At 70.0% G+C, this 189,695-nt stretch carries 178 protein-coding genes, 3 tRNA genes and 1 CRISPR repeat array; of the genes, 72 read left to right on the top strand and 109 right to left on the bottom strand.

Features of this window, described 5'->3' with window-relative positions; all coding sequences use genetic code 11:
• Positions 1-383, bottom strand: a 383-nt coding sequence (locus TR33_RS27305) for a hypothetical protein (protein ID WP_234305915.1), incomplete at its 3' end; no start/stop codon positions are given.
• 674 nt (positions 384-1,057) lie between these two features.
• Here TR33_RS27305 and TR33_RS21260 point away from each other — a divergent pair.
• Positions 1,058-1,267, top strand: a complete 210-nt coding sequence (locus tag TR33_RS21260) for a hypothetical protein (RefSeq protein WP_042284947.1) — start codon at positions 1,058-1,060, stop codon at positions 1,265-1,267.
• A gap of 420 nt (positions 1,268-1,687) precedes the next feature.
• On the opposite strand, the gene TR33_RS21255 is transcribed toward TR33_RS21260, so the two are convergent.
• The 3 genes from TR33_RS21255 to TR33_RS21245 form a co-directional block, all read right to left on the bottom strand.
• Positions 1,688-2,356 (bottom strand): YdcF family protein, encoded by a 669-nt coding sequence (locus tag TR33_RS21255; protein ID WP_042284945.1) that lies wholly within the window; start codon positions 2,354-2,356, stop codon positions 1,688-1,690.
• A 280-nt stretch (positions 2,357-2,636) separates the two neighbouring features.
• Positions 2,637-3,107, bottom strand: a complete 471-nt coding sequence (locus tag TR33_RS21250; RefSeq protein ID WP_042284943.1) for an NUDIX domain-containing protein — start codon at positions 3,105-3,107, stop codon at positions 2,637-2,639.
• A 3-nt stretch (positions 3,108-3,110) separates the two neighbouring features.
• A complete protein-coding gene (locus tag TR33_RS21245; protein ID WP_234305914.1) occupies positions 3,111-3,710 on the bottom strand; it encodes a transcriptional regulator in 600 nt (199 codons plus the stop codon).
• A gap of 820 nt (positions 3,711-4,530) precedes the next feature.
• On the opposite strand from TR33_RS21245, the gene TR33_RS21240 reads away from it, so the two are divergent.
• Genes TR33_RS21240 through TR33_RS21225 form a run of 4 tightly spaced genes read left to right on the top strand, consistent with a single transcriptional unit; the run spans position 4,531 to position 8,478 of the window.
• Positions 4,531-5,688 carry a glycosyltransferase gene (locus tag TR33_RS21240; protein WP_042284940.1) on the top strand — a complete coding sequence of 386 codons (1,158 nt, stop codon included), beginning with the start codon at positions 4,531-4,533 and terminating at the stop codon, positions 5,686-5,688.
• A complete protein-coding gene (locus TR33_RS21235; protein ID WP_042284938.1) occupies positions 5,685-6,383 on the top strand; it encodes a hypothetical protein in 699 nt (232 codons plus the stop codon). The genes TR33_RS21240 and TR33_RS21235 overlap by 4 nt, the downstream gene beginning before the upstream one ends.
• Positions 6,380-7,582 (top strand): glycosyltransferase family protein, encoded by a 1,203-nt coding sequence (locus TR33_RS21230; RefSeq protein WP_042284937.1) that lies wholly within the window; start codon positions 6,380-6,382, stop codon positions 7,580-7,582. The genes TR33_RS21235 and TR33_RS21230 overlap by 4 nt, the downstream gene beginning before the upstream one ends.
• A gap of 2 nt (positions 7,583-7,584) precedes the next feature.
• Positions 7,585-8,478, top strand: a complete 894-nt coding sequence (locus TR33_RS21225; RefSeq protein ID WP_042284987.1) for a glycosyltransferase family protein — start codon at positions 7,585-7,587, stop codon at positions 8,476-8,478.
• Here the strand turns inward: TR33_RS21225 and TR33_RS21220 are convergent.
• On the bottom strand, positions 8,432-8,956 hold the full coding sequence (locus tag TR33_RS21220; protein WP_042284935.1) for a P-loop nucleotide/nucleoside kinase family protein: 525 nt from the start codon (positions 8,954-8,956) through the stop codon (positions 8,432-8,434). The two genes, TR33_RS21225 and TR33_RS21220, sit on opposite strands and share 47 nt — an antisense overlap.
• 33 nt (positions 8,957-8,989) lie before the next feature.
• Here TR33_RS21220 and TR33_RS21215 point away from each other — a divergent pair, with 33 nt between their 5' ends.
• Positions 8,990-9,886, top strand: coding sequence for an FkbM family methyltransferase (locus tag TR33_RS21215; protein ID WP_084570301.1), 897 nt, complete (start codon positions 8,990-8,992; stop codon positions 9,884-9,886).
• 156 nt (positions 9,887-10,042) lie between these two features.
• Here TR33_RS21215 and TR33_RS21210 read toward each other — a convergent pair whose 3' ends face one another.
• The 4 genes from TR33_RS21210 to TR33_RS26175 all read right to left on the bottom strand — a co-directional run bounded on the left by TR33_RS21210 (position 10,043) and on the right by TR33_RS26175 (position 12,289).
• Positions 10,043-10,651, bottom strand: a complete 609-nt coding sequence (locus TR33_RS21210) for a DUF5753 domain-containing protein (protein WP_042284930.1) — start codon at positions 10,649-10,651, stop codon at positions 10,043-10,045.
• A 76-nt stretch (positions 10,652-10,727) separates the two neighbouring features.
• Positions 10,728-11,564 (bottom strand): helix-turn-helix domain-containing protein, encoded by an 837-nt coding sequence (locus TR33_RS21205; RefSeq protein WP_042284927.1) that lies wholly within the window; start codon positions 11,562-11,564, stop codon positions 10,728-10,730.
• 6 nt (positions 11,565-11,570) lie between these two features.
• The gene (locus TR33_RS21200; RefSeq protein WP_042284924.1) at positions 11,571-12,086 is read right to left on the bottom strand and encodes a DUF6879 family protein; all 516 of its coding nucleotides are present in this window, start codon (positions 12,084-12,086) and stop codon (positions 11,571-11,573) included.
• Positions 12,083-12,289, bottom strand: coding sequence for a hypothetical protein (locus TR33_RS26175; RefSeq protein ID WP_084570300.1), 207 nt, complete (start codon positions 12,287-12,289; stop codon positions 12,083-12,085). Before TR33_RS26175 ends, TR33_RS21200 begins: the two co-directional genes overlap by 4 nt.
• Positions 12,290-12,568: 279 nt before the next feature.
• Between TR33_RS26175 and TR33_RS21195 the strand changes: the two genes are divergently transcribed.
• The 3 genes from TR33_RS21195 to TR33_RS21185 are packed head-to-tail and all read left to right on the top strand — an operon-like array spanning position 12,569 to position 14,951.
• The gene (locus tag TR33_RS21195; protein WP_042284922.1) at positions 12,569-12,826 is read left to right on the top strand and encodes a hypothetical protein; all 258 of its coding nucleotides are present in this window, start codon (positions 12,569-12,571) and stop codon (positions 12,824-12,826) included.
• Between the two features lie 14 nt (positions 12,827-12,840).
• Positions 12,841-13,800 (top strand): ATP-grasp ribosomal peptide maturase, encoded by a 960-nt coding sequence (gene tgmB / locus TR33_RS21190; RefSeq protein WP_042284920.1) that lies wholly within the window; start codon positions 12,841-12,843, stop codon positions 13,798-13,800.
• Positions 13,797-14,951, top strand: coding sequence for a methyltransferase domain-containing protein (locus tag TR33_RS21185; RefSeq protein WP_042284917.1), 1,155 nt, complete (start codon positions 13,797-13,799; stop codon positions 14,949-14,951). The genes tgmB and TR33_RS21185 overlap by 4 nt, the downstream gene beginning before the upstream one ends.
• Positions 14,952-15,023: 72 nt before the next feature.
• A CRISPR array of direct repeats spans positions 15,024-15,669; the repeat unit is 29 nt; unit sequence GGGGTCATCCCCGCGTGCGCGGGGAGCAG.
• Positions 15,670-15,812: 143 nt separating this feature from the next.
• Here TR33_RS21185 and TR33_RS21180 read toward each other — a convergent pair.
• Positions 15,813-16,400, bottom strand: coding sequence for an XRE family transcriptional regulator (locus TR33_RS21180; RefSeq protein ID WP_042284915.1), 588 nt, complete (start codon positions 16,398-16,400; stop codon positions 15,813-15,815).
• 86 nt (positions 16,401-16,486) lie between these two features.
• Here TR33_RS21180 and TR33_RS21175 point away from each other — a divergent pair, with 86 nt between their 5' ends.
• On the top strand, positions 16,487-17,113 hold the full coding sequence (locus TR33_RS21175) for an SAM-dependent methyltransferase (protein ID WP_017536545.1): 627 nt from the start codon (positions 16,487-16,489) through the stop codon (positions 17,111-17,113).
• A gap of 40 nt (positions 17,114-17,153) precedes the next feature.
• A complete protein-coding gene (locus TR33_RS21170) occupies positions 17,154-17,654 on the top strand; it encodes a DinB family protein (protein WP_042284913.1) in 501 nt (166 codons plus the stop codon).
• Between the two features lie 645 nt (positions 17,655-18,299).
• On the opposite strand, the gene TR33_RS21165 is transcribed toward TR33_RS21170, so the two are convergent.
• The 4 genes from TR33_RS21165 to TR33_RS26740 all read right to left on the bottom strand — a co-directional run bounded on the left by TR33_RS21165 (position 18,300) and on the right by TR33_RS26740 (position 20,468).
• Positions 18,300-19,025, bottom strand: coding sequence for a hypothetical protein (locus TR33_RS21165; protein ID WP_234305913.1), 726 nt, complete (start codon positions 19,023-19,025; stop codon positions 18,300-18,302).
• Between the two features lie 302 nt (positions 19,026-19,327).
• The gene (locus tag TR33_RS21160; RefSeq protein WP_017536543.1) at positions 19,328-19,828 is read right to left on the bottom strand and encodes a pentapeptide repeat-containing protein; all 501 of its coding nucleotides are present in this window, start codon (positions 19,826-19,828) and stop codon (positions 19,328-19,330) included.
• A 52-nt stretch (positions 19,829-19,880) separates the two neighbouring features.
• Complete coding sequence (locus TR33_RS26745; protein ID WP_148281572.1) at positions 19,881-20,246, bottom strand: toxin-antitoxin system YwqK family antitoxin; 366 nt, start codon at positions 20,244-20,246, stop codon at positions 19,881-19,883.
• A gap of 54 nt (positions 20,247-20,300) precedes the next feature.
• Complete coding sequence (locus TR33_RS26740) at positions 20,301-20,468, bottom strand: hypothetical protein (protein ID WP_014913589.1); 168 nt, start codon at positions 20,466-20,468, stop codon at positions 20,301-20,303.
• Between the two features lie 206 nt (positions 20,469-20,674).
• On the opposite strand from TR33_RS26740, the gene TR33_RS21155 reads away from it, so the two are divergent.
• Complete coding sequence (locus tag TR33_RS21155) at positions 20,675-21,742, top strand: DUF6924 domain-containing protein (RefSeq protein WP_014908189.1); 1,068 nt, start codon at positions 20,675-20,677, stop codon at positions 21,740-21,742.
• 192 nt (positions 21,743-21,934) lie between these two features.
• Here TR33_RS21155 and TR33_RS21150 read toward each other — a convergent pair whose 3' ends face one another.
• The 3 genes from TR33_RS21150 to TR33_RS21145 all read right to left on the bottom strand — a co-directional run bounded on the left by TR33_RS21150 (position 21,935) and on the right by TR33_RS21145 (position 23,538).
• Positions 21,935-22,405, bottom strand: a complete 471-nt coding sequence (locus TR33_RS21150; RefSeq protein WP_042284911.1) for an NUDIX domain-containing protein — start codon at positions 22,403-22,405, stop codon at positions 21,935-21,937.
• A gap of 131 nt (positions 22,406-22,536) precedes the next feature.
• Positions 22,537-22,944, bottom strand: coding sequence for a toxin-antitoxin system YwqK family antitoxin (locus tag TR33_RS26735; RefSeq protein ID WP_159068813.1), 408 nt, complete (start codon positions 22,942-22,944; stop codon positions 22,537-22,539).
• A 180-nt stretch (positions 22,945-23,124) separates the two neighbouring features.
• Positions 23,125-23,538, bottom strand: coding sequence for a DUF2000 domain-containing protein (locus tag TR33_RS21145; RefSeq protein WP_108914161.1), 414 nt, complete (start codon positions 23,536-23,538; stop codon positions 23,125-23,127).
• 109 nt (positions 23,539-23,647) lie between these two features.
• Between TR33_RS21145 and TR33_RS21140 the strand changes: the two genes are divergently transcribed.
• On the top strand, positions 23,648-24,109 hold the full coding sequence (locus TR33_RS21140; protein WP_041561649.1) for an Lrp/AsnC family transcriptional regulator: 462 nt from the start codon (positions 23,648-23,650) through the stop codon (positions 24,107-24,109).
• A gap of 70 nt (positions 24,110-24,179) precedes the next feature.
• Here the strand turns inward: TR33_RS21140 and TR33_RS21135 are convergent, their stop codons facing one another.
• A complete protein-coding gene (locus TR33_RS21135) occupies positions 24,180-25,589 on the bottom strand; it encodes an MFS transporter (protein WP_234305912.1) in 1,410 nt (469 codons plus the stop codon).
• Between the two features lie 320 nt (positions 25,590-25,909).
• Here TR33_RS21135 and TR33_RS21130 point away from each other — a divergent pair, with 320 nt between their 5' ends.
• The 4 genes from TR33_RS21130 (at position 25,910) to TR33_RS21115 (ending at position 29,632) form a co-directional block, all read left to right on the top strand.
• Positions 25,910-27,181, top strand: coding sequence for an erythromycin esterase family protein (locus tag TR33_RS21130; protein ID WP_042284904.1), 1,272 nt, complete (start codon positions 25,910-25,912; stop codon positions 27,179-27,181).
• A gap of 223 nt (positions 27,182-27,404) precedes the next feature.
• Entirely contained in the window at positions 27,405-27,833 is a 429-nt protein-coding gene (locus TR33_RS21125) for an OsmC family protein (RefSeq protein WP_014913421.1), read from the top strand.
• Positions 27,834-28,022: 189 nt separating this feature from the next.
• Positions 28,023-28,385 (top strand): hypothetical protein, encoded by a 363-nt coding sequence (locus TR33_RS21120; protein ID WP_042284903.1) that lies wholly within the window; start codon positions 28,023-28,025, stop codon positions 28,383-28,385.
• A 233-nt stretch (positions 28,386-28,618) separates the two neighbouring features.
• Entirely contained in the window at positions 28,619-29,632 is a 1,014-nt protein-coding gene (locus tag TR33_RS21115; protein ID WP_042284900.1) for a C40 family peptidase, read from the top strand.
• Between the two features lie 124 nt (positions 29,633-29,756).
• Here the strand turns inward: TR33_RS21115 and TR33_RS21110 are convergent, their stop codons facing one another.
• From TR33_RS21110 to TR33_RS21060, 12 genes are all read right to left on the bottom strand, one after another.
• The gene (locus TR33_RS21110) at positions 29,757-31,082 is read right to left on the bottom strand and encodes an MFS transporter (protein ID WP_042284898.1); all 1,326 of its coding nucleotides are present in this window, start codon (positions 31,080-31,082) and stop codon (positions 29,757-29,759) included.
• Positions 31,079-32,224, bottom strand: a complete 1,146-nt coding sequence (locus tag TR33_RS21105; protein WP_042284896.1) for a PLP-dependent cysteine synthase family protein — start codon at positions 32,222-32,224, stop codon at positions 31,079-31,081. The genes TR33_RS21110 and TR33_RS21105 overlap by 4 nt, the downstream gene beginning before the upstream one ends.
• Before the next feature lie 148 nt (positions 32,225-32,372).
• Positions 32,373-32,804, bottom strand: a complete 432-nt coding sequence (locus tag TR33_RS21100) for a hypothetical protein (protein ID WP_159068812.1) — start codon at positions 32,802-32,804, stop codon at positions 32,373-32,375.
• Between the two features lie 143 nt (positions 32,805-32,947).
• The gene (locus TR33_RS27440; RefSeq protein WP_267880670.1) at positions 32,948-33,070 is read right to left on the bottom strand and encodes a hypothetical protein; all 123 of its coding nucleotides are present in this window, start codon (positions 33,068-33,070) and stop codon (positions 32,948-32,950) included.
• Complete coding sequence (gene resB / locus TR33_RS21095; protein ID WP_042284892.1) at positions 33,067-34,647, bottom strand: cytochrome c biogenesis protein ResB; 1,581 nt, start codon at positions 34,645-34,647, stop codon at positions 33,067-33,069. Before resB ends, TR33_RS27440 begins: the two co-directional genes overlap by 4 nt.
• A gap of 1 nt (position 34,648) precedes the next feature.
• On the bottom strand, positions 34,649-35,506 hold the full coding sequence (locus tag TR33_RS21090) for a cytochrome c biogenesis CcdA family protein (protein WP_014912252.1): 858 nt from the start codon (positions 35,504-35,506) through the stop codon (positions 34,649-34,651).
• On the bottom strand, positions 35,506-36,267 hold the full coding sequence (locus tag TR33_RS21085; protein ID WP_234305910.1) for a TlpA family protein disulfide reductase: 762 nt from the start codon (positions 36,265-36,267) through the stop codon (positions 35,506-35,508). The genes TR33_RS21090 and TR33_RS21085 overlap by 1 nt, the downstream gene beginning before the upstream one ends.
• Positions 36,268-36,415: 148 nt before the next feature.
• Positions 36,416-37,051, bottom strand: coding sequence for a vitamin K epoxide reductase family protein (locus tag TR33_RS21080; RefSeq protein ID WP_014908648.1), 636 nt, complete (start codon positions 37,049-37,051; stop codon positions 36,416-36,418).
• Positions 37,048-37,731, bottom strand: a complete 684-nt coding sequence (locus TR33_RS21075; protein ID WP_014912845.1) for a DsbA family protein — start codon at positions 37,729-37,731, stop codon at positions 37,048-37,050. The genes TR33_RS21080 and TR33_RS21075 overlap by 4 nt, the downstream gene beginning before the upstream one ends.
• Before the next feature lie 129 nt (positions 37,732-37,860).
• Positions 37,861-38,256, bottom strand: a complete 396-nt coding sequence (locus TR33_RS21070; RefSeq protein WP_042284889.1) for a chalcone isomerase family protein — start codon at positions 38,254-38,256, stop codon at positions 37,861-37,863.
• 120 nt (positions 38,257-38,376) lie between these two features.
• On the bottom strand, positions 38,377-39,465 hold the full coding sequence (locus TR33_RS21065; RefSeq protein WP_014910271.1) for an amidohydrolase family protein: 1,089 nt from the start codon (positions 39,463-39,465) through the stop codon (positions 38,377-38,379).
• A 90-nt stretch (positions 39,466-39,555) separates the two neighbouring features.
• A complete protein-coding gene (locus TR33_RS21060) occupies positions 39,556-40,068 on the bottom strand; it encodes a nucleoside deaminase (protein WP_014912416.1) in 513 nt (170 codons plus the stop codon).
• A gap of 180 nt (positions 40,069-40,248) precedes the next feature.
• Here TR33_RS21060 and TR33_RS21055 point away from each other — a divergent pair, with 180 nt between their 5' ends.
• The 4 genes from TR33_RS21055 to TR33_RS21040 all read left to right on the top strand — a co-directional run bounded on the left by TR33_RS21055 (position 40,249) and on the right by TR33_RS21040 (position 44,025).
• A complete protein-coding gene (locus tag TR33_RS21055; protein ID WP_014910510.1) occupies positions 40,249-40,911 on the top strand; it encodes a GntR family transcriptional regulator in 663 nt (220 codons plus the stop codon).
• A gap of 124 nt (positions 40,912-41,035) precedes the next feature.
• On the top strand, positions 41,036-41,473 hold the full coding sequence (locus TR33_RS21050; protein WP_014908183.1) for a PPOX class F420-dependent oxidoreductase: 438 nt from the start codon (positions 41,036-41,038) through the stop codon (positions 41,471-41,473).
• Positions 41,474-41,566: 93 nt separating this feature from the next.
• Positions 41,567-42,958 (top strand): MATE family efflux transporter, encoded by a 1,392-nt coding sequence (locus TR33_RS21045; protein WP_042284887.1) that lies wholly within the window; start codon positions 41,567-41,569, stop codon positions 42,956-42,958.
• A 143-nt stretch (positions 42,959-43,101) separates the two neighbouring features.
• The gene (locus TR33_RS21040) at positions 43,102-44,025 is read left to right on the top strand and encodes a universal stress protein (protein ID WP_014912344.1); all 924 of its coding nucleotides are present in this window, start codon (positions 43,102-43,104) and stop codon (positions 44,023-44,025) included.
• 22 nt (positions 44,026-44,047) lie between these two features.
• Here TR33_RS21040 and TR33_RS21035 read toward each other — a convergent pair whose 3' ends face one another.
• Positions 44,048-44,647, bottom strand: a complete 600-nt coding sequence (locus TR33_RS21035) for a GrpB family protein (protein WP_014911266.1) — start codon at positions 44,645-44,647, stop codon at positions 44,048-44,050.
• A 125-nt stretch (positions 44,648-44,772) separates the two neighbouring features.
• Between TR33_RS21035 and TR33_RS21030 the strand changes: the two genes are divergently transcribed.
• The 6 genes from TR33_RS21030 to TR33_RS21005 all read left to right on the top strand — a co-directional run bounded on the left by TR33_RS21030 (position 44,773) and on the right by TR33_RS21005 (position 54,180).
• Positions 44,773-47,250, top strand: a complete 2,478-nt coding sequence (locus tag TR33_RS21030) for a PEP/pyruvate-binding domain-containing protein (protein ID WP_014910798.1) — start codon at positions 44,773-44,775, stop codon at positions 47,248-47,250.
• A 106-nt stretch (positions 47,251-47,356) separates the two neighbouring features.
• Positions 47,357-48,439, top strand: coding sequence for a hypothetical protein (locus TR33_RS21025; protein WP_014913585.1), 1,083 nt, complete (start codon positions 47,357-47,359; stop codon positions 48,437-48,439).
• A gap of 272 nt (positions 48,440-48,711) precedes the next feature.
• Complete coding sequence (locus TR33_RS21020; RefSeq protein WP_017533854.1) at positions 48,712-52,086, top strand: pyruvate carboxylase; 3,375 nt, start codon at positions 48,712-48,714, stop codon at positions 52,084-52,086.
• Between the two features lie 112 nt (positions 52,087-52,198).
• Positions 52,199-53,002 carry an SAM-dependent methyltransferase gene (locus tag TR33_RS21015; protein ID WP_014909501.1) on the top strand — a complete coding sequence of 268 codons (804 nt, stop codon included), beginning with the start codon at positions 52,199-52,201 and terminating at the stop codon, positions 53,000-53,002.
• A gap of 116 nt (positions 53,003-53,118) precedes the next feature.
• A complete protein-coding gene (locus TR33_RS21010) occupies positions 53,119-53,826 on the top strand; it encodes a PIG-L deacetylase family protein (RefSeq protein ID WP_042284885.1) in 708 nt (235 codons plus the stop codon).
• Between the two features lie 153 nt (positions 53,827-53,979).
• On the top strand, positions 53,980-54,180 hold the full coding sequence (locus tag TR33_RS21005) for a hypothetical protein (protein WP_017533852.1): 201 nt from the start codon (positions 53,980-53,982) through the stop codon (positions 54,178-54,180).
• 10 nt (positions 54,181-54,190) lie between these two features.
• Here the strand turns inward: TR33_RS21005 and TR33_RS21000 are convergent, their stop codons facing one another.
• Positions 54,191-54,454: a hypothetical protein gene (locus TR33_RS21000; RefSeq protein ID WP_234305909.1), complete on the bottom strand. Its 264-nt coding sequence runs from the start codon at positions 54,452-54,454 to the stop codon at positions 54,191-54,193.
• A gap of 55 nt (positions 54,455-54,509) precedes the next feature.
• Between TR33_RS21000 and TR33_RS20995 the strand changes: the two genes are divergently transcribed.
• Positions 54,510-55,355 carry an NAD-dependent protein deacetylase gene (locus TR33_RS20995; protein ID WP_042284981.1) on the top strand — a complete coding sequence of 282 codons (846 nt, stop codon included), beginning with the start codon at positions 54,510-54,512 and terminating at the stop codon, positions 55,353-55,355.
• Between the two features lie 8 nt (positions 55,356-55,363).
• Here TR33_RS20995 and TR33_RS20990 read toward each other — a convergent pair whose 3' ends face one another.
• Entirely contained in the window at positions 55,364-56,071 is a 708-nt protein-coding gene (locus TR33_RS20990) for a LysE/ArgO family amino acid transporter (RefSeq protein ID WP_042284881.1), read from the bottom strand.
• Between the two features lie 72 nt (positions 56,072-56,143).
• On the opposite strand from TR33_RS20990, the gene TR33_RS20985 reads away from it, so the two are divergent.
• Entirely contained in the window at positions 56,144-57,049 is a 906-nt protein-coding gene (locus tag TR33_RS20985) for a LysR family transcriptional regulator ArgP (protein WP_042284880.1), read from the top strand.
• A gap of 21 nt (positions 57,050-57,070) precedes the next feature.
• Here TR33_RS20985 and TR33_RS20980 read toward each other — a convergent pair whose 3' ends face one another.
• Together TR33_RS20980 and TR33_RS20975 are read right to left on the bottom strand one after the other, a co-directional pair.
• Entirely contained in the window at positions 57,071-57,847 is a 777-nt protein-coding gene (locus TR33_RS20980) for a winged helix-turn-helix domain-containing protein (protein ID WP_014910856.1), read from the bottom strand.
• A 103-nt stretch (positions 57,848-57,950) separates the two neighbouring features.
• Complete coding sequence (locus TR33_RS20975; protein ID WP_042284877.1) at positions 57,951-59,753, bottom strand: AMP-dependent synthetase/ligase; 1,803 nt, start codon at positions 59,751-59,753, stop codon at positions 57,951-57,953.
• Between the two features lie 226 nt (positions 59,754-59,979).
• On the opposite strand from TR33_RS20975, the gene TR33_RS20970 reads away from it, so the two are divergent.
• A complete protein-coding gene (locus TR33_RS20970) occupies positions 59,980-60,183 on the top strand; it encodes a hypothetical protein (RefSeq protein WP_042284874.1) in 204 nt (67 codons plus the stop codon).
• Positions 60,184-60,239: 56 nt separating this feature from the next.
• On the opposite strand, the gene TR33_RS20965 is transcribed toward TR33_RS20970, so the two are convergent.
• The 3 genes from TR33_RS20965 to TR33_RS20955 all read right to left on the bottom strand — a co-directional run bounded on the left by TR33_RS20965 (position 60,240) and on the right by TR33_RS20955 (position 62,265).
• Positions 60,240-61,289: an aldo/keto reductase gene (locus TR33_RS20965; RefSeq protein ID WP_042284872.1), complete on the bottom strand. Its 1,050-nt coding sequence runs from the start codon at positions 61,287-61,289 to the stop codon at positions 60,240-60,242.
• 19 nt (positions 61,290-61,308) lie between these two features.
• On the bottom strand, positions 61,309-61,629 hold the full coding sequence (locus tag TR33_RS20960; protein ID WP_014909527.1) for a putative quinol monooxygenase: 321 nt from the start codon (positions 61,627-61,629) through the stop codon (positions 61,309-61,311).
• 153 nt (positions 61,630-61,782) lie between these two features.
• Positions 61,783-62,265, bottom strand: coding sequence for a hypothetical protein (locus TR33_RS20955; protein ID WP_042284869.1), 483 nt, complete (start codon positions 62,263-62,265; stop codon positions 61,783-61,785).
• A gap of 189 nt (positions 62,266-62,454) precedes the next feature.
• Here TR33_RS20955 and TR33_RS20950 point away from each other — a divergent pair, with 189 nt between their 5' ends.
• The 5 genes from TR33_RS20950 to TR33_RS20930 all read left to right on the top strand — a co-directional run bounded on the left by TR33_RS20950 (position 62,455) and on the right by TR33_RS20930 (position 67,005).
• Entirely contained in the window at positions 62,455-63,651 is a 1,197-nt protein-coding gene (locus TR33_RS20950) for a PucR family transcriptional regulator (RefSeq protein ID WP_042284867.1), read from the top strand.
• 123 nt (positions 63,652-63,774) lie between these two features.
• On the top strand, positions 63,775-64,305 hold the full coding sequence (locus TR33_RS20945) for a YbhB/YbcL family Raf kinase inhibitor-like protein (RefSeq protein ID WP_014908728.1): 531 nt from the start codon (positions 63,775-63,777) through the stop codon (positions 64,303-64,305).
• A gap of 262 nt (positions 64,306-64,567) precedes the next feature.
• Positions 64,568-65,629 carry an ATP-grasp domain-containing protein gene (locus TR33_RS20940; protein ID WP_199806170.1) on the top strand — a complete coding sequence of 354 codons (1,062 nt, stop codon included), beginning with the start codon at positions 64,568-64,570 and terminating at the stop codon, positions 65,627-65,629.
• Positions 65,626-66,474 carry an inositol monophosphatase family protein gene (locus tag TR33_RS20935; protein ID WP_042284863.1) on the top strand — a complete coding sequence of 283 codons (849 nt, stop codon included), beginning with the start codon at positions 65,626-65,628 and terminating at the stop codon, positions 66,472-66,474. The genes TR33_RS20940 and TR33_RS20935 overlap by 4 nt, the downstream gene beginning before the upstream one ends.
• A 66-nt stretch (positions 66,475-66,540) precedes the next feature.
• Positions 66,541-67,005 carry a DUF1707 SHOCT-like domain-containing protein gene (locus tag TR33_RS20930; protein WP_014913264.1) on the top strand — a complete coding sequence of 155 codons (465 nt, stop codon included), beginning with the start codon at positions 66,541-66,543 and terminating at the stop codon, positions 67,003-67,005.
• Positions 67,006-67,025: 20 nt separating this feature from the next.
• On the opposite strand, the gene TR33_RS20925 is transcribed toward TR33_RS20930, so the two are convergent.
• On the bottom strand, positions 67,026-67,520 hold the full coding sequence (locus TR33_RS20925; protein WP_026124874.1) for a DUF3145 domain-containing protein: 495 nt from the start codon (positions 67,518-67,520) through the stop codon (positions 67,026-67,028).
• Positions 67,521-67,935: 415 nt separating this feature from the next.
• On the opposite strand from TR33_RS20925, the gene TR33_RS20920 reads away from it, so the two are divergent.
• From TR33_RS20920 to TR33_RS20910, 3 genes are all read left to right on the top strand, one after another.
• Positions 67,936-68,421, top strand: a complete 486-nt coding sequence (locus tag TR33_RS20920; RefSeq protein WP_014912418.1) for an RNA polymerase sigma factor — start codon at positions 67,936-67,938, stop codon at positions 68,419-68,421.
• On the top strand, positions 68,418-68,819 hold the full coding sequence (locus TR33_RS20915; RefSeq protein ID WP_014909757.1) for a hypothetical protein: 402 nt from the start codon (positions 68,418-68,420) through the stop codon (positions 68,817-68,819). Before TR33_RS20920 ends, TR33_RS20915 begins: the two co-directional genes overlap by 4 nt.
• Before the next feature lie 184 nt (positions 68,820-69,003).
• Positions 69,004-70,857 carry a CHAT domain-containing protein gene (locus TR33_RS20910; protein ID WP_042284860.1) on the top strand — a complete coding sequence of 618 codons (1,854 nt, stop codon included), beginning with the start codon at positions 69,004-69,006 and terminating at the stop codon, positions 70,855-70,857.
• 9 nt (positions 70,858-70,866) lie between these two features.
• Here the strand turns inward: TR33_RS20910 and TR33_RS20905 are convergent, their stop codons facing one another.
• The 4 genes from TR33_RS20905 to TR33_RS20890 all read right to left on the bottom strand — a co-directional run bounded on the left by TR33_RS20905 (position 70,867) and on the right by TR33_RS20890 (position 75,973).
• A complete protein-coding gene (locus TR33_RS20905; RefSeq protein ID WP_014909536.1) occupies positions 70,867-71,520 on the bottom strand; it encodes an MBL fold metallo-hydrolase in 654 nt (217 codons plus the stop codon).
• 53 nt (positions 71,521-71,573) lie between these two features.
• Positions 71,574-72,398, bottom strand: coding sequence for an enoyl-CoA hydratase-related protein (locus TR33_RS20900; protein ID WP_017533838.1), 825 nt, complete (start codon positions 72,396-72,398; stop codon positions 71,574-71,576).
• A 189-nt stretch (positions 72,399-72,587) separates the two neighbouring features.
• Positions 72,588-73,184 (bottom strand): DUF5998 family protein, encoded by a 597-nt coding sequence (locus TR33_RS20895; RefSeq protein ID WP_202421429.1) that lies wholly within the window; start codon positions 73,182-73,184, stop codon positions 72,588-72,590.
• 68 nt (positions 73,185-73,252) lie between these two features.
• Complete coding sequence (locus tag TR33_RS20890) at positions 73,253-75,973, bottom strand: bifunctional acetate--CoA ligase family protein/GNAT family N-acetyltransferase (protein WP_014910451.1); 2,721 nt, start codon at positions 75,971-75,973, stop codon at positions 73,253-73,255.
• 264 nt (positions 75,974-76,237) lie between these two features.
• Between TR33_RS20890 and TR33_RS20885 the strand changes: the two genes are divergently transcribed.
• Complete coding sequence (locus TR33_RS20885) at positions 76,238-77,173, top strand: carbohydrate kinase family protein (RefSeq protein ID WP_014910637.1); 936 nt, start codon at positions 76,238-76,240, stop codon at positions 77,171-77,173.
• Positions 77,174-77,274: 101 nt separating this feature from the next.
• On the opposite strand, the gene TR33_RS20880 is transcribed toward TR33_RS20885, so the two are convergent.
• Positions 77,275-79,431 (bottom strand): RecQ family ATP-dependent DNA helicase, encoded by a 2,157-nt coding sequence (locus TR33_RS20880; RefSeq protein ID WP_042284857.1) that lies wholly within the window; start codon positions 79,429-79,431, stop codon positions 77,275-77,277.
• 270 nt (positions 79,432-79,701) lie between these two features.
• Here TR33_RS20880 and TR33_RS20875 point away from each other — a divergent pair, with 270 nt between their 5' ends.
• The 5 genes from TR33_RS20875 to cds1 all read left to right on the top strand — a co-directional run bounded on the left by TR33_RS20875 (position 79,702) and on the right by cds1 (position 87,023).
• The gene (locus TR33_RS20875; RefSeq protein WP_042284855.1) at positions 79,702-82,032 is read left to right on the top strand and encodes a glycosyl hydrolase; all 2,331 of its coding nucleotides are present in this window, start codon (positions 79,702-79,704) and stop codon (positions 82,030-82,032) included.
• A 232-nt stretch (positions 82,033-82,264) separates the two neighbouring features.
• Positions 82,265-84,763 (top strand): DNA gyrase/topoisomerase IV subunit A, encoded by a 2,499-nt coding sequence (locus TR33_RS20870; protein WP_042284853.1) that lies wholly within the window; start codon positions 82,265-82,267, stop codon positions 84,761-84,763.
• 20 nt (positions 84,764-84,783) lie between these two features.
• On the top strand, positions 84,784-85,314 hold the full coding sequence (locus TR33_RS20865; RefSeq protein WP_014912508.1) for a beta-class carbonic anhydrase: 531 nt from the start codon (positions 84,784-84,786) through the stop codon (positions 85,312-85,314).
• Positions 85,315-85,489: 175 nt separating this feature from the next.
• Positions 85,490-85,816: a tetratricopeptide repeat protein gene (locus TR33_RS20860; RefSeq protein ID WP_014910171.1), complete on the top strand. Its 327-nt coding sequence runs from the start codon at positions 85,490-85,492 to the stop codon at positions 85,814-85,816.
• Between the two features lie 70 nt (positions 85,817-85,886).
• Entirely contained in the window at positions 85,887-87,023 is a 1,137-nt protein-coding gene (gene cds1, locus TR33_RS20855; protein WP_042284851.1) for an L-cysteine desulfhydrase Cds1, read from the top strand.
• A 32-nt stretch (positions 87,024-87,055) separates the two neighbouring features.
• Here the strand turns inward: cds1 and TR33_RS20850 are convergent, their stop codons facing one another.
• The gene (locus TR33_RS20850) at positions 87,056-89,161 is read right to left on the bottom strand and encodes a DNA gyrase/topoisomerase IV subunit B (protein ID WP_017533833.1); all 2,106 of its coding nucleotides are present in this window, start codon (positions 89,159-89,161) and stop codon (positions 87,056-87,058) included.
• Between the two features lie 494 nt (positions 89,162-89,655).
• On the opposite strand from TR33_RS20850, the gene TR33_RS20845 reads away from it, so the two are divergent.
• Entirely contained in the window at positions 89,656-89,883 is a 228-nt protein-coding gene (locus TR33_RS20845; protein ID WP_026124873.1) for a DUF7455 domain-containing protein, read from the top strand.
• Between the two features lie 64 nt (positions 89,884-89,947).
• Here the strand turns inward: TR33_RS20845 and TR33_RS20840 are convergent, their stop codons facing one another.
• On the bottom strand, positions 89,948-90,640 hold the full coding sequence (locus TR33_RS20840) for a GNAT family N-acetyltransferase (protein ID WP_026124872.1): 693 nt from the start codon (positions 90,638-90,640) through the stop codon (positions 89,948-89,950).
• A gap of 172 nt (positions 90,641-90,812) precedes the next feature.
• On the opposite strand from TR33_RS20840, the gene yaaA reads away from it, so the two are divergent.
• Positions 90,813-91,607: a peroxide stress protein YaaA gene (gene yaaA / locus TR33_RS20835; RefSeq protein ID WP_017533831.1), complete on the top strand. Its 795-nt coding sequence runs from the start codon at positions 90,813-90,815 to the stop codon at positions 91,605-91,607.
• 283 nt (positions 91,608-91,890) lie between these two features.
• Here yaaA and TR33_RS20830 read toward each other — a convergent pair whose 3' ends face one another.
• Both TR33_RS20830 and TR33_RS20825 read right to left on the bottom strand, forming a co-directional pair.
• Positions 91,891-93,561 carry an RNA polymerase sigma factor gene (locus TR33_RS20830; RefSeq protein ID WP_199806169.1) on the bottom strand — a complete coding sequence of 557 codons (1,671 nt, stop codon included), beginning with the start codon at positions 93,559-93,561 and terminating at the stop codon, positions 91,891-91,893.
• A 195-nt stretch (positions 93,562-93,756) separates the two neighbouring features.
• A complete protein-coding gene (locus TR33_RS20825) occupies positions 93,757-95,814 on the bottom strand; it encodes a SpoIIE family protein phosphatase (protein ID WP_199806168.1) in 2,058 nt (685 codons plus the stop codon).
• Positions 95,815-96,395: 581 nt separating this feature from the next.
• Here TR33_RS20825 and TR33_RS20820 point away from each other — a divergent pair.
• Positions 96,396-96,683 (top strand): hypothetical protein, encoded by a 288-nt coding sequence (locus TR33_RS20820; RefSeq protein WP_017533828.1) that lies wholly within the window; start codon positions 96,396-96,398, stop codon positions 96,681-96,683.
• A 130-nt stretch (positions 96,684-96,813) separates the two neighbouring features.
• Entirely contained in the window at positions 96,814-98,424 is a 1,611-nt protein-coding gene (locus tag TR33_RS20815) for a hypothetical protein (protein ID WP_014909002.1), read from the top strand.
• Positions 98,425-98,434: 10 nt separating this feature from the next.
• Here the strand turns inward: TR33_RS20815 and TR33_RS20810 are convergent, their stop codons facing one another.
• The 4 genes from TR33_RS20810 to TR33_RS20795 form a co-directional block, all read right to left on the bottom strand.
• Positions 98,435-99,232 carry a tyrosine-protein phosphatase gene (locus tag TR33_RS20810; RefSeq protein ID WP_042284848.1) on the bottom strand — a complete coding sequence of 266 codons (798 nt, stop codon included), beginning with the start codon at positions 99,230-99,232 and terminating at the stop codon, positions 98,435-98,437.
• 44 nt (positions 99,233-99,276) lie between these two features.
• A complete protein-coding gene (locus tag TR33_RS20805) occupies positions 99,277-100,011 on the bottom strand; it encodes a nucleotidyltransferase family protein (RefSeq protein ID WP_014911841.1) in 735 nt (244 codons plus the stop codon).
• A 40-nt stretch (positions 100,012-100,051) separates the two neighbouring features.
• On the bottom strand, positions 100,052-102,517 hold the full coding sequence (locus tag TR33_RS20800) for an AAA family ATPase (protein ID WP_042284846.1): 2,466 nt from the start codon (positions 102,515-102,517) through the stop codon (positions 100,052-100,054).
• 134 nt (positions 102,518-102,651) lie between these two features.
• Complete coding sequence (locus TR33_RS20795; protein ID WP_042284845.1) at positions 102,652-103,350, bottom strand: ribonuclease HII; 699 nt, start codon at positions 103,348-103,350, stop codon at positions 102,652-102,654.
• Positions 103,351-103,533: 183 nt separating this feature from the next.
• On the opposite strand from TR33_RS20795, the gene TR33_RS20790 reads away from it, so the two are divergent.
• From TR33_RS20790 to TR33_RS20780, 3 genes are all read left to right on the top strand, one after another.
• Positions 103,534-104,142 (top strand): DoxX family protein, encoded by a 609-nt coding sequence (locus TR33_RS20790; protein ID WP_042284978.1) that lies wholly within the window; start codon positions 103,534-103,536, stop codon positions 104,140-104,142.
• Positions 104,143-104,215: 73 nt separating this feature from the next.
• Complete coding sequence (locus TR33_RS20785) at positions 104,216-104,872, top strand: hypothetical protein (RefSeq protein WP_026124868.1); 657 nt, start codon at positions 104,216-104,218, stop codon at positions 104,870-104,872.
• Positions 104,873-105,024: 152 nt separating this feature from the next.
• Positions 105,025-105,213 (top strand): hypothetical protein, encoded by a 189-nt coding sequence (locus tag TR33_RS20780; protein WP_014911775.1) that lies wholly within the window; start codon positions 105,025-105,027, stop codon positions 105,211-105,213.
• Positions 105,214-105,315: 102 nt separating this feature from the next.
• Here the strand turns inward: TR33_RS20780 and TR33_RS20775 are convergent, their stop codons facing one another.
• Both TR33_RS20775 and TR33_RS20770 read right to left on the bottom strand, forming a co-directional pair.
• Complete coding sequence (locus TR33_RS20775) at positions 105,316-106,770, bottom strand: SPFH domain-containing protein (protein ID WP_042284843.1); 1,455 nt, start codon at positions 106,768-106,770, stop codon at positions 105,316-105,318.
• Positions 106,771-108,552, bottom strand: a complete 1,782-nt coding sequence (locus TR33_RS20770; protein WP_014912156.1) for an SPFH domain-containing protein — start codon at positions 108,550-108,552, stop codon at positions 106,771-106,773.
• 266 nt (positions 108,553-108,818) lie between these two features.
• On the opposite strand from TR33_RS20770, the gene TR33_RS20765 reads away from it, so the two are divergent.
• Positions 108,819-109,124 (top strand): hypothetical protein, encoded by a 306-nt coding sequence (locus TR33_RS20765; protein WP_014913239.1) that lies wholly within the window; start codon positions 108,819-108,821, stop codon positions 109,122-109,124.
• Between the two features lie 116 nt (positions 109,125-109,240).
• On the opposite strand, the gene TR33_RS20760 is transcribed toward TR33_RS20765, so the two are convergent.
• Together TR33_RS20760 and nrdR are read right to left on the bottom strand one after the other, a co-directional pair.
• A complete protein-coding gene (locus TR33_RS20760) occupies positions 109,241-112,054 on the bottom strand; it encodes a vitamin B12-dependent ribonucleotide reductase (protein ID WP_042284841.1) in 2,814 nt (937 codons plus the stop codon).
• Between the two features lie 159 nt (positions 112,055-112,213).
• Entirely contained in the window at positions 112,214-112,741 is a 528-nt protein-coding gene (gene nrdR, locus TR33_RS20755) for a transcriptional regulator NrdR (protein WP_017533822.1), read from the bottom strand.
• 701 nt (positions 112,742-113,442) lie between these two features.
• Here nrdR and lexA point away from each other — a divergent pair.
• Together lexA and TR33_RS20745 are read left to right on the top strand one after the other, a co-directional pair.
• Positions 113,443-114,117, top strand: a complete 675-nt coding sequence (gene lexA / locus TR33_RS20750; protein ID WP_014913245.1) for a transcriptional repressor LexA — start codon at positions 113,443-113,445, stop codon at positions 114,115-114,117.
• 57 nt (positions 114,118-114,174) lie between these two features.
• Positions 114,175-115,266 (top strand): alpha/beta hydrolase family protein, encoded by a 1,092-nt coding sequence (locus TR33_RS20745; RefSeq protein WP_378757744.1) that lies wholly within the window; start codon positions 114,175-114,177, stop codon positions 115,264-115,266.
• 4 nt (positions 115,267-115,270) lie between these two features.
• On the opposite strand, the gene TR33_RS20740 is transcribed toward TR33_RS20745, so the two are convergent.
• The 3 genes from TR33_RS20740 to leuS all read right to left on the bottom strand — a co-directional run bounded on the left by TR33_RS20740 (position 115,271) and on the right by leuS (position 119,126).
• Entirely contained in the window at positions 115,271-115,924 is a 654-nt protein-coding gene (locus tag TR33_RS20740) for a hypothetical protein (RefSeq protein WP_042284839.1), read from the bottom strand.
• Positions 115,921-116,547 carry a hypothetical protein gene (locus tag TR33_RS20735; RefSeq protein WP_234305908.1) on the bottom strand — a complete coding sequence of 209 codons (627 nt, stop codon included), beginning with the start codon at positions 116,545-116,547 and terminating at the stop codon, positions 115,921-115,923. The genes TR33_RS20740 and TR33_RS20735 overlap by 4 nt, the downstream gene beginning before the upstream one ends.
• Positions 116,548-116,630: 83 nt before the next feature.
• Positions 116,631-119,126: a leucine--tRNA ligase gene (gene leuS, locus TR33_RS20730; protein ID WP_014912095.1), complete on the bottom strand. Its 2,496-nt coding sequence runs from the start codon at positions 119,124-119,126 to the stop codon at positions 116,631-116,633.
• Positions 119,127-119,484: 358 nt separating this feature from the next.
• Here leuS and TR33_RS20725 point away from each other — a divergent pair, with 358 nt between their 5' ends.
• Positions 119,485-121,071, top strand: a complete 1,587-nt coding sequence (locus TR33_RS20725) for a long-chain-fatty-acid--CoA ligase (RefSeq protein ID WP_042284837.1) — start codon at positions 119,485-119,487, stop codon at positions 121,069-121,071.
• 70 nt (positions 121,072-121,141) lie between these two features.
• Here the strand turns inward: TR33_RS20725 and TR33_RS20720 are convergent, their stop codons facing one another.
• Positions 121,142-122,044 (bottom strand): carbohydrate ABC transporter permease, encoded by a 903-nt coding sequence (locus tag TR33_RS20720; RefSeq protein WP_017533816.1) that lies wholly within the window; start codon positions 122,042-122,044, stop codon positions 121,142-121,144.
• Between the two features lie 109 nt (positions 122,045-122,153).
• Between TR33_RS20720 and TR33_RS20715 the strand changes: the two genes are divergently transcribed.
• Positions 122,154-122,504: a hypothetical protein gene (locus tag TR33_RS20715; RefSeq protein WP_234305907.1), complete on the top strand. Its 351-nt coding sequence runs from the start codon at positions 122,154-122,156 to the stop codon at positions 122,502-122,504.
• On the opposite strand, the gene TR33_RS20710 is transcribed toward TR33_RS20715, so the two are convergent.
• The 5 genes from TR33_RS20710 to TR33_RS20690 all read right to left on the bottom strand — a co-directional run bounded on the left by TR33_RS20710 (position 122,465) and on the right by TR33_RS20690 (position 128,246).
• A complete protein-coding gene (locus TR33_RS20710; protein WP_017533815.1) occupies positions 122,465-123,412 on the bottom strand; it encodes a carbohydrate ABC transporter permease in 948 nt (315 codons plus the stop codon). The two genes, TR33_RS20715 and TR33_RS20710, sit on opposite strands and share 40 nt — an antisense overlap.
• The gene (locus TR33_RS20705) at positions 123,412-124,686 is read right to left on the bottom strand and encodes a sugar ABC transporter substrate-binding protein (RefSeq protein WP_017533814.1); all 1,275 of its coding nucleotides are present in this window, start codon (positions 124,684-124,686) and stop codon (positions 123,412-123,414) included. The genes TR33_RS20710 and TR33_RS20705 overlap by 1 nt, the downstream gene beginning before the upstream one ends.
• A 134-nt stretch (positions 124,687-124,820) precedes the next feature.
• Positions 124,821-125,306: a hypothetical protein gene (locus TR33_RS20700; protein ID WP_014912467.1), complete on the bottom strand. Its 486-nt coding sequence runs from the start codon at positions 125,304-125,306 to the stop codon at positions 124,821-124,823.
• A 118-nt stretch (positions 125,307-125,424) separates the two neighbouring features.
• Complete coding sequence (locus TR33_RS20695; protein WP_042284835.1) at positions 125,425-126,711, bottom strand: SAM-dependent methyltransferase; 1,287 nt, start codon at positions 126,709-126,711, stop codon at positions 125,425-125,427.
• Between the two features lie 71 nt (positions 126,712-126,782).
• Positions 126,783-128,246, bottom strand: coding sequence for an FAD-binding oxidoreductase (locus TR33_RS20690; protein WP_042284973.1), 1,464 nt, complete (start codon positions 128,244-128,246; stop codon positions 126,783-126,785).
• Positions 128,247-128,493: 247 nt separating this feature from the next.
• On the opposite strand from TR33_RS20690, the gene TR33_RS20685 reads away from it, so the two are divergent.
• Positions 128,494-129,285 carry a glutamate racemase gene (locus tag TR33_RS20685; RefSeq protein WP_042284833.1) on the top strand — a complete coding sequence of 264 codons (792 nt, stop codon included), beginning with the start codon at positions 128,494-128,496 and terminating at the stop codon, positions 129,283-129,285.
• 36 nt (positions 129,286-129,321) lie between these two features.
• On the opposite strand, the gene TR33_RS20680 is transcribed toward TR33_RS20685, so the two are convergent.
• Positions 129,322-130,893: a hypothetical protein gene (locus TR33_RS20680; protein WP_017533811.1), complete on the bottom strand. Its 1,572-nt coding sequence runs from the start codon at positions 130,891-130,893 to the stop codon at positions 129,322-129,324.
• Positions 130,894-131,083: 190 nt separating this feature from the next.
• On the opposite strand from TR33_RS20680, the gene TR33_RS20675 reads away from it, so the two are divergent.
• Positions 131,084-131,431, top strand: a complete 348-nt coding sequence (locus TR33_RS20675) for a hypothetical protein (RefSeq protein ID WP_014910687.1) — start codon at positions 131,084-131,086, stop codon at positions 131,429-131,431.
• Positions 131,432-131,623: 192 nt separating this feature from the next.
• Positions 131,624-132,148, top strand: coding sequence for a DUF6315 family protein (locus TR33_RS20670; RefSeq protein WP_014909350.1), 525 nt, complete (start codon positions 131,624-131,626; stop codon positions 132,146-132,148).
• 82 nt (positions 132,149-132,230) lie between these two features.
• Here TR33_RS20670 and TR33_RS20665 read toward each other — a convergent pair whose 3' ends face one another.
• From TR33_RS20665 to TR33_RS20650, 4 genes are all read right to left on the bottom strand, one after another.
• Positions 132,231-134,342 carry an ATP-dependent DNA helicase gene (locus TR33_RS20665; protein ID WP_042284970.1) on the bottom strand — a complete coding sequence of 704 codons (2,112 nt, stop codon included), beginning with the start codon at positions 134,340-134,342 and terminating at the stop codon, positions 132,231-132,233.
• 97 nt (positions 134,343-134,439) lie between these two features.
• Entirely contained in the window at positions 134,440-134,913 is a 474-nt protein-coding gene (locus tag TR33_RS20660; protein WP_042284831.1) for an SRPBCC family protein, read from the bottom strand.
• Positions 134,906-135,256 (bottom strand): ArsR/SmtB family transcription factor, encoded by a 351-nt coding sequence (locus tag TR33_RS20655; RefSeq protein WP_017533808.1) that lies wholly within the window; start codon positions 135,254-135,256, stop codon positions 134,906-134,908. Before TR33_RS20655 ends, TR33_RS20660 begins: the two co-directional genes overlap by 8 nt.
• 196 nt (positions 135,257-135,452) lie before the next feature.
• Positions 135,453-135,525, bottom strand: a tRNA-Ala gene (locus tag TR33_RS20650).
• A 169-nt stretch (positions 135,526-135,694) separates the two neighbouring features.
• On the opposite strand from TR33_RS20650, the gene TR33_RS20645 reads away from it, so the two are divergent.
• Positions 135,695-135,910: a hypothetical protein gene (locus TR33_RS20645; protein WP_017533807.1), complete on the top strand. Its 216-nt coding sequence runs from the start codon at positions 135,695-135,697 to the stop codon at positions 135,908-135,910.
• 39 nt (positions 135,911-135,949) lie between these two features.
• On the opposite strand, the gene TR33_RS20640 is transcribed toward TR33_RS20645, so the two are convergent.
• Both TR33_RS20640 and TR33_RS20635 read right to left on the bottom strand, forming a co-directional pair.
• Positions 135,950-136,393: an NUDIX domain-containing protein gene (locus TR33_RS20640; protein WP_042284829.1), complete on the bottom strand. Its 444-nt coding sequence runs from the start codon at positions 136,391-136,393 to the stop codon at positions 135,950-135,952.
• A 104-nt stretch (positions 136,394-136,497) separates the two neighbouring features.
• Positions 136,498-136,570 (bottom strand) — tRNA-Ala (locus TR33_RS20635).
• Between the two features lie 181 nt (positions 136,571-136,751).
• Here TR33_RS20635 and TR33_RS20630 point away from each other — a divergent pair.
• Positions 136,752-137,045, top strand: a complete 294-nt coding sequence (locus TR33_RS20630; RefSeq protein WP_017583449.1) for a GroES family chaperonin — start codon at positions 136,752-136,754, stop codon at positions 137,043-137,045.
• 66 nt (positions 137,046-137,111) lie between these two features.
• Here the strand turns inward: TR33_RS20630 and TR33_RS20625 are convergent, their stop codons facing one another.
• The gene (locus TR33_RS20625; protein ID WP_041561655.1) at positions 137,112-137,699 is read right to left on the bottom strand and encodes a TetR/AcrR family transcriptional regulator; all 588 of its coding nucleotides are present in this window, start codon (positions 137,697-137,699) and stop codon (positions 137,112-137,114) included.
• A 144-nt stretch (positions 137,700-137,843) separates the two neighbouring features.
• On the opposite strand from TR33_RS20625, the gene TR33_RS20620 reads away from it, so the two are divergent.
• Complete coding sequence (locus TR33_RS20620; protein WP_042284827.1) at positions 137,844-139,616, top strand: ABC transporter ATP-binding protein; 1,773 nt, start codon at positions 137,844-137,846, stop codon at positions 139,614-139,616.
• A 159-nt stretch (positions 139,617-139,775) separates the two neighbouring features.
• Complete coding sequence (locus tag TR33_RS20615) at positions 139,776-140,942, top strand: alpha-hydroxy-acid oxidizing protein (RefSeq protein ID WP_042284825.1); 1,167 nt, start codon at positions 139,776-139,778, stop codon at positions 140,940-140,942.
• Between the two features lie 51 nt (positions 140,943-140,993).
• On the opposite strand, the gene TR33_RS20610 is transcribed toward TR33_RS20615, so the two are convergent.
• The 3 genes from TR33_RS20610 to TR33_RS20600 form a co-directional block, all read right to left on the bottom strand.
• Positions 140,994-141,896, bottom strand: a complete 903-nt coding sequence (locus TR33_RS20610) for a carbohydrate ABC transporter permease (RefSeq protein ID WP_017533802.1) — start codon at positions 141,894-141,896, stop codon at positions 140,994-140,996.
• The gene (locus TR33_RS20605; RefSeq protein WP_014911081.1) at positions 141,893-142,741 is read right to left on the bottom strand and encodes a carbohydrate ABC transporter permease; all 849 of its coding nucleotides are present in this window, start codon (positions 142,739-142,741) and stop codon (positions 141,893-141,895) included. The genes TR33_RS20610 and TR33_RS20605 overlap by 4 nt, the downstream gene beginning before the upstream one ends.
• 84 nt (positions 142,742-142,825) lie before the next feature.
• Entirely contained in the window at positions 142,826-144,130 is a 1,305-nt protein-coding gene (locus tag TR33_RS20600; RefSeq protein ID WP_026124863.1) for an ABC transporter substrate-binding protein, read from the bottom strand.
• 223 nt (positions 144,131-144,353) lie between these two features.
• Here TR33_RS20600 and TR33_RS20595 point away from each other — a divergent pair, with 223 nt between their 5' ends.
• Together TR33_RS20595 and TR33_RS20590 are read left to right on the top strand one after the other, a co-directional pair.
• Positions 144,354-145,373, top strand: a complete 1,020-nt coding sequence (locus tag TR33_RS20595) for a LacI family DNA-binding transcriptional regulator (RefSeq protein ID WP_026124862.1) — start codon at positions 144,354-144,356, stop codon at positions 145,371-145,373.
• Positions 145,374-145,413: 40 nt separating this feature from the next.
• The gene (locus TR33_RS20590) at positions 145,414-147,057 is read left to right on the top strand and encodes a glycoside hydrolase family 13 protein (RefSeq protein ID WP_042284823.1); all 1,644 of its coding nucleotides are present in this window, start codon (positions 145,414-145,416) and stop codon (positions 147,055-147,057) included.
• Here TR33_RS20590 and TR33_RS20585 read toward each other — a convergent pair.
• The gene (locus TR33_RS20585) at positions 147,043-148,011 is read right to left on the bottom strand and encodes a dimethylarginine dimethylaminohydrolase family protein (RefSeq protein ID WP_199806167.1); all 969 of its coding nucleotides are present in this window, start codon (positions 148,009-148,011) and stop codon (positions 147,043-147,045) included. The two genes, TR33_RS20590 and TR33_RS20585, sit on opposite strands and share 15 nt — an antisense overlap.
• 144 nt (positions 148,012-148,155) lie before the next feature.
• Here TR33_RS20585 and TR33_RS20580 point away from each other — a divergent pair, with 144 nt between their 5' ends.
• A complete protein-coding gene (locus TR33_RS20580) occupies positions 148,156-149,334 on the top strand; it encodes an epoxide hydrolase family protein (protein ID WP_017533798.1) in 1,179 nt (392 codons plus the stop codon).
• Positions 149,335-149,358: 24 nt separating this feature from the next.
• On the opposite strand, the gene TR33_RS20575 is transcribed toward TR33_RS20580, so the two are convergent.
• Both TR33_RS20575 and TR33_RS20570 read right to left on the bottom strand, forming a co-directional pair.
• On the bottom strand, positions 149,359-149,745 hold the full coding sequence (locus tag TR33_RS20575) for a LysR substrate-binding domain-containing protein (RefSeq protein WP_017533797.1): 387 nt from the start codon (positions 149,743-149,745) through the stop codon (positions 149,359-149,361).
• A gap of 29 nt (positions 149,746-149,774) precedes the next feature.
• The gene (locus tag TR33_RS20570) at positions 149,775-150,245 is read right to left on the bottom strand and encodes an anthrone oxygenase family protein (RefSeq protein ID WP_042284822.1); all 471 of its coding nucleotides are present in this window, start codon (positions 150,243-150,245) and stop codon (positions 149,775-149,777) included.
• Between the two features lie 183 nt (positions 150,246-150,428).
• Here TR33_RS20570 and TR33_RS20565 point away from each other — a divergent pair, with 183 nt between their 5' ends.
• On the top strand, positions 150,429-150,779 hold the full coding sequence (locus tag TR33_RS20565) for a GNAT family N-acetyltransferase (RefSeq protein ID WP_369386058.1): 351 nt from the start codon (positions 150,429-150,431) through the stop codon (positions 150,777-150,779).
• 67 nt (positions 150,780-150,846) lie between these two features.
• Here TR33_RS20565 and TR33_RS20560 read toward each other — a convergent pair.
• The 4 genes from TR33_RS20560 to nadD all read right to left on the bottom strand — a co-directional run bounded on the left by TR33_RS20560 (position 150,847) and on the right by nadD (position 152,792).
• Positions 150,847-150,919 (bottom strand) — tRNA-Ala (locus TR33_RS20560).
• Between the two features lie 78 nt (positions 150,920-150,997).
• Positions 150,998-151,621, bottom strand: coding sequence for a histidine phosphatase family protein (locus tag TR33_RS20555; protein WP_014913107.1), 624 nt, complete (start codon positions 151,619-151,621; stop codon positions 150,998-151,000).
• 42 nt (positions 151,622-151,663) lie between these two features.
• Positions 151,664-152,062 carry a ribosome silencing factor gene (gene rsfS, locus TR33_RS20550; RefSeq protein WP_026124861.1) on the bottom strand — a complete coding sequence of 133 codons (399 nt, stop codon included), beginning with the start codon at positions 152,060-152,062 and terminating at the stop codon, positions 151,664-151,666.
• A gap of 76 nt (positions 152,063-152,138) precedes the next feature.
• The gene (gene nadD, locus TR33_RS20545; RefSeq protein WP_017533793.1) at positions 152,139-152,792 is read right to left on the bottom strand and encodes a nicotinate-nucleotide adenylyltransferase; all 654 of its coding nucleotides are present in this window, start codon (positions 152,790-152,792) and stop codon (positions 152,139-152,141) included.
• A 232-nt stretch (positions 152,793-153,024) separates the two neighbouring features.
• On the opposite strand from nadD, the gene TR33_RS20540 reads away from it, so the two are divergent.
• Complete coding sequence (locus TR33_RS20540) at positions 153,025-154,086, top strand: M48 family metallopeptidase (RefSeq protein WP_014908890.1); 1,062 nt, start codon at positions 153,025-153,027, stop codon at positions 154,084-154,086.
• Between the two features lie 70 nt (positions 154,087-154,156).
• Here the strand turns inward: TR33_RS20540 and TR33_RS20535 are convergent, their stop codons facing one another.
• Genes TR33_RS20535 through TR33_RS20520 form a run of 4 tightly spaced genes read right to left on the bottom strand, consistent with a single transcriptional unit; the run spans position 154,157 to position 160,102 of the window.
• On the bottom strand, positions 154,157-154,882 hold the full coding sequence (locus tag TR33_RS20535; RefSeq protein WP_042284821.1) for an alpha/beta hydrolase family protein: 726 nt from the start codon (positions 154,880-154,882) through the stop codon (positions 154,157-154,159).
• Positions 154,863-157,277, bottom strand: a complete 2,415-nt coding sequence (locus TR33_RS20530) for a bifunctional salicylyl-CoA 5-hydroxylase/oxidoreductase (RefSeq protein ID WP_026124860.1) — start codon at positions 157,275-157,277, stop codon at positions 154,863-154,865. The genes TR33_RS20535 and TR33_RS20530 overlap by 20 nt, the downstream gene beginning before the upstream one ends.
• Positions 157,278-157,321: 44 nt before the next feature.
• Positions 157,322-158,938 carry an AMP-binding protein gene (locus TR33_RS20525; protein WP_042284820.1) on the bottom strand — a complete coding sequence of 539 codons (1,617 nt, stop codon included), beginning with the start codon at positions 158,936-158,938 and terminating at the stop codon, positions 157,322-157,324.
• Positions 158,939-158,977: 39 nt separating this feature from the next.
• Positions 158,978-160,102 carry an acyl-CoA dehydrogenase family protein gene (locus tag TR33_RS20520; RefSeq protein ID WP_042284819.1) on the bottom strand — a complete coding sequence of 375 codons (1,125 nt, stop codon included), beginning with the start codon at positions 160,100-160,102 and terminating at the stop codon, positions 158,978-158,980.
• Between the two features lie 165 nt (positions 160,103-160,267).
• On the opposite strand from TR33_RS20520, the gene TR33_RS20515 reads away from it, so the two are divergent.
• On the top strand, positions 160,268-161,152 hold the full coding sequence (locus TR33_RS20515; protein WP_042284817.1) for a PaaX family transcriptional regulator: 885 nt from the start codon (positions 160,268-160,270) through the stop codon (positions 161,150-161,152).
• Positions 161,153-161,285: 133 nt separating this feature from the next.
• Here TR33_RS20515 and TR33_RS20510 read toward each other — a convergent pair whose 3' ends face one another.
• The 6 genes from TR33_RS20510 to TR33_RS20485 form a co-directional block, all read right to left on the bottom strand.
• Positions 161,286-161,708 (bottom strand): RidA family protein, encoded by a 423-nt coding sequence (locus TR33_RS20510; protein WP_042284816.1) that lies wholly within the window; start codon positions 161,706-161,708, stop codon positions 161,286-161,288.
• Positions 161,708-162,535, bottom strand: coding sequence for an enoyl-CoA hydratase family protein (locus tag TR33_RS20505; protein WP_017533786.1), 828 nt, complete (start codon positions 162,533-162,535; stop codon positions 161,708-161,710). The genes TR33_RS20510 and TR33_RS20505 overlap by 1 nt, the downstream gene beginning before the upstream one ends.
• The gene (locus TR33_RS20500) at positions 162,532-163,296 is read right to left on the bottom strand and encodes an SDR family NAD(P)-dependent oxidoreductase (RefSeq protein WP_042284814.1); all 765 of its coding nucleotides are present in this window, start codon (positions 163,294-163,296) and stop codon (positions 162,532-162,534) included. The genes TR33_RS20505 and TR33_RS20500 overlap by 4 nt, the downstream gene beginning before the upstream one ends.
• 198 nt (positions 163,297-163,494) lie before the next feature.
• The gene (locus TR33_RS20495) at positions 163,495-164,469 is read right to left on the bottom strand and encodes a hypothetical protein (protein WP_042284812.1); all 975 of its coding nucleotides are present in this window, start codon (positions 164,467-164,469) and stop codon (positions 163,495-163,497) included.
• A gap of 307 nt (positions 164,470-164,776) precedes the next feature.
• Complete coding sequence (locus TR33_RS20490; protein ID WP_042284811.1) at positions 164,777-166,060, bottom strand: glutamate-5-semialdehyde dehydrogenase; 1,284 nt, start codon at positions 166,058-166,060, stop codon at positions 164,777-164,779.
• Positions 166,061-166,225: 165 nt separating this feature from the next.
• Complete coding sequence (locus TR33_RS20485; protein ID WP_042284809.1) at positions 166,226-166,672, bottom strand: type II toxin-antitoxin system PemK/MazF family toxin; 447 nt, start codon at positions 166,670-166,672, stop codon at positions 166,226-166,228.
• 152 nt (positions 166,673-166,824) lie between these two features.
• Here TR33_RS20485 and TR33_RS20480 point away from each other — a divergent pair, with 152 nt between their 5' ends.
• Positions 166,825-167,574, top strand: coding sequence for an SDR family oxidoreductase (locus TR33_RS20480; RefSeq protein ID WP_042284807.1), 750 nt, complete (start codon positions 166,825-166,827; stop codon positions 167,572-167,574).
• A 7-nt stretch (positions 167,575-167,581) separates the two neighbouring features.
• Here the strand turns inward: TR33_RS20480 and TR33_RS20475 are convergent, their stop codons facing one another.
• The 16 genes from TR33_RS20475 to TR33_RS20400 all read right to left on the bottom strand — a co-directional run bounded on the left by TR33_RS20475 (position 167,582) and on the right by TR33_RS20400 (position 187,421).
• Positions 167,582-168,469 (bottom strand): alpha/beta hydrolase fold domain-containing protein, encoded by an 888-nt coding sequence (locus TR33_RS20475; RefSeq protein ID WP_017533781.1) that lies wholly within the window; start codon positions 168,467-168,469, stop codon positions 167,582-167,584.
• A gap of 109 nt (positions 168,470-168,578) precedes the next feature.
• Complete coding sequence (gene proB / locus TR33_RS20470) at positions 168,579-169,742, bottom strand: glutamate 5-kinase (protein ID WP_042284805.1); 1,164 nt, start codon at positions 169,740-169,742, stop codon at positions 168,579-168,581.
• A 96-nt stretch (positions 169,743-169,838) separates the two neighbouring features.
• Entirely contained in the window at positions 169,839-171,203 is a 1,365-nt protein-coding gene (obgE, locus tag TR33_RS20465) for a GTPase ObgE (RefSeq protein WP_042284803.1), read from the bottom strand.
• A gap of 132 nt (positions 171,204-171,335) precedes the next feature.
• Positions 171,336-171,593 carry a 50S ribosomal protein L27 gene (gene rpmA, locus TR33_RS20460; protein WP_014909492.1) on the bottom strand — a complete coding sequence of 86 codons (258 nt, stop codon included), beginning with the start codon at positions 171,591-171,593 and terminating at the stop codon, positions 171,336-171,338.
• A gap of 13 nt (positions 171,594-171,606) precedes the next feature.
• A complete protein-coding gene (gene rplU, locus TR33_RS20455; protein WP_014909257.1) occupies positions 171,607-171,918 on the bottom strand; it encodes a 50S ribosomal protein L21 in 312 nt (103 codons plus the stop codon).
• Positions 171,919-172,188: 270 nt separating this feature from the next.
• Positions 172,189-175,308, bottom strand: a complete 3,120-nt coding sequence (locus TR33_RS20450) for a ribonuclease E/G (protein WP_042284801.1) — start codon at positions 175,306-175,308, stop codon at positions 172,189-172,191.
• Positions 175,309-175,466: 158 nt separating this feature from the next.
• Positions 175,467-176,249, bottom strand: coding sequence for a TIGR03936 family radical SAM-associated protein (locus TR33_RS20445; protein WP_014910759.1), 783 nt, complete (start codon positions 176,247-176,249; stop codon positions 175,467-175,469).
• 660 nt (positions 176,250-176,909) lie between these two features.
• The gene (locus TR33_RS20440; protein WP_014911927.1) at positions 176,910-178,847 is read right to left on the bottom strand and encodes a TIGR03960 family B12-binding radical SAM protein; all 1,938 of its coding nucleotides are present in this window, start codon (positions 178,845-178,847) and stop codon (positions 176,910-176,912) included.
• A 167-nt stretch (positions 178,848-179,014) separates the two neighbouring features.
• A complete protein-coding gene (gene rodA / locus TR33_RS20435) occupies positions 179,015-180,196 on the bottom strand; it encodes a rod shape-determining protein RodA (protein ID WP_017533778.1) in 1,182 nt (393 codons plus the stop codon).
• Entirely contained in the window at positions 180,196-182,301 is a 2,106-nt protein-coding gene (gene mrdA, locus TR33_RS20430) for a penicillin-binding protein 2 (RefSeq protein WP_014912752.1), read from the bottom strand. The genes rodA and mrdA overlap by 1 nt, the downstream gene beginning before the upstream one ends.
• Positions 182,302-182,305: 4 nt before the next feature.
• Complete coding sequence (gene mreD, locus TR33_RS20425) at positions 182,306-182,866, bottom strand: rod shape-determining protein MreD (protein WP_017533777.1); 561 nt, start codon at positions 182,864-182,866, stop codon at positions 182,306-182,308.
• Positions 182,863-183,762, bottom strand: coding sequence for a rod shape-determining protein MreC (mreC, locus tag TR33_RS20420; protein ID WP_017533776.1), 900 nt, complete (start codon positions 183,760-183,762; stop codon positions 182,863-182,865). Before mreC ends, mreD begins: the two co-directional genes overlap by 4 nt.
• Before the next feature lies 1 nt (position 183,763).
• On the bottom strand, positions 183,764-184,798 hold the full coding sequence (locus TR33_RS20415; protein ID WP_014913012.1) for a rod shape-determining protein: 1,035 nt from the start codon (positions 184,796-184,798) through the stop codon (positions 183,764-183,766).
• A gap of 279 nt (positions 184,799-185,077) precedes the next feature.
• Positions 185,078-185,482 (bottom strand): nucleoside-diphosphate kinase, encoded by a 405-nt coding sequence (ndk, locus tag TR33_RS20410; RefSeq protein ID WP_014910389.1) that lies wholly within the window; start codon positions 185,480-185,482, stop codon positions 185,078-185,080.
• Between the two features lie 166 nt (positions 185,483-185,648).
• Positions 185,649-186,035 carry a DUF4233 domain-containing protein gene (locus tag TR33_RS20405; RefSeq protein WP_042284799.1) on the bottom strand — a complete coding sequence of 129 codons (387 nt, stop codon included), beginning with the start codon at positions 186,033-186,035 and terminating at the stop codon, positions 185,649-185,651.
• Positions 186,036-186,071: 36 nt separating this feature from the next.
• Complete coding sequence (locus tag TR33_RS20400) at positions 186,072-187,421, bottom strand: bifunctional folylpolyglutamate synthase/dihydrofolate synthase (protein WP_026124858.1); 1,350 nt, start codon at positions 187,419-187,421, stop codon at positions 186,072-186,074.
• Between the two features lie 111 nt (positions 187,422-187,532).
• On the opposite strand from TR33_RS20400, the gene TR33_RS20395 reads away from it, so the two are divergent.
• The gene (locus tag TR33_RS20395) at positions 187,533-188,789 is read left to right on the top strand and encodes a folylpolyglutamate synthase family protein (protein ID WP_042284798.1); all 1,257 of its coding nucleotides are present in this window, start codon (positions 187,533-187,535) and stop codon (positions 188,787-188,789) included.
• Between the two features lie 155 nt (positions 188,790-188,944).
• The coding region (locus tag TR33_RS20390) for a hypothetical protein (protein WP_052358216.1) at positions 188,945-189,695 on the top strand (751 nt) is incomplete at its 3' end.

Genomic DNA, 189,695 nt, shown 5'->3' with positions numbered 1-189,695 from the left:
ACATAATTCATGCAGGAGCCAGCGACCCACCGGTTGTTGTGTACGTTCTGCCACACAATGCTGTACCAGACCCTGCTTGTCTTGCCGCAGGCAGTGTATTGCGCTCCTTGGTCGGTTCCACCAGTAACGCACACAGTCTGCCCTTTTTGGGCAATTCCGACGATTGTGCTGTCAAGCCTGGTGTTGGTTCGTACATTTGTGGCTTCCAGCACGTTCGCCCATCTGCCTGCGCAATTCAGCACTTGGGATTCGTTTTCAGCGCTAACGGCGATTGCTGTTACTGAGCTCTGGGCGTGGGCTGGTACGGCCAGAGTCAATGTTGCTACCATCACGGCGGTGGCCACTGCGGTGCTGGACTTGATGCAACTAAAGAATCTTCCCATGCTTTCCCCTTCGAACGACAAGGGTCGTTTTCCTGGATTTACGGGCTACCGTTGGAGTGACCTATCCACAGTTGGCGTATTCGGCGCGTCCGCCGGTCGCTACAGTTCCGTTTGTGGTGTAAATGATTCCGGCGTAGGCAACGCACCTGCCAGCCGCGCCGAATGCCCGTGCGGCATAATGGGCATAGTTACCCTGGTCGTTATAGTATTCAGAGCCACCCAGGTACAGGTATGCGGCTGTGAATGTTGGAACCCCGTGGGTGGCTCCGCTTTTAAGTGCGACCACGCAGTTTTCTTGGTAAGTGCCGCTCCAAAGTAGGTATGCGGTGCCGTGTCGTGCGCCCGCTTGTGTGACTATTGGCGCCGAGTGAAGTGTGTTGTAACTTCCACTGACCCAGCCACACCCTGCGGTTGAACGGACCGCTTCGTTGAGTGTGTGGGCAGACGCCGGGACCGCTGTCACGAAAAGCATGGAAGCAGTCACGCTTAGCGCGGCAAGGATGCTCTTGATGAAACGCAAGGGGATTCCTCCGGGGGAGGGGAGTGCGTTCGTTGATCCTTGTTGATCCCACAGAGAAATGCAAGCATGTGGAATATTTCGGTCGTTCTGAAGACGGATATATGTTTGGCCCTCTCCTTTGGGCTGGCCCAAATAGACGAAGGGGGTGGCCCACATGTTCGCTTGGTCGCGTCTGCTGCTCCGCCGTGAGGTGGTCGCCAATCTGCACGACGGCACCGCTTTCCGAGGCATCCTCTACCGCAAGGCGAGGAAGCTGGTGAAACTCCGCAACGCCACCCGGCTCGGCCCCGAAGGCCCCGTCGACTGCGACGGCGCGGTGGTCCTCGAACGGACTGCCGTCCAGTTCTGGCAGGTGCCCCAGTGACCTACATCGTGTCCGGTGGGCAGCTCGAACAGGTGCGCGAGCACAGCGACTACACGCTGCCTCCGGCAATCCAGCTCGGGAACACGTGGGTGGAGCACGGGCGGATCGATCCATCCCCACGTGCGTGGGGCTCAGCAGGCGTTTCGTAACAGGATCCGAGAAACCCCCGATCCATCCCCACGTGCGTGGGGCTCAGATCACCTGCAAGGGCTGTGGCATCACGTTCGACGATCCATCCCCACGTGCGTGGGGCTCAGGGAAAATGACCTGCGAAAACAGAGGCCGTTATCTTCCCGCAACCTTCACCAGGGGGCGGCCTCCGCTCCTCACCCATCCCTACCACAACCCCACAGAGCCCACCGGAACCCACGAACACCCCACCGACTTCCACCAGCCCCGCATACGCAGGGAACAGCACGGTCAGCCTCGGATCAAGCGGCTGTCGAACCCGGAAGAGACAAGGAATTCGTAAGCCTCACGCACCTCCCGGGGAACCTCTTGTTCGATGGCGAACCCGAGCTTGGGATACTCCATCACCCGCTGAAGATCACCGACCATCATGTCGATGACCGCTCCGACGTCCCCCTGCCCCTTGACGTAGTCGCCGAGGCTCACCGGCGCGGAAGCGCACACCACCTCGACCTGGTCCCACAGTTTCCGGGTGGTCGCGAACGCGCGCCTTTCCATGTACGGCATGCAGATGACGAGCACACTGTCCGGGGTGAGACCGTTCTCCGCCAGGAGTCGGCGGGAGAAAGAGATGTTCTGGCCGGTGTTGGACGCTTCCGGCTCTATCAAGATCACCGAATCTGGGACTCCGAGTTCCAGGGCCCGCTCTCGAAAGTGCACCGCCTCTCCTCGGGGGAACAACTCCGCGGTCGAGGGGCTGTTTCCACCGGTGAACACCAGCGCGGTGAAAAGTCCGTCCCGGTAGAGTTCGGCCGCGTACTCCGCCACACCGATGTCGTTACAGCCGAGGGCGACCGCCACGTCACACGCCCGCACCTGGTGGTGCATGCGGTGGTATTCCCAGATCAGTTCCGCGTGCCGCCACTGCTCCTGGGTGATGGCACGTGCGTCGTCCGCCATGTACTTCTCCTCCGGTCATTGGACCAGGTCTCCTGCCCGGACCTGATTCCTTCGATACTGCGAAGCTGGTGATCGAGACCGTGGCGGGAGGCCATTTCAGCGGCCCTGTTCGACCAAGCCGCCCCGGCCCCGTGGCCACCGATCATTCGTTCCTCGTCTGCGCAGGGAGCAGCAGCCGTGCCGGGTTCCGAGCTAGGCAAGGCCGTCCGTCCCCACGCGCGTGGGGCTCAGGGGGCCACGTCATTCCAAGGACGGCTCATACGGCGACCACCTGACCAGCTCAACCCAAGTAGGGCCCGGTCCCATTGACGAATGCATGTCGCAGGCGCAACCTCTGCGTGTGATGCATGGGGAGTTCGTCGAGGTCGTCGGCACCCACCCAGCGGACGGCGGTCGATTCATCGCTGACGGCCAGGTCCCCGCCGAGCAGGCGGGCGCGGAAGCAGACGTTGAACTGGCGGCGGACCTCGCCGTCGTCGTAGGCGATCACGTGGCGGGGGTCGGTGTAGGTCCCGACCAGTCCGGTGACCTCGACGTCGTAGCCGGTCTCCTCCTTGACCTCGCGCACGGCCGCGTCCGGCAGGCTCTCGGTCATCTCCATGCCGCCGCCGGGTAGCGCCCATAGGCCGCTATCTGCACGGCACTGGAGCAGGATTCGCTCCCGGTCATCGAAGACCGCCACGCTGGCGGCGACGACCACGCTGTTGGGGGTCGGGGCGTGGGGATCGTCGTAGTACTCGGTGCGGCCCATGGCTCACTCCCTGATCGGCTCGGCGGTGGACCATACGGCTTCGAAGCTCGCGGCGTAGGCGTCGAACATGCCCTGTTCTTCTCGGCGTCGCAGGTGGAAGACGGGGTTGGCGTAGGCGTTAGCGCCGTACACGTGGGTGTTGGCGAACAACTCGCCGTCGGCCCGGTAGACCGAGTTGTACAGGGTGGTCGCGTGCTGTGCGACGTCGATGCCCTCGACGCCGAGCACTGGAGCATAGTGCAGCCGCGCCAGACGGCAGCGCGATTCGATGCCGTGCCCGAACTTCTCTTCCTCGCCCCGCAGTCGGACGGCTTGGCTGTCCGGATCACCGATGAGGAGACGCACCCGGCAGCCGGCTGCGGCCTTCGCCCTGAGCAGGTCGTTCAAGTCCGGCATCTGCTCGTGCAGGAACACGGCCGCGTAGACCATGACCTCGATGGTGGTCTGTGCCCGCTCGAACATGGCTCGCCATGCCTCTAGCGGAACGTCCGAGCGTTGCGGGTAGATCCTGATGAGTTCGGCATGCGAAGTCGTCTCGCTCTTCCTCGGAGCGTCGAGCCAGGGCCACAGATAGGCGACGTCCTCCTTCAAAGCTTCGGCCACGCGATGAGCGTTGCGCCGGTGTGGTGTCCGCCCGGTGTTCACCCATCGCTCGATGGTCTTCGGGTCGGTTCCAACAGTCTCGGCAAGGGTCCGCGTCGTCTCTCCGGCCGCTGCTATCGCGGTACGCAGTCGTTCGTTGGGGGGCATTGGGACGTTTTACCTCACTCAAGACGTCCTGTGGGGCGTCCCCTGTGAAGTTCCCCCGTCCTCCTACGGCCACAAGGCTGGAGAGCATCGGGTGCGCCCCCTCCTGCAATGGAACAGGAGGAAATCCCCGATCGACGAGAGACCCCCGCGGCGCGGATCAGGCGTCCGGGGGAATGGTCACCAGCTATCGAGGAGCTGACGACATGGCAGACCCTGACCTCCACACTGGCCACATGATGACGCGCTGGGGACATTCCTCAGACCACACCGATGCGCACACCGCGCCGCGGCCGCACGACTGCAGGCCCAGTACCCGCACTCGGTCATCTGGTTCGGCGAGACCTCCATCCACTTCTACGCCATGGAAGCCGCCGGCCTGCACGAGCGCCCGACCCTGGAAGCGCTCGTGTTCCTGCTGTGGAAGCCACGCCCGCGCGGCATGGCTGCGATGAGCGCACGATGAACACCGGACCTGAACCGCTCCGGTTCGACGACCTCGTCCTCCTCGGGCGCTGGGCATGCGCCATGGGCGCCACCAGGAGCCCGCTTCGAAAGTCTCAGGGGCGAGATCTGCACATTCCCGCATCGCTCCTGACACCGCACCGCGTTTACCCCCCATGAAAGTTCAGGGACATCTCTTCATCTCTGTGCCCTGAACACGAAGGAGATGCCCATGCCCGGCTCCATGCTGTACCTACTCAACATCTCGAACGCTTCACAGCTCAGTTCTGACTCCGGGTGGATCTACGCCGACCTCCTCACTGAAGCCTTGAGCAACACCGGATGCGACATCACCCTGGTCTGCCCCCTACCGGTCACCGACCCCCGTGTCCGCCACATGGTCCCACCACCGGCCGCGACCAGTAAGTACCAGGTACGCATCACCCACGATGTCGACTATCTCGCGCAGCTTCTACGCGCCACCCGACCCGACACCATCGTTGTCAACCAGATCGAGGCCGCACCCGCTGTTCGGGCCGCGATGCTCGATGCCCGTGTCGATGCTCAAGTTGTCGGCTACTGCCACTACCTTCCTTGGTCGGTCGACGAGAACGGGAGAATCGTCAAAGACCATGCCTTCAGCGACCATGGTCTCGAACTCCCGATTCGGTTGGTCTTCGCCGCCGGTATGGCCGCTTGTGACCGCCTCCTGGTCCACTCACGGACCGCACACGACTGGGTCATGACGGCCGCTGACGAGTACCGAATCGATATCCATGACCGGGTTCACGTCGTACCCCCGCCCCGCGACCCCCGCCTCGTCCGCTCGAACGCACCCCTTCCCGAGCACCCGACCGGGTTGTACAACCATCGGCTCTACCGCCACTATGGAACCGACAGGTTCATCGACCTGGCCAAGAAGGTCACCGCGAACGGGATGCTGCTGCGGGTCATGGACCTGTTCGGTCGTCGAGACCCCAGCCGGGTCGCTCTGGACCCCAGCCCCGAACGCGCCCTCGACACGCTCAGGTCGACCACCGGTGTCACGGTCAGGTCCGACGGCGGCGACCGAGAGGTCTACCGTCGCTTCCTCACCGACACAGCCGTCGGTTTCGCGCCCTTCCGCCCCGGCTGCACCTGGTCGATGTCGATCATCGACATGCACGCCATGGGGATCCCCGTCATCGCGCCGCGTATGGCCTGGATGGCCGAAGCCGTCCATGAGGACCTGCTCTTCGACCCGGACGATCTCGACGGGGCCGTGAAGACCGTGGACCGCCTGCTCCACGACCGTCCCTTCTGGCAAGAGCACAGTCGGCACGCCCACGACTCCACCCTGTACCTCACCCCCGACCAGGTGGCCGCCGACTACCTGGAGGCCATCCAGTGAACCCCCGCCCCGACACGGTGATGCTCTCCTTCGACGAACCCCTCGCCAACGACCTCCACGCCCACCTCGAACACGTCCTGGGCCGCCCGGTCAAGCGCCTGCACGGGGTGATCGGTATGCGCCGGGCCTACCGGCTCGCCGCCGACCTCGTCGACACCGACACCTTCCTGCTCGCCGACGGTGACTTCCACATCCATGCCGGTTTCGACCCTGCCCCCGAGCCCCTGGCCGAGGACGTGGCCATGCGAGTGTGGAAGGCCACCAACCCCGTCACCGGCCGCGCCTACGGCTACGGCGGGATCAAGCTCATCCGCCGCGATGCCCTACAACACCTGGGCGAGGCCGTCGACGTGCTCGCCGCTCTACCCGGGCGGGTGGAGTTCCACGAACAGGTGGCGGGCACCACCCGCTTCGACCAGAGCCCCTACCACGCTTGGAAGGCGGGCTTCCGCGAGGTCGCGATGCTCACCCGCGGCTGCGAGTACGGAGCCGGTACCGACACCACCCGCGAGCAGATCCGCGCCTGGACCAACCCGAACGGAGGACGATTCATCTCGTGGGTCCAGCAAGGCGCGTCCGACGGAGTCGCCTTCGCCCGTGCCACGTCTGAGCACGCCCCGGCCTGGGAGCACTTGAACGACCCAAGGTGGTTGCGTGCCCGGTTCGACACCGTCCAAGCTCGGGAGCGTTCGTGAAGGGGACGGTGGTGCTGGTCGAGCGGGCCACCGAACACGCGGGGCACTGGCAGGACGCTCTCACCCGCTTGGCCCAGGCCGCTGTCGCCGAAGGCCATCAGGTCGTGGTGGTCACCCTCAACGGAATACCCGCCCATGTTCATTGCGAGCTCCAAGGCCACGGGGTGCACGTGGCCACCGCCCCGGCAGGGCCCAAGGCGCGGTTTCGCTTCACCCTGGCTAGAAGTGTGTTCTGGACCGCGAGGACGGCGCGGCGCCTGCTTCCACACCAGCGGCTCCCGCACCAGTTCACCCTGATCGCCCGATGCCTGGTCGAGGCCGCCTCGCTGCGCACCGCACGCCACCTGCTGGGCCGTGTGCCCGAGATCTCCGTGATCCTCACCGCCGGCGAAGCCCTCCACGGCCTGACCCGAACGCTGTCCGGGACCTCGCACCTGCGGGTGGTCCACGAAGTCAACACCACTGAAGACCGTCTGGTGCGAGGGCTCGGACGCCTGGCCCCGCCCCGGCAGGTCACGGTCATATGCCCTACCCGTTCAGTGGAGGAGGAGATCCGTGACCGGTTCCCCGGTCTCTCCACCGTTGTTCATCCCTTCGCTCTCGCCGACCCTTCCGAGCGGATCACTTCCGCTGAACGGCCCCTTGCGCGCCGGGCTCTCGCACTGCCCGAGACGGGACCGGTTCTGTGCCTGGTGGGCGGGTGGTGGCCGCACAAGGACATGGACACCATGACCGCCGCGTTGGAAAGCCTCACCGCACCGCTCCACGTCCTCGTCGCGGGCAGCCCCACCCACCCCGCCCTGCTGGAGCGGATCGCCAGAGCACCCGGGATCGTCACCCTTCACACGCTGCCCGGCCCGCTGGCTCCTGCCGACATCCGGCGGGTCTACGCCGCCGGCAGCTTCACCGCCGTCATACGACACCCGGGGGTGGGCAAGGAAAGCGGTCTGGTCGCGGACTGCGCCCGGTTCGGCGTGCCCCTGCTGCTCTCCGACCACGACACCGAACTGACACGTCGCGTCAGCCCTTGGGCCACCGTGGTCCCGGCGCAGGATCCCGCAGCGCTCGCCCAGGCCATCGATCAGGCCGTGCAACACCCACCGCCGCCCCCACCACCGACCGCCGCAGAAGATCTCGGACTGAGCACACCCGCCCGGATGCTCACGCTCTTCCACAGCCTGACCACACAGGAGCCATGATCGTGCCCCCACCCCTGATCGCCGTGATCGGACCCGTCGAAACACCCCTGCTCCAGGCCTGGGTCGAGCACTACCGCGCCCTCGGTGTCCACGAATTCCACCTCGCGCTCCACCTGCCCGCACACGCCCCAGCCGGCACCGAACAACGTCTCCGCGGCGTGCTCGCCCACCTGGGTATCACCCCGGCCTTGGTCGAACACGGGCCCTGGCACGAGACCACGAACTCCACCCTGCGTGACCACCTCCGCGCCAACGCCGGTGCCGGCTGGCAGATGATCGCCGACAGCGACGAGTTCCACACCTTCCCCGCGGATCTGGAGGAGACCATAGGTGTGGCGGAGACCGAAGGCCACACGGTAGTGCGCGGGCTGATACTCGACCGTGTCACCGCCACCGGGCACCTGAACGGATGGTGCTCACCCGCACCGGAAGCCACAGAAGAAGGGCCCCGGGACCGTCTGGACGCCGCCTACCCCTTGGGCGGGTGGATCACCCACCGTCTACTGTTGGCCGATCCTCGCAAGATCGTCCTCGCCCGCTCCAACGTCCCCATCTCCTCGGGAAACCACAGGGCGCCCGGATACCGCCCCGTGCGCGGGCCGGTCGCAGTGGTCCACCACTTCAAATGGCGAAACGGGATCGAAACCGACCTGCGGCGCCGCATCACCCACTTCGCCTCCGGAACCTGGAACGAGATCACCCCGGCCGTCCGCCACGAAGCCGCCCGCTTCCTCAACCACCTGGCTCAGAACAACGGACGGATCGACACCACCGACCCCACTCTGGCTTTCCGACCCGTCACCCTTCACGACCACCCGCCCACCTGGCAGGACGAAGCCGACCAGATCCTCACCGGCTGGAGGCCGACCCACGCGGAAACGAGTCCGGAGCGATGACCTCCTCACCCTCATTCTCGGGTGGGTCGAAGCGGGCGACGAAGTCGTCCAACGCCTCCTCCGACACGGTCAAGGCATTGGCGTCCGCACGACGGTTGCGCTCGGTCAGGCGCCGCAGCAACTCCTCCCGCTCCACCGGGAAGTACAGCAACCGCCACCTGGCCCCCGCGGCCTCCACCAGCTTCTTCCACTCGGCCCGCTCCGCACGCCGCCACAGACCGTGGTCCACCACCACGTCACGGCCCTCGGTCACCAGCTCAGCCAGACGCTCACGAGCCCATGCCACCACCGGGGTCTGACGGTCGAAGTACTCCCACTCCGGATAGTCCACCCCGTAACGGCCGTGGCGACGGTGGACCTCCTCATCCACCGACACCCGCACCACACCCCGTGGCTCCAGCACAGAACGTGCGTAGGTGGTTTTACCCGAACCGGTCAACCCGACCAGCAGGAAGACCGTAGGTACCTGCTCGTCCATTCGAACCTCCTCGAAGCCCTTTCGGAGTCCTTCATGAACCCACTTCACATCGCGCTGCGCTGGGCAGTGCGCACAGCACCGTTCAACGTTCCGCGGGCGCTCGTTCAGCACCTGGATGACCATCTGGCTCGGAACCCGCATCAAGCGGTAGCGGTTACTCGCCACGGGGCACGGTTTCTCGTCGACACCCGCGACATCATCCAGCGCTACCTCTACCTGTTCGGCACCTGGGAACCGCACATGAGCGCGTGGATCAGCCGGTGTCTCGCCCCTGGTGACACCTTCATCGACGTCGGAGCCAACATCGGCTACCACACTCTTCTCGCCTCTCGAGCTGTGGGGCCCGAAGGTCAGGTGGTGGCGATCGAACCTGTACCTGACTTTCACTGCCGCCTGCAGGCCGCTGTGGATTTCAACCGGGCACACAACGTGCGTACGGTGAGACGAGCCGTCGGGGACCGGCGAGCACAGGTCGAGTTGTTCCTCGCCGACCCCGGAAACCTCGGAGGAACCACCGGAGCAGTCCGACCCAAGAACGTGTTCGCATCCTTTCACGCCGAAGTCTCACCGCTCCCGGACATTGTCACTTCCGCAGAGCTGCACTCGGCTCGGATCATCAAACTCGACATTGAAGGAGCCGAAACCGAAGCGGTACGCACCCTGCTGCCTCACCTCGGCCGGATGCGCCCAGACGTCGAGCTGATCATCGAGATCACTCCGCGCACACTCGCCGGACAAAGCTCCACCCCGGAGGACATCGTCAACCCGCTGCGGGAAGCCGGGTTTCATCCCTATCGGATGATCAACGACTACAGCGCCACGAGCTATCCGGGGGCGATCCATAGGCCCCTACCACCACAGCGGTGGGAACAACCGATCACCGGCATGAGCGACATGGTGTTCTCTCGTACCGACACCGCCATCCTCTGAATGCAGATCACGAGTGCCACCCGGAACATGATCAGCGCGGGGAGCAGTCTTCCTGACCTGCGACGCTACCCCAGCAGACCCGCCATTTCTGCACGTTGTCGAAAAACAGACAAACCCGACACCCCTCGCCCCCTCATCCGACCACCACCCGCCGTCTCAAACCTCGAACCAGGAACGGATCCGTTCACGGGCCTGGTCTCCGAACAGCGCGTGCTCCTCGTACATCGCGAACAGCTCCCGATAGGTCTCCACATCCCGGGGATCACGGAACGCCAGCCGGCCGGTGAAGATCTCCACCGTGGCGAACCTGTCGTCATAGACGGTGAAGGTGTTCATCGGCCCTTGAGGAAGCACCGCGCCCAGGGGGATCACCCCCAGCCGCACCCGCTCCAACCGCGACACCTCCACCAGACGGGCCGCCTGCTCGACCATCCCCTCAGGAGACAGCAGCGCCCACCGCACCGCCTGCTCGGTGAGCAGGAACGTGAACGAGCACGACCCCTCTCGCAACACCTCCTGGCGAGCGATCTTCTTATCCACCGTCGCCGAGACATCACCGGGCGAATCCGCGAGAGAGGCCCTGATGTACTCCGGAGTCGCCAACAGCCCGGTCACCATCGCCGGCAGAAAGTACCGGGCCTCGGTGGCGGAGACCTCCAAAGAACGCAACTCGTCCTGGCGCGCCTCCAAGCCCCTCCCCCGCAGACCACCCTTCCCCCGCCAACCGGGCGGAGCCGCCGCATCGTCGTACTCGACCTCACCCATCACAGAGAACCCCTCTCGAACCGGCCGAGAGTGCACCGCTCGATCGTGCAGCTCCCGATGTCTGACGAACATCTCCTCACTCAAGCTCTTCGATCGCTTGCGTGATGAGCGATCGAGCCTCGGAACCGTAGACCGCATGCCCCTGGAGCCGTTCGAAGGAACGCAGAAAAAGTGCTATCTCACTGGGCTGGGTGATGGTCAACTCAGCCGTTGTCGTCTCGACAACGGCAATCTTCTCGTCGAATATCCACACACCCTCACCTGGCCACATGCCGCGAACCACATCAGGAGGGATGACTCCGAACGAGATACTGGGGAATGTCGTGACAGCGAGCAGCCTCTCCAGCTGCTCACGCATAACACCGACATCTCCAAATCGCGTCTTGAGAGCCCAGAATTCGACCACGAAAAGAAAGCTCTGCTTCCCTTGGTGAAGGAACCTCTGACGACCCAGGCGAACATCGACGGCCCCATCGACCTCATCATCGCCCCCATAGAAGTCATTGGCGATCTTCAGGACAGCATGGGCATAGTCTGGGGTCTGTAGAATCCCGGGCACCACGATCGACTCGTAGGAGCGAACAACACTCGCCCCTTCATGGAATCTATCGAATGTCTTCTGCAGATGCCCTAGTCCGCCTTTGAGGTGGCGCCGCCATTCGATCCACATGCCCTCGATGCCGCGTAGAGTCGCCACCAGATCGTCATGTTGATCATCCGCCCCACAGGCAACACACCAGGCACGAATATCCTTCTCGGACGGGTTCTGCTTGCCGTTCTCCAGCCTGGATATCTTTGTGAAATGCATTCCGGTAACCGCAGCGAGCTCCCGACCGGAAATTCCCGCATCCTTACGAATCTCACGAAGACGAGCCCCGAAGGCCTCCTTGGCACGCAGAACCTGTTCCGACACGAGGAATCAATCGACTCGATACTCGGCATGCGGGATGGCAAGAGGCCAAACCGATTCGAAGGCAGACCTGCAAAGCTCGACATCGGATCGCTCGACCGAAACCAGGATGTCCTCCATCGCCCCCTCTCCCGAGTAGTGCATGAAAATAACCTTTTTTCCATCGATAAGATAGAAGTCGTTTCCAGGGAGGGCCATGGACGAGACCCTCCGACGCGAAACCCAGCGTATATCCTCCCCTGCCTCAACCAGGGGGGTGGTCGTACTATGAGCCCACTTCTGATACTCACTCAACGGCTCGGAGACCACGAGAGCCCGACGGAAGACCTTTCCTTTATTCACCCCCCGACGCAGAGTGTCGCACCAACCACTCATCCACTCAAAGTCATCCACCTCGCCATTGACCCATTTGGCGAAAGGCTCTATCTCGGACTGCGTTCCGTAGGAATCCCGCATCTCCATATGAAGACACTCCGAGTCGAAGCTTTCGAAGATTTCATCGAACTCACTCTGAGTTATCCTCATTCCCCCTCCCCGGAGAAGTAATGAAGCATCCTGTCCGGGATCTCTACCACGGTCTCACCTTCAGGGATATCCATCTCATCCAGAACAGATTGATCTTCCACAACCCAGCCCTGAACCAACCACGACCCCTGGTCGGTCTTATAAACAGTTGGAGAACCATTAGGGCGCGACTCCGGGTCTTTTCCCTTCAAAGTGATACGCATTCTTTTGTCTCCTTGTGGGGGGATTTGAGCAACAGGCCCATCATGATGGCTCTCATACTCCTCGGTCAAGCTTGTTGCGTGAAGTTGCATCGAGAAGCTTCAGAGGAGCAACTTCCTGCAACTTCGTTGCTCCACCGAAGACCCCCTGCCTAGGGTTCTCACCGAACACCCGCTTCTTTCGGACAACGGGATCCACCGAAGTCCGGCAACCTTCAAGGACCGAAAAGAGTCATTCGACTCAACTCTTCTCAAGTCTCAGTTGAAGGAGTTCAGGTATCCATGGCCAGTGTCCAGAGTTCCCCCACCGAAACCTCCACCATCACACTCGTGCGACCCTTCGGTCTGACCCGCTGCACCACCCCCGGCATCAACGCGACCTACGACGTGAGCGGGATCGACTACGACACCGATAGGCAGATGTCGACGCGCGACGGCCGTCCCCTGATCGAACAGCCCATCCTCGGCACCGCAGTGCAGTGCACGGTCACGACCACCGAGGACATGCAGGCCTGGACCGACGAGGTCACCGACGCCTGACAGGAGACGAGCCCGTGACCGTCCTGGTCCTGACCCAGAGGTTCGACCCCACGGCCGACCTGGTGATCCGTGAACTCCACCAACGTGAGGTGCCCGTCTTCCGCTGTGACCCGGGAGACTTCCCGGAAGAGAGCGCACTCTGCGCGCACCTCTCCTCGACCGGCACGGTCACGGGAACCCTTCGTCAGGGAGTTCGAGAGATCTCCCTGACGGAGATCACCTCCGTCTACCACCGGCGCCCGTCCCCTCATCGAGCGCACCGCCATCTGAACGAGAGCGAGCGGCGGTGGTCCGAGCGTGAGGCCTCCGCCGGCTTTCACGGCGTCCTGTCCGCTCTGGACCGTTTCTGGTTGAACCACCCCGACGACAACCGGGTCGCCGCACACAAACCACGCCAACTCGCGCAGGCCGCTCGGGCCGGCCTGTCTGTTCCCGAAAGCCTCATCACCAACACGACCCACGCCGCACACACCTTTGCCCTGGCTCAGGGCAAGACCGTGTACAAGCCGATGACCGGCGGGCCCGAACCCGACGGATCCGGGCAGGTCAGGAAGGCTCTGTACACCACGGTCGTCGAGCCCGAGGAGATCGGGCCGGGGGTGGAGCGCACGGCGCACCTGTTCCAGGTGTGGGTCGACAAGGCCTACGAGGTCCGTCTCACGGTGGTCGGGGAAGAGCTGTTCGCCGCGCGGATCGACGCCCGGGGTGAAGCGGCTCGCACCGACTGGAGATCCGACTACGGCTCCCTTTCCTACGCCCCGATCCAGACGCCGAGTCCCGTGCGTGAGGCGGTCCTTCGTCTGATGTGCGCTCTTGGCCTGACCTATGGGGCACTCGACTTCATCGTCACTCCCGACGGGGAGTGGGTGTTCCTCGAACTCAACCCGAACGGCCAGTGGGGATGGATCGAGCTGGCCACCGGACTTCCCATCGCCTCCGCGATCGCCACCCGACTCTCCAAGGAGCACACGTGACACGTTCGACCACCGCAACCGAGGCGTTCGAGCCCGAACATGCCGCTCGCCTGGCCCGGGACCTGTCGGAGAAGGGCGCGATCCGCTCGCCCGAGTGGCGTCGGGTCTTCGCTCGGGTGCCTCGTCATCTGTTCGTCTCCTCCTTTGTCGTGCGTACTTCCGAGGGCACCGTGGCCTACGACGAGCAGACGCCGGGGTGGTTGGAGACCATCTACAGCGATGCCACGCTCATCACCCGCTTCTCCGCCGAGGGGCTGGCGATCAGCTCCTCCACCGAACCCTCACTGATGGCCTTGATGCTCGAACACCTCCGCCTCCAGGACGGGATGAAGGTTTTGGAGGTGGGGACCGGGACCGGTTACAACGCCGCCCTGTTGAGCGAACGCCTCGGTTCGGCTCTGGTGACCTCGATCGATGTCGATGGTGTCCTGGTCGATCGGGCTCGTGGGGCTTTGGAGGCCGCCGGGTATCGGCCCGGTCTGGCCGCGGTGGATGGAGCGCGAGGCTATCCGAACAACGCGCCCTACCAGCGGATTCTGGCCACCTGTGGGCTCGGCCGTATCCCCGCTTCCTGGCTCGATCAGTTGGACGAGGGCGGGCTGATCCTGGCCAATGTGGGGTTGGGGATGGCGTTGTTGCGTAAGGGGTCCGATGGTCACGCGTGTGGGCGGTTCTTGCCCGAGGCCGCCGGGTTCATGCGTCTACGTTCGTCTTGCGCTCCGGGGGTTCCGACCGTGTCGGAGGTGCTGTCGGTAACCGGTGGTGAGGCCGAGCGGGTGCGTGTGGTGGAAAAGGTCGCGGGGCTGGACGACCATGCTTCTTCGGAGTTCTTGTTGTCGCTTCTGTTGCCCTACGGCCTGCGCGTGGTCCAGCACCGGCAGGAGGGGCAGGTGCATGGGGTGCTCGATGGAGCCTCCGGGTCCTGGATGCGCGTGGAGGTGGACCACCAAGGACGGACGACGGTAAGCGAGCGGGGCGATCGTCATCTGTGGGCGGCCTACACCACCCTCCTCTCCGATTGGGAGGAGGCCGGTCGCCCCGAGACCGGCCGCTACGGGCTCACCATCACCCCCGACGGTGAACACCACCTCTGGCTCGACCACCCGCAGAACACGAACACACCCCTGGATCAGGCAGAGACCACTGGCTGAGCCCGGAGCCCCGACCCGTCCCCACGTGCGTGGGGCTCAGGCCCAGGGGGCCGGTCTGGTCGAGTTCTCCATCGGTCCATCCCCACGTGCGTGGGGAGCAGTCGGGCGGCGGTGAGCAGATGCCCAAGGAGTTGGGGTCATCCCCGAGTGCGCGGGGAGCAGCTCGAAGGTCACTTCGAGCTCACGGCCGGGCAGGGGTCATCCCCGCGTGCGCGGGGAGCAGCGGATCAAGTTCTGGGGCGGGATGGTCCCGTTGGGGTCATCCCCGCGTGCGCGGGGAGCAGATGACCGCCCATTTCGCCGACCGGCTCGCCGCGGGGTCATCCCCGCGTGCGCGGGGAGCAGTATTTCTCGTGCTTTCCAGCCACCGGCCTGGAGGGGTCAGGGGTCATCCCCGCGTGCGCGGGGAGCAGGGGATGTTCGAGGACGACGACCTGCGCGAGATGGGGTCATCCCCGCGTGCGCGGGGAGCAGGCCAAAGGAAAGGGCCGTAGGTCCTGACCCCGGGGGTCATCCCCGCGTGCGCGGGGAGCAGGAGCAAGTGTTGAAGGCGACACCCTTGAACGTGGGGTCATCCCCGCGTGCGCGGGGAGCAGCTCGGTGCGCGCGAAGATCTCCTCCGGCGTGCGGGGTCATCCCCGCGTGCGCGGGGAGCAGGGGACGACCTGGCCGACACCAACGACGAGTAAGGGGTCATCCCCGCGTGCGCGGGGAGCAGTCTTTCTGACCTGCGACGTTACCCCAGCAGACCCGTCATTTCTGCATGTTGTTGAAAAACAGACAAAACCGGCACTTCTCGACCGCCCACCCGAACACCACTCCCATCAGCCTAGACACCCCCGCGAAAAACAGGAGCGGGGTTCAAGCTTCGGAGGCCGTACCGGTGCGCACGTGCGCGCGCACCCCTTGCAGATCGAACAAAACGAGAAGCTCGACCGATCCACCATCGGCACTACCCAGCCAGTGCGGCAGGGACGTGTCGAACTCGGCCACCTCACCGGGCGACAACGTCAGGTCTCGCTCTCCGAGCACCAGACGCAGACGACCGTCGAGCACGTACACCCACTCGAAACCCTCGTGGGTCTGCGGGGTCGGTTCGAGCGGTTCACTCCGAGCGGGGATGATCATCTTGAACGCCTGAGTGCCACCCGGCCGCCTGGACAGCGGAACGAAGACCATCCCGAACCGCCGGATCGGCTTCAGATGAATGCGGGGGTCACCCGTGCGCGGAGCACCGACGAGATCGTCCAAAGGGACGTCGTAGGTACGTGCCAGCGGCAGCAGCAACTCCAGGGTTGCGCGGCGCCGCCCACTCTCCAGCCGGGACAGGGTGCTCTCCGAAACCCCGATCGTCACCGCGAGGTCGGCCAGGGTGATGCCCCGGGCGCGACGCAGTGCGCGAAGCCGCGACCCCACCACGTCGAGCACGTCTTCCGTTTCATCGTCCATGCTCGCACCTTGCCATAACCGCAAGATTCCGTGCCATATCAAGGCGGTTCGGTGAAGCTGGGCACACCCCGACACAAGGAGTCCCGATGGACACGAAAGACGCGACCACCTTCTGGGACGGCGTCCACGCGACCCGGCCCGTGGCCACCGATCCGCAACCGAACGACCGACTCGTCGAAGCGGTCACGGGCCTGGCGTCCGGCCGCGTGTTGGACCTGGGATGCGGTGAGGGCGGCGACGCGCTGTGGCTCGCCCGCCAGGGGTGGCACGTCACCGCCGTCGACCTCTCGGCCGTGGCGGTCGCGCGGCTCACCGCCCTCGCCCGCTCACACGACCTACAAGAACTGGTGACCGCCGAGCGGCACGACCTGCACACGTCCTTCCCGCAAGGCCGGTTCGACCTGGTCAGCGCCCACTACCTGCACTCCCCCCACGACCTGGACCGATCCGCCGTCCTACGGGCGGCCGCTCACGCGCTGAACCCGGGCGGGCTCCTGCTGGTCGTCGACCACGGCTCGGCCGCGCCGTGGTCGTGGACCCCCGCCCCCGACGCGCACTACCCGACCCCGCAAGAGGTCGCCGCGGACATCGACCTGGACCCCGCGACGTGGACGGTCGAGCGGGCCGACACGCCCCGCCGGATCGCGACCGGACCGGGCGGACGCACCGCCGAGGTCACCGACCACATCCTGCTCATCCGCCGCACCGCCTGACCCGAAGCCCGAAACCGCTTCCCGGCGAAAGGAACCCCTCATGTCCACCACCTCCCGAGACGACCGTCGCGGTGACTCCCCACCGCCCCGCACTGGAAACAGCGAAGCGGAGGTCCTACGCGGGTTCCTCGACTACCTCCGGACCTCGATCGCCGCGAAGGTCGAGAACGCCCCCGAGCCGCAGGCCCGAACGGCCGGAGTGCCCTCGGGGACCAACCTGCTCGGCCTGCTCCACCACCTGACCTTCGTCGAGCACGCGATGTTCCTCGGCGACCGGGTCACCGACTGGCAGGCGACCTTCCAGGCCGCTCCCGCGGGCAGCGGGGCCGACGTCGTCGCCCGCTACCGGCGAACGGTCGAGCGGGCGAACAGAGTGCTCGATGGGTGCACCGACCTCGGCGCACCCGTCCCCCGACCGGGACCGGGCCGCCCCGCGCCCAGCCTCCGCTGGGCCCTGGTCCACATGATCGAGGAGACCGGCCGCCACGCGGGCCACGCCGACATCCTCCGCGAACAGATCGATGGAGCGGTCGGACGCTGACCGTGGTGCCTCCTCTGGCCCTCCGGAAAAGAACACCTGACCACCGCACCACGTGTGTCAGGGACCATCCCCGCGTGCGCGGGGAGCAGACCGTGTAGACCGGGGAGGCCAACCGGATCCGGGGTCCATCCCCGCGTGCGCGGGGAGCAGTGGGCCCGGTCCTGAGCGTAGGCCGCTCGGGTGGGTCCATCCCCGCGTGCGCGGGGAGCAGTTCGGGACTTCCGAACTTCCGGAGTTGGGAGTGGGTCCATCCCCGCGTGCACGGGGAGCAGTTCTGCATTTTCCTGTGCCCTCATAGCGACGTGGGTCCATCCCCGCGTGCACGGGGAGCAGTGAATACGACGATGACCCGGGCAGGCCCACCAGGGTCCATCCCCGCGTGCACGGGGAGCAGTCTTCCTGACCTGCGACGCTACCCCAGCAGACCCGTCATTTCTGCACGTTGTTGAAAAACAGACAAACCAGACATCCCGCAACCACCCGCCCGAACACCACTCCCATCAGCCTAGACATTTTCGCGAGGAACAGGGGGCAGATTCAGGGGCTGCTTGGACAAAATGGGATCGCCCCGGCGTGGGTGGAGCCCAGGTGAACTGGTCCGGCGCGGTCGACTGTCGTGGTCGGTCCATCCCACGCGCGTGGGGCTCAGGTCGGCCTGGCGATCTGTCGGAGGTCTCTCGTCGAGGCAGCAATGAGTTCGTCGTCGCTTGAATCGAGCCGTCCCCCGACGGGATCCTCGGGCATCCCGATGCGCTCACGAAGGGCACCAACAGGTGTCAACCCCCTGGCCGCCGCTTCGGCGGCCTGATCGATCCACCAGCTCTCGGCACGCCATGCCGACGGACCGGCCACGGGTCGCGGTTCATAACCCCGGGCGTTCTCCGCGTCGGAAGCCCACAAGAAGCCGATGATCGTCCCCTCCATACGCACCGGACGGTAGAGGACTTCCCCGCGGGCCAGGATCCTGTAACCCGTGTCGACCCTCTTCGTTACGAACGGCCCCCGATCCCGCCCGTACAACATGTGAGGATCTTGGAGACGCTCGTTGATGGTGTCCTTCTCTGGCTCGTGACCAGGGTTGAGGAGCCGGCTCAGCTCACCCAGGTCGGCGCACGTATGGAGTCGGGCGTCTTGCGGGATTCCGCCGACCCCCGGCTGCGACGGCACCCCTTTCCACCTTCGAATGGAATCGATCGGGCCGAACCCTTCTTCAGCGTCCTTCGACAGACGACTCCCCCAGGCCTTACTCGAGCTGATCCTGGTTTCCAGGTCGGTCGCCCCCATGACCGCGAGGAACCTGGTATTGCGCTCCCCTTGGACCAAAAGCGCTCCGATGGGAAGCCCTTCCCACCGGATCATGTAGTAACGCACGGGGGTCGGATCCTTGCCGATCATGTCCCGCGCACGTCGACCGTTGATCCGGTCAGCAGGCCCTGAGTTCATGCCTTCCTCACCACCTCCGAGTGCGCACGCATCAATTTCTCGTGAATCCGGACCGACTTTCCCGGCATCTTCGATCTTGATCCGAGCTCGCCTGGAGAGAATCGATGCCCCTGGTCGGGATAAGCGCCATCCGGAGCACCCGAAGCACGGGGAACCTTCCATGCTCAAGCCCGAACATCATGAACCGGCCATCGGCCGGAAGCACAGGCACGGAACGGCCCGGATCCACGTCAGACGTTACCGACCCTCACCTCCGGCGCGCCCTGCTCGGCGAACCAGGCCGCGAGTTCGTCCCCGACGAGCACGCGAGGCTCCCCGGGAGGTCCGACATCCGCCGAACCCTCGACCCATCCGCCCGCGCCCCGCACGTCCGCGCCCCCGATCCGAGTGGAGACGAACCTGGTACGTCCCGCCCTGTCATCAGGGCCGAACCAGACCCCTCTCAGATCCGCTCCCCTCAGGTCGGTCTCGTGCATCCATGACGCGTTGATCCAGGCACCGGACCACACCGATCCGGCCAGTTCCGAGCGATAGAACTCCGCCCCTACGAGCCGAGCACCGGTGAAGTCGGCGCCCTCCCCCGAGCACTCGGAAAGGCAGGCCTTATAGAAGTTCGCCTCGACGAACCGGGCACCCTCGATCAGAGAGCCCTGCAACTCGGCCTTCGTGAAATCACAGCCGTCGAACACCGTCCCTCTCAGGTCCTCGGCGATGAGGTACCTGTACCTCATCGAGAGCCCCCGACAACCGCATGACCAAAGATCAGCAGTTCCATTCCCGGGATCACCACAGAGGGTCATAGGTTTCATCCTTGATCAGGGCTCCATCCTCGCCCCATTGGCGCCAAGATATCAGATTCCCCTTCTCATCTAATTCTTTCCTCTCCACAAGTTGACCCGATTCGTTCCATTCACTCCAAACTCCCGCAGCCCCTCCAAATCGGGAAGCCCAACCCTCCGCTCGAATTTGACCACTCTCGTACCACTCCACCTGTGGACCGTCTTCCCTACCGTCAACGAAGGTCGTCAGACCAACGACCACATCGCCTGATTTATCGATCGCCTCTCCCGTAAACGGCTCCCCATCCAACAGGGCAGCACCGTAGTCGTCGTAGTCGTACTCCAACTCTTCTTCATTGACTCGCTTCATTAATACCCTCCCGTTACTTGATTCGAATCAGGACACTATTTGGGATGCGCGTGCTTAAATGAACTGAAGTCGGGCGCACCTTCGGTCATCGCTGCGCAGTTCGAGCAGACCGATCCCTGGGTGGGCTTGTATCCACAGACCCGGGACGGTCCGTTCCAGGGTGCGGGCGACCGTTTCCAGGCCGGGTTCCTGGGCGACCAGCGCGACCGTGTCGTAACTCAATGAGGCTCCGGGGAAGAGGGTCAGGGAGGCTGGCCAGCCTAGGTTTCTCCCCGTGCTCGGCCAATGGCCGTGACCGGAACAGGCCATCCGAGATCATCGGTCCTGGCGTAGAGACCGGCCTCTGCCCTCACCCCCGGGGCACCGGTTTGTCGGGCCCGACCGATACAAGGGACGAACCATAGGCCGCGACCGTGAAGAGGCCCCCGATGTCCCCCGCCCTGCCCCTGTCCCCCGACGGCGAGACCGAGCGCGTGCCCGGCGCGCTACTGATCCGCGGCGACTGCGACGACACCACCTGGAACGACGTGCTCTCGCGTATGGGCGAGTTGCCCGGCATGGTCGCCCACTCCCCCGGACAACCCCTGCCCCCGGCCCAGGGGCCCATCCCCCGGCGCCTGCTCATCTCCCAGGACCCCGCCTGGCGAGGCGCCGCCCCCGTGGATGTGTCCGAGGCACTGAGCGGCGAGGACGTCTGGGTTCCCGACCTGGTCCTGATCGCCGACCGCGGCACCACCCGCGATCCCGCACTGCGCCCGCTCACGGCCTTCCTCCCCGACGACGACGATCTCTACCGCTTCCGCGTCACGCCCCGCCAAGCGGCCATGACCTACCTGGTCACGCACCGCCCCGGCATCGAGGACACCCTGGAGCACCACAAGGAGTGCGGCGCCGCCGAGGTCGAACTCGAACCCGACGAGTCCTACGAGGACTGGTTGGACGGCGTCTCCGAAGTGATGGGCGAGGTCCTGGAGACCGCGACCCACCCGCCCCACTACCGGCCACCCGTCGCACCCCTGCCCGTGGTCACCCAGAACAACTGGGGGCTGCTCGTGCGCACCGACTTCAGCAACGACCGCGCTTGGGCCACTCTCGCCGAGGATGTGGACCGCCTCGACCCCCGGGTGGAGACCCCAGAGGAGTACCAGCCCTACGTGCAGATCGTGGACGATCCGGCGTTCGCGGGGGCCACACCGGAGCAGGTGATGGCGATCGTCCGTCCGAACGAGGACGAAAACGAAGACGAGGAGACCGGCGAGGAAGTGGTCGTGATCGCCGACCACGCCTCCATGAGCGGCTCCGACCGCACCGTCCTGGTCGTACCCCTGGAGGACAACGTCGGGTGGTCCTTCCGCCTGCCCTCGGACAAGGTGCGGAGCATGGCGGCCAATCTCTTCGTCGGCAACAACGACCTCTCCGACTGGATGAACCAGGGCTCGCCGAACGGTCCGGCGGTCATCACGGAGAAGGAGAGGCAGGCCTGGCGGGGCTGGTGATCCGGCTACCCGGGGTCGGCGCAGGAGGCGGCGGGAGCGATCCGTTCCTTCCGTTCTCCCCCGGAGACGGCCCTACGCGGCGATGAGCTCGCGCACCCCCAGGCCCTTGGTCCGGAGCCACGCTCCGAGCCGAGGGCCCTTTCGCACTCCGAAGACGAGGAACTCGCCCCTCGGAGGAGGGTCGGGGAGCAACTACTGAACGGCCTCGCCGTTCTCCAGATAGACCGTCGTCCCCTCACGACGCGCACGAGCCCCTTGAACGATCCTGCGAGCGAGCCGCGGGATCGTCGCCGTCTCGATCGAAGCCACCTCATGGAACTCATAGCCGGCCAGCTCAGCCGGGTCCAAAGAGATCTGGTCGAGCCACCGCCGATCGAGGACTCCCCCATCGAAGACGAACAGCTGTTTGTCTCCCTCTGCGAGGTTCGGCGCCCAGTCCACGACCAAGAGCCGCCCGATCGGCGGGGTGATGCCCAGCTCTTCCTCCACCTCACGCGCGGCGGCCTGGCTCGGGGTCTCCCCATGCTCGATGTAGCCGCCGGGGATATCCAGATAGTCCTTATAGGTGGGGACCACCATCATCACCCGCCCCTGCTCATCGAAGAACAGGGCGCCGGCGGCAACACGGGGACGGGCGAAGGATTCCGTGGGATCAGAGGCCATGCCCCGACGCTAACGGGCTCGGATCTGGCCCATCCCCACGTGCGTGGGGGGACAGGCGCGCGGCGCCTTCGTGAAATCACAGACGTCGAACACCGTCCCTCTCAGATCCGCGGCGACGAGGTACAGGTACCTCATCGAGAGCCCTGGCGACCGCATGACCAAAGATCAGCAGTTCCATTCTTGGGATCATAGGAGTTGCCCTTGACCAGGACTCCATTCCCGTCCCATTGACGCAAAGATATCAGCTTCCCCTTCTCATTGAATTCTTTCCTCTCCACAAGTTGACCCGATTCGTTCCATTCACTCCAAACACCAATAGCCCCCGCGACGCGGGAAACCTGACCCTCCGATCGAATTTGACCACTCCCGTACCATTCCACCTGCGGACCGTCTTCCATGCCGCTAACGAAGGTCGTCAGACCAACAACCGCACCTCCTAATATCTCGATCGCCTCTCCCGTGAACGGCTCCCCATCCAACAGGGCAGCACCGTAGGCGTCGTAGTCGTACTCCAACTCTTCTTCATTGACTCGCTTCATCAATACTCTCCTGTTACTTGATTCGAATCAGGGGGTCATTTGGGATGCGCGTTCTTAAATGAACCGAAGTCGGGTGCACCTTCGGTTTACACCGACGAGGGGGCGGACGCCGCGATCGAGGTCCTCCCCCGCAGGGGCGATCGCCCCTGAGCCATGCCCCTCCCCTCGATCGCCCTCGACTCAAGCCAGCAGGGGAAGCCTCTTCGTCAGCCTCGTGATCGCGTTGCGAGGCCCGAAGAGCGCCAGGCCGACGTGGTCGATCCCCGAGGCGGGCGTCGCGGCCAAGGCGGTCTCGTACTCCTCATAGGTTCGGGACCGCCGCGCCACCTCGTTGAAGCCCACGGTGACGATGTCCTCCCTCGCCGACGCCTTCTCGTAGAGCTCGCGGAGCAGGTCCGCCGAGGCCGTGAGCGTGGGCACCGGATGAGGGTTGAGCCCCGCGTGGACGTTCCCCGAGGCGTCCTTACCGTCCGCGGCGACAGAGTCCTCCGGTCGGCCGCCCATGGCCAGCCCCAGCACGGCGGCGGCGTTGGCGGCGAGCGCCGGTTCGAGCCCCTCACGCAGGGCGATGATCATCTTCATGGACGGCTTCACGGGCCTTCTCCAAATCATTCGTCCGTTGATCCACGCAGATATTAGATATATGAACGGCTTTAATTCCAGTGAATCGAAGGAAGTTCGGAGATCGGGTTAAAGTGGCCGCATGGACGAACTTGATTCGGTGATCATCCGCGAACTCCAACTGAACGCACGGCAGACCAACCGGGAGCTCGCCCGCACCGTCGGGATCGCCCCCTCCACCTGTCTGGAACGCGTGCGTTCGCTCGTCGAGCGCGGGGTGATCCGCGGGTACCACGCCGACATCGACCCGGCCGCGCTCGACCGTCGGGTCGAGGCCTTCGTCTCCGCGCGTCTGCGCCCCTTGAGCAGATCCGTGATCGACGCGTTCAAGAAGGCGTTGATCGCCCTCCCCGAGGTGTCGGCCGTGTTCGTGGTGGCCGGGGACGACGACTTCCTCATCCAGGTCTCGGCCCGGGACCTGGACCACCTGCACGACTTCCTCATCGACCGGCTCAGTCAGCGGCGTGAGGTCGTGAGCTTCCGGAGCCAGATCATCTACGAGAGCAGCCGCAAGCACGTCATGGAGGACCTCTCCGAGAAGTGATGGGCGAAGGGCCGCCCGCCGTCACGGTCGCGGGCGCGATGAGGGCTCGCGTGCGACGGCGGGCGGTCACTCAGCCGGCCTGCTCACTCGGCTCGACGGCGGCCGGCTCCGGCGTACGCAGGATCACCAGGGTTCCGATGACGAGCCCGACGCCCGCCAACAGCGCGGCCACCAGGAACGGGTCGGCGGTGTGCAGGGCGGGGGCGAACCCGATCCCCACGCAGACCGCCACACCGGTGGCGCCGCCGAGCTGGTCGGCGGCCCGCTGCACGCCCGAGGCGATCCCGGCGTCCTCCTCGGTCACCCCGCTGACCGCGATGTACTGAAGGCCCACGAGCCCGAAGCCCATCCCGGCCGCGATCAGCAGCATCGCCGGGACCAGCCAGGGCGCCTCGGCGCCCAGAACGGCCACCGTCGCGATCAGGGTCATCGCGGCCACGGTGAACCCGAGCCCCGTCAGAACGCACACGCGCGCTCCCCACCGGCCGAGCAGCCGGGGCACGAGCGTGGAGAACACGATCAGGGAGACCGCGAGCGGCAGCATCATGAGTCCGGCTCCCAGCGGGCCGATGCCGAGATGGTCCTGAAGGTAGAACGTGAACAGCAGGAACGAGGTCGACAGCGCCCCGCTGAGCAGCATCGTGGTCACGTTGGCCGTGACCCTCGACCGGTCGGCGAAGAAGCTCAGCGGCAGAAGAGGCTCCGAGGAGCGGGCCTCCACCCGGACGAACCCGACGCCGGCCAGCACCGCGCCGGCCAGGGAGGCCACGCTCACCCAGGAGGGCGTTCCGGGTTCGCCCGCCTCGACCACCCCGTAGGTGAACAGCAGCGGGGAGGCGGTCAGCAGCAGCGCGCCCGGCACGTCGAGTCGGCCCGCCTCACGGGCGACCGGACGGTCGCGTTCGACGAGGACGAGCGCCGCCACGACGACGACCAGGATGAACGGCACCGAGATCAGGAAGACCCAACGCCAGCCCAGGTGGGCGGTGATGACCCCGGACAGGACGAAGCCGAGCACCAGCCCACAGCTGGCCACAGCGGCCCACACGCTCAGCGCGCGCGACCTGCTCCGCCCCTCGGGGAACATCAGCACGATGGTGGCCATGGCGGCCGGGAGGGCGATGGCCTCGCCGACGCCCTGCAGGAGGCGCGCCAGGACCAGCACCCCGAAGGTGGGGGCCACCCCGGCCAGGAGTGAGGCTACGCCGAACAGGGTGGTGCCCGCCAGGAGGACGCGGCGCCGGCCCAGGAGGTCGCCCAGCCGGCCGCCGAGCATCAGCAGTCCGCCGCCGGTGATCGTGTAGCCGACCACGACCCAGGTCAGGGCGTGACCGTCGACCCCGAAGTCATCGCCGATCGAAGGCAGGGCGATGTTGACCACGGTCACGTCGACCGCGATGAAGAACTGCAACATCGACATCGCGCACAACACCAGCCACGAACGTGCGCGAGAGGGGCCGTGCCCCCGGGAAGAGGGCATGCCTGGAAACATCAGGTGCTCCGTTGCTCAGGAAGGGATTCCGAGCAGCACGAAGGTGCCGCTTCGGTCTGATCACGAAGCGGCCGGGCATCCCGAAGGAGAAGAGAAAGGTGTGTGGAACGCCCCGCCGCTAGCGGAACGTCCTGGTCACCGCGGCGCAGGCGGCGGCACTCGAAGCACTCATGGGGAGGAGGTTAGCAGCGGCGCCGTCGCCGGTCACTCGAATTATCGGAGGCCTGTGGAAGGATCCGGGGATCGCGCGCTTCGCGCCGTGAAGACGCCCCGCCCCCGCCTTCCGGCATCGAGAATCGAGTCCCCTCATGACCCCGACCTCCCCGTTCTCCTCCTGGGCCCGCGATCACTTCACACCGCTCACTCACCTCGACCCCGACGCCCCGCTGGACGACCTGGAGCCGCTGCGCGGGCTGATCGGCGACGCGCGGGTCGTCGCGGTCGGCGAGAACTCGCACTTCATCGAGGAGTTCTCGGCCGTGCGTCGGCGTGTGCTGCGCTTCCTCGTGGAGCGCTGCGGGTTCACCGTCCTGGCCTTCGAGTACGGCTTCGCCGAGGGCCACGTGCTGGACGCCTGGGCCCGGGGCGAGGGCACCGAAGAGGATCTGACGGACCACCTGGCCTCGGCCGTCCCCGTGGGGGTCGACGCTTCCCTGCGGTGGGTCCGCGAGCACAACCGGCGCGCGGAGCGGCCCGTGGGCTTCGCCGGGGTCGACGTCCCGGCCGCCGGGGGTTCACTGCTGCCCGCCCTGTCCCTGGTCGCCGGGTACCTGCGCCGGGTCGACCCCGAGTTCCTGCCCGAGGTCGAGGAGGCCATGAGGATCGCCTCCTCGTTCGCCGGCCCCTCCGCGGCGGCGGCCGCGCCGAGGTGGGAACGCCTGGACCCCGCCGAGCGGAACGCTCTCGGCGCGCTGCTCTCCCGGCTGGCGATCCGTTTCCGTTCCGTCGAACCGCTCTATGTCTCCCGGGGCGGTCGACGCGACTACGACGTCGCGCTGCGGACGCTGGAGGTCGCCGCCCACACGGACTACTCCTTCCGTGCGATGGCCGACCTCTTCGCCGGGCGCGGCCGGACGGCCGACGTGTCGGCGCGTGACCACGCCATGGCCGCGTCGCTGCTGTGGCATCTGGAGCGCGGCGGCGCCGAGACCCGGATCGTGCTGGCCGCGCACAACGCCCACATCCTGAAGTCGCCGGTCCTCTTCGACGGCCGGCTCACGGGGTTCCCGATGGGGCACTACCTGCACGACGCGCTGGGCGGGGACTACTTCTCGCTGGCGCTGACCGGTGTCTCCGGGAACACGGCGGACATGGTGCCGGAGGAGACGGCGCCCTTCGGGTTCACCGTGCACGACACCGAACTCGGGGCGCCCGAACCCGGTTCCGTCGAGGCCGTCTTCGCAGACGGAGACCTCGGCCCCGGCCTGGTGGATCTGCGCCCCAGGCGATCCTCCCTCGACGGCTCCGAGCCCGACCGGACCCGGCTCCAGAGCTCCTACCTCCACGTCCCCGTCGTCGACGCCTTCGACGCCGTGCTGAACACCGAGACCTCCACCGTCACGGCCGAGGTGCTCGGGTAGAGGCCGCACCGGGCCGGACGGTCCGGTGGGATGTGCGGCTGCGGTCCGACCGGAACCGGCGTCCCCCTCCGGCCAAGGGGCCACGTTCCACCACGAACCGGACCGAAACCGGGGAGGGACCGGCGTTTCCATCGCCTTCACGGCCCAACCGATGCGACCCTGTCCACGGCCGGACAGCCGCCGGCCCACCGACGTCGTTCGACCACACGAGGAGAGCACGCCCATGGCGACCACCCGTAAATCGACCACGCACTGGGAGGGCTCGCTCATGGAGGGATCGGGGACGGTGTCCCTGGACTCCTCCGGGGTGGGAACCTTCGACGTCACGTGGCCCTCCCGGGCCGAGCAGGCCAACGGGCGCACCAGCCCCGAGGAACTGCTGGGCGCCGCCCACTCCACCTGCTTCTCGATGGCGCTCTCCCACGGCCTGTCCCAGGCGGGCACCCCTCCCGAGACGGTGGACACCAGTGCCGAGGTGACCTTCCAGCCGGGCACGGGTATCACCGGTGTCCACCTCACGGTCCAGGCCAGGGTGCCCGGGATCTCCGAGGAGGACTTCCAGCGGGCCGCGGAGAACGCCAAGGCCAACTGCCCGGTGAGCCAGGCCCTCACCGGCACGGAGATCACCCTGTCGGCCGAGCTGGCGGGCTGACCGGACCCGACCTCGTCGAAAGGGCCTTCGCGCGGGAACGTCGCGCGAAGGTCCTCTGTGTCGTCGCGTCCGGCGCGCGCCGCCCTCAGAGGCCCGGAACGCCCGGCTCGTCCGCGATGCGGCGCGGGTTCCGGTATCGTCACATCCGTGTGTGACCCCCGTCCGAAATCAGCGTCGTGGTCGTGGACGATGACCGCGTTCTCCGTGCTGCTCGCTCTCGGGGTCATCCTCATCTCGCTGTGCCACCCCTGGGAGGACGAGCCCCTCTCGTTCGGGCCCCCGCCCGTCGCGAGCGCCGAGGCCCAGGCCGTTCCGCCCGCCTCCATGGCCTCGATCGACGAGCACTGCCAGGAGAGCGACGGCGCCGTCGCCGACCAGCGCGGCGGCTCGGCCATCGGACCGCTGCTGCTCGGGTTCGGTCTCCTCGGCTTCCTCCGGCTCCCGCTTCCCGAGCGCTCCCCCTCCCAGGTCACGCTCGCCCGACGACGGCACGCCACACCTCGCCTCGGCGGCGTTCGAGCGCTCATCTCCCTGTGCGTGCGGAGGGTGTAGGCCGATCGGCCCCGGCCCCCTCGTCGACACCCGAACCGTCGACCGACGGGCCGGCACACCCCTGATCCCCGCCCTCGCCGAGGCGCGCCCCCATGCGCGGCGCCGCCTCGTGTCGATCGGGCGCGGATCCCCCTTCCCACGCGAACCACCGACGACGGCCTCACCGCCGCGTCGGTCCCTCGCGACCCCGGGCCACCGGCCCCGGTCGCGGGATCAACGATGAGGTGCATCCCATGGATTCGAAGCGGACCCCCGGCCTCCACCGGCGCCTGATGACGATCGGCGCCTTCGTGGCCCTCGGTTCCTTCTCCGCTCCCCTGGCCGTGGCCCACGCCGAGCCCGAGCCGACCCAGGAGGAGGTGGAACAGCGGATCGAGGAGCTCCTGGAGGAGTCCAGCTCGCTGGTCCAGGAGTTCAACGAGGCCGAGGAGGCTCTGGAGACCGCCGAGGCGCGGGTCGAGGAGATCGACGCGCAGATCGGCTCCGAGGAGGAGGTCTACGAGGCTCTCCTCCAGAAGGTCCGGGAGCTGGCCGCCGCCAGTTATCAATCCAGCGACCCGGACTCGGTGGCGGTCGCGCTGTACGTCGACAACCCCTCGGAGATCTTCGATCAGGCCGCCGACCTGTCGTACCTGTCCGAGAGCCGGCGCCGACGGTTGGAGGACTACGCCGAGAGCGACGCCCGCCTGATCGCCCTGAAGGACGAGGCCGACGCGACCTACGAGGACGCCGAGGAACTCCTCGAGGAGTTGGAGGAGGCCAAGGAGGAGGTCGAGAAGGCCCTGGCCGAGCAGGAGGAGCTGCTGGCCTCCTTCGAGGGCGAGAACCCCACGACCGCCGGTGAGAGCGACACGTCGGAGGGCCAGGACGCCGTGTACACGGGGTCGGCCTCGGGCGACGCGCGCGCGGCGATCGACTTCGCGTACGGCAAGATCGGCGTGCCCTACCTGTGGGGCGGTACCGGCCCGAACGGCTATGACTGCTCCGGTCTGACGCAGGCCTCCTGGGCGGCCGCGGGCGTGAGCATCCCCCGCACCACCTACAGCCAGTACGAGATGCCCAACGCCGTGGCCTGGGAGGACATCCAGCCCGGGGACATCCTCTTCTTCTTCCCCGATCTGGGCCACAACGGGCTGTACGTCGGCAACGGCATGATGGTCCACGCTCCCAGCAGCGGCAAGACCATCTCCGAGGTTCGTCTCGCGGACTACTGGGCGGCCCACTTCGTCGGGGCCCGACGGCCCTGACCCCCGTTCTCACCCGGCCCTCGCCCGGGTGAGCCCGCTGGCCCGACGGCCCTTCCACGGACCGTCGGGCCGGCGGCCCCTCTTCGGCGGGCCGGCCCTGCTCACGGGGCCGGCCCGCCGTCGGTCACACCGGGCGCCGTTCCGGCACCGGTTCCGGCTCGGGTCGGGGCGAGTACCAGCCGGCCCGGCCGATCAGCGCGGTGGCGGTGGCGCACACCGCCCCCACCAGGGCGAGCGAGAGCCACACCGTGCTCCGGGCCTCCGGCGAGGGAGCATCGAGCCCCGCCCCGACCAGGAGGTTGCCGAGGGTGATGGCCGCCCCCGAGCAGGTGTTGTACAGCCCGTAGTGCAGCGCCACCGAGCGCCTCCCCGCCAGCCGGACCACCGTGTCCATCTCGAAGGGGTAGGCGACCATGGTCCCCAGCCCCAGGAGCGCGACCGTGAGGACGCCGGGCGCCGTGACCGCGACCAGGGCCACGACCCACGACTCCGATCCGCTCCCCGCCTCGATCAGAGCGGGCGCTGCGAGCATCGGCAGGAACGCCGTCGCCATGATGAAGGCCCCCGCGGGGAGTGCCCGGGCCGCGCCCCACCGTTCCTTGATCCAGGCGGCCACCCGCACCTGACCGACGATGGTCACCAGGGCGGTGACCAGGAAGAGGAACGCCACCGCGTACCGGCCCTGGTCGGCGCCCAGCCCCACCTCGACCGCGGCGTCCTGGGTCGCCAACGGGATCGACAGGTAGACCTGGAAGTTGAGCAGGTAGGTGCCCGACATCGCGATCGCGATGAGGAGGAAGCGTCCGTCGCGGAACACGTCCACGATCCCCGCGATGACGCCCCGACCGCTCTCCCGGTCGGTGTCCTCCGTCCCGGGGGTCGTGGTGGGCAGGGCGAGCCACTGCCACACGGTCAGGGCCGCGAACAGGATCGCCGCCACCGTCGCGACCACGGTGAAGTCGACGGAGAGCAGCGCCATGCCCAGCAGGGGACCGATCAACGACCCCACCTGGTAGAACACGTTGAAGAGCGCGAAGGCCTCCACCCTGCGCTCCCCCGCCGAGGCCGCCAGGTAGGCGCGCACGGCGGGGTTGAACAGGGCCCCGGCGAACCCGGTCAGGGCCGAGGCGAGCAGCAGCACGACCAGGGAGTCGGCGAAGCCCAGCGCCGCGAACCCGATGGTGCGCAGGCCGCAGCCCGCCATGATGGCGGACTTGTGGCCGAACCGTTCGGCCAGGCCCGCGCCGACGAGGAACATGCCCTGTTGGCACAGGTTGCGGGCGCCCAGGATCAGCCCGACCGCCCACACCGCGACGCCGACGCTGTCGGTCAGATGGAAAGCCAGGTAGGGCATGAGCATGAAGAAGGCGGCGTTGATGGTCAGCTGGTTGACCATCAGCAGGCGCACGGCCGGGTCGAACGAGGCGAGCCGGTTCCAGGTCGTGATCATCGCCCGCCCCGCTCGACCGTGTCCGTGCGGCCCTCGGCGATCTCGCCCACCTTGGCGCAGCGCGTCCACGCGGTGACGACCCGTTCCGAGGGGGTGGAGATCTCCTCCGGCTCCTCGGTGGAGGGGGTCTCGAGCAGGCCGTGGGCCCGGCAGTAGTCGTCGTTGTAGACGGTGTCGAAGTAGCGCTGGGGTCCGTCCGGGAAGATCGCCACGACGCGTTCGGTGATGGGGCGGGTGTGGGCCAGCCATCGGGCGACCGTGGCGACCGCGCCCACGCTCCAGCCTCCGCTGCAATAGTGCGTGGCGGCCAGCGTGCGTGCCGTGCGCACGGCGCGCGCCGGGTCGACCCAGTGGACCTCGTCGAAGAGTCCGTGGTCGACGTTGCCGGGGACGATGCTGCTGCCCAGGCCGCGCATGATCCGCTTGCCGGAGGGCTGGCCGAAGATGCCCGACCCGACGGCGTCGACACCGACCACGCGCAGGTGGGGCAGGAAACGGCGCAGTTCGCGGCCGACCCCTGCGGAGTGTCCTCCGGTGCCGACGCTGGCGACGAGCGTGTCGATGCGTCCCAACTGGGCGATGAGCTCGTGGGCCAGACCCCGGTAGGCCTCGACGTTGTGCGGGTTGTTGTACTGGTCGGGGCTGTAGGCGGTGGGGTCGGCGTCGAGCAGCGCGCGTACGCGTTCCCTGCGCGCCTGCTGCCATCCGCCTCGGGGGTGCGGGGTGTCGACGATGTCCACCTCGGCCCCGTGGGCGCGCAGCAGGTGGACCATGAGCGGTTCCATGCCGGTGTCGGTCACCACGGTGACGGGGTGGCCGAAGGTGATGCCGGCCAGCGCGAGCCCCAGTCCCAGGGTGCCGCTGGTCGATTCGACGATCCGGCCGCCGGGCGCGAGCCGTCCCAGTTCACGGGCGCGTTCGATCATGTAGAGGGCGGGCCGGTCCTTGATGCCGCCGGGGTTGTGCCCTTCGAGCTTGGCCCAGAAGCCGCGACCGGGCCCGCAGTAGGGTTCTCCGACCCACAGCACCGGGGTGTTGCCCACGGCTCCGGCCGGGGTGCGGCGCATGGTGGTGGCCGGCGCGGCCAGGAATTCGGCGGGGCTGGGCGCGGGCACGGGTGTGGGCGCGATGTTCGTCCGCATACTGTTCTCTTCCGGTGGGCACGCCACGGGACGGCGGGGCCGGGGGGATCACGTCCCTCGGGGCCCGCCGGTCCGGTTCACGTGCTGGATGTCCGACAGGGGCCACGGGCCGTCGGCGCCGTGAGAGGCGGGACGGCCGGAGCGGCTCCTATATGCGCCAGACGCACAGAGGGATCAGTGAGGAGAAGTTCTCCCGGCGGCGACGCGCGTGGCGTGTGTTGAGCGCTCGCATCTCGCCGGTGGAGACGGAGGGCCACGGTTCCGGGCACAGGGTCGCCATGGCGGTGTCGGTCACCGGGGGCGTGCCCTGGTCGCCCGCTCCTCGTTCCTGGACGGGAACGAGGTCGGTGCCGCCTGGGTGGTGCTGTTCGCAGGCGGCCTGTTGGCCTCCGGGGACGCTCGAAGGCGCCGGTTCGGCGATCCGTTCGGCGGTGGAGGCCTGGAGGCGGGGGCCCGTCTCGTGCTCCGGATCGGGCTGGAACCAGCCCACCGCGCACATCATGTGCAGGGCGGTGATGACCACCAGGAGTACGGGCAGGAGCCTGCCCCTCCGGTGGGTCCTCATCGCCGTTCGCGTCACACCGCGATGCTACTGAAGGTCACTCGCCCATAGCGGAGAATCACCGATCTGTGGTCGAGGACACCATCACGGTGCCCGGAGCCCGGGAACGACGGGGGCGGGACGGTTCCGGTCCCCCGGCTCCGCCCCGCCCCGTCATCGAATCAGGCCTGCGGGCACGGACCACCGGAGGCGAACGCCCGCCCGAGGGAAGGGGCACGGGCGGCGAAGGCGCCGATGATCGACGCCATGCCCTCGTTCGCCGGTGCGGCCGGAAACCGACTCACCGTTCCTCCCTTCCGGTGTCGGACCCGCCGGAGAGTCTCCCGGCGAGCCTGGTGGTGATCTCGTGGAACTCGGCGTTGTCGCCGGCCACCTCGGTCTTGCCGAGTCCGGCCAGTTCGACGCGCGTGCGGCCGTCCTCGCCCGGGATGGCGCGGACCCAGACCCGTCGGGGACGCACGAACAACGTCAGCAGAAGCCCGACCACGGCCGAGGAGGCGGCCAGCAGCGCCGGCACGCGCGCCCCGTCCCGGTTGCTCTGCAAGGTGGCGTACTCCTTGACGCCGGTGAAGGTGATCGACCCGGCCTCGTCCGGCAGCTCCCAGGTGTCGCCGATCTCCATGACGGGCGACTCGCCGATGTTCTCCATCCCGGCGGTCTTCAACTGGTAGACCGACTGCGGCTCCACCATCCCCAGATCACCCTGGTAGGCCTCCAGGGTCACCATCGGGTTCTGTACCCCGGGGAAGCCCGAGACCAGTTCGCCCTCGGAGTCCTCCATCGCGGTGGGCAGGAAGACCCCGACGAAGCCGAGCTCCTCGCCTCCGGTGTCGGGGACCTTGATGACACCGTCCGAGGTGTAGGTCATGGTCTCCCGGTGCAGGAAGGGCACCGCCTGGTCGAAGACCAGGTCGCCGTCGGCGTTGCGCACCTCGAACCGCGGCGCGTAGCCGTGCCCCAGCAGATAGATCTGCACCCCGTCGACGCTCAAGGGGTGGTTGACCTCCAGGGTGTGCTGTTGCTCGGGTTCTCCCGGCCCTTCCCGGTAACGGATGTCCGCCACGAAGGAGGAGGCCTGCCCGCGCAGGTTCCCCTCCTCGATGAAGGTGGCCTCGAACTCCTCCAACCTGATCGTGAAGGGTTCGAAGGCATCGGTGTCGGTCCAGTGGCCGGGGTAGATCGCGTCGTAGGAGGGCAGCGTGTTGGCGAAACCGTCGCCCTCCACGATGAGCATGTTGCCCCGGTAGCCGAAGAACGCCCCGGCCGCCAGCGCCAACAGCAGGCCCAACAGCGCGAAGTGGAACAGCACGTTGCCGGCCTCGCGCAGGTAACCGGTCTCGCCCGAGACCGAGTTCTCATAACGCTCGACCCGATAGCCCTTGAGCACCTTCCGAGCTTGAGCCAACACCTCATCGGGAGGGGTATCGGTGGAGAAGCGGGCCACGTAGGGCATCCGCGACAGGTTCCTCGGGGTGGCCACCGGCCGGGCCCGGACCGCCTTGGCGTGCACCAGGGCCCGCGGGATCACGCAACCCGCCAACGACACGAACAACAATAGGTAGATCGCCCCGTACCAGGGCGAGGAGAACACGTCGAACAGGTAGAACCGGTCCAGCCACGGGGCCAGCTCCGGATGGTCCTGGTAGAAGGTGGCCACCTGATCGACGCTGACCACGTTCTGCGGCAGGAACGAGCCCGGGATGGCGCCCACCGCGAGCAGGAACAGCAGGATCAGCGCGGTACGCATCGAGGTGAGCGTGCGCCAGATCCAACGCGCCCACCCGATCACCCCCAGACCCTTCGGTCCGGAGGCTCCCTTGTCGGTCATCGTGTTCCCACTGTTCTCGGAGAGGACGGCCATCTCAGATCACCGTCTGGAAGTCGGCGGCCCAACGCTGCATCCCGATGGTCATCTCGGTCCACAACCCGCTCACCATGGCCAGACCGACCAGGACGAGCATGACCCCGCCGACCACCGTGACCGTGCGGGTGTGGCGCTTGAGCCATCCGAAGGCGTTGAGCGCGCGCCGGTAGAGCAACGAGGCCAGCACGAAGGGCAGCCCCAGACCGACGCAGTAGATCAAGGACAGGAACATGCCCCGGCCGGCGCCGCCCTCGACGAAGGCCAGGGTCTGCACCGCGGCCAGGGTCGGGCCGATGCACGGGGTCCAGCCCAACCCGAACAACACCCCCAACAGAGGGGCTCCGGCCAGACCGGCGCGGGGCAGGCGGTGGAAGCGGAACTCGCGGCCGAAGCCGGGCATGACACCCATGAACGCCAGCCCGAGCACGATCGTGAGCAGGCCCAGCACCCGCGTGATCGGGTCGGTGTAGGCCATGAGCAGATCGCCCAACCAGCCGATGAAACCACCGACCGCCACGAAGACCAGCGTGAACCCCGCGATGAACAGCACGCTGCCGGTCACCATCGTCCACCGACGCCGCGCCGACTCCGCGTCGACGTCGGACAGGGTCGCGGTCGCGCCTCCCCCGGTGCCACCGGCACCGGGGTCGGAACCATCCGCATGGCAGGGGTCGCCCCCGGAGACACCGTCGCGTTCCCGGATATGGGAGCCGCTCATCCCGGAGACGTAGGACAGATAACCCGGCACCAACGGCAGCACGCACGGGGACAGGAAGGACACCAACCCCGCCAGCAACGCCAACGGAGCCGCCAACAACAGGGAACCGGTCAGGACGGTCGTACCGATGGCGTCCATCAGTCACCGTCCTCGGAGGACCCCTCCGAAGAGGCCCCCTCCTCATCGGGATCGTCGGAGGTCTCGGAGTCCTGTTCGGAGACGCGGGGCCGCTCCTGCGGATCCCCGAACCCGTACTCCACCACCAACGGATCCAACAACCCCGTCAACTGCCCGTACGTCGTCGGCCCGATCACCCGAGCCGCGATCTCCCCCTCCGGAGAGATCACCAACGTGCTCGGAATCGCCCGCGGCGGCACCGTCTCCCGGAACGCCTGCGGAATCTCCCCCGGCTGGTCGTACAGACTCGGATACTCCACACCCTTGTTCTCGGTGTAGGCCAACGCCGCCGTCTCGTTGTCCTTGATGTTCACACCCAGGAAATCCACACCCAGGCCCCCGTACTCGGCGAACACCTCGTCCAACACCGGCTGCTCCGCACGACACGGACCACACCAACTCGCCCACACGTTCAACACCAGGATCCGACCCTCATAGTCGGCCAACGCCAACTCATCACCCTCGAAGGTCGTCCCACCCACCTCAGGAACCGGAACACGATCCCCCGCCTCGAAGACGGTCGCACTCCCATCCCCCGAGATGAAACGATCCTCCTCACCACCGGTCTGGATCTCGGTCCCCCCGGCACAGCCGGTCAGGACCAGTAGGGCGGCGGCGGACACCGCCAGGGCCCGTGCCCGTGAGGTCGTTCCCGGTGCCCCTCGTGGGGTCCGGCCGGGATCCGATCTTCGGCCGACGCGCGGCCGGATCGAGAAGAGCATGTGCGGTCCTCCCATCAACGTCGATGTGGTTCATCTGGTCTTTGCAGGTGGTCGGCGCTCTCTCGGGCGCCGAGGCGGTTCGTGGCAGGCGACCGCTCACCCCGCCGCGGTCGCGAGCGGGAGGTGCGGTGGGGCGCCGTGCCCCGGGTCAGATGAGGGTGGTCCAGTAGGTCCAGAACGCCTGGGCGATCGCGACGGTCAACGCCGCCGCCCACAGGCACAGCACGGTGCTGTGGTAGCGCACCAGGACGTCGGTGATCCTGCGGACGCCCGGGGTCGAGGGAAGCCGGCCCTCCCTGACGTTGTGCAGGGTCGTGTACCAGAAGATCGGCGCGGTCACCGCCCACACGACCATGCAGTAGGGGCACAGGGCCCCGATCCGGTACAGGCTCTGGAAGATCAGCCAGTGCACGAAGACCGCGCCGAACAGCGTGCCCGCCTGGAGCCCGAGCCAGAACCATCGGGGCGGGCGGGCCCCGGCGAGCAGGACCACCCCCACCGTGACGACCACGCTGAAGCCGATGATCCCCAGGATCGGGTTGGGGATGCCGAAGGCCTCGGCCTGGGGCGTGGTCATCACGGTGCCGCAGGAGAGCACCGGGTCGATGCTGCACGCGGGCACGTGATCGGGGTCGGCCAGGACCTTGAGCTTCTCGACCAGCAGGGCGGTGGCCGCGACCAGGCCCACCGCTCCGCCCAGGGCCAGCAGCCAGGGCAGCACGCGTCCGATGATCGCCCCGTCCGGACCGGTCGAGGTCCGTTCGGGGGCCTCGATCGGGGTCATTCGCCCAGCCCCGCGTCGATCCTCGACGAGAGCTCCTCGTAGGAGGGCATGCTCGACGTGCGGACACCGTCGACGAAGATCGTCGGGGTCCCCTGGACGCCGAGCTCCACCCCGTCGTCGAAGTCGGCCTGGACCCGGGCCTCGGTCTCCGGCGACTCCATCACCTCGGTGAACTCGTCGACGTCCAGGCCGAGGTCCTCGGCGAAACCGATGAACAGCTCGGCCTGGGACTCCCGGCTCTCGCCCCACTCGGGCTGGGTCTCGAACATGCGGACGTACATCTCGTCGAGGGCGTCCTGCTGGGCGGCGGCCTCGACGGCCGCGGCGGCCGGTCGGGAGTTGGCGTGCCCGGGGAGCGGGAAGTAGCGGATCACGACATCGATCCGTCCCTCGTAGTCCTCCCGGATCCGCTCCATCACGGGGAACTGGGCGTAGCAGGCCTCGCACTCGAAGTCGAGGAACTCCACCACGGTGACCTGGGCGTCCTCGACCCGGTCGAGGTAGCGGCTGTCGTCGCGGACCAGGAGTTCGGCCGAGGCGGTCGGCGGGGCCTCGGGAGCGGAGGGGCGTGGGCCGGAGGCCTCCTCACCGTCCGATCCCGAGTACGCGAACACCCCGAGGGTGATCACGACGGCCAGGATCGCCAGGATGGACAGGCTGATGGTCAGGTTCTTGTTCACGGGTGTCGACTCCACAAGGGGCCGCGCGGCGAGGCGCGGTCCCGGATCACGTTCGGAGGAGGGGGCGGGCCGGAACGTCCGGGCCGCCTGTGGAGCGCGGGGAGCCGGGGGCTCCGCGCGCGACGTGATCTACACCCTTTGGACGCACAGGAAGGTCAACAGACCGTCCGCGCGGTGGAGCGAGGGTTCGCCGGCGCCGGTCCTCGGCGAGGAGGTCTCGTGGGGCGCCTCGAAGAGGTCGAACAGCGCGAGCGCCGGGAAGGGCAGGAGCGGCAGGTTCCAGGAGATCGAGGACTGGATCTGTGGGGGCCCGCAGGGGTGCGAGGTCCGGTCCTCCGTGGTCGCGGAGGCCGCGAGGTCGGTGCCGCCCTCGTCGGCGGCGACCTGGGCGGTCACCGGGACGGCGGCCCTGGCCGGGCCGTCGGTGGGCGCGGTGGCGAAACTGCACGCCAACGACATCAGCACGAACATGCCCAGGAGCACCGCGAGGGTGCCCAGGCGCTTCGCGCGGAGACCGTTGCCCATGCAAGGCACTGTACCGGTGCCCGGATCACGGGTGATTCCGGGTCGCGGAACGCCTTCCGCGAGGTGAGGACGGGCGGGCGGGGCCGGTGCGACACCGCCCCCGCCCTCTCACGGTGCCTCTCAGATCGTCCGTCCGCCGCGGACCACGCGCAGGGGCGCGGGGCGCTCGACGACGAGGCGGGCCGCGTCGGGGACGGCGAACTCGACCCGGTCCGGCGAGCCGGGCCCCTCGTAGCCGAGCACCGCCTCGGCGCCGACGAGCTCGGCGCCGGAGGTGGTGGCCAGCCGCAGGCAGCGTTCGAGCTCGGCGTCGGTACGGGCTCCGGTCCGGTATCCGAGCAGGTGGGCGCGGTCGACCATGCTGCCCGTGCCGAAGGGCGACCAGGAGTCGCGGATGCCGTCGGAGCCGAGCGCGACCCGCACGCCGTGGCGCTCCATCAGGTCGAGGGTGGGGACGGGCGAGTCGCCGAGGGCACAGGTGGCCAGCCACACGCCCGCCTCGGCCATGGCGTCGAGGGTGGCGGGAAGGTCCGGCTCCTCCGTGTCGCACACGGCGAACCCGTGCGCGATGGTCACGCGGCCCCGCATACCGGCGGCGAGCGTCCGACGGGCGATCTCGCGGATCTGCGCGAGCGCGTCGGGCCCCCGGTCGTGCAGGTGGATGTCGAGGTCGCGGCCGTGCTTCTCCGCCAGGGAGAAGATCGCGCCCAGGTGTCCCTCGAGGTCCCCCTCCAGACCCACCGGGTCGATCCCGCCGACGTGGTCGGCGCCCTCGCCCAGGGCCTGTTCCATCAGGTCGAGCGTGCCGGGGTTGGTGAGCATGCCGAACTGCGGGAACGCGACGATCTGTACGTCGAGCACGCCCTTGAGCCGTTCGGCGGCGGCGCGCACCCCGTGGACGTTGCGCAGACCCAGCTCGGAGGAGACGTCGACGTGGGCGCGCATCGCCATGGTGCCGTTGCGCACCGCCCGGTCGAGGATCCGGAAGGCACGTGTCTCCACGTCCTCGTCGGCGGAGAGTTGGGCGGCCAGGTCGGCGGCGATGAGGTCGCTCAGGGAGGAGACGGGTTCACGGCTCAGCCACGTCGATCCCCAGGTCGTCTTGTCGGGGTGGATGTGCGCGTCGACGAACCCCGGCGTGGTGAGCGTCGCCGCGGGTTCCGAGCCGTCGGTCGTGGTGGTGTCGGTGTGGTCGCGATGGGTCGTCATGGTGAGGTCCTGAGTGGTCGGAGGGGCGGGCGCGCCGGTCCACGCGACCGGCGCGCCCGTGAGGTGACGGTGCGGTGGGGGCTCCGCGTCCTACGCGTCGTCTCGGCGCAGCACGACGCGACGCTGGAGTTCCTTGACCTCGTCGGCCAGCTCGGGAGCGGGGCCGGAGACCGGGATCCCGGGGGCCACCCGGGTGATCGGCAGGGGGGCGACCGGCCCGGGGGCGACCCCCCATTCGGTCATCCACTCACCGAGCTGTGCGCCGCTGGTGGCGTAGACGATGCGGCCCAGACCCACCCAGGCGTGGGCGGCGCTGCACATCGGGCAGTGTTCGCCCGAGGTGTAGACGGTGGCGCTCTCGCGCTCCTCGGGGGTCATGTTCTCGGCGGCCCAGCGGGCGATCTCGAATTCGGGGTGCCGGGTGGCGTCACCCCCGGAGACGCGGTTGCGGTCCTCGAAACGCACCGCTCCGTCGGCGTCGACGAGCAGTGATCCGAAGGGTTCGTCCCCGTCCTCCAGGGCCTCGCGGGCCAGGTCCACGCAGCGGCGCAGACGTTCCAGGTCGGTGGCGTCGATCGGCTGTGCCTCGGGTGATGTGCTCATACTCTCACTCTACGATAAATGGTATACCATCCACCGTCCCGGGCCTGGGAGTCGAACTCTCGCCCTGCCATGCGAGCGACACACCGTAGGATGCCGAACGCCTCCCGCCTCCGGCCACGACACGGGCGATGGTCTACCGAATTTGTACCGACTCCGGGTGGCGGTGGGAGGATGGAGGTTGTGGACAGGCCTTCCGATCGCGGATCCGAGGCGGCCCGAGTGGCCGACCACCTCCGCGACGAGATTCTCGACGGCGTACGCGCCCCCGGCAGCAGGCTGGTCGAACGCGACCTCGCCGGCGAGCTGGGCGTCAGCCGTGTCCCCGTCCGGGACGCCCTGAAGACGCTGGTGGCCGAGGGTCTGGTCACCCTGCGCCCACGCACGTGGGCCGTGGTCCGCGAGTTCACCCCGAGCGACATCGCCGACCTGAACGAGGTGCGCGAGGCCTTCGAGGTGCTCACCTTCCGCCTCGCCGCGCAACGGCACACCAGAACGGGGCTGGCCCGACTCCAGAACGCGCTGGAGATCGAACAGGAGGCCGCCGAGCGCGGAGACACCACGGCCGCGCGCCGGGCCGCCGCCGACTTCCACGAGATCGTCACCGACCTGGCGGGCAACCGCCTGCTGGGCGAGGTGGAGCACCTGCTGCGCAGTCGTATGCGGTGGCTGCTGGGCCGGCACGACGATCTGTCGCGGGTCGCGCGCCAGCACGCGCGTCTCTTCGAGGCCATCGCGCACCGCGACGAGGACCTGGTCGCCCACCTGGCCAGGGAACACCTGGTCAGCAGCCGACGCCTGCACGCCGAACACGCCGAGGCCGCGAACGAGGCCGCGGAGACCTGATCCGCCCCCTTCGGGCCGGCCGGGTCGCTCTCACGACGACGGCCGGCGCGGCGAGCCCCGAAGACCTCCTCGCCGGGAGGGGCGATGATGGGGCGAGGAACCCGTCCGCGACGAAGGAGCACCGATGGGGAGCCCCGGAACACCGTTCGACCCGCGCGCCCTGCTCGCCGAGAGCCGACTCGGCGTCCTGGCCACGATCAAGTCCGACGGACGCCCACAACTGTCCCCGGTCATGCCCTTCTACGACCGGGACACCGAGACCCTGTACGTGTCGATGACCGAGGGGCGGGCCAAGACGGTGAACCTGCGCCGCGACCCCTGGGCCGCCCTGGAGACCACCGCCCCCGACGGCCTGGCGTGGGCGACGGCCGAGGGTCCCGTGGCCCTCACCGGGCCTGGCACGGACCCGCGCGGCCCCGAGGTCGAGGCCCTGGTGGACTATTACCGCCGCGCCGCCGGGGAGCACCCGGACTGGGACGAGTACCGGGAGGTGATGGTGTCCGAGCGCAGGGTGCTGATGGCGATGACGGTCGAGCACGTGTACGGCGAGAGCATCCGCTGACCGAGGGTTCGCGGGCGGAGGGGCGAATATCGCTCTCCTCGGAGGGGAAAGCGCGATTTGACATTCGAACGTTCCCGTCGATCGAATGGCGATATGCCCCCCGAATTCGAAAAGAGTTCCCCTCCCCCCGCTTCCTCATCCGATAACCGGAGGAATTCTCCGCCTTTCTCGGAAACGGCACGGGAGATCTCCGGAAAGACCTTTCCCCTCTATCTGTCGATGGTCGCCGGGGTCATCGGGACCCTGGTCACCGCGGCGGTCCTCGGCCACGCGGGAACCGCCTCCCTGGCCGCCTACGCGATGACCGTCGCCGTGTCCAACCCCGCCGTCATGGTGATCCAGGGGGCGTTACGCGGCTCCATGCCCTTCGTCGCCGAGAACGGCGACGACCCCGAGGCCCTCGAAGGCGTCTTCCGCCATTCCCTGTGGCTGGCCCTGTGCGTCGGTGCCCTGGGAGGCGTGCTCGTCGCCGGGGTTCCGTTCCTGGCCGGCCTCATCGGCGTACCCGAGGCGACGGTCGCCGCCTTCGGCCTCTTTCCCGCCCTCATGGCCCTCGCGCTGATGGCCACCTCCCTCCAGACCTGCGCCACCACCCTGCTGATCGCCCTGGGACACTCCCGGGAGGCGATGTGGGTCGGCCTGGTCAACACCGGTCTGTCGGTCGTGCTCATCCCGCTCCTGGTCCTGGGGCCGGGCCCCCTGCCCGCCCTCGGCATGACCGGGGCCGGCGTCGCCATGTGCGGCAACGCGGCTGCGGCCATGGTCACCGCCCACCTGCTGCTGCGCCGCCGTACCGTCCTGGCCGGACGCCGGATCCGCGTGACCTCCCCCGGGTGGGGGGCCGTGTGGCGGATCGCCCGGGTCGGACTGCCGATGGGCTCCACCATGCTCATCAAGTTCGGGGTCCTGGGCCTGACGGCGATGGCCGCCGCCACCGTCGGCGTGGTCGAGGCCGCCGCGCACCAGATCATGGTGACCCTGGTGACCTTCGTCTTCCTGCCCGCCACCGCCGTCGGCCAGGCGACCGTCCCCTTCATGGCCCGGGCCGCCAAGGAGGCCCCGGAGCGGGGCCACGGAGAGGTGCGCCGTGCCCTCCTGGCGGGCGTGGCCGTCGCCCTGCCCGTCGTGGCGGCGAGCGGACTGCTGGTCCTCCTCGTGGCCCGCCCCCTCCTGGGCGTCTTCTCCCCCGACCCTCGGGTGCAGGCCATGGTGATCGCCCTGCTGCCGCTGCTGCTCCTGGTCGTCCTGGCCGACGCCGCCCAGGTCATGCCGGGTATGGGTCTGCTCGCCGTGAAGCGGACGACGCCCACCCTGTACACGTTCGCGCTCTGCTTCGGCGCCCTCGCCCTCGGCGTCTTTCCGGTCGCCGCCGCCGGTGGTCTGGCCTGGCTCTGGGGCGCCTACGCCGTGGCCTGTTCGGGGCTGGTCCTGGGGCAGACCGGAGGGTTCCTACGGGCGACCGCCGCTCGCCCCGCCGAGGCCTGAACTCCGAGGGAGGCCCATGACCGTCCGTTCACCCGCGCGCGGGTGAACGGACCGGGGTGTTCCGGGTACGACCACCTGCGAAGGAGGGCGGAGACCCGGATCGCGCGGGGCGCGCGTCGGACCGCCCATGGTGAGGGGGACCGATGGGTGAGAACGAGAAGGTCGCGCCGAGGGTGACGGTGGGGGTGGACGGCTCCGCGACCGGTGAGCGGGCCCTGGGATGGGCCGCCGCCGAGGCCGAGCGTCGAGGACTCCCCCTCCGGGTGGTCCATGCCCTGGACATGCCTCTGGTGATGTCGGTCTACGCGGGCCCCACGCGCTTCCCCCCGACGGAGGAGATCTCCGACCAGGGCCGACGGGTACTGGACCGCTCCGAGGCGCACGTCCACGAACTCCACCCGGAGCTTGCCGTGGAGACCGTCCTGGCGTCGGAGGACCCCGCCAAGGCCCTGCTGAACCGGATCTCGCCGGACGATCTGCTGGTGACGGGATCCCGAGGCCTGGGCGCGGCCCGCTCCGCCCTGGAATCCTCGGTGAGCGTCCGTCTGGCCGCCAGGGCGGTCTGCCCCGTGGTCGTGGTCCCGCACGGAGAGGGCTCGGTGGCCACTCCCCCGCGCCGGATCGTGGTGGGGGTGGACGGCTCCGAGGATTCGAGGAACGCCCTGGGGTTCGCGCTGCGGGAGGCCGCCCGGGTGGCGAACGGTTCGGTGGTCGTGGTGCACAGCCGGCTGGTGACGCTGCCCTTCGACCCGGCGGAACTGCCCCAGGGCGGGTGGACCCCGCCGGAAGACCTCGTGGACCGGTGGTCGCAGGAGATGGTCGCCGACATGCTCGCCCGAATCCAGGACGAGGAGACCGAGGGCGTGGGGGTGGCCGTCTCACGGGTCGACGCGGACCCGGCCACCGCGCTGATCGAGGCCGGGGAGAGCGCGGACATGATCGTGGTGGGCTCTCGGGGACGCGGCAGCGTGCGGGGGTTGCTGTTGGGCTCGGTGAGCCAGGGGGTCCTGCGCGGGGCGACCGTCCCCGTGGTGGTCCTGCCCCGCGCCGCCGTGAGAAGGCGCTGAGTCCGCCTCCCGTTCCCGAGTGTCAGAGGAGCCCGTGCTCGGCGAAGATCCGGTCGTAGATCCGCCGGATCACGGGCTCCTTGCGCCGGTTGTAGTCCATGACGATCCCGCCCTCCTCCGTGGTGGCCGCGGCCGCCGCGAGCTTGGCGTCCCGATAGAGGGCCAGGTCCTCGGGGTGGGAGGCGAGGTGGTCGCGGAACATGCGGTGCCGGACGAGTTCGGGGCAGTCCGGGCCGAACACGTGCAGGTTGGCGGCCGGAGAGGCCAGCGTGAGCAGGCGGTGCTCGTGCCAGAGCGGTTCGCGCACCGTGAGGACGAAACCGCGCGCCTCCAGGTCGGGCACGTAGGAGTCCTCGTCGGCGGGGTCGTCGACGGTGAGGTCGACGTCGATGATCGGTTTGGCCGGCAGCCCGAGGACCGCGGTCGAACCGACGTGTTCGATGTCCTTCACCCGATCGCCGAGCGCGGAACGGACCAGCGCGGCCACCTGGAAGAACCATACGGCCCACTCGGGGTCGTGGTCGACCACGTGGATCGGCTCGGGATCGGGGCGTCCCCGCACCCAGACGTCGTCATCGGACGGGGCCTCGTGGTGACGGGTGATCTCCTCGCGTGACGGCATGACCCCAGACTAACCATGGGTGAGCGCGGGCGTTCTTCTGGGAAGACTCCTCCATGGACGCGCCCCGGCCGAGCCACGCCACGGAGCCGCCCGCGACGACCGGTACCTCGTGGAAGGGCCCTCCGATGGACAGGGAAGCCGTCACCGTCATCGACCTCGCCGACGTGCGTCGGGACATGGGGACACTGGTCGGGGGCAAGGCCGCGAATCTGGGGGAGATGATCGCGGCCGGTGAACGGGTCCCACCGGGGTTCTGCGTCACCACCGCGGCCTTCGACACCGAAGAGGTGCCCGCCGAGGAGATCGTCCGGGCCTACGGCCGGATGGGACGCGGCCCGGTCGCGGTGCGCTCCAGCGCCACCGCCGAGGACCTGCCCGACGCCAGCTTCGCCGGACAGCAGGACACCTACCTGAACGTCGAGGGCGATGACGCCGTCGTGGACGCCGTCCGACGCTGTCGGGACTCCCTCGACAACGAGCGCGCCGTCTCCTACCGCAGGGCCAACGGCATCGACCGGGCCGACGTGCGCATGGCGGTCGTGGTCCAGAAGATGGTGGACGCCGCCACGGCCGGCGTCATGTTCACCGCCGACCCGCTCACCGGAACCCGGACCCGGACCGTGGTGGACGCGGTCCGCGGCCTGGGCACCGGGGTCGTCGACGGCTCGACCGAACCGGACCACTACGCCGCCGAGGACGGACGCCCGGTCGGCGACGTCGAAGGTTGCCTCACCGGGGCCCAGGTCACCGAACTGGCCGCGGCCGGACGCCGACTCCAGGAGCACTTCGACGCGCCCCAGGACGCCGAATGGGCCTACGACCGCGAGGGGGACCTGTGGCTGCTCCAGTCCCGCCCCATCACCACGCTCTTCCCCGTCCCGCCCCAGGACCCGCCCGACCCGCCCCGCCTGTACATGGAGGTGGGGCACATGCAGGGCATGCTGCGCCCCTTCACCCCCATGGGGCTGACCCTGCTCCAAGAGGTGTGGGTCCGCTGGTGGTCGATCGAAGGGATGGGCGACGCCCCTCGGAGCTCCTCCTCCCTGATGGTCGACATCGGGCGCCGGCTCTACATCGACCTCACACCGTTCCTGCGCAACCGGTGGCTGCACGCGAGGGTGCCGGCGGGCCTCGAGGTGTACGGTCCGCACATCCGTCGGGCGGTGGAACACCTGCTGGACGACCCGCGCTTCTCCCCCCGCCCCGGCTCGCCGTTCTCGGGGCGGACCGTGACCTCCCTGGCCCGCACCCTGATCCCCGCCGCCCTGGTCGGGGTCGGGCGTTCTCTACTCCGGCCCACCGATGCCCGGGCCCGCGCCCACGCCGCGGTCGCCCGCCTGCGCACGATGCGGGGTCCCGGTCCCGGGGCCGACGCTCGGGAACGGCTGGACTGGATCCTGGGCGAGGCCTTCTCCCGAATGCTCGGCGACGAGCTCATGGAGACGATCGGTCCGGTGTTCGCCGGGATCCTGGCCAATACGATCCCGGCCGCCCTGCTCTCCGGTATCGCCTCGAAGAAGGAGACCGACACCGTCCTGGGCGGCCTGCCCCACAACGTGACCACGGAGATGGACCTGGAGCTGTGGCGGGTCACCCTGCGGGCCCGGGGGCACGGCGACCTGTTCTCCCGGACGCCTCCGGAGGAGCTCGCCGCCCGCTACGCGGCCGGAGAACTGCCCGACATCGGCCTGGAGGGTTTCCTCGACGCCTACGGGCATCGGACCGCCGCCGAGGTGGACATCGGGGTGCCCCGGTGGCGGGAGGATCCCGCGCCCGTCTTCGCCACGATCGCCAACTATCTGCGTTCGACCGACCCGGACCAGGCCCCGGACCTGCGCTTCCAGCGGGCGGCGGCCGCGGCCGAGGCCGAACTCACGAGGCTCTCCGCGCGCGCGGAACGGCTCCGCCCGGTGCGCGGCCGGATCGCCGCCTTCCTCATGCGCCGCTCCCGCGAGCTGGGCGGCATGCGGGAGTACGCCAAGTTCGCCTGGCTGGTGCCCTTCGCCGAGATGCGTCGACAGCTCCTCCTGGCCGGGGAGGATCTGGCCTCACGAGGGTTGTTGGAGCGCGCCGACGACCTCTTCTTCCTGGAGGTCGACGAGGCACGGGCGACCGTCGCCGAGGGTCTCGACCGTCGTGCGCTGGTGGCCGAACGTCGCCGCTTCCACCTGCGTGAACTGCGCAGGAAGAGTGTTCCCGGCGCCCTGTTGACCGACGGCACCGACGTGGTCGCCACCCTGCCGCCCCCACCGGTGGAGGCCGGAGGGCTGGCCGGGGCCCCGGCCTCTCCGGGGCGGGCCGAGGGCCGGGCCCGGGTCGTGGTGGACCCCATGGGCGCGCGGGTGGAGCCCGGGGAGATCCTCGTGGCACCGACCACCGACCCCGGTTGGACCCCGCTGTTCATGACCGCCGCCGGCCTGGTGAGCGACACCGGATCGCCGATCGCGCACGGCCCCACCGTCGCCCGCGAGTACGGCATCCCGGCGGTGATCTGCGTGCGCGACGCCACCGAGGCGATCCACACCGGCGACCTGCTGCGGATCGACGGCACCGAGGGCACCGTCGTCATCGTGGAGCGCGCCGAACCCCGCCCACCGGAGTAGGGCCGGTTCCGGTCAGGGGCGTCGGGAACCGCGAACCCGTCGGTAACGTCGAACGGTGCGGGCGGCGTCACCCGCCCATCCCCCGAATCCGACCAGAAGAGGATCCGTGTCGACCCACACCCACGGACCGGAGGACCCCGGGACGGACGCCCCCGTCGCCGCGGCCGAACCCGCGAACTCCGAGGCCTCCACACCGCCCGTCGCGCCCACCCCCGTATCGATCCCGAAGACGCTCCTGTGGTGGGGGCACGGCCTGCTCAGGGTCGTGGTCTTCGGCTATCTGATGATCTACGGGTGGAGCAAGCTGACCCTGATGCAGATGGGCGGCCTCGACTACAGCGCGGCGCTCTACGCCTTCGGTGAGAAGAGCCCCATGGGTCTCCTGTGGTCCTTCGTCGCCTACGCGCCCGTCTTCCAGTTCCTCTCCGGGCTGGTCGAGGTCCTGGCGGGGGTCCTGCTCATCTGGCGGCGCACCTCCTGGCTGGGCGGTCTGCTCGGGAGCTTCGCCATGGGCGCCGTTCTGCTGCTGAACCTCCTCTACGACGTCCCGGTCAAACAGCTCGCCCTCTTCCTGCTCATCGCCTGCGCGCTCATCCTGCTGCCGGACCTGCCGCGCCTGTACGCCTTCGTCCTGGGCCGCGCGACGCCTCCGGCCTCGATCCCCCGCCCCGTTCCGTGGCCGAGGGTGCACGCCGTCACCCGGTGGATCTTCTCCTCGCTCGCGGTGCTGATCGCGCTGAGCCCGCTCCTCGTGTTCCAGGAGATGGCCCCCCGGAGCGAGGAGACCCCGCTGTCCGGCGTCCACCGGGTGGTCGAGGACACCGCCGAACCCGCCGCGCTGCTCGTGGAGGACGGGCGCTGGCGAGAGGTCGCCTTCGGCCGGTACGTCCTGCGGGAGGAGACCCGCTCGATGACCCTCCGCCTGGCCAACGGTGTCCTTCACGAGGGTCGGTATCGGCACATCGGCGACGATGAGATCGAGGTCTCCCTGAACCCGGCCCTGGAGGGCGACCGTCCTCTGGCACAGGAGGCCGAGGAGACCTTCGTCCTCACCTGGACGGCCCTGGACGACGGGCGTATCCACCTCGTGGGCGAGGGGCTGGACCTGGTCATCGAGTCCGACCCCGAGCTGCGCTACCTCTACGACCGCGGGTTCTCCTGGGCCCCGGGGCCGCCCATCAACCGGTAGGACGTTCGACGCCGTGCGGGCGGGCCGCCCGCACGGCGTTCCGGGCGCTTCTCAGCGGAAAACCCAAGAGAACAAACCTTTTTCTTTCCATAATCGGAAATGCCTCTTCGTATTTCCTGAAAAGAACCCGCCTTAAGCCCACCCCAAGGGGAAATAGGTGGGTTCCGGATCGTTAGGGTTCCGATGACCCTGGTCGAGCGTGCGACAAGTGGACGACGGTGCCGTACGACCGACGAACCGGCGGCACCGCACGAGTTCAGGAGGCATCCGGCATGTTCCAGAAGGTACTGGTGGCCAACCGCGGCGAGATCGCGATCCGTGCCCTGCGCGCGGGTCACGAACTGGGGGCCAGGACCGTCGCGGTCTTCCCCCACGAGGACCGCAACTCCCTCCACCGGCTCAAGGCCGACGAGGCCTATCAGATCGGGGAGCCGGGGCATCCGGTCCGCGCCTACCTCTCGGCCGAGGAGATCGTGCGCGCCGCCGTGGAGTCCGGGGCCGACGCCGTCTACCCCGGTTACGGCTTCCTCTCCGAGAACCCGGGGCTGGCCCGGGCGTGCGCGGAGGCGGGCATCACCTTCGTCGGGCCGCCCGCCGAGGTCCTGGAACTGACCGGCGACAAGACCGGGGCCATCGCCGCGGCCCGGAGAGCCGGGATCCCGGTCCTGGACTCCTCCGACCCCTCCACCGACCTCGACGCCCTGGTGGCCGCCTCCTCCGAGATCGGTTTCCCCCTCTTCGTCAAGGCCGTGGCCGGAGGCGGCGGCCGCGGCATGCGCCGGGTCGACTCCCCCGGAACCCTGCGGGCGTCGATCGAGGCCGCCATGCGCGAGGCGGAGACGGCCTTCGGCGACCCGACGGTCTTCCTGGAGCGGGCCGTGGTCGACCCCCGCCACATCGAGGTGCAGATCCTCGCCGACGGTCGGGGCGAGGTCATCCACCTGTACGAACGGGACTGTTCGGTCCAGCGGCGCCACCAGAAGGTCGTGGAGCTGGCCCCGGCCCCCGGGCTGGACCCCGAACTCCGCGAACGCATGTGCCGGGACGCGGTGCGCCTGGCCGAGGAGATCGGCTACCGCAACGCCGGCACGGTGGAGTTCCTGGTCGGCCGGGACGGCCGGCACGTGTTCATCGAGATGAACCCCCGCATCCAGGTGGAGCACACCGTCACCGAGGAGGTCACCGACGTCGACCTCGTGCAGGCCCAGATCCGGATCGCCGCCGGGGAGAGCCTGGCCGACCTGGGTCTGTCCCAGGAGGACATCGTCGTGCACGGCGCCGCCCTCCAGTGCCGGATCACCACCGAGGACCCCGCCGACGGCTTCCGTCCCGACACCGGGACGATCAGCGCCTACCGCTCCCCCGGCGGCTCGGGCATCCGGCTGGACGGCGGGACCGCCGCGGCCGGTTCGGAGGTCAGCGCCTACTTCGACTCCCTCCTGGTCAAGCTCACCTGTCGAGGCCGCGACTTCGACACCGCGGTCCGGCGGGCCCGTCGCGCCGTGGCCGAGTTCCGCATCCGGGGCATCTCCACCAACATCCCCTTCCTCCAGGCGGTACTGGAGGACGAGGACTTCCGGGCCGGCCGGGCCACCACCTCCTTCATCGAGGAACGCCCCCACCTGCTCACGGCCCGCCCCTCCGCGGACCGGGGCACCCGACTGCTCACCTACCTGGCCGACGTGACGGTGAACGAGCCGCACGGCCCGCGCCCCTCGTTGATCGACCCCGCCACCAAGCTCCCCGACGTCCCCCAGGGCACACCGCCCGCCGGTTCCAAGCAGCTCCTGGACGAGCTGGGGCCGGAGGGGTTCGCCCGTCACCTGCGCGAGTCCCCCACCCTGGGGGTCACCGACACCACCTTCCGCGACGCCCACCAGTCCCTGCTCGCCACCCGGGTCCGGACCCGCGACCTGCTCGCCGCCGCCCCCGCCGTCGCCCACACCCTGCCCGAACTGCTCTCCCTGGAGTGCTGGGGCGGGGCCACCTACGACGTGGCGCTGCGCTTCCTCGCCGAGGACCCGTGGGACCGGCTGGCGGCGCTGCGCGAGGCGGTGCCCAACATCTGTCTCCAGATGCTGCTGCGCGGCCGTAACACGGTCGGCTACACGCCCTACCCCACCGAGGTGACCGACGCCTTCGTCCGCCAGGCCGCGGCGACCGGTGTGGACGTGTTCCGGATCTTCGACGCCCTCAACGACGTCGACCAGATGCGGCCCGCCATCGACGCGGTGCGGGAGACCGGCACCGGGGTCGCCGAGGTCGCCCTGTGCTACACGGCCGACCTGTCCGACCCCTCCGAGCGGCTGTACACCCTCGACTACTACCTGAGGCTGGCCGAGCGGATCGTGGACGCGGGCGCGCACGTGCTCGCGATCAAGGACATGGCCGGTCTGTTGCGCGCCCCGGCGGCCCGACGCCTGGTCACGGCGTTGCGGCAGGAGTTCGACCTGCCCGTCCACGTGCACACCCACGACACCGCGGGCGGTCAGCTCGCCACCTACCTCTCGGCGGTCCAGGCGGGCGCGGACGCGGTGGACGGGGCGGTGGCGTCGATGTCGGGCACCACGTCGCAGCCGTCCCTGTCGGCGATCGTGGCCGCCTTCGACCACTCCGAGACCCCGACCGGGCTGTCCCTGGACGCGGTCAACGAGCTCGAACCGTACTGGGAGGCGGTCCGCCGCGTCTACGCGCCCTTCGAGGCGGGCCTGGCCTCGCCCACCGGGCGGGTCTACCACCACGAGATCCCCGGCGGCCAGCTCTCCAACCTGCGCACCCAGGCGATCGCGTTGGGGTTGGGCGACCGTTTCGAGGAGATCGAGGCGATGTACGCGGCGGCCGACCGCATGCTGGGCCGCCTGGTGAAGGTGACGCCCTCCTCCAAGGTGGTGGGGGACCTGGCCCTGCACCTGGTGGGGGCTGGGGTGTCCCCGGAGAAGTTCGAGGAGGCCCCGGACCGGTTCGACGTCCCCGACTCGGTGGTGGGCTTCCTCCACGGCGAGCTGGGGGTCCCCCCGGGCGAGTGGCCCGAACCGTTCCGGACCAAGGCGCTGCGCGGACGCGGCGGACCCAGGGAGACGGCGGAGCTGAGCGAGACCGACCGCGCCGGTCTGGTCGAGGAGCCCCGGTCGACCCTGAACCGACTGCTGTTCGCGGGCCCGACCAGGGAGTTCGAGGCGCACCGCGCGTCCTACGGCGACACCAGCGTGCTCGACAGCCGGGACTTCTTCTACGGGCTCCAGGAGGGCGAGGAGCACGTCGTCGACCTGGAGCCGGGCGTGCGTCTGCTCATCGGGCTCCAGGCGGTGAGCGAGCCGGACGAGCGCGGCATGCGCACCGTGATGACCACGCTCAACGACCAGCTGCGTCCGCTGCACATCCGGGACCGGTCGCTGACCTCCAACGTGAGCGAGGCGGAGAAGGCCGACCGTGACGATCCCTCGCAGGTGGCGGCGCCCTTCGCCGGGGTGGTCACGCCGGTGGTGTCCGAGGGCGACGTGGTCGGCGCGGGCGACACCGTCGCCACCATCGAGGCGATGAAGATGGAGGCCTCGATCACCGCGCCCCGCGACGGTGTGATCGCCCGGGTGGCGATCGACGGGGTCCGTCGCGTCGAGGGCGGCGACCTGATCGTCCGGTTGGGCTGATCCCTCGCCGGTGTCCCGGGGCCTCTCCCCCGGGACACCGGGACCTTCGGGGCTTTCGCGCGAGGCGGATCCACGCCAGACTGGCCTCCCCCTCGTTCCGGAACGGATCCCCATGGACCACACCTCCACAGTCCCCGAAGGCGTCGACGTCACCGCCCCGCACTCGGCGCGGGTGTGGAACCACTGGCTCGGCGGCAAGGACAACTATCCGGTCGATCGCGCGCTCGGCGACCAGATCCTGGCCATCCACCCCAAGATCGCCGTCGACGCGCGCGCCGGTCGGGCCTTCCTCGGCCGGGCCGTCACCCATCTGGTCCGGGAGGAGGGCGTGCGCCGGTTCCTGGACATCGGCACGGGGCTGCCCACCCAGCAGAACACCCACGAGATCGCGCAGGCCTCCGCGCCCGAATCCCGGGTGGTCTACGTCGACAACGACCCCATGGTGCTCGCCCACGCCCGCGCCCTGCTGGACGGAACCCCCGAGGGGGCCACCGAGTTCGTCGACGCCGACCTCCGCGACACCGGACGGATCCTGGCCGAGGTCGAGGCGCTCCTCGGGCTCGACCGGCCGATCGGGGTGTCGATCATCGGAACCCTGGGACATGTGCCCACGTTGGAGGAGGCGCGCGAGATCGTCCATGCCTACATGGACGCCCTGCCCTCCGGGAGTCTGCTGATGGTGGCCGACGCGGTCCTGCCCGAGCGGGGGAGCGCGATGGAGGCCCTGGACGAGTGGAACAAGGAGGCCGCCCTGGCCTACCGGGGCCACACGCGAGAGGGGTTCGCCTCCTACTTCGAGGGGCTGGACCTGCTCGATCCCGGTGTGGTCCCCTGCCCCTCGTGGCGCCCCGACCCCCTGGACCTCGGCACCGCCCCGGACACCGACATGTACGCCGCCGTGGCCCGCAAACCCTGAGCCGGCAGGGCCCGTCCCCGACGTGACGGAAAACCGGAGGCGCGAAGGGAGCCGGGGTCCGTAATGTGGGTATGGACCCGGTCCCGCGGGTCCTCCCATGATGGAAGGAGCCCGCCTTGACCGACACACCCGAACGCGCCCTGGTGGTCATGGCCCACCCCGACGACGCCGACTTCTCCTGCGCCGGCACGGTCGCCCTGTGGACCGACGCCGGTACCGAGGTGGTGTACCTGATGGTCACCGACGGCGAGGCCGGCGGGGACGAGCTGACCCTGGACAGCGCGGAGATCGGGGCCATGCGGCGTGAGGAGCAGAGACGGGCCGCCGCCGAGGTGGGGGTGAAGGACGTACGCTTCCTCGGGTATCCGGACGGTCGCGTGGAGGCCACGTTGGACCTGCGCCGCGACATCTCCCGGGTGATCCGCCAGGTCCGCCCCCAGCGCGTGATCATCCCCTCCCCGGAGCGCGACTGGGACAGCGTCGCCGCCAGCCACCCCGACCACATGGCCACCGGCGAGGCCGCGATGAACGCGGTCTTCCCGGACGCGCGCAACCCGCACGCGCACCGGGAGCTGCTCGCCGAGGAGGGGCTGGCCCCGTGGACCGTCTCCGAGGTGTGGGTCATCGGCGGCCCCGGGCACCACACGGACATCACGGAGGTCTTCGAGCGGAAGGTGGCCGCGCTGGCCGCGCACGAGAGCCAGATCTCCGACATCGCCGAACTCGAACCCATGCTGCGCGAGTGGATGGGTGCCAACGCGGCCGGGGCGGGCCTTCCCGAGGGCTCCCTGGCCGAGGTGTTCAGGGTCGTGAACACCGCCTGAGCCGGGCGGCGGACCCGAGGCGAGACCGGGTCCGCCGTTCCGTTCCCTCGGTGCCACCCTGGCCATCACATACCCCCATGGGGTATCTTTCGGCCCAGGGTTCCTCACCGAGGGGCCGGAGCCACCGCACGCGAGGGAAGGTCGGGGATCCCGATGAACGACCGACACCGGACACTGGCGCGTATCGCCCTGGCCGGGGCGCTCGCCGCGGCCCACGAGGCGCTGCGCTCGGCGCCCTCCCCGGGGGAGGGCGCGCACGACCGGGATCGTCTCCTGGCCACCGCCCGCTGCCTGGTCGACTGCCTGCGCCAGGGCGATGGAGGACGGAGCACGGAAGCGGTCTGCCGAGGCTGACCCCTCCGTCTCACCCCCTCCCGGAGGTCGCCCGCCAGAGGGCGACCGTCTGACCGAGGGCCAGGCCGGTGACGGCCACCGCGTAGCCCGCCCACACCAGGACCGGGCCGCCGAGCCCGGCCAGGGGGAAGGCCGCGCACACCAGCGCTCCGTAACAGAACGCGAAGACGTACAGGGACGGCATCGTCCGGCGCAGGGCCACCAGCCCCATCCCGGAGACCACCTGGACGTTGTCTGCCGCCGCGCCTGCGGAGGTCGATGATCGGCCGGCCACCAAGGCAAGGAGAAACAAGGAAGGGGGCGTGTCGGCGACCGCCTATCCTCGAACCGTGACCGAGACACGTGAGGCGCTCGGAGCGGTCGAGGCCGCGGCCCGGATCGTCGAGGTCCTCGGGGCGGGCCCCACGACCGTGCTGACCGGCGCGGGGATCTCGACCGACTCGGGGATCCCCGACTACCGAGGGCCCGGCTCCCCGCCGCGCAGACCCATGACCTACCAGGAGTTCGTCGGCGACGCGGCGTTCCGACGGCACTACTGGGCCCGCAACCACATCGGGCTGCGGCATATGACACGTACCCGACCCAACGACGGCCATCTCGCCCTGGCCGAGCTCCAACGGGCCGGGGCCGTGGGCGGGATCATCACCCAGAACGTGGACACCCTGCACGAGGCGGCGGGCAGCAGCCCGGTCATCGACCTGCACGGCCGCCACGACCGGGTCGTCTGCCTGGACTGCCGGACGGTGAGCGACCGAGCGGCGTTGGCCGAACGCCTGGAGGAGCTCAACCCGGGGTTCGCCGACGAGGTGGACGACGTGGAGATCGCCCCGGACGCGGACGCCGTCCTCGCCCGGACCGAGCACTTCCGGGTGGCCGACTGCGCCGACTGCGGCGGGATGCTCAAGCCCGACATCGTGTACTTCGGGGAGAACGTCCCCAAGCCCCGGGTCCTGGAGGCCTACGCGATGGTCGAGGCGGCGCGGGCCCTGCTGGTCGTGGGATCGTCGCTGACCGTCTTCTCCGGCCGCAGGTTCGTCAAGCGCGCCATCGAACTGGGCCGACCGGTGGTGATCCTCAACCGCGGGGAGACCCGCTGCGACGACCTCGCGACCCTGACCGTCGACCAGGGCTGTTCCGAGGTCCTGCGCGCCCTGGCCGAGGCCCGCCGCCCCTGAGGCGGGGCTCAGGCCCCGAACGCCAGACTCGCCCCCAAGGCGATCATGACGACCGCGATCAGGCCGTCCAGCACCCGCCAGGCGGCGGGGCGCGCGAAGACCGGCCGCAACAGACGGGCGCCGAAGCCCAGCGCGAAGAACCAGACGAGGCTGCCGGTCACGGCGCCGCCCGCCCACCACCAGCGGGCCTCTCCGACCTGCTGGTTGGCGACCGACCCCAGGAAGACCACCGTGTCCAGGTAGACGTGCGGGTTGAGCCAGGTCAGGGCGAGGGTGGTCAGCACCGCGGCGCCCAGGGTGGTGGAGGTCCGGGTGCCGGCCCCACGGACGATCGTGGTGGTGCCCGTGCCGCCCTCCGAGCCGCCGCCGAGGCGTTCCGGCTCCTCCTCCCCCGTCGGTACCAGAGCCTGGCCGGGCCCCGGGCGCAGGGCGCGGCGGGCCGCCATCAGCCCGTACACGACGAGGAAGCCCGCGCCGAGGAAACGGATGACCGTCAGGGCCTCGGGCATGGCCCTGATCAGCCCTCCGATGCCCACCACCCCGGCGAGGATGAGCACGGCGTCGGAGAGCGCGCAGATCAGGACCACGGTCAGCACCGTGCGGGGCGTCCCGTCGATACCGAGGCGGAGCAGGTAGGCGTTCTGGGCGCCGATGGCGACGATGAGGGCGAGTCCGGTCCCCGTCCCCAGAAGCGCGGGAAGCAGTGTTTCGTTCACCCTCCTCAGCCTTCCGCAACCACCCCATGCAGTAAAGCTAAACTTTCTTAGAACCCCTGAGAAAGGCTTAGGATGCCGTTCCAGTTCGACCACCTGCACACCCTGACCACCCTGGTCGACGAGGGCACCTTCGAGGCCGCGGCGCGACGTCTGCACGTGACCGCCTCGGCGGTCTCCCAACGGGTCCGGGCCATGGAGCAGCGCGCGGGCCGGGTCCTGGTCCAGCGGACCAACCCGGTGGAGCCCACCGAGGCCGGCGATGCCGTGCTGCGCTACGCCCGGCAGGTCCTGCTGCTGGATCAGGAGGTCCTCTCCGAACTACGGCTCGGCGAGGACGAACACCGTCACCAGGTGCCGCTCGCGGTCAACGCCGACAGCCTCGCCAGCTGGTTCCTGGAGGCGCTGGCCGCCCTCCCCGCCGACCTGGGCGCGGTGTTCGAGATCCACCGCGAGGACGAGGAGCACACCACGGGTCTGCTCCGCTCGGGGCGGGTGATGGCCGCGGTCACCTCCACCCCCGACGCGGTCCAGGGATGTTCCGTGGAGGGGCTGGGGGTGATGCGCTACCAGGCGGTGTGCGCCCCCGACTTCGCGGAACGCCACGGGATCCACGGACCGGAGGACCTCGTCGACGTCCCCGTGGTCGACTTCGACCGCAAGGACGACCTTCAGGACCGGTTCCTGCGCGACCTCACCGGCCGGGGATCGTCCGGCCCCCGACACCACGTCCCCTCCTCCGAGGGCTTCGCCCGGGCGGTCCTACTGGGGCTGGGGTGGGGCGCCGTGCCCGAACTCCAGTGCGCCGAGGACCTGGAGAACGGGCGCCTGCTGGCCATCGCCCCGGATCACCCGGTGCTGGTCCGACTGTTCTGGCAGCGATGGAACCTGCGCTCGCCCCTCCTGGACGAGGTCACCGAACGGGTCCGGGCGGGCGCGGCCCGCCACCTGAGCCCCATGTCCAAGCCCCGGGGCGCCTGAGCGAGGGGGCGACCCCCTGTCTCAGGGCAGGCGGGCCAGGTCCCGCTCGGTCACCAGACCGTAGTGGAGCGCCTTCTCGGTGAGCACGTCCGCCCGCCAGTCACGCCCCTGCCTGGCCTCCTCCGGCTCCACCTGGAACTTGTTCTTGAGCAGGTAGTCGATGTGGGAGTTGACGGCGGCCTTGGACAGCCCCAGCCGTTCGGCGACCTCGGTCTGGGTCGGGATGACCCTGCTCCCGGGGTTGCGCAGGCGCGGCTCGCAGAAGGCCACCAGCACCCGGTAGTAGGTGTGCAGTCGGTCGATCCGGAAACTGCGCAGGTCGGTGCGCTCGTCGAAGGTCTCGTCCGCCTCGCCGAAGGGGGCCGTCTCGTCGGGCACCAGGACGCTGCTACAGGCGGCCGGGGCCATCACGAGGAAGCCGTGCTCCCCTTGGGCGCCGGGCACCAGGACCCGGGAGGTCTCGAAGGGCACCAGCATGCCCTGGGTGTGCGGCGGCACCTGGATGTACCCGGCCAGGCGTTCGGTGTTCTCCACCAGATAGGACTTGGTGGGGCTCAGGTTGGTGATCCGCCAGTGGTCGCCGTACGAGGAGATCTCCCCGGCCAGACGGGAGACGGCCCGATCCTCGGTGGCCAGGAGGATGTCGACCTTGCGGTTGCGTCCACCCCGGCCGAAGGTACGGTTCTCCCCCGGTTTCAGGTGGTGGGTGTCCATGGGGGTATCGCTGTCGTAGTCCTTCTGGACCGTGACGACCTGGTCGGACACGGGGGAATCGAAGCGGAAGGGGTGCAGGCTCATGCCGCCTCCGGGAGAGCTGGGGAGGAACCGCGCGGGGAACCGGTTTCCTCCGGCAGGATACTGCTTCCGGACCGGCCCGACGGTGCTCCCGGTGCGGCCGTGCTCACTCCTCGTAGAGGGCGTCGATCTCCCCGGCGTAGCGTTCCGCCACCACGCGGCGACGGATCTTGAGGGAGGGGGTCAGCTCCCCGCTGCCCGGACCCCACTCACCCGCCAGCAATCGATGGCGTTTGACCCGTTCGGGGCGGCTGAGTCGGGCGTTGGCGGCCTCGACGGCGCGTTCGACCTCGGCGACGATCTCCGGGTGCCCGGCCGGATCCGGCCCCGGGTCCACCCCGCGCGACACCGCCCACACCGGGGTCACCTCGGGGTCCAGGACCAACAGGGCGACCGGATAGGGACGTCCGTCACCGTGCACGAAGGCCTGGCCGATCAGAGGATGCTCCTTGAGGGCGTTCTCCACCAGCGCCGGTGAGACGTTCTTTCCCCCCGAGGTGACGATGAGCTCCTTCTTGCGGTCGGTGATCCACAGGAACCCGTCCTCGTCCACACGACCGACGTCGCCGGTGGCGAACCAGCCCTCGTCGTCGACGGCCGGATCGATCGTCCCGTCCTCGCGCAGGTAGCCCTCGAAGAGCGAGTCACCGCGCAGGAACACCTCGCCGTCCTCGCCCGTACGGAGCTCGATCCCGGGCAGGGGACGCCCCACCGAACCGAGCCGGAACCCTCCGGGCGAGGGGACGTTCATGGTGGCCACCCCCACGGACTCCGTGAGCCCCCACGCGTCCATGATCACGACCCCGAGGCCCGCCCAGAAACGGACCAGGTCGGGGGGCAGGGGCGCCGAGGCGCCGGCGGCCAGGATCAGCCGATCGAGGCCCAGCCCGGCCAGGAGGGGGGTGAGGACCTCGGCCCGGGCCCGCCGGTAGCCCTCCTCCAGCTCTTCGGGGACCGTGTCGCCGCGTTCGACGTGGGCCAGTCGCTCGGTCGCGATCCGGCGGGCGGCGTCGACGGCGGCCCGTTCGTCCTCGGACAGACCGGCCATCACCAGTCGGACCGCCACGGCGAGCTTCTCCCACACCCGGGGCACCCCGAGGAAGTGCGGAGGGCGGACCCGGGCCAGGGTCGCGGGCAGGTCGGCGAGTTCGGGGCACATCCACACGTGGGAGGCGCGCAGGAGCGGCAGGTACAGGCCCAGGACGCGTTCGGCGATGTGGGCCGGCGGCAGATAGCAGACGTGGTCGGGGTGGCCGGGAACGCCCACGCTCCGGTCCAGCGCGATGGCCTGGGCCAGCACGGCGCGGTGGGTGATGGCCACCCCCTTGGGGGCTCCCGTGGTGCCGGAGGTGTGGATGACGGTGGCCAGGTCGTCGGGGCCCGGCTCGTGGAGGCCCTCCGTTCCCCGAGTGCCCGGGGTCCCGACCAGGTCCTCGTAGGAGAGGTGGCCGTGTTCGAGGTCGGGCCCGTCGACCACGACGAGGAACTCCAACGGCGTGGCCGGGTCCCTCAGGAGGGGCTCCCATACGGCGGCGACCGTCGGGTTCTCGACCACGGCCAGACGTGCCCGCCCGTGGCGGGCGATGTGGGCGATCTGCTCCGGGGCCGAGGTGGAGTAGACGCTGCCGGGGACCGCCCCGGCGTGGAGCAGGGCCAGGTCGGCGAGCCAGTGTTCGGGCCGGTTGCCCATCATGAGCAGCGCGCGATCCCCGGGACGGATCCCGAGATCGATCAGGCCCGCGGCGAGCGAGGTGACGGTGGCGTGGACCCGTTCCCAGGTGAGGGTGGTCCGCCCCCGACCGTCTCGGGAGGGGCCGGACAGGGCGGGGAGGTCGGGGTGTTCGCGCGCGTTGCGGCGAAGGAGGTCGACGAGGGTGAGGTCGTTCGCGGTTCCGGGAGGGAGGGTCATGGATACTCCTGGACGGCTTCCTCGGAGGGCGACCGGGGTTCACGGAATCCTAACCATCTCCCACCAGGAGGGAAAGGCCTCCCTTTCCCGCCCCTACCGGGGAATCCCCCGCCCCTCACGGCGGTTCGCGAACAGAACGGACAGGCCCGTGGCGTGGGACGACCGTTCGACGGACGGGTGAGGGCGCGACCGAACGGGTACGCGCTCGAACAAGGAGGTGGGATCGATGTCAGGAGCGGCCCTGTTCGGCGTACTGCTCTCCCTGGCCATCCCCATCGCCATCATCCTCATGGTGTTGGGGATCTTCCGGATCGTCCAACGCCAGGCGGAACAGCCCGGATACCCTTCCGAGGAACCGGACGAGAAGGACGACGAGGGACCGACCGAGAACGGCGACGAGGAGAAGCGGGAAGAGCCGCCGGAACCCTAGGGATCATGAGGAACGGGCGCCGGTGCGAGCACCGACGCCCGTCGAACGCGGGACGATCACCCCATGAAGTCGGTCGCCCTCCGCCAGATGTTGATGTCGGAGTCGACCGCCCAACGGTCGATGTCGCGCAGCTCCTCGTCGGTGAAGTCGGTGTTCTCCACCGCGACGAGGTTCTGTTCGAGCTGCTCCACGCTGGAGGCGCCGATCAACGCGGTGGTGACCGTACGCGGCCCCTGGTCGCGCAGCACCCACGCGATCGCCATCTGGGCCAGGGTCTGGCCACGACGCGAGGCGATCTCGTGGAGGGCCCGCGCCCGCTCCAGGACCGGTTCGGTGAGCATGTTGTCCCGCCAACTGGGACGCCCCACCCCGGCCCGGGAGTCGGCGGGCACGGTGCCGTCCAGGTAGCGGTCGGTGAGCAGACCCTGGGCCAGCGGGGAGAACGCCACCACGCCCATGCCCTTGTCGGAGGCGACGTCCAACAGCCCGTCCTCCACCCAGCGGTTGAGCATCGAGTAGGAGGGCTGGTGCGCGATCAAGGGCGTACCGAGATCGTGCATGATCTCCGCGGCCAGCCGGCTGAGCGTGGGCCCGTAGGAGGAGATGCCCGCGTACATCGCCCGCCCGGACACCACCGCGTGGTGGAGGGCCATCAGGGTCTCCTCCAGCGGGGTGTCCGGGTCGGGACGGTGGCTGTAGAAGATGTCGACGTGGTCGAGCCCCATCCTCTCCAGGGAGCGGTCGAGCGAGGACAACAGGTACTTGCGCGACCCGCCCTGCTGGTGCGGGCCCGGACCCATGACCCATCCGGCCTTGGTCGTGATGACCAGTTCGTCCCGGTAGGGCTTCAGGTCCCGGGCCAGGATCCGGCCCAGGTTCTCCTCGGCCGAACCGGGCGGCGGGCCGTAGTTGTTGGCCAGGTCGAAGTGGAAGACGCCCAGGTCGAAGGCGCGCCGGAGGATCCTCCGCTGCCCCTCGAAGTCCCGGTCCCCACCGAAGTTCTGCCACAGGCCCAGGGAGATCCTGGGCAGGTTCAGCCCGCTGTTCCCACAGGACCCGTACTCCAGCCTCTCGTACCGGTCCTCGCTCGCCACATAGGTGCTCAACGCCCGCTCTCCTTCTCGGCTAGTCGATGGTGAGTTCGCCCATCCGGTCCCAGCCCTCGCCCTCGACCAGGCGGCTGACGATCAGCGGGGTCTCGGTGAGCAGCGGCTTCATCGCCGCGAGCCCGTCCCGGAAGTGGTCGCTGTTCACGTGGGCCTCGGCGGCGTCGTCCTTGAACGCCTCGATGAGCACGAACTCGTTCTCACGCTCGACGCTACGGGACCACTCGAACCACAGGTTGCCGGGCTCGGCCCGGGTGGCCGCGGTGAAGTCGGCGACCGAGTCGAGGAAACCGTCCCCGACCTCGGGCTTGACGCGGAACTTGACGACGATGAGGATCATCGCGCACCTCACTTCTCGTTGGAACACGGGCACCCGGTCGTTCCGTGCCCGCCGGTCACCACTCTTCCAGAGCCGGAGCGTCTCGGGCCCCGCCGAACGCCCCGGCGCGGTGTTCGTCCGATCACCCGGGCCCGTGGCCCCGATCGCCCCCGCTCACGCGCCTCCGAGGGAGAGCCCGGGAAGACGGGTGGCCCGCCATTCGCCGTCCTCGGACTCGCGCATCTCCAGGGCGCCGACCTCCTCGTCCGGATGGACGAGGGTGACGACCACGACCTCGACGCCGCCGTCCAGCTCGCTCTCGGTGGTGATCTCCTCGATCTCGACGTCCTCGGCGTCGGGGAGGCCCGCCGCGTACTCGGGGAAGGCCTCGACGCAGTCATCCGACCCCTCGCTCAGGGCGGCGACGGCCTCCTGCGCGGAGACGTCCATGAAGGCGCAGGCCGCCTCGGCGTCCTCGGCGTTCAGGGAGGCGACGAACCCCTCCGCGACGGTTCGCGCGGCCGCCTCCACCTCGGCGACGTCGTCGGGCGCCGCGGCCTCCGCGGAGGTCCCCTCCTCCGAGGGGTCCGACTCCGCCTCGCCGCACGCGGTCAGGGCCAGGGCCAGGGGCAGGGAGCACAGCAGGAAGCGTCGCACGGGAAGGCCTTCCGGAAGGGGGGGGGTTCGTCTCGATCGCACCCTAACGGTCCGGAGAGAGGTCTTGTTCGTGGGGAAGGCCTCTGATGGGATGGAGGAAGGTGACCGGGGTCACGGTCGCCGTCTGGCGCACAGAGCACGCGCGGGCGTGCCCGTTCGACTCCGTCGTGCGTCCGCGCCGGAGGTGACATGACGTACCGATGGCAGGAGGCCGCCGCCCCCGAGGTCCTCCGCGCGGGGCCGCCCCCACGGCCGCTCCCACCGGTCTCCGAGCTGGTCGACGAGGTGCTGGCCGAACTCGCGTACACGGCGAGGGGCCACCCTCACCCCCTGGAACATCTGGAGGAGACGCGACGGGTGCTCACCACGGCCCTGCGCGCCTTCCTGGACCGGGTCGAGCACGGCCCCACCCCGGAGAACCGTGACGCCCTCGTCCGCGTCTTCCGTGCCTTCGGCGCCGACGAGGCCGGGCGGGGCCGCACCCTGGAGTGCCTGCACCACGGGATGCGCGTGGCCGCCGCGGTCACCTGGCGGCGGGTGGCCGGCTCCGGGGCGGTCTCCCCCGACCGCATGGCCGCCCTGGGAGACGAGGTCTTCGCGTTCCAGGAGGAGGTCTCGGCGGCGGCCTCGGAAGGGTACGCCCGGGTGCGCGAGGCCGGGGTGGAGGAGCTGCGCCGCCGTCGCTCCCGGCTACTGGAGGTGCTGCTGGGCGAGTCCGGGACGGCCCCGACCCCGGGCGCCTTGGCGACCCTGGCCCGCTCCGCACGGTGGCGGGTCCCGGAGCGGGTGGCCGTCGCGCTGTTGTACCGCGAGGACGTCGAGGGCCCTTCGGCCCCGGCGCCGCCGTCGGACGTGCTGGTGGACCTGGAACGGGCGGAGCCGTGCGCCCTGATACCCGACCCGGAGGGGCCCGGCCGGCTGCGCTCCCTGGAACGGTCCCTGCGCGGCTTCGGCGCGGTCATGGGACCGACGGTGCCGATCATCGAGGCGTCCCTGTCGCTCTCACGCGCCCGGGAACTGGCGGAGCTGGTGCGCTCGGGCGCGATCCCGGGCTCCGGACTCTCCCGGTGGGACGACCACCTGTCCGAACTGCTGTTGTCCCGGGACACCGCGTTGGTCGCCGCGATGGCCCGCCGGCTCTTGGCTCCCCTGCGGGGGATGCGGGGACCACAGCGGGACCGGATGGCCGACACCCTGCTGGCCTGGCTGGAATCGGGCTTCAACGCCAACGAGGCGGCCGAGCGTCTGCGCATCCATCCACAGACGGTGCGCTATCGGATGCGGCGCCTGGAGGAACTGTTCGGAGCCCGACTCCGCGAACCGGACACACGCTTCGAACTGGGGCTGGTGTTGCGGGCCCGACGACTCCTGGGCCCGTTGGAGTGAGGCGATACGGTGCCGGACTCTCCCATCGTGCTCCGCGCCCCTCCCCTTCCAGGGGCGTATGTTCGTAGCGGGCCCGATCACGGGCCGGTACGCACATCCACGAGAACCAAGGAGGCCATCGTCGTGGCCACGCCACCCTCCCCTTACGACTTCCTGCCCCCGGTCGCCTCGTTCACCGTCACCAGCACCGACGTCGCCGACGGGAAGACCCTGCCCACGGCCCAGGTCAGCGGGATCATGGGCGCGGGAGGACAGGACGTCTCGCCGCAGCTGTCCTGGAGCGGCTTCCCCGAGGAGACGCGGAGCTTCGCCGTCACCTGCTTCGACCCCGACGCCCCCACCGCGAGCGGGTTCTGGCACTGGGTCGTGTGCGACATCCCCGTCGACGTGACCGAGTTGGCGGCCGACGCCGGCAACGGTTCCGGCCTGCCGGAACAGGCCGTGACCCTGCGCAACGACGCCGGAGGCCACCGTTACATCGGCGCGGCCCCGCCCGCCGGGCACGGCCCGCACCGGTACATCTTCGCGGTGCACGCGGTGGACGTGCCCAGCCTGGGCCTGGACTCCTCCGCGAGCCCGGCCTTCCTGGGCTTCAACCTGTTCTCGCACGCTCTGGGCCGGGCGCTCATCACCCCGGTCTACGAGCAGGGCTGAGGCCTCTCACCGGTGGAGACGCCACGAGGGTGGGGAACGCACGCGCTCCCCACCCTCGACCCTTTTCCTCCCGGGGTCGTTGGATACACGCGCGAGAGCCGGGTTCGGTTGTCCCGTGAGCCGGATCCGGCCAAACAGGGGTCGCCGCGAGCCCCTTCGGTCTACGCTCGGTCCATCCCCACCACACCGATCCGACGAACGTCTGGAAGGGTTGACACCGGTGGCACAGAAGGCTTCGGATGACTCGGGAGAACCGACGGTCATCGTGACGACGGCGGGCTCGGCCCCGACCCCGGGGACCATCCTGCGCCTGCGCGAGCAGGGTTTCCGTGTGGTGGCCACCGACGTGGACCCGACGGCCCCGGGGCTGTACCTGGCCGATCGCGGCCACCTGGTGCCCCCGGGCGACAGCGACGCCTTCCTCCCCCGGATGCGGGCCCTGTGCGAGGAGGAACGCGCGGTCGCCGTCATCCCCCTCGTGGACGAGGAGCTGCTCCGGATCGGCGAGCTGGCCGAGGACGGGATCGCCGTCCTGCTGCCCCGGGCCGGGTTCGTGACGACCTGCCTGGACAAGTACGTCCTGACCCGGAGGCTGGAGGAGGCCTCGATCGGGGTGCCGCGCACCTGGTCGGCCTCGGAGTGGCCCGCCGACGCGATCGAGGACGCCCCCGGCGGTCTCATCGTCAAACCGCGCAGTGGTCGGGGCAGCCGCGGTGTCACCATCGTCGACTCCGTCCGAGACCTGGCCGGGGCGATCTCCGAGAGCGGATACGCCGCCGACGAACTGATCGTCCAGGAACGCGTCACCGGCCCCGAGTACACGGTGTCGGTGGTCGTCTGGCGCGACGGCGAGGTGCAGGCGGTCGTCCCCAAGGAGGTCCTCCTCAAACAGGGCGTCACCAAGTACGCGGTGACCCGGCGCCACGCCGAGGTGGTCCGTACCTGCGTCGCCGTCCAGGAGGCGCTGCGCGCGGACGGGCCGTTCAACGTGCAACTGTGCCTGGACGCCGAGGGACGACCCCGGATCTTCGAGATCAACCCCCGCTTCTCCTCCACCGCCGCGCTGACCACCGCGGCCGGGGTGGACGAGATCGCCGGGCTGCTGCGCCAGGCCCTCGGTTCGGGAGGGCGGCTCACCGACGACTGGCGGGAGGGCGTGACCATGGTCCGACGGTGGACCGACGAGTTCCTCGACGAGGAGCGCTTCGCCTCGCACGGGCTCTCCCCCGCGCCCCTGCCCACCCGGAACGGCGAGGGCCTCGTCCTGCCGGGGACCACGATCCCCGGCCCCGCGGCCCCGGTGCCCCCGGCGCGTACGCGATGAGCGGCCGTCACCCGCTCTCGGAGGCGGTGGCCGAGGCGGTCACCGAGGTCGGCGCGCTCCTGCGCGAACGGCGCGGCGCCCCGGGCGCGCTCGACGGGGTCTGGCGGGGCTCCCAGTTCAAGGCGGAGGCCGACGCCCTGGCCCACCGCGAGCTGTCCGCGCGCCTGTCCCGGATCGACGGACGGATCCCGGTGGTGAGCGAGGAGGACCCCGACTCGCTGTCGCGGAGCCGGCCGGAGCGGTACTGGCTGATCGACCCGATCGACGGGACCGCCAGCTACGTTCACGGCTTCGACGGGTACGTCACCCAGGCCGCCCTGATGATCGGGGACCGGCCCGAGGTGGCGGCGGTCTACGCCCCGCAGCTCGACACCCTGTACACGGCCGTGCGCGGGCTCGGGGCCCGACGCGACGGGGTGGAACTGCCCCGTACGGCCACGACCGCGCCGGGCGAGGGGGTCCTCACCGACAACACCCCCGAACCCTCCGGGATCGCACGGCGGGTCTACGACCACTTCGGCTACGGCTCCTATCTGGAGAGCGGCAGCATCTCGTTGAAGCTGTGCCGGATCGCCGGGGGCGAGGCCCATCTGTTCGTCAAGGACGTCCCGGTGCGCGACTGGGACGTGGCCGCCCCCGATCTCGTCCTGTCCGAGGCGGGCGGCCGGGTGACCCTGCTGGACGGTTCCGCCTTCACCTATCGGGGCCCCTATGAGCACACCGGTCTGGTGGGAGCCGCCGACCCGTCCACCTGCCGCGCCGTGGCCCACTGGGCGGGCTCTCCACCTGCGAGGACAGGGGCCGAGGAGAGGTCCCCGGAAGGCTCCGGGAATCGCTCTCCGTGAGCTCTTTCGCGTGCCGTCCGCGCCACGTATCGTGTGGTCACCGACTCGCGCCTCAGGGGGTGGGAAATGGAGGTCCGACGTCTGCCGGCGCACTTGATGCGCGCCTCGGACACCGACCGCGATCTGACGATCGAACGTCTGGCCGTGGCCTTCACCGAGGGCCGACTCGACCACGACGAGTACGAACGTCGGGTGGGCGAGGCCCTGAACGCGGTCCTGGTCGGTGAGCTGCGCTCCCTGACCGCCGACATCCCGGCCCCCGCCCTCGTCGTTCCCGCACCGCGACCGCATCGGGAACGGGAGCGTCCCTCTCGGCCCACGCCGACGGGCCGGGGCCCGGCCCGCTCCGAATGGGGCGAGGAGTGGCGGTGGTGGTCGGGGGCCGGGGTGCTGCTGACCGCCATGTGGGCGACGGCCAGTCTGGTGGGCGGTGAGCTCATCCCGTACTGGCCGCTGGTCCCGCTGGGGATCTGGGCCGCGGTCCTGCTGGCCTCGGCCATCTGGCCCGGCGACGCCGAACCCCCGGCCTAGGGGTTCCAGGGGCTCGGAGGTCAGCCGACGGCGTGGAGCCAGCGGACGGGGGCGCCGTCGCCCGCGTAGCGGAAGGGTTCGAGTTCCTCGTCCCAGGCGCGCCCCGTGAGTCGGTCGAGTTCCGCCGCGAGGTCTCCGCCCTCCACGGCGACCCGTTCCATGGCCGCGCGCAGGCGCCCCTCGGGCACGAGGACCTCTCCGGCGGCGCTGGTGATGGCGGTGAACACCCCGAGGGAGGGCGTGTAGCTGTAACGGACCCCGTCACAGCCGGGCGACCCCTCCTCGGTCACCTCGAAACGCAGGCGTTGCCACGCGTTCAACGCCGAGGCCACCTCTCCCGCGGTCCCCGCCCTTCCCTGCCAGTTGAGCTCGGCGCGGTGATGGCCGGGGGCCGCCGGTTGGGCGACCCAGTCGAGTTTCACGGGTACTCCAACGACACCCGCGACCGCCCACTCGACGTGTGGGCACAGCGCCGCGGGCGCGGAGTGGACGTACAAGACGCCACGTGCGGACACCGAACCTCCTGATACGAACGAGTGCGCTTCCCCGACGCCCTCGTACCACGAGAAGGTTGCATACCCGCTTGAACACCTTTTGCCCCATTGTGCCCCAATGGCACCCTGAGAACCATCTCGCACGCTGGTATTTTCCAGCGTTCCCACCATGCCCGGACCACACAGGGGCTAGCGTGTGCCCCAGGCTGTGACAGGGAGTCCGATCATAGTGGGGGCGGGTGTGCCAGACCAGTCTCGCGAAGACATCCCACCACCGAAACCCCACCACCGAACACCCCAAAAGGGCGGTTCAGGGCATGCTCTCACCACTTTTCGCCCGGTTCCGGCCACAATCGGCCCCGACCTCCCGCCGTGTTCCGACGCCGAACTCGTCCTGAGGGCCTGCAACGGCGACCCCCGCGCCTGGGAGGGGATCGTGGACCGGCACCTGCCCATGGTCAACCGGATCGCCCGCTCCTACGGGCTCTCCACCCCCGACCGGGAGGACGCGGTCCAGACCGTGTGGCTCAACCTCAACCGCCATCTGCCCCGACTGCGCTCCCCCCACCTGCTCCGCCCCTGGCTGCGCCGGGTGACCCGGAACGTGTGCGCGAGCCAGAGGGACCCGCTTCGACGAACGGTCCCGGTCGACCCCTCGGACCTGGCCGAGTACCCCATGCCCGAGCCCGACACCGAACACGAGTACCTGAGCAGGGAACGGCGCACCGAACTCCACCGGGCCATCGACGAACTCACCGACCCCGCCGACCGCCGTGTCGCCCGCTACTACCTGGACGACTCCCCCGACGCGGCCCCGATCACCCGACGCACCACCGCCGGCGAACGCAGGCACCTGTTCCGCCGGCTCCGCAGGTCCCTGGGCGTGGTGCCGACCCCGGCGAAAGGCGTGCGCGACCCGTGAACGAATCCGAACCCGGGCGAGACGCCGCCTTGGCCGCCTTCGACCGCTCCCTCGACGGGGCCGCCCCCGCACCCGTCCTCCTCGGGGGCCGGGCGGAACCGGACTCCCTGTTCCGCGCCGGAGAGGACACGACCTCGACGACCCTGCGCATGGATCTCGACGGTCTGGTGATCGACGCGCTGATCCTGGCACGAGGGGATCTACGTTCCCTCACCGGTCTCGTCAGAGGGGAGTTCGATCATCTGGAGGTGCGGCTGTACCGCCCCTGGGGGTGTCCGCGCCTGTTCGTCACGGTCGACGGCGGCTTCCGGTCGGAGGGTCTTCGACGTGGGCCGGCCTCCCTGACCGTGGAGCGCCCGGGCCACCCGCCCGTGGCCGGCGACTGGTTCGTCCTCTGAGGAAGGGGCGTCCGAAACCGGGTGTGCCGGACGGTCCGCTTCAGAAGACCGTCCCCCTTTATCCGGACAACCGGAGATCCACCCTGGTCGGGCCGTCCACAGGCAGCACACGAACGCTTCCTCCCTCCCCTTCCCGCTGCTATCACTGAAGACGGTCGACCCCCTCGGTGAAAGGCGGCCGAACGTGTCCCCCTGCGCGTTCCCCGATCCCCCGCACACCCCCACCTCATCGCACGACGAACACGCGGTCCTGATCACCGCCCGCCCCCTGCTGTCCCGGATCTCCCTCGGGGTCGGGCTGGCCGGAGCGGGCCGCGTCGAGGAGGGCGTCACCCTTCTGGAGAACCTCCATCGGTCACTGCGCGGCCACCCCGTCTCCGAGATCCCTTCGGTGTTACCGGGCGTGCTCGTCGATCTGGGGCTGGCCCAGGCGCTGGCCGGCCGTTTCGGCGCCGCGGCCGAGCACCTGGATGAGGCCCGTTCCCTGGCCGCTTCCAGGAACCTCGTCCTGCTCGACACGGTGGCCCGTCAGAACCAGGGATGCCTGGCCCTGTACCGGGGCGAGACCGCCGAGGCCATCGGCACCTTCCGAGAGCTCGTACCGGTGGTCCCCGAGAGGCGACGCGAGGCGCTGCGCACCGACCTGGCCGAGGCCCTGCTCGCCGGCGGACTGATCGAGGAGGCGGGGCGCACCCTGGCGGAGTCGCCCTGGCGGGACGGGGAACCGGGGTCCGCCCGCACCCTGGTGGAGGCCGGGTTCCATCTGTCGTGCGGCGACCATCGGGCGGCCCTGCACCTGGCCCGTCGGGTCCGCCTGCGCACCGGGCGGGGCACGGCCTGGCACCGGCTCGCCTCCCGTCTGGAGAGGGTCGCCCTGCGAGCGCCCGGCCGTCCGACGGGGCGGGTCCGCGCGTCCTCGCCCTCCGAGCGAAGGCGGTCCACGGACCCGGGCCTTCCCCGGTCGGGTCCGGCGGCACACGATCTCCCTCTGGTGCGTGCCGGGTTGGAGCGGGCGCTGGCCCACGGCGACCCCTCGTCCGCGCTGGAATGGGCCGAAGGGCTCCGGCCGGCGGCGATGGCCCGCCTCCGCCGGGGGCGATCGGCCCCGCCCCCTCCGGGGACGGTGGACGAACCGGTGCGGGAGCGACTGTTCGCCTCCCTGGACGGGCGGGCCTTCGTGCACTACGTCGCGGCCGAACATCGGGCGCTGGCCCTGGTCGCGGTGGCCGGACGGGTCCACTCGGTCTCGTTGGGCCCGCTCCTACGGATACGTCGGCTGCTCGCCCATATGCGGTACATGTACACGTCGACGGTGACCGAGGAGGCTCCACCGCGTGTCCCGGCCGAGGTCGGCCGGGCCCTCCTCGATCCGATCCTGCCCCTCGTGGGCGCCCGGGCCCTGGTCGTCACCGGGGAGCCCTACCTCGGCGATCCGCCCTGGGGGCTGTTCCCCGGGGCGCGCGACCGCCCGATCACCGTGGTCGCCACGGCCCGGGCACGCGTGGAACGCTCCCCCGCCCGGGATCCGCGCCGCGTCCTGCTGGCCGCCGCGGCGGGCCCCGAGGGCGCGGGAACCGAGGTGCGCGCCCTGTCCGGGATCCACCCGGAGGCGCGGATCATGCGGAGCGTACGCAGGGGCCGGCTCCTGGCGGCCCTGGCGGGCGCGGACCTGGCCCACCTGGCCGGACACGGTCGCGTCGACGAGAACGCCCCGTTCCGCCCCCGGATGGAGCTGAGCGACGGTCCGCTCCTGCCCCACGACCTGACACGGCTCCCCTCGGCGCCGAGGACGGTGGTCCTGGCCACCTGCTGGGGCGGACACGGCTTCCTCTCCGGGCAGGGCGGACCGGGCGGGTTCGCCGGAGCCCTGACCTCCCTGGGCACGCGCACCGTGGTGGCGAGCCCGCTGCCGGTCCCCGACGGGCCCACCGGCGAGGCCGTGCACGACTTCCATCGGGCCCTGCGCGAAGGGACCGACCCGTCCGAAGCGGTCTCCGCGCATCTCGGACGGGTCGGTTTCTGCTGCTACGTCGGTTGAACGGCCCGGCTACCAGCCGCGCTCGCTCCACTCGGACAGGTGCGGGCGCTCCGCTCCCAGCGTGGTGTCCTTGCCGTGGCCGGGGTAGACCCAGGTGTCGTCGGCCAGAGCGCCGAACACACGCTCGGACACGTCGCCGAACAGGGTGCGGAAGTCCGCGTCGGACCAGGTCTTGCCGACCCCGCCCGGGAAGAGGCTGTCCCCGGTGAACAGGTGGGTGTGCCCCTCGGGGTCGTCGTAGCGCAGGGCGATCGATCCGGGTGTGTGGCCGCGCAGGTGGATCACGGTGAGCGCGCAGTCCCCGACGGGGACGGTGCTGCCGTGGGTGACGGGCTCGTCCACCGACACCGGAAGCTCGTCGGCGTCGTCGGGGTGGGCGACCGTGCGGGCGCCGGTCTGGCCCACGACCTCGGCCAGAGCCTGCCAGTGGTCCTGGTGGCGGTGGGTCGTGACCACGCGGGCCAGCCCGTCCTCCCCGATCATCTCCAGGACACGGTCGGGTTCGGCCGCGGCGTCGATGAGGACCGCCTCCCCCGTCGCGCGGCAGCGCAGGAGGTAGGCGTTGTTGTCCATCGGGCCCACGGCCAGCTTGGTGATCGTCAGATGCGGTAGTTGGCGCAGGTCGGCGGGGCCGCCGACCCTGGTATCTCCGGAGTAGCTCACCCGACCATTGTGACCTGTCGTGGAGAGCGGGTGTACCCAGGTCGACGACGGGCTCATCGAGACCAGCGGGGAGGGCGTTTCTCGAAGAAGGCCGTCCGCCCCTCGGCCGCGTCCTCACCGGCGAAGAACTCCGCCGAGAGCTCCCCCAGGCGGGCGAACTCGTCCGCGCGCCGCTCGGGAAGGATCCGCTCCCCGCCGGCGAGCTCGCCGATGAGCTTCTTGGTCCGGGCCAGCGCCTTCGGGGCGGCGGCCCGCATCCCCTGAAGCACGTTCTCCAGCTCCTCCTCCATCTCCCCTTCCGGAACCGCGCGGGTGAGGAGCCCGGCCTCGACCGCGGCCTCGGCGTCGAACACCTCGCCTGTGAGGAGGTAGCGGCTGAACTGGCGGGGGTGCATCCGCGCGGACAGAGGGAGGGAGATGATCGCCGGAACGACGCCGATGCGCACCTCGGTGAAGGCGAAGGTCGCCTCGGCGGGCGCCAGGGCGATGTCGGCTGCGGCGACCAGGCCGATCCCGCCCGCCCGCGCGGGACCGTTGAGGAGGGCCACCACCGGTTTGGGGCCGGCCATGATCCGCTCGAAGATCTCCGGCAGCTCGGGCGCGGGCTCGACCGGCTCCCCCCTGAGGGCGGCGCCGACCTCCTTGAGGTCCGCGCCCGCGCTGAAGACGGGGCCGGTGCCGGTGAGCACCACCGCGCGCACCTCGTCGTCGTCCATCGCCGCGCCGAGGGCCTCGAAGAGACCGGCGCGCAGCCGCGCGGACAGGGCGTTGCGGTTGCGCGGGGAGTCGAGGGTGATCGTGGCGACGGCCCGGTCGACGCTCGACCGCACGAGCGGGGTGTCGTCCGAGGGGGTCGCGGACGTCGGGTGCTGCGTCATCGCGGACTCGCCTTTCTCCGTTGGGCGCCCACGCCGGCCGAGATCACGGCGCGGAACACTCGTTCGACCCACGGTCCGTGGGTGTCGGGTGGATCACACGCTAGCGCTCCACGGCCCGCGGGCCCCACACCGACCCCGCACGCACGAGGGCCGGGGACCGTGACGGTCCCCGGCCCTCGTGTCCTCGGGTCACCTTCCCCGGGCCGCCCGCGACAACGCGTCCGAGAAGTGGAGCATCGAGGCGACGGCCTCGGCCCCGTCGGCCGCCTCACTGACCCTCAGGGTCAGGGGCTCGGCGGTGACGGCACCGGTGTAACCGTGGTCGAGCTCGCAGCTCTCGTCGGCGCAGGAGGCCGGTTCCAGGTCGATGTGGGCGACGGCACCCCAGTTCACCGACAGGTTGACGCTGAGCACCAGTTCGCTGGGGGTGCTCCCCGGCGTGTACTGGGCCGGGTTGGGCACCACCCGGGTCAGCGCCACGGACTGGACGTTGCCCAGTTGGATGCTGTCGGTGGTGGTGGAGGCGTGCGAGGCGCCGCCGGGCTCCGTCGGTGGGTGCTCGTCGGTGTGGCACACCACGAGCCGGGTCGCGGTCAACAGCATCACGGTGATGTGACGCCGCATCTCCATCGCCGGGTCGAAGGTCGCCTCGTGGTGCACGATGAACGCCTCGGCGTCCTCATCACCCAGGGTGGTGGCGACGGCGTCGATGACCAGAGCCGGGTAGTACCCGCTCCGTTCGATCTCCAGCCGCCAGTCCGTGGGCACGGCACGTGTTTTCCTCATACCTCTATCCTGCCCCCTTCCGGCGACACTTCGCGACCTGCCACCGAAACGGGAGACCCACTGCCGGATCAGAACGTCACCCCGCGCAACCTCCTGGGGCCGGAGTCCGGACGCACCTCGGGCGCCTCGCGCAGCCACATGCGGGCTCCGAGGACGTGGGCGCCGGTGGCGTTCACCAGAACCGGGTCCAGATCCACGTAACCGATCTCGGGGAAGGCCTCGACCAGGCGGGACACCCGGACCAGCAGCTCCTCCAAGGCCTCCACGTCGGGCTGTTCGGCCAGCGAGGTGGCGCCCGCCGGCAGTCCGAACAGCAGCGGGGCGGCCCGGACCGCGTGGATGAGGTCGGCCGCGTCCATGTCGGTCAGCGGGGCCAGCCGGAAGGAGCGGTCGTCCAACAGCTCTGCGGTGACGTCGGCCAGCCCGAAGGAGACCACCGAACCGAAGGAGCGGTTGTCGCCGGCGCGCACCACCGTGGGCACGCCCGGGGCCGCCATCCGCTGCACCACCAGCTCGGCTTCGCCGCCGAAGCGGTCGTACAGGGACAGGTAGGCGCTGCGCACGTCGTCGGGGGTGCGCAGGTCGGCGCGGACGAACGTGCCTCCGGCGCGGACCCGCAGGTCGGGGGCGTCGGCCTTGACCACCGCCGGGTAGCCCAGCTCTCCGGCGGCGACCACGGCCTCGTCGGCCGAGTGGACCCGGATATCGGGGTAGGCGGCGATGCCGTAGCAGGACAGCAGCTCGTGCGTGTCCTCGTTGGAGATCGCCGTCTCCTCGTCGTAGCGGCGTTCGCCGCCGAACCAGGCGACCTCGTCCTTGGCCGCGTCGGCCTTGGACAGGGCCCGGGAGACGACGGAGCGGGCGCGGGCGCCGTCGATGTCGGGCAGTTCGGGATGGCGACCGGGCTTGCGGTCGCGCCACTGGGCGTAGCGGGTGGCGTGGGCCAGGGCGCGCACCGCGTCCTCGGGCGCCGGGTAGGAGGGCACCGAGCCGGGCAGCGTCTGGCCGAGGTCGCCGACGTGGCGCAGTTCCTCGGGCAGCCCCTGGCGTGCCAGGTAGGTGGCGACGATGGGCTTGTCCGACTCCAGGGAGCGGGCGCGCAGGACCCGGGCGACGTCGTCGCCGATCGGTTGCAGGGCCGGGACGAACACCACCACGACCGAGTGCACGTCGTCGGCGGCCAGGGCGGTCCGGAGCGCGTTGTCGAAGTCCTCGGCAGTGGCCTGCGGACCCAGGTTGACCGGTTCGTGGGGCTTGAGCCCCTGACGCACGGCGGCGTCCTTGACCAACAGTTCCAGGGAGTCGGAGTTGCCGATGACGCCCACGCGCGGCCCCGCGGGCAGCGGCTGGTAGGCGAAGAGCTGGGCGGCGTCGAACATCTGCGTGATGTCGTCCACGCGCACCACCCCGGCCTGCTGGAACAGGGAGGTGACGGCGTAGTCGGGCAGGGCGAGCCCGCCCGCGGCGTGACCGGTGGGGGTGGCCTGCGCGGAACCTCCGCTGCGCACCGCCACGACCGGCTTCTGCTTGGCCAGACGCCGGGCCAGCCGGGTGAACTTGCGCGGGTTGCCCAGGGACTCCAGGTACTGGAGCACGACCTTGGTGGAGGGGTCCTCCTGCCAGTACTGCATGAGGTCGTTGCCGGAGACGTCGGCGCGGTTGCCCGCGGAGACGAAGGTCGACAGCCCCATCCCGCGTTCGGCGACCCGCTGGAGGATCGCCCGGCCCAGGGCACCGGACTGGGAGAAGAAGCCGATCGGCCCGGGGGCGGGCAGGTCCGGGGAGAGGGTGGCGTTGAGGGAGATCGCGGGATCGGTGTTGGCCACGCCCAGACAGTTGGGGCCCACCACGCGCATCCCCGCGGCACGGGCCGTGCGCACCAGCTCGTCCTGGCGGGCCCGACCCTCGGGGCCGATCTCACCGAAGCCCGAACTGACCACGACCAGACCGTGCACCCCCTTCTCCGCGCACTGCTCGACCACGTCGACGACCATGTCGGCGCGGACCGCCACCACCGCCAGATCGACCTGGTCGGGGACGTCCAGGATGGAGGGGTAGGCCCGCACGCCCACGACGGCCTTGGCCTCGGGGTGGACCGGGTAGACCGGCCCCTGGAACTCGCCGTTCAGAAGGTTGCGCAGCGCCGTCTGCCCGATGGTGTGGGCGGTGCGGCTGGCCCCGATGACCGCCACCGACTCGGGGAAGAGCAGGCGGGCTATGGACCGGGACTCGGCCCGCTGCTCACGGGCCCGCATGACCTCCTGGGAGCCGTCCGTGGGCTGAAGGTCCAGGGTCAGCCGGATGACGCCCTCGTCGAAGGTCTGCTGGGCCGTGTACCCGGCCTCACGGAAGACGTTGATCATCCGACGGTTCTCGGGCAGCACGTCGGCGATGAAACGGCGCATGCCGCGTTCGCGCGCGGCCGCCCCGATGTGCTCCAGCAGGACCGAGGCCAGGCCCCGACCCTGATGTCCGTCCTCCACGACGAAGGCGACCTCCGCCTCCTCCGGGGCGACCTTGTCGTAGCGCACCACGGCGACCAGGGAGTCGGAGATGGTGGCGACCAGGGCCACACGGTCCTCGTAGTCGACCGTGGTGAAACGTTGGACGTCACGGTCGGAGAGTTTGGGGTAGGGCGCGAAGAACCGGTAGTAGATGGTCTCCGGCGAGAGCCTGGAGTGGAACTCGCGCAGCAGGTCGGCGTCGTCAGGGGTGATGGGGCGCAGGTGCGCGGTGCCTCCGTCGGTCAGAACGACGTCGGCTTCCCAGTGGTTCGGGTAGGACTGCACGACTGTGAGACTAGACGACAAACGGCCGAATCCGGAGAAAGTCCATGCGGTCCGTCTGAAATCACCGCCCCACGGCCGGTTCGTGGGCGCCGGTTCCGCCCGACTCCGCATACTCTGTTCCAGTGGGTCCCAGGACCCGACGGCGCCGACGTTCCCGCGTACCGGAGCGCTGTCACTTCGTTACCCGACCCTGATCGTTCACCTGTTAACGTCGGGCGGGCACAGGTTCTCAACGCTCGGTGGTGGCTGGCGAAAATGACACGAGTGGTCGTGATCGGTGATCTGATGACCGACGCAGTCGCGCGCGCATTCCACCCGTTGGCCCGGGGCAGTGACACCCCCGCCTCGGTGGTCATGTACGGCGGCGGTTCGGGGGCCAACATCGCCTCTTGGCTGGCGGTCGAGGGCACCGAGACGACGTTCGTGGGTCGCCGCGGCTCCGACATCACCGGCCGTACGCGTGAGATGGAGCTCATGGGCTACGGCCTGGACTCGCGCATGGTCATGGACCCCGAGCGCCCGACCGGCACCTGCGTCGTCATGATCACGCACAGGGGCGACCGGACGATGCTCAGCGACCCCGGGGCCAACGCCAGGCTCCAGCCCGAGGACCTGCCCCGAGACGTCTTCTCCTCCGACGGCCACCTCCACGTGTCCGGCTACACCCTGATCAACTCCGACTCGCGCCGCGCGGCCCGGGTGGCCCTGCGCATGGCCCGCGAGAGCGGCATGTCCATCTCGGTGGACGGTGGTTCGCACGCCCCGCTGGAACGCGCCGGCGCGGAGAACTTCCTGGACTGGACCGAGGGCGCCCGTCTGCTCTTCGTCAACGTCGACCAGGCCCGGGTGCTGACCGGCCGCGACGACGCCGAGGCCGCCGCCAAGGTGTTGACCGCCTGGTTCCCCAACGTCGTCATCAAGCTCGGCGGGGAGGGCGGACTGTGGGCCTCCAAGACCCGTGAGGACTGTGTGACCGCCCCGGCCGAACCGGTGGATCCGTCCCCGGGTTCGGTGGGCGCCGGCGACGCCTTCATCGCCGGGTTCCTGCCCGCGTGGCTGGCGGGCCGCCACCCCAAAGAGGCCCTGGGCCGGGCCAGCAGGCTGGCCGCCCGCGCCCTGCACCAGCCCGGTGCCCGTCCCGACCTGGGCGAGGGGCAGCCGGTGCGCCGTGGCGCCCCCAGGGGCCAGCGCCTGCGCTGACACGTTCTTCGCGGGGCCCGTGGTCGACGACCACGGGCCCCGCTCTCGTCCTCGGGCGGGGAGCGCCTCGGGCACCGGAGCCGGAGCCCGAGGCCGGCGGATCAGCCGCCGGTGGTGGCCAGGGTGAGCGGCAGGACCCGTGGCGCCCCGGCCTTGCGCAGCAGTGCCGCGCCCACGGTCAGGCTCCATCCGCTGTCGACCATGTCGTCCACCAGCAGCAGCGGGCCCGGACGGGTGCGCTGCGACTCGGCCACCCTCTCCTGGAGTTCGGGGTCGGCCACCAGCTCCGAGTACACCTGTTCCAGGCGCATCGCGCTGTTGTGCCGCCGGGTGCCCGGGCCGCGGCCGGTGCGGTAGGAGAGCGAGCCCAGCGGGGTGAGCCTGCCCAACGAGGAGAGCCGGGACGCCAGGTCGGCGACCAGGGTCGGCCTGGTGAGCGAGGGCATCGCCACCACGCCCACGGGGCGCTCCTCCCAGTTCCAGGAGGCCAGTACCCGCACCACGCCCTGGAGCACACGTTCGTCCACCGGGGCGTCCGGCGCGTCCTCGGCGAGCACACGGCGCAGCTCGGTCCCCCAGCCGATGTCGGTGAGACGGCCCAGGGCCCGCCCCTCGTCGGCGCGCAGCTCGGGCGGGATCTTTCCGGACAGACGTACGCCGAGGGTGTCCATGCCGGTCGGCCACTGGCGTCGGGGGGCGATCGGCGTTCCGGGCCGGTCCAGGTGGTCGGTGGCGGCCTCGCGCCGGCCCGCGTCCACCTCGGTGGGCCAGTACCGCCCGGTGCACACGTCGCAGCGTCCGCAGGCCACGGCCTCGGGGTCGTCGAGCTGACGGCGGAGGAACTCCATCCGGCAGGTGTCGGTGGCGATGTAGTCGAGCATGGCCCGCTGTTCGCGCTCGCGCGCGGCGGCGACCTGCGCGTAGCGTGCGGAGTCGTAGGTCCACGGCCGCCCGGTGGCGATCCAGCCACCGCGCACCCGGCGCACCGCCCCGTCCACGTCCAGCACCTTGAGCATCTGTTCCAGCCGGGTGCGGCGCAGGTCCACCCGGGTCTCCAGGTGGGCCGGGGAGAGCGGCCCCTCTGCCTCGGCGAGCACGTCGAGGGTGCGGCGGACGGTCTCCTCCGGCGGGAAGGACAGCCCGGCGAAGTACTCCCAGATCTGCACGTCCTCGCGGCCCGGGAGCAGGATCACCTCGGCCCGTTCGACGCCACGTCCGGCACGGCCGACCTGCTGGTAGTAGGAGATCGGCGACTGCGGCGCGCCCAGGTGGGCGACGAAGCCGAGGTCGGGCTTGTCGAAGCCCATGCCCAGGGCGCTGGTGGCCACGAGCGCCTTGACCCGATTGCCCAGGAGAGCGTCCTCGGCCGCCCGGCGTTCGTCGGGGTCGGTCTGGCCGGTGTAGGCGAGGACCTCCACACCCTGCTCGTTCAGGAAGCGGGCGGTCTCCTGGGCGGCGGAGACGGTGAGCGTGTACACGATGCCCGAACCGGGGATCTCGGGCAGGTGTTCGGCCAGCCAGCCGAGCCTGGAGGTGGCGTCGGGCAGCTCGACCACGCTCAGGCGCAGGCTCTCGCGCTCCAGGGTGCCGCGCAGGACCAGGGTGTCGGCCCGATCGTCCCCGGCCTGGAGCTGTTCGGCGACGTCGTGGGTGACGCGTTCGTTGGCGGTGGCGGTGGTGGCCAGCACCGGGACACCGTCGGGCAGGTCGTGCAGCAGGGAGCGGATCCGGCGGTAGTCCGGACGGAAGTCGTGTCCCCAGTCGGAGACGCAGTGCGCCTCGTCGATCACGACCAGCCCGGCCCCGGCGGCGAGTTCGGGCAGCACCCGGTCGCGGAACTCCGGGTTGTTGAGCCGTTCGGGGCTGACCAGAAGCACGTCGACCCGGCCTTGGGCGACCTCGGCGTAGGTCTCCTCCCAGGCCGTGGTGTTGGAGCTGTTGATGGTGCGTGCGTGGATGCCGGCCCGTTCGGCGGCGGCGATCTGGTTGCGCATCAGGGCCAGGAGCGGGGAGACGATGACGGTGGGCCCGGCCCCCTCGGCGCGACGCAGGGCGGTGGCCACGAAGTACACCGCCGACTTGCCCCAGCCGGTGCGTTGGACGACCAGGGCCCGGCGTCGTTCGGCGACCAGGGCGTGGATGGCGGTCCACTGGTCCTCGCGCAGCCGGGCGCCGTCCCCCGCCAGGGCTCGGAGGTGTTCCTCGGCGCGTTCGCGCAGGGCGCCGAGATCGGTGGTGAGGTCCGTGGGAGTGGCCATGTCCTCTTTGGTACCAGAGACGGAGGGGCCCAGGCGCCTGTCCACAGGGACGGTTCCGCCCTTTCGCCGGAGCGCCCCCGCCCCGGGCGGCCCGGTGGGTCGGCGGGGCCGGATCCGAGCTTCGGGGTCACAGAACGGAAACGTTCTCGTTATGTGCCATTGCATTCACACGGTGTGACCCGAACACTTTGCGCAAGGCCCCGTCTTCTGCGAATGGGAGCGCTCCCGCTCCCTTTCGCCTCCCGCTGAGAAGCACGAAAGGCACACGATATGAAACCCCTCTCCCCCGCTCGATACGCCCACCGACGCCCGCGGTCCCGCGGAGGCGGACTCGGTCTGTTCGCCGCGGCCACGGCGCTCGTGATGGGCGGCTCCGCCCTCGCGCTCACCGGTTCGGGGGCGGACGACGCCGCCCCCGTCTCCGCCGAGGGATCCACCGAGGTCCCCGTGGGTTCCGGCGGCTACACGACCGTCCTTCCCGAAGGACGCTCCGGCCCCTCCGACCTCGACGGCGCCCCGGTCTCCCCCAAGGTCACCGACGACTTCGAGGGCCCCGCCCCCACCAACGAGTGGTGGTCCTCGCTGATCTTCCAGCGCTACCCGGACAACCCCTACGGCGAGAACCTGTTCGCCCACCCGCTCAACTTCCTGCCCCACTCCGGCGGCCTGGACATGGGGCACTCCGATACGCCCACCCTCGTCGGCGACGACCTCAAGTACGAGTACACCGCCGCCTCCGACCTCACCCTGGGCGTGACCGGCCTGGACTCCCCCGACACCCGCACCGCCGACCACGGCGACTGGACCGTCACCGCCCACTGGGAGGGCGGCGGCCCGACCCTGCGCGTCACCCTCGGCCAAGGGCTGCCGTTCGCCTACGCCGAGACCTCCGGAGCGGACGCCCGGGTGACCTTCGACGGCGCACCCGAGGTCTGGCACGAGGACGGCTCGACCGTCGGAGTCACCGTCAACGGCCGCCACTACGCCCTGTTCTCGCCCTCGGACGCCCCCTGGACCCTGGAGGGCGACACCCTCACCGCCGCCACCGGGGACGAGGGGTACTACTCCGCGGCGCTCCTGCCCTCCCCCGACGACCTGGACCGTTTCGCCCCCTACGCCCACTCCTTCGTCACCGGCTCCGTGGTGGAGTACGACTACGACGAGTCGGCCGCCACCCTGACCAGCACCTACCGGTTGGAGACCGAGGCGCGCGAGGGCGAGGAGACCGGCACCCTCATGGCGCTCTACCCGCACCAGTGGGAGAACGCCACAGGAGACCTCACCGACCTGACCTACGCCTCGCCCCGAGGCGAGATGCGGGTGTCGGAGGGGGCGTCCTTCACCACCGCGCTCACCACCCAGGGCATCATGCCCTCGCTGCCCACCGTCGACGAGGCCGACCACGACCGGATGGCCGCGCTGATCGACGAGGTCCTGGCCGAGGAGGAGCTCTTCCCCGAACCCGGCGACACCTACTGGGACGGCAAGGCCATGGGCCGCCTGGCCCAGCTCGTGCCCATCGCCGACTCGATCGGGCGCACCGAGGCCCGTGACGAACTCCTGGGCCTGGTCAAGGGCCGTCTGGAGGACTGGCTGACCGTCGGGGGCGCCCGCCAGTTCCACCACGACGCCGAATGGGGCGCCATGCTCGGTTTCCCCGACAGCTTCGGGGCCGCAACGGAACTCAACGACCACGACTTCCACTACGGCTACTTCGTCTCGGCGGCGGCCATGGTCGCCCGCTACGACGCCGAGTGGGCCGACGAGGACGCCTGGGGCGGCATGATCCGCCTGCTCATCGAGGACGTGGCCGGGACCGACCCCGACAGCGAGATGTTCCCCCGTCTGCGCTCCTTCTCGCCCTACGCCGGACACGGCTGGGCCTCCGGTCACGCCGGCTTCGCCTCCGGCAACAACCAGGAGTCCTCCTCCGAGGGCATGCACTTCGCCGCCGCCACCGCCCACTTCGGCGCGTTGACGGGAGACGAGGAACTGCGCGACCTCGGCGTCTACCTGCACACCACCCAGGCCTCCACCGTCGCCCGCTACTGGCAGAACCAGGGCGGCGGCACCTTCCCGGAGGAGTACCCCGAGGACGTGGTCGGCATGGTCTGGGGCGACGGCGGCGACTACCGGATCTGGTGGGACGGCGGCCACGAGGAGCACTACGGCATCAACTACCTGCCCATCACCGCGGGCTCCCTGTACCTGGGCCACGACCCCGAGCACGCCGGGGCGGTCTACGACTCCCTGGTCGACAAGATCGGTGGCGAGCCGGACGTGTGGCGCGACATCCACTGGGCCCACCGCGCCCTCTCCGACGGCGATGACGCCCTGAGGATGTTCGAGGAGCAGTGGGACACCTACGAGCCGGAGGCCGGCGGTTCCGTGCCGCACACCTACCAGTGGGTCTCCACGCTCGCCGCGTTCGGGACCGTGGACGTGTCCGTCACCGCCGACACCGCGCACTACGCGGTCTTCGACAAGGAGGGTGAGCGCACCTACACGGCGTTCAACCCCGCCTCGGAGGCGCTCACCGTCACCTTCTCCGACGGCACCTCCCTGGAGGTCCCCGCGCGTCAGGTCGCCGTGACGAACTGACCGAACCGATCCGAGCGTCCCCGCCCCGTGCCCCGGGCGGGGACGCTCTCCCGTCGTTCCCGAGGCCGACCGAGGGGCCGACACACCGGTCGGAGACGTCCACCCCACCCTGTTCCGGACGCGGTGGATCCCGCCCGGAACAGGGGCGGAACCCGGGTGCCGCGCGGCTCACACACGCCCGACCGCTCATCCGTGTACGTTTCAGTCACCGGGGCACGCCAGAATTACGGACATGGCCCGTACTACTTCCCGTCCCCCTGAGGATCTCGCCGAGAAGATCATCGACATCGACGTCTCCGAGGAGATGCGCGGCAGCTTCCTGGAATACGCGTACTCGGTGATCTACCAACGCGCTCTTCCCGACGCCCGGGACGGCATGAAACCCGTCCAACGGCGGATCCTCTATCAGATGAACGAGATGGGTCTGCGGCCCGACCGCGGACACGTCAAATGCGCCCGTGTGGTCGGGGAGGTGATGGGCCGCCTCCACCCCCATGGCGACTCGGCCATCTACGACGCCCTGGTGCGCCTCAGCCAGCCCTTCGCCATGCGCGTGCCGCTGGTGGACGGTCACGGCAACTTCGGTTCGCTCGGCGGCGACGACGCCCCCGCCGCCATGCGTTACACCGAGGCCCGCCTGGACAGCGCCGCCGAGCTGCTGGTCTCCTCCATCGACGAGGACGTCGTCGACTTCAAGCCCAACTACGACGGTCAGGAGACCGAGCCGGAGGTCCTGCCCGCGGCCTTCCCCAACCTCCTGGTCAACGGCGCCTCCGGTATCGCCGTGGGCATGGCCACCAACATGGCCCCGCACAACCTGGGCGAGGTGATCGCGGCCGCCCGGCACCTGATCGCCAACCCCGACGCCACCCTGGAGGAGCTCACCGAGTTCGTCCCGGGCCCGGACCTGCCCACCGGCGGCACCATCATGGGGCTGGACGGCGTCCGCGACGCCTACCGCAAGGGTCGCGGCACCTTCAAGACCCGGGCGACCGTGTCGATCGAGAAGGTCTCCGCCCGGCGCACCGGCCTGGTCATCACCGAGCTGCCCTACAGCGTCGGCCCCGAGAAGGTCGTCAGCCGCATCAAGGAGCTGGTGCAGTCCAAGAAGCTCCAGGGCATCTCCGACCTGAAGGACCTCACCGACCGCAACCAGGGCCTGCGGCTGGTCATCGAGCTCAAGAACGGCTTCAACCCCGAGGCCGTGCTGGAGGAGCTCTACCGCCTCACGCCGATGGAGGAGTCCTTCGGCATCAACAACGTGGCGCTGGTCGACGGCCAGCCCCAGACCCTGGGGCTGCGCGAGCTCCTCCAGGTCTACGTCGACCACCGTCTGAACGTGGTGCGCCGCCGCAGCGAGTACCGCCGCAAGAAGCGTCGGGAACGGCTCCACCTGGTCGACGGCCTGCTCATGGCGCTGCTCGACATCGACCGCGTGATCGCCCTCATCCGCGAGGCCGACGACACCGCCGCCGCGCGCGAGGCCCTCATGGGCGCCTACGACATGTCGGAGATCCAGGCGCGCTACATCCTCGACACCCCGCTGCGCCGCCTCACCCGGTTCGACCGGCTGGAGTTGGAGACCGAGCGGGACCGGCTCAACCAGGAGATCGACGACCTCACCTCGATCCTGGAGTCCGACAAGAAGCTCCGTCGGGTCGTGTCCAAGGAGCTCAACGAGGTCTCCAAGAAGTACGCGACGCCTCGCCGGACGCGTCTGCGCGAGAGCGACGGCGCCGCCCGCGCCGCGGTGATCCCGCTGGAGATGGCCGACCAGCCCTGCCACGTGGTGTTCGGTGTGGACGGGCACATCGCCCGTACCAAGGGCGCCGCCCTGCCGCGTCCCCACGAGGGTCTGCGCGTGCCGCACGACGCGATCCACGTCTCGGTGCCGACCACCTCGCGTTCCGACGTCGGCCTGGTCACCGATCTGGGCCGGATGATCCGTGTCCCGGTCGTGGAACTGCCGGAGCTGCCCGAACCGTCGGCGGAGGAGGAGCAGGAGCGCCCGCCCCTGGCCTCGGGCCTGGACGTGGGCGAGTTCGTCCAGCTCGACGAGGGCGAGTCGGTGGTCACCGTGGTGTCGATGGACGCCCACGGCCCCGGTTTCGTCGTGGGCACCCGGGGCGGTGTGGTCAAGCGGGTCTCCCCGGACTATCCGCCCAACAAAGACGACTTCGAGATCATCACGCTCAAGGACGACGACCGCGTCATCGGGGCGACCCAGCTGTCCACCGGTGAGGAGGACCTCGCCTTCGTCACCTCCGAGGCGCAGTTGCTGCGCTTCTCCGCCGGCACCGTACGTCCCCAGGGCCGCCCCGCCACGGGGGTGGCCGGTGTACGTCTGGCCGAGGACGCCCACGTACTGTGGTTCGGTGCGGTTCCGAGCCCTGGAGATTCGGTCGTGGTGACCGTCTCCGGTGACAGCACCGCCCTGGCCGGTACGCAGGCCGGGTCGGCCAAGGTCACCCCGTTCGAGGCCTACCCCACCAAGGGACGGGCCACGGGCGGTGTGCGCTGTCACCGCTATCTCAAGGGCGAGGACACCCTGTTGTTCGCGTGGGTGGGACGCTCCCCCGCCCGGGCCTCGCGTGCCGACGGCAAGCCGGTCCGGCTGCCCGACCCCAGCGAGCGCCGCGACGGTTCGGGCGAGGCACTGCCGCGTGCCATCACCACCGTCGGCACCGGACAGACCGACAGCGGGATCACGGCCCCCGACAAGGGCGCCTGAGACGAGGGAGAAGAACCATCATGAGCTCGAACGAGAACGGCACCGTCCCCCCAGGGGCCTTCGACGACGTGTTCGAGGCCAACGCCTCCTACGCCGAGACCTACTCGCTGGCCGGCCTCAAGCCCGTGGCCGCCCGCGGTCTGGCCCTGGTGACGTGCATGGACTCGCGCATCGAGCCGTTGCAGATGCTGGGCCTCAAGCCCGGTGACGCCAAGATCCTGCGGAACGCGGGCGCCCGGGTCACGGACGACACCCTGCGCACCCTGGTCCTGGCGGTGTACCTGCTGGGCGTGGACCGTGTGCTGATCCTGCCGCACACCAACTGCAAGATGGCCTCGGTCCCGGGCGACGACACCGTGCACGACCTCATCCAGGAGGAGTACGGCGTGGACACCCGCAGCCTGGAATTCCACACCAACGACGACCAGTTGGGCGCGCTCGCCCACGACCTGGAGCGGATCCGTCACCACCCGCTGCTTCCCGCGGGTCTGCCGGTGACCGGCGCCATCTACGACGTGGACACCGGACGGGTCGCCCCGACCGGTCTGTGAGCGTGCTCCGGGCGCCCTGAGGTGTCGAGACGGACGGGGCCGGGGATCATTCCGGTGGGCGTGGGATCACGGCCGCCTCCCGGTACGGCCCCGCCCGTCTCGTCCTCCGCCCGGGGAACACGGTCACCTCGGCGACCGTTGTCCCCGAACGGTGTGACACGTCGAGAGGAGCACCGTGGAAGAGAGCACCTACGACACCTACAACCAGGCCCGCATCTACCTGGAGTTGGGCGACCCGATCTACGCCGCCCGCATCCTGGCCCCCGTGGTCGAGAACGAGCCCGGCAGCCGCTCCCTGTTGGAGCTCCTGGGGCGCGCCTACTTCCTCTCCGCCCAGCTCCACCGGGCCGAGGCGACCTTCCGGTCCCTGATCGAACTGGATCCGGTGGACCACTGGGCGCACATCGCGCTCGCCCGCACCCTGGAACGCCAGAGCCGCCACGAGGAGGCGGCGACCTACCGAAGGATGTACGCCGTGATGTCCGGGGGCTCCCTGGACTGACCGGGGCCGTCCGGGGCCGGAACCCGAGGGCCCGGCCCCTCTCCCCCGGCGGGGGCGTTACCCTGCGGTCATGGCTCCCACATCCGACCGCCCCGGACCCGACTCAGCGTGGGTCGACCGTTCCTCGAACCCCGCGCGCGCGTGGGCCGACGAGGCGGTGCGCAAGGTGATCGCCGACGACACCCGTTCGGCCGACACCCACCTGCACGTGTTCCCCCTCCCCCCGGAGTGGGGGATCGACCTGTACCTGAAGGACGAGTCGGTCCATCCCACCGGCAGTCTGAAGCACCGTCTGGCCCGGTCCCTGTTCCTGTACGGGCTGGCCAACGGTTGGATCACCGAGCACACCACGATCGTGGAGGCCAGTTCGGGGTCGACGGCGGTCTCCGAGGCCTACTTCGCCCGTCTCCTGGGCCTGGACTTCATCACGGTGGTCCCGCGCAGGACCAGCCCGGAGAAGATCGCGCTGATCGAGCGCCACGGGGGCCGTTGTCATTTCGTGGACCACCCGCCCGAGATGTACTCCGAGGCCGAGCGGCTGGCGGCCGAGACCGGCGGCCACTACATGGACCAGTTCACCTACGCCGAGCGGGCCACCGACTGGCGGGGGAACAACAACATCGCCGAGTCGATCTTCCAGCAGCTGGAGATGGAGCGGCACCCCTGCCCGGACTGGATCGTGGTGGGGGCGGGCACCGGCGGCACGTCGGCGACCATCGGTCGTTACCTGCGCTACCGACGGCTGCACACCCGGCTGGCCGTCGTGGACCCGGAGAACTCGGCCTTCTTCCCCGGCTGGGTCACGGGGGCCTCGGACCACTCCAGCGGCATGCCGTCCCGGATCGAGGGGATCGGGCGCCCCCGGATGGAGCCGAGCTTCGTCCCCTCGGTCATCGACCTGATGATGCCGGTCCCCGACGCGGCGAGCATCGCCGCGATGCGCCACCTCAACGATCTGACCGGACGTTGCGCGGGCGGTTCCACCGGGACCAACCTGTGGGGCGTGTGGCACCTGGTCGCCCGGATGCTCCGTGAGGGACGCCGGGGCAGCGTGGTCACCCTGATCTGCGACGGCGGCGAACGCTACCAGCACAGCTACTACGACGACGCCTGGGTGTCGGAACGGGGCCTGGACCCCGCCCCCTACCGGGCGGCCATCGACCGTTTCCTCACCGAGGGCGTCTGGGAGCCGCCGGCCGGCCCCTGACCCCTGACGGGGCCGGGGCCGGGCGCGACGACTCAGGCGTCGATGCGCTCCAGGTCCAGCTCCTGGGCGCCCTCCTGGATGAACCGGCGGCGCGGGGCCACCTCGTTGCCCATCAGCAGGTTGAACACCGAGGCGGCCTCCTCGGCCTGCTCCACCCGGATACGGCGCAGGGTCCGGTAGCGCGGGTCCATGGTGGTCTCGGCCAGCTGGTCGGCGTCCATCTCGCCCAGACCCTTGTACCGCTGGACCGGCTCCTTCCAGCCGACCTTGCGCTTCTCCAGGTCGAGCAGGGTGCGCTGGAGCTCGGCGTCGGAGTAGGTGTAGATGTAGCGGTCCTCGGGCTTGGCCCCGCGCTTGCGCCGCACGTTGGTCAGCTCCACCCGGTGCAGCGGCGGGACCGCCGCGTAGACCCGGCCGGCCTCCAGCATCGGACGCATGTACCGGTAGATGAGGGTGAGCAGCAGACATCGGATGTGGGCGCCGTCCACGTCGGCGTCGGCCATGAGGATGACGCGGCCGTAGCGGGCGGCGTCCAGGTCGAAGGTGCGGCCCGAACCGGCCCCGACGACCTGGAGGATCGCGGCGCACTCGGCGTTCTTGAGCATGTCCGCGACCGAGGACTTCTGGACGTTGAGGATCTTGCCCCGGATGGGCAGGAGGGCCTGGAACTCCGAGTCCCGGGCCAGCTTGGCGGTGCCCAGCGCCGAGTCCCCCTCGACGATGAACAGCTCGCTGTGCTCCAGCCCCTCGCTGCGGCAGTCCACCAGCTTGGCGGGCAGAGCCGAGCTCTCCAGGGCGTTCTTACGCCGCTGGGTCTCGCGCTGCTGGCGGGCGGCCAGGCGGGCCTTGGCGGCGCCCACCACCTTCTCCATGACGGTGCGGGCCTTGGCCTTCTCCGTCTTCTTGGTGGAGGTGAGGAACTCGCGCAGTTCCTGGCCGACCACCTGGGAGACGATCCGGGACGCCGCGGACGTGCCGAGGATCTCCTTGGTCTGGCCCTCGAACTGGGGCTCGGGGAGGCGGACGGTGACGACCGCGGTGAGCCCCTCCTGGGTGTCGTCCTTGGTGACCGGGTCGTCGCTGTTCTTCAGCAGCTTGGTGGCGCGCAGCTGGTCGTTGATCACCCGGACCAGGGCCCGCTCGAAGCCGTTGATGTGGGTGCCGCCCTTGGGGGTGGCGATCACGTTGACGAAGGAGCGGACGGTGGTGTCGTAGCCGGTCCCCCAGCGCAGGGCGACGTCGACGTCCAGACGTCGTTGGACGTCGGCGGGCACCATGTGGCCCGACTCGTCCAGGACCGGGACGGTCTCGGTGAAGGTACCGCTGCCCTGGATACGCAGGACGTCGCTGATGGGGTCGTCGGGGGCCAGGAAGGTGCAGAACTCGCCGATCCCACCGTCGAAGTGGAAGGTCTCGGTGTAGGGCTCCTCGCCCTCGACGCTCTCGTCCCGGACGGCGATGGTCAGGCCGGGGATGAGGAAGGCGGTCTGGCGGGCCCGGTCGAGCAGGTTCTCCCGGGCGATCTCGGCGTCCTTGAGGAAGATCTGCCGGTCCGGCCAGAAGCGGATGCGGGTGCCGGTGATCTTCTTGGCGATCTTGCGGACCTGGTCCAGCCCGGAGGTGGGGGTGAACTCGGCGTCGGGGCCGGGGCCGGCGAAGCGTCCGGCGATCCCTCTGCGGAAGCTCAACGCGTGCGTGTGCCCCTGCCGGTCGACCTCGACGTCCACCCGGGCCGAGAGCGCGTTGACCACGGAGGCGCCCACGCCGTGCAGACCGCCCGTGGCGGTGTAGGAGCCGGAGCCGAACTTGCCGCCCGCGTGGAGCTTGGTCATGACCAGCTCGACACCGGACAGTCCGGACTTGGGCTCGATGTCCACGGGGATACCGCGGCCGTCGTCGCTCACGGAGACGGAGCCGTCGGGGTGCAGGGTCACGTCGATCCGGCCGCAATAGCCGCCCAGGGCCTCGTCGACGGAGTTGTCGATGATCTCCCACATGCAATGGGTGAGGCCGCGGCTGTCGGTGGACCCGATGTACATGCCCGGCCGTTTGCGCACCGCTTCGAGTCCCTCGAGGACCGACAGGTGTCGGGCGGAGTAATCCTCGGGATCGTGGACGGCTGCGGTCAAGGCGGTCACTCGGACATCTCCTGCGTCTTGAGGGCCATCGGGGCGCTGATGCGGCGTGTGCCCTTTGTACCGCGCCGCACCGACGGTTCGAGGGGGCCAGGCTACGACGGGCCGGGGGGCCGTGCCGTGGCGAGGGCCGTGGCGGGCGGGGTCGTGTCCTCCCGGGAGGCGCTCGCCTCGACGTCCGGGAGACGTCGTCTCCGGAAGCTACTGTGACCGGTCGCACAGACCGACGAATCGGCTCCGTCAGGCCCGCTCCGCGCGAGACTACCACCTCTGATGGCCGCTACCTGGATACGCCCGTTTTCCGGGGATAGTCGAGGCTTACCCCGGGGTACAACCAGGAGTGCATACGGCTTCCGGCCGGAAAGACCCCAAGGGGCACCCTCTAGGCACGGACCGGGCGGATTCCGCTGTCGGCGTACACGGAACCCGGTTGGGAACGTCTGGGTCGGGTTAGATGTTGTCAGAGGTGACTAACGCCGAGTATTGAGGATGGCGAAGTGACTGGAACCCTTGCCCCCACTCAGCCGCTGACGGCTGCCGACCGTTGCGACCGTTGTGGTGCACAGGCCTACGTCCGGGTGCTGCTGAACTCCGGCGGCGAACTCCTGTTCTGCGCGCACCACATGCGCAAGCACGACGACTCAATCCGCAAGATCGCCTCGGACATCCAGGACGAGACGAGCAAGCTCACCGAGAGCAAGAACGACAACGCGGACGAGCGTTAGCCACGACGACCAAGAGACGATGACGGCGGTCCCCGAGGGGGCCGCCGTCGTCGTGCGAAGGATCTCAGTCCGGCAGGACCCGGTTGTGGTAGCGCGAGACCTCCACGAAACCCGAACTCCGGTACAGCCCTAGCGCGGGCCCGTTGGCGGCCACCACGCACAGGTAGGCCCGGCGGGCCCCCTTGTCGTGGGCCCAGGCCAGCAGGTCGGCGAGCACGTCCCTGGCGATCCCCCGGCCTCGGGCCGCCTCGACCGTGCCCATCGAGCAGATCGCCACCGATTCCCCGTCCAGGACCGCGCAGCCGCGCCCGTCCCCGCTCTCGTGGACGCCGTAGGCCGCCGTCACCGCCCCCAGGATCCGCACCACGCCGTCGGTCCACGCGGGATCGGAACCGGCCCCGGCGAACAGCTCGATCCAGCGGTCGGTGGGCCGGTCGTGGATCCGGGTCCGGCCGGGGGCCTTCGGCCGTTCGAGCGGCTCGTGGGCGAGCACCAGGGTGGGCTCCACCCGCTCGTACCCGTGCTCGGCCAGACGGGCGTCCGTCTCCTCCTCGCCGGGCCACACCTGGACGCAGGGACGCAGCCCACGGTCCCGGTAGAACCGGGTCACCTCCGCGACGTCGGCCTCCGGGGACTCCAGCAGGGCGCAGTTGGCCCGTTTGGTGACGCCGTCGGCCAGGCCGAAGCGCCAACCGGCGCGCGTCTCGACGTGGAAGGGCGGCCAGTCCCGGGTCACGCGCGCGGCCCATGGGTGCATGTTCGTCTCCTCACGAGGGGGTGTTCTCCGGCTCTCAGAACCCTGCCGGCATCCACGCCCGGGAGGCACCCCGGGCCCTCCGTACACGACCCAGGTGTACTCAACCTCTGTGGTCGGTACACCTAGCATGGGCTCCGTCCCAGGACACACGACGTTCGGAAGAGAAACACGCATGCTCATCCTGCTCCCGCCCTCCGAGGGCAAGGCCACATCCGGCGACGGACCCCGTCTGGACGTGGACTCGCTCACCCTCCCGGGGCTGGCCCCGGCCCGGGAGCGGGTCGTCGAGGCGCTCACCGAGGTGTGCTCCGGCCCCGAGGACACCGCGCGCGAGATCCTGGGTCTCTCGGTCTCCCAGACCGACGCGATCAAGCGCAACCTCGACCTGGCGGTCGCGCCCACGTTGCGCGCCGCCGACCTGTACACGGGCGTCCTCTACGACCGGTTGGGGCTGCCCGACCTCCTGGCCGAGCGTGGCGAAGCGACCCGGGAACGGATCCTGGTCTTCTCCGGACTGTGGGGCGTGGTGGGGCCGGACGACCACCTGCCGCCCTACCGTCTGTCCATGGGGGTACGACTGCCGTCCCTGGGCGGGTTGGGGGCCTACTGGCGCAAGGCGCTGACCGGCCCCCTGAACGAGCTGGTCGGAGACCGTCTGGTCGTGGACTGCCGCTCCTCCTCCTACGTCGCGGCCTACAGGCCGGCCGGGGAGGTCGCGGAACGGAGCGTGGCCGTGCGCGTCCTTCGGGAGAAGGAGGTCGACGGAGAGCTCCGACGCTCGGTGGTCAGCCACATGGCCAAGGCCACCCGCGGCGACATCGCCCGGGTCCTGGTCCGGGAGGGCGTTGAGGCGCGCACCCCGGAGGAGCTGGTCGCGGCGCTGCGGGACCTGGGGCACACCGTGGAACTCCAGGAGACGGGCGGGCCGGGCAAAGCCCGCACGATGGACGTCGTCGTACGCGACTGAGTCCGCGGCGAGGCCCCTCACGAACAGGGAGATCGTGCCCGTAAAGCGGATCAGGGCGACTTTATGCCACACCTACAGAGCGTCCGGCACCATGATTCGCATCGGATGGAGATCGGACTCCGTGCGGGGGTGAGAAGGTACTCGGCTCTGCAAGGGACACGCGGGGGTCGCCACACACCCGTGAGCAGCTTCGGGTACACACACGCGCAGGCGCGCCTTCCCGCGGGAGCGGGAGGCGCGCCTGTGTCGGTCCACGGCAGCGGGCCGATCCTGGGCCGACCGATCAGTCCAGGTAGTCGCGGAGCACCTGCGAACGCGAGGGGTGACGGAGCTTCGACATCGTCTTGCTCTCGATCTGCCGGATGCGCTCACGGGTGACCCCGTAGACCTTGCCGATCTCGTCTAAAGTCTTGGGCTGACCGTCGGTGAGCCCGAAGCGCATGGAGACCACGCCGGCCTCGCGCTCGGACAGGGTGTCCAGGACCGAGTGGAGCTGTTCCTGGAGCAGGGTGAAGCTGACCGCCTCGCCCGGCTGGATCGCCTCGGAGTCCTCGATCAGGTCGCCGAACTCGCTGTCGCCGTCCTCACCCAGCGGGGTGTGCAGGGAGATCGGCTCACGGCCGTACTTCTGCACCTCGACGACCTTCTCCGGGGTCATGTCGAGTTCCTTGGCCAGCTCCTCCGGGGTGGGCTCGCGGCCCAGGTCCTGGAGCATCTGACGCTGGACGCGGGCCAGCTTGTTGATGACCTCGACCATGTGCACCGGGATACGGATGGTGCGGGCCTGGTCGGCCATGGCGCGGGTGATCGCCTGACGGATCCACCAGGTGGCGTAGGTCGAGAACTTGAAGCCCTTGGTGTAGTCGAACTTCTCCACCGCGCGGATCAGACCCAGGTTGCCCTCCTGGATCAGGTCCAGGAACAGCATGCCGCGGCCGGTGTAACGCTTGGCCAGGGAGACGACCAGGCGCAGGTTGGCCTCGAGGAGGTGCTTCTTGGCGCGGCCGCCGTCCTCGGCGATCCACTCCAGCTCGTCCCGCAGCTCGAAGGTGAGGACGTCCGCCTCTTCGGAGAGCTTCTCCTCGGCGAACAGGCCGGCCTCGATGCGCTTGGCGAGCTCGACCTCCTGCTCCGCGTTGAGCAGCGGGACCTTACCGATCTGCTTCAGGTAGTCCTTGACCGGGTCGGCGGTGGCGCCGGCCGCGACCACCTGGGCGGCGGGGGCGTCGTCGTCATCGTCGTACAGGACGAAGGAGTCGTCGTCCTTGCTCGGCTTGACGGGGGCGCCGACCGTCTCGGGCTTGACCGGCTTGACGTTGGTCTCGGTGTCGGGGGTGTCCTCGACCAGCTCCAGCTCGGCGCCGGTGTGCTCGAGGTCGTCCTCCAGACCCTCCTCCGCGAAGTCGCCCGCGTCCGAGGCCAGTTCGAGGTCCTTCTTGGCGGACTTCTTGGTCGCGGTCTTCTTGGTGGCGGTCGCCTTCTTGGCGGCGGGCTTCTTGGCCGCGGCCGCCTTCTTCGGGGCCGCCGCGCGCTTGGCGGTGGTCTTCTTGGCCGCGGGCTTCTCGGCGGGCGCGCCCTCGGAGTCGTCGACGACGGCGGTGACCGTCTCCGGCTGCTCCTGGGCCGCCGCCGCGCGGGTGGTGGTCCGGGTGACCTTGGCCGACCGGGTCGTGGTCGAGCGGGTGGTGGCGGATCGAGAGGTCGTCGTCTTGCGCCGCGTGGTCTTGCGCCGCGAGGAGGCCGACTCGGGGACGAGTACGGTCACGCCCTCCTTGGCCAGGCTGCGGAGCACGGACTGCGCCTGCGACATCGGGATTTCGGCCTCTTCGAAGGCACGGCGCACGTCCTCGGGCTCAAGAAAGCCCTGGGACCGCCCACGCTCGATCAGCTGCTGAATGACGGGCTCTTGCAGTGACTCGGACTGCTTCGAGCGAGTCGAACTGGCAGATGACACAAACACCTCTCGAACGGACGTGTGGCGAGATTTGTCGGACCCGGTGGTCCGTCGTTGGCCGGGACCGGGCACTGCACCCTCTCCCACCTGTGGCCTGGATCGTCCCCACTGGGCGGGGAAGCCGGGGTCACCTCCGCTTCGCGGGGCGCGGCGGCTTCTTCACTGTAGGCAAGGCAATGGACTTGTTCGTACGATCTACCGCTCCGACACGGAATCGATCACCGGAAGCTGAACGGCCAGCAGCGTGACATCATCGTCCTGCTCATACCCCTTCAGCATGCTCTCAACAAGGTACTCCAGCATCTGCTGTGGATCGCCCACCACGTCGGGCCGGGCCTCGGCAGCCTTCCGCACGAGTTCGTCGAGACCGGCGTCGACCGATCGTTTGCGGTTCTCAACCAGTCCATCGGAGTAGAGGGCGACCGTGTTACCGGGTTGTACGAAGAATTTGTGATGGCCCCGGTCGGAGCTGACCCCGAGCGGTGTATCGGGCTCGGTGTCGAGCAGTGAGGGCCCGGCGTTGCCGGCGACCACCAGCGGCGGAAGGTGTCCCGCGTTGCTGAGGTCGAGTTGTCCGGTCACCGGGTCCAACACGAAGTAGACCAGGGTCGTCACCTGATCCATACCCTCCGTGGCCGTGAACATGCGGTCCAGTCCGGTCAGGACGTCCGCGGGTTCGGGCATGGAGAACGCCAAGGCGCGCAACGCGTTGCGGATCCGACTCATTCCCGCGGCGGCCGGGATGCCCTTGCCCATGACGTCGCCGAGGACGCCGGCCACGCGGCCGTCCGGTAGAGGGAAGGCGTCGTACCAGTCGCCGCCCACCTGAACGTGCTGGGAACCCGACCGGTAGTAGGCGGCCAGTCGTACCCCGCGCACCTCGGGCAGCGCCTCCGGCAACAGGCTGCGCTGGAGCTCCTCGGCGGTGCCGTGCTCGCGCTCGTAGACGATGGCCCGGCCGATGGCCAGGGCGCACTGCCCGGCGAGCGCTTCGAGGAAGACGCGTTCCTCGTCGGCGACCTCGCGCTGGGCGTCGAAGGAGAAGCGCAGGGCGCCGATGGGCCGGCCCGCCGTCATCATCGGCAACGCCACCCAGGCGCGTTCCCGGGTGCGTTCGATGAGCGCCTCGACCTCGGGAGCCCCGTCGAAGAGCGCGCGCAGCTCGGCCGGTCCCGAGACCAGGCAGGGCGTGCGATCGGCGACCGCCTTGGCCGCGATGTCGGGATAGTCCAGATCGAACCCGCGCTCGGGCGGCCCCTGCCGGCCGTCCGCGGAGAGCATGCGCAGCCGCAGCCGATCGCGGTCGAAGAGGACCAGCGAGGTGTGGTCGGCGCCCACGCCCGAGCGGCCGATCTCCGCCATGGCCTGGACGACCTCGTCGGCGGTGAGCGCCTCGGCCAGGTCGGAGGTGGCCTTCTGGAGCCGGGCGGTGCGCATGGCCGCCTCGCTGAGCTGCTGGTTGAGGCGCTGCCGCAGTTCGTCGGCCTCACGCTCGGTGGTGACGTCGATCAGCGTGCCGACCCATTCGACGGTCTCGGTCCCGTCCATGATCGGATGCGCCCGCGCCCGGTAGTGGTGGTGTCCGCCCACGCGCGTGCGCACGCGGAAGAGTGCGTCGAAGGGGGTGACGTCCAGGACGGCGTCCTCCCAGGCGCGCTCCACCCGGGGCCGGTCCTCGGGGTGGAGGGCGTCCAGCCAGCCGTGGCCGAGGTAGGAGTCCAGGTCCTGGCCGGTGAGCGTGCGCCACTGGGGGCAGTCCTCGCGGATCTCTCCGGCGGGACCCGCCGACCAGACGATCTGGTTGCCCGCCTGGAGGAGGGCGCGCAGGCGCTGTTCGCCGCGGCGGGCGCCGTCGTCGTCGACGTCGCGGGCCGCGATCAGGGCGATGTGCTCTCCCCCGTCGGTCGGGTCCTCGACGGGGAACCAGGTCAGATCCCAGACCCGACCGTCGGGGGTGCGGTGCCGACCGCGGACGGCGCGCCCGCCCTCACGCGCACCGGTCAGACAGGCGACCTGGGCCGAGGCTCCGGCGGTGTCGCCGGCCTCCTCCAGGACCTGGCCGGGGGTGCGCCCCAGGCAGCGTTCGGGGGTGCTGCCGAAGACCGCGGCCATGCGCGGGTTGATCGAGCCGAAGGCGTCGTCGGGACCGAGCAGGGCGAACCCGATCGGAGCGTCGGTGAGGAGGGTTCTCACCGCGTCTGGCAATTCCGCCACACTGATCCGAGGTGGGGGAATGGACGTCTCGGCGCTCAACTGCTCGACACCTCCGGAGCCGTCGGAAATCCCCAGCCGGGTTTCGTTGGGGGTCGTTCTCGGACCACGTGGTCCCTGCGCATCGTGCGCGCCACCCGTTCCCGGTGGCGCCGCCGCTCGGGGTGCGCGGCGCCGATTCCGATCGGGGGGCTCCGCGGCTCCCGAGGGTCATGTCCCCATGACTCCTCTCGGCCGCTGTCACGGCTCAAGCATAAGACACACCCGGCCGGGCGCAACGGCCATGGTGGCGGGGGTCCGGGTTGCCCGCGGAAGGTAAATAATAGGCCACGAGCCGACCGCGCCTCCTCGGATCCGGGGTTTCACCGGCGTGTTCTCCGGCCATTCCCACCGACGGACGGATATCGACGATCGGCGGTGAACACCGCAGAACAGGGCCGTTGTATGCCCGAAACACCCTTTTCGTCGAGATGACACGCGATAACGACGTGACCTGAGTAAACATCGTCCCCCTCAGGTTTTATCCTCAGCACGCCGGTCGAGGGGTTGACAGTGCGTTCAGAACAAGTGAAATGGGTGGAGGTCACCTTCCCGACCATCTTCAGCCAGGAGTGTGAGCGAGAATGCTCCAGACCTTCCCGGTCCAGGATCTCAGGCGGATCTCGGCCAGGCTTCACGACGAGTTCAGCGGGCTGTCCCACCGCTGTGTCGAGCGCTGTGTCAGCGACGCCTGGAACTGCGCCGAACACCTGGGCATCGAGGTCACACCGCCCCTGGTCGAAAGGGTGGCCCGCGAGCACCTGGAGGCGATGGTGAACTCCGTACCGCCCTCGCAGGTCACGAGGAAGGCCCCACGCCGCTCCGGCACCACCCTGTTCACCGGTCACCGCACCGTCCCCGAGCCGCGCTGACCCTCGACCGGAGACTCTCCGAGACCACACGCGGGCTCACTCCCCGCGCCGACTGGCATACGCTCGGGACGTGCCCTCCGCGACGCCCCCGCCCACAGGACCCGACGTTCCCGCCGCAGCCTTCGAGGAGATGCTGCGCGCGGCCCGAGCGCTGCTCGCCATGCGACACCCGCTCGACGCCGAGCTGTCCTTCAGCGAACTCCTGGGTTCCTGGTGGGGCGCCCGGCTGCCCGGAGTGGACGTGGAGCGACTCCTCGGCGAGGGCCTGATCACCCACGCCACCGCCTCCGGAAAACCCGCCGGCCTGGGGATCCTCGCCGCGATCACCGCCCTGGGCACCTCGTCCTCCCAACGCGATCTGGCGGAACAGGGCATGATCGCCCTGCGCGAGCGAGGCCTTCAGGCCCCCGCCTGGGCGGACCAGCTCGGCGCGGTCACCCCGGTCGCCGCCTACGTCCACGGCGATCTCTTCGGAGACACCGACGACGTGGTGTGCGTGTTCAGCAGGGACGCGCCCGACCACAGCGGGGCGCTGCCGCCCGAACACGCCTTGATCCTGGTGCTGGACCACAACAGCGGCGGCCTGCTGCGCGACGCCTGGGTGACCACCAAGGTCGACCTCCTCCTGGACCAGTGCCGCGAACGAGCGCGCGCCGACGACTTCGTCCGCTTCGAGCAGTGGGAGCTGAGCGAGGCCCGTTCCGTGCTGGTCCGCGCCTTGGACCGGACCGAGAGGGTGGCCACCGGGGTCGAGTCCGACCCCTCGACCGGTCCGATCGTGGAACCGGTGGGGATCTCCTCGGCCGATCTGACCGGCGGCTCGCTGGCCGCGCACTTCGCGTTGGCCTCGGCTCGCGTCAAGCGTCTGCCGTCCCCGCCCGAGGGGGTGCCCGACACGGTCCCGGTGTGGAGACGCGACCGTCGTGCCGTGCTGGCCGCCCGCTTCCTCGCGTCGGAGCAGGCGGCCGAGTTGTCGGACTCCTACGCGGCGAGCCGGTGCGTCGACCACATCATCGCGCACGGATGCGACGTGGACTCCGGACGTCCGCTCAGAGTCAGCCCGCGCAAGGTCGAGTCGTTCCTTCTCCACTGGCTGCCCGGACGGGTGGTCCTGCTGCCCGAGGAGCAGGAGGCGATGCCGCACGTGCTGGCGGCCTGGGTGCGCTGGGCCGGGGAGCGGAGCCGGCTGCCCGAACCGGCCGTGGGCGCCACGTTGGACGCCGTGTGGGAGGCGACCTCGGCCTTCTCCCGTGTCTATCGGGACCCGGCCCGCCCCTTGGGCCTGCGTCACGAGGCGGTACGCCGTCTTCTGCCCGACGGCGACTTCGCCTCGCTCGCCCGTCGGATGTTCGCCTTCCCGCTGCTGGCCAGCGAGCTCATGACCGGGGACCCCGAGGAGTTCGACCCGGCCACCTCCCGCGGCCGCCGGGCCCTGCTGAGGCTGGACCACTACGGCGAGTACGAGGCGGCCACCCCGCACAGCGGTCGACACCACTCCACCGGCCAGGACCACTGGTACCGGCCGGTGAGCGGGACCGATCCCGAACGCGAGCGGGAGCTGGACCGCCACGAGCGGCTGGCCGAGCGGCTCTGGGACGGCCGCCCCGCCAACCTGTGGGCCGCCGCACGACGCCTGTTGGACCGAGGGGTGGACCGCCCCACGGTGCTGTCGTCGCTGAGCGAGGTGCTGTTCGAGTCCACCGGCGAGAGCGACCTGCGCCGCCGTCTCGACGCCCTGTGACCCTCGCGGCTCAGTCGAGCATGCGGTCGGCGAACTCCTCCAGGGTGGCCTGCGAGAGGCCCAGCCCCTCGGCCACGTAGGCGTCGAAGGAGCCGTACACCGTGTCGACGGTGGTGAAGGCCTTCTCCAGGTAGTCGGCCCGCACCCGGGTCATCGGCGCGATGTCCTCCCAGGGCAGGCCGCTGTCCGCCGAGATCGTGCGCATCCAGTGGTCGGTGGCGGCCTGGCGGTCGTTGCTGACGAGGTAGTCGGCGACGATGGCCTCGCGCTCGACCCCCAGGAGGGTGAGCAGCAGCGCGGCGCCCCATCCGGTGCGGTCCTTGCCGGCGCTGCAATGGAAGACCAGCGCGGTCGGCCCCTTGGCGGCGCGTTCGACCAGTTCCCGGTAGCCCTGGAGTGCCTCGTCCTCGGTGACCAGGTCGCGGTAGACCGCGAACATGAACCGTTCCGCGGCGCCGTCGCCGAACACGGCGCGGGCCCGTTCGGGGTCGGACAGGAGGTCGACGAAGTTGGCGCCGGCCGCCTCGGCGTTCTGGACCCCGATCGCCGCGTACTCGGCGCCGTCGGGGATCACGTCGGGGAGACGGTCCCGCTCGTGGGAGGTGCGCAGGTCGATCAGCTGGCGGATGCCGAACCCGTTGTAGGTGGTCAGGTCCGGTTCGGAAAGGGTGTGGAGCGCGTCGGAACGGTAGAGGAGACCCTCGCGCACGGTACGGCCTTCTCGCGTACGGTGGCCGCCGAGGTCACGGAAGTTGGGGGCGCTGGAGAGGAGGAAACCGTCATTCGTCACGATGGCGACACTACCCACCGACCCGGCGCCCCGTCATCACCCGCTCCGACGCGCTCGAAGGTTCAGGCCGCGTTCTCCCGCATGGCCTCGATCTCCGAACCGGCCTCCTTGACGTCCTTGGCGGTGTCCACACCGCGCCAGAACCCGTCGATGCGGTAGGCGGTCAGCCGCCCGGCCTCGGCCAGTTCGGGGAAGGTCGAGGACTCGTGGTCGCCCTTGACCGGCAGGAGCGGGGTGATGCCCGCCTCGAAGAGGTAGACGCCCGCGTTGATCCAGACCGGGAGCAGGGGGCTCTGGGTGAACCCCTCGATCCGGTCCTGGTCGTCGACGTCGACGATGCCCCAGGTCGTGCGGAAGCGGGCGAGGGCGAGGGTGGCCAGACCACCCCCGTTCCGGTGGCGGGCGGTGAGCTCGTCCAGCGGGAACCAGGTGAGGACATCGCCGTTGAGGGCGAAGTAGGGGGCGTCGGTGTCGCGCAGTCCCTCGGCGGCGTATCGCAGGGCACCGCCGCGGCCGAGCGGTTCGTCCTCCACCCTCAGGGTGATCTCGGGCCCCTCGGTGCGCTCTTGGAGGTGCTCGCGCAGGACCTCGGCCTTGTAACCGCAGGAGACGACGACGTGCTCGACCCCGTGCGAGGCCAACCACTCCAGTTGGTAGTCGATGATCGGCCGTCCGGCCACCTCCACCATCGCCTTGGGGCGGGTGTCGGTGTAGGGCCGCAACCGGGTGGCCTGTCCGCCGGCGAGGATCAGTGCCTGCGTGACGGGGGACCCGGTGGATGAGGATGAGGCGGTCATGTACCGGACAGTAGCATCGTCGGGTCGGGATTCCCGGCCTCTACTGGGTGGCGTCGGAATAGGCCTTGCGCACGTCCTCGCTGGTGATCACCGTCAGCTCGGCGGCGGTGGCCGACTCCCCCACCTCCTGGGAGACCCTGAGGTCGCGGTGGGAACAGGAGCGCTCGTACAGGGAGCGGGCGAAACGTCCGTTGCCCAGCTCGTCGATCCAACCCGCCTCGCACACGTGCGTGAAGATGCTGGACAGGTCCTCGTGCGCGGTGTCGTCGAAGGTGTCGCCGTTGCGGGCGGCCACCGTGTCGGCGATCTCGGACAGCTCCCAGGGCGTGTAGGAGGGGAAACGCACGCGTACGTTGAACCGTGAGGACAGCCCCGCGTTGGAGGCCAGGAACCGGTCCATCTCGGCGGTGTAGCCCGCCAACACCACGACGAGCCGGTCCCGATCGTCCTCGGCCCGCTTGAGCAGGGTCTGGATGGCCTCGGCCCCGAAGGCGTCGCCACCGCTGTAGCCGGGGTTGACCAGGGAGTAGGCCTCGTCGACGAACAGTACGCCGCCCAGGGCCCGGTCGATGAGCCTGTTGGTCTTGACCGCCGTGGCCCCCAGGTGCTCCCCCACCAGGTCGGCGCGCTGGGCCTCGACCACCTCGGCGCGACCGAGCATGCCCAGGGCCGCGAAGACCCGGCCGAGCACACGGGCCACCGTGGTCTTGCCGGTGCCGGGAGGGCCGGTGAAGACCAGGTGGCGCAGGGGAGGCTGGTGCGGCAGCCCCTGTTCCTCGCGCAGACGGGCCACCCGCAACTGCGCGACCAGTGAACGCACCTGTTCCTTGACCGGCTCCAGCCCGATCATGCCGTCGAGTTCGGCCATCGCCTCCTCCAGCCCCGGCGACTCGCCGAAGCCGGGCAGGCGCGAGGTGAGCTCGGTGTAGGCGGTCTCGACGTCGACCGCGCGCACGGTGACGAGGTCGTCCGCGCTCGGACGGCGGATCGGTTCGTCGCCCTCGGCCCCGGAGGTGACCACGCGTACGTCCCGGGCCTGGCAGCTCTTCTCCACCATGGAGCGGGCGAAGCGTCCGTTGCCCAGCTCGTCCACGGCCTGGCGTTGAACGGCCTGGTCGAACCTGAGACGCAGGGTACGGGCGGCGTCGGCGTCGAGCAGGTCGCCCCTGTGGGAGACGAGTCGCTCGAAGATCCGGAACAGTTCGTCGGCCGAGTAGCCGGGGAAGTTGATGCGGGTGGCGAACCTGGAGGCGAGACCGGGGTTGGAGGCCAGGAAGGAGTCCATCTCCTTCTCGTAGCCGGCCAGGACGATGACGAGGCCGTCGCGATCGTCCTCGGCCCGCTTGAGCAGGGTCTGGACGGCCTCGTTGCCGAACCGGTCGGCCTGCCCGTCGCCCTCGTTGACCAGGGAGTAGGCCTCGTCGATGAACAGGACCCCGCCGAGCGCGCGGTCGATGAGCTCGTTGGTCTTGATGGCGGTGGCGCCCAGGTACTCGCCGACCAGGTCGGCGCGCTGGGCCTCGACGACCCGGGAGGTGGGCAACAGCCCGAAGGAGTGGAAGATGGTGGCGAGGGTGCGGGCGACACTGGTCTTACCGGTACCCGGCGGCCCGGAGAAGACCAGATGACGCAGGGGGCGTTCGACGGAGAGGCCGGCGTCGGCGCGCAGTCGGGCGGCCTCGATGGAGGCGGCCAGCCCCCGTACCTGCTGTTTGACCGGGTCGAGGCCGATCATGTCCTCCAGCTCGGCCAGGGCCTGGTCGACGGGGATCGGTTCGGCCTCTTCCTCGTCCCGTTCGGGGGCCCCTCTTCGGGGCGCGTCGGAGCCCCGACCGCGCAGAGGCGGCGCCTGGGCGGTGTCCTTGCGGACGCCCCCCACCGGAGCCGCCGTCCCGTCGCGGCTCACGGCCCCGCTCTCACGTCGTTTGCGGTCGTTCTCCCTGCTCTCCTTGACCACCTGCCCCGAGGCGAGCAGACGCCACAGCAGGCAGGCCCCCGCCGCGACGTAGAGCGCGGCGATCCCGGCCTCGGCGGGGAAGGGTTCGACGAGCATGCCGAACAGGGCCACCGAGAAGCCGGCCACCAGCCCCGCGGTCAGACAGAGCAGCCCGGTGTGCCAGACCGGGAATTCCCGGACCCGGGAGGCGGCGAGGGTCACCAGCAGGGGCAGCGGCAGGACCAGAAGGACCACCGGCCGTCCGGGCAGCGGGATCTGGAACAGGGGGACGGCGAGGATCAACCAGACGGCGGAGACCACGACGGTGAGGAACGCGTCGAGGGAGCGCATCAGGGCACCGAAGGCGATGAGCAGCAGCAGCGCGCCGAACAGGATCGACATCACCGGCAGGCCCAGGATGAGGGAGACGACGCCCACCACCGTGAGCAGGACCAGGGCGGCGACGAGGCGACGCCCCAGGGGGACACGGTGGTAGACCGCCCGTAGACGGTCCAGCCCCGAGGTGGGTGCCGAACGCGCCGCGGCGGTGGAGCTCGTCTCGCGCGTCATCCATGCCCCTTCCTGCGTGGGGGTCGCGTGACCGGCCCGGGGGCGGGCCGGAGGGTATCGGGCAAGGAACAGCCTTGCCCCAACCGGGGCAGGATGTCCAGTGCGGGGCGGCGTGTCGTCGGCCGCCCTCGGGGTCAGAAGAGCGGGGCCGGGGTGGCGGGGACCGAACGGGTGACGCGCAGGTGACGCCAGCGGGGCAGGGCGTCCAAGTAGGACCAGCTCATCCTGTGGTGGGGGGTGGGCCCGGCTTCGGCGAGGGTCGCCCGATGGACGGGCGAGGGGTAGCCGGCGGCCTTCTCGAAACCGTAGCCGGGGTGGTCCTCGGCGAGCTCGGCCATATGGGCGTCACGGTGGACCTTGGCCAGGATCGCGGCGGCGGCCACACTGACGCAGGTCAGGTCGCCCTTGACCTGGGTCCTCACCCTCCAGGGGGCTCCGATGAAGTCGTGCCGGCCGTCCAGGACGACGGCGTCGGGGCGGGGGTCGAGGGCCTCCAGGGCGCGGCGGGCGGCGCGGTGCAGGGCCTCGGTCATGCCGACCTCGTCGATCTCGGCGGGTGAGGACCAGCCGAAGGCGTGGGCGGCGACCCAGGGTTCGATCTGGAGGGCCAGTTCCCTGCGGCGCTTGGGGGTGAGGCGCTTGGAGTCGGTGAGACCGGCGGGAGGCTCGCCCTCTCCGGGGATCGCGGCGCAGACCAGCAGTGGTCCGGCCCAGGCCCCGCGCCCCACCTCGTCCATCCCCGCCACCACCCGCGCGCCCGCGGCGCGCAGTTCGTTCTCCACCTCGAAGGTGGGGGCGGGCGGGGGGCTGTTCTTCTGGGAAGTCGTCGACACGGCTCCCACCCTAGGGCGGCCCGAACACCTTCCGTGTCGCTTTCCCGGCCCGGCGGAGGCGAACGAGGCGTTTCCCCGGGGTTTTGCGCGACCCACCGACCATGACACTCGGTCATGACTCATCACTTTAGGTAGTTTGCGCTTGTCATCATCGCCATGCCGGGTCCCCCGGGAGGAATGGACATGCAGCAGAGCAGGCCCCGGCCCACGACCGGGCCCAGGCCGCGCCCCCGCAGACGCCCCTTCGCCCGGATCTCGCGCGGCCGTCTGTACGACGTCGTCTCCGCCGGGGCCAGGGTGGGCGTGGGATGGGTGTTCGCCGAGTACGGCCTCGCCCTTCGCGGCCGGGAGGACGTGGTCGCCGAGCGCCTGATCGACGCCGGCCTCTCGCCGATCGCCTTCGTCTCTCCTCTCGTCCCTCCTCTCCTCGTGGCGCTCTCGATCTCCTTCGCAGTGGGGCTGCTCACATGGCTGACCGGTCCTCTGCTCGCCCTGGCCGCCCTCGTCGGCACCTTCACCGCCGGGGCCGAACCGCTCTCCCTGTTCGGCTCCTGGGGGTCGACCATGCTGGTCATAGCGGTATGCGCCCTCTTGGCGGTGGGCGGCGGACGGTGGTCCTGGGACCATCTGATCCTCGGCACCGGGGCCACCGGGGTCCGACGCCGCGGACGTCGCTCGACCTCGACCGTCGGGAGGGGCTCCCCCACCATTTCTCCCCGTCGCCCCGAACACGCGCCACCGCTGCTCTATCCTGTGGACCAGGCCGCGCTACGACGGCCGTCTCGCCTGTGACGCGGCCCACCTCGCGCCTCGTGCCGTTCCGCCGGCCGCGTCACCACGACTCGGATTCGGTGGGGGGAACGCCATGTCCGCCTCAGCTCCCGGCACACACCCTGACGGGTCCGTGGCCAAGCTGATCGAGATCTCGGAGAAGCCCACTCCGGGCCGGCGCCTGATCGACTGGGCCTCGCGCCCTCCGGGGCGGCTCTACATCCCCGCCTGCGCGCTGGTCGGACTGGTCCTGCTCTTCGAGGACAGCGTGCCCGCCGGGCACCTTCCCTCGTTCGTCATCGGTCTCGGCGGCGGTCTGCTGCTGGCCGGGATGGGCGCCCTCCGGCTCGGGATCGCCCTCGCCGTCGCCCGTCCGATGATCCGCCGTTACTGGCTGCGCTGGATCAGCGCCCCGCTGATCGCCACGGTGGCCCTGGGCCTGGCCGTGGCCGACGTCCCGCTGCGGACCCGGATCGACCTGTCCTCCGAGAGCCTCATCGAGCTGCGCGAGGAGACCGGCGCCGCGACCACCATCCCCCTCAACGGGGAGTGGACGGGCCTCTATCCCCTGACCAGCGTCTCCGATGACGGGGAGACCGTCCACTACACGGTCGAGGGCGCCGGGCTGTTCCAGCCCTCAGGGCTGGCCTACAGCACCGAGGAGATCCCCACCGGGGTCTTCGTCCCCGGCCAGGGATCGCGGGTCTACGAGCACGTGTCCGGAGACTGGTACGTCTGGGTCGACCACTGACCCCGCGCGCCGACTCTTACCCGGTTCTTTGCTCAATACTGCCCGGATCCAACCGGACTCTCACCCTCGACCGATAGGGATGGTGGAGCCCCCAGGGAGACCCCCGACGAGGTTCTCCCCCAGGTAGGTCCACTCACCCGAGGAGATTGTCCATGCGCGAGTTCGCCCTCACCCTCCACGTTCGTATCCACGACTCCATCACGGCCCTGCGTCGGGCCCACGCCATAGGAGACGACGATCTGGCCACCGCCCAGGCGGGCGAGGTGGAGGACCTGGTGGAGATCGCGGCCCGCCACGGCATCGATATCGCCGGCTACGCCGCTCTCTCCCCCACCGGCTGAGGACCCGCGCGAGGGCACGAGGGACGACGAGGGCCCCGCGCCCGCCGACACCGGAGGGATCCGGGCGGCGGGCGCGGGGCCCTTCTCCTCGCGGGGGTACGGTCAGCGGCGACGACGCCCCTGGTCCCCGTAGCCCTCTCCCCGCTCGAACTGCTGACGCATCGCGGTGTCCTGCTGTTGCTGGTACTCCTCGGACATCTGCTGCTGGCGCGCGGCCGCCGCGGCCACCGCGCCCTGCGCCGAACCGAGGGCGTCCTGGGCCCCCTGCGCGAGCGGCGCGCGCGAGCCGCTCGCGCCGTTCATGACCTGCGGCAGCAACTGGGCGGTCAGCAGGGTGGACAGCGCCGAACCGTCGCCGGTACCCCCCTCGGTCTGGACCACGACCGGGCGCGGGGCCCGCTCGGCCAGCACCGCGCCCACGTCCAGACGACGGCGGGCCAGCTCGTACTCCAGGACCGCCCGGTTGTCCCGGTAGGCGGTGGCCAGACGCTGCTGCGCCTTGGCCTCGTTCTCGGCGGCCACCAGGTCGGCCCGGCCGCGCGTCTCGATCTCGTACCGCACCCGCTGGGCCTCGGTCTCCTGCTCCTCCAGCATCTGGGCGACGTCCTTGCGCGCCTTGTTGAGGGAGGCGTTGACCTCGACGATCTTGGCGTCACGGGTCTTCTTGGAGCGCTCGATGTCCATGAGCAGGGTGTCGATACGACGCTTGCGGGTGAGCTCCCACTCCTGCTCGTAGGCGACCAGCTCCTTGGCGACCCGTTCCCGGGTGGCCAGGTGCTGCTGGTACTGGTTGGGCAGCTGCACGTCGGGGATGTTGCAGCCGGTGATGACCACGCCGTACTTGCGCAGCTGCTCGTTGAGCAGGCGGCGCATGTCCTCGACGTTGGATCCGCGCAGGTCGTAGGCGGACTCGGTGTTCACCTGACGGCTGCGCTGACGGATGGCGTCCTGCACCGCGCTGGACAGCACCAGGTCGAAGTTGCTCGCGCCGATGGTGGTCACGAACGCGTACGGCTCGTCGATGCGGAACTTCAGGAAGAACTCGATCGACTTCAGCGGCACGTTCTCCCGCGTGGGGCAGGCCAGGACCGGTGCCGTGTAGGGGATCTCCGTACGGGTGTCGACCACGAAGTCGACGCGGGCCCACGGGTGCCACAGGTAGTGGCGGCCCGGGCCGATGCTCCTGGCGTAGGCGCCGTACTTGGTGAGGATGCCGGTGGTGCCCTCCTCGATCTCGACGATCGATCCGCGCCACCACCACAGGACGGCGGCCAGCACGCTGAGGACACCGACGATCAGGGTGGGCACGGCCAACAGGGACGAGGCCCCCAGCCCCTCGCCGATCACGACGCGGATGGACATGACCAGCGCGGAGAGCAGCGCGAACAGGCCGAACCAGACCAGGATCATCCAGCGCAGGCCCCGGTTGTCGCGCGGGATGACGACGGGGACGATGGCCCCCTGGTCTCCACCCCGTAGAAGGCCGGCGAGGTCGCCCCACGAGGCGAGGGACTCCTTGATGTTGGAGCCGCTACCGGGGTTGAAGGACTCGCTCATCTACTGACCTCCCGGGTTCTGGCCGCCCTGCGCCCACGGGGGCAACGGCGGGTCCTGCGGGTTCTGCGGCGTGGTGTCGGGGGACGGGAGGGCGGAGGCGTCGGCCTCGGCGTCCTCCTGAGCGGCCTCGGACAGACGCTCGTCGATGGCGTCGTCGCTCACCGACTGGCGGATCTCCTCGACCAGGTCCTGTCCCGGGTCCTCCGCGGCCGGGCCGCGGACGTCCTCGGAGTCGCCCTCGACGATCTCCTCGATCTCCTGCTGACGCCGGGCGATCCGGTCCTGGATCTCGCCGAGGCGACCGCGGATCGCGGCCATGTCCTCGTCGGAGAACAGGGCGGTGTCGGCCTGGCCGATGATCTCCTGGGCGATGCGCAGGTAGTCGACGCTGGCCGCGTCTCCGGAGCCGATGCGCAGCACCTGGGGCAGGCTGTCGGCGACCGCCTCCAGCTTGTCCAGGAGGTTCTCCCGGAAGCGGTAGTTGAGGATCTCCGGGGCCTCGGCCGCGCTGACGGCGCGGATGTCCAGGGCCTGGGCCTGGAGGAGCGCCGAGTTGGCGTTGGCCTCGGACTCGGCCTCCACGAAGCGCTGCCGTGCCAGGGCACGGGCCCGGTTGGTCTCGCGCTCCAGGGCGGTGTCCATCTGCGCCTGGTACTGGGCGATGTCGGCCTGGATCGCCGACAGGGTCTCGTTGAGGGTGGCGAGCTCCTTGTTCAGGTCACCCTCGTTCTGTTCCTTGCGCAGTTGCAGCTCGTACTCGAACGTGTAGGCGTCCTTGGCCACCCGCACCATCTCCGGGGCGGCCAGGTCCATCCGGTACTCCTGGCTGGAGGGCTCGGCGTGGGTGATGTTCGCGCTGGTGAGGACGACGATCCCGCTGAACTGCCGGTTGAGGGCCTCCAGGAGACCGTGGGTGGACTCGCCGACCATGTCGTAGATCGCCGAGGCCTCCTGCTCGTAGATGAGGCTCCGGGTCGTCTCGGAGATCGCGTTGTTGAGCTTCTCCTGGAAACCGGGCACGCCGCCCAGGGTGTAGACGAAGTCCGTGGCGTTCTCGATCTTGAACTGCACGAACAGGTCGACGGAGGCCTGCACGCCGCTCTTGGTGGGGGCGGAGCGGATGGGGGCGTTGAAGGGGTACTCGCGCGTGGTGTTGACGATGTAGGAGACGCGCTTCCACGGGTTGAGCAGGGTGACCCGACCCGGCTGGAAGAGGTTCTCCATCTTGCCGAAGCGGGTGACGATCGCCTGGCAGCCCTCGGGGACCATCACCATGCCCTGGCGCCACCACATGAAGGCGGTGACGGCGAGGGTGACGAGCCAGTAGTGGAGGCCGAAGAAGGGGTGGAGCAGCGGGTTGCTCCCCAGGGTGACCGTCTCCGGAACCACGACGGCGACCGTGCCCACCAGCCCCAGGGCGATGAGGACGATGGCGGGGAGCATCGTGACGAAGGTGCGTCCCCGGGGGATCACCATCGGGCAGATGACGTGGACGGGGCCGCCGGAGCCGCGCTCGTAGTAGCTGCGGTTGAGCGCCTCGCCCGCGTTGTTCAGCGAGGTGGTCTTCTGTTCGATGCGGGTGTCGACGGAGGTGCCCTGCTCACGCGCGGCGATGAAGTCGCGCGGGTCGAGTCCGCCCTCCGAGCCCTGTCCGGACCCTTGGGAGCCCGATCCGGACATCTGGCCCGCGGCCTGTTGGACCGCGTCGGTGACGGCCTGACGCGGATCGGCCCCTTGGGCCATCGCACCGGCCGCACCGCGCACTGTCTGCGCGAACGACATAGGCAAGCACTCCATTCTGGAACAGCGGGAACTGACGACTTCGACGCGGCGTACACCGCTCGGGTTCCAGGTGAGAGCGGATTTCGTACGCGAACAGGCGATAGTGGCCAGAACATAAGAGTGCCATGCGGACAAACCGAAACACAGATCCGTGGCTGGAGCGTAATGCGACCTCTCCCCGACCTCTACATGCGAGCCGCCCGAGGACCCGCCGAGGAGGGGGCTACCGTCGAAAGGGACGGAACACATCCATGGGGAGGATCCCGATGACCGCACTACCCAGTGCCGCCCTGACCAGCGCCGGTCTGATCGGCGGCTACTCGGTGGCCCGCGCCACCGGCAACAGGCCGCTGGGCGGCGCCGTCCTGGCCGCGTGCGGCGCCGCCGCCTTCGAGACCTGGCGTCGCCGCTCGGGTCTGGGCACCGCCGTAGCGTTGACCGGTCTCTACGTGGGGGCCTTCGGCCTCTCCCACCCCCTGGCCAAGAAGGTCGGCGCCTGGCCCTCGGTGCTCGGGGTGACCGCGGCGACCGCCGCCGTCGCCACCGTCGTCGGCGACCGGAAGGGCGACTGACCGTCCCCTCGGAACGTCCACGGGACACGGAGACGACGAAGAGGGGGAGACGCCGCGCGGCTCCCCCTCGATCACTCGGTCCCTAGAGGTCTCGTATCGCCTCTAGAGGCCTCGGATCAGCTGCAACCGCTGGTGGCGCCGCAGCCCTCGCAGGCGTAGCAGCTACCGGAGGGACGCATCTTGGTCCCGCAGGTGATGCACAGCGGAGCGTCCGCCACGAAACCCTCGGAGGCCGGGGCCCGCTTCTCCTCCGCCTCGGCCGGGGCGGTCGGGGCCGACTCGGTCGTGGCCGCGCCGGTGGAGGCCGACTGGGAGTAGGACTCCACCTGGGCGGCGATCTGGGCCGGGTCCTCGCCGTTGAGCTGCGCCTCGCGCTCGGAGGCCGACAGCACGCCCAGGGCCGCGCGCTCCTCGTAGGGCAGGTGGTCCAGCGCCAGACGACGGAAGATGTAGTCCACCACCGACTGCGCCATGCGGATGTCCGGGTCGTCGGTCATACCGGCCGGGTCGAAGCGCATGTTGGTGAACTTCTCCACGTAGGTCTCCAGCGGGACCCCGTACTGGAGGGCGATGGAGATCGCGATGGAGAAGGCGTCCATGACACCGGCCAGGGTCGAGCCCTGCTTGCCGAGCTTCATGAAGACCTCGCCCAGACCGTCGTCCGGGTAGGAGCCGGCGGTGATGTAACCCTCGGCGCCGCCCACGGAGAACGAGGTGGTCTCGCTCGGCCGCTTCTTGGGCAGACGACGACGGACCGGACGGGGCACCTCGACGACCTCGGGGGCCGACTCGGTCCTCTCCTCGGCCTTGTCCTCGGTCTTGGCCGTGGACAGGGGCTGTCCGACCTTGCAGTTGTCGCGGTAGACGGCCAGGGCCTTGAGCCCCAGACGCCAGCCCTCGAAGTAGATGTGCTCGAAGTCGGCGACCGTCGCCTCCTCCGGCACGTTCACCGTCTTGGAGATCGCGCCGGACAGGAACGGCTGCACGGCGGACATCATGCGCACGTGACCCATGGGCTGGATGTAGCGGCGGCCCATCGCGCAGTCGAACACCTCGTAGTGCTCGGGGCGCAGGGACGGGGCGTCCACCACGTGGCCGTTCTCGGCGACGTACTCGACGATCGCCTCGATCTGCTCGTCCTGGTAGCCCAGGTTCTTGAGCGCCCGCGGGATCGCCTGGTTGACGATCTGCATGGAGCCGCCGCCGACCAGCTTCTTGTACTTGACCAGCGAGAAGTCCGGCTCGATGCCGGTGGTGTCGCAGTCCATCATGAAGCCGATGGTGCCGGTGGGCGCCAGCAGGCTGGCCTGGGCGTTGCGCCAACCGTTGCGCTCGCCGACCTTGAGGCATTCCGCCCACTCGCCGGTGGCGGCGGCGTGGATGGGCTCCTCCAGGGTGCCGATGGTGCGCAGGTCGTCGTTGGCGGCGGCGTGCTTGCGCATGACCCGCTTGTGCGCCTGCTCGTTGCGCTTGTAGCCGTCGTAGGGGCCCACGACCCCGGCCATCTCGGCGCTACGGCGGTAGGCGGCGCCGGTCATCAGCGAGGTGATGGCGGCGGCGACCGCGCGGCCGCCCTCGGAGTCGTAGGCGTGACCGGTGGCCATGAGCAGGGCGCCCAGGTTGGCGTAGCCGATGCCCAGCTGACGGTAGGCGCGGGTGGTCTCGCCGATCTTCTCGGTCGGGAAGTCGGCGAAGGTGATGGAGATGTCCATCGCCGTGATGATCAGCTCGGTGAGCCGGGTGAACCGCTCGACGTCGAAGGTGTCGTCCTCGCGCAGGAACTTGAGCAGGTTGATCGAGGCGAGGTTGCAGGAGGAGTCGTCCAGGGACAGGTACTCCGAGCAGGGGTTGGACGCGGAGATGCGACCGGTCTCGGGGTTGGTGTGCCAGTCCTGGATGGTGCCGTCGTACTGGATGCCCGGGTCGGCGCACTCCCAGGCGGCCTTGGCCATGCGGTGGAAGAGGCCCTTGGCGTCGACGGTCGCGATGACCTCGCCGGTGGTACGGGAGGTGAGACCGAAGTCGGACTCGGTCTCGACCGCGCGCATGAAGGCGTCGGAGACCCGGACCGAGTTGTTGGCGTTCTGGTACTGGACGCTGAACATGTCGGCGCCGCCCAGGTCCACGTCGAAGCCGGCGTCGCGCAGGGCACGGATCTTGTGCTCCTCGCGGGACTTGGTCTCGACGAACTCCTCGATGTCGGGGTGGTCGACGTCCAGCACGACCATCTTGGCCGCGCGGCGGGTGGCGCCACCGGACTTGATGGTCCCGGCGGAGGCGTCGGCGCCGCGCATGAAGGAGACCGGACCGGAAGCGGTGCCGCCCGAGGTGAGCAGTTCCTTGCTGGAGCGGATGCGGGACAGGTTCACACCCGCGCCGGAACCGCCCTTGAAGATGATCCCCTCCTCCTTGTACCAGTCCAGGATCGACTCCATGGTGTCGTCGACGGACAGGATGAAGCAGGCGCTGACCTGCTGGGCGGAGGTGGTGCCGACGTTGAACCAGACCGGCGAGTTGAAGCTGAAGAGCTGGTGGGCGAGCGCGTACTTGAGCTCGTGGTCGAAGACCTCGGCGTCCTCGTCGGAGGCGAAGTAGCCGTTCTTACGACCGGTGTCGGTGTAGACCCCGACGACGCGGTCGATGAGCTGCTTGAGGCTCCACTCGCGCTCGGGGGTGCCGAGCGCGCCACGGAAGTACTTGCTGGCCACGATCTGGGTCGCGTTCACCGACCAGGTCGTGGGGAACTCCACGCCGCGCTGCTCGAAGTTGACGCTGCCGTCGCGCCAGTTCGTCATGACGACGTCCCGACGCTCCCACTCCAGCGTGTCGTAGGGGTGGGTACCGGCGGTCGTGAAGACCCGCTTGATCTTCAGGCCCTTGCGCGACCCCTTGCCCTTGCGTCCCGTAGGGCCGCTGGTGGTTTCCGTCATGACGGAGTCTCCCCGAAATACTGATCGTGCGCGGAAACGCTGATGCCCGCGCGGATGTCCCTGGTGGCGGGGTGGGTCGACCACGGCGGCGTGCTCCCTCGCCGTGAGGTCGACCACCCGGGATGATGGCTCCGGACGTCGCGATGGACGTCCGGACTGCTAGCCCGAAGTTGTGGTGTCGATCGCGGGTCGGGGCGATCCGTTCCCCTCGGACGGTTCCTCCCGCTTCGAGGGGTCCTCCCCTCGGTCACGGCGCAGACCGGCGATCTCGGCCTCGAAGTCGGCCAGGCTCTCGAAGCCCCGATAGACGCTGGCGAAGTGCAGGTAGGCGACCTCGTCCAGGTCGCGCATCGGGCCGAGGATGGCCAGCCCGATCTCGTGGGCGGGGACCTCGGCCACGCCTCTGGACCGGATCTCCTCCTCGACCTTTTGCCCCAGTTTGGCGAGGGCGTCCTCGGAGACCGGGCGCCCCTGACAGGCGCGGCGGACGCCGGCGATGACCTTGGTGCGGCTGAAGGGCTCGGTGACCCCGGAGCGCTTGGCGACCATGAGCAGGACGGTCTCCTGCGTGGTGAAGCGGCGTTCGCAGACCGGGCAGGTGCGGCGGCGTCTGATGGCCGCGCCGTCGTCGGTGGACCTGCTGTCGATCACCCGGGTGTCCGGATGGCGGCAGAACGGACAGTGCATCCCGGTTCACCTGCTTCCCTCGACCCGAACAACGACCCGTAGGTCTACTTAACCACAACTTCTAGGCGCAAGCCCCATCGGCAACACCAGATGTTGTGGTCGAACCTAGCCCTCCGCAGCGCGGGTCGCAACCTTGACGACGGCGTGTTCCCGGGCTCGCGTCGAGGACCCTCGCGGGGCGCTCGGAGAGGGGGGTGGAGACGGGGGCGGGGCGGTGCCGGACACCGGCGTCAAGACTACGGGAACGGAGGGCGCGCGCCCTCCGTCCGGCGATCCGCCGGAGCGGCGTCCGCCCCTTACGAGGCGGGCCTTTCCGGCCCGTTCGGACCCTCGACCGACTTCCACGAGACGAACCCCATACCGCCCTCGGACCGACCCCCGGAAAGCCGTTTTCGACATTGGCCGAACACCCTCGGACGAAGACGCGCGAACGCCCGATCGAGGGGACCCGAAAACGTCCATCGAAAAGGCCCGGTCATATCTCCACGACCCTCGAACGCTTGTTTGATATCACCGTGTGCAACGACTAATCTTGACCTTGTTTTCACGCCGGTTTCACCACCCCGCGGACCAGCCGGTCGGCAGGGCCGGCACCGGACACCCGAACAGGCCCTGACCGAACCGAACACCGAGGAGGCCCGGCCGTGCCGGAGGACAACCCCGGAGCCGATCACTCCGGAAACACCACCGTTCTTTCGCCCGTGGGTGACACGGGCGGTGTCACGCCCGTCGCCCCCAAACTCACCGCGCGCCAACAGAGCGTTCTCAACTGCATCCAGCGTTATGTTCGCGAACGCGGTTATCCGCCCTCGATCCGGGAGATCGGCGAGACGGTCGGCCTTTCCAGCCCCTCCAGCGTGGCCCACCAGCTCAAGGTGCTCCAGCGCAAGGGCTACCTGCGCCGTGACCAGAATCGGCCACGCGCCGTGGAACTGTGCGTTCCCGGCCGCGACGAGGGCCAGAGCCTGACCCACGACCAGCTCACCGCCGACGCCACCCGCGCCGCCTCGGTGCCCTTGGTGGGACGGATCGCCGCGGGCGGCCCGATCCTGGCCGAGGAGTCGGTCGAGGACGTCCTGGCGCTGCCCCGTCAGCTGGTCGGCGAGGGGCGTCTGTTCATGCTCACCGTGGTCGGCGACTCCATGACCGACGCCGCCATCACCGACGGCGACCTGGTGGTGGTCCGCCAGCAGCCCAACGCCGAGAACGGCGACATCGTCGCGGCCATGCTGGACGACGAGGCCACCGTGAAGGTGTTCCACCGCGGGGCCGACGGTCACGTGCGTCTGATGCCGCGCAACGACGCCTACGAGCCGATCGACGGCGACGAGGCCACCATCCTGGGCAAGGTCGTCACGGTCATGCGCCGCGTCTGACCCCCTCCGCGAACGGTGGAGGGCGCGGCCCACGGACCGGCCGATACTCTGAAGAACGTGTCCATTCGTGTCCGTGTTCCCGCCCTCCCCGACCGTTCCTCCCGACGTACCCTCCTCACGTCGGCCGTGATCGCCGTCGCGCTGTCCGCCTCCGCCTGCTCCCCCGGCGACGAGGGGCCCGAACCTCCCGGGCTCTCCGCCGACGGCCGCGACGTGACCTTCGAGGGCGGCGGGTTCACCGTCGAAGGCTCCTTCACCCACCCCGAATCCCCGGACGGGGAGCCGGTGCCGGGCGCCCTCATCATCTCCGGCAGCGGGCCGACGAACCGGAACGGCAACAGCGACGGCCGCCCCGAGGCCGACACCAACCTCAACCTCTCCCGGGTCCTGGCCGGCGCCGGGGTGGCCTCCCTGCGCTACGACAAGTTCGGCAGCGGCGACCCCGACACCTGGGACGAGAAGACCGTCGAGGCCATGGGCGAGGACATCGATCCCCTGCTCTTCGACGCCCAGATGGCCGCCGCCTACGAGGAGCTGATCGCCCAGCCCGAGGTGGACCCCGAACGCACCCTGATCGTCGGCCACAGCGAAGGCGCCCTGTTCGCCCTGCGCGCCCGAGAGGTGCTGGAGGACGCCGACCCCGCCCTGGTGCTGGCCGCCCCGCCCGGGGCCCGCATGCTCGACGTCATCGACCGACAGATCACCGAGCAGGTCCGCACCGCCGAGGCCCAGGGCGCCGTGAACGAGTCCGACGCCGCGATGATCCTCTCCGACATCCGGACGGCCCGCGCCCTCGTCCGCGCCGGAGACGAACTGGACATGTACGACCCGACCGGGATCTTCGCGCCTCAGAACCAGGACTTCCTCGCCTGGATCGACGCCTTCGACCCGGTCGACCTCGCCCGCGACCTGCCGGACGACACCCCGGTCCTGGTGTTGTGGGGCGAGGAGGACGCCCAGATCCCCCGGGACGAGATCGATCGGCTCATGACCGGGTTCGAGGACGCCGAGCGGGTGGACCTGCCCGGCACCGACCACGTCCTGCGCGAGTACGACGACTCCCCCGGCGCGGCCGCCCTCGACGGCGACCGGCCCTTCTCCCCCGACGTGGCCCCGGCCCTGGAGAGGTTCGTCGACGGGCTCTGGTGAGCCCTCAGTCGGCCGCGGTGCCCTCGGGCAGCTCGGCCACGATCGAACGGGCCAGACGCTCGGCGTCCTCGGCCGCGCTCTCCCCGTCGACCGATCCGGTGGCCTCGTAGTCGGTGGCGGCGGTGTAGCAGGTCTCGACGTACAGGTTGGAGACCCGCACCCCGGTACAGCCCACCTCGAAGGCCCCGGTCTCGACCCACCGGAGCGCCTCGTCCCCCAGGTCGTCGACCGGTTCGGGCTCGTGCCCCTGCGCGGTGGAGGAGAGGGTGCCGGAGGCGACGTCCGGCCCTCCCTCGACCGGGGCGGCCACCAGGACGAGGGTGGCGGCGGCGGGCACGGAGGCGCCCTCCCCCTCCGGGGTGGCCCAGCGGCACTGCCAGCCGGTACCGAAGGTGTCCTGAGCGGTACCGACGGTCTCCTCGACCTCGAGCCGGTGGTCGGGGACGATCTCGTCGAGGACCTCGGTCCGCCCGATCCCGCATTCGGGGGCGGCCTCGAATTCTCCGCGCTCACCCCCCGAGGTCAACAGGTACCAGGCCAGGAGACCGGAGGCGGCCAGGACGATCAGGGCCAGGACCACCAGGGCGGTGGTGGCGAACACACGGCTCTGCGGTGGCGGTGTCCCCGGGTCGGCGGCCCCGTACGGGGGAACGCTCACAGGGTCTCCTCCAGCCGGGCCGCGAAGTCCACCACCGTGTCGCGTGCCCTGCCGAAGGACACCGGCTCCCCGTCGGCCTCCCCCACGTAGGAGACCCGGACCAGCATGTTGTCGCGTTGGAAGGCGAGTTCGGCGGTGCCCGGCAGTCGTCCGCGCCAGACCCCGGCCTCGGTTCCTCCGGCCAGGTCGACCTGCTCCCCGCGGACCGGGACGGCGGCGTCACGGGCCAGGACCGCCGCCCGCTCGCCGGTGACCACGGGTTCGGCGGAGGCGTCGGTGAAGCGCGCGGACAGGTCCACACGCAGGGAACCCCGCCCCTCTCCGTCGGGGGCCAGGGAGGTCCACACGCACGTGCTGCTCTCCCCGCCGGCGAGGGGGCCGTGGCCCTCGGTCTCGGGGGTCGCTCCGGGAAGGGCCGAGAGCACCGCGTCCTCGGGGATCGACGCGCACGTGGGCGCCGAGGCGAGGACGTCGTCCCCGTCGGGCCGGTCGGGATCGTCCCCGGCGAGTACGAGACCACCGCCGACGGCCGCCCCCGCGAGCAGCACGGCCCCCGCCCCGATGATCAGCGCCCGCGTCCACGGTCGGGGTCCAAGCCCACCACCCGCCGCCGAAGAGCCCACTCGGCCACCGCCTCCCAATACGTGTTCAGGACAACCGTAGGGGGCGGTGATCACCGTCGCGACCACCGCCCCCGTCGGGCGCGTCAGCCGACGACGATGTTGACCAGCTTGGGCGCGCGGACGATCACCTTGCGGACCGTCTTGTCACCGATGAACCCCTGGGCCTTCTCCGAGGCCAGGGCGAGACGCTCCAGCTCCTCGTCGGAGATGTCGGGGGCCACCGCCAGCTTGTCGCGGACCTTGTTCTGCACCTGGACGACACAGGTGACCGTCTCCTGGACCAGCAGCTCCGGGTCGGCCTCGGGCCAGTTCCCGGCGGCCACGGTGCCCACGTGCCCCAGCTTCTCCCAGCCCTCCTCGGCCACGTAGGGCGCGAAGAGCGACAGGGCCACGGCCACGAACTCGGCGGCCTCGCGCACGGCCGGGTCCCCGGCTCCGGGGCCGGAGTCGATCGCCTTGCGCGTGGCCGAGACCAGCTCCATGCAACGGGCGATCGCCACGTTGAAGCGCTTGTCCTCGATCAGGGCGGTGATCTGGTCGATGGAGCGGTGGGTGATCCGGCGCAGTTCGACGTCGCCGGTGGCGGGGTCCGCGCCCGGCGTACCGGCGGCGCCCGCCTCGTGCATGACGCGGTAGGCCCGGTTGAGGAACTTCAGGGCCGCGGTCGGGGACACGTCGGCCCAGTCCACGTCCTCCTCGGGCGGGGAGGCGAAGAGCATGGTCAGGCGGACCGCGTCCACACCGTAGGCGTCGATCTCCTTGCCCAGGTCGACACCGTTGCCCAGCGACTTGGACATCGCCCGGCCCTCGTTGATGACCTGACCCTGGTTGGTCAGACGGGCGAAGGGCTCGGTGAAGTCGAGCATGCCCATGTCGTGCAGCACCTTGGTGAAGAAGCGCGCGTACATCAGGTGCAGGGTCGCGTGCTCCTTACCGCCGATGTAGTGGTCGACGGGGCCCCACTTGTTGACCGCCTCGGTGTCGAAGGGGGCGGTGTCCAGGTGCGGGGAGCAGTAGCGCAGGAAGTACCAGGACGAGTCCACGAAGGTGTCCATGGTGTCGGTGTCGCGCTCGGCCGGGCCGCCGCAGGAGGGGCAGTCCACCTCCACCCAGTCCTTGGCCGCGGCCAGCGGGGAGATCCCCTTGGGAGCCAGCTCGGCGCCCTTGAGCTCGGGCAGGGTGACGGGGAGCTGCTCGTCGGGGACGGCGACCTCGCCGCAGGAGGGGCAGTGGACGATCGGGATCGGGGTGCCCCAGTAGCGCTGGCGGGAGAGCAGCCAGTCGCGCAGACGGTAGTTGACCGTGGCCTCGCCGGTGCCGCGCTCGGCCAGCACCTCGATGATGCGCTCGATGGCCTCGTCCTTGGACAGGCCGTCCAGCGGACCGGAGTCGCGCAGGACGCCCTCGCCGGCGGTGGCGACGCCGGTCTCGGCCGGGTCGGGCTCGCCGGTCTCGACCACGACCCGCACGGGCAGGTCGAAGGCCAGGGCGAAGTCCAGGTCGCGCTGGTCGTGGGCGGGGACGGCCATGATCGCGCCGTGACCGTATCCGGCCAGGACGTAGTCCGCGGCCCAGACCGGCATGCGCTCGCCGGTGACCGGGTTGACGGCGTACCGGCCCAGGAACACACCGGTCTTGGGGCGCTCGGTGGTCTGACGCTCGATGTCGGAGAGCTTGGCGACGTCGGAGCGGTAGGTCTCGAAGGCCTCACGCTGCTCCGGGGCGCACAGTTCCTCGGCCAACTCGGCGTCGGCTGCCACGACGAAGAAGGTCGCTCCGTACAGGGTGTCGGGGCGGGTCGTGAAGACGGTGACCGGCTCGTCCCGGCCCTCGATCTCGAAGTGGACGTCGGCGCCGGTGGAGCGGCCGATCCAGTTGCGCTGCATGGCCAGGACCTCGTCCGGCCAACGTCCGCCATCGAGCTGGTCCATGTCGTCCAGCAGGCGCTGGGCGTAGTCGGTGATCTTGAAGTACCACTGGTTCAGGGCGCGGCGCTCGACCTCGGCGCCGCAGCGCTCACAGCGGCCCTGGACGACCTGCTCGTTGGCCAGCACGGTCTGGTCCTGGGGACACCAGTTGACCAGGCCGTCCTTGCGGTAGGCCAGACCCCGATCGAAGAAGCGGGTGAACAGCCACTGGTTCCACTTGAAGTACTCGGGGTCGCTGGTGTGGATACGACGGGACCAGTCCACCGCCACGCCGTAGCGGCCCATCGAGGCGGCCTGCGTCTCGATGTTGGCGTAGGTCCACTTCTCCGGGTGGGAGTTGTTCTTGATCGCCGCGTTCTCGGCGGGCAGGCCGAAGGAGTCCCAGCCGACGGGGTGCAGGACGTTGTCGCCGCGCTGGAGGCGGTAGCGGCCGATCACGTCGCCGATGGCGTAGGCCTCGGCGTGTCCCATGTGCAGGTCACCGGAGGGGTAGGCGAACATGTCCACCACGAAGGAGCGGGGCCGGTCGTCTCCGGGGTCCTCGCTCGCCTGGAACGGAAGCTCGGCCGCCCAGCGCGCCTGCCACTTGTCCTGGAGGGCGCGGGCGTCGTAGGTGTCGCCCGTCGTCTGGTCGCCGTCTACCGCTGTCATCAGATCTCTTTCGTGGGTGCTCCCGCGTCGACGCGGGTGGGGGAAACGGATCTCCCTCGAAGCGGGAGGAGGGGTGCCGCCGTTCCATGACCCGTGCGGGACGTGCGGCTCCTCGGCCGTTCCTCGGTCTGTCTGTCCTCTTCAGGTTAGCGGTTGCCGTCCCCCGTCGAAGCCCTCTTCCCCGCCGCCTCCGGCGCACCCGCCCCCCTCTGACACACGGGTCGGTCCCCACCCCTTCACGCCCTCCCCACCGACCGCGCGGTTTGTTACTCTTCCGTCAAAGTGGCGCAGAACACGCGACGCAGGTCACATCGACCCTGCTCGCACCTGTCCGGATCATCTGCCGCGGGAGGCCCCCATGTTCAACCTGTCCACACTTCTGGAGGACGGAGCGCGCTCCGTACCCGAGAAGGAGTGCCTGGTCTTCGGCGACACGCGCCTGAACTACGCGATCACCGACATGATCGCCTCGCAGGTCGCGAACCTGCTCGTGGCCCGGGGCGTCCGGCCGGGCGATCGGGTGGCGCTGGCCAGCCCGAACCTGCCCTACTTCCCCTTCGTGTACTTCGGCGCCCTCAAGGCCGGCGCCGTGGTCGTGCCGCTCAACGTGCTGCTGACCCCCCGGGAGATCGCCTACCACCTGGAGGACTCCGGGGCCAAGGCGCTCTTCGCCTTCACCGGCACGCCCGACCTCCCGCTGGGTCAGCGGTCCTTCGACGCCTTCGAACAGGTGGAGAGCTGTGAGCTCTTCGTGGACATGCCCGCCACCGCGGGGGCGACCGAGTCCACCATCGAGGGCGCCGAGACCATCTGGGCCGCCCTGGACGGCATGCCCGGCACGTTCGAGACCGTCCAGTCCAACGGCGACGACACCGCCGTGATCATCTACACCAGCGGCACCACCGGCCGCCCCAAGGGGGCGGAGCTGAGCCACACCAACCTGATGATGAACGCGGTGGTCGCCGCCGGCCTGGTCAACCCGCACCCGGACGGGCGGGACGTCTCCCTCGTCGTCCTGCCGCTGTTCCACATCTTCGGGCAGACGGTGATGCTCAACGCCGCCCTGTACCGGCACGGCACCATGGTGCTGTTGCCGCGCTTCGACGGCGATCAGGCCCTGAGCCTGATGCAGAAGGAGGGCGTCACCGGTTTCGCCGGGGTGCCCACCATGTACTGGGGTCTGCTCAACGCCGCCCGGGCCGCCGAGCCCGGCCGCTACGACCTCGAGGGGATCGCCGCGAACATGGTGGACGCCGTCTCCGGTGGTTCGGCCCTGCCGGCCCGGCTCGCCGAGGACTTCACCGAGCTCTTCGGGGTCGGGATCAAGGAGGGCTACGGCCTTTCCGAGACCTCGCCGGTCGCCTCCTTCAACAACCCCGCGACCGGGGCCAAGCCCGGCTCGATCGGCCGCCCGGTCTGGGGCGTGGAGATGAGGCTGATCGACCCCGACTGGAACGAGGTCGTCAAGGAGAAGGAGGGCGACGAGGACCCGGTCGGCGAGATCGCGATCCGCGGCCACCTGATCATGAAGGGCTACCACGACCGCCCCGAGATCAACGCCGAGGTGATCAGGGACGGCTGGTTCCGCACCGGCGACATCGCCCGCCGTGACGACGACGGCTTCTACTTCATCATCGACCGCTCCAAGGACATGATCATCCGCGGCGGCTACAACGTCTACCCGCGTGAGGTCGAGGAGGTCCTGATGACCCACGACGCGGTCGGCCTGGTCGCCGTCGTGGGCGTGCCGCACGACACCCACGGCGAGGAGATCAAGGCGTTCGTGATCCCCAAGGAGGGCGCCGAGGTCACCGCCGAGGAACTGGACGCCTTCGCCAGGGAGCGTCTGGCCGCCTACAAGTACCCGCGCGAGTTCGAGTTCCGCACCGAGCTGCCGATGACCTCCACCGGCAAGATCCTCAAGCGCGAGCTGCGCGAGGGCTGATCCGGAGCGGGCATGGACGAGGGGCCGCCCGCCCGGGCGGCCCCTCGATCTCGTGTCGATGACAGCGGCCTCAGCCCTTGACCGCACCCTGCACCAGCCCCGCCACCAGCCAACGCTGGACGAGGATGAAGAAGATCATCACCGGGATGGTGATGATCGTGGAGGCGGCCATGACGTGGCCCCAGTCGTTGGAGTACTGGCCGAAGAACTGCCGCAGCCCGACCGCGACCGTGTAGTTCTGACTCTGGGTCATGAACGTCATCGCCAGCACGAACTCGTTCCAGGCCACGATGAAGGAGAAGATCGCGGTCGCCACCAGACCCGGGGCCACCAACGGGAACAGCACCTTCCAGAACATCTGCGGCCACGAGGCCCCGTCGATGTAGGCGGCCTCCTCCACCTCCTTGGGCACCGCCGCGACGAAGCCGCGCATCATCCAGATGGCCAGAGGCAGGGAGAGGGCCACGTAGGCGATGGCCAGGCCCAGCACGGTGTTGAGCATCTGGAGGTCCCTCACCTGGAGGAACAGCGGGATGACCAGGGCCTCCAGCGGCACCATCTGCACGATGAGCACGAGGACCAGCACGGCCGTGCGGAACCGGAAGCGGAACCGCCCCACCGCCACCGCCGCCAACATCGCGAGCACACAGGAGATGGCCACGGTGATCGCCGCGACCGTCAACGAGTTGCGCAGGTAGAGGGAGAAGTTGCCCTCCACCATGACGTACACGAAGTTGTCGAAGGTGAAGGAGGTGGGCAACAGCGCGCCCGTTCCGGAGGTCGCCCGGTCGGAGAAGGCGCTGACCAGCATGAAGTAGACCGGGAACAGGGTGAAGAGCAGCAGCAGCGAGATTCCGGCGGCCTTGGCCACGATCCGCCCCACGCGGAGCCGGTCCCCATGCCGACGTGCCTCTCGTACCCGGGCCTCCCAGGAGGCCCCGTCCCGCTCCGCGTCGCTCCGGGAGTCAGTCATGTCCTACGGCCCTCCTTCGACGACGCCCGCCGCGCCCGACGGCGCCGAGGGGATATGTCCTGAAATCCCGTTCATCCCGCGAAGAGCGGGGAAAGAGGTGAGCGTGCGCGTGAACGAACCCTCCGGCCCCTCCCCTACCGAGGTCATCGCCTCCTGGCTCCCCTACGACGCCCGTTTCCGGGAGAACGCCGTCCGGCACGCCCTCGCCGACCCGAGTGGGCGCGGGCTGCACCGGTACGTCGACCGCCTGGCGCGCGGGAACGACGACGACGGACCGCTGACCGAGGACGGGCTGCGCACCATGGCCGCGATCCGCGAGGATCTGGCCGGGCGCCCCCTGGCCTCGGTGGACTGGCGTTTCGTCCGCGAACGTCTGGTCTCCGACCCCGATCGGGCGCGTCCCCCGTCCTCTCACGTGTCTCATCTGAGCTCGTCCTCTCGGAACAGCGCGCGCAGGTAGACGAGGGTGACCACCAGGAGCAGCAGCGTGAGCATGACCGCGATGGCCGACCCCTTGCCGAAGTCGTTCTGGCCGAAGGACTGGATGTAGGACCACACGCCCAGGTTGAGCATCTGTGATCCTCCGACGTCGCCTCCGGGCATCAGGTAGATCTGCGCGAACACCTTGAAGTCCCAGATGGTGGACAGCACGGTCACCACGGCGAACACCGGCCGCAGCGTGGGGAACGTGACGTGCCAGAAGCGCTTCCACGCGCTCGCCCCGTCGATCCGGGCGGCCTCGTACAGCTCCTTGGGCACCGTGAGCAGACCCGCCAGCACGGTCACGGCCACGAACGGGAAACCGCTGTGCACGATGTTGAGCGTGACGATCGCGTAGAACCAGAAGCGGTCCGCGAACCAGTTGTGTCCGGAGGGTTCGACCACCCCCAGGGACATCAACGCCTGGGCGACGACCCCCTGATCGACGTCGAAGATCCAGATCCACACGTAGGTGCCGCTGACCGCGGGCATCGCCCAGGCCACCATGATGCAGGAGACGACCACCACCCGGGCGACGGAGCCCAGGGTGGACAGCAGCAGGGCGACGAGCGTGCCGAACACGATCGTCAGCACCACCGCCACCAGCGCGAACAGCACCGTGTTGACGAGCACGACCCGCCACAGGTACGGATCGGACAGCAGGTCGACGTAGTGCCGCAGTCCGATGAACTCGGACTCCCCCGAGACCAGGTTGGCCAACCTGAAGTCCCGGAAGGACAGCCACACGATGCGGCCGATGGGGAAGAGCAACAGGATCCCGATGACCCCCAGCGGAGGGGCCAGCAGGACCCAGGGCAGGAGGGTGCGTCGCCCCCGCATGCTCAGGAGCGGCGCCCGTCCCGACCGCTCACGGGTCGGTGTGTTCATCAAGCGCCCTCGTTGAGAAGTCTTTCGATGGTCGCGGCCGCGTTCTCGGTCGCCTCGTCCACGGTCGCGTTCCCGTTCAGGATGTCCTGCTGCATACCGACCAGGACCCCTTCGGCCTCCACCTGGGACCAGGCCGGAAGCGCCGGGGTGCTACGGCCCGCGTCGAGAAGCTGCGTCGCGAACGGCCGGACCAGCGGATCGTCGGATTCGGCGTAGGTCTCGATCTGCTCCACCCCGGCCGGGAAGAAGCCGCTCTCCTCGCCCCAACGGTCGAAGAGGTCCGTACCGGTGAGCATGTCGACGTACCGCCAACCGGCCTCCTCGTTGCCGGTGCCCTCGAACACCGACAGCAGGGATCCGCCCGCGAAGGAGTCCGTGTAGCCGCTCTCCCGCCCGGGCAGGACGAAGGCCCCCAGCTTCCCCTCCAGGTCCGGGTTGGCCTCCAGGATGGCCTTGGGGTTGGAGCTGTTGGAGATCGCCATGATGGACTTCTCGTCCGAGAGCGACTCCATGACGTCGATCTCGTTCCAGTTGACGGCGCCCGTCGTGGACAGACCGTCCTCCAGCGCCAGGCCGGTGAAGAACTCCACCCCGGCGCGTCCCTCGGGCGAGTCGACGGTGGAGGTCCAGGTGCCGTCGGGCTCCTGGACGGCCAGCTCTCCGCCACCGCCCCAGATCCACGGCATCACCGAGTACTGGGCCTGTCCGGGCACCGGGAAGACGATCATGTCCTCCTCGGCCTCGGCCAGGTCGAGCGCGGTCTCGCGCAGCTCCTCCCAGCTCGTCGGCTCCTCGTGGCCGTGCTCCTCGAAGATGTCCTTGCGGTAGATGATCGACCTGATCGAGGCGTACCAGGGCACACCGTAGGCCGCGTCGTCGACGACGCCCATCTCGTACATCTCCTGATGGAACCGGGAGGGGTCGTCGATATAGCCCGACAGGTCGTGCAGGGCTCCCGCGGCGGCGTACTCCGGGGTGAAGGTGGTGCCGAGTTCGATGACGTCGGGCACGGTCCCGCCCGCGATCGCCGTGGAGATCTTGTCCTGGGCGTCGGCCCAGGGCACGAACTCGACCTCGACGTCCATCCCGGTCTCCTCCGTGAAGGCCTCATTGGCCGCGTCGAAGAAGGCGGAGGCGTCGGGGTTGGTGCCCTCCATGATCCATACCTGAAGGGCGTCGCTCGTGTTGTCGTCGCCACAGGCCGTCGCCGCAAGCACCAGGGCCAGAGAGGCCGCGGGGAGGGAAACGTACTGGTGTGCTCGTCTGCGGGCCATGGGCTCGCCTCCCGTTCCGTTCGAGGGTCCCCTGAGGGTTGGTAGGAAACCTACGTAAAGAACGACGACTTGTGAAGTAAACCACTGCGACTTGTGGCTGAGCTGTTAGGGGAGGTTCGCGACGCCCCTTCCGGTCACTCGCTCAGACCGGCGACCTGGCGCAGGGTGGAGATCAGTTCGGCCCTCTTGTAGACGGCCGTTCCGATCGCGGCGCAAAAGGCCGCGAGCATGTGGACGTAGACCATGGGGTCGCCCCGGGTGAAGCGTTCGGCCACCTCCTCCTCGCCCACCGAGTGCGCCTCCCACGCGGTGGAGACGGCGAACTCCAGCTCCGGCGGGAGCATCTCGGCGACGGTCGTGGCCACGGCCTCACGGGAATCGGCCGGCTTCCACACCACCCCGGTGCTCTGGACCCGGCGGCTGAGGAAGGCGGCGATCACCTTGAGCTCGGACAGCACGTCGTCGGCGTCGTCGGTGGCCGGGGGGATGAGCCGGTCCAGCTCCTCCCGGTCGTGGTCCACGTAGGCACCGACCAGGGCGATCGCGGTCTCCTTGACGTGGTCCGGAAGATCGGGGGCGGGCGTCGGTTCGCCCTGGGAGGCGTGGTCGTCGGAGGACACGGTGGGTCCCTTCACAGCAGATGGACGCTTGCGCAACGCCCCCATCATGCCCCCTCACCGCCCCTTCGCGGGGCAGGCGGCGGGGGTGTCCGCGTGCGGCGAACACCCCCGACCCGGATCAGAAGACGGGACGCAACGGCATGTGCGCGGAGGTGCCGTCCAACTTCACCCCGAGGATCTGGTGGAGCTGCACGACGTCGCGCTCGAAGCCCAGCACGCAACCGGCCATGTACAGACGCCACACGCGCGCGGTCCCCTCGCCCACCTCGGCGACCGCCTCGTCCCAGTGCCGTTCCAGGTTGGCGCCCCAATGGCGCAGGGTCAGCGCGTAGTGCTCGCGCAGGTTCTCCTGGTGCCGGATCTCGAAGCCCGCGTCGTTCATCGCGGTCTGGATCGTCCCGGGCCCCTCCAACTCACCATCGGGGAACACGTAACGGTTGATCACGCCCTTGGTGTCCATGGGCTTGAGGTTGTTACCGGGCCGGGTGATGCAGTGGTTGAGCAGACGCCCTCCCGGCACCAGCTTGTCGTTGAGCGAGGCGAAGTAGGCGTCCAGGTTCCTCGCCCCGATGTGCTCGGTCAGACCGATGGAGCTGATCCGGTCGAAACTGCCGTCGGGCACGTCCCGGTAGTCCATGTGCCGGACCTCGGCGAGACCGCCCAGCCCCTCCTGGGCGATCTTCTTGGACCCCCATTCGGCCTGCTCCTTGGACAGGGTCACGCCGATGGCCTTGACCCCGTACTCACGGGCCGCGTGCCGCACCATGCCACCCCAACCGCACCCCACGTCCAACAGACGCATGCCCTCTCGAAGACCGAGCTTCCGAGAAATCAGGTCGTATTTACGGAACTGGGCGCTCTCCAACGCGCCGTCGAAGTCCCCGACCCGGTCCAGCCCCCCGTCCTCGTCGTCGAAGACCGCGCAGGTGTAGGTCATGGACGGCCCCAGGACCAGCTCGTAGAACTCGTTGGAGACGTCGTAGTGGTGGTGGATGACCTCGGCGTCGCGCCTCTTCGAATGGCGCGCCCCACGCCCGAGCAGAGTGCCTCGGCGCATCTCCTGGGGCGGCGGGGCCACCCGATTGACGAACTTGACCCAGCCGACGGAACGGACGATCTCGACCATGTCGCGGGCGGACACGTTGACGCCCTCGGCGAAGACGAAGTCCGCCATCCGTCTGAGCGCCGTGTACATGTCGCCCTCCAGTTCCAGGTGACCGGAGACGTAGGCGCGCGTCAGACCCACCGCGTTGGGCGATTGGGCCAGATAGTTGACGGCGACCGGCGTACGCACGCGCAGGGTGACGTCGCTGTGGGGATCCCCCGCGGAACTTCCGTCATAGGCGGTGAAACGGATGGGCGCGTCGTTTCCCACGACACGCTCGAAGATCTCTGCAAGCCGCATGCTCTCGTCCTTCCTCCTCGCGGACGCGACCCATGCCCACGGGTCGCCCCCGCCGGTGGTGTCCTGATGCTTCAGCGATTGCGTACGCACTTGGCGTACAGGTCCAGGAGACGCCCGTCCGGGTCGTAGGCCTCCTTGAGACCGCGATAGGCCGTGCCGTTGTACAGCTCCCAGAACTCGTCCTCGGAGTAGAAGGCGTCCGAGTAGAGGGACTTGTGACCGCCGAGCCGGGAGACCTCCTCCTCGACCCGACGGTTGTGGTGGGCGCGACGCTGCCCCGGCTTCATGTCGACCAGCCCCCAGAACCCGAAGTTCACGTAGAGCCGGTCGTTCTCCAACGGGTACAGCGGCCACACGTGCTCGTCGGAGGACATACCCGGGCGGCGGGGCTCGCGCAGCCGGAGCGGACACATCCACAACGGGGTCATGCCGATCTCGGAATGGAAGAAGTCGAGGAACTCCGCGCCGCGCTCCACCCCCACCTCGACGTCCTGGATGAGCGGCTCCTGCGGGGTGCGCCCACGGTAGTGGTTCAGCAACCGGGAGAAGTCGGTGCGCCGATCCCAGGCCACCAGACGGCGGTACACGTCGGAACGCTTGAGGGAACGGGGCCACAGCGGACGCACCAGCGGGTTCTGGGTACCGAAGGCCCGGGAGCACCAGAACCAGTCCGTGTCCCAACGCCACAGATAGTCGTGGATCGTGAGGTAGTCGCCCGGGCCCTCGCCCGCGTAGCGCGGAATGGACCGGTAGTAGATGTCGGTACCGGTGTAGTCGCTGGTCCAGGGCGCCCGATCGGTGAACCGGGCCAGCGTCAGATACAGCTCGTCCGGCGCGAAGGACACACCGTCGACGAAGTCGACCCGCTCCCCATCGTGGGAGGCCTCGTCACAGATGACCTCCAGGGCGGCCATGGCCTCGCCCGCGTCGGAGAAACGCAGGTGGCGCAGGTGCACGTAGGGAGAGACCGGCTCCAACTCGATACGCAACCGCAGGCCGTAGCCGAGCGTTCCGTAGGAGTTGGGGAAACCGTGGAAGAGATCGGAGTGGACGTTGTCACGGGTGGCCGTGACGACCTCGCCCGAACCGGTGAGGACCTCCATCTCCTGCACCGACTCATGGGGCAGACCGTTACGGAACGAGGAGGACTCGATCCCCAGACCGGTCACCGCGCCGCCCAGGGTGATGGTGCGCAGCTGAGGCACGACCATGGGCATCAGACCGTGCGGAAGGGTCCGCGCCACCAGCTCCTCATAGGTGGTCATCCCACCGACGTCGGCCAACCGTTCGACCGGGTCGATGGAGATCACCCCGGAGAAGGCGGACACGTCCAACGCCGGAGCCGACGAGGGCTCACGGAACCGGAAGAGGTTGGAGGTGGGCTTGGCCAGGCGGACCGGGGCGTCGGCCGGCAGCGCCCGATACTCCCGGCTCAGCCGCTGGACCGCCACCCGATGCTCGGCCATCCCCGTCGGGGGAGCGGTCCCCTCGATCGATCCCTGGTGCGGAGTGGTACCGGACTGCTCTCGGGTCATACCGGATCCCCTGACGGTTCGCGCGGCTCGGATCAGGTCGGCCAGAACCGGTCGCATGGCGTGCCGGGGCAGGCCGATCCCCTCAGTTCTACCTATCGGTAACGGTTCTGTGCCACCCCATTTCGCTACGTGTCTCACCCGTCGTCGTCCACGAGCGACCGGCGCGCACCCTTTCCGAGGGCGGCGACCCCCCGGTCACCCCGTGTGCCGGCGGCGTCACCGGCCGGCCCGCATAGGATCCCGTTACGTGCGCATCGCTCTCATCGACTCCGGCATCGGCATGCTGTCCACCGCCGCCGCTCTGCGCGCGGCACGACCCGACGCCGACCTGTACCTGTCCATGGATCCCGACCACATGCCCTGGGGCCCCCGAACGCCCGAGGAGGTGATCGGACGCGCCCTGGCCGGGGCCCGCGCCGCCACTCGGGCCGTGGCCGAGGACGGCGGTCGCCTGGACGCCGTGGTGGTGCCGTGCAACACGGCCTCGGTCCACGGACTGGACGCGCTGCGCGCCGAATACGAGCCCGGCGTTCCGGTGATCGGCACCGTCCCCGCCATCAAACCGGCCGCCGCCGCGGGCACCCCCATCGCGGTCTGGTCGACCGAGGCCACCACCCGCAGCGCCTACCAGCGCGGCCTGGTGGAGACCTTCGCCTCGAACCTGGAGGTCACCCCGGTGGCCTGTATCGGACTCGCCGAGGCGGTGGAGTCGGCCGACCCGCGCAGGATCACCGACGCGGTGGACTACGCGGCGGAACTGACCCCGCCCGAGGTACGCGGGGTGGTGCTCGGCTGCACCCACTACGACCTGGTCGGACAGCGGATCTCGGCGGCCCTCGGCGGAAGGGCCGCGCTGTTCACCGCCGCCGACGCGGTCGCCGCCCAGACACTGCGCCGGATCGGCACCGCCGAACCCCCGTCCGCGCGCGCCGGCCGGGTGCGGGTCCTGGCCAGCGGCCGACCCGCAGAACTGCCCGCCGCGGCGTTGAACTACCCGGCCGGCCGGTCGCTCCTCGACGGGGCCCGCGCCGACCGCTGATCCCGGGCCCGGCCCCACCGACCGGGCCCGCCCGGATCAACGCGCTTCGCGGACCCCCGCGGGCTGGACCATCCGGGTGACGGCCTCCGGCGCGGCGGCGACGCCCGGGTGCCCACCGGCTGCCGTCTCCCCGGTCGACAGGGCGCCCGCGGCGAGGGTCCGGACCAGGTCGCGCACCCCCGCGGTGTCGTTGTCGTGCATCAACGTCTCCAACAGCGACAGGGCCGCACGCTGGTCGCCCGGTTGCTCGCGGACATGCCGCCACTGGGGCTCGGTCGCCGCGTCGGACAACATCAGGGTGCGCCCCACCTGGCCGAGCGCGCTCAACAGGGCGGTGTCGTGCGGCCTGGCGGAGAGCGCCACGTTCACCTGTTCGGCCTGCTCCTCGGGGTCGACCTCCTCGGCGGGACGGGCCCGAAGGAACTCCAGGATGCCCTCCGACGGGGCCAGCGGGCGGATCGGCGCCATCGAACCCACCATCGACCGGGCCTCGGCCAGGTCTCCGGTGATCTCCTCGACCCCGCCGAGCTCTCCGATGAGCTGTTCGGCCCGCCGCGCGGAGCACTCCGCGACCCAACGGGCACCCCGACCGCAGGCCAGCCGGGTCGCGGCCAACGCCAGTTCGGCGCCGCGACGCGGAGCCCCCACCCGCTCGAAGTAACGCGACCAGGTGGTCACCCGCACGCCCAGCCGCCAGTCGTTGCGCACGCTCCCCTGGCAGACGAGGTTCTCCACCGCCTCGGTCCAGGCCGGGCGCAGATTCGGGCAGGCCTCGGCCTCCTCCACGGTGGGCAGCAGGGCGATGGCCTTACGGGCGTCGCACAACCCCAGTCGGGCCAGCCAGGACAGCAGACGGGCCCGTTCGAAACGGATCGAGCGGAGCAGAGCGGTCCGACGCGGATTGGCGCCGCGCTCCTCCTCCAACCCGAGTTCGGCCTCCAGCCGGTCCAGGGTCTCCAGCGCGTCGGTGTGCTTGTCCTGGTGTCGCAGGGCGCGCACCAGCGCGAACACCCCCTCCGCCCCCAGCAGGGCCGGCCCGGTGGCGGTGTGCTCGTAACGGCGCAGCTCCGCCTCGGCGCGGTCGGCCTGTTCCTCGTCGATGAGCAGATGCACCCTGGCCAGGGTGAACGCCGGCCAGGCCGGGGTGTCCTCCCAACCCGACAGGCTCCGCGCCGACAACAACTCGCGTCGGATCTCGGTGGTGCCCCGGGCGTCGATGTTGGACTGGCAGCGCACCAGCGACACCCGGGCCGAGACCGGCAGCGGACCGTGGGTGTGCGGAGCGGGCTCGTCCCGGGCCGCGGCCTCGGCCTGGGCCAGGGCGCGACGCCCCTCCCCCAGGGCCCCCACCCGGACCGCCAACGGCCAATAGGCCAGATAGAACAGGGTCGGCGGACCGAACACCCCGGGGACCGCGGCCTCCCGGTTACCGGCCTCGGCGACCAGACGTCGCGCCGTGCGCATCGCCGAACGCGCCACGGCCTCGACCTTGACCGAGTCGCCGGCCTCGCACAGTCGGGGCAGCCGGGTCACCGCCTCGGCCAACTCCTCCTGCCCCGCGGCGCGCAGTCGACGCGCCGTTTCCCCAGCCCATGTCCACATCGGCATGTCTTTCTCCCCCTGACCGAGCCGCGTGTGAACAGAACGTAGCAGCGTGGTGACCGAGCCGTCCGGAAAACACTTGAAACCGGTGCAGCCGGGGCACTCTCGGCCCACCTCGCTCGTTGTCCGAGTGGATAGACTCGCGCGCAGCCGAGTTTGCACGAGAACCGGACCCGCATTGAGGAGACGGCCACCGATGGGATGGCGAGACCGCTTCGGACTCCGCAAGGCCAACCGCAAGGGCAAGGCCCGGTTCGACCGGGCCGCCGAGGATTCGGATATCAAGGCACTGATCGAGTTCGCGAAGACCAGGGTCGGGGTGGAGTTCTTCGTCGAACCCGAGACCTTCGCGACCCGGGCCACCGCGGTCGCGGTCGCCACCGACGGCGAGTGGATCCGCCGCCGCTGTGGCTCCCCCGAGGTCCTGCGCAAGGTCGCGGCCGATCTGGCCGCCCCCGCCTATGACGTCCAGATCGTCGGCTACCCGCAGAGAATGCGCGACTGGACCGAACGCAACAAACGCGGCCTGTCCATGGACGACTGACCGCGTCGGACGGCACTCCGCCGGGTGTGGCGAACGTGAGAACGGCCACCCCGGCGCCTCTTTCCGCGCCCGCGAAACCCGTCAGCCGGTCATTTTGGGCATTGATGACGACTCCTTGCCGCGACTTCCTCGCCGAACGGGTTCCCTAACAGGCTCGATCCGTCGCATACTCACCTGGGAGGGGGGACTCCGATGAAGCAGGATCTCACTGCCCTGTGTTGCGAATGCGGCATGATCCGCAAGGTGAGCGACTACCAGAGTGTCGGCGAGGCGCAGTCCGCCTACGGGCTGGCCCGCTGCGTGGTCTGGCGCAAGTGCCGTTCGTGCGACTACCGCACCTACCACGCCTACCTGCGGTCCGACGAGGATCGCGACGAGCTGGAGGACGCCCTGCGTCTGGACGGGGCCCTGGCCGCCGAGGCCCTCGACGAGGAGGTCGAGCAGCTGCGGCTGTGCGGCGTCGAGGTCGGCCACGCCACCGTCCCGGCCATCTGGGACGGCCAGTCCGTGGGCATGGTGACCCAACGGCTCACCGACCACTCGTACTCGATCGTCCTGGACCCGGAGGCCTCGGTGGTCTCCAGACTCAAACTCATCGACATGATGTGGAGCGAGCTCCTGGTCGGCGAGCACGACGACCGCTGGCACATCCAGGAACCCGAGGACGACTCCCCCGGTTACGCGGTCCGTCTCTTCGGCTACCGCACACGAGGCTGAGGGTCCCGTTCCGGACGCCGTTCGGGACGGGACGCCGGTGGTCGAGGCCGGGCCGAGCCGCCCAGCCTCGTTCCGCGTCCCCTCAGGCCACACTCTCGCCCTCTTCGGCTCTCGCCTTCTCGGCCAGACGTCGCAGGGCCGAACGGGCCACCTCCGGATCGGCCGTTCCCCAATAGGGCGGGAGCGAGGAGCGGAGGAAACCCCCGTACCCCGCCGTGGCCAGCCGCGGGTCCAGGACGGCGATCACCCCGCGGTCGTCGGTGGAGCGCAGCAGTCGTCCGGTGCCCTGGGCCAGCAGCAGGGCGGCGTGGGTGGCCGAGACCGCCAGGAAGCCGTTGCCCCCGTGCGCGGACACCGCGCGCTGACGGGCCGAGGCCAGTGGGTCGTCCGGGCGTGGGAAGGGGATCCGGTCGACGATGACCAGCTGCAACGAGGGGCCCGGCACGTCGACGCCCTGCCACAGCGAGAGGGTGCCGAACAGGCAGGAGCGCTCGTCCTCGGTGAACCGCCGCACCAGTTGGCCGGTGGAGTCCTCTCCCTGGCACAGGATCGGCTGGTCCAGACGCTCGCGCAGCTCCTCGGCGGCCTGTTGGGCGGCGCGCATCGAGGAGAACAGTCCCAGGGCGCGTCCGTCGGAGGCCTCGATCAGCCCGGCGATCTCGTCCAGGTAGTCCTCGGACAGCCCGTCCCGGCCGGGTTTGGGCAGGTGGCGTGCGACGTAGAGGATGCCGCTGCGGGCGTGGTCGAAGGGCGAGCCGACGTCCAGTCCGCGCCAGCGGGGTTCTCCCTCCGCCCGGTGCGGGCCGTCGTTCCCGTCGTCGCCGTCGTCGCCGTCCTTCGTGGGGGCGGGGACCCCGACCGGTTCCAGGGGGCGGCCGGCGGCCCGGTCGGCCTCCTCGCGCGCGGCCTCGCGGCCCAGCCCCCATTGGCGGGCCAGGGCGGTGAAGTCGCCGCCCAGGGTGAGGGTCGCGGAGGTCAGAACGACGGTGCGGTCGCCGAAGAGTTTCTCCCGGAGCAGTCCGCCGACCCCGAGCGGGGCGACGTTGAGCGCGGGCGCGCGGGAGAGCGCCTTGGTCAGCCAGACGACCTCGGTGCGGTCGCGCAGTGGCGGCTCGTACGACTCCAGGATCCGGACGGCGGCCTCGCGGACCTCTTCCAGGGCGGCCAGGGCGAGTTTGCGATCGGAGGCCGTGTCGGGGTCGAGTTCGCCCGGGTTGGGGCCGATCGCCGTGACGCACGCCGCGGCGGCGTCGCGGACGGCGGCGACCGCTCCGGCCAGGCCCTCGTCGATGTGGTCGAGGCGTCCTTCGGGCACCTCGGTGAACATCAGGGCCAGGCCGTCGGCGCACTCGGTGAGACGTTCGGAGATGCCCGGTTCGACCAGTCGCGCGGCCCGTTTGGCGGCGGTGGTCACGGCGCGCTCGCTCAGGGAGCCGGTGGCCACCGAGGTGGCCCGGTCGACCAGTTCGTGGGCCTCGTCGATCATGATCGTGTCGTGTTCGGGCAGCAGGTGGTGGCCCTGCGACATGTCGATGGAGAGCATGGCGTGGTTGGTGACCACCACGTCGACCCCGGCGGCGGCCTCGCGGGCGAACTCGGCGAAGCACTCCTGGCCGAAGGAGCACACCCGGGCGCCCATGCACTCGTTGCCGCCCACCGAGACCTGGCGCCAGGCGAGGTCGCCGACGCCGGGGACGAGTTCGTCGCGGTCGCCGGTGAGGGTGTCCTCGGCCCATTCGTGCAGCCGCGCGACCTGGCGTCCCAGGGAGGAGAGCTGGCGGGGGTCGAAGAGTTCGGCGCCCTCGGCCTCCTCGTCCGTTCCGGCCTGGAGCCGGTTGCGGCACAGGTAGTTGCGTCGGCCCTTGAGCACCGCGAACGTGGGTTCGCGGGGCAGGAGCGGGGCCAGCGCGGCGGCCAGGCGTGGAAGGTCCCGGTCGATGAGCTGGTTCTGGAGCGCGATGGTGGCCGTGGAGATCACGACGGTGGTCTTGGAGGCCATCGCGCGTCTGATCGCGGGCACCAGATAGGCCAGGGACTTACCGGTTCCGGTGCCGGCCTGGACCACCAGGTGTTCGCGCCGTTCGACCGCCGCGGCGACGGCGTCGGCCATGGTCTGCTGTCCCTCTCGGCTGCTGCCGCCCAGGGCCTCGACGGCCGCGTCGAGGAGGGTGGGGACGTCGGGGAGATCTGCCACCCGTCGACAGTACCCGGATCCGGGGACAGGTTCGGCGTCGTCCACAGGCCGACCTCCCCGCCGTCGGGTCGAGGGCGGGGAGGTCGGTGGTCGGGGTTCAGCCCTGGGTGCGCAGGAGCTCCTCCAGACGGTCCATGGACTGTCGCGCCCCGTCCTCCATGCCGGAGGCGACCATCCCGTCCCGGTCCTCCACGCTCTGGAACACCGCGAGCGAGGTGTAGAGGGTGCGGCCCTCCGCCTCCTCCAGGGTGTGCCGTTCCAGGAGCACGTGGCCGGGCATCCCCTCGAACTCGAAGGTCTGGGTGAAGCCCTCCGGTTCCCGCGCGTCGTGGACGACGCCGTGGAAGGCGTACTCCTGTCCGTCGCGGTCCTTCTCCACGAACCTCCAGGAGCCGCCGGGCCGAAGGTCCAGCCGGTCGATGACCGTGGTGGTGGAGTCCAGCCCCCACCAACGGGTCAGCAGTTCGGGGTCGCTCATGGCCCGGTAGACGACGTCGCGCGGGGCGTCGAAGGTGCGGGTCATGACGATGTCCTGGCGTCCCGGTTCCGCGATGACCTCGAGGTCACTCATGGCTCTTCTCTCCCTTGTCGCTGCTCTGGATCCTGTTCAGTTCCTCGTCCAGGCGGGCGAACCTGTCCTCCCATCGTTCCCGGTAGCGGTCGATCCAACGATCGACCTCCTCCAGGGGGGCCGGTTCCAGGCGGCAGGGGCGCCATTGGGCGTTCCTGCCGCGCACGATGAGCCCCGCCCTTTCGAGGACCTTCAGGTGTTTGGAGATCGCCTGGAGGCTCATGGGGAACGGTTCCGCCAGTTCGTTGACGGTCGCCTCGCCTCGGGCCAACCGGGCGAGGATCTCCCGACGGGTCGGGTCCGCCAGCGCGGCGAAGGTGAGACTGAGCGGGTCGTCCGCCACTATTCAACCTTTCAGTTGATCAACCACTAAGTTGATTATGCGCTTCGAAGCCTCCCCGGTCAAGGGACGAACCCGCGTTCTCCGATCGGGCGAACCGGGGGCGCCCCTCCGCCCTGGCGTTCCCTCGCCCGGACCCGGAAACGCGAGAACCCCGCTCCCGTTACCCGGGAGCGGGGTTCTCGTACCGTCTGTTACGTGGAGCTATGGGGATTCGAACCCCAGACCTCCTCCATGCCATGGAGGCGCGCTACCAACTGCGCCATAGCCCCTTGAAGCCGTGATCATGATTCTAGCGGATATCGCGGGGTGGGTTCGACGTGTTCCCGCCCACGCCCCTCCCGCCCCGGCCGCCGTTCCCCCGCTCCTCGGTGGAACGACGGGGCTGGAGGCCCGGCCGGAACGGAACGTATTCTGAAGGTCCGACACGAGGAGGTCGGTGTGACGACGTCCGAGAACCCTCAGATACGAGCACTACGACGTTGGGACGAGCACGGAGCGCCGTGGCGGGTCCTGGAACGGACCGCGACCCGGGTGACCGTCTCCCTGGAGACCTGCGACGACGGCACCGAGGTGGACCGTCTCACCTCGTCCGATCCCGAATTCCTGGCCTTGGTCGCCCGTCTCTCGCAGGCGAAGGAGGAGAACGGGGCCTGAACGTGTGCGCCGCGTGGGCCGGAGGGCCCGGGCGCCCCGTCAGGCGGGGATGACCCCGGCGCGCGCCAAGTGGTCGCGCAGACCGCGGGCCAACGGCACCTCGTCGAGTTCGTCCGGGGCGAACCAGCGCACGTCCTCCGCGTCGTCCCCGGCCCGCGGAACGCCGGCGATGACGGTGGCCGCGAAGTCGCGCACCTCGTACACCCGGCCGTCACCGGCCGGGATCTCCACGGTCCACAGTTCACGCCCGATCTCGACGACGAGCCCGGTCTCCTCCAGCGTCTCCCGGGCGGCCGCCCTCGCGAAGGTCTCCCCCGGCTCGACCGAGCCCCCGGGCACGGACCAGCGGCCCTTCTCCGGTTCCGTCCCCCGCAGGACGAGCAGCAGCCGTCCCAGGCCGTCGGTGACGACGGTGCCGGCCGCGGGAACGCGTTCGGTGGTCCGGCCGGGTTCGGGATCGGGTACGTCGTGGGCGTCGACCATGAGCGGATTCTACTCACGCCCTCTCCGCTCCCCAGAGGGCCGGAACGACGAAAGGACCCCGTCCCGCGATTTCGCGGGACGGGGTCCGAAGATCGTCGATCCAGTGGAGCTATGGGGATTCGAACCCCAGACCTCCTCCATGCCATGGAGGCGCGCTACCAACTGCGCCATAGCCCCTGGTCTGCCGGACGGTTTCCCCGTTCGGCATGGCAGTACTCTACCGGATTTCAAGAGCCGGTCGAACCAGAGTCGAACGCCGGGGGTCCCGGGGGTTGCGCGGGGGCTCCCGGGAGCGGAGGCGACCCGGCGCGAAGGTGAATATCCTGGGGGTGTGCCCGAATCCAAGCTTGAAATCCAGATGCTCCACGATCGCCTGTTGGTGAAGGCGGTCCCGGACAAGAGTGAGCGGCGCAGCAGCGCCGGTCTGGTCATCCCGGACACGGTGAAGTTGGCGACCCGGCTCGCGTGGGGCGAGGTCCGCGGCGCGGGGACCGGCGCCCGGCACGTGAAGACCGGAGACCGTGTGCTCTTCGACCCCGAGGAGCAGGGTGAGGTCGAGTTGAACGGCGAACGGTACGTCATCCTGCGGGAGCGGGACGTGCACGCGATCGCGAACGAGGCCCCGGAGCGGGGCACCGGCCTGTACCTGTAGGGCCGGGCGTCGACGTTCGAGAGCCGGGGGCCGCGATGGCGACCTCCGGCTCCGTCGTGTCCGCGGTCAGTCGCGCCGTTCCCGGGCGAGTGCCTTGACCAGCGACATCACGCACATGTTGTGCGACTCGAAGACCGGCACCCTGGCGATGGACGAGTACGTCCAGCCCGAGTAGAGCATGGACCACAGGAGCTGCTGGGCCCACAGCGGGGTGATCCGGGGATCGATGCTGCCGTCCTCGTGGCCGCGTTCGACGAGTTCGTAGAGGGCGAGGTCGCCTGGGCCGCAGTCCTGTTCCTCCTGAGCGCTGTTCTCGCTCTCCCCCTCGAAGGCGAGCAGGGCGACCTTGCGCAGGGCGAAGTACTCGGAGGCCAAGCGGGAGAAGGCCTCCAGGGCGGTGCCCTCGTCGACCCGGGCGCGTTCGGTGGCCTCGTTGATGAGCTCCTCGGCGTAGTCGCCCAGCGCGGCGACGAGATCGGCGCGTTCGGCGAAGTAGCGCTGGAGGGTACTGCGCGCCACCCCCGCCTCGGCCGCCACCTGAGAGAGGGGCGCCGACCGATTCTTCGCCAGCACCTCGACCGCCGCGTCCAAAATCGCGCGTCGGGTGCGTGCTCGGGTCCTCGTCTCGTCTTCTGAGGGAGAGCTCTTCACCATGCCCTCATCCTAGAGTGATGGGTATCTTCTTGACAATAATGGGTCACACATGACCTAATTCAGATCATGACTGATCATTCCCCGACCGACGAAAGACCTCCCATCGCGCCCGCGTCCCCCGAGCCCCGATTCGCGCAACTGCGCGTGCTCTGGTCCTTCGTGCGCCCGCACCGCTCCAAGCTCCTGCTCGGACTGGTCCTGGCCCTGCTCGGGTCCGCCTTGGAACTGGCCAACCCGATGGTGATCAAGCTGGTCCTGGACACCGTGTCCGACGCGGGTTCCCTGGCCATGCCGATCGCGATCCTGCTCTGCCTGTTCGTCAGCGGCCTCGTCTTCGGCATGTGGCACTGGATCGTGCTGGGCACCGTCGCGGAGAAGGTCGTCCTGGACGCGCGCGCCTCCCTCGTGCGCCGCTACTTCCGGGCCGCGCTGCTCCCCCTGAGCCGCCGTTCCTCCGGGGAGCTCGTCACCCGGGCCACCTCCGACACCGTCCTGCTGCGCGAGGCCGCCTCCAGCAGCGTCATCAGCCTGATCAACGGCGGGGTCCTGCTCATCGGGACCCTGATCATGATGGGCGTGCTGGACCTGGTCCTGCTCGGGGTCACCGTGACCGCCGTGGTCATCGTGACGATCCTGTTCCTCACCCTGATGCCGGCCATCGCCAAGAGTCAGGAGAAGGCCCAGGCCTCCCTCGGTCTGATGGGCGGAATCCTCGAAGGCTCCCTGCGGGCGATCCGCACCGTCAAGGTGAGCCGCGCCGAGGAACGTCTGGGCTCCCACATCCTCGAACACGCCGAGGAGGCCGCCGAGCACGGCGTCCGCGCGGTGCGCCGGCAGGCCGTGGCCTGGACGCTCGCCTTCGGCGGTGTCCAGCTCGCCATCATCGCCATCCTCGCCGTCGGCGCCCTGCGCGTCTCCTCGGGCGAGATCGGTGTCTCCACCCTGGTGGCCTTCCTGCTGTACGCGTTCTCCCTGATGAACCCGGTCATGGAGCTCTCCCAGAGCGTGACCACGCTCCAGTCCGGCATCGCCGCCGCCAAGCGCATCCGCGAGGTGGAGGCCATCCCGCTCGAACCGGACGCGGAGCCCCTCGACGGGCCCGCCACCGGGCCGGACCCTCGCCCCACCGGCGATCGCACCGGCCCGCTGTTGGAGCTGCGCGGGGTCACCGCCCGCTACGCCCCCGGGGCCGCCGCCGCGCTGGACCGGGTCGACCTGACCGTCCCCAGGCGAGGTCACACCGCCATCGTGGGCCCCTCCGGAGCCGGCAAGACCACGGTGCTCTCCCTTCTCCTGCGTTTCCTGGAGCCCGAACACGGCGAGCTGCTGCTGGACGGCACCCCTTACCGGGAGCTGTCCCCCGGTCGGGTCCGGGGACGTTTCTCCTACGTCGAGCAGGACACACCGGTGGTGCCCGGCACCATCCGCGACAACCTGCTGTTCACCCGTCCCGAGGCGGGCGAGGACGAGGTGCGCCGCGTCCTCGACGAGGTCCGGCTGACCGAGAAGATCGAGGCCTTGGACGAGGGGCTGGACTCGCCCTTGGACTCCACCTCGCTCTCCGGCGGGCAGCGTCAGCGCATCGCCCTGGCCCGCGCCCTGCTCGGTTCCCCGGACGTGCTGCTGTTGGACGAGGCCACCTCCCAGGTGGACGCGATCACCGAGGCCGCCATCACCGAGAGCGTGCGCCGTCAGGCCGACCGCGGCTCGGTGATCACCATCGCGCACCGCCTGTCGACGGTCATCCACGCCGACCGCATCCTGCTGATGGAGGAGGGCCGGATCCGTGCCCAGGGCACGCACGAGGAACTCCTGGAACGGGACTCCCTGTACCGGGAGCTCGTCGCGGCCCTGCACATCGGAGGGAACGACGAGCGGGGACGGGAAGAGGTCGTCACAGGGGTCTCCCCCCTCTGAGCTCCCGGCAGTACCATCCACCGCAGAGCGGGTCGTAGGGCGCGAACGGCCCGCTCGCCGCGGCCGCCGGGGCGCTCGCCCCGGCCCCGCGGCGACCTGTCCGACCGTGCGCTCCCCCGGCGCACGGGACCCCGGCGCCTCGGCGCACGGAAGGGATTCATGAGCGACTACGCCCGATACCAGGACGGTGTCTACGCCGACGCGACCAACGGTGTGCTGCCGCACCTGCCCTACGATCACGACGAGCTGCGGGACCGGGCCCGCGAGATCCTGGACCCCGGACCGTTCGGCTACGTGGAGGGGAGCGCCGGGCGCGAACGTACGGCGGACGCCAACGTCGAGGCCTTCTCCCGTTACGCGTTGAGGCCCCGAGGGCTGCGGCCCGGCGCCGAAAACGCCGGGGACACGGGCGTCACCCTGTTCGGCGAACGGTACCCCTCTCCCCTGCTGACCGCCCCGGTCGGGGTGCTGGAGCAGGTGCACCCCGAAAGCGAACGGGCCCTGGCCCGGGGCGCGAACGCCCTGGGTGTCCCGGTGGTGCTGTCCACGGCCGCCTCCACCTCGATGGAGGAGGTCGCCGAGGTCGCCGACTCCTGGTGGTACCAGCTCTATTGGCCGGGGGACGACGAGCTGGCCGAGTCGTTCGTGCGTCGGGCCACCGCCGCGGGTGCGCGGGCGATCGTGGTCACCACCGACACCTCGCGGCTGGGTTGGCGTCCCCGCGACCTCTCCCAGGGGCATCTGCCGTTCCTGCGCGGTCAGGGCACGGCGAACTACTACGGCGATCCGGTCTTCAGGTCCCGTCTGAAGGAGGAGCCGGAACCGGGAGGGGTGTTGACCGAGGCGGTCCTGCACTTCCTCGGGTCCTTCTCCAACCGGGCGTTGAGCACCGACAACATCGCCCGGATCCGCGAGTGGACGGACCTGCCCGTCCTGGTCAAGGGGGTCGTACGCGCGGACGAGGCCGAGGAGCTGGTCGACGCGGGGATCGACGGGATCGTGGTGAGCAACCACGGCGGTCGGCAGGTGGACGCGGCGGTGGCCGCGCTGGACGCGCTGCCCGAGGTCGTCGAGGCCGTGGGCGACCGGGCCGAGGTCCTGTTCGACTCCGGTGTCCGGTCGGGTGCGGACGTGGTGGTGGCGATGGCCCTGGGCGCCAAGGCCGTCCTGGTGGGCCGCCCCTGGGTGTACGGGCTGGCCGTGGACGGCGCGGCCGGGGTCGAGCACGTACTGCGGTCGATCCTGGCCGAGGTACAGATCACCGCCGAGCTGATGGGGCGTGACGTCGCCGACCTGAGCGCCGACGACGTCCGTCGGCGCCCCTGAGGACGACGGTGTCCCGGGCCTCGTGCGGGGCCCGGGACACCGGTCGTCGGGTCAGCCCTTGACCGCTCCCGAGGTCAGCCCCGCCACGATCCTGCGTTGAAGGATCAAGGCGAAGACGATCAGCGGGAGGGAGACCAGTACCGAGGCGGCCATGATCTGGCCGATCGGGTTCTCGTAGCCGACCCGTTCGAAGGTGCCCACGAAGACCGGAACGGTCTGCACGTTCAGATCGCGCGGAGCGAACGAGAAGGCCAGCAGGAACTCGTTGGTCGCGTACACGAAGGTCAGGATCGACGCCGCGCCCACACCCGGCGCCGCCAACGGCGCCACCACCTTCAGGAAGGCCTGGAAGGGCGTGGCACCGTCGACCTTCGCCGATTCCTCGATCTCCTTGGGGATACCGGAGAAGAAGGTCGCGAGGATGAAGATGGACAGCGGCAGGGTCAGCGCCACGTACGGCACGACCATGCCCGTGTAGGAGTTGAGCAGGTTGATCCCGGTCCACTCGTTGAGCCGCATGTACATCTGGTACAGCGGGTTGACCAGGGCCACCGGCGGGAACAGCGTCGCCACCAGGGTCGCCGCGAGCAACGCGAACTTGCCCGCCAAGGGGAGCCGCGCCAGCGCGTACCCGGCCAGCGAGGCCACGGGGATGCAGATCAGCGTGGTCGCGGCCGCCACGATCAGCGAGTTGCGCAACGCGAAGTGGAAGCCCTGCCCGAGGACCTCCTCGTAGTTCCCGAAGGAGAACGGCCCTTGGAAGATGTTCGGGTCCGTCAGCGCCGCCGAGCCGGTGCGCAGGCTGGTCATCGCCATCCACAGGAACGGGAAGAGGCACCAGAGCAGGACGACGAGCAGGCCCAGCAGCTTGAGGGCGTTGGTCACGGCCGGAGGCACGTCACGTCGTGGCCTGGAGGCCGTCCGAACGGGTTTCCGGGTCTGTTCGGCGCTCATCGCCTCTCCTTCCGACCCACGTCGCCGACCATGTGCCGGCCCATCCGGCTGATGAAGGCCAGGCCGACGAGCATGACGATGACGAACGTGACCGTGGACAGCGCGTTGGCGTAGCCCAGTCGCGGTTCCGCGACCAGGAACCGCTGCGCGTACACCGACAGGGTGGCCAACGAGTTCGAGTAGCCGGAGAACACGTAGGCGAAGTCGAACATCCGCAGCGCGTCCACGGTGCGGAACAACAACGCCACCACGATCGCCGGGCGCAGCAGCGGCAGGGTGATCGACCAGAAGCGCTGGAGCGCCCCGGCGCCGTCCACCTTGGCCGCCTCGTAGTAGTCCCGGGGGATGGTCTGGAGTCCGGCCAGGAGCAGGAGCGCCACGAACGGCGCGGTCTTCCAGACGTCGGCGCTGATGATGCCGACCATGGACCAGGCCGGGTCGCGGAGCCAGTTGATGTCCGCGCCCAGGACCCAGTTCACGAACCCGGGGTTGTGGTCGAACATGTACCGCCACACCTGGGCGGCGACGGCGGTCGGGATCACCCATGGCACGAGGATGACCGCCCGGGTCAACCCGCGGCCGACGAAGGCCTGGTGCATGATGAGCGCGAACGCCATCCCGACGACGAACTCCAGGGACACCGACGCCACGGTGAAGATCAGCGTGTTCTTGGCGGCGTTCCAGAAACCGGGGTCGGTCAGGACGTCGACGTAGTTGGCGACGCCGACGAGGTCCCGGCTGAAGCCGCGGATGTTGTAGAGGCTCAACCCGACGGCGTAGAACACCGGGAAGAGCGCGAGCAGGGCCATGAAGCCGAGCGACGGGGCGAGGAAGATCCGCCCCATCGCCCGTTCTCCCAGACCCTGGGCTCGCCTGCGTACGGACCCGACGGCGCCGGGCGCAGGAGCGGGGTTACTGCTCATCGAGGCCTAGTCCTGCGCGAGCGCGTCGTTCGCGGCGTCGTCGACGGCCTGGAGGGCGGTCGCGGCGTCCTGCTGTCCGAGGAAGGCCGGGTGCAGGCTGTCCTGGACGGCCAGGGACAGCGAGTTGTAGCCGGGCACCGGCGGGCGGGCCTGGGCCTCGGCGAGGATGTCGCCGAGCATCTCGAAGTCGGGGTCGTCGGCGTCCTCGTAGGTGCTGAGCATGGTCGGGGGCAGACTGTGGTCGGCCAGGATCGCCTGGGCCTCGGGGGCGGTGGCGGCCCACAGGACGAACTCGCTCGCGAGCTCCTTGTTGTCGCTGAGGCTGCTGACCGCGTTGTTGAGACCGCCCAGGGCGCTCGTGGTCCCCTCACCGGTGAAGGTGGGCAGCGGGGCGACGGCGAATTCGCCGGCGACCGCGCTCTCCTCGCCGTCCTCCCCCTCCAGGAGCGGGATGGCGTAGGGCCAGTTGCGCATGTAGACGGCCTCGCCCGCCTGGAAGAGGGCGCGGGCGTCGTCCTCGACCATCGAGTCGTAGCCCTCGGCGTAGAAACCGTTCTCACGGCTCTCGATCATGAAGTCCAGGGCCGTGGTCGCGGCGTCGCCCTCCAGGAAGGTGGAGGTCTCCTGGCCCTCGTCGAAGAGTTCGCCGCCCGCGGACCAGAACATCTCCAGGTAGCTGACGACGAAGCCCTCGTACTGGTCGCCCTGGCCGACGAAGGGGGCGATGCCCTCCTCCTCGGCGGCCTCCATGCCGGTCTCGTAGAGCTCCTCCCAGGTCGTGGGGGGCTCGTCGATCAGGTCGGTGCGGTAGTAGAGGAAGGCGCCGTTGGAGGAGTACGGGAGGGCGTAGAGCTCCTGCTGCCACTGGGAGCTGTCGATGGCGCCGGGGAGGCTGACGCCCTCGATCTCGCCGCGCATGTCCTCCAGGCTCTCGATGTAGCCGAACTCGGCGAACTCGCCGGTCCAGATGACGTCGAGGCCCAGGACGTCGAACTCGCCGGCCTGGCTCTGGAGGTCCTGGAACATGGCCTGGCGCTGCTCGTCGGCCGTGGGCGCCAGGAAGAAGACCTCGACCTGCCGGTCCGGGTTGTTCTCGTTCCACAGGCGGGCGACGTCCTCGTGGATCTGTCGGTCGGCTCCGGTGACCGCCCAGACGAACTGGGGGTCGTCCGCGAGTCCGGCGCTCTCGCCCTCACCCTCGGGCTCCTGGCCCGGGGGCTCACCGCAGGCGGCGGTCAGGGTCAGGGCCAAGGCGGCCAGGGCCGCGCCGCTCGCGCGCAGCAGACGCCTCCGGTGTGGAAAAACTGACATGGCTCTCCTTTCGCGCCCGTACGGGGGAGAGGGCGCGCGTGAGGTTTCGAGGTGTCGGGACCCGATCCCCTCCAATTGACCGAAAACGATGCCATTATGACTGTGATGTAGTCAACATAAAGGGACAACACCAGTCACTGGGGCACTTGAGCGGGGGTGATAGGCCCGGTCCGAAACCCCGAAAACGTTGCCAACCTCTGGCACTCGCTTCTAACGTGAACCCATGTCTCAGCGCCCGCCGAGCATGCGCGACGTCGCCCGGCGCACCGGAGTGTCCCTGTCCACGGTCTCCCGGGTCCTTCGTGACGCCCCGGGGGTCGCCCCTCACGTGCGCGAACGCGTCAGGGCCGCCGCCGAGGAACTGTCCTACGTGGTCTCCCGCAACGCCTCGGGGCTGGTCACCGGCCGCACCGGACGCGTGGCCGCGGTCCTGCCCCGGTTGGGCCCCTGGTACTTCGGCACGGTCCTGTCCGGTCTGGGCGACGTCCTCTCCGAGGCCGGCCTGGACCTGCTCGTCTACCGACTCGGCTCCCAGGAGGCCCGCGACACCTGGCTGCGCGACCTGCCTCCCCGACGCAACGCGGACGCCGTCATCACCCTGTCCATGGACCTCACCGAGGACGAATACCGCAGGATGGACCGGATCGGGGTCCCCTTGGTCTTCACCGGGCAACGGGTCCCCGGACGCTCCTGCGTCCACGTCGACAACCGCGCCGGGACCCTGGGCGCCACCCGCCACCTGCTCAACCTCGGGCACAGCCGCATCGCCTACATCGGTACGCACGGTGAGCACGGGGGCAAGGAGAGTGTGGTGGAACGGCTGTCCGGATACACCGAGGCGATGATCGAGTCCGGACACACCCCCTGGCACGTGGCCAAGTCGGCCGGCCACCGGGGAGGCGAGCACGGGATGGGGGAACTCCTCTCGGCGGCCGACCCGCCCACCGCGGTCCTGGCCGAGACCGACGAGATCGCGCTCGGAGCCCTGCGCTCCCTGCGCCGGGCCGGGGTGCCGGTACCGGAGGCGATCTCGCTCGTCGGGTTCGACAACCACGAGGCCGCCGCCGTCCTCGACCTGACCACCGTCGACCAGGAGCCCCGGCGCATCGGCGCGGAGGCCGGACGGCTGGCCTTGGAGGCGCTGCGCGAGCCCGCGTCGACCGGCACCCACGTGTGCACGCCCACCCAGCTACTCCTGCGCCGGTCGACCGCCGCGCCCAGGAGCACCCGCGGTCTGTCCTGACCGCACGCAGAAACACACGAGACGAACCGAGGAGCCCCCCATGCGACAGTGGTGGCGCGACGCCGTGCTCTACCAGGTCTACCCCCGCAGCCTCGCCGACTCCGACGGGGACGGCGTCGGCGACCTGAGGGGGATCACCGAACGGTTGGACCACATCGCCGCCCTGGGCGCGGACGGGATCTGGCTCTCGCCCTTCTACCCCTCGCCCTGGGCCGACGGCGGCTACGACGTCTCCGACTTCCGCGGGGTCGACCCGTCCCTGGGCACCCTCGCCGACTTCGACGCGCTGGTCGCCTCCGTGCACATGAGGGACCTGCGCGTGATGATCGACATCGTGCCCAACCACACCTCCGAGGAGCACGCCTGGTTCCGGGCCGCCCTGGCCTCCCCCGACGCCCCCGAGCGGGACCTGTACGTCTTCCGGGACGGCCGGGGCCCCGACGGATCGGAACCGCCCACCAACTGGCGCTCCACCTTCGGCGGTCCGGCCTGGACACGGGTCCCCGACGGGCAGTGGTACCTGCACATGTTCGCCCCGGAACAACCCGACCTGAACTGGGGTCACGAGCGGGTGCGCGAGGAGTTCCGCGACATCCTGCGCTTCTGGAGCGACCGGGGGGTGGACGGTTTCCGGATCGATGTGGCCTACGCCCTGGTCAAGGACCTCGACCCGCTGCGCGACCTGGTGCTCGTGGAGGGCGGCCGTTTCGAGGACATCGCCGCCAACCCCGACCACCCCTTCCTGGACCGCCCCGAGGTGCACGAGGTCTACCGGGACTGGAACCGGGTGCTGTCCGCCTACGATCCGCCGCGCGCCACCGTCGCCGAGGTGTGGCTTCCGGGCGAGCGCCGGGTGCTCTACACCCGCCCGGACGAACTCGACCAGGCGTTCAACTTCGAGTTCCTCCTGACCCCCTGGGACGCCTCCGCCTACCGGGAGGTCATCGCCTCCTCACTGACCGACGCCGAACGGGTGGGCACCGTCCCGACCTGGGTGACCGAGAACCACGACGTGGTGCGCGTGCCCTCCCGGCTGGGGCTGCCCTCGGGGACCGACCTGCGCCGGTGGCTGCTCTCCGACGGGCGCGACCCCGAACCCGACCGGGACCTGGGGCGGGCCAGGGCGCGCGCCCTGGCCCTGCTCACCCTGGCCCTGCCCGGATCGGCCTACGTCTACCAGGGCCAGGAGCTGGGGCTCCCGGAGGTGGCCGACCTGCCCGTCGAGGCGTTGGAGGACCCCCGGTGGCGGGGCGGCGAACACACCGACAAGGGGCGGGACGGCTGTCGGGTCCCCCTCCCCTGGACGCGAGGGGGCGACTCCTTCGGTTTCGGCCCGGCCGGCTCCTGGCTGCCCCAGCCCTCCTGGTGGGGCGAGTACTCGGTCCTGGCCCAGGACGAGGATCCGGGTTCGACCCTGTGGCTGTACCGGAACGCGCTGCGGCTGCGTCGCGGTTTCTCCTCGGACGAGACGCTGGTCTGGGACGAGGGGCTGAACCGGGGCCAGGTACTGGCGTTCCACCGCTCCGACGTGCTGATCGTGGTCAACACCGGGGAGGCCCCGGTACGGCTGCCCCGGGGCGAGGTGCTGCTGTCCAGCGCCGAGCCGGACGGTGAGCTCCCCGGGAACAGCACGGTGTGGATGCGCCCCACCGACCGCCCCGCCTCCGGTTCAGGAACGCCGTAGGAGCGGCTGGGTACTGCACCGGAAGGACCCGCCCAACGACCGGGTGATGGAGAAGTCCACGTACTCGACCTCGACCCCGCGGGCCCGGATCCGCTCCCCGACGTCCTCGAACCGGGGGTCGGTGACGTAGGTCCGCGGGTCGATCGGCAGACCGTTGACCGCCAGGGCTGTGGCGCGGTCCAGGTCGACCGGGATCCGCTCCCATTCCCGCAGGACCCGCGGCACCCCGTCGAGCAGGGCCTCCTCGCACACCACCATCAGCCCCTCGCGGACCAGGCCGAGGGCGCAGTCCAGGTGGAGGATCCGTTCGTGCAGACGGACCGGCTCCACCGTGTACCCCGGCGGTTCGAGGTACTTGGCGAGCCACCGCGCTCCCAGGAGGTTCGAGGCGAGCCCGGAGTACCCCACGAAGACGTGGTCGCCGAGCACGAGCACGTCCCCTCCTTCGAGGAAGGGCCCACGCCCGAGGGAGGGGTCGTCGGGCTCTGGGATCTCCGGCGCGGGCACGGCGACGTATCCGCAGTCCGCCGGATAGACGTGCTCCATGAGGAGATCGCGCATGGGGAGCGCCTCCGTCCGGCGGTGCCGGAACCGCATCGAGGCCTCGATCACCCGGTCGCCCACGACGAAGAACGGATCACGGGCGAAGAAGTTCGCGTAGCCGTCGGAACCCGCCGCCGTCTTCTCCGGGCGGGTGAGCGCCCGCGGTCTCAGCACCCGGACGCCACGACGCTCCAGAACCTCGCGGAACCGTTCCCGCTCCCGTTCCCAGGCGGCCTGGCGTTCCGGTGCCCCGTCCCGCATGTCCCGGCCGACCGGGTCGTCCGCCCAGTCGTCGGCGAGGAAACGGGCGTCGGGCGAGTCGGCCGCGGACTCGGGGATCATCACCTCGCTCCGGGCGAGGACCACGGTTCTCAGTGGGGCGAACTCGTTCTCCACCCGAATCTCGTCCACGTCGGCCTCCTTCACCGGAAACTACCCCCCTGCCATGGGCGAGGTCTCTCATGACACGGCCCCGTCCGGGGAGGACCCCACCTGTTCCAGACCGCGGGCGAGTGGAGGACCGTCTCCGACCTCCACGCCTCCTAGCGTGCTCCCATGAACGACGCACAGCGGGATCCGCGTGGGATCCACCCTTTCCGCATCGACATCCCCCAGGGGGAACTGACCGATCTGAACGCACGTCTGGCCGCCACCCGTTGGCCGGCCGGGGCGCCCGGGGCGGGCTGGGAGCGCGGGGTGCCGGTCTCCTATCTGAAGGAGCTCGTCGAGCACTGGCGCACCGGCTACGACTGGCGCGTCCACGAGGCGGAGATCAACGCCCACCCCCAGTTCGTCACCGAGGTGGACGGTCAGACCGTGCACTTCCTCCACGTCCATTCGCCCGAGCCCGACGCCGTGCCGCTGCTCCTACTGCACGGCTGGCCGGGGACGTTCGCCGACTTCCTGGACGTGATCGGGCCGCTGTCCGACCCGCGCTCGCACGGTGGTGACCCCGGCGACGCGTTCCACCTGGTGATCCCCTCCCTGCCGGGGTTCGGCCTCTCCGTCCCCCTGGCCGGCCCCGGCATGGACGTCGCCCGCATGGCCGGGGTGTTCGTGGAGCTGATGGACCGGCTGGGGTACGACCGCTACGGGGTCCAGGGCTACGACACCGGTTCCCTCGTGGCGCCGGAGGTGGGGCGTCGGGCGCCCGATCGGGTGATCGGGGCGCACCTCAACGCCCTGCTCGCCTTCCCTTACGGGGACGAGGACACCGAGGGTCTGGAAGGGGCCGACCTGCGCCGTTGGGAGGCGATGCGCGACTTCAACGACGCCTACCTGAGGTGCAACTCCCTGCGTCCCTGGACGGTGGCGTACGGGCTGACCGATTCGCCCGTGGGACAGCTCGCCTGGATGGTGGAGAAGTTCAAGGAGCTCTCCATGCCCGAGGAGGCCCTTCCGGAGGAGAGCATCGACCGCGACCGGATCCTCACCACCGTCTCCCTGTACTGGCTGACCGCCACCGCCGGTTCGTCGGCGCAGATCTACTACGAGGAGATGAGCGCGAACGACTGGAGCGCCGACGAGGGCTCGGACGACTCGTGGGAGACCCCGGCCGGGGTGCCGACCGGGGTACTGCTCTCGGCCCACGACGTGACGGTGCGCCCCTGGGCCGAACGCGATCACGACATCGTGCGCTGGACCGAGGCGGGCCGGGGCGGCCACTTCCTGTCGTTGGAGGAGCCGGAGGTACTCGTCGACGACGTCCGCGCCTTCTTCCGCGCCCTGCGCTGATCCCCGTGCGCGGTCGGACGGGGCTCAGGGAGCGGTGGCCCGGACCGCCTCGGCGAACGCGCGGATCCGCTCGTTCTCGGTCGCCGTGCGCCACACCAGGGCCCATCGCGCCGGCGGCGCGTCGACGATCGGTCGGTACACCAGCGCGGGCAGCGGGAGGTATTCGGCGGCGTGCGCGTGCATGGGCGAGACCGCCTCGCCCGTGGCCAGGATCGGGATCATCTCCTCCGAGGTCGTGACCGTCGGCCCGAGGGGAACGGGTCTGCCGCTCGGAGTACGGCTCGGGACCAGTCCCTCCCGCCAGTACTCCGGTCGCGCGCCTCCCATCACCGGTACCTCGGCGAGATCCTCCAAGGACACCGTCCGGGCCGCCGCGAGGGGGTGGGAGGCGGACATGGCGAGCGTCTCCATCGGCGGGCCCCTTCGGGCAGGAGGCGGGGTCAGAGGACGATCGCGATCGCCAGGGAGACGGCGGCGCCCACCGAGGTCAGGGTGCGAACGAGATGGGCGGTGTTCCAACGCCTCTCGAACCCTAGCCGTGCCTCGGCGAGGTCCGCCGCGGTGTCACTCCGCGCGGCTTCGAGATCCCGGTTCAGGGGGACGTTGACCGCCGCGGTGATCACGAACGTCGCGACGGAGCAGACCGCTCCGGCGACGAGCCACGGGGGCGACGTGCCCTCGGGCCGGAGTACGGCCACGATGATGGCGAGTACGGGCGCCCCCAGGAACACGCTCATGAACAGGCCGTTGAGGACGGCCCGATCGATCGCGCGGAACGTGGTCACGTACGTGGCGTCGTCGACCCGTCGCAGCCCGGGGACGACCGAGCAGGCGAAGGCGAAGAAGGTGCCCGCCAGTAGGCCGTTGCACAGGACCGCCGCGATCAGTGCCGTGATGGATACCGGGTTCATGCGAAGCCCTTCGCTCTCATGGGGTCCCCCCGCCGTGCCCCGGCCGGGATGGGTCGGTGTTCGTCACGCCGCTTCCTCGGGCGCTCGAACATACTCCTCCACGACGACGCCCGAGCCGAAGACGCGGACTGGCTCGCCGACGCCGCACGGGACTTCGACGGTTTCGTCGCGGACCGTGTCGGTGTGCGAGAACGCTGGGGCGTCCCGTCCGAGGTCTTCTGGTTCACCTCGGACGAGCACTACATCGGTTCCCTGGTCGTGCGCCATGAACCGCCCGAGGACGACCTGGGCGGTCACATCGGCTACCACGTCGTCCGACCGTGGCACCGGCGGGGCCACGCGACGGAGATGCTCCGTCAGGCGACGGTGATCGCCCGCGGCCTCGGCATCGACCGACTCCTTCTCACCGTCGAGGAGGACAACGGGCCTTCCCTGCGGGTCATCGAGAAGAACGGCGGCGTCCACGACAGGAGGAACCCCGACGGTCAACTGCGTCTGTGGATCGACACCGCCTCGGTCCCGTCGGACGGGTGACCCCGGAGAACGCGAAGAACCCCGCCTCGCGTGAGCGTGAGACGGGGTTCTCGATGCCTTATATAAGTGGAGCTATGGGGATTCGAACCCCAGACCTCCTCCATGCCATGGAGGCGCGCTACCAACTGCGCCATAGCCCCTTGTGGGAGTCTTCCGGGCCCGTGCCCTTCCGACTCCCTGAACCTTAGCGGATATCGGCCCGTTCGTCGAAACGACGATCAGGCGTCGTCGCTGAGGACGACCGGCTCCGGCAGGCTGGCCGCGTTGTGCTCCATGAGTCGCCATTCCGGACCGCGACGCTGTAGGACCGACCAGCAGCAGTTGCTGAGCGGGCCGAGGAGCTCACGGCGCTCGTCGGGGATGCCCAGCATGCGGGAGATCCCGACCCTGACCGCGGCGCCGTGGCTCACGATGACCAGCAGACCGCCGGCCGGGGTCTTGGCGATACCGCGTTCGACGGCGGCCGTCATCCGGTCGCCGACCTCGGAGATGTTCTCTCCGTCCGGGATGTCCATACGGGCGTGCTCGACCGGCCAACGCCGGGAGAGCTCGTCGGCGGTGAGCCCCTCCCAGGAGCCGCCGAACCGCTCGCGCAGACCCTTGTCGTACTCCACCGCGAGCCCCGAGGCACGCGAGAGGTACCCGGCGGTGTCGGCGGCGCGCTTGAGATCGGACGCGACGATGACGTCGGGGCCGAGGGTGGCCAACAGCCGACCGGCCCGTTCGGCCTGCGCGTGGCCGACCGGGTCGAGGTCGATGTCGGTCTGTCCCTGGAAGCGTTTCTCGACGTTCCAGGTGGTGCGTCCGTGCCGCCAGAACAGCACACGAGGGGCGTCGCTCACGTGGTGTGTCCTTCTCCTCCGGCGGCCCAGGGCCGCGATCTCCTACTGCTCGTCCAGAGGGGTGCGCTCGGCGCCCCGGGACTTCTCGGGAAGGTCGATCTCGGGGCAGTCCTTCCAGAGGCGCTCGAGGCCGTAGACCCCGCGCTCCTCCTCGTGCTGGACGTGCACGACGATCTCGCTGTAGTCCAGCAGGACCCAGCGCCCGTCGCGCTCTCCCTCGCGGCGGAGCGGCTTGGCGCCCGCCTTGATGCGCAGCTGATCCTCGACCTCGTCGACGATGGCGCGGACCTGGCGGTCGTTGGGCGCCGAGCACAGGACGAAGGCATCGGTGATGACGAGCTGTTCGCTGACGTCGTAGGCGATGACCTCCTGCGCGAGTTTGTCGGCGGCGGCCTCTGCGGCGACCTGGACGAGTTCCACTGCCCTGTCGGTGGCTGTCACGTTGTGCTTGCTGCCTTACTTGATCGGGTGTCGACCGGCGGCGATCCGTGAACCCGTCGGGTCCGCGGTCCGCGGCTCAGGACTCCAGGTAGAGCCCGGTCTTGTTGATGTATCGGACGATGCCGTCGGGTACCAGGTACCAGATGGGTTCGCCCTTGCGAACGCGTTCGCGACACTCTGTGGAGGAGATGGCGAGCGCGGGGACCTCCACCAGGGAGACCTTGCCCTTGGGCAGGCCAGGGTCGCTGAGATGGTGTCCGGGCCGGTTACAGCCTACGAAATGCGCGAGCTCGAAGAGTTCGTCGACGTTGTGCCAACTGAGGATGGCGCCGAGCGCGTCCGCCCCGGTGATGAAGTACAGCTCCACGTCGGGACCGTAGGAGGCCCTCATCTGTCGGAGGGTGTCCAGGGTGTAGGTGGGCCCCGAACGGTCGATCTCGGCCCGGTCGACCCTGAACTGGGGGTTCTCCGCCGTCGCGATGACCGTCATGAGGTAACGGTCCTCGGAGGGCGTGACCTTGTCCAGGTCCTTCTGCCAGGGCTGGCCCGTGGGCACGAAGACCACCTCGTCGAGCCCGAAGAGGTGGGCGACCTCACTCGCAGCCACGAGGTGCCCGTGGTGGATGGGGTCGAAGGTGCCGCCCATGATGCCGACCTTGGTCGGAGCGGAGCCGCCCCGACGCGCGAGGGAACCCCCCTCGGGGTGGGCACCCGTGGCCTGGTCCGTCACTGTGCGCTCCGTTTCGCCGTGGTCGCTGCCGTGGTTTCCGGTTTCGGCCAACCGAGATTAGCCGACGCGGAACACCCGAGGAGGTGGACTTTTCGCGAAGCCTCCCGCAACCGCTCGAACAAGGAGTCCGCCGGCTTCCTTCCCCGGTCTCCGAGCGAGCACACACGAACGCGTCATATCTCGTTGGGCGTAAACCGTGGCCAAGCCGCATCGTGACGCATAGCATGCCGATATGGCCAACTCACCAGATCGCGTCCGTGTCCGGCTCTCAGAGATCTCGCCGCGTGCCTACGAGCACCCCGCCGACCGTGGCGCGCTGGTCGCTCTGCGGTCCCTCACGGGCTTCGACACCCTCGTCAAGTCCCTTTTCGGTCGGATCAACGAGCGCACCCTACGCCTCATGTTCCTCTCCAGCGCCGTGCGGGTAAGCCCCACCCAGTTCCCGGAGCTGCACGACTACCTCAGGGACGCCGCCTACGTCCTGGACCTCGACGAGGTGCCCGAGCTCTACGTCAAGATGGACCCCCAGCCCAACGCCATGGCGATCGGGCGCAAGAAGCCGTTCATCGTCATGACGACCGGGCTGTTCGACCTCTTCGACGCCGAGGAGAAGCGGTTCGTCATCGGCCACGAGGTCGGCCACGTCCTCAGCGGTCACTCCCTCTACCGCACCCTCCTGCTCCTGCTGGTGTGGCTGTCCACCAAGATCATGTGGATCCCGCTCGGCGCCATCGCCATCCAGGCGATCCTGTCCGGGCTGCGGGAATGGCAGCGCAAGTCCGAGCTCTCCAGCGACCGGGCCGGTCTGCTCACCTGCCAGAACCCGGACGCGGCCAAGCGGGCCCTGATGAAGCTCGCCGGCGGCTCCAACCTGTCCCAGATGAACCCCGACGCGTTCATGGAGCAGGCGCGCGAGTACGAGGGCGGCGGCGACGCCGTCGACAGCGTCCTCAAGCTGATGACCACCCTGCCCGCCAGCCACCCGTTCGCGGTGGTCCGCGTGGCGGAGCTGCACCGCTGGGTCGAGAAGGGCGACTACCAGAGGATCATCGACGGCGACTACCCGCGCCGTTCCTCCGACCGCGACACCAAGGTCACCGAGGAGGCCGGTCACGCGGCCCGTTCCTACCGGGAGGAGTGGAACCGCACCAGCGACCCGCTGGTCACCACCCTGCGCGGGGTGGCCGACGGCGCCGGGCGCGCGGGCGGCCGACTCTTCGACTCGGTGGCCGACCGCTGGCGCAACGGCGGCGGCCAGAACGGCTCGACCCAGGGCGGCGGGGAGAGCAACTGACGGCGACCCCGAGGGCCACCGGGCATCGATCGGGGCGGGACGGTCCGGGGGGATCGCCCGCCCCTTCGCGTCAGCGGCCCCCGACGGGCCCCAGGACCTCGCGTACGGTGCGCCAGGCGACGCTCGTGGGATCGACGACGGCGAAGTGGTCCTCGCCGGGGATCTCCCGATAGTCGACCGGGTCGCCCGCCAGGCGGGCCGCGTCGACGTAGTCGCGGCTGTGCTCGACCGGGACGCGCTGGTCGGCGTCCCCGTGCACGATCAGTTGAGGGACTCCGAGGGGCAGCCGGTGCAGGGGCGAGGACTCGGCGTACTCCTCGGGTGAGGGATCGGCCCCGAGGAAGGGCTCGACGGCCCCCTCCCCCAGGCCCGCCTCGGCGCAGCGGCGCAGGTCGGTGATGGGGGCCAGCGCCACCACGGAGGCGACCGGCGAGTCCGCCGCGGTCAGCAGGGCCAGATGGCCGCCCGCGGAATGTCCGACGGCCACCACCCGGGAGAGGTCCAGTCCCTTCTCCCGTTCGGCCGTCTCCGCCAGGAGGTCCAGGGCCCGGGCGACGTCGTCGACGCTCTGCGGCCAGCCCCCTCCGTCCGCTCCGGTCCGGCGGTACTCGACGTTCCACACCGCCCACCCGGCGGCGGCCAGGTCCCGGGCCAGGGGGTCCATGAGACGGGCGTCGTGGAGGTCGCGCCACCAGCCCCCGTGGAGCAGGACCGCGACCGGGGCCGGCCCGGAGGAGGCCTCGGGGTCCCGGCGGTGGACGATCTGGCTGGAGTGCTCACCGTAGGCGGTCGCCATCGCGTTCTTCCTCGCTCCCTCGGGGTTCCGGGGCGCTTCGCACGGTGTCCGGTCGCCATCGCCGGTGCCGGGCGGCGTCGTCCCTGTCGGAGGAACGTAGCAGTTCCAGCCGGGGGCGGGGGGAGTCGGTGCGGCCGGTGGGGGGTCTGCGGCTCCCCGCCCGGAACGGGGTCGGCCAGGTCGCCCCGGGCCCCGAGTAGTCCCGTTCGGCGGCGGCGTGCAGGGTCCAGTGCGGGTCGTACAGATGGGGCCGGCCCAGGGCGCACAGGTCGGCGCGGCCGGCCAGGATCGTGGAGTTGACGTCGTCGTGGGAGGAGATGGCGCCGACCGCGATGACGGGGACCCCGAGTTCCCGGCGGATCCTCTCGGCGAAGGGCACCTGATAGCTGCGCCCGAACGCCGGACTTTCGTCGGGGGTGACCTGTCCGGTGGAGACGTCGATGACGTCGGCCCCCGCCGCGACCAGGGCGCGGGAGATCTCCACGGCGTCCTCGGCGGTGGTGCCGTCCTCGACCCAGTCGGTCGCCGAGATGCGCACGGAGAGGGGCTTGTGCTCGGGCCAGGCCTCCCTGATCGCGGACAGGACCTCCACCGGGTAGCGGAGCCGCCCGGTGAGATCGCCCCCGTAGGCGTCGTCCCGATGGTTGGTGATCGGGGACAGGAAGGAGGAGAGCAGGTAGCCGTGGGCGCAGTGGAGTTCGAGCAGATCGAAACCGGCCCGGTCGGCGGCCCGGGCGGCGGCGACGAAGTCGTCGCGGATCCCGTCCATGGCGGCCCGGTCCAACGCGCGCGGCACCTGGTTGACGCCCTCCCGGTAGGGCAGGGGCGAGGGGGCCACCAGGGGCCAGCCGCCCTCGGGCAGGGGCCGGTCGATGCCCTCCCACATCAGACGCGTCGCTCCCTTGCGTCCGGCGTGGCCGAGCTGGACACCGATCCGGGCCCGGCTGTGGGTGTGCGCGAAGTCGGTGACGCGACGCCAGGCCGCCTCGTGTTCGGGTCGGTACATGCCCGCGCATCCGGGTGTGATGCGGGCCTCCGGGGAGACGCACACCATCTCGGTCATCACCAGCCCGGCCCCGCCGAGCGCCTTCCCGCCCAGGTGGACGAGGTGGAAGTCGCCCGGGGTGCCGTCGATGGACGAGTACATGTCCATGGCCGAGACCACGACCCGGTTGTCCAGCTCCAGCCCGCCCAGGCGGAAGGGGTGGAACATCGGCGGGCGCGGCGTGGGGTCGGCGGGGTTCGCCTCGCGGGCGAAGAGCTCGTCGACGCGGGCGACGAACCCCGGATCGCGCATCCGCAGGTTGTCGTAGGTGACCCGGCGGCTGCGGGTGAGCAGGTCGAAGGCGAACGCGTGCGGGTCGGCGTCGACGTGCCGGTGGATGCCCTCGAACCATTCCAGGCTGGCCTGGGCCGCGCGCTGGACGCCGGCCACGACGGGGCGGCGTTCGTCCTCGTAGGCGGCGAGCGCGGTCTCGACGGTGGGGTTCTCGCGTAGGCAGGCGGTGAGGGCGAGGGCGTCCTCCATGGCCAGTTTGGTCCCCGAGCCGATGGAGAAGTGCGCGGTGTGGGCGGCGTCGCCCAGGAGCACGATGTTGCCGTGGCGCCAGGTGCGGTTGCGCACGGTGGTGAAACGCTGCCAGTGGGAGTTGTTGGGCAGCAGTCGGTGCCCGCCCAGGACGTCGGCGAAGAGCTCCTCGCAGCGCGCGATCGAGTCGAGGTCGCTCCGACCCGGGGCCGTGCGCGGATCGGTGAACCCGGCGGCCTCCCAGACCGACTCCGCCATCTCCACGATGAACGTGCTGCGCTCCCGCGAGTAGGGGTAGCCGTGCGCCTGCACGATCCCGTACGGGGTGCGCAGGACGTGGAAGTTGAAGGCGTCCAGGACCAGGTCCGTGCCGAGCCACATGAACCGGTTGTGGCGCTGTTCGAGGGTGGTCCCGAAATGGTCCGCGTAGGTGCTCCGGGTGAGGCTGTTGACCCCGTCGGCGGCCACCACGAGGTCGTATTCGGCCGCCAGTTCCGCCGCGGGCGGGGCCTCGGTGCGGGTGAGGATCCGTACGCCGAGTTCGGCACAACGGGCGCGCAGGATCCGGAGGAGCCGTTGCCGGCCGATCGCGGCGAAACCGTGTCCCCCCGACGTGGTGACGGTGCCGTCGATGTGGACGTCGATGTCGTCCCAGCGCGCGAACTCCCCGGCCATCTCCCGGTAGATCCGAGGGTCGGCGTGCTCGATCCCGCCGAGGGTCTCGTCGGAGAGCACCACGCCGAACCCGAAGGTGTCGTCGGGGGCGTTGCGTTCGTAGACGGTGATCTCGTGGCCCACGCCGAGCCGCCGGGCCAGGGCCGCGAAGTACAGTCCGGCGGGACCTCCGCCGATACACGCGACGCGCATCGCTCCGCCCTCCCGATCGTCGATGTTCCCTCGGAGGTCCTCGGTCACGGGGTCTCCTCCCGCAGCCGGAAGCGCTGGAGTTTGCCGGTGGCGGTCCTCGGCAGGGCGGGCACGAAGACCACCGAGCGCGGCGCCTTGTAGGGGGAGATCCGGGACCGTACGTGCTCGCGCAGACGTTCGGCCGTCCCGTCGTCGGCCTCGATCCCCGGTTCCAGGACCACGTAGGCGCGCACGATCGGCCCGCGTTCGGGGGCCTCCACCCCGACCACCGCGGCCTCCACCACCTCGGGCGAGGAGAGCAGCGCCTCCTCGACCTCGGCGGGGGCGATGTTGTAGCCGGCCGAGACGATCATGTCGTCACTGCGCGCCCGGTACCAGAAGTAGCCGTCCTCGTCGCGGACGTAGGTGTCCCCCGTGTGGTTCCATCCGTGGCGGACGTACTCGGTCTGCCGGTCGTCGTCCAGGTAGCGGCAGCCGACGGGGCCCCGGACCGCCAGGTGTCCGGGTTCGCCGTCGGGGACCGGCGTCCCCTCGTCGTCCAGGACCGCGGCGGTGTAGCCGGGGACCGGGCGGCCGGTGGAGCCCGGACGCATGTGCGCGTCGTCGGAAGAGAGGAAGATGTGCAGCATCTCGGTGGCGCCGATGCCGTCGAGCAGCCGCACCCCCGTCGCCTCGTACCAGGCGTGCCAGGTGGCGGCCGGCAGGTGTTCGCCCGCCGACACGCAGCGGCGCAGGGAGGAGAGGTCGCGTCCGGCGCGCCCGGCCAGCATGGTCCGATAGGCGGTGGGGGCGGTGAACAGCACCGTGACGCCGTGGTCGACGACCGCGTCCATCAACGCCTCGGGACGGGGACGCTCCAACAGGACGGTGGCGGCCCCGGCGCGTAACGGAAAGATCAGGAGCCCGCCCAGACCGAAGGTGAAGGCGAAGGGCGGACTCCCGGCGAACAGGTCGTCGGGGGTGGGTCGGAGCACCCGGGCCGAGTAGGTGTCGGCGATGGTGAGCACGTCGCGGTGGAAGTGCACGCAGCCCTTGGGCGTCCCGGTGGTGCCGGAGGTGTAGGCGATCATGCAGGCGTCGTCGGCCGCGGTGGGAACGGCTGCGAACCGCCCCGGACGTCCCGCGACCCTCACGGTCAGGTCCTCGTCGCCCTCACCGCCGTAGACGAGGGTGGCGGGGGCGTCCGCGCCCAGCGAGCGCGCGGCCTCGTCGAGGTCGTCCCGGCAGCCCGCGTCGCACAGGGCGTGGGCGACCCGGGCCGCGCGCAGGATGGTGGTGAGCTCCCCGGCCCTCAGGACCGGCAGGACGGTGACGACCACTCCCCCGGCCTTGAGCACCGCCAGCCAACAGGCGGCGAGCCAGGGCGAGTTGGGGCCGCGGAGCAGCACCCTCTCCCCCGGCCTCACCCCCTGTTCGGCGACCAGTACGTGGGCGATACGGTCCACCCGGTCCCGCAGCCCGCCGTAGGTGAGCTCCTCGTCCGCACCGACCACACAGCGCCGATCCGCGCCGTACCGCCCGATGGTGCCGTCCAGCAGCTCCTCCGCGCAGTTGATACGCTCCGGGTACTCCAGGGGTTCGATGACCGGCCACCGCTCCGGAAGCGGCAGGTGGTCGCGGGTGAAGGTGTCCTCGTGCGCGGTCACGGGCGGGTTCGACATGGCTGGACCTCCGGGCTCGGGGTGCGACAGCGGGGCGGGCTACATGTGACGGGCGATGATCTGGCGCTGGACCTCCGAGGCGCCCTCGTAGATCCGAGGGGCGCGGACCTCCCGGTAGAGGTGCTCGAGCAGGTGGCCCCGGCGCAGGGCACGGGCCCCGTGGAGTTGGACGGCGGAGTCGACCACGTACTGGGCGGTCTCCGTGGCGAAGAGCTTGGCCATGGCCGCCTTGAGCGTGACCTCCGGACCGTCGGCGTCGTACTCCGCGGCCGCCGCGTAGACCAGTAGGCGGGCGGCCTCGGTGCGGGTGGCCATCTCCGCCAGGGTGTGGGCGACCGTCTGGAGGCCGGAGAGCGGGCCGCCGAAGGCCCGACGGTCCCCCGTGTGCTCCCGAGCCGCCTCCAAGGCGGCCCGGGCCATGCCGACGGCGAAGGCGCCGACACTGGGCCGGAACAGGTCCAGGGTGCGCATGGCCACGGCGAACCCCTGCCCCGGGACACCGATCACGTCCTCGGGGCCGACCTCGACCCCGTCGAAGACCAGATGGCCCAGGGCGTGCGGGGAGAGCATCTCCAACGGGGTGCCGTGGAGGCCGGGACGGTCGGCGGGGACGCAGTAGGCGGTGACGCCCCGCGACCGGGTACCGGGGGTGGTGCGGGCGAAAACGGTGTAGAAGTCGGCGTCGGGGGCGTTGGAGATCCACGTCTTCTCGCCGTACAGGCGACGGCCGTCGCCGAACGGTTCGGCCCGCAGCGCCAGGGCGGCCGCGTCGGAGCCCGCGTCGGGTTCGGTCAGGGCGAAGGCGGCCACCGCGCGACCGGCCGCCGCCTCGGGCACCCAACGTCGACGCTGCCGTTCGGTGCCGGACTGGAGGAGCGGATAGGTGCCCAGCCCCTGGAGGGCCAGGGCGGTCTCGGCGTGGGTGTCGACCCGGGCCAGGTGTTCCCGCAGCAGGCACAGCCGGGTGGCCGGGGCCTCACGAAGCGGTCCGCCGTCGGCCGTACCGGGAAAGAGCGCGGGGAGCAGACCGGACGCGCCGAGACGCCGGAGCAGGTCCCGGTCGACGCGGCCGGGTTCTCGTGGGGGGACGGTGTCGAGTCCGGCGGCGCGCTCCGCGACCCACCGTGCGAACTCGTGGTCGTCGTCGTTCGGTGGGAGCCCCATGGGCGACCTCGACTCTCTCGGGTTCCTGTTCCCCCTCCTCGACGATGCATCCTCGACGTGACGATCGTCAAGAGAGCTATATGAAGTTCCCGTCCGGCTTCTCCCTGAAACGGTCGAAGCCAGGTGGAAAGGGGGCTTCTCCGCACGAGTGGATATCGTGTCCTCATGATCCCCAACAGCGAACGGGAAGAGGCGGTGTCCGGATCCTCCGACACCGACCGGGTCCTACGAGGGCCGCGCTCCCTGATCGTGTCGTTCTTCGGCACTTACGCCCGCGACGTGGGCGGATGGGTGGGGGTGGCCGACCTCATCGCGTTGATGGCCGATCTGGACGTCGACGGACCCTCGGTACGCTCCGCGGTCTCCCGTCTCAAACGGCGTGGCCTGCTGGTGTCCGAACGCCTGGGCGGGGCCGCCGGCTACCGGTTGTCGGAGGAGGGCCGGCGCATCCTCGCCGAGGGCGATCGCCGCATCTTCGGGCATCGGGTCGCCCGGGTCGAGGACGGTTGGGTCCTCGTGGTGTTCTCGGTGCCCGAGTCCGAGCGGAGCCGCCGGCACGCGTTGCGCTCACGGTTGACCCGGTCGGGGTTCGGGACCACGGCCGCCGGGGTGTGGGTGGCCCCGGCGCACGCCACCGACCAGGCCCGGGCCACCCTGCGCGAGCTGGACATGGAGGGGTACGCCGAGCTCTTCCACGCCGACCACCTGGGCTTTCGCGATCTGTCGGAGGCCGTGGCCCGTTGGTGGGACCTGCCCGCGCTCCAGGCCATGCACGAGGGTTTCCTGACCGAGCACGAGCCGGTGTTGACCGCCTGGCGTCGTCGGAGCCTCCGGGGCGAGGAGGGTCCGCGCAGGCGGAGGGCGGCCTTCGCCGATCATCTGCGCGCGGTGGACTCCTGGCGCCGCTCGCCCTTCCTCGATCCGGGCCTGCCCCCCGAACTGCTCCCCGACGATTGGGCCGGGGGCCGCGCCGCCCGGGTCTTCTCCGACCTGCACACCCTGCTCCGCGCCCCCGCCCTGGACCACGTGAGATCCACCCTCACCCCTTGAGCACCCCCACCCCCTGCTCCACGGGGGGTGGGACCAGTACGCGGTCTTCCACCACACCCCGGTAAGCCACCCGAATACGCGGTCTTCCACCACACCCCGGTAAGCCACCCGAACACGGCCCGAAGCGGAGGCGCTAAGCCAGCACCCCCACCCCGACCAGTTCGACGAGGGCGCCCGGTTCGAACAGGTCGGCGGCGCCCACGAGCGCCATGGCGGGATAGTGCCGTCCCATGTGGGCGCGGTAGGCGCGACCGATCTCGGTCTTGACCCGCCGGTATTCGGGGACGTCGGTGGTGTAGATGGTGAGGGAGACCAGGTGTTCGGGCGCTCCCCCGCAGGCTCGGAGGGCGGTGAGGAGGTTGGCCAGGGCCAGGTCGAACTGGTCGGCGAGGGATTCGGCGGCCAGACGCCCGTCGGGTCCGGAGGCGATCTGACCGGCCAGGTGGACGGTACTCCCCGGCGCGGCCACCACGGCCTGGGCGAACCCCGGGTTGGGGCCGAGTTCGGGTGGTGAGACGAGGGTGTGCGGTGTGGACGACGGTCGAACGGATCCCATCAGCGTCCCTTCCATCGGGGTTCGCGCCGACCGGTGAAGGCGGCGTGGAACTCGGCGTAGTCCTCGCTTCGCATGAGGAGCGCCTGGGTCATGGCCTCCAGTTCGATCGCCCCGGACAGGCTCATGTCCAGCTCCCTGGAGAGCAGCGCCTTGGTCTGGGCGTAGGCGAAGGCGGGGCCCTCCGCCAGACGTCGGGCCAGACGGTCCACGGCCGCGTCGAGTTCGTCGTCCTCGACCGGAGGGTCGATCAGTCCGACCCGTTCGGCCTCGGCGGAGTCGACGGTGTCGCCGAGCATGAGGATCCGGGTGGCGTGGCCCAGACCCACCACGCGGGGCAGCAGGTAGGCGGCGCCCATGTCCGCTCCGGCCAGGCCCACCTTGGTGAACAGGAAGGCGAACCGGGCCGAGCGCGAGGCCACCCGGAAGTCGGCGGCCAGGGCGAGGACGGCCCCGGCGCCCGCGGCGGTCCCTTGGATCCCGGCGATGATCGGGACGGGGCACTCTCGCATCGCCCGGATGACCTCGCCGGTCATGCGGGTGAAGGCGAGGAGCTCGTCGGGGGCCATCTCCAGGGTGCGGCCGATGATCTCGTCGACGTCCCCGCCCGAGCAGAACCCCCGGCCTCTACCGCGCAGGACCAGCGCGCGGGTGTCGTCGCGGTGGGGCAGTTCGAGGAGCAGGTCCCGCAGGTCCGCGTAGGCCTCGAAGGTGAGGGCGTTGAGCCGTTCGGGGCGGTTCAGGGTGACGGTGGCGACGCCGCCCTCCCGTTCCAGGTCGAAGTGGTCCCACTGTTCGGTGAAGGGCGCGGAGGCCCGGTGTCCGCTCATCGTTGTGTGTCTCCTCCGTCGATGGTGAGGGTCTGGCCGTTGACGGCCCCGGCCAGAGGGCTCGCCAGGTAGGCGACGGCGGCCGCGACCTCCTCCGGTTCGATGAGACGGCCCAGGGGTGTGGAGGCGGCCAGGGCGCGTTCGGCCCGTTCGAGGTCGCGGCCGGTGCGTTCGGCGATACGGGAGATCGAGCGTTCGGTCAGGGGCGTACGGACGAAGGAGGGGCACACGGTGTTGGCGGTGACCCCGCCGCCGGCGACCTCGGCCGCGACGGATCGGGCCAGCCCCAGGACGGCGTGTTTGGCGGCGGTGTAGGCGGCGGTGTAGCGGGAGCCGGTGTGCGCGGCGGTGGAGGCCACGAAGACGATCCGCCCCCGGTCGCGGCGGAGCATGCCGGGCAACAGCGCCCGGGTGAGCAGGAAGGCGGAGGTGGCGTTGGCGTCGAGGTGATGCCGCCACAGGTCGAGGTCGGTGTCGGCCAGAGAGGCGCTGTGGGCGTCTCCGGCGTTGTTGACCAGGACGGAGACGGGGCCGAGGGTCTCGGCCAGGGATTCGACGGTCGCCGGATCGGTGAGGTCCCCGACGCGGGTGGCGACGTGGAAGCCCCGCTCGCGGGCGGTATCGGCCAGATCCGCGAGCCGTTCGGGGGATCGCCCCAGGGCGACCACCTCGTCCCCCGCCCCGGCGAGGGAGAGCACGACGGCCCTCCCGATACCTCCGGAGCCGCCCGAGACCACGGCGAGACGTCGCGTGTCAGCCATGCGGCGAACCTATCACTCGAACATGACCGTCGTCACGGGTTCGATATACGTCCGGAGCCCCTGAGGGAGGGGGGACGGATGAGGCGTCCGGGACGCCCAGGCCCGGCCCGGAGACGACGAAAGCGCCGACGTCCCAGGGGGCGTCGGCGCTTCGGTGAGAGGCGGGGTCGACGGTCGACCCCGGAGCCTCCGTCGTGACTAGAAGGCGGGGCCGGCCTCCATGGCCTCCTCGATGGTCTTGGCGCGGGCCTCCTCGACCTGGTCCTCCAGCTCGGCCTCGTGGGCCTCGAAGTCGGCGGTCACCTCGGCGGCGAGGGCGCGCATGGCGACCTCCTGGGTGATGACGGAACCGCGAACGCGGTTGTTGTCGCCGATCTGGGCGGTCGGGGTGTTGTTCTCGGCCACCAGGTCGCCGCCGACGATGTTGCCGTCGATGTAGGCGCCGCCGGAGATACCGGTGACGGACAGATCGCCGTCGATGTAGTTGAGGGAGGCGCAGTAGGTGTCGTTGTCACCGGCGCCGACCGCGACCGGACCGGAGGCGTCGCGGTAGGTGGCGTCGCCCAGGACCTCGCTGTCGCACAGGATGCCGCCCTGCTCGGTGCCGGCGACGGTCAGGGCGCCGCGGACGACGCTGTCGTAGATGTCGGCGTAGACGGCGCCGTCGGCGTTGACCGGACCGGCGACGCGGGAGCCGTTGATGTAGAGCTCACCGGCGGTGGCGTCCACGGAGGCGGCGGAGGAGTCGACCACGAAGGTGAAGCCGTCGTTCGCGGCCCCCTCGGCGGCCTGAGCGCGCAGCGCCGCGACCGAGGTGCCGTCCTCCAGGTAGGTTCCGTAGGCTCCGTCGCTGACCACGTCGCCGTCGACGACGCTGTCGGAGGCGTCGAAGTAGGCGTCGTCGGCGACGGACACCTCACCTTCGATGGAGCCGCCGATGATGTGGAGGTTGGCTCCTCCCTCCACGGTGACGTCGCCCTTGATCGAGGTGCCGTCCAGGAAGCAGCTCGCTCCGGCCGGGACCTTCAGGTCCGTGGGCAGGGTGACCGCGCCGCCGTGTCCGGAGCACAGGGTGACCAGGCCGGCCTGGGCCGGGGTCGCCATCAGGGTGAGGCCTCCGAGGGCCAGGGCCGCCGTGGCGGTGGACGCCGCGATCTTATTCCCGAGCTTCATTCGGGGGATTTCCTTTCGTCGTGACCGGGGGAGGGCGCTCCTGAATCGAGTGCGGGAAGAGCACCGTTTGACACCACAGTGAAAGTACCGAGCTATGCCCGCTTTGGGAATACTTGGTCAGAGAAGATTCGCTGCTGTCCAGGTTTCCACCAGGAGAACGATTGCCGTGACACGCGTGACCTGCGTTACCTCTGTTGTGTAAGAGATCCTCGAAGGAGGCCCGTCTCGACGGGGAAAGGCGGAGGGGCCGCCCGATTCATCGGACGACCCCTCGTTATCGGAACCGTCACGGCCCCGATTCCCTTGTTCACCTCACGTGACCGTCCCCGGTGACCACGTACTTGGTCGACGTCATTTCGGTGAGACCCATCGGGCCCCTGGCGTGCAGTTTCTGGGTGGAGATACCGATTTCCGCCCCGAAGCCGAACTCGCCTCCGTCGGTGAATCGGGTGGAGGCGTTCACCATCACCGCCGCCGAATCCACGCGGGCCACGAAGTAGCGCGACGTGCTCAGTGAATCGGTGACGATCGCCTCGGTGTGCCGGGTGGAGTAGGTCCGGATGTGGGCCAACGCCTCGTCGACGTCGGACACCACCCGCACGGCCAGGTCCATGGACAGGTACTCGGTGGCCCAGTCCTCCTCGTCGGCCTCGACCACCGTCGCCCCCGTCGAGTGCGCCTCGGCGATCTCCAGGACCCGACGGTCGCCGTGGACGGTGACCTCGGCCTCGGCCAGCGCGGCCAGCACCTTCGGCAGGAAGGCCTCGGCGATCGCCTCGTGCACCAGGAGCGTCTCGGCGGAGTTGCACACCGAGCAGCGCTGCGCCTTGGCGTTGACCGCGATGGCCACCGCCTTGTCCAGGTCGGCGTCGACGTCCACGTACACGTGGCACAACCCCTCGCCGGTCTCGATGACCGGGACCGTGGAATCGCGGACCACCGCCTGGATGAGGGAGCGTCCCCCGCGCGGGATGAGGACGTCCACCAGCCCCCGCGCCCGCATCAGCGCGGTCGAGGACTCCCGGGTACGTCCCGGGACCATCTGGATCGCGTCGACCGGAACCCCGGTCCCCTCCAGCGCGTCCCGCAGCACCCCCACGATGGCGGTGTTGGAGGCGTAGGCGGAGGAGGAACCGCGCAACAGGGCCGCGTTCCCGCTCTTGAGACACAGGGCGGCCGCGTCCACGGTGACGTTGGGGCGCCCCTCGTAGATGATCCCGATGACCCCCAGCGGGACGCGGATCTGCCGCAGGTCCAGACCGTTGGGGAGCACACCGCCGCGGACCGACTCGCCCACCGGGTCGGGCAGCTCGACGATCTCCCGGACCGCGTCGGCGATGGCCTCGATCCGTGCCGGGGTGAGGGTGAGACGGTCGATCATGGCCGGGCTCGTGCCGTCCCGCCGTGCGCGTTCGACGTCCTCGGCGTTGGCCGCCGTGATCTCGTCGGCCCGCTTGACCAGGGCGTCGGCGATCGCCGCCAGGGCGGTGTCCTTCACCGAACGGCTGAGCGTGGCGAGGTCGACCGCCGCGTTCCCGGCGCGCTCGGCCACCGCGTGGACCTCGCGCTCGATGTCGCTGTTGACTGTCATCTACCCGTTTTCCTAGTTCAGGTCCGCTGTGAACGGCGTCGCCCGCCACGTCGAAGGGACACCGGATCGAGGATCATCCCAGCGTATAGCGGACTCCCGGAGAACACACGGGATCGTCCACGGAGTGGGACGGCTCTCCCTCGTCGGGAAGGGCCGCCCCCACGGTCAGCGCCAGCCGTAGCGGTCGCGCAGGACGGCGGCGATCCGCCAGAACAGCTCCTCGTCCATCACGGCGGCCTCCCGACGGATGGCGGCCTCGTCGAACTCGAAGAGGCGGTCCATACGGACGTAGGAGTCGCGTCCCTCCCGGTCCCAGGGGCCGGAGCCGATCGGCAGCCAGTCCTGGCGCTCGTGGTCGTCCGGGCGCTGGGTGGAGAACATGAGGCCGTGCAGGCGCCGGCCCTTGCGGCCGATCACGAGCAGAGGACGGTCCTTGCCCTGACCGGCGTCCTCCTCGTAGGGCACCCAGGTCCACACGATCTCGCCCGCGTCGGCGAGTCCGTCCTTCTCCGGCGCGTAGACGAGCTTGGTGGCGTTGCGTCCGGTGGGCACCTCACGGACGTCGCCCTCGTTCGGATGGGGGTCGCTTCGCTGTGTCGTCTGTTGGCTCACGGTCGCATCTTAGATCGTTTCCGGGGGCGGTCGGGGCGTTCCCGTCTCCCACGTCGTCCGAGGCCGGGAGGGGTCGGGGCGCGCGCCTCGGGGACCGCCCCGTACGATGCGCCGAACGACGCTCTACCGGACCGACCGCTCGGAGGACGCCCATGGGCAGGGGAACGATCATCATCACCGGAGCCTCCTCGGGCCTGGGCGCGGAGATGGCCCGTGGTTTCGCCGCGCTCGGATACGACCTGGGGTTGTGCGCGCGCCGCGTGGAACGTCTGGAAGGGCTGCGGTCGGAGATCTCCTCGGCCCACCCCGAGCGGCGGGTGGTGATCGAGGCGCTGGACGTCGACGACCACGAGGCGGTCTTCCGGGTCTTCGGAACGCTCGCCGAGGAGCTCGGGAGCGTGGACCGGGTGATCGTCAACGCCGGGCTCGGCAAGGGGGCGGCACTCGGGACGGGGCGTTTCGACGCCAACCTGCGGACCGCCACGACCAACTTCGTGGGCGCGCTCGCCCAGACCGAGGCGGCCCTGGAGATCTTCCGCGCTCAAGGGCGGGGCCACCTGGTGATGATCTCCTCGATGTCGGCGTTGCGCGGCATGCGCAAGGCCATGACGGTCTATTCGGCGACCAAGGCCGGGGTGTCGTCCCTGGCCGAGGGGGTCCGCTCGGAGCGGATCCCCGGGGTCGACGTGTCCGTGATCCACCCCGGCTACATCCGCTCGGAGATGAACGAGCACGTACGGCAGCGGACCCGTTTCATGGTGGACACCGAGGTGGGCGTGCGTTCGATGATCGCCGCCATCGAGAGGCGCCGGGCCAAGGCCTACGTTCCGGCCTGGCCGTGGGTGCCGATCGGGTTCGCCATGCGGGTCCTGCCCCTGTCGGTGGTCCGCAGACTCACCTGAGCGCCGGTCACAGCCCCCGCAGCCGCCTCAGGATCCGGTCGCGCGCCCGCCGTCCCTCCGGACACGGGACCAGCGGATAGACGTGGAAGAGCCCCTCGGCCTCCTCCAGATCCACCCGGACCCCGGCCCGACGCATCCGTTCGCAGGCCAGTCGCACGTCCGGAAGGAACAGGTCGTGCGTGCCCACGTAGACGTCGGTGGGCGGCAGCCCCTCCATCGAACCGTGGAGGGGGCTGAGCTCGGGCACGGACGGGTCGTCCCCTCCCGCCCAGGCCTCGGCGCTGATCCGTAGCCCGATCGAGGCCAACCAGGGGTCCCGCGGCTCGATCTCGGCGATCTCCGGGTTGGTCATGGTGGCGTCCACCCACGGGGAGACGAGGATCGACCGTCCCGGAGTGGGGAGCCCCGCACCGATCACCCGCTGCGCCAGGGCGAGGGCCAGACCGCCACCGGCCGAGTCCCCGGCGAGGGCGACCCTCCGCGCGGGCACCGCGTCGATCAGTTCCCGGTACACCCTCTCCAGGAACGGGAGGGCCTCCCGGTGGGTGTGCTCGGGGGCCAGACCGTACAGGGCGACCTCGACCCGCGTCCCCTGGTCGGCCATCCGTCCCGCCAGCCACCAGTGCCACGGGGTGATCGGGCCGACGTAGGCGCCTCCGTGCAGGTAGAGCACGGCCCGTTCCGGAACCCCGCCCCTCTTCGGCAGGACCGTGTAGACCGACCGCCCGGCCACCTCGCGCCGTCGCACGACGTGTCCCGGAAGGAGGAGTCCCGGCGGGATCGCGACCCCCTCGGACCCGGCCAGGCGCGCGCGGGCGGCGCGTTCGGTGGCCATCCTCGGCTTGCGGGTGGCGCGCAGGAGCAGGTTCAGGGCTCGGACGGACGGGCTCGGCACGGGGGATCGTTCTCCTTCGGGCGGTGCTGACGACAGCCTCACACGGCCCGGGACGACCCGCCCCGCGGCCCCTCCCCCGTCCCGGGGAGGGGCGGCGGCGATGTTCGGTTCAGAGGACGACGAGGTCGTCGCGGTGGACGAGCTCACGCTCGTAGGACGGACCCATCTCCCGGGCCAGCCAACGCGTGGAGCGTCCCATCAGGTCGGGGACCTCGGCCGCGTCATAGTTGACCAGCCCTCGGGCGACCACCGCGCCCGACTCGTCGCGCAGGTCGACGGGGTCTCCGGCGCTGAACTCGCCCCACACCTTCACCACTCCGGCGGGCAGCAGCGACGCCTTCTCCCGGACCACGGCCTCGACCGCGCCCGGGTCCAGGACGAGACTGCCCCGACCCGCCGTGGCGTGGGCCAGCCACAACTGCCGGGCGGAGGGGCGACGGCCGTCGGCCGGGGCGAAGAAGGTGCCCACCCGCTCTCCGGCCAGCGCGGCGCGGGCGTTGGCCGCGGAGGTCAGCACGGTGGGCACCCCCGCCTCGGTGGCGATGCGCGCGGAGTCGACCTTGGTGACCATCCCACCGGTCCCCACCCCGCGCTTGCCGCTGCCGCCGATGTCGATGCCGTCGAGGTCGGAGCGGTCGCGCACCAGACGCACCACCGAGGTGCCCTCTTCGGAGGGGTTCCCGTCGTAGAGGGCGTCCACGTCCGAGAGCAGCACCAGGGCGTCGGCCCGCATCAGGTGCGCCACCAGGGCCGCCAGACGGTCGTTGTCGCCGAAGCGGATCTCGTGGGTGGCCACGGTGTCGTTCTCGTTGACGATCGGCAGGGCACCGATGTCGAGCAGCCGCCGCAGCGTCCGCTGGGCGTTACGGTGCTGGACCCGTCGCATCATGTCCTCGACGGTGAGCAGGACCTGGGCCGCGGTGAGACCGTGCGCCGCCAGCTCGGCGGTGTAGGCCGCCACCAGCAGCCCCTGGCCGACGCTGGCCGCGGCCTGCTGTGCGGCCAGGTCCCGGGGGCGGCGGGCCATCCCCAACGGGCTCATCCCGGCCGCGACCGCGCCGGAGGAGACCAGGATCACCTCCTGTCCCAGTTCGCGCCGGGCCGCCAGGTCCGCGACCAGGTCGCGGATCCGTCCGGCGTCGATCAGACCGTCCGGGGTGGTCAGTGAGGACGATCCCACCTTGACCACGACCCTCCGGGCCTCGGCCACGGCCCGGCGACCGTCCGCTTCCAGAGGATCGACGTACTGCTGTCGGGTGTCTGCGCTGTGCACCGCGAGGAGCTTTCCATCCGTGGCACGCGCCCGGCCCGGGCGCGTGCGCTACCTGTGTGGATCCGGCTGGTGTGGAGCGGTCGGTCCCCGCGCGGGTCAGCCCAGCCGGGCGTCGGTTCCGCGCGGGCCGGACGGGACGGCCTCGGCGTCGAGCGAGTTGTCCCAGTCGAAGACCACCGAGTCCTCCTCGGTGCCGATGTGCACCTCGGCGCCCTGGGTGGCGCCGGCCTTGGCCAGGGCCTCCTCGATACCGAGACGGTTGAGACGCTCGGCGAGGTAGCCCACGGCCTCGTCGTTGGAGAAGTCGGTCTGACGCACCCAACGGGTGGGCTTGTCGCCGCGCACCTGGAAGGCGTTGCCGCCCAGGGCGACCACCTCGAAGGGGGTGTCGCCGATCATCTTGGGTCGCAGCACGATCCGGGTGGGCTCGGCCACGGGGGCGGCGCCGCGCGCTGCGGCCACCTGCTCGCCCAGGGCGAAGGAGAGTTCACGCAGACCCTCACGGGAGGCCGCGGAGACCTCCATGACCTTGTAGCCGCGCTCCTCCAGCATGGGACGGACCAGCTCGGCGAGGTCGCGGGCCTCGGGGACGTCCACCTTGTTCAGCGCGACGACGCGCGGGCGGTCGGACAGGTCCACACCGGTCCGCTCACCGTAGGCGACCAGTTCGGCCTCCAGGGCCTCCAGGTCGCTGACCGGGTCACGGCCTCCCTCATAGGTGGCGCAGTCCAGGACGTGCAGCAGGGTCGAGCAGCGTTCGATGTGCCGCAGGAACTCCAGACCCAGGCCCTTGCCGTCGCTGGCGCCGGGGATCAGACCGGGCACGTCGGCGATCACGTACTGGGTGGTCCCGGCCTCCACCACGCCCAGGTTCGGGACGAGGGTGGTGAACGGGTAGTCGGCGATCTTGGGGCGCGCGGCCGACATCGAGGCGATCAGGGAGGACTTGCCGGCGCTGGGGAAGCCCACCAGGCCCACGTCGGCGATGGTCTTCATCTCCAGGCGCACGTCGACGGCCTCGCCCTCCTCGCCCTTGAGGGCGAAGCCGGGGGCCTTGCGCTTCTTGGAGGACAGCGCCGCGTTGCCCAGGCCGCCGTGGCCGCCCTGGGCCAGGACCAGACGGGTGCCGTGACCCACCAGGTCGGCGACGAACTCACCGGCCTGCGTGGTGACCACGGTGCCGTCGGGCACGGTCAGGATCAGGTCCTCGCCGTTGGCCCCGGCGCGGTTGCCGCCCTGACCGGGGGTGCCGTTCTGGGCCGTGCGGTGGGGCCTGCGCTGGTAGTCGAGGAGGGTCGCGGCCTGCGCGTCCACCTCCAGGACGATGTCGCCGCCACGGCCGCCGTTGCCGCCGTCCGGACCGCCCAGCGGCTTGAACTTCTCACGATGCACGGAGGCGCAGCCATGCCCGCCGTTCCCGGCCTTGACGTGCAAGACCGCCTCGTCGACGAAGTCAGGCATTGTTCTCCCCGTTGATCGTCGGCCACCGTCTCCTGACGGGGCCGGTACAGCACACGTGTCACCTGGTGACAACAACGAGGGCGGGCCAGTGTTCCCTGGCCCGCCCCCGAAGAAATCGCCGTCCGGCGCGACCTAGACCGCGGCCGGGACGATGTTGACGGCCTTGCGGCCGCGGAAGTTACCGAACTTGACCTCGCCGTCGACCAGGGCGAACAGCGTGTCGTCGCCACCGCGGCCCACGTTCGCACCGGGGTGGAACTTGGTTCCACGCTGACGGATGAGGATCTCGCCGGCCGAGACGGTCTGACCGCCGAAGCGCTTCACGCCGAGGCGCTTGGCGTTCGAGTCACGACCGTTCTTGGTGGAAGAAGCGCCCTTCTTGCTTGCCATGTGTCCAGGCCTCCTACTTCGCCGCGATGCCGGTGACGCGCACCTGGGTGTGCTTCTGGCGGTGCCCCTGGCGCTTCTTGTAACCGGTCTTGTTCTTGTACTTCATGATGTTGATCTTGGGGCCCTTGGTCTCGCCGAGGACCTCGGCGGTGACCGTGTAACCGCTCAGCTTGTCCGCCTCGCTGATGACGTTGTCACCATCGACCACCAGGATCGGCTGCCACGTGATGGTGGCACCGGTCTCGTCGGAGACCTTGTCGATGTTCAGGACGTCATCGACAGACACCTTTTCCTGTCGGCCGCCCGCTCGCACGATCGCGTACACCGGTGAACTCTCTTCCTGCTCGCTCAACGAATAATGCGCTCACTCAGGACCGTGATGCCACGATCCACAAATCGCCTGTAGCGGGGCGCGGGGATCTGAGGGAAACAAACCCACCTTGATGGAGAGCACTGCGGTCTCGGGGCGCGCGAACATTCGAGGCGCGCCGACGCACCGTCCATCAGATTACCATCGCCCCGACACAGGCCCGCACAGATGCTCTGGTCCGGACCGGTTCGTCACCGATCCGGACCAGATGTCGTCCCGCCCGTATCAGCCCGCGTCGACCGTGGTCTCGCCCGAGGGCGAGGACACCGCGGTCCTGGTCCGCCGCGTACGGCGGCGCTTGGGCCGTTCGGTGGCGCTCTCGGCGTCACCGTCGGCGGTCGTCCGTGTGGTGGAGGCGTCCGAGTCGTCCTCCACCGTCGCCCGCTCACCCTCACCGGCGTCGACCTTGGCGGTCTTGCGGGTGGTGGTGCGCCGGCGGGTCCTCTTGACCGGGGCCTCCTCCTCGGAGGGGGCCTCGGCGGCCTCCTTCTCCTCGGTGGGCTCCGTCACGGCCTCGGTGGGCTCGTGGGAGGTCGCCTCGGTCTTCTTCGCCCTGGAGGCGCGCTTACGGGTCTTCTTGGCGGGGGCCTCCGCCGCGACCTCGGTGTCGTCCGTTCCCTCGGGAGCGGCCGTCTCCGCGGTCTCCTCGACCCGCTCGGCGTCCTTGTCGGACTTGTCGGCCTTCTCGGCGGCCTTACGGCTCCGGGTGCGCTTGGCGGGCTTGTCGGCCTTCTCCGAGCGCCCCTCGTCCGCGGCGGGCGCCTCGTCGGTCTCCACGGCGACGGCCGTGTCCTCGACGGGCTCCTCGACCTTCTCGGTCCTGTCCGTCTTCTCGGCCTTGTCGGAGGCCTGGTCGGCCTCGCCCTTGCCCTTCTTCTTCTTGCGACCGCCGTTGCCGCCGCCCTTGTTCTCCACCGGTTCGGTGGAGAGCAGCAGGCCGCGACCGTTGCAGTGGTCACAGGTGTGCGAGAAGGCCTCCAGCAGCCCCTGGCCGACCCGCTTACGGGTCATCTGGACCAGGCCCAACGAGGTGACCTCGGCCACCTGGTGCTTGGTCCGGTCCCGGGACAGGCACTCCAACATCCGGCGCAGCACCAGATCGCGGTTGGACTCCAGCACCATGTCGATGAAGTCGATGACGATGATGCCGCCGATGTCGCGCAACCGGAGCTGACGGACGATCTCCTCGGCCGCCTCCAGGTTGTTCTTGGTGACCGTCTCCTCCAGGTTGCCGCCCTGGCCGGTGAACTTACCGGTGTTGACGTCGACCACGGTCATGGCCTCGGTGCGGTCGATGATCAGCGAACCACCGCTGGGCAGCCACACCTTGCGCTCGAGCGCCTTGTTGATCTGCTCGTCGATCCGGTAGGCCGCGAAGACGTCACGGTCCTCGGTCCAGTGCGACAGCCGCTCGGAGAGGTTGGGCGCCACGTAGTCGACGTACTCGTGGACGGTGGTCCAGGCCTCGTCACCGGAGACGACCAGACTGGAGAAGTCCTCGTTGAAGACGTCGCGGACGACACGGACGGTCAGGTCGGGCTCGCTGTTGAGCAGGGACGGGGCGCCGGCCGACTTGGACTTGCGCTTGATGGAGTCCCACTGCTTGGCCAGACGCGTGATGTCGCGCTCCAGCTCCTCCTCGCTGGCGCCCTCGGCCGCGGTCCGCACGATCACGCCGGCGCCGGAGGGCATCACCTTCTTGAGGATCTGCTTGAGGCGGGCGCGCTCCTTGTCGGGGAGCTTACGGCTGATCCCGGTCATCGAACCGCCGGGCACGTACACCAGGTAGCGGCCGGGCAGGCTGATCTGGCTGGTCAGACGGGCGCCCTTGTGGCCGATCGGGTCCTTGGTGACCTGCACCAGGACGGACTGACCGGACTTGAGCACCGACTCGATGCGCTTGGGCTGGCCCTCCAGACCGAAGGAGTCCCAGTTGACCTCGCCGGCGTACAGCACGGCGTTACGGCCCTTGCCGATGTCGACGAAGGCGGCCTCCATCGACGGCAGCACGTTCTGCACGCGACCCAGGTACACGTTGCCCACGTAGGAACGGTGGGTGGCCCGGTCGACGTAGTGCTCGACGAGGACGTCGTCCTCCAGGACCGCGATCTGGGTACGGTCGCCGGTCCGACGGACCACCAGGTCGCGCTTGACCGCCTCGCGGCGGGCCAGGAACTCCGACTCGGTCACGATCGGGGCGCGACGGCGTCCCTGCTCACGCCCCTCGCGGCGGCGCTGCTTCTTGGCCTCCAGACGGGTGGAGCCGCGGACCGCCTGGACCTCGTCCTCGATGGGACGCTCCTGGCGCGGCTCGCGCACCTTGACCACGGTGTTGGGCGGGTCGTCCACGGCGGTCTCGCCACCGGAGCCGGAACGGCGCCGCCGACGACGGCGGCGACGGCTGCTACCGCGCTCCGAACCGTCCTCGGAGGTGTCCTCGGAGTCCTCGGAACCCTCGTCGTCGGCCGTGTCGGTCTCGGAGGCGGACCGGTCGTCCTTGTCACGGCCTTTGGCCGTGTCGGTCTCGCCGGAGGCGTCGCCGCGCTCCTCGTCCTCAGTGCTCTCCTCGGCGCCGCGCGAACGGCCGCGTCCACGACCGCCCCGACGGCGCCGACGACGCCCGGGACGCTCCTCGGCGCCGGTCTCCTCGGCGGCGGAGGCCCGCTCGGTCTCCTCGGGCTCCTCCACCTGCTCGGGTTCGGGCTCGACCTCCTTGCGGGGTCGGGTCGGAGCGCTCTCCTGCGCCACGGGGGGCTGGAAGAGCATGCCTCCGGGAGGGGTGAAGAGCGCGCCCGCCGCCTCGGCGGTGGGGGTGGTCTCGTCCTCCTCGGCCTTCTCGGCCTCGACCGGCTCGGGCGCGGGGGTCTCCACGCTCTTGGTCGCACGGGTGCGCGTCCTGGAGCGGGAGCGGCTCCGGCCGCTGTTCTCCTTCTCCTCGGTCGCCTCGACCCGGGTCTTGCGCGACCCTTCGTCGGGCTCGGCGGCGCGCGAGTCGGCACGCGCCTTGTCCCGGGACGCGCGGCCTCCCGCCGCGGCCTCGGAGATCTCCTCGGGGCGACCCGCGGCGCGTACGGTGCGCTTACGCGAGGTGGAGGTCCGGACCGAGGTCTTGACCGTACCCACCTCACCGGAGCCGGCGAGGGTGGTCACCGGGGCGGCCGGCGGGGTGAAGACCTCGTCCGGTTCCGGGGGCGGTCCCGCCGCGCGGCGAGCGCCCTTGGCGGGCGCGGGTGTGGTGACCCGGACCCCGCCGTCCCCCTTGGAGGGCGTCGCCGCCTTCTTCTCGGTTGTTTCAGTTGTACCCACGGCGCCTTCGGCACCGTTGTTGGGCTCGTTGTCGAGCATCCGGGCGGTCTCCCGTCAGAGCCCTCGGGCACACCGCGACCTTACGGCCCGCGGCGCGGCTCACGAGAGCTGTCGTCGCTGTGTCAGCGCCGACGGCACCTGGGTGCCGCCGGGGCAGAGTCCTGTGGTTCCGCCCATGTCCCCCGCCGTAAGACCACTCATCGGCGTGGGCCCGTCATGGGCGGTGACGGCCGTGGTGCGCGGGTGCGTCGATCGTTCGTCTCATCGTTCGCGGACCCGGTGCTCTCGTTGGTGGGAGCCTCGGTCCGGTCCGCGTCGAACGGGTCGGCGATCGCACCTGTCACCTCGTCCAGTGGCCCCTGCGCCAGCCGGGTCATCATGGGAGATGACGGCGGCGCGAGGTCGGCCAGTCGACGAAGGCCGGTCAGCACGTCGTCCGGTCGCACAGCAGGTGTCGTGTGCCGTACGACCATTCGAAGTATGGCATATGTCGCGTGTCGCTCCCCTGGGACGCGCCCAGAGGTCCCACCGCTCACGTCGATGTCGAGAACGGCCGGGCGGGTGTCGAACCGGCGTCGACCCTTCTTCGTCACCCGTTCCACTTCGACACTGTCGGTGGCCAGGTAGGCGTCCACCGCTCGGGTGGCCTCGTCGGGGTCGACACCGTCCATCCTCACCTGCCACAGGGAGGCCTGGAGGCGATCGGCCAGACCCGGGATACGGGCCTCGACGACCTCGACGACGTCGATGCCCTCGGGCATGGCCGCGTCGATCGCGTCCCTGACCTGTTCGGGTCGGCGGTCCTCGGCGAGGGTGAGCTCAAGATACTCCGCCTCGCTGGCGACCCCTGTGGGGGCCGCACCGGTGTAGGAGATCTTGGGGTGCGGTGAGAAGCCGGCGGAGAACGCCACGGGTACGGAGGCCCTGCGCAGGGCTCTCTCCAGTGCCCGGGCGATGTCACGATGGCTCGCGAAACGCATGCGTCCGCGTTTGGCGTAGCGGACGCGAAGCCGTTGGCCGGGTTTGGTGTTGGAGGGTGAGGTGGTGCCCTCGTTTACGGGGGGCAGCTCAACTCCTTTCCTCGTGTCCCCCTGCGTATGGGCCGGTGGTCGGCGACCCGAAGGGGCTGTTCCTCGTCCTGTTCAGCGTACGGTGCGCCGTGGTGCACCCGCGCCGGCAGGACCGCGCTTACCGATATCTCCCCCGCCGACCCCCGATCGAAAAGTCCCGACCGGGTCCAAGAGGGGCTCGGAGCGGTGTTCACCACCAGAACACAGGGGTCGCGGAAAAAAATCCAAAGAAAATCCGCAACCCATGGCAACCGCCCACCGCACCCGCGAGTCTTACTTCACGTACGGCCCGGCGCGAGCGGGGCGCCGGGCCGTACACCTTCTCCCCGGGCGGCTCCCCCATGAGAGCGAAGAGCACCCGGCGCGCGCATTTTACTCCTTTTTCTCCCAGGGCACCCGAGGCCCGGATCTCGTCATGTCCGGCCCCTCGTCCCACACCCCCACTCGGGCCCTCCCCGTCGAGGAACGCCCGAGCGTCGCCCCCGTGACCCTCCGCCTCTCCCCACGCCCCTCGGACACACCACGGGCGCGCGGAGAGGCTCTCCACGCGCCCGTGGGCGATCGAACGGGTCAGATTACGGACAGGGGGAGCATCGGCCGTCCCCCGGCGTCGTCGTTGATCTGGATCTCTGTCCCCATGGTGGGGCAGACACCGCAGTCATAGCAGGGGTTCCAGCGGCAGTCGTCGATCTCCAACGACTCCTCGCCGTGCAGAGAGTCCTGCCAGTCCTGCCACAGCCAGGAGCGGTCGAGACCGGCGTCCAGGTGGTCCCAGGGCAGGACCTCCTCCTCGGAACGCTCGCGGGTGGTGTACCAGTCCACGTCCACGCCGGTCCCCGCCAGCCCCTCCTCGGCCGCCTTCATCCAGCGGTCGTAGGAGAAGTGCTCGCTCCAGCCGTCGAAGCGACCGCCCGCGTTCCAGGCCTCCTCCACGACCCGGGAGACCCGACGGTCCCCTCGGGACAGCAGTCCCTCGATGATGGAGGGGCGCCCCTCGTGGTAGCGCAGACCGATGGACTTCCCGTACTTGCGGTCCCCGCGCAGACGGTCCCGGAGCTTGCGCAGCCGGGCGTCGACGTCCTCGTGCGAGGTCTGTCCGGCCCACTGGAACGGGGTCTGCGGCTTGGGGACGAACCCGCCGATCGAGACGGTGCAGCGGATGTCCTTGCGACCGGTCACCTCACGGCCGGTGCGGATGACCTCGGTGGCCAGGTCGGCGATGGCCAGGACGTCCTCGTCCTCCTCCGTGGGCAGGCCGCACATGAAGTACAGCTTCACCTGCCGCCACCCCGCCGCGTAGGCGGCGGTGACGGTACGGATGAGGTCCTCCTCGGTGACCATCTTGTTGATCACCCGACGCATCCGCTCGCTGCCGCCCTCGGGCGCGAAGGTCAGACCGGAGCGGCGACCGTTACGGGTCAGCTCGTTGGCGAGGTCGATGTTGAAGGCGTCGACCCGGGTCGAGGGCAGCGACAGACCGGTGTTGGTCCCCTCGTAGGTGTCGGCGAGGTTCTTGGCGATATCGCCGATCTCGCTGTGGTCCGCGCTGGAGAGCGAGAGCAGCCCGACCTCCTGGAAGCCGGAGTTGCGCACGCCCTCCTCCACCATCTTCTGCACGGTCTCCTGGTTGCGCTCGCGGACCGGGCGGGTGATCATCCCGGCCTGGCAGAAGCGGCAGCCGCGGGTGCAGCCGCGGAAGATCTCCACGCTGTAGCGTTCGTGCACGGACTCGGCCGTCGGGACGATCGGGCTCTTGGGGTAGGGCCACTGATCCAGGTCCATGACGGTGTGCTTCTGGACCGTGTTCGGCACCCCGTCGCGGTTGGGGACGTAGGCGGCGATCCGCCCGTCCTCGTGGTAGGAGACGTCGTAGAAACGGGGGATGTACACCCCGCCGGTGGCGGCCAGGCGCAGGAGCAGCCCGTCACGGCCCCCGGGCTCGCCCTCCTCCTTGAACTCGCGGATGATCTCGGTGATGGCGATGGAGATCTCCTCGCCGTCCCCCAGGACGACGGCGTCCAGGAAGTCGGCGATGGGCTCGGGGTTGAAGGCCGAGTGGCCGCCCGCGAGCACGATCGGATCCTCCTCGGTCCGGTCGGCCGAGCGACGAGGGATGCCCGCCAGGTCCAGCGCGGTGAGCATGTTGGTGTAGCCCATCTCGCTGGCGAAGCTCAGACCCAGCACGTCGAAGGCGCGGATCGGCCGGTGGGCGTCCACCGTGAAGTGCGGGACGCCGTGCTCGCGCATCAACCGCTCCAGGTCCGGCCAGACGGCGTAGGTCCGCTCGGCCAGAACGCCCTCGCGTTCGTTGAGGACCTCGTAGAGGATCTGCACCCCCTGGTTGGGCACGCCCACCTCGTAGGCGTCGGGGTACATGAGCGCCCAGCGCACCGTCGCCTCGTCCCAGTCCTTGACCACGGAGTTGAGCTCACCGCCCACGTACTGGATCGGCTTTCCCACCTGGGTCAACAGGGGTTCGAGGCGCGGGAAGAGACTTTCGACGGACATGGTGTGGGCCTTCGATCGGCGGACAACGTGTCTGGCCGGGGCTGACGCCCGAGCGGTGCGTTCCGGGCCGGGTGCACGGGCGCACGATGTCACCAGGCTAACCGCTCTCGAAGGACCACTCCCCTGGACCGCGTGCTCCGGGGCTCGTTCGGGCCCCGGAGCCGACCTCACTCGAAGCCGCGGTCCCGGGAGTCGACCCCCAGCACCAGCCCCAGGGCGAGCATGTTGGCGAGGATGGCGGTACCGCCGTAGGAGACGAACGGCAGCGGCAGACCGGTCACCGGGAGGATCCCCAGGCCCATCCCGATGTTGATGAAGGCCTGGAAGCCGAACCAGGTGGCCACCCCCACGCACAGCAGGCGCGGATAGGGCGTGTCGCACTCCCGGGCCACCCGCAGGATCCGCCAGATCACCACGGCGAAGAGGACGATGATCGCCCCGGCCCCGACGAAGCCGAGTTCCTCTCCGGCCACCGTGAAGATGAAGTCGGTGTGCTGCTCGGGCACGAACCGGCCGTGGGTCTGCTCCCCCTGGAACAGCCCGGTGCCGTCGAAGCCGCCCGACCCCACCGCGATGAGCGCCTGGGCCGAGTTGTACCCCGCGCCCTGCGGGTCGGCCGCGGGGTCCATCAGGGTGGCGATGCGGTCCACCTGGTAGGGCTCCAACAGGTCGAGCCACCACACCATGAACGCCCCGAAGGCCCCGGTGGCCAGCATGCCGGCCACCCACACCACCGGGGCGCCGGACAGGGTGAGCATGCCCAGGAAGATCGCGCACAGCACCAGGGTGGTGCCCAGGTCGGGCTGGAGCATGACGAGCCCGAGCGGGACCGCCACGGCCAGCAGGCACAGGAGCACGTCGCGGGTCATCGGCCGCGTCTCGCCGTCTCGGGGTTCCCCCAGCAGTGTGGCCAGGAGCAGGATCAAGCCCACCTTGGCCAGCTCACTGGGCTGGAACTGGAAGCCGGCGATCACGATCCATCCGCGCGATCCGTTGATGACCGCGCCCAAGGGCGTGAGCACCAGGATCAGGCAGACGACCGTCACCCCGTAGACGATCGGGGCGTAGGCGCGGACCGTCCGATAGTCGAGGCTCGCCACCACCAGGCACACCACCGAGGCCACGCCCAAGTGCGCCAGGTGGCGGATGAGCGCGTCGATCGTGTCCCTGGGGTCGCCGCCGTCCCCCGGCAGGGTCGCCGACCAGACCAGGAGCGCCCCGATACAGCCCAGGACGAGCACCGAGACGATCAGGATCCAGTCCAGGCGCCGGACGCTGCCCGCCGCGGTGGCCGCGGTGCGCCCGAACCCGGAGCCCTGGTTCCGGGGCATGCCCATGTGGATGTTCATCATCGCTCCAGGGGATCGATGGAACCGTCCGTGCGGACGGTGGGCAGGTCGGAGTACGGCTTACCGCCGGGCAGCAGCTCCTTACCGCCCCCGAGCCCATAGATGGCCTTGTAGATGTTGCTGGCGATGGGCGCGGCCGTCTCACCACCGGTACCACCCTGCGAGACCAGCACGACGACCGCGTACCGCGGATCGTCGGCGGGCGCGTAGGAGGCGAACCAGGACGAGACCTGTCGCTGCTCGGCGTCGGCGCTACCGGTCTTGCCGGCGACGGCCACCTGGTCCTGCGGGAAGTCGCCGAAGGCGCCGCCACCGGTACCGGAGCGGGTCACCTCGGTCAGGGCCTCCTGGAGGTAACGGATGGTCTCGTCGCTGACCGGGACCTCCTGCTTGACGGTCGGCTCGATGGGCTCGACCCGCGAACCGTCCGCGGAGACCAGGGCCTTGGCCACGCGGGGCTCGTACAGGGTGCCGCCGTTGGCGATGGCCGCGTAGGCGGAGGCCAACTGCAACGGACTGACCAGCACGTCGCCCTGGCCGATCGCGAAGTTGACGGCCTCGTTCGCCCGCCACTCGAAGCCCTCCACACAGTGCTCGTGCGCGAGCTGTTTGAGGTAGGCCGCGTGGGACGGGTTGCTCTCGGCGATGTCCGGATAGCCGTCCTCGGCGCGGGCGCAGTTGGCCTCCCGGGTCTCCTCCCAGAAGGTGCGCTTCCACTCACGGTCGGGGATGCGCCCCCCGGTCTCGTAGGGCAGGTCCACGCCGGTCGGCGAACCGAAGCCGTAGCCGCGGGCCATCTCGGCCATGGCCTCGTCCGGGTCTCCGTCGGGGTGCAGGCCGCCGTCCTTGAGCCACATCTGGTAACCGAAGTTGTAGAAGACGGTGTTACAGGAGGCGACGATGGCCTGCTTGAGGGTGATGCTGCCCTGCCCCGCGCCCGCGTAGTTCTCGTAGCTCTGGCCGGCCAGGGTGACCGACCCGGGACAGGCGTAGGTGCTGCGCAGGGAGTACCCGTTCTCGACCGCGGCCGACAGCGACGACACCTTGAAGGTGGAGCCGGGCGGGTAGGTGCCCTGGACCGCTCGAGAGAGCAGGGGCTCGCCTGCCTCCTCGCTGAGCATCTCGTCGAAGGTCTTCTGGTCGATGCCGCCCTGCCAGATGCTCGGGTCGTAGGTGGGCATGCTCGCCATGGCGACCACGCCGCCGTTGGTGACGTCCAGGACGACGGCCGCGCCCGAGTCCGCCTTGTACTTGGGGCGGGCTCCGGCCATACCCTCGGCGAGCGCCTTCTCCGCGGCCTTCTGCACCTCGATGTCCATGTGGGTGATGAGGTGGCGACCGGCCACGGGGAGTTCCTCGGAGATCACGTCCATGACCTCGCCGTGGTTGTTCACCCCCAGCGTGCGCAGACCCGGGGTACCGCGCAGCTCCTTGTCGTAGACGGCCTCCAGACCGTCACGACCCACCTGGTCGACCCCGGTGAAGCCGGTGCGCAGCTCCTCCCTGGCGTCCAGCTCCTCCTGGGTCACCGGTTGGAGGTAGCCGAGCATCTGGCCCGCGTGCTCGCCCTGGGGGTACTCGCGCACGGCGTGCGCCTGCGCGGTGATCCCCGGGAAGTCGTCGGACTTCTCCATGATCTGGAGCGCGAGGGGCCCCTCGACGTCCTCGGCGAGGGTGACGGGCTGATAGGGCGATCCGGGCCAGCAGGGACGCTCCACCTCGGGGCCGCACAGCCGCATACGCTGCTGGAGTTTCTCCAGGGGGATGTCGAGCACCTCGGAGAGGTCGCTCAGGACCTTCTCCCCGCCGTCGTCCATCCTCTGCAACTCGTGGTAGTCGGCCGAGACGATGAGCTCGGTGCGGTTGTTGACCAGGGGGCGTCCGGCCGCGTCCAGGATCTGGCCGCGGGTGGCGGGGACGACCAACTCCTGGTGATGGTTGGCCACGGCCAGCTCACGGTAGTGGTCGGCCATGGGCACCTGGAGGTACCACAGCCGACCGATCAGGACCGCGAACAGGGACAGGACCAGGAACTGGGCGAGGATCAGACCGAGCCGACCGAGCCTGCGGCGCGGTACGGCGGGGTCGACCGGCAGTCTTCGCATGAGGTCACCACCCGCCCACGGAGGTCGGACCCTGGATCGTGGCGTACTCGTCCTCCGCCAGGAGCGTGCGCGCCCACAGGATCGGCAACAGGGCCAGCGGCCCGAACAGGGTGGTCAGCAGCGTGCCGATACCGACGTTGGAGGCCACCGCGGACACCGTGATGTGCGCGTCCCCCATGATCATCCCGACGAGGGCGTACCCCAGGCCCACGCCCACGGAGGCGACGGCGGTGACGCCGACGGCCGCCCAGCGCGAGACCCGGGCCCCGCTCCCCCCGCCCAGACCGGCGTTGGAGTGCAGCAGCGAGATCAGGTAGGCCGCCACGCAGAGCACCAGGGTGTAACGCCCCATGGGGTGCTCGGCCGGCGGCAGGACGTCCATGGCCAGACCCGCCGCGAAACCGCACGCGGCGGCCGCGGCGGGCCCGGTGGTCAGGGCGACCGCGACCACGGCCGCCAGGACCAGGTCGGGGCCGGGCCCCCACTCGAAGGGGAGCCGATTGACGACCGTGGCCTGGACGAGCACCGTGACGGTCACCAGGAACAGCGTTACCAGAGCCCTCACTGGTCCCCCTTCGGGTCGGGCTTGGGCGGCAGAACGGAGTCGCGCGGGTCCTCCGCCGGGCCCTTGACGACCACGCCCACCATGTCCAGCGCGGCGAAGTCCACCGCGGGGGTGATCCGGGCGATCCGGCTGAGCGCTCCGGGCGCCACCTGGACGTCGTCCACGGTCCCGATCGGGACCCCGGGAACGAAGGGCGCCCCCTCGTGCGAGCCGAGGGTGACCACCCGGTCCCCCTTCTCGATCGGGGCCTCCATGTCGAAGAGCTCCAGGGTCATGTCGGCCTCCGGACCGCCGAGGACGCTGCCGCCGGTGATCGAGCCGATCTTGCGGGTCCCCTCCAGCCGGGCTCCGACCGAGGAGTTCACGTCGGTGGCGAGCTTGACGGTGGAGGTGCGCGGCCCCGCCTCGACGATCCGACCGACCAGACCGGAGCCGTTGAGCACGGTCATGTCCTTGCGGATACCGGATTCGGTTCCGGCGTCCAGGGTCGCGGTGTGGGCGTAGCCGTGGGCGGTGGTGCGGGTGACGGACTGGGCCGGAACGATCTCGTAGCCCCCGAGGCCCGACAGGTGCAGCAGCTCGTCGAGCTGCTCGGAGCGGTGTTCGTCGATCCGGGTGGAGTCGAGCTCGGCCCGCAGTTCGGCGTTGGCCGTCTCCAGCTCGGCGATGCGCGCGGCGCTCTCGTGGCTCTTGCGCAGCCCGTCGTAGAAACGGCCGGCGGGCTCGGCGAACACGCCCACCCCGGCCGAGGCCGGCACGAAGGCGATTTCTCCGCCGGCCCTGGCCAGCGAGGTCACCGCGTCGTTCCCCGGTCGGGAGTCCAGGACCATGAGGACCAGGGCCGCCGCGACCAGCACGGCGAACAGCACGCGGGACCGTGAGGAGTCGCGGAGCATGTCAACGCCGCCGTTCCGGAACGAGGACCTGGTGGAGACGCTCGTAGTTCTCCACGCACGTCCCGGAGCCGACGGCGACCGAGTCGAGCGCGTTCTCGGCGACGTGGATGGGCATCCCGGTCTCGTGCAGGAGACGCTCGTCGAGTCCGCGCAGCAGGGCCCCGCCGCCGGTGACGGCGACCCCCCGGTCCATGATGTCCCCGGACAGTTCGGGCGGGCACTTGTCGAGGCTGGTGCGGACCGCGTCGATGATCGCGGTGACCGGCTCCTCGATGGCCTGGCGCACGTCCGATTCGGACATGACGATGGTCTTGGGCAGACCGCTGATGAGGTCGCGGCCGCGCACCTCGGCGTGGAGCTCCTCCGCCCCCGTGGGGTAGGCGGATCCGATGGCCACCTTGATCTCCTCGGCGGTGCGCTCCCCGATCATCAGGGAGTACTCCTTCTTGATGAAGGTCATGATCGCCTGGTCGAGTTCGTCCCCGCCCACCCGGATGGACTGCGAGGTGACGATGCCGCCCATGGAGATGACGGCCACCTCGGTGGTGCCGCCGCCGATGTCGACGACCATGTTGCCGGTGGGTTCGTGGACGGGCAGCCCGGCGCCGATCGCGGCGGCCATGGGCTCCTCGATGATGTAGACCCGGCGGGCCCCGGCCTGGTAGCCGGCCTCCTTGACGGCGCGGTGCTCGACGGAGGTGATGCCGCTGGGCACCGCGACGATGATCCGGGGTTTGGCGAAGTGCCGACGCCGGTGGATCTTCTGGATGAAGTAGCGGAGCATCCGCTCGGTGACCTCGAAGTCGGCGATGACGCCGTCCTTCAGTGGGCGGATCGCGGTGATGTTGGTGGGTGTGCGCCCGATCATCTGCTTGGCATCGATACCCACCGCCACGATCTTGCCGGTCGAGGTGTTGAGCGCGACCACTGACGGCTCGTTCAGGACGATCCCGCGGCCGCGCACGTACACCAGTGTGTTGGCGGTACCAAGGTCGACGGCCATGTCCCGGCCGAGAAATGCAAGGTTGTTCGGCATGTCACGTCCTCAGAGGCGCCGTGGCGGGCGTGTGCGCGCGGAGCGACCTCGGGTAGCCGTTCCGACACGGTATGTATCCAGTCCTCCGTATCGTAACGGTCCGCACTTAGTCCGCTACGCAAACACACCGAATCGTTGCCTCACCACCGGACGGACACCGTGGAGAAGGTCGCGGAAACGACGAACGCGCCCCCGAAGGGACGCGTCGTACGGGATCGGAGCCGATGTTCGACACGGGCGCGAGCGCCCCGATCACCGGCTCCGGCGATCTTCCACGGTCTACAGGTCCGGGAAGAACAGCTTGATCTCACGCTCGGCCGAGTAGGTGGAGTCCGAACCGTGCACGATGTTCTGCTGGACCTCCAGGGCGAAGTCGCCGCGGATGGTGCCCGGGGCCGCGGTCACCGGGTCGGTGGCGCCGGCCAGGGCGCGGAAGGCCTCGATGGAGCGGTCGCCCTCGACCACCATGGCCACCAGCGGACCACCGGTGATGAACTCCACCAGCGAGTCGAAGAACGGACGCGAGGCGTGCTCCTCGTAGTGCGTCTTCGCGGTGTCGGTGTCGAGCGTGCGCAGCTCCATCGCGACCAGCTTCAGGCCCTTGCGCTCGATGCGCGAGATGACCTCGCCGATGATGTTGCGGCGGACACCGTCCGGCTTGATGAGAACGAGAGTGCGCTCCACGTGCGTTTCAACTCCTCACTGCCCCCGCACGGCGCACGGGGGCACGAGGCCCGCGGCGTGGCCGCACGCGGTGGAATGTACGGGTGTGCGTCCGGGACCAGGGGGTGGGAGGGAGACGATCCGCCTGTCGCGGACCCGAGGCCCGCCCGCCCGGACGTGCGTCACACTATCGCGTTTGGGAACCGGGCGCGGTGACCGCGCCCTCCTCGTCCTCGGCCGCCTCGGCGTGCGCGGCGTGGACCGCCCGGATCTCGTCGACCCGACGCCCCATGATCACGCCGATGACCCACAGCGACCCGAAGATGATCGCGACCAGCAGCGCCCCGCTGATCATGAAGGACGTGAAGAGGAAGGCCGCCTGAAGCGCCCAGGCCGCGTAGTGCGCCCAGGTCCGCTTCTGGAGTCCGGCCAGGAGCAGGGCGGCCACGGCCATACCGCCCCAGACGCCGCCGGCCACGGCCGGGTCGACGCCCTCAAGCTGGATGGCGATGGGGATCGCCAGGCCGATCACGATGGCCTCGAACACGAGGACTACGGCACAGACTGTGCGCACGTCGGTCTTCCCTTCGTAGGTGGGTCTCCCCGCCCTCTACTCTCCCGAGCCGCGCATCAGGTGCACGGCGTCGCCGGAGGTCACCACGGAACCGGTGACCAGCACGCCGACCCCGCCGAACTCTCCGCCCTCCTCGGCCAGGCCCACGGCCCGGTCGATGGCGTCGTCGAGTCGGGGGGCCACATGCACGCGATCCTCACCGAAGATCCCCTCCGCGAGCGCGGCGAGGTTCTCCGGGTCGAGGGAGCGGGGAGAGGAGTTACGGGTGACGACGATCTCGTCGAGCAGCGGTTCGAGGGGGTCCAGGATCCCCTCGACGTCCTTGTCGGCCATGACGGCCACCACACCGATCAGGCGGGAGAAGGTGAAGGCCTCCTCTACCGCGGCGGCCGTGGCGATCATCCCGGCCGGGTTGTGCGCCGCGTCGGCGATGACGGTCGGGCTGGTGCGCACGACCTCCATACGCCCCGGCGACTCCAGACCGGCCAACGCCTCGGCGACGATCACCGGATCGAGACCGATGGCGTCCTCGGAGGCGGAGAAGGCCTCCACCGCGGCGATGGCCACGGCGGCGTTGGATGCCTGGTGTTCTCCGAACAGCGGGAGAAAGAGGTTCTCGTAGTTCCCGGTGAGGCCCTTGACGGCGATCTGCTGACCGCCGACGGCCACCTCACGGGAGACCACCCCGAACTCCAGCCCCTCGCGGGCCACCGTCGATCCGACCTCGGCGGCGCGCCGGACCAGGACCTCGGCGGCGGGGACGGGCTGTTGCGCCAGCACGGTGACCGAGTCCGGCTTGATGATGCCCGACTTCTCCTCCGCGATGCCGTCCAGGGTGTCGGGCAGGTACTCGGTGTGGTCGATACCGATCGGTGTGACCACCGCGACGTCCCCGTCCACCACGTTGGTGGCGTCCCACGTCCCGCCCATGCCGACCTCCACCACAGCGACGTCCACGGGGGCGTCGGCGAAGACGGCGTAGGCCATGACGGTGAGGATCTCGAAGAACGACAGCGGGGCGTCGTTCATCGAGTCGGCCATCTCGATGTAGGGACGGATGTCGTCGTAGGCCTCGACGAACCGCTCCTGGGAGATGGGCTCACCGTCGACGACGATGCGTTCGCGCACCGTCCTCAGGTGCGGGCTGGTGTAGCGGCCCACGCGCAGACCGCGACCGCGCACCAGGGCGTCGATCATCCGCGCCGTGGACGTCTTGCCGTTGGTCCCGGTGATGTGGACGACCCGGAAGTTGCGCTGAGGGTCGCCCAACAGGTCCAGAAGCGTACGGACGCGGTCCAGGCGGGGATCGATGTCGGTCTCGGGCGCGCGGGAGAGGATCTGCGCGGTGACCTCGGCGTAGCGCTCATGGGCGCCCGCGCCGCTCACGGCGTCTCGATGGTCGGGGTGTACACCCGCGCCAGTGTACGCGGCCTCGCCCGGCGTCCGGATCCGGACCGGCCGTGCGAGGCCGGATGTCATGGAGACCATACTTGGGATATGCCGAACCCTGACTCCTTCTTCTTCTCCGAATGGGCCCAGCGCCGCCCCGGACGCACCCGGAGCCTGGACCGGGCCGCCGCCCTCCTCAGGGAGCTGGACCTGGACACCGAACGGACACCGGTGCTGGGGGTCGTGGGTTCCAAGGGCAAGGGGAGCACGGCCACCGTGGCCGCGGCGTCGTCGGCCGCCGCGGGCCTGCGGACCGTTCTGGTGACCGGGCCGAGCTTCCGCGGCTACCGGGAGCGGGTCAGGGTGGACGGTGTCTCCGTGACCGACGCCGAACTGGAGGCCCTCGGGGCGGAGATGGACGTGGCCCGCCGCCGTCTGCCCACGGTGGAGGAGAGCGGCGGCCACCTCGCCCCGAGCGGTCTGTTCCTGATGGCCGGTCTGCTCAAGGCCCGCGAGATCGGCGCCGACGTGTGCGTCCTGGAGGCGGGCATCGGCGGCCACCGTGACGAGCTGCGTCTGATCGGCCCCGAGGTGGTGGCCCTCGGGAAGGTCTTCGCCGAGCACGTAGGGCTCCTCGGCGACACCGTCCCCGAGATCGCGCGGGAGAAGACCCGGGTGGCCGGCGAACGCACCCGCGCCCTGGTGAGTCTTCCCCAGAGCGCCGAGGTGACCCCGGTCGTCGAGCGGGCCCTGGCCGAGGCGACCGAAGGACGGGTCCTCCCCCACGTCGTGGATCCCGAGGCTCCCGGTATCGAACCCCCGCTCGAACTGCGCCCGCCGGGCCTGTCCGCCGCCTCGGGCGTCCTCGGCGTGGCCGCCGCCGAGCACATGCTGGAGGTCCTGGACCGCGGTCCCCTGCCCGTCGAGCGGCTGCACCGTGTCCTGGAGACCCTCCACCTGCCCACCCGACTCTCCGAACACCCGGTGCCCGGAAGCGCGACCGCACGCGTGCTGGTGGACTCGGCTATCGAGCGGGTCGGGGCCGGGATCGCCCTCGACCGCGCCCGCTCCCTGTGGGGCGGGGTCGACCACGTGCTCCTGTGCCTGCCCGACCACAAGGACGTGCCCGGCGCGGTGGACCTGTTGAGGGATCTTCCGGTGACCGCGGTCCGCCTCCCCGAGGCCCACCTGCGCTTCGAATACGAGCTGCCCGAACACTGGGGTCGTATCGACGCCGAGGACCTCTCCCCCGAGCTCATCGCCTCGCTCGGCGATCGGATCCTGGCCATGGGCACCGTCTACTTCACCGGCCGTATGGCCGAGGCGCTGGACGTGCCCACCGACCGCCTCTTCACCCCGCTCTGACCTCGAGCGACGTTCCGGCCGGGTCACATACCCCCCGGATCTCGAAAAGCACCACCACCCGGACGAAGAGCCCGGCATGCTCGTTTCCACCCGTTCCCGTCGGTCGGCACCCCTTAGAGGGCGTTCTCGACCGTCATCGGACCCCAGGAAGCCGTATGCCCACACGAGAGCACGAGATCCCCCTCCGGTTGGTGCAGAACCGACCCGACATGGCCCCGGCCCTGCTGGAATCCCTCGGCATCGAGGTTCCACGCCACACCGAGGCGCTCAACACCAGTTCGGTCCTGACCAACTGCGACCCCAAGGAGTTCAACAGCGACGGAGCCGTGGTGCTCCGCGAGGGCACCGAGAACGTCATGGCCGTGGTGATCGAACGCCAACACGGCCACGACCAGGGGAAACGACGCAGCTGGCCCGCCTACCTGGTCACCCTCCACGTCCGGCTGAGGTGCCCGACGGTGCTTCTGGTCCTGTGTCCGACCGACGCCGTCGCGGCGTGGTGCGCCCGACCGATCCGGACCGGCCACCCGGGCTTCGACCTGGCGCCCCTGACCATCGGCCCGGGCAGGACCCCCAAGGTCACAGGGGTCGAGAGGGCACGAGCCCTCCCGGAACTGGCCGTATTGTCCGCCCGTGCTCACGGCGACGACGATCCGGAGGCGCTGAAGGCGATGGTGGAGGCGCTGAATTCCACGGCCGAAGAGAATCGGACGTTCTATTATGACTACGTTCTGGCAGGTCTCAACGAGGCCGCCCGGAAGGAACTGGAGGGCTTGATGAGCGTGGGCACCTACGAGTGGCAGAGCGACTTCGCCCGCAAATACGTCGGCATCGGCCGGGAAGAGGGCCGCGAGGAGGGGCGCGAAGAGGGCCGCGAGGAGGGGCGAGCCTACGAAGCGGCCCGGA

Source organism: Nocardiopsis alba, from assembly GCF_000710955.1.
GTDB classification, from domain to species: Bacteria; Actinomycetota; Actinomycetes; order Streptosporangiales; family Streptosporangiaceae; genus Nocardiopsis; species Nocardiopsis alba.
The sequence above is the reverse complement of the archived record's forward strand: the minus strand, read 5'-3'. Positions and strand labels throughout refer to the sequence as shown.

What these genes read in the sequence shown, in the direction of transcription:
- TR33_RS21260 (WP_042284947.1), top strand. Translation starts at nt 1,058, where the DNA reads ATGTTCGCTTGGTCGCGTCTGCTGCTCCGCCGTGAGGTGGTCGCCAAT.
- TR33_RS21255 (WP_042284945.1), bottom strand. Translation starts at nt 2,356, where the DNA reads ATGGCGGACGACGCACGTGCCATCACCCAGGAGCAGTGGCGGCACGCG.
- TR33_RS21250 (WP_042284943.1), bottom strand. Translation starts at nt 3,107, where the DNA reads ATGGGCCGCACCGAGTACTACGACGATCCCCACGCCCCGACCCCCAAC.
- TR33_RS21240 (WP_042284940.1), top strand. Translation starts at nt 4,531, where the DNA reads ATGCCCGGCTCCATGCTGTACCTACTCAACATCTCGAACGCTTCACAG.
- TR33_RS21220 (WP_042284935.1), bottom strand. Translation starts at nt 8,956, where the DNA reads ATGGACGAGCAGGTACCTACGGTCTTCCTGCTGGTCGGGTTGACCGGT.
- TR33_RS21215 (WP_084570301.1), top strand. Translation starts at nt 8,990, where the DNA reads ATGAACCCACTTCACATCGCGCTGCGCTGGGCAGTGCGCACAGCACCG.
- TR33_RS21210 (WP_042284930.1), bottom strand. Translation starts at nt 10,651, where the DNA reads ATGGGTGAGGTCGAGTACGACGATGCGGCGGCTCCGCCCGGTTGGCGG.
- TR33_RS21200 (WP_042284924.1), bottom strand. Translation starts at nt 12,086, where the DNA reads ATGAGGATAACTCAGAGTGAGTTCGATGAAATCTTCGAAAGCTTCGAC.
- TR33_RS26175 (WP_084570300.1), bottom strand. Translation starts at nt 12,289, where the DNA reads ATGCGTATCACTTTGAAGGGAAAAGACCCGGAGTCGCGCCCTAATGGT.
- TR33_RS21195 (WP_042284922.1), top strand. Translation starts at nt 12,569, where the DNA reads ATGGCCAGTGTCCAGAGTTCCCCCACCGAAACCTCCACCATCACACTC.
- TR33_RS21180 (WP_042284915.1), bottom strand. Translation starts at nt 16,400, where the DNA reads ATGGACGATGAAACGGAAGACGTGCTCGACGTGGTGGGGTCGCGGCTT.
- TR33_RS21175 (WP_017536545.1), top strand. Translation starts at nt 16,487, where the DNA reads ATGGACACGAAAGACGCGACCACCTTCTGGGACGGCGTCCACGCGACC.
- TR33_RS21170 (WP_042284913.1), top strand. Translation starts at nt 17,154, where the DNA reads ATGTCCACCACCTCCCGAGACGACCGTCGCGGTGACTCCCCACCGCCC.
- TR33_RS21160 (WP_017536543.1), bottom strand. Translation starts at nt 19,828, where the DNA reads ATGAGGTACAGGTACCTCATCGCCGAGGACCTGAGAGGGACGGTGTTC.
- TR33_RS26745 (WP_148281572.1), bottom strand. Translation starts at nt 20,246, where the DNA reads ATGAAGCGAGTCAATGAAGAAGAGTTGGAGTACGACTACGACGACTAC.
- TR33_RS21155 (WP_014908189.1), top strand. Translation starts at nt 20,675, where the DNA reads ATGTCCCCCGCCCTGCCCCTGTCCCCCGACGGCGAGACCGAGCGCGTG.
- TR33_RS21150 (WP_042284911.1), bottom strand. Translation starts at nt 22,405, where the DNA reads ATGGCCTCTGATCCCACGGAATCCTTCGCCCGTCCCCGTGTTGCCGCC.
- TR33_RS26735 (WP_159068813.1), bottom strand. Translation starts at nt 22,944, where the DNA reads ATGAAGCGAGTCAATGAAGAAGAGTTGGAGTACGACTACGACGCCTAC.
- TR33_RS21140 (WP_041561649.1), top strand. Translation starts at nt 23,648, where the DNA reads ATGGACGAACTTGATTCGGTGATCATCCGCGAACTCCAACTGAACGCA.
- TR33_RS21135 (WP_234305912.1), bottom strand. Translation starts at nt 25,589, where the DNA reads ATGCCCTCTTCCCGGGGGCACGGCCCCTCTCGCGCACGTTCGTGGCTG.
- TR33_RS21130 (WP_042284904.1), top strand. Translation starts at nt 25,910, where the DNA reads ATGACCCCGACCTCCCCGTTCTCCTCCTGGGCCCGCGATCACTTCACA.
- TR33_RS21125 (WP_014913421.1), top strand. Translation starts at nt 27,405, where the DNA reads ATGGCGACCACCCGTAAATCGACCACGCACTGGGAGGGCTCGCTCATG.
- TR33_RS21120 (WP_042284903.1), top strand. Translation starts at nt 28,023, where the DNA reads ATGACCGCGTTCTCCGTGCTGCTCGCTCTCGGGGTCATCCTCATCTCG.
- TR33_RS21115 (WP_042284900.1), top strand. Translation starts at nt 28,619, where the DNA reads ATGGATTCGAAGCGGACCCCCGGCCTCCACCGGCGCCTGATGACGATC.
- TR33_RS21110 (WP_042284898.1), bottom strand. Translation starts at nt 31,082, where the DNA reads ATGATCACGACCTGGAACCGGCTCGCCTCGTTCGACCCGGCCGTGCGC.
- TR33_RS21105 (WP_042284896.1), bottom strand. Translation starts at nt 32,224, where the DNA reads ATGCGGACGAACATCGCGCCCACACCCGTGCCCGCGCCCAGCCCCGCC.
- resB (WP_042284892.1), bottom strand. Translation starts at nt 34,647, where the DNA reads ATGGCCGTCCTCTCCGAGAACAGTGGGAACACGATGACCGACAAGGGA.
- TR33_RS21090 (WP_014912252.1), bottom strand. Translation starts at nt 35,506, where the DNA reads ATGGACGCCATCGGTACGACCGTCCTGACCGGTTCCCTGTTGTTGGCG.
- TR33_RS21085 (WP_234305910.1), bottom strand. Translation starts at nt 36,267, where the DNA reads ATGCTCTTCTCGATCCGGCCGCGCGTCGGCCGAAGATCGGATCCCGGC.
- TR33_RS21080 (WP_014908648.1), bottom strand. Translation starts at nt 37,051, where the DNA reads ATGACCCCGATCGAGGCCCCCGAACGGACCTCGACCGGTCCGGACGGG.
- TR33_RS21070 (WP_042284889.1), bottom strand. Translation starts at nt 38,256, where the DNA reads ATGGGCAACGGTCTCCGCGCGAAGCGCCTGGGCACCCTCGCGGTGCTC.
- TR33_RS21065 (WP_014910271.1), bottom strand. Translation starts at nt 39,465, where the DNA reads ATGACGACCCATCGCGACCACACCGACACCACCACGACCGACGGCTCG.
- TR33_RS21060 (WP_014912416.1), bottom strand. Translation starts at nt 40,068, where the DNA reads ATGAGCACATCACCCGAGGCACAGCCGATCGACGCCACCGACCTGGAA.
- TR33_RS21050 (WP_014908183.1), top strand. Translation starts at nt 41,036, where the DNA reads ATGGGGAGCCCCGGAACACCGTTCGACCCGCGCGCCCTGCTCGCCGAG.
- TR33_RS21045 (WP_042284887.1), top strand. Translation starts at nt 41,567, where the DNA reads ATGCCCCCCGAATTCGAAAAGAGTTCCCCTCCCCCCGCTTCCTCATCC.
- TR33_RS21040 (WP_014912344.1), top strand. Translation starts at nt 43,102, where the DNA reads ATGGGTGAGAACGAGAAGGTCGCGCCGAGGGTGACGGTGGGGGTGGAC.
- TR33_RS21035 (WP_014911266.1), bottom strand. Translation starts at nt 44,647, where the DNA reads ATGCCGTCACGCGAGGAGATCACCCGTCACCACGAGGCCCCGTCCGAT.
- TR33_RS21030 (WP_014910798.1), top strand. Translation starts at nt 44,773, where the DNA reads ATGGACAGGGAAGCCGTCACCGTCATCGACCTCGCCGACGTGCGTCGG.
- TR33_RS21020 (WP_017533854.1), top strand. Translation starts at nt 48,712, where the DNA reads ATGTTCCAGAAGGTACTGGTGGCCAACCGCGGCGAGATCGCGATCCGT.
- TR33_RS21015 (WP_014909501.1), top strand. Translation starts at nt 52,199, where the DNA reads ATGGACCACACCTCCACAGTCCCCGAAGGCGTCGACGTCACCGCCCCG.
- TR33_RS21005 (WP_017533852.1), top strand. Translation starts at nt 53,980, where the DNA reads ATGAACGACCGACACCGGACACTGGCGCGTATCGCCCTGGCCGGGGCG.
- TR33_RS20985 (WP_042284880.1), top strand. Translation starts at nt 56,144, where the DNA reads ATGCCGTTCCAGTTCGACCACCTGCACACCCTGACCACCCTGGTCGAC.
- TR33_RS20980 (WP_014910856.1), bottom strand. Translation starts at nt 57,847, where the DNA reads ATGAGCCTGCACCCCTTCCGCTTCGATTCCCCCGTGTCCGACCAGGTC.
- TR33_RS20975 (WP_042284877.1), bottom strand. Translation starts at nt 59,753, where the DNA reads ATGACCCTCCCTCCCGGAACCGCGAACGACCTCACCCTCGTCGACCTC.
- TR33_RS20970 (WP_042284874.1), top strand. Translation starts at nt 59,980, where the DNA reads ATGTCAGGAGCGGCCCTGTTCGGCGTACTGCTCTCCCTGGCCATCCCC.
- TR33_RS20960 (WP_014909527.1), bottom strand. Translation starts at nt 61,629, where the DNA reads ATGATCCTCATCGTCGTCAAGTTCCGCGTCAAGCCCGAGGTCGGGGAC.
- TR33_RS20950 (WP_042284867.1), top strand. Translation starts at nt 62,455, where the DNA reads ATGACGTACCGATGGCAGGAGGCCGCCGCCCCCGAGGTCCTCCGCGCG.
- TR33_RS20935 (WP_042284863.1), top strand. Translation starts at nt 65,626, where the DNA reads ATGAGCGGCCGTCACCCGCTCTCGGAGGCGGTGGCCGAGGCGGTCACC.
- TR33_RS20930 (WP_014913264.1), top strand. Translation starts at nt 66,541, where the DNA reads ATGGAGGTCCGACGTCTGCCGGCGCACTTGATGCGCGCCTCGGACACC.
- TR33_RS20900 (WP_017533838.1), bottom strand. Translation starts at nt 72,398, where the DNA reads ATGACGCAGCACCCGACGTCCGCGACCCCCTCGGACGACACCCCGCTC.
- TR33_RS20895 (WP_202421429.1), bottom strand. Translation starts at nt 73,184, where the DNA reads ATGAGGAAAACACGTGCCGTGCCCACGGACTGGCGGCTGGAGATCGAA.
- TR33_RS20880 (WP_042284857.1), bottom strand. Translation starts at nt 79,431, where the DNA reads ATGGCCACTCCCACGGACCTCACCACCGATCTCGGCGCCCTGCGCGAA.
- TR33_RS20875 (WP_042284855.1), top strand. Translation starts at nt 79,702, where the DNA reads ATGAAACCCCTCTCCCCCGCTCGATACGCCCACCGACGCCCGCGGTCC.
- TR33_RS20870 (WP_042284853.1), top strand. Translation starts at nt 82,265, where the DNA reads ATGGCCCGTACTACTTCCCGTCCCCCTGAGGATCTCGCCGAGAAGATC.
- TR33_RS20865 (WP_014912508.1), top strand. Translation starts at nt 84,784, where the DNA reads ATGAGCTCGAACGAGAACGGCACCGTCCCCCCAGGGGCCTTCGACGAC.
- cds1 (WP_042284851.1), top strand. Translation starts at nt 85,887, where the DNA reads ATGGCTCCCACATCCGACCGCCCCGGACCCGACTCAGCGTGGGTCGAC.
- TR33_RS20840 (WP_026124872.1), bottom strand. Translation starts at nt 90,640, where the DNA reads ATGCACCCATGGGCCGCGCGCGTGACCCGGGACTGGCCGCCCTTCCAC.
- yaaA (WP_017533831.1), top strand. Translation starts at nt 90,813, where the DNA reads ATGCTCATCCTGCTCCCGCCCTCCGAGGGCAAGGCCACATCCGGCGAC.
- TR33_RS20820 (WP_017533828.1), top strand. Translation starts at nt 96,396, where the DNA reads ATGCTCCAGACCTTCCCGGTCCAGGATCTCAGGCGGATCTCGGCCAGG.
- TR33_RS20815 (WP_014909002.1), top strand. Translation starts at nt 96,814, where the DNA reads ATGCTGCGCGCGGCCCGAGCGCTGCTCGCCATGCGACACCCGCTCGAC.
- TR33_RS20805 (WP_014911841.1), bottom strand. Translation starts at nt 100,011, where the DNA reads ATGACCGCCTCATCCTCATCCACCGGGTCCCCCGTCACGCAGGCACTG.
- TR33_RS20800 (WP_042284846.1), bottom strand. Translation starts at nt 102,517, where the DNA reads ATGACGCGCGAGACGAGCTCCACCGCCGCGGCGCGTTCGGCACCCACC.
- TR33_RS20790 (WP_042284978.1), top strand. Translation starts at nt 103,534, where the DNA reads ATGCAGCAGAGCAGGCCCCGGCCCACGACCGGGCCCAGGCCGCGCCCC.
- TR33_RS20785 (WP_026124868.1), top strand. Translation starts at nt 104,216, where the DNA reads ATGTCCGCCTCAGCTCCCGGCACACACCCTGACGGGTCCGTGGCCAAG.
- TR33_RS20780 (WP_014911775.1), top strand. Translation starts at nt 105,025, where the DNA reads ATGCGCGAGTTCGCCCTCACCCTCCACGTTCGTATCCACGACTCCATC.
- TR33_RS20775 (WP_042284843.1), bottom strand. Translation starts at nt 106,770, where the DNA reads ATGAGCGAGTCCTTCAACCCCGGTAGCGGCTCCAACATCAAGGAGTCC.
- TR33_RS20770 (WP_014912156.1), bottom strand. Translation starts at nt 108,552, where the DNA reads ATGTCGTTCGCGCAGACAGTGCGCGGTGCGGCCGGTGCGATGGCCCAA.
- TR33_RS20765 (WP_014913239.1), top strand. Translation starts at nt 108,819, where the DNA reads ATGACCGCACTACCCAGTGCCGCCCTGACCAGCGCCGGTCTGATCGGC.
- TR33_RS20760 (WP_042284841.1), bottom strand. Translation starts at nt 112,054, where the DNA reads ATGACGGAAACCACCAGCGGCCCTACGGGACGCAAGGGCAAGGGGTCG.
- nrdR (WP_017533822.1), bottom strand. Translation starts at nt 112,741, where the DNA reads ATGCACTGTCCGTTCTGCCGCCATCCGGACACCCGGGTGATCGACAGC.
- leuS (WP_014912095.1), bottom strand. Translation starts at nt 119,126, where the DNA reads ATGACAGCGGTAGACGGCGACCAGACGACGGGCGACACCTACGACGCC.
- TR33_RS20725 (WP_042284837.1), top strand. Translation starts at nt 119,485, where the DNA reads ATGTTCAACCTGTCCACACTTCTGGAGGACGGAGCGCGCTCCGTACCC.
- TR33_RS20720 (WP_017533816.1), bottom strand. Translation starts at nt 122,044, where the DNA reads ATGACTGACTCCCGGAGCGACGCGGAGCGGGACGGGGCCTCCTGGGAG.
- TR33_RS20710 (WP_017533815.1), bottom strand. Translation starts at nt 123,412, where the DNA reads ATGAACACACCGACCCGTGAGCGGTCGGGACGGGCGCCGCTCCTGAGC.
- TR33_RS20705 (WP_017533814.1), bottom strand. Translation starts at nt 124,686, where the DNA reads ATGGCCCGCAGACGAGCACACCAGTACGTTTCCCTCCCCGCGGCCTCT.
- TR33_RS20695 (WP_042284835.1), bottom strand. Translation starts at nt 126,711, where the DNA reads ATGCGGCTTGCAGAGATCTTCGAGCGTGTCGTGGGAAACGACGCGCCC.
- TR33_RS20690 (WP_042284973.1), bottom strand. Translation starts at nt 128,246, where the DNA reads ATGACCCGAGAGCAGTCCGGTACCACTCCGCACCAGGGATCGATCGAG.
- TR33_RS20680 (WP_017533811.1), bottom strand. Translation starts at nt 130,893, where the DNA reads ATGCCGATGTGGACATGGGCTGGGGAAACGGCGCGTCGACTGCGCGCC.
- TR33_RS20675 (WP_014910687.1), top strand. Translation starts at nt 131,084, where the DNA reads ATGGGATGGCGAGACCGCTTCGGACTCCGCAAGGCCAACCGCAAGGGC.
- TR33_RS20670 (WP_014909350.1), top strand. Translation starts at nt 131,624, where the DNA reads ATGAAGCAGGATCTCACTGCCCTGTGTTGCGAATGCGGCATGATCCGC.
- TR33_RS20660 (WP_042284831.1), bottom strand. Translation starts at nt 134,913, where the DNA reads ATGAGTGACCTCGAGGTCATCGCGGAACCGGGACGCCAGGACATCGTC.
- TR33_RS20640 (WP_042284829.1), bottom strand. Translation starts at nt 136,393, where the DNA reads ATGGTCGACGCCCACGACGTACCCGATCCCGAACCCGGCCGGACCACC.
- TR33_RS20630 (WP_017583449.1), top strand. Translation starts at nt 136,752, where the DNA reads ATGCTCCACGATCGCCTGTTGGTGAAGGCGGTCCCGGACAAGAGTGAG.
- TR33_RS20625 (WP_041561655.1), bottom strand. Translation starts at nt 137,699, where the DNA reads ATGGTGAAGAGCTCTCCCTCAGAAGACGAGACGAGGACCCGAGCACGC.
- TR33_RS20615 (WP_042284825.1), top strand. Translation starts at nt 139,776, where the DNA reads ATGAGCGACTACGCCCGATACCAGGACGGTGTCTACGCCGACGCGACC.
- TR33_RS20610 (WP_017533802.1), bottom strand. Translation starts at nt 141,896, where the DNA reads ATGAGCGCCGAACAGACCCGGAAACCCGTTCGGACGGCCTCCAGGCCA.
- TR33_RS20605 (WP_014911081.1), bottom strand. Translation starts at nt 142,741, where the DNA reads ATGGGGCGGATCTTCCTCGCCCCGTCGCTCGGCTTCATGGCCCTGCTC.
- TR33_RS20600 (WP_026124863.1), bottom strand. Translation starts at nt 144,130, where the DNA reads ATGTCAGTTTTTCCACACCGGAGGCGTCTGCTGCGCGCGAGCGGCGCG.
- TR33_RS20595 (WP_026124862.1), top strand. Translation starts at nt 144,354, where the DNA reads ATGTCTCAGCGCCCGCCGAGCATGCGCGACGTCGCCCGGCGCACCGGA.
- TR33_RS20590 (WP_042284823.1), top strand. Translation starts at nt 145,414, where the DNA reads ATGCGACAGTGGTGGCGCGACGCCGTGCTCTACCAGGTCTACCCCCGC.
- TR33_RS20580 (WP_017533798.1), top strand. Translation starts at nt 148,156, where the DNA reads ATGAACGACGCACAGCGGGATCCGCGTGGGATCCACCCTTTCCGCATC.
- TR33_RS20575 (WP_017533797.1), bottom strand. Translation starts at nt 149,745, where the DNA reads ATGGAGACGCTCGCCATGTCCGCCTCCCACCCCCTCGCGGCGGCCCGG.
- TR33_RS20570 (WP_042284822.1), bottom strand. Translation starts at nt 150,245, where the DNA reads ATGAACCCGGTATCCATCACGGCACTGATCGCGGCGGTCCTGTGCAAC.
- TR33_RS20540 (WP_014908890.1), top strand. Translation starts at nt 153,025, where the DNA reads ATGGCCAACTCACCAGATCGCGTCCGTGTCCGGCTCTCAGAGATCTCG.
- TR33_RS20535 (WP_042284821.1), bottom strand. Translation starts at nt 154,882, where the DNA reads ATGGCGACCGCCTACGGTGAGCACTCCAGCCAGATCGTCCACCGCCGG.
- TR33_RS20530 (WP_026124860.1), bottom strand. Translation starts at nt 157,277, where the DNA reads ATGCGCGTCGCGTGTATCGGCGGAGGTCCCGCCGGACTGTACTTCGCG.
- TR33_RS20525 (WP_042284820.1), bottom strand. Translation starts at nt 158,938, where the DNA reads ATGTCGAACCCGCCCGTGACCGCGCACGAGGACACCTTCACCCGCGAC.
- TR33_RS20520 (WP_042284819.1), bottom strand. Translation starts at nt 160,102, where the DNA reads ATGGGGCTCCCACCGAACGACGACGACCACGAGTTCGCACGGTGGGTC.
- TR33_RS20515 (WP_042284817.1), top strand. Translation starts at nt 160,268, where the DNA reads ATGATCCCCAACAGCGAACGGGAAGAGGCGGTGTCCGGATCCTCCGAC.
- TR33_RS20510 (WP_042284816.1), bottom strand. Translation starts at nt 161,708, where the DNA reads ATGGGATCCGTTCGACCGTCGTCCACACCGCACACCCTCGTCTCACCA.
- TR33_RS20505 (WP_017533786.1), bottom strand. Translation starts at nt 162,535, where the DNA reads ATGAGCGGACACCGGGCCTCCGCGCCCTTCACCGAACAGTGGGACCAC.
- TR33_RS20500 (WP_042284814.1), bottom strand. Translation starts at nt 163,296, where the DNA reads ATGGCTGACACGCGACGTCTCGCCGTGGTCTCGGGCGGCTCCGGAGGT.
- TR33_RS20495 (WP_042284812.1), bottom strand. Translation starts at nt 164,469, where the DNA reads ATGAAGCTCGGGAATAAGATCGCGGCGTCCACCGCCACGGCGGCCCTG.
- TR33_RS20490 (WP_042284811.1), bottom strand. Translation starts at nt 166,060, where the DNA reads ATGACAGTCAACAGCGACATCGAGCGCGAGGTCCACGCGGTGGCCGAG.
- TR33_RS20480 (WP_042284807.1), top strand. Translation starts at nt 166,825, where the DNA reads ATGGGCAGGGGAACGATCATCATCACCGGAGCCTCCTCGGGCCTGGGC.
- obgE (WP_042284803.1), bottom strand. Translation starts at nt 171,203, where the DNA reads ATGCCTGACTTCGTCGACGAGGCGGTCTTGCACGTCAAGGCCGGGAAC.
- rpmA (WP_014909492.1), bottom strand. Translation starts at nt 171,593, where the DNA reads ATGGCAAGCAAGAAGGGCGCTTCTTCCACCAAGAACGGTCGTGACTCG.
- TR33_RS20450 (WP_042284801.1), bottom strand. Translation starts at nt 175,308, where the DNA reads ATGCTCGACAACGAGCCCAACAACGGTGCCGAAGGCGCCGTGGGTACA.
- TR33_RS20445 (WP_014910759.1), bottom strand. Translation starts at nt 176,249, where the DNA reads ATGCGTTTCGCGAGCCATCGTGACATCGCCCGGGCACTGGAGAGAGCC.
- TR33_RS20440 (WP_014911927.1), bottom strand. Translation starts at nt 178,847, where the DNA reads ATGTCCGTCGAAAGTCTCTTCCCGCGCCTCGAACCCCTGTTGACCCAG.
- rodA (WP_017533778.1), bottom strand. Translation starts at nt 180,196, where the DNA reads ATGAACATCCACATGGGCATGCCCCGGAACCAGGGCTCCGGGTTCGGG.
- mrdA (WP_014912752.1), bottom strand. Translation starts at nt 182,301, where the DNA reads ATGCGAAGACTGCCGGTCGACCCCGCCGTACCGCGCCGCAGGCTCGGT.
- mreC (WP_017533776.1), bottom strand. Translation starts at nt 183,762, where the DNA reads ATGCTCCGCGACTCCTCACGGTCCCGCGTGCTGTTCGCCGTGCTGGTC.
- TR33_RS20415 (WP_014913012.1), bottom strand. Translation starts at nt 184,798, where the DNA reads ATGCCGAACAACCTTGCATTTCTCGGCCGGGACATGGCCGTCGACCTT.
- TR33_RS20395 (WP_042284798.1), top strand. Translation starts at nt 187,533, where the DNA reads ATGCCGAACCCTGACTCCTTCTTCTTCTCCGAATGGGCCCAGCGCCGC.